This window comes from Arthrobacter sp. BL-252-APC-1A (genome assembly GCF_009696625.1).
In the GTDB taxonomy this organism is placed as follows: Bacteria; Actinomycetota; Actinomycetes; order Actinomycetales; family Micrococcaceae; genus Arthrobacter_B.
Genome location: NZ_VULS01000009.1, coordinates 1 through 186,688, shown reverse-complemented (window position 1 = coordinate 186,688; position 186,688 = coordinate 1). Strand labels below are relative to the sequence as shown.

The window sequence follows — 186,688 nt, the reverse complement described above, 5'->3', positions numbered from 1 at the left end:
GCCGCCTCGCCAAGAGGGACCCCCGAGCACACCAAATCCACGAAATCAGCCCGCACGCGGGCGGGAAATACCTTGACCATCAAACACTCCATCAATCAGAGCGTTGCAACGACCATATGACTTCACCGGCTGAAACGAGCCGTAACTGGCCTCTCGGAGGGGAGGGGGCAGGATGAAAGGGAGTTTCAGGAGCCCATAAGTGTCAGCACCAATGCCAGCAGGGCCGGGATTCCCCTGATCATTGCAATCCGTGCCATCGGCCACCTGCTGGCCAGCAGCGCCACAGCGGCGAGGACCATGCACGCTGTCGAAAAGCTGATCAGTGTTAGCCCGGCGACGGGATTGCCCAGGCCGAGCAGGAGCACGCCAAGCACAGCTCCCACGCCCAGGAACAGGTTGTAGAACCCGAGGATGTAGGCCAGCGGCTGGGTGGTGTCCGCGTCCTGCGGAGCTGTGATTCCGTACACTCCCATGGTTTCCGGGACGGTCCAGCGAAGGGATTCCAGCCCGAAGAAGTAGAAGTGGATGGCGGCGGAAACCAGGGTGAAGATTGCGGCAGTGACCAGCACGGAACCCCCTTGGGGCGGGGACCGGACGTCCGGTGCCTGTTCGCCAGGCCGGTCCGCTGCGGTCCGCGGTCCGGCCAATCCTTCCACTCCGCCCACTGGCGGCCAAGGGTTGGGTACGCTCCCAGTTGGCGGTGGGGACTAATCGGCGGCTAGCCTTGAACTGGCGACGGGATTAGCTGTGCCCACAGGCACTGCCGCCCGGGCGCCCGAGGCCGTTAACGCCGGTTTGCCCCCAAGATCAGCCCCTAAAGGAGCACCCAAACGTGCGCACTTCCCGTCCCCTCCGTGCAGTGGCAGTCGCCGCCGCCGCAGCACTGGCGCTGACCGCCTGCGGTTCCGACTATCCCTTGGGCGACGAGCAGCGGGAAGCGGCGGAAAACAGCAATTCAACCCTCTCCGGCATCATCTCCGGGTCCGGTTCCACGGCGCAGGGGCCGGCCATGGATGCCTGGATTGGCGGATTCCGGGTGCTGCACCCCAAGGTCCAGGTCCAGTACTCCCCGGACGGCTCCGGTGCCGGCCGCAACGCCCTGCTGGCCGGGGCAGTGCAGTTTGCGGGCTCTGATGCCTATCTGCAGGATGAGGAACTGGCTGAGGCGCGGGAGGTCTGCGGTCCCGGCGGAGCGCTGGACATTCCCTCCTACATCTCGCCGATCGCCGTCGCATTCAACCTGCCGGGCATCGACTCGCTGAACATGGACGCCGCCACCATTGCCCGCATTTTCCGCGGCGAGATCGACTTCTGGAACGACCCGGCCATTGCCGCACAGAACCCCGGTGTGGAGCTTCCGGAAATACGCATCACCGCAGTCAGCCGCGCAGACGATTCCGGCACCACTGAGAACTTCACCGAGTACCTCCACGAGGCGGCCCCGGAAGCCTGGCCGAACGATCCTTCCGGCTCCTGGCCCGGCGGCCTGGGCGGGGAAAACGCACAGGGCAGCGCCGGCGTGATCAGCACCGTCACCCGCACCGAAGGCTCCGTTGCCTACTCGGACGATTCCGTGGTTGACGACTCCCTCGGAACGGTCAACCTCAAGGTGGGGGAAGAGTACGTTCCAATCAGTGCCGACGCCGCCTCAATCGCCGTCGAACAGTCCACCCGCGTACCCGGACGCAGCGCCAATGACATTGCCCTGCACCTGGACCGCACCACCACCGCACCCGGCGCCTATCCGCTGGTCCTGATCTCCTACCAGATCTTCTGCAGCGGCTACGAAGACGCCAACACCGTAGAGCTGGTGAAGGCGTTCGGAGAGTACGTGATCAGCGATGAGGGCCAGCAGGCATCGGCCGACGCCGCCAAGAGCGCGCCGATTCCGAAGAGCCTTGCTGAAGACGCCCGCGCCGCGGTCGAGAGCATCACCACGCTGCCCTAGGCGCCCGCCTGTTAATCCCTCCCGGGCGCCGCTGCCGGTCTGGCCTGCGGTTTTTCAGTGACGGCCAAAACTGCCTGCAGCTGTGCCGCCGCGGTCTTCACGGCACCCCTTGCGCCCTTCCGGGACCGGTGGCACCGTGGACTCACCGCGACGGAAAGGGGGTAAACCATGCAACCCATCAGGATCGAAAGATGGTGGCCGTATCTCGATACCACCGCCAAGCAGTGGCTGCGGGAGAACCTGCGGCAGGACGGGATTCCGCCCAAGGTCCAGGACCGGATTGCCGAAGCGGGAGGCCCCGTCATAGACCCCATTCTGGGTGGTCAGGACTGGGACTTCATCGAAACGCAGTCTGAGCTGGTGGATTAGCCCCGCGCTCCTGCCATGTTTGCTCATTTGAGTGGAACACTGATGCTCACATGATAAATTGAGCCGCACCTATCCGCTCGTCCCACAGGTGTGACCCATGAGCAAACTGAAAACCGAGTCCCTGGCCGCCCTTGCCGGGTCCGTTGCCGTTCCGTCCTATGACCGCTCTGCCGTGCGCACCGGAATCGTCCACTTTGGAGTGGGCGGATTCCACCGCGCACACCAGGCCATGTACCTGGACCGGCTAATGAACGAGGGCAAGGCCCTGGACTGGGGCATCTGCGGGGTGGGGGTCCTGCCGGGAGATGCCGCAATGAAGTCGGTCATGGATGCCCAGGACTGCCTCTACACGCTGGTGCTCAAAAACCCCGACGGAACCCGTGAAGGCCGGGTTATCGGGTCCATCACTGAGTACCTGCTGGCTCCGGAAGCCCCGGAGGCCGTCATCGAGAAAATGGCGGCGGAGGACACCCGGATTGTGTCCCTGACCATCACTGAGGGCGGTTACAACTTCCATCACGTCACCGGGGAGTTCGATGCTGCCAATCCGGCCGTGGCAGCTGACCTGGAGCCCGGGGCAGTCCCGGCCACGGTCTTTGGGCTGGTGACTGAGGCGCTGCTGCGGCGCAGGGAACGGGGCCTGGCGCCCTTCACGGTGATGTCCTGCGACAACATCCAGGGCAACGGAGACGTTGCCCGCCGGATGTTCACTGCATTCGCCGACCTCCGGGATCCGGAGCTGGGGGAATGGATGCGCGCGAACGTGGCGTTCCCCAATTCGATGGTGGACCGGATCACGCCCGTCACCACGGATGCCGACCGGGACATGGTTGCCGCGGACTTCGGCATTGAAGACGCCTGGCCAGTGGTCAGCGAGGACTTCGAGCAGTGGGTCCTGGAAGACGACTTTCCGCTGGGCCGCCCGCCCTTTGAGGACGCCGGCGTGCAGGTGGTGGACGACGTCGAGCCCTACGAGCTGATGAAACTGCGCCTGCTCAACGCCAGCCACCAGGGCCAGTGCTACTTCGGGTACCTCGCCGGTTACCGGTATGCCCACGAGGTCTGCCAGGACCCGCTCTTCGCCCGTTTCCTGATGGACTATATGGACCGCGAGGCCACTCCCACGCTCAAGCCGCTCCCCGGCGTCGACCTTGATGCCTACAAGCAGAAACTAATCGAGCGCTTCTCCAACGAACACGTGCGGGACACCCTGGCCCGGCTGTGTGCCGAAAGCTCGGACCGGATCCCCAAATGGCTGCTGCCGGTGATCCGGGAAAACCTGGATTCCGGCGGCGACATCCACCGCTCGGCAGCCATTGTGGCCAGCTGGGCCCGCTATGCCGAGGGAACGGACGAGCAGGGAGCAGCGATCGACGTCGTGGACCGGCTGCGCGAACGGCTGATGGCTGCCGCGGCGCGCAACGGCGAAGATCCGCTGGCGTTCATTTCCCAGCCCGAGCTGTTTGGCGACCTGGCCTCAAACGAGCGCTTCGTGCAGGCCTATACGCAGGCCCTGGAGTTCCTGCACGACGCCGGTGCCCGCGCCACGGTCGAACAACTCGTCCATGGGCACGGGAACCGGGAGGGCAGCTAGCGCCGGGAGGCGTCCGCAGGTTCCGTTGCGTCAGCCGGAGCCGGGCGGGTGCTGGCCGGCAGGGCAGCGGCCACCACGAACACGAGGACCAGGGCCGCGCCCCAGATGATGGCAGCGAGGTTGCCGCCCACCAGGAACGGGAAGTTCCAGAGGGAGAGTGCCAGCACACCGAGCAGGCCGATCCCCCCGGCCACAGCGGCGGCCCGCACCATGCCGGGAGCGGACACTCCGCCGCCGCGGGTACCGAAGCCCACGATCGCGAAGCTGGTCAGGGTCATCATGACGATCACGCCGATGGCCCCTGCGCCGGAGTACCAGGTGTAGATCTCCAGTACCGGATCCAGCTGGGCGACGGCGGAGACCACTACGACGGCGGCGGTCACGCCGGTAACCCAGAAGGAGGCACGCGAGGGTGCCCCGTGGGCGGGGTGGACAGCGGCCAGGCCGGCGGGCAGCACCCCGCGCTGGCCCAGGGTGAAGAGGTAACGCGAGACGATGTTATGGAAGGCCAGCATGCAGGCGAACATGCTGGTCACCACCAGGACCTGGACGATGTCCGTCATGATCGGTGCCAGGATTTCCCCGGCAAAGCCGACCACCACGCTGTCAGGGCTGTCCGTGGCCAGGGCCACGGCGTTGCCCGCCCCAAGGCCACTGATGATCAGCCAGGAAGAGAGAATGTACAGCGCGCCGATGGACAGCACAGCGATGTAGGTGGCCCGGGGGATGGTGCGCTCCGGATCCTTGGCCTCGTTGCGGAACACCGCCGTCGCCTCGAACCCGAAGAAGCCAAGGAAGGCGAACAGCAGGCCAAGTCCCGGTGCACCGGACATGGCTTCGGCCGGGCTGAACGGGAGGGAGGTGAGTTCCCGGCCGGAGAAGAGCACGCCGAGGTCGATGGCCAGGACAGCGGCAACCTCCAGGACCAGGACGGCGCCCAGCACCTTGGCGGAAAGGTTGATATCCCGGTAGCCCAGGAAGCCAACGACGGCGATCATGGCAGCCGAGATTGCCCACCAGGGGACCAGCACCCCGGTCCAGAGCTCAATCAGGTTTCCGGCCTGCACGCCCAGGTAGCAGGTCATCGAGACCGTGAGCAGGACGTAGGCGAAGAGCGCCAGCCCTGCGGTGCCGAGCCCGGCCCGGCGGCCGAACCCGCGGTCGACGTAGGAGTAGAAGGCGCCGGCATCCGGCACGTGGGGGGTCATCCAGGCGTAGCCGACCGAGAACAGCAGCAGGATGGCCGTGGCGGCCAGCACCATCAGGGGCATGCCGACCGATTCGGAGACGGTGAGGATGAGGGGGAAGTTGGCCGCGACAACGGTGATCGGGGCCGCAGCGGCGACCACCATCAGGACGATGCCGGGCACCCCCAGCCTGCGGGTCAGAGCGGTTTGCACAAGTTCTTCCTAACTATGGAATGTGGTGAAACGATCCACGTGCATGTAGGAGGTACTCCTGCACTGCTGGGCTGCCGCATGGACAGGCACGCCGTGGCTTCAGCCAACTTCCCGATATTAGCCAAGGGAAGAATCCGGCTATCAATGGCGGCGAATATCCGCGTCACATCGCGTCAGCTATGAGTTCTGCGTCACTTCTGCGGCACGGCTGCGAACAAAGCTGCAAACAAAAAGGTCCTGATCCGGCGAACCGGATCAGGACCTTTTTATATTGGTTGCGGGGGCAAGATTTGAACTTGCGACCTCTGGGTTATGAGCCCAGCGAGCTACCGAACTGCTCCACCCCGCGGCGTGCTTAGAACTCTACCGTACGCTTTCCGAGGGGACTAATCGCGTGGTCCGCGTCACCTGTTTCCGGCCGCAGTTCCGGGTTCATCGCCGGAAAGGGCTACGGCCAGGTCCTCGTCGATGAGCAGTGTGGTGACGAACCCGGCGGCGAGGACTGCCCGCACGGCGTCCGCCCGTGCCGCGCCCTGCGCCACGGCAACCACGTTGGGTGTGTTCTCCAGCTGGGCCAGGCTGACCGCCAGCACCCGCTCATCCAGCTCTGAATTCACCGGCCTGCCGGCGGCGTCGAGGAGGCGCCCGGAGCATTCCGCCACGGCACCGGCCTTCGCTGCTTCCAGCTTCAGGTGGTTGTCCACGCGGTTCCAGACCGTGGACAGCCCGGGCATCCAGGCTCCCACCGCCACCACTGCGGCATCCAGGGACCCGGCCTTGGCGAGGGTCTCGGAGATTTCAGGCTGACGGCGCAGGCTCTGCGCCGTCTGGGCGTTTTCGACCACCAGGGGCGCCCACAGCGGCCAGGTGGCAACGCCGTCGTGCCTGCCCAGGTTCTGGATCAGTTCCAGCGAGTTACCGCTGCCCGGAACGGGCAGGGCGCCCGCCAGCTGGATGATGTTGCAGGGCGGCAGATGCGTGACGTGCCCGGCTGCGAGGTCCAGTGTCCGGGACCAGGAGACGCCTATGTTGGCCCCAGGCGCCGCTGCATCCATGATCTCCGCGGCCGCTGCGGCTGCCATTGCCTCGCGGGTAGTCCTCTCGTCCGCGCCGGTAGGGCTGATGCGCACGCGCTGCACCCCAAGTGCTGCGGCGAGGCGGTCTGGTGCCAGTTCCGCTGCGGCTTCCGGAAAGCGGACGTCGATGCGGACGATTCCCAGGGCACGCGCTTCGTCGAGGTAACGCGCCACCTGGAACCGGGAAATCCCGTAATCCCTGGCAATGTCCACTTTGGAGCGGTTATTCAGGTAATAATCCCGGCCAATCCTGGCCAGAAGTTCCTCGTGGGAGGTCCCTGTTCCGGTGATGATTCCGCCCCCCTGTTCCCGAATGAGCAATTAATTGTTGCTCATTTGAGTCTATATGGCTAGAGTTCCTCACCAAATGAGCGCAAGGAAAAATCTCAAATGAGCAAGGGTGACGTATGAGATCAGAACGCAGCCAGCCGGAGCGCCGGCGCGGGCGCGCGGCAAGGCAGTTCGCAGCAGCCGCCGCGGCAGCAGCAATGGTGCTTACCGGGTGCGGCAGCGGAAGCGCGGACGGCCGCCAGGAAATTGTGGTGGCCATTGTTTCCAACCCCCAGATGACGGATGCCATTTCGCTCCAGGACCGTTTCAAGGAAGAACACCCGAACGTTGACGTCCGGTTCGTGTCCCTTCCGGAGAACGAAGCCCGGGCCAAGATCACCGCCTCCGTCGCCACCGGCGGCGGAGAATTCGACGTCGTTATGGTCTCCAACTACGAGACCCCGATGTGGGCGGAAAACGGCTGGCTGACCAACCTGCAGGAGTATGCAGACGGCACCCAGGGGTACGACCCTGATGACTTCATTCCCAACATCCGCGAGGCGCTCAGCTACGAAGGCGACCTGTACTCGGTGCCGTTCTACGGCGAATCTGCGTTCCTGGCCTACCGGCAGGACCTCTTCGACGAAGCCGGGCTCACCATGCCGGAACAGCCCACCTGGGAAGACATTGCCGGGTTCGCCGAAACCCTGCACAACCCGGACGACGGATTCTCCGGCATCTGCCTGCGCGGACTGGCCGGCTGGGGCGAGGTCATGGCCCCGCTGACCACCATGATCAACACCTACGGCGGCAGCTGGTTCGACGAGGACTGGAATGCCACCCTGGACAGCCCCGAGGTTGAGGCTGCCGTGACCGACTATGTGGACCTGATCCGCAACTCCGGGCAGCCGGGCGCGGCAACCAGCGGCTACGGCGACTGCCTGACCCGCTACAGCCAGGGCAACGCGGCCATGTGGTTCGACGCGACCGCTATGGTCTCCACTGTTGAGGACCCCGATTCCTCCCTCGTGGTCGGCAAGACGAGCTACGCCCCCGCCCCGGTTCAGGAAACCGACTCCGCCGGCTGGCTGTACAGCTGGTCGCTGGCCATTCCCGCCACCAGCGAGGAAAAGGACGCAGCGTGGGACTTCGTGTCCTGGATGACGGACAAGGACTTCATCCAGCTTGTGGGCGAGGAAATCAGCTGGGAGCGGGTGCCGCCGGGGAGCCGGCTCTCCACCTATGAGATTCCCGAATATGCCGAAGTTGCCGAAGCCTACGCGGAGCCCACCCTCAGCGCGATGGCAGGTGCGGCCCAGGAAACCTCGTTCACCGGCAGCGTGCCGTATCCGGGCCTGCAGTTCGTGGGCATCCCGGAGTTCCAGGACCTTGGAACCCGCGTCGCCCAGCAGATCTCCGCCGCGATAGCCGGACAGAAAACCGTTCAGGAAGCCCTTGAACAGTCCCAGCGCTACGCGCAAACCGTCGCCGAGAGCTACCAGTCAGGAGATAACGGATGACCACGCTGGTAGAGCGGCACAACGCCAAGGCGCGCCGCGACGTCGAAAAGCGGCAGTCCGGCGGAATGTCCCGGGCCGAGGGCTGGCGCCGCCGCGGCCCGCTCCTGCCGGCACTGATCTTCACAATCATCGTCACGCAGGTCCCGTTCCTGTTCACCATCTGGTATTCGCTGCAGAACTGGAACCTGCTGAATCCCGAGGGTGACCGGTTCGTCTGGTTCTCCAACTACGTTGAGATCTTTGCCGACTCCACGTTCCGCCAGGCAGCACTGAACAGTGTGATCTTCACTCTGGGCTGTGTGTTCTTCGCAATGATCCTGGGCATCATCTTCGCGCTGCTCCTGGACCGCTCCTTCGCCGGGCGCGGCATTGTGCGGACCCTGCTCATTACGCCGTTCCTGATCATGCCGGTGGCCGGTTCACTGCTCTGGTCCGTCTCCATCCTCAACCCCAGCTACGGCCTGCTGAACTGGCTGATCGGCCTGGTGGGGATTTCCCCGGTTGACTGGACATCCGCGCACCCGATTGCGTCTATCCTCATGTCCCTGGTGTGGCAGTGGACACCGTTCATGATGCTGCTGGTCCTGGCCGGCCTGCAGGCGCAGCCGAAGGACGTGCTGGAAGCAGCCCAGGTGGACGGCGCCGGGTGGTGGCGCACGTTCTTCTCCGTCACCCTGCCGCAGCTGCGCCGCTACATTGAACTCGGTGTGCTGCTCGGAGCGATCTACGTAGTGAACACGTTCGACCAGATTTATCTGATGACGGCCGGCGGGCCTGGAACGGCCAGCGCCAACCTTCCCTTCTACATCTACCAGCGGGCCTTCCTCGGCTTCGACATCGGGCAGGCCGCAGCCATGGGTGTTGTGGTTGTGATTGCCACGATCATCGTCGCGACCTTCGCCCTCCGCCTGATCTTCCGCAGCTTCGACACAAAGGACTAGCCGTGGCCACCCAGACACCGCCGGCTCCGGCCGAACGCACCCCCACTGCCCCCGGCACGCCGCCGCAAAGGCGCAAACCCAAGCCGCGCGCCGGGGCGTCGCTGATTACCGTCTTCACCTGGATCATTGCCATCGGGTTCTTCTCGCCGGTGCTCTGGATGGTGCTGACCTCCTTCAAGCAGGAGTCGGCGGCCGCCTCCAACCCGCCGTCGTTCTTCTTCACTCCCACCCTGGACCAGTACCGGGCAGTGCTCGACGCCGGTGCCGGCAGCTACTTCGTGAACTCGGCGATTGCCACGGGAGTTTCAACCCTGCTGGTGCTTATCCTGGCGGTCCCTGCGTCCTACGCCCTGAGCATCCGCCCGGTGAAACGCACCCAGGATGTGCTGTTCTTCTTCATCTCCACCAAGATGCTGCCGGTGGTGGCAGTGATCATGCCGATCTACGTGATTGCCGGGCAGCTGAAGGTCCTGGACAACGTCTGGACGCTGGTGGTGCTCTACACCTCCATGAACCTGCCGATCGCCGTGTGGATGATGCGCTCCTTCTTCCAGGAAGTGCCGTCCGAAGTGCTGGAAGCGGCGCAGATGGACGGCGCCGGACTGGTGAAAACCCTGTGGCGGGTGCTGATGCCCATGGTCGCCCCCGGCCTGGCCGCCACCGCCCTGATCTGCGTGATCTTCGCGTGGAATGAATTCTTCTTCGCCCTGAACCTCACGGCGGCGAAATCGGCCACCGTGCCGGTCTTCTTGGTCTCCCAGATGACCAGTGAAGGCCTGTACCTGGCGCAGCTCTCCGCGGCCTCGGTGCTCGCGTCCCTCCCGGTGGTCCTGGCCGGCTGGGTGGCACAGAAACAGCTGGTCCGCGGCCTGTCGATGGGAGCGGTCAAATGAGCACCGGCGAACTCATGCCGGAGTCGATGTCCGTCTCCGTCCTGGACGGGCCGGGCAAGCTGCGGCTGGAGGAGCGGCCCGTACCGGTGCCCGGCCCAGGTGAGGTCCTGGTTCGGATTGCCTCGGTGGGCGTCTGCGGGTCTGATACGCACTACTACCACGAGGGCCGGATCGGCAGCTTCGTCGTCGAGTCACCGCTGGTTTTGGGGCACGAAGCCTCCGGCCGGATCGAAGCGGCGGGCGACGGCGTCGACCCCTCCCTGGTGGGGCAGCGGGTGTCGCTTGAACCCGGCATTCCGCAGCCCTACTCGGCACAAACCCTCGCCGGGCACTACAACCTGGACCCGGACGTGCGGTTCTTCGCCACCCCGCCCGTGGACGGGGCGTTCGCCGAGTACGTGGTGCATCCGGCCGCCTTCGCGCACCCGGTTCCGGAGAACCTGTCCGACGACGCAGCCGCTCTGCTGGAGCCCCTGAGCGTCGCACTCGCAGCCCGCGCCGCGGGGGAGGTGCAGCTGGGGGACCGGGTCCTCGTGGCCGGAGCCGGACCGATTGGCCTGCTGGTTTCCGCCGTGTGTGCGCTCGCCGGCGCCGAGGTGACCGTAACGGATGTGCGCGCCGAACGGCTGCAGGCGGCGCCCCGCTACGGAGCGGCACACACTTTTACCGTTGCCGATGCGCCCGAATCCGTCCCTGAATACCAGGTGTTCATCGACGCCACCGGTGCGGAACCGGCCGTCCTCGCCGGCATGCAGCGCCTGGCGCCGCGCGGCCGCTGCGTGCTGGTGGGCATGGGCGCGGACACCATTGCGCTGCCGGTCCCGCTGGTCCAGGGCCGGGAACTGCGGATCACCGGCACCTTCCGCTACGCCAACACCTGGCCGCTGGCGATCTCCCTGGCCGGGCAGGGGCTGGTGGACCTGGATGGTCTGGTCACTTCGCGGCACGGGCTCGACGGCGTCGAAGCGGCGCTGGTTGCCGGTGCCCGGGAGGGCGCGCTGAAGGCGGTCGTTGTTCCGTAACCCGTTCCGTTCCTCCCGCCGCAAAACCCGCCCGCCTCCGCCACCCTCCCCGCCGAGAGGCCAGTTACGGCTCTTCTGAGCTGAAACGAGCCGTAACTGGCCTCTCGAGGGTGATAGGTTCAGCTGAAACAGGCCGGCTCAGTGCGGAGGACAGGCATGGTCAAACCAGCGGATGCGGCACCGGACGTAGCCCACGCATCGAATTTCCCCGAGTGGAAGAGACTCGTCTCCGAGTCTTTTGTCCCGCTCGAAGCGACCCCGGTGCAGCCCGGTCCCGCCGCGTTCTCCGGGCGCCTGACCGGCCGGCGCCTGCGCGAGCTGGCTATTGTCCAGGTTGATGCCATGCCGCACTGCGTGGAGCGGACTCCGGAACTGATCAACGGAGCCGACGGCGGGTTCTACAAGCTCAGCCTGCAGCTCTCCGGCACCGGGATCCTGGTCCAGGACGGCCGTGAAGCAGTGCTCGAGGCCGGAGACCTGGCCATCTACGACACCAGTGCTCCCTACACCCTGACGTTTCACGAGCAGTTCACCACCCTGGTGCTGATGTTCCCTAAACAGCTGCTTGGACTCGCCCCGGAGGACATGGCGGAGATGACGGCCGTCCGGCTGGGCCGCGGGCACCGACTGGGCCGCGCCGTCGTTCCCTTTCTGACCCAGATCGGCCGGATGCTTCCGGAACTGGACGGTCCGATTGGGCACCGGCTGGCCATGAACACCGTGGACCTGCTCTCCACCCTGCTGGCCGATGAGGCGCATGCCCTCCCGGACGTCGAGGCGGGCGGTCAGGAACGGCTGCTGCGCCGTGTGCAGCACTTCATCGATGGTCAGCTCGCCAACCCGGACCTCTCCCCGGGCTACATTGCGGCCGCGCACTTTATGTCCGTCCGCAGCCTGCACAAGCTCTTCGAAGATTCCGGCACCACCGCCGCAGCGTGGATCCGCGCTCGCCGCCTGGCCGGTGCACGCCGGGACCTCGCGGATCCGCTGCAGGCCGACGTCCCCGTAGGTGCGATTGGTGCCCGGTGGGGGCTGCCGGATCCGGCGCACTTCAGCCGCGTGTTCCGTGCCGCGTACGGGCAGTCGCCTTCGGCCTACCGGGCAGGCCGCTGAAAACCCGTGCACGGTTAGTCAACTGGCGCACGCGCAAAGCCAAGCAAAAAAGCGTGACCTGGCACACAGTGGGATGAGCGATCCGTCCCGCCGTTTGCGAAGGAGCAATCATGCACACCACCGAATCCCTCATCAGCTTCCAGGACCTGCTGGGTGTCATCCCGGCAGCCCCGGAATCCCGGGACATCCTGGATCCCGCGACCGGCGAGGTGGTTGCGGCCGCTCCCGTCCACACCCTGACTGACCTTGAGGCTGCCGTAGCCTCGGCCCGGCTGGCCCAGCCGGAATGGGCCGCCCTCGGCCACGCCGAGCGCTCCGCTTACCTGATGAAGGCCGCCGACGCCGTCGAAGCCGCTGCCGAAGGCCTCGCCGAACTGCTCTCCCGCGAGCAGGGCAAACCGCTGAACGGTCCCAACGCGCGTTTCGAAGTCGGTGCCTGTGCTGCCTGGCTGCGCGCCACGGCGTCGTTCGAGCTGGAACCCGAGGTGCTGGTGGACGACGAGGGCGGCCGCGCCGAACTGCACTACCGGCCGCTGGGCGTGGTGGGCGCGATCGGCCCGTGGAACTGGCCCATGATGATCAGCATCTGGCAGCTGGCCCCGGCCCTGCGGATGGGCAATACCGTGGTCATGAAGCCCTCCGAGTACACCCCGCTCTCCGTCCTGGCGCTGGCCGCTGTCCTGAATCAGGCCCTTCCTGTGGGCGTGCTGCACGTTGTGTCCGGCGGCCGGGACGTGGGCGAAGCCCTGGCTGCACACGCGGACATCAACAAGGTCATGTTCACCGGATCCACCGCGACCGGCAAGGCGATCATCCGCTCCTCGGCGGACACCGTGAAGCGCCTGACCCTGGAACTCGGCGGCAACGACGCCGGCATTGTGCTGCCCGACGCCGATCCCGCCGCGATCGCCGAAGACCTCTTCTGGGGTGCCTTCATCAACACCGGCCAGACCTGCGCGGCGCTGAAGCGCCTGTACGTGCACGAGGACATTTACGACGCCGTCGTCGATGCCCTGGCCGGCGTCGCGAACGCCATGCCCATGGGCGTGGGGCTGGATGAAAACAACGTCCTGGGCCCGCTGCAGAATCAGGCCCAGTTCACCATCGTTGCGGACCTGGTCCAGGCTGCGAAGGACGCCGGTGCCCGGATTGTCACTGGCGGCAACCCGGCATCGGGCCAGCCCGGCTACTTCTACCCCGCCACGCTGGTGGCGGACATCGAGAACGACAACCCGCTGGTGGCGCAGGAACAGTTCGGCCCCGCCCTCCCGATCATCCGCTACTCCACCGTGGATGAGGCCGTTGACATGGCCAACGCCCTGGACGTGGGACTCGGCGCCTCCGTCTGGTCCTCAAACAAGGACGCCGCCCTCGCCGTCGCTGCCCGGATTGAAGCCGGCACCGTGTGGATCAACAAGCACGGCGCCGTGGACCCGCGGATGCCGTTCGGCGGCGCCAAGCAGTCCGGCTACGGCCTCGAATTCGGCGTCGAAGGCCTCAAGGCCCTCGGGGCCCCGCAGGTCCTTAGCTACTAACCCCTCCCAGAACGAACGAAAGCAACGAAGCTTCCATGGAAACCGAATACCTCGTCATTGGTGCCGGCTCGGCCGGCAACGTCGTCGCCCGCCGCCTGCTCGACGCCGGCAAGAAAGTCACCGTCCTCGAAGCCGGGGACCAGGACACCAACCCGGACATCGCCCACCTGAACACCCTCGGCGCGCTCTGGCACAGCCCGCAGGACTGGAACTACTACACCACGGAGCAGGCCGGAGCCTCCGGCCGCCGCATCCACCTGCCCCGCGGCAAGGTGATGGGCGGATCGCACGCGCTGAACGCCTCCATCTGGGTGCGCGGGGACCGCTGGGACTACGATTCCTGGGCCGAGGCCGGCTGCGAGGGCTGGTCATGGGAGGATGTGCTCCCGGTGTTCAAGCAGATTGAAAACTACGACGGCGGTGCCTCCGAAACGCGCGGCACCGGCGGCCTGCTGGACGTGGTCCAGGACTTCCCCCGCAACCCTGTGCAGGAAGACATGCTGGCCGGCGCCCAGGAGATCGGCCTGGAACTGAACCCGGACTACAACTCCGGCAGCGTTGAAGGGGTTTCCCGGATGCAGCTGAACATTCGGGACGGCAAACGGTTCAACACCTGGCACGCCTACCTGAAGCCGGTCATGGACTCCCCGAACCTCACCCTGGTCACCGGCGCCCACGTGCGCCGGCTGCTGGTGGAGGACGGCGTGGTCCGCGGCGTCGAGTACGAATTCGGCGGTGAACTGCGCACAGCCCGTGCGGGGGAGACCATCCTCTGCGCCGGTGCGATCAACTCCGCCGAACTGCTGCTGCGTTCCGGCATTGGCCCGGCGGCTGAACTGGAGGCAGCCGGCGTCGAACCCGTCCTGGACCTGCCCGGTGTGGGCAAGAACCTGCAGGACCACCTGCTGGCCCCGGTGATCTTCTCTGCCGGCGCCCGCCCGGTGCCGGACGGCGAGGTGGCGCCCGCTGAGGTGCATCTGTTCGCCAAGTCCCGCCCGGAGCTGCCGGTGCCGGACACCCAGCCGATCTTCTTCTCCGTGCCCATGTACTCGCAGGACTATGCGGGCGGCGAAATGACCGGCCCGGAAAACGGCTTCTCCATGCTTGGCGGTCTGGTCCGGCCGGAAAGCCGCGGCGAGATCACGCTCACCGGGCCGTCGCCGGAGGATCCGCTGCGAATCGACCTCGGTGCGCTGAGCGAGCAGGCCGACGTCGACGCGCTGGTGGCTTCGGTGCGGCAGTGCCGGGAGATCGGCCGGTCCGAGGCACTGGCGAACTGGGAGCCCAAGGAGCTGCATCCCGGCCCCGCCGTCTCAGACAGCGACGAGGACCTGGCCCAGTACGTGCGCGACTCAGTGGTCACCTACCACCACCAGGTGGGTACCTGCCGGATGGGCACCGATGAGCTGGCGGTGGTCGACCCCTCGGATCTGACGGTGCGCGGGCTGGCCGGTATCCGGATCGCCGACGCTTCAGTCATGCCGATGGTCCCCACGGGCAACACCAACGCCCCCACGGTGATGATCGCCGAGCGTGCCGCCGGGATGATCCTGGCTGGCTGACCGCCGTGGCCGGCTGCTCTGGCTGCTGGCTACGGGAAGGCCACTTGGAAGGGCCGCCGTCTTTTGACGGCGGCCCTTCTATTCAACCTGTGGCGCCTCGGGCTTCTAACCGGCTTCGTAACCGCTGATGGCGTCAACCTTGGAAGCTGATGCGCTGCCGGGATCGAAGACGTAGTCCAGCCATTCCTTCGCGAGCCGCCGGGCCAGCTCCAGTCCGATGACGCGCTGACCCATGCAAAGCACCTGCGCGTTGTTGCTAAGTACCGAGCGTTCCACGGAGTAGGAATCATGCGCGGTCACGGCCCGGATGCCCGGTACCTTGTTCGCAGAGATCGCCACGCCCAGCCCTGTGCCGCAGACCAGCAGGGCGCGGTCGGCGTCACCTGAGGCCACTTTCCGCGCGGCGTCCACCGCCACATGTGGATATGCGGTGTCCTCGGTGTCCGATACGCCGACGTCGACTACGCTTTCCACCCTTTCATCCGCTTCCAGGTCCCGGCGCAGGGCCTCCTTATAGTCGAATCCTGCATCATCGCTGCCGATGACGATTCGAAGTTTCCCGCTCATTGGTCCACACCTTCCATTTCGCTTCTACGTTCGTCCCCGCCGGCCAGGCCAGCGGCAAGGTCCAGCAACTGCACATACCCCTCGAGCGCCCAAGCTGCCCGTCCCACGAAGAGCCCGTCGACGTGCGGCAGGTCAAGAAGTCCGGATGCGTTGGCCAGATCCACGGAACCTCCGTAGAGCAGTCCGGCAACCCGGCCACCGAATGTCCCGGCCAGGGCTGCGAAGGGTGCCCGGAGCTCGTCCGGGTGGGCGGGGCGTCCGCCGGCGCCGATTGCCCAGATGGGTTCATAGGCTATGAGGACCTTCGCCAGCAGGGCGTCCTCCAGCCCGTCCAGTGCCCGCCGCGCCTGCTCCAGGATGTACTCGGATGAGGTTCCGGCATTGTGCACTTCGTCAGGTTCGCCGATGCAGAGCAAGGGAATCAGGCCATGCCGCAGGGTGGCATCCACTTTTTTCCGGACAGTTTCATCTGTCTCACCGAAATGTTCGCGCCGCTCCGAATGCCCGATTTCCACCAGCCGTGCCCCAGCATCGGACACCTGGGGAACCGACACTTCTCCGGTCCAGGCGCCGGCATCCTCCCAGTGGGCATTCTGGGCGCCCACCAGCACAGAGGTTCCATCCAGCACCCCGGCCACCGAGGCCAGTGCCGTGGCCGGGGGAATGATGAACGGCTGGACGCTGCCGAGGCTGCGTCCGGACAGGGCCTGGCGCAGGCCGCCGGCGTAGTCCACAGCCTCCGCGAGTGTCTTGTTCATTTTCCAGCTGGTGCCGATCCACACGGTCACGGCGCCTCCAGGGGATCCGGAGCGGCGTCGAGGGCCATCCCGAGCGCATCCATAAGCACGGCGAAGGAGAACGCGCCGGGATCCGGAGTGCCTAGGCTTTTTTCGCCCAGGATCCGGGAGCGGCCCAGCCGCGAGGTGATGGAGGCCGTGGCCTCCGCCGCCTCCCGGGCAACCGCGGCGGCAGCACGGACGGATCCGGCCAGATCACCGGTTGCCTCAAATTCGCGCAGCAGGCTTTCGCGGAAGGGCAGGGCCGCATCGATCATGGTCTTGTCCCCCGGGCGGGCGCCGCCGAGCCGGGAGACGGCGTCGATGCCGGCAGCCAGAGCGTCCACGGCGTCCCGCGGGCCAACCCCAGCGGCGTCGTCGAAAACGCTGCCGGCTGCGGTCAGTGCCGCTCCCCAGAGAGCGCCGGATGTGCCGCCGGCTTCCTCTGCCCAGGCGTCGCCGGCATGCAGGAGGACGGTCCGCGCTCCGGCACCTTCCCGGGCAGCGGCGGTGCCTGCCGCGGCGGCACCGTTGGTCCCGAAGGCCATGCCCTGGCCGTGGTCGCCGTCGCCGGCCACCGCGTCGAGGCGGCCGAATTCAGCTTCGTGCTCCGCAGCCGCGGAACGCAGCGCATCAAGCGCCCTCACGATCTGCAGGGCTGCCCGGCGGGAATCCTCCGAGGCTTCCGGGATCGGGTCCTGGCCGGGTGTGTGAAGCGTGGTGCGCGCAGCCCCGGCGGGAGCAGATGCCGTGCGGCGGAAGGCCGGCGTGTCTGCTGGGGCAAGCCAGTACCGCTCAAGCTCGTCATCCAGGAACACAACGGTCAGGGACAGTCCTGCCATATCCAGGCTGGTGACGTGCTCTCCGATCTCAGGGGCCACTACGGTGAAGCCGAGGGCCGCAAGCCGTTCGGCCACCCGTCCGTAGACCACGAAAAGCTCCTCGTACTTCACGGTCCCCAGTCCGTTGAGCACTACGCCTACCCGCCCGGCGTAACCGCCGTCGAGCCGTTCCGGCTCTTCTTCGAGGACGCCGTTGAGAAGCAGGTCGGCGACGTCGGCCGCACTGCCCAGCGGTACCTCGCGGATACCCGGCTCGCCGTGGATTCCCAGCCCAACAGCCATCTCCCCTTCGGGCACATGGAAGAGCGCTTCGTCCGCGCCGGGCAGTGTGCAGCCTTCGAACGCGACGCCGAAGGAGCGGGTTGCGTCGTTGGCCTTCCACGCCACACGTTCGGCCTCGTCAATGTCAGCCCCCGCCTCGATTGCCGCCCCGGCGATCTTGAACACCACCAGGTCGCCGGCAATGCCGCGACGGTCGCGGTGCTGGCCGGCCGGCCCGGAAGCAATGTCGTCCGAGACCCGGATGATCCGCACATCGATGCCCTCGGCGCGCAGCTTCTCGGCGGCCTGACCGAAGTGCAGCACGTCACCGGCGTAGTTGCCGAAGCCCAGGATCACTCCGCCGCCGTTCTCCGCTGACCGTGACACTGAATACACCTGCGATGCAGAAGGGGAGGAGAAGATATTGCCGCAGGGGGCCCCGTGGCCCATGCCGGGGCCGACCCACCCTGCAAACGCGGGGTAGTGGCCCGAACCGCCGCCGATCACCAGCGCAGGCTGGCCGGCGGGTGTCTCGGTTGCGCGCACTACGCCCCCGTGGGCAAGCACTACGTGGGCAGGATGGGCGGCGGCATATCCGCGGAGCGCGTCAGAGGCGAAGTCCGCGGGGTCATTCAGGAGATAGGTCATGGGTTCCAGCCTTGGTCGTCTTTGGCATCCGCCTCCGGGCCAGCCTGGGCGCCGGAGGGTGGTACACGTCTCTGTGCGTAGGGTGCGGTGCTAATCCGGCGCTAGTTGGCAGCTCGGCCATCCTGCGCCGGGAGGTCCTCGGCGGGACTCGGGCCCAGGTCCTTCAGCAGTCCGGACATGGCAACGTACGCCTTGTTGCGGTAGGCCACAAGGTCCTGTGTCCGGTCCGCGGGGATCTGCAGGAATCCGGCGCCCGATTTGGTGCCCAGCTTTCCGTCGTCCACCAGGTCCTGAAGGATTTTCGGGGTCGCGAACCGCTCGGGGAAGGAGGTTTGCAGGGATGCGTAGCAGAAGGAGTAGACGTCCAGTCCGGCCATGTCGGCGATGGCGAAGGGGCCGAAGAACGGCAGCCGGAAGCCGAAAGTGGTGCGCACCAGGGTGTCCACGTCCTCGGCGCTGGCAATCCCCTCTTCCACAACCTGCGCGGCCTCATGGAAGAGGGCGTACTGCAGGCGGTTGAGCACGAAGCCGGTCACATCCTTGACGACCGCCGCCTGCTTTCCGGTGAGCGCGACGATTTCGCGGGCTGTCTCCACGGTCTCCGGCGTGGTTCCGGCATGCGGAATCACTTCAACGCCGGGAATGAACGGCGCTGGATTGGAGAAGTGGACACCCAGGAAGCGGCCCGGATTCGTGACGGCTTCAGCAAGCGTGGCGATCAGGATGGTGGAGGTGTTGGAGCCGATGACCGCATCCTCGGGTGCGGCGGCGCTGATCCGTGCCAGAGTGGAGTGCTTGATATTGAGGATCTCGGGCACGGCCTCCTCTATGTAGGAGGCCGTGGCCACTGCCTCTTCAATGCTCGGGGCCGCCCACAGGTTCTCCTCCAGGCGCTGGACGGCATCGGCCGGGAACAGTCCGTCGGAGACAAACTGCTCGGCTTCGGTGAGGAGGCGCTGCAGGTTCTTCTCCGCCACCTCCTGCGAAACATCGGCAAGCGCTACGCGGGCGCCGCCAAGAGCAAGCACCTGTGCGATCCCTCCGCCCATGTATCCGGAACCGACTACGGCAACTGTTCGCTGGGTCATTCGATGGTCCTCCGATATCGCACTGGGCCGTGACGCGGCGGATCAATGACCGCCGCGTCATCTTTCCTATAGGATTCACGGCCTTGTGTGTGATGTCAACCACTCAATGCTGCGGCTCCCGGTTCAGGGAACGGGCCTGGCCTCCTGTGTGCGCGGTGCAGTGAGCTCGGCTTCGCGGGCCGCGCGGGCCCGAACGCCGCCAATGTGAGCCGCCATTGCCTCACGTGCTGCGGCCGGGTTGCCCCGGCGCATGGCTTCGAGGATGAGGGTGTGTTCCTCGATGGCACTGCGGGCGTCGCGTACTCCTGTACCCCCAAAAAGGCGGAAGCGGTGCACATGGCCACCCAGTGAGTCGTACGCAGCTACCAGGAACTTGTTGCCGGTGCGTTCGGCAATGAGCCGGTGGAAGCGCTCATCCGCCTCCCAGTACGAGCGGTAGTCGGAGAATTGGGGGCCGTTCGGCGCCTGGCGCAGGTCTGCGATGGATTCCTCAAGCTCCCTGAGGAAGGATTCCTCGGCGCGGGTACAGGCGATTTCCGCGTTGTGCGGCTCAATGAGCAGGCGAGCCGCCATGAGATCCATGAGTTCTGCGTAGCTCAGCATTGGTGCCACACGGTAGCCGCGCAGGGCGGCGCGGACCACTAAGCCGGTGGATTCCAGGCGGGCCAGTGCTTCGCGTACCGGCGTCGGAGAGACGCCGAGCTCCCGCGCTGTTCCGTCGATGCTTAGGGGGTCGCCGGACTTAAGGTTGCCGTCCATAAGCCGCGCGAGGATCTCTTTGTATACCTGGTCAGCCAGAACGCTGCGCTGCACCCATGCCCTGCCCGCGTCCTCGTTCATGCCGCTCCCATTGTTCGTTCCTGCTCTCTCCCTGAATTCTCCCACGCGTGGGGTGACGACAAGGCGACAGGCCTCACAGCTCCGCACTTCGGGTGCTCGCCACCTGGAGTAGACACCTAGCAAATATCCTATAGGGTATTGGGCAATAAGGTGTGGGATGCACCACATTTTCGCGCGATCAAAGGTGTTCACGCTATGCACATGTTTTCCACGGCCGTCCCGACGGAGACGCTCGTTATCGCTGAGCGTCCTGCCTGGGCCCTCATTTCCATTGCTGTGGTGGCGATTGCCGCGCTGCTGCTCCTGATCATCAAGCTGCGGCTTCACGCGTTCTTTGCCCTGATTATCATCAGTGTGCTCACGGCCCTGGCAGCCGGGATTGGTGTCGGGGACGTTGTGACGGTTGTGGTGGCCGGATTCAGCACTACCGTCGGCACGGTTGCCCTACTGGTGGGCTTCGGAGCCGTCCTGGGCCGTCTGGTTGAGGTCTCCGGCGGGGCGCAGGTACTGGCTGATGCCATGCTTCGGCGCTTCGGAGAGAAACGCGCACCGCTGGCGCTGGCGGTGGCCTCACTTTTCTACGCCTTCCCGATCTTCCTGGACGCCGGGTTTATCGTCATGCTGCCCATTATCTATACCGTGGCGCGCCGCCTCGGCGGATCCTTCATGCTCTATGTGCTGCCCTCTATCGGATCATTCCTGATGATGCACGCGCTAACTCCGCCGCACCCCGGGCCCACTGCCGCGGCGACGGTCATGGGTGCGGATGTAGGCGTGGTCGTCCTGGTTGCGCTCCTGGTCGGCTTGCCCGCATGGTACCTGGGCGGCTATCGGCTGGCGCTGCTCATTGCCAAGCGCTACCCGAATATGCCCGTGCCCAATCTGCTGGGCCAGGCAGACATTGATGAGAACACCCCTCGGCCGGGCTTTTGGACAATCATCTCCGTACTCCTGCTGCCGCTGGTCCTGATCTTCTTCAATACCCTGTTCAGCACCCTTGAAGCCAACGGCGCGGTGGATGACGAGAATTTCCTGTTCCAGCTCTCCCGGCTGATAGGCAGTACCCCCATCGCTCTCCTCATCGCCGCAGTGGCCGCTATGTACCTGCTCTACATCCGGCCCCGCCGCGGGCGCGGCACTATCGGCGGCGCCCTGGAGGACCTGGTGGACAACGCTCTGGCTCCGGTCTGTTCCATCATCCTGATTACCGGTGCCGGCGGTGCCTTTGGCCGGGTTCTCACGGAGACCGGCATCGGAGGCACCATTGCAGACGGATTGGATGCCATGGGGCTGCCGGTCATTTTGGCTGGATTCCTGGTGGCAGTTGCCTTCCGTGTCGCTCAGGGGTCAGCGACAGTGGCCGCCACGACGGCCGGGTCAATTATGGCTCCCGCCGTCGCTGAACTTGGGGTGTCGGGCGTTGGGCTGGCCGCCGTCGTTGTGGCCATTGCCGCCGGCTCCATCACCTTCTCCCACGTCAACGATTCCGGGTTCTGGCTGATCGGCCGGTTCTGCGGTTTCGATACGCTCACCACCCTCAAAACCTGGACGGTGGTAGGCACTGCCATTGGATTCCTCTCCTTTGGCCTGGCGTGGGTGGTCTACGCCATCGCCAGCTGACCGGGGTGCATTCACTCTGCCTGTCCACTCCAAACCATCTCCAGGAGAGACCATGTCTTCATTTCCATCTGAACGGACAGCCGTCATTAGCGGAGCCGGAGGGGAACGCGGAATCGGGCGGCACGTTGCCCGCCGGCTGGCCAAGGACGGCTGGTCCCTGGCACTGATTGACATCGATGAGTCCGCCGTGAGTGCCGCGGCCGAAGAACTGGGCACGCAGTCCAGCCAACCTGTGCTGGGCTTGGCCGCCGACGTCACAGATCCCGCCGCGGTTGCGGCTGCCTTCTCGCGGATGGACGGCGAGCTGCCGCCGGTGCTGGCGCAGGTCAATTTGGCCGGAATCGCCAGCCCGCACGGTCTCTTTGAACTTTCCCCGGAGATTTGGCGGAAAGTTGTGGACATCAATGCCACAGGCACGCTGCTCATGATGCAGGCCGCAGCCCGCAGGATGGTCGACGGCGGCCTTGGCGGCCGGATCGTCAACACGTCCTCCATAACTGCGTACGACGGCGGAGGAACCTTCTCGAAGACCGGATACGCCGCCGCGAAGGCGGCCGTCCTCGGCCTTACACGCGGGGCCGCCCGCGAACTCGGGGTCCACGGCATCACCTGCAACGCCATCGTTCCCGGCCCCATCGACACCGACATTATGGGCGGACGCCTCAGCGAGGAACGCAAGGCAGAAATGTCCGCCGGCATCCCGGTGCAGCGAGTTGGCCAGCCATCTGACGTCGCCGCCCTGGTCAGCTTCCTGGTGGGAGCAGAAGCCGGATTCGTCAACGGCAGCTCGTACTTCATTGACGGCGGCAAGCACATGGTCTGAGAAGGCCCGCCCGAATTTCACGCCCAGCTAAGGAGAACCTCCAATGACCTATACCCCCGAATCATGGCCCATCGGTGCAGCACTGCTGAACTTCACAGGCGTCACCGCGTCGGGAGAAGACCGCACGGGTGCCGGCGCTTCGGCCTGGCGCCAGACCCTGCGCGAGGTGCGGCTTGCCGGCTTCGATCACGTCGATCTGACGGACTCCTGGGTTCGCCCCGGTGATCTGGATGCTGCGGGCCGCCGCGAGCTGCTGGCTGCCGCCCGGAGTTATGATCTGTCCTTCAGCGACATTGCGGTCACCCGCAAGAGCGTAATCACCCCGGATGAATCCCAGGCCCGGCGCAACATGGATTACACCAAGCGAACCATCGATGCCGCGGCCGACCTGGAGGTTCCAATGGTCTGCCTGGGGCTGCATGACCCCTTGACTCCGGCGCAGCAGGAGGCCACCTGGTTTTGGCTGGCGCAGGGCGCGGAGGACGAAGACTCGCCGGCCAACCGTGAGAAAGCGGCTGAACGGTTCCGCGACCTGGGTGAGTATGCCGCTGGCCGGGGCGTGAGTCTCTCCCTGGAAATGTATGAAGGAACCTTCCTCGGCACCGCAGACAGCTCAGTTGCGCTGGTAAACGCCGTAGGCCTGCCGAACGTCGGTCTGTGCCCGGACATTGGCAACATCGTTCGCCTGCACCGCGAGGTGGAAGACTGGCGCACGATGCTGGAGAAGATGCTTCCGCACGCCAACTACTGGCAGCTGAAGAACTATTTCCGCGACTACGATCCGGCTACCGGGTCCTATGCCTCATCCCCGGCACCACTGGCCCTCGGCTTTATTAATTACCGCGAAGCCATCGGCATGGCCCTGGAGGCTGGTTTTGAAGGCCCGATGTGCGTGGAGCACTACGGCGGCGACGGACTCACGGTGACCGCCATGAACCGCGACTACATCCGCGATATCCTCCGGGCGAAGCTGCCGGAGGCGTAGGGAGGGGCCCTTGCTGTTCCTTCCCGTGCCAGGGAGGGGCGCCAAGGGGCCGCTCGCTTACCGTCAGGGGGAATAGGCAGCCGCTGCCACAGCAGCAACCCGGCGCCCCGCCAAGATCGGGTCCGCCGGATACCCGCGCAGGAAAGCGGTGAGCGTTCCGCTGTAGGCCAGCACGACGTCGTCTGCCAGGTCCGCGGCCCGGACGCCTGCCAGCGGCTCGGCAAAGTGTCGCAGCCTCTCCTTCAGCAGGGCGGTGTCTGCGGCGAGAACCGCGGCGATTTCCACCCCGGAATCGGGCATTTCCGTGGCCGTGGCGAGGAAAGCGCACCACCGTACCGCCGGCTGGCGTTCCCGGTAGGCAGTGAGGGCATCGAACACGGCCAGCAGCCGATCCAGGTCGCTGCCGGCTTTCACCACGCACTCGTCCCAGACAGACTGCCAATCGGCGAGGCGGATGCGGAGGACCTCTGCCACGAGTCCGTCCTTGCTGCCGAAATGGGAATAGAGGCTCGCAGCGGACACATTGGCGGCACGCAGCAGTTCGTCCACGCCCGTGGCGCGGATGCCGCGGGAGAAGAAGGCTTCTTCGGCCGCCGCGAGCAGCCGCCCGCGTGCCGGGAGTTTCTGGCCGGTGGTCATGGGCCAACTCTAGCCAGCCTTGTTCCGAAACGATAGTTCTGTTTGACTGTAACGATCGTTCTGGTTCGGGAGGCGGGAGTCTGCAGTGCAGTGGAAGCTGGTGGCCAGCGGCCTGGCCCTGATCGCCGCTACCTACGGGCTGGCCCGCTTCGGGTACGGCCTGTTCCTGCCACGCTTCGCCGAGGCATACGCCCTGGGGCCGGCGCTTTCCGGTGCCATCCAGGCCGGAAGCTTCCTCTCTTACTGCGTCACGGCCCTGCTGGCAGCCCGGCTCGGCAGCCGGCCGCGGCTGGTGATCCTGCTGGCCGGGGCAACCGCCGCGCTGGGAACCGCCGGAGTCGCCGCTGCCCCGAACGCCGGCGTGCTCGCAGCAGCCATTGTGCTCGCCGGAGCCGGGGCCGGGTTCGCGACGCCCGGACTCGTGAGCCTCATAGAATCCAACGTGGAGGACCGGCGGCAGGAAAACGCGCAGACCATCGTCAACTCGGGGACCGGCGCCGGGCTGGTGGCCGCCGGGGCGCTTCTGATCCTGGTCGGCACCCAGTGGAGGCTCGGCTGGGCGGTCATTGCGGCCGTCGTTATCCTGGCGACGGCCGCGACCCTGCGCTCCGACCGGAAGAACGCAACCGCTGCTCCGGCACCGCGTCCTGGCCGCAAAGACCTGTTGCTGCTCGGCTGGCCGCTGCTGGCCGCGGGCCTGGCAGGTGCCTCCAGTGCCGCGGTCTGGACCTTCGGCCGCACCGTCCTGGCTGACGGTACGGACGCTGAGCTGTACTCGATCGGCGCCTGGACGGTGCTGGGCGCCTTCGGGATGCTGGGCGCAGGCGCCGGGACGATCGTGCAGAACTGGAGCCTGGGCACGGCCTGGACCGCGACCACCGCCCTGATGTCAGCCGCCACGCTGCTGCTGGCTGCTGCACCGGGTTTCCCGGCAGTTGCGTACGGCGCAGCGGCACTCTTCGGCGCCAGCTACATCGCCATGAGCGGAGTGCTGATCGTCTGGGCTGTCCGGGTTCTCCCCGAAAACGGGTCAGCCGGAACGGTGGCGCTCTTTATAGCCCTGGCAGTGGGGCAGGCCGCGGGATCGGTTGGTCTGGGTGCCGTGCTCCAGCCTCAGGATCCACTGCCCGCCTTCGCCCTGGCCGCCGTCGCCGGCCTGCTGGCGATCGGCCCGGCCTGGCTGCGCGGGCGCACGGACCGGGAGCCTTCGCCTGTCCCCAATTCATCGAGATGAGCGAAACTGCCCGTTACAGCGCTGAAACGGGCAGTCTCTGTCATCTCGATGGGGGCGTTTTGGTCAGGCCACAGGGTTGCTCGTACCGTTGTCCTGCGAACGTACGGGGCTTGTCCTCGGGGAGAGGACACCATGGGCAACACTGCCATCCAGGATCAGGCACCGGAGCGCACAGCACCGCCGAAGGCGCCATCCCGACCCAGTGCCGGCGTCCTGCTGGCCGTCTGCATTGTGCTCATTGGCCTGAACCTGCGCACCGTCTTCTCCAGCTTCTCCGCCATCCTTCCGGAAATCACCGAAGCCTCCGGGATGCCCCCGGCCCTGGTCAGCGTGCTCACCACCGGACCCGTGCTGCTGCTGGGGCTCGTGGCTCCCGCCGCTCCTGCACTGGCCCGGAAACTGGGGATTGAACGCACGATCCTCGCCGCCGTGGGAGTCCTGACCGCGGGCCTCGCGGTCCGCGGCACCGGCGACTTCACCGCCATGGCCGCCGGAACCATCGCCGCCGGGGCGGGCATCGGCGTCGTCAACGTCCTGCTCCCCACCCTGGTCAAGCGGGACTTCCAGCACCGGCTGGGCCTGATGAGCGGCCTGTACACCGGGTCCATCTGTGCTGCGGCAGCGCTCGGCGCCGGATTCACCCAGCCATTGCTGCAGGCCACCGGATCCTGGCAGAACGCCCTTGCGTTCTGGACCCTGCCCGCCGCCCTGGTGGTGTTGCTGTTCGCGCCGTTGGCCCTGCGCCGCGGCCGAACCCCGGGCACAGCCCAGGCCGACGCCGGCCCGTCGGTTTGGCGCTCCGCGCTGGCCTGGCAGATCACCGGGTTTATGGCCCTGCAGGCCATGATGTCCTTCAGTGTCTTCGCCTGGCTGGCACCGATCCTGCGCGAGCGGGGGATCGACGGCGCCATGGCCGGCTACGTGGTGGCCGGCTCGATCGTCGTGCAGGTCCTCGGATCTTTCCTGGCCCCGCCGCTGGCTGCCCGGCTGCCCAGCCAGGGCTGGCTCAACGCCTTCATCGCACTGCTGACCGGTGCCGGATTCGCGCTCACCATCCTGGGACCGCTGGACCTGATCTGGGTCTGGGCCGTAATGCTCGGCGTCGGGCAGGGCAGCCTCACCGCGCTGGCGCTGACCATGATCGTGCTGCGAACCCACGACGCCGGCACCGCGGCCCGCCTGTCCGGCATGATGCAGTGCATCGGCTACGGGGTGGGCTCCTCCGGTACGCTGCTGGTGGGCATTCTCCACACGTCCTCGGGTTCCTTCACCCCTGCGGCGGTGATGTTCATGGGCATCGGGATAGCCGCAGCCTTCACGGGCTTCCTGGCCGGCCGCGCGCGGTTCGTCGGCGGCTCACGCCAGGACTAGGGGAGCACCTCAGACAGGGGGGCGGTGAGGGTGTAGCCGTCCAGCGGTCCGGGATCGGAGAGACCCGTGGCGGCGCTGGTGACCAGCACCTGGCCGTCCAGAACCAGCACACTGGTGGGCTGGCGGACCGGCAGCGGAACGGAGCCGAGCCGCTGACCGTCCCCGGCGTAGACGTCCAACCGCGCCGCACCCCACACGGCACTCCAGATCCGGCCGCGGGCGTCCGCGAACATGCCGTCCGGATTTCCGTCCGGCACCTGGGCGAACACCTCCGTCACGCCGGGGTCCGCCGTCGTCGTCTTCAGGATGGTTCCGGCCTCAGTGTCCGAAATCAGCACCCTGCGCCCGTCCGGCAGAAACAGCGGACCGTTGGGAATCGGAATGCCGCCGCGCAGCTGCACTACGGCGCCGCTCGCCGGATCCCAGCGCCACACCGCGCCGCCCGGTTCGGAGCCGTCGTGGACCATCGTGCCGAACCACAGCGAACCGTCCGGCGCGAACGCGCCGTCATTGACGCGGTAGCGCGCCGGGTTCAGGCCGGTATCCGCCAGCGGAACGGCCGTTCCGTCGACAAGAAGCTCGACGACGCCGGTGCCGGCAGCCGCGATCAGCCGCCCGGCTGCATCCTCTTCGGCAAAACCCAGCGGCTGCGGAAGGCGGTGCGTCAGCACCGCAGCGCCGTTCCCGGGAGTCCAGGCGTAAAGTTCACCGTTTTCAAGGTCCACCCAGCGGGCACCGTCCCGGGTGGGGCGCAGTCCCTCGCCGAGGTCCAGTGCGTGCGTACTGACCGGAGTCCACTCTGTCTGGTTCATGCCTGCCTTTCCGGGAAAACGGGTGTGGATGTAATCTATCCGACCCCACCTGCTGCAGCCGGCGGACGTGGTGCTAATCTCGGATGTGCGAAGGCGGGCACCGGCCGGTGTCAACTACCTGGCAGTTCCCGGCCGGAGAGACCGCCGGGGCCATGACCGCAGAGGGTGAAACCCATGACCACAGACGCCGCATACCTTTCCCGGGCCATTGAACTGGCCACCGCCAACGTGGCAGACAGCGGCGGGCCCTTCGGCGCCGTCATTGTCACAAGCGACGGGCAGGCGTTCGACGGCGTCAACCGCGTCACCGCCAGCAACGATCCCACCGCGCACGCGGAAGTCACCGCCATCCGGAACGCCTGTGCAGCCCTTGAAACGTTCGACCTCAGCGGTGCAGTCCTCTACACCAGCTGCGAGCCCTGCCCCATGTGCCTGGCCTCGGCGCTGTGGGCGCGCATTGACCGGGTGGTTTATGCCGCGGACCGGCACGACGCCGCAGCAGCCGGTTTCGACGACGCCGTGTTCTACGAATACTTCGAAACGCCCGTCGAGAAGCGGTCCATGCCGGTGGTGCAGCTCTCCGGGCAGTCCCGGACCGCTCCGTTTGAAGCCTGGAACGCCGCCGCCTCCCGTACCGAGTACTAGGCTGGCGGCCGGGTTTCCCCTTCGCGCCCGCTACCGGACGGGCAGGGGTCCCGCCGGGTCAGTGAGAGCCGTATCCTCCAAGAATGGACCCGGTTCGTGTGTGCCTGTGGATCTTTCTGACGGTCACCGCCGCCACATGGATCCTGTCCCTCATCACGCGGGAGTACTCCTGGACTGACCGGATCTGGTCGATCGTTCCGGTGGCGTACGTCTGGGTGTTCGCTGCGGCGTCGGGCCTCGAAGCCCGGCTGGTCCTGATGGCACTCCTCGTGACCCTGTGGGGTGCCCGGCTCACCTTCAATTTTGCCCGCAAGGGCGGTTACGCTCCCGGCGGCGAGGACTACCGCTGGGCGATCCTGCGCGGCCGGCTGCGGCCATGGCAGTTCCAGCTGTTCAACCTGGGCTTCATCAGCATCTACCAGAACGGAATCATCTGGCTGATGACGCTTCCGGCCCTCACCGTCTATGAGAACCCCGGGCCGCTGGGTGTCTGGGACTGGGCGCTAGCCGTCCTGTTTCTCGCAGCACTGGCGGGGGAGACCACCGCGGACCAGCAACAGTGGAACTACCAGCGGCTCAAAAGGGCCGAACGCGCCGCCGGGCGGGAAGCCGGCCAGGGCTTTGTGCAGACCGGACTGTTCCGCTATTCCAGGCATCCGAACTTCTTCTTCGAGCAGGCCCAGTGGTGGCTCTTCTACGGTTTTGCAGTGGTGGCCTCGGGAACCTGGCTGCACTGGACGCTTGCGGGACCTTTGCTGCTGACCCTGCTTTTCGCCGGGTCCACAGTGTTCACGGAGAGTATTTCAGCTGGCCGGTATCCGGCCTACCGGCAGTACCAGCGCCGCACTTCGCCGGTCATACCGCTGCCGCAGCGGGGCCGCTCCCGTCCCCTTGAGGCAGGCTGAGGGAACTGTGGCCTAGGGGCCTTCCACTCTGAAGGAAGCGCTAAGCTCGGTCGCCCGCACTCCCGGCTCAATCACCTTGGCGAAACAGGTGGAGTGGGGAAGGTCTGTGTAGGGCCCGAAGTTCGGCACCTGGTTGTAGCCCGCCTGCGCGTAAAACCGCTTCCCGTCGGACTGGGCTGAGCCCGCCTCCGCGGTAACCGCGCCGTACCCTGCGGCGCGGGCCCGGAATTCCAGCGAAGAAAGGATCGCCGTGGCCACACCTGAGCCGCGGGCGTAGGGCAGCACGTAGATGCGTTTGATTTCGGCGGTGGAAGGGTCCAGCCGCCGCAGCCCCCCACAGCCCAGCGGCTGTCCCGAGCTGCGTTCATAGGCGATCACGAAGACAGCAGTGTCCGCTTCGGTAGGGGGAGAAGGGTCGTGGTCCGGGCGCCCGTAGCGGGAATCCAGTTCGGCCTGCTGGGCCCTCCGCAGGTCAGCGCCCACCGGGTTGGACCAGGGCACCTCACGGATGGAAAGGTTCGGGGGAAGCGGGAACACATGAACCTCCTGGGCCTGCGGGACTGGTTCACCTCAATCTACGAAGGCCGGATTTCCGCCGTGTTTCCGCTGTGTGAGAACTGGGCTAAGCCAAATACACGATTCGCCAAGGCATGCAAAAATGGAAGAGATGACTTCCCCCAAAACTTCCCCAGCTGCCCTGAGCGTATCCGGCGACAAGCCGCAGGTACGTCCCGCAACCGAAGGCTGGGAGCAGGCCAAAGAGCCAGACGGCCGCCCCCTGCTGCAGTTCAAGTCCCCGCGTGTGTCACAGCCGCCGGAACACCTCGCTGACCTCACGCTTGCCCAGCGCCAGGAGAAGCTCAAGTCCCTGGGCCTGCCCGCGTTCCGCGCCAAGCAGCTCTCGGTGCACTACTTCCAGCACTACACCACGGACCCTGAGAAGATGAGCGACCTCCCCAAGGAGCGCCGCGACGAGCTGGTCAAGGAGATGTTCCCGACCCTGCTCACCGAGGTGAAGCGCCTGACCACGGACAAGGGGGACACCATCAAGTTCCTCTGGCGGCTGTTCGACGGCTCGCTCGTTGAATCGGTGCTGATGCGCTACCCCGGCCGGATCACGCTCTGCGTTTCCAGCCAGTGCGGCTGCGGCATGAACTGCCCGTTCTGCGCCACCGGCCAGGCCGGCCTGACCCGCAACATGTCTGCCGCGGAAATCCTGGACCAGATTGTCCAGGCCAACCGGGTTATCGCTGAAGGCGGGCTGGGCGGCAAGCGCCGCGACGGCGGGCACGACGCCGAGCGCGTCACCAACATCGTCTTTATGGGCATGGGCGAACCGCTGGCCAACTACAAGCGCGTGATGAACGCCGTGCACCGCATGGCCGCCGAAGCTCCCGAGGGCCTGGGCATGAGCGCCCGGAACATCACGGTCTCCACCGTGGGCCTGGTTCCGGCCATCAAGAAGCTGGCCGAGGAGAACATTCCGGTCACGTTCGCGCTGAGCCTGCACGCACCGGATGATGAACTGCGTGATGACCTGATTCCGGTTAACAGCCGCTGGAAGGTGGACGAGGCGCTCGACGCCGCGTACAACTACTACCGCGTCACCGGCCGCCGCGTGTCCATCGAGTATGCGCTGATCAAGGACATGAACGACCACCCCTGGCGTGCAGCCCTGCTGGCGAAGAAGCTCAATTCGCGCGGCCGCGGCTGGGTCCACGTGAACCCGATTCCGCTGAACCCGACCCCGGGCTCTATCTGGACTTCCCCGGAGCCGGACGTCATCCAGGAGTTCATCGACACCCTGATCGACGCCGGCGTTCCCACCACGGTGCGCGATACCCGCGGCAAGGAAATCGACGGCGCCTGCGGCCAGCTGGCTGCGGCGGACTAACTCTCCGCTCCGGTTCCGCTCCGGTTTGTGACAAACGCTCCGCGGCGGACCGGAGCATGTTCCCAAAGCGGAGCAAAAACCAGACAACGACGGCGGGAGGCCGGGTTTTCGAACCCGGCCTCCCGCCGTCGTTGTTCTGTGTGGAGTCCTACTTCTGCAGGTGGTCCACCAGGTTCTCGGCGATGCCGATGTACTTGGCCGGGGTGAGCGCGAGCAGGCGTGCCTCGGCTTCGGCCGGCAGGCCCAGCCCGGAGACGAATTCCTTCATGCGCTCGGCATCCACGCGGTGTCCGCGGGTGAGATCCTTGAGCCGCTCGTACGGGTTTTCCATGCCCGGTGCGCCGGCGACAGCCTCTGCACGCATCACCATCTGGATGGCTTCACCCAGGACTTCCCAGTTGGTGTCCAGGTCTGCTGCCAGAACGTCCTCTGCAACGTTCAGCCGCTCCAGGCCCTTTGCCACGTTGGAGATGGCCAGCAGGGAGTGGCCGAACGCGACGCCGATGTTCCGCTGCGAGGAGGAGTCAGTGAGGTCGCGCTGCCAGCGGGAGGTCACCAGGGTGGAAGCCAGGGTGTCCAGCAGGCCGTTGGAGATCTCCAGGTTGGCTTCGGCGTTCTCGAAGCGGATCGGGTTGACCTTGTGCGGCATGGTGGAGGAACCGGTGGCACCCGCGACGGGAACCTGCGCGAAGTAGCCGATGGAGATGTAGCTCCACACGTCGGTGCAGAAGTTGTGCAGGATCCGGTTGAAGCGGGCCATGTCCGCGTACAGCTCGGCCTGCCAGTCATGCGACTCGATCTGCGTGGTCAGCGGGTTCCAGGTCAGGCCCAGGCCCTCGACGAAGGACTTGGCCACCTGCTGCCAGTCGGCACCGGGCACGGACGCGTAGTGCGCGGCGTAGGTGCCGGTGGCGCCGTTGATCTTGCCGAGGAATTCGGTGCCCGCAACGCGGTCCAGCTGGCGGGTCAGGCGGTGCACGGTGACGGCCAGTTCCTTGCCGAGCGTGGTCGGGGTGGCGGGCTGGCCGTGGGTGCGGGAGAGCATTGGGACCGAGCGGGTCTCCTCAGCCAGGGCGGCGATCTGCCCCACCATCTTCCGTGCGGCGGGCAGCCAGACGTTCTCCACGGCACCCTTGACGCCCAGTGCGTAGGAAAGGTTGTTGATGTCTTCCGAGGTGCAGCCAAAGTGCACGAGGGGGGTGAGGTTCTCGATCCCGATCGCGGCCAGCCGGCGGCCAATGTAGTACTCCACGGCCTTCACGTCATGGACAGTGACCTGCTCGATTTCCGCCAGCTCGTTCACGGAGTTGCCGTCGAATCCGGAGACAATTTCGCGCAGCTGCGCCTGCTGCCCGGCGGTGAGCGGGGAGGTGCCGGGAAGGACGGAGTTGGAGGTGAGGTGGATCAGCCACTCAACTTCAACGTGGGTGCGGTCGCGGTTCAGTGCGGCCTCGGAGAGGTAGTCCACCAGTGGTGCGGTGGCGGAACGGTACCGGCCGTCCAGCGGCCCCAGCGCGATTGCAGGGGTTACGGAGGCAAGGGAGACGCGGGGTGCGGGAGAAGAATCGGCCATACGGCAATTCTTCCACGGTCCCGCGTCCGGGCCGATTCCGTGACGGCGCGGGGACGTCGAGCCGTGCGGGGGGGGTGCAGCGCGCCAGCCCCGGAACGGGTTTCCGAACCCGGCTGCTAGCGGCGTGTGCCTGCCAGGGAACCGGCCAGCAGGGAGACCACGCTGATGATGATGGATGCCGCGATGGCCGTCCAGAAGAAGGAGTCGATCTCAAAGTGCACGGGCGTGAAGCTGGTCAGCCAGGCCGTGAGCATCAGCATGGCGGCGTTGATGATCACGGTGAACAGGCCAAGGGTCAGAATCGTGAGGGGCAGGGCCAGAAGTTTGACGATCGGACGCACCAAGGCGTTGACGACGCCGAAAACCAGGCCAATAAAGAGGTACGCCAGCACAATGTCCAGCGTTGGGTTCCCGGTGGCGGATGTCCCTGATTCTCCGACCGTGATTCCGGGCAGTGCCAGCCCCGCAACCCAGAGGGCCAAAGCATTAATGATGATTCTCAGCAGCAGGCGCATGCCCTAATGCTGGCACAGCGGCTCCCGCTGCCCAAGCGCCGGCCGGTACCGCTGAAGAAGGGGCTGTGCAGCAGGTCACATAAGCACCCTTAAAACCGGACTAGTCTTAAGCCATGACCACTACCGAGAATGACACCAACGCTGTGGCTGATCCGGCGCCCGGCATTAGTCCGCGCCCGGTGGTAGACCGGCTGCCGCGCTACGCTGCCGGGAAACCGCCTGTGGCTATCGAAGGGCTTCAGAGCTACAAGCTCTCCTCAAACGAGAACCCCTTCCCGCCGCTGCCTTCAGTCCTGGAAGCCATTGCTGCCCACCCGAACGTACACCGCTACCCCGATCCGCTGGCAACGGCGCTGCGGATGGAACTGGCGTCCTTCCTGGATGTCCCTGCTGAGGACATCGTCACGGGCGGCGGAAGCCTGGGGGCGCTGAACCAGCTGCTGGCCACCTTTGCCGGGCAGAATGAAGACGGCACCCCGGACGAGGTCATCTACCCCTGGCGTTCCTTCGAGGCGTATCCCATTTCCGTGGGGCTTTCCGGAGCCCGCAGCGTGCAGGTGCCGCTGCTCGCAGATGGTCGCCACGATCTGGACGCAATGGCCGCTGCGGTTAACGACCGCACCAAAATGGTCCTGCTGTGCACCCCGAACAACCCCACCGGGCCGGTGCTGAGCACGGAGGATGTCGAGGCTTTCCTGGCGAAGGTTCCCTCTGACGTGATCGTGGTGATCGACGAGGCCTATGAGGACTTCGTCCGGGATCCGGGCGCCGTCAACGGCGTGGATATCTACCGCCGGCACCAGAACGTGGTGGTGTTGCGCACCTTCTCCAAGGGGGCAGGCCTGGCCGGACTCCGCGTGGGCTACTCCATTTCCCATCCGCACCTGACCCAGTATCTGCGGGTCACTGCCGTGCCGTTCGCCGTCTCCCAGATCGCGGAGCAGGCAGCCATCGCTTCCCTGAAGTACCACGACGAACTTGTGGAAAGAATACAAGCGCTGGTTTCTGAACGGACCCGCGTCGTGACCGGGCTGCAGGAGCTTGGATGGGACATTCCCCAGGCTGAGGGCAACTTTGTCTGGCTGGCTCTGGGGGAGAATACCCCCGAGTTTGCAGTGCTTGCAGAGCAGCAGGCACTGGCAGTCCGGGCATTCGGCACTGAGGGTATCCGGGTCACCATTGGAGAAGAGGAAGCCAACAGCCGTTTCCTCGCTTTATGTGCGACTTATACAAAAGGCCCCCGGGTTTCCTAGCGTGTCTTAGGTGCTGTCCGGGTCTCCGCCCTCGCTAGGCTGATGGAAAGTAACTTCCACACATATGCCGCACCGGGTACATATTCCCGGGAACGCATATTTCTAGCGGGGGCGGGGCCTGGTGCCTACCCCGGCGAGGAGAGGTATGGCCCTGGAGCACTTGCCCGCCAGCGAATTCGATTCGTCGGCACTGAATGAGACGCTGGTGCCTGCCCCCGGCAGCGCACCGGACGGCATGGTTCAGCTGCTGACCCCGGAAGGGGAGCGCACCGGACATGAGCTGTACGGCCGGTACGTCGAGGACATCGACGGCGAAGCGCTGCGCTCCTTCTACCGGGACATGTTCCTGATCCGGCGGTTCGACGTCGAAGCAACCGCCCTGCAGCGGCAGGGCGAACTGGTGATGTGGGTTCCGCTCACGGGCCAGGAAGGAGCCCAGATCGGCTCCGGCCGGGCACTGGCCGAACAGGACTACGTCTTCCCCACATACCGCGAGCACGGAGTAGCCCTGACGCGCGGGCTCCAGCTCTCCCACCTGCTTCGCCGCTTCCGCGGCATCTCGCACGGCGGCTGGGATCCCCGGGAATCCAACTTCCATCTCTACACACTGGTCCTGGCGGCCCAGGTTCCCCACGCCGTCGGCTACGCAATGGGCATGGCCCGTGACAATGCCGCGGATCCCTCCCAGCCCGCGGGAGCCACCGTTGCCTACTTCGGTGACGGAGCCAGCTCGGAAGGGGATATCCACGAGTCCATGGTCTTCGCTGCCTCCTACGATGCGCCGGTGGTGTTCTTCTGCCAGAACAACCACTGGGCAATCTCCGTGCCCACCGAAGTCCAGTCCCGCATACCGCTGGCGAACCGGGCCCAGGGCTATGGCTTCCCCGGTATCCGGGTAGACGGCAATGACGTCCTGGCTGTCCACGCTGTCACGCGGTGGGCCCTGGAGCATGCAAGGAGCGGAAGGGGGCCGGTGCTGATTGAGGCGTTCACCTACCGGATGAGTGCACACACCACAGCCGACGACCCCACGAAATACCGGCTCTCCGCTGACGAACAGGCCTGGGTCGGCCGTGACCCCCTTACCCGCCTGGAGAAGCACCTGCGTGCCAGCGGGGCCGGAGACGACGCGTTCTTCGCATCCCTTTCCACCGAAGCAGACGACCTTGCGGCGCAGCTGCGCGCCGATGTCCAGGCGATGGAGGCGCCGTCGTTCGCTGAATCCTTCGCTGACGTCTATGCCGAACCGCACCCGCTGATCGCTGAGGAACTGGAATTCCACCGGGCCTACGAGGCCGGTTTTGCCGACACGGACAGCGACGGCTCGGACCCTGAAGACACTGTTGACACGGAAGAGGTCGGCGCATGAGCACAATGACCATGGCCAAGGCCATCAACGCGGGCCTCCGTGCAGGGCTGGCCGCGGATCCCAAGACCCTGCTGATGGGCGAGGACATTGGTGCGCTTGGCGGCGTTTACCGAATTACCGAAGGTCTGCAGGCTGAGTTCGGCACGGACCGGGTGATGGACACGCCGCTGGCTGAGTCCGGAATCATCGGCACCGCCATCGGTCTGGCCCTGCGCGGCTACCGCCCGGTCTGCGAGATCCAGTTCGACGGCTTTGTGTTCCCCGGCTTCAACCAGATCACCACGCAGCTGGCCAAGATGCACTCGCGCAGCGAGGGGGCACTCAGTGCGCCCGTTGTCATCCGGATTCCCTACGGCGGCGGTATCGGCTCGATCGAGCACCACTCCGAATCGCCCGAAGCGCTGTTCGCGCACACTGCCGGGCTGCGGATCCTCGCCCCCTCGAGCCCGCAGGACGGGTACTGGATGATCCAGCAGGCCATGCAGGGCAAGGACCCCGTGATCGTCTTCGAACCCAAGCGCCGCTACTGGCTCAAGGGAGAAGTCGATACCTCGACGCCGTCGGGCGACCCCTTTACCGCCCAGGTACTCCGCGCCGGGACCGATGCCACCATCGTGGCGTACGGACCGCTGGTGCCGGTGGCCCTGGCCGCTGCCGAAGCGGCTGCGGAAGACGGCCGGAGCATCGAGGTCATCGATCTCCGCTCCATCTCGCCGATCGACTTTGACACCGTCACCGAATCGGTTCGGCGCACGGGCCGCCTGATCGTGACCCATGAGGCCCCGACGTTCGGCGGCATCGGCGGGGAAATCGCGTCCCGAGTCGCTGAGCGAGCCTTCCTCCACCTTGAAGCCCCGGTGCTCCGGGTGGGCGGATTCCATATGCCCTACCCCGTAGCGGCCGTTGAGGAGCACTACCTGCCGGACATCGACCGGCTCCTGGATGCCCTGGACACCGTCTTCTCCTACTGACAGATCCACAGACAGCTTCCGCCGCCGGCGCTGCCGGCCCACGCCAGATCGAGATGCCATGACTGAGAAAACGTTCAAACTGCCCGACGTCGGAGAAGGACTCACCGAGGCCGAAATCGTCCAGTGGCGGGTCAAGGAAGGTGACACGGTCGCCATCAATGAAGTGATCGTGGAAATCGAAACCGCGAAGTCACTCGTGGAACTCCCGTCCCCTTACGCTGGAACGGTCACCGGCATCCTGGTCCCCGAAGGCACCACGGTGGAGGTCGGTACCCCGATTTTCCAGGTGGCCGCAGGCGCGGCAAAGAAGGCCGCCGGCAAGTCCGGTACCGGCAAGGCAGCCAACCCCGCCACAACAGCCGCGACGGCGGCACCCGCGGCCGCAGACGGCCCGCCGTCCGCTTCGCTGACCGGCACGGGCCCCAAGGCCGACGCCGTCCGGCGGCGCCCGCGCCGAAACCGGCCTGCCGCCGCGCAGAAGGCAGCCCCGGCTGAGACAGCGCAGCGGGATGCAGCCGGGACAGAGCCGGCAGCGCGCCCTGCGTCCCGCCACGACCCGCGCGGTGCGGCTGTAGCGGCAGCAGGCGCGGCCGTGCAGGACCGCTTCAACCAGCTCCTTCTGCGGGTCCTCGCCAAGCCCCCGGTCCGCAAGGCCGCGAAGGACCTCGGCATCAACCTCGCAGACGTCCCCGCCACCGGCGCGGGCGGAGAGGTCACCAAGCAGGACCTGATCAGCTACCAGGCCCAGCGCGAGTCCGAGGTGGATTCGGCAGGCACCTTCTGGTCGCCGTCGAGCGGGCCGCAGGACAGCCGCATTGAGCGCATCCCGGTCAAGGGCGTCCGCAAGGCCACCGCCAAGGCCATGGTGGACAGTGCCTTCAGTGCGCCGCACGTCAGCATCTTCGTTGACGTTGATGCCTCCCGGACCATGGAGTTCGTCAAACGGCTCAAGGCGTCCCGGGACTTCGAGGGCATCAAGGTGTCCCCGCTGCTGATCCTGGCGAAGGCGGTTATCTGGGCCGCAGCCCGGAACCCCTCAGTGAATGCCACCTGGGCCGGGGATGAGATCCATGTGAAGCACTTCATGAACCTCGGAATTGCCGCCGCCACGCCGCGCGGCCTGATGGTGCCGAACATCAAGGACGCACAGGATCTTTCCCTGAAGGAACTCGCGGTTGCCCTGAACGAACTCGCCACCACTGCCCGGGCGGGCAAGACGCCGCCCGCGGACATGCGCGGTGGAACGCTCACCATCACCAACATCGGCGCCCTGGGCATCGATACCGGCACGCCGATCATCAACCCCGGAGAAGTTGCCATCGTGGCGTTTGGCACGATCAAGCAGAAGCCCTGGGTCCTGGACGGCGAAGTGATCCCCCGCTGGATTACCACCCTCGGCGGCTCCTTCGACCACCGGGTGGTGGACGGCGACCTGTCAGCCCGCTTTATGGCCGATGTCGCTGCCATTCTGGAGGAACCCGCACTGCTTCTGGACTAGGCTCGAAAGGGCAACCAACGATCGGAGCAACATGGCAATGAATCCCGGACCCGGAAACCGCGGGGGAGGACCGCAGATTGACTGGAAGCGGACGGCCTGGATCCTGGTCGGTGCCTTCATTGTCTCCAGCCTGCTCATCATCCTGTTCCCGAACCTGGGAATGCTGTGGCGGCTGGCCATTATGGCCCTGCTCTTCGTGATCGTAGTGCCCCTGTTCGACAAGCGGCGCCGTAAATAGACGCCGTCGCGCCTACGCGCCGGCTGCCCCTGATGCGGCGTCTGCTCCTGATACGGCGCGGCGGATTACGGGGGCAAGCCTGCGCATGCCCTCGGCGATGTCGTCCGGCGAGACTGCGCTGAATGCGAGCCGAAGCTTAGAACTCGTCTCGTCTCCGGGCGTAAACGCTGTCCCCGGAATAAACACGGTTCCGGCATCAATGGCTTCGGCGAGCAGGGGGTACGTATCGATTCCCTCGGGCAGGCTCACCCAGATAAAGAAGCCGCCGTCCGGGACAGTCCAGCTCACGCCGTCGGGCATGTGCTCCTGAAGTGCCGCCAGCATGGCCGCACACCTCTGCGCATACAGCCGGCGTGAATCCCTGATGCGGCCCATCCAGTCGAAGTCCCGCAGATACGCGGCAGTGATCATCTGCGTCAGCGGTGACGGGCACAGCACCACGGCTTCACAGGCCAGGTAGAAACGCCGGAAGAGATGACGGGGGACCAGTGCCCAGCCCAGGCGCATGCCGGGGGAAAATATCTTGGAGAAGGACCCGAGGTAAAGCACGTCCTCCGGGTGGGATGCCCGGAGGGGAGGCAGCGGTTCGCCGTCGAAGCGCAGCAGGCCGTAGGGGTTGTCTTCCAGGACCAGGATGTTGTTCTCGCGGCAGATCCGCACAATCTGGTCCCGGCGCTCTTCAGCGAGCGTGATGCCGCTGGGATTGTTGAAGCTGGGGATTGTGTAGAGCATCTTGATGCTCTTTCCGGCTGCGCGCAGCGCGGAGATCCGTTCCCGGAGGGCTTCGGGGATCAGGCCGTCCCCGTCCATAGCCACCGGCTGCAGGTCCACCTCGTAGGCCTCGAAGGTGTTGAGTGCACCCACATACGTGGGGTCCTCGCACAGCACAACGTCACCGGGATTGCAGAAGACCTTGGCTGCCACGTCCTGGCCGGACTGCGATCCGGTAGTGATAACCACGTCAGCGGGATTTGCGTCCAGGATGCCTTCGGCCGCCATCACTTCGCACGCAAGCTCGCGCAGCTCCTGCAGGCCCTGCCCGGGCCCGTACTGCAGTGCAGCAAGCCCCTGATTGCGGATAATCGACGCGGTCGCCTCAGCCAGTTCATCAAGCGGCAGTTCCTGCAGGTAGGGGCTGCCGCCGGCGAGGGAAATGAGGCCGGGGCGGATCGAGATATCAAAGACGTCCCGAACGGCCGACTGCTTGATGTGGAACGCCCGGTTGGAAAGCAGTCCGTCGTGCCGGTGTGCGGATCCCGTAGCCCGGTCCAGTGCCACCTGTGCTTCCGGAGTCAGCACTGACCCCGTTGTTTCCTCAAACGTCATGCCACATCATGGCACTCAGGTTGACTGGGAAGCAACACAAGTTTTCTAGATCCAGCCTGCCTTGTGCGCCTTGATCCCGGCCTGGAAGCGGCTCTCCGCCTTGAGTTCCTCGAGCATCCAGGCGATGTGCCGCCGGCATGTCCGGACGCTGATGCCAACGCGGCGGGCAATGACCTCGTCCGAATGCCCGGCGGCGAGACCGGCCAGGACGGAGCGCTGTGTGCTGTTGAGGCCCGCCTTGCTCGGATCCTCCTCCATAAAGGGCTCCGCCAGGCTCCAGGCAAACTCGAAAAGCTTGGTAAACAGGCCAATGAGGTTCGGATCCCTGATCACCAGGCCTGCCCGGTCGTAGGTATGCAGCTGGCGGGCCACCACTGCCACTTTGTCATCGAAGATGAGCGTGCGCAGCGGAACGTACGGCAGGGTGCGGAACTCTCCGCCCGCTTCGGTGATGCGTTCAACGGCCTTGCAGGTGGGGACGTGGTCCCGGGTGCTGGAATGGTAGAGGGTCTGCCGCCGGACTCCGGCCCTGAGCAGGTCCAGGTCCTTCTGTACGCTTTCTTCCTGGAAGTTGGCGTTTGAGCCCTGGCCCGGCCTGGCGATCAGCACGCTCTCCGACGCAGAGCGCCCGTACTCGATGAGGACCCGCTGAACCTGCTCGGGATCTTCAAGCACTTCGACAGACGCGTCCGCAGCCACCTGCCGCCGGGCCTCAGTGAATGTTGGTACCAGGCCCGCCAGCTCCCGCCGCTTCGCTCCGATGCGGGCGCGGAGCTCCAGCAGGGCGCGCTCGTCCGGGTCCACCAGTTCAGCAAGTGCGACGTCGGGGGAGACTGCCGTGTAGACGGGAGTTTCAGAGCCCTCCACGAAGAGCAGGCAGCGGGAACGCAGCTCATCCACTGCCCGGTCAATTGCGCGCGTGGTGTAGCCCAGTGCGTCCGACGCTTCGGCAGGGGTCCAACCCGGATGAGAGACCGCATAGCGGTACACCTCAACCGACACCTGATCGAGCAAGTTTCCTCCTCAAACTGCAAAGCTGGGCACAGCTGCCCGCGTGCTTGGCAGGCTACCGGCGTCCGGGTGCTGTCAGCCTCGGGCAAGGTGTTTCGGCCAAAAATTGGAACCCGAAGAGCATGACATGACAGGTTAATGCCATTCTCCACCTTAACCCGGTAGTTCGGTACCCGAACTGGCCAAATCCGCTCAGCAGCGCGCCAGTAAGGCCCTCTTCCCAAGAACTAAGACGACGTCCGGGGCACTAAGCGGACATGACAGGAAGCTGAAATTGGGAACGGTGGACACGCCCGTTGGGCCCGGGGGAAGCTTTCGGAGTCAAACACGGCCGGCTGTGCAACCAGCCGAAACAAAAAGAGGGGATACGACCATGAAGAAGGTAACTGCACCGGTTTCCATCAAGAGCTGGGAATGGTTCTGATCTAGTCCCCTCACATGGGGGATGAACCAACCAGCAACACCCATATAGACCCGCCCCAGCGGTGGTAACCAGACTTAAACCGGAGGAAGAACGCCATGAGCCAGCTAACAGCAGTTCGAAACGCCTCGCGAACTAATGCAAGCACTCGTTGGTGGACACTATCCATCTATATCGGTGGCTTCGATGTAGCGGACGGCATCATTGGAGAACTGGTTACCCCGCTGGCGGCGCAGGCACAGCTGTGGGGGGGCGCAGCGGTGGTTCTACACCCGCTGCTCTGAGCCTGCGAATGCACATGTACGGATGAAGGTCCTTGCGTCACAGGAGACGCTGGACCGGCTTAAGTCCCTGCTGGTGGCTCTCCAGGAGCAGGCCAGCGGAGTTATCGGGCACCTGAGCGTGACGCACTCCTTTGGAGACCCGGCCTGTGACCGGCTCAGCCCGGGCGGCGCGGATCCGCAGGATCCGCGCGTAGAAGCCGACCTTGCCAAATACGGCGGCGTGGAAGGCCTCGCGCTTGCAGAGGAAGTCTTTGAGCTCTCCTCGGATCTGGGCACCTGGGCTACGGCGCGTTTCCCAAAGGTGCAAAACAGGTGGGCACTCGGCTCCCTGCTGCTCTTTGATTCGGCGCGCAGCATGATGAAGGGCCCGCGGGCCTCGAGCTGGCCCGACCGCCGCCGGCTCTCCTGGGATTACTACTGGGACAGCCACCTTCGCAGCTGCACCGCCGGCTTTGGCCCGCGTGCTGCCAGCGTTCGGCAGGCCATGACGGTCCAGGTGGGAGCAAAGGTTATGCCCACCCACCGCCTGATGGCTGCCACGGCAGCTGAGTCCGCAGTGGAAAACTGGCGCCGCCGCTGGTTCCGCACCATGGACACCTACCTCTATCGGGCAGACAAGGCCCGTGTCAGCCGCAGTGCACAGCACTTGACGGTTTACCAGGCGCACATGCTGCTCAACCGGCTGGGGCTCTCGCTGCGGGAAGAAGCAGCAATGGGTCTCTACGCCAGGACGTGGAGCACGGAGCGCGAAGCAATGCTCCTGGATAAGCACTAACGCTCCCGGATGGCCCGGGATGAAGTCTTCAAGAAGAAGGACGCCGACGTAGTGTCACAAAGGAATGAAGTGGTTCTGGCCGCTGACGACAAAGACCTTGGAACGGTCCTCGGCTGCGACGAAGGAACGGTCGAGGATATGCGGGGCATGGGCTACGTTGAGTCCCGCGGGGAGCTTTGGAGTGTGGGGCCTGCCAGGGACTACCTTCGGGATGCGGCGTGGGCCGACGGTCTGTGGGAATAGCTTCCTGCCCGTGGCAGCAGCGCCGTTCGGCTGCGAAGGTGCGCCGGACCCCAATGCGCGATTGATGAGACTCCGCCCCGTGAACCGCTCCGCCCAAGGAGCCTGGCCGACGGGACGGTAAGGGGAATTGACGTCCCCGCAAAGGACGGATCTGCCTGTGTCCCCCCTACAGGCAGATCCGTCCTTTGCCATGTCCGGCGGCACACCGGGCTGTGCCGATGTTAAGTACCCTTACTAATTTTTGGGTATGGTGTTGATGGAGCTGCGCCCCCGGCGCGGCAAGCAAGTTCCACCAGATGGAGGCCATATGTCAGATCAGAGCACATCAGCCAACGGACTTCCGATCCCCGGTGCCCCGGCACCGCAGCCACCTTCACTCTCCGAACCGACGGAACCGCACGATCCCCTTCCGCCCAAGCCGGACCAGGACGGTCCGGAAACCGTGTCCCCCACCGGGGTTCCCACCGGGGCGCCGAAGACGTCCAACGCCCAGTCCGGGCGTTACCTGACCACCGCCCAGGGTGCCCGCCTGCGGGATACGGACCATTCGCTCAAGGCCGGGCCCCGCGGACCCGTGCTGCTCCAGGACCATCACCTGCGCGAGAAAATCACCCACTTCGACCATGAGCGCATTCCCGAGCGGGTAGTCCATGCCCGCGGCGCAGCCGCCCATGGCGTGTTCGTGGCCAACGGCGCTGCGGAAGGCATCACCCGGGCAGGTTTCCTCGCCCGGGACGCCCAGACTCCGGTCTTTGTCCGCTTCTCCACTGTGCTGGGTTCGCGCGGGTCCGCTGACACCGTGCGCGATACGCGCGGCTTCGCCACCAAGTTCTACACGGATGAGGGAACCTTCGATCTGGTGGGCAACAACATCCCGGTGTTTTTCATCCAGGACGCCATCAAGTTCCCGGACGTCATTCATGCCGGCAAGCCGCATCCCGACCGTGAAATCCCGCAGGCGCAGAGCGCGCACGATACCTTCTGGGACTTCGTCTCGCTGCACACCGAGGCCCAGCATCATGCCATCTGGAACATGTCCGACCGCGGTATTCCGCGCTCCTACCGGACCATGGAGGGATTCGGCGTCCACACCTTCCGGCTTGTCAACGCCAAGGGCGAGACCTCGCTGGTGAAGTTCCACTGGAAGCCCCGGCTGGGAGTGCATTCCCTGGTCTGGGAAGAGGCGCAGATTATCAACGGCATGGATCCCGACTTCCACCGCCGCGATCTGGCAGACGCCATCGAAGCCGGTGCCTACCCCGAATGGGATCTTGGGGTGCAGGTCTTCCCGGATACAGAGGATGAGATGTTCGAGGGCATCGATCTGCTGGATCCGACCAAGATCGTCCCCGAGGAACTGGCCCCGGTGCAGATCATCGGCACCATGACGCTGAACCGGAACGTGACCAACTTCTTCGCCGAAACGGAGCAGGTAGCCTTCCACCCCGGACATCTGGTTCCCGGCATTGATGTGACGAACGATCCGCTGCTCCAGGGGCGCCTGTTTTCCTACATCGACACACAGCTCACCCGCCTTGGCGGACCGAACTTCGCGCAGATCCCCATCAACCGCCCGCACGCGCCGGTCAATGACATGCACAGGGACGGATTCCACCAGGATGCCGTGCACAGCGGAGTGGCCCCGTACCAGCCCAATTCACTGGATGGCGGCTGTCCGTTCCTTGCAGGAGCGGACATGGGTGCGTTCATCGACGTGCCTGCCCCGGTGGCAAAGTCCCGGAAGGTGCGGGAGAACCCGGCAACCTTTGATGACCACTACAGCCAGCCGCGTCAGTTCTTCCGCTCGCTGACTCCGGTGGAGCAGGACCACGTGATCCAGGCGTACACGTTTGAGCTTGGCAAGTGCTACGAGGAGAACATCAAGGTCCGGCAGCTGCAGGCGCTCGCTAACATCGACGAGCGGCTGTGTGCTGAGGTGGCGGCCGGACTCGGCCTGCCCGCGCCTGCGCCCACCGTGAAGGTGGAGGACACCGACCCCAGTCCGGCACTTCAGCAGGTCGGCGGAACCTGGCCGGTTGACGGCCGGATCATCGGGATCCTGGCCGACGACACCACGGACCTGGCCGCCCTGGCCCGGGTACGCGCCGCTGTGGACGCGGCGGACATGGTGCCACTGGTCATTGCGCCCCAGGGTGGAATGCTCGGCGGCCAGGTGCCCGTACAGCGCACGTACCTGACCGCGAGGTCTACTGAGTTCGACGCCGTGATCGTCGCCGGATCCGGTGAATACGGCACCGATGCGGTGGACAGCCTGGACGCCAAGGCAGGCAATCCCGCCGGGCACCCGGCCATCGATCCCCGGGTGGCCATTCTGCTGACTGAGGCCTACCGTCACTCCAAGGCCATAGGTGCCTGGGGCAGCGGAACCGGCGTCATCGGTGCCTCCGGAATCCCCGGCGATGCTCCCGGCGTCCTGGCGGAGTCCCCGGAGGACATCGTTCCCGGCCTGATCACCCTGCTGGGCCAGCACCGGGTGTGGGAGCGTTTCCCGCTCGCCGCGGCCTCCTAGGCGGATAGGTTCCGCCTGTAGGACAAAACAGCGGGCCTGGAGCAGTGAAAGCTGCTCCAGGCCCGCTGTTTTGTTGCCGGGACGGGGTTTTAGGCCGGCTCGGGGCTGTCGGTACTTATGGACTGAATCAGCTTGTGGAGCCCCTTGCGCAGTTCGGTTTCCCCGGCCCGGGAATCGCACTGCTGCCTGACGCGCGCGAGTTCTTCCACCACCGCGGTCCCCGAGGCGGTTCGGGACCATCTGCCGGGACGGCGCGGGCGGGCGTAGCCGGCCTGATGCAGGGAGGCCAGGGCGAAGGAAGCCTCGTCGAGGCTCAAATGTGTCAGGGAGGCGGCTCTTGCGGCCGGCATTCCGGGAGCTGAGAGTACCTTCAGCACGCGGACTGAGTTTTCCGTGAGTGAGAGCTCGGCGAGAAACAGGCGCGTGGCTTCAGCAGACAGCTGGGCCGCTGCGCCAAGGAGCAACACGAGTCCCCCGGGAATGGGGGCCGGGGGAGAATCATTGGCCAACGCGCCACCCTGGGGGTGCCCAGCCAGCCGGAACCTCGTGGCCGGCGAACGTTTCACAGGCAGAACAGGTGTAACTTACAACACCGGGTCCGTCTTGGGTCGGGGCGGTGTAGAACTCGTAAATCAGGTAATCGTCAACGCCGCAATGGTGGCAGATCGGCAAATGCGCCGGTAGGCCCATCGATAACTCCATAGGGGTATGCAGAAGCCGTGGCCGCGTCTTGACCGTCTCCCGATATCGTAGTATCTAAGCTCAAACACGACAATCGTGGGCGCAGAGTGCGGTTCACTGGGCGGAAAAGGAACATTGCTCTATGGACGATCTAAGGTCTGCGACTGCTACCGCGGCGCAGCTGCAGGATCTGCTGATCCACCACGAAGACGTCTTGGAATTCCTCCAGCATCTGGCGCGGCTGAGTGCGTCGTCGCTGTCCACCCGCGGCACGGTTTACTGCGGAATCACCCTGCAGCGTTCGCGCGGGCACAGCTACACCGTTGCCAGCAGCGAGAGCGTTGCGCTTGAAATGGACGAGATGCAGTACGCGTTCGATGACGGTCCGTGCCTTCACGCGCTGCGGATCCACGAAGCCATCTACGTCCCGGACACGGCGGCCGACGAGCACTGGCCCGACTACATGAAGCACGTGGTTTCACAGGGCGTGCGGTCCATGTACGCCGTCCCGCTGGCTCTGGAAGGCCACGCCAGGGCGGCGCTGAACCTCTACTCCCGCTCCGCCAATACCTTTGATGAGGATTTCCAGCGGGTCGCCCGTGCCTACGCATCGGAAGCTTCCCAGGCCCTCCGGCTTGCGGTGCGGATGTCACAGCGGGCGTCAACCGTGGAGGATCTGCAGGCTGTCCTCCAGTCCCGCACGGACATTGACCTGGCCATCGGGATCATCATGGGGCAGAACCGCTGTTCCCAAAGCGAGGCGTTCGAGACCCTTAAGCGCGCCTCCAACGGCAGGAACCTGAAGCTCAAGGTGCTGGCGGGGGAGATCGTGGCCAAGCTCAACGGGGCCCCTTCCCAGACACATTTCCAGCCCTCATGACCATTCCCGCCGACGCGGCTGGCCGCGCACCCCTGCGTACCGTTCTCTTCGGTTTTGGGCTGGGCGGACGGGTCTTCCATGCGCCCCTGCTTGAACAGGACGCCCGGTTCTCGCTGGATGTGATCGTCACTTCGGATCCCGGGCGCGCGCGTGCCGCTTCCGCCGCGTATCCGGGCGCCGTCGTAGTCCCCCCTGCTGACGCGGCGCTCGCGCTGGCAGGAGGTCTTGACCTTGCCGTCATCAGCACGCCGCCTGCCACACATGCACCCCTCGCGCTCGCGGCACTGGATGCGGGCCTCAACGTGGTGGTGGACAAGCCGTTCGCCCATTCCCCCGAGGCCGCGGCAGAGATGATGGCCGCTGCAGCCGCCGGAGGGAAACTTCTCTCCGTGTTTCAGAACCGGCGCTGGGACGGTGATTTCCTGACCCTGAAGGCACTGGTGGAACGTGGTGACCTGGGATCAGTGACCCGGTTTGAATCCCGGATGGAGTCCCATAAACCCGCCGTCACCAAGGCATGGAAAAAGCAGGCCGGAGCAGCCGAGGGAGGCGGGATCCTCTTTGACCTTGGACCGCACCTGATCGACCAGGTGCTCCAGCTCTTCGGGCCGGCCGAGCCGGTCTGGGCCGAAGTGCATGCGCGGCGGGAAGCCGGTGGACCTGACGACGACGTCTTTGTGGTCCTCCGGCATGACTCCGGCGTGCTCTCACATCTGTGGATGAATTCCCTGGCACCGCAGGCGGGGGAGCGGTTCCGCGTCTCTGGAAGCAAAGCCGCCTGGACCAAGCGCGGAGTGGATCCGCAGGAAGCCCAGCTCGACGCCGGACTGCGTCCCGGAGACGCAGGCTACGGTTCCGAGGACCCGGCGGCGTGGGGGCGGCTGGGGGTGGACGGCAGCACCGTTGCAGTGCCGACGGAACCCGGCCGCTACCAGGACTACTACGCCGCAGTGGCCGCTGCGGTACAAGACGGAAAGCCAAACCCCGTGGACCCGGCGGATTCGCTGCGGGGGTTGGAAATGATACGGCAAATCCACGCAGGACTGTGATTCGCCAGTGGCCTGACGCGTAACGCCCCGGCATCAACGCGAGCGAAATCACGGTGTGGCAATCGTCTCGTTTAGCATTCTAGGAATGCACCTCAAAGACCGGATCGAAGACTCCGCCCTGAGCCGGCGGCAAGTCGGTATCATCGCAATTTGTACAGCTCTCTACATGATCGACGGCTTCGACGTCCTCGTCATGGCCTTCAGCGCCTCGGCAGTCTCTGCTGAATGGGACCTCAACGGCGCGGAACTCGGGTTCCTGCTCAGCGCTGCCCTGGTGGGCATGGCCGTGGGATCCATTTTTGTTTCCACCGTCGCAGACATCATCGGACGCCAGAAGACCCTGCTGATCGGGGTGTGCGTGGTCGCGGCGGGAATGTTCGCTTCGGTCTTTGCACCCTCCTATGAGGTATTGCTTCTGCTGCGCCTGATCACCGGCGTAGCTATTGGCACCCTGCAGGCAACCATCAACGTCTTTGCCTCCGAATTCTCCAACGCCAAGCGCCGCTCCACCGCGCTGGCGATTGTCAGCATTGGCCAGCCTGTGGGCGGTGTGCTCGGCGGACTCGTTACCGGTGCCCTGATCGCGTCCTTCGGCTGGCGCTCAGCCTTCCTGTTCGGAGCCCTGGCTACTCTCGTCATGATTCCCCTGGTACTGAAAGTGCTGCCGGAATCCATCGACTACCTGTCGGTGCGCCGCCCGGCCAACGCTCTGGAACGCATCAACAAGACCCTGCGCAGCATTGGCCAGGCCCCCGTGGATGAGCTGCCGGAGGCGGCGCCCCGCGGCGAGAAGAAGTCCCGCTTCGCGGACGTGCTCACCGGCGTGAATGCCCGCCGCACCATCCTGCTCTCACTGGCCTACTTCATCCTTATGGCCAGCTTCTACTTCGCGAACTCCTGGACACCCAAGCTCATCACCGCCAGCGGGTTCAGCGCCCAGGACGGCATCAACGCCGGTGTGCTTTTCAGCGTCGGTGCCATCACCGGTGCCGTGGTGCTTGGCGTCTTCGGCTCGCGCTTCGAGATGCGGCGCGTCCTGGCCGTCTTCTTCGTAGTCGGTGCCGCCACCTTCGTGGTCTTCGCCAACTCCACGGAAGGATCCCTGCCGCTGGCGCTCTTCGCTGCAGCGCTGGTGGGCTTCGGATCCAACGCCCCGATCGCCGGCATGCTGGCGATTAGTCCTACGTATTACGACTCCGAGGTCCGCGGCACCGCTCTGGGCCTGGTCATCGGCATGGGCCGTGTGGGCGCGATTGTCTCGCCGATCCTGGCCGGCAGCCTGATCGACGGCGGCTGGACGCCCGGGGATCTGTACTTCCTGTTCGTGATCCCCATGGGACTTGGCGCCGTCGTCATCTCGATGCTGGGCGCTCCGGTCCTCCGCGGCGCAGCAGCCAAGGTTCCGGTTTCCCACTAGTCCATCAACCACGAAGGCCGGCAGTCCCATACGGGGCTGCCGGCCTTCGTGGTTAACGGGGCCGCTAGGGAGCAACCAGCTCTCTCCAGCCTTCGGTCAGCTCAAGTCCGTGGGCGTCAGAGACGGAGTGGTGGGTCACTGCGCCGTTGGCGATGTTCAGGCCGCGGGAAAGCGCCGGGGATGCCTCGAACGCATCATGCACGCCCTTGTCCGCCAGTGCGGCGGCGTAGGGCAGGGTGACGTTGGTGAGCGCATAGGTGGAGGTGTTGGGCACCGCACCGGGCATGTTGGCCACGCAGTAGAACAGGGAACCGTGGACACGGAACGTCGGGTCCTCGTGCGTGGTTGGCCGGCTGTCTTCGAAGCAGCCGCCCTGGTCCACGGCGATGTCAACCAGCACCGAGCCCGGCTTCATCCTGGCCACCATGTCATTGGTGACAAGCTTCGGGGCACGGGCGCCGGGAACCAGTACCGAACCAATTACCAGGTCCGCGTCCAGCAGGGCACGCTCAATTTCAAACGCGTTGGAGGCCACGGTCTTGATCCGGCCGGCATACAGGGCATCGAGTTCCCGCAGCCGGTTGATGTTGATGTCCAGGACGGTGACGTCCGCGTGCGCGCCAACGGCGACGGCAACGGCGTTGGTTCCGGCAACGCCGGCACCCAGCACCACCACCTTGGCGGGGCGGACGCCGGGCACCCCGCCCAGCAGCAGGCCGGGGCCACCTGCAGGCGCCATCATGCACTGCGCGCCTACCTGAACGGCCAGGCGGCCGGCCACTTCGGACATGGGAGCCAGCAGCGGCAGGGCGCGTCCCTCCTGGACTGTCTCATAGGCAATGGCGGTGACGCCTGAATCCATCAGCGCGCGGGTCAGCTCCGGAGCAGCGGCCAGGTGCAGGTAGGTGAAGAGGATCAGCCCGGGGCGGAAATACTGGTACTCCGAGGCGATGGGTTCCTTGACCTTCAGGATCATGTCCGAACGCTTCCAGACATCTCCGGCAGACGCCGTCAGTTCAGCCCCTGCCGTTGAATATTCCTCATCGGTAATATTCGATCCGGCACCTGCGCCGGCCTCTACCAGGACCGTGTGGCCGCGCGTGGTCAGTTCATGAACACCCGAGGCGGTGATGGCCACGCGGTATTCGTTGTTCTTGATTTCTTTGGGGATACCGATAATCACTTTTTGCTCCGTTAAATGGAAGTACGAGTGGAACCAAACCAATACATAGCTAGCGAGCAGGTGTGCGGAGCCGCCCTGCGGCGGTACTCCTAGGTATCAGTCCCCCCTGGTTTTCCGTCCCCGCCCCGGGCGGCCTTCGCGGCGCGCTGCTCGCGCTGCGACTGGAGCCAGGCCTCGACGTCGGACATCCGGATCCGGCGGTGGGTCCCGCGGTACTCAACGGGTATCACCCCGGCGTCGGTGAGGTTGCGCAGGTAGGTGTGGGAGATCCCGGCAGCGGCAGCTGCCTGGGAGGTGGTGAGCAGCGGATTGTGCCCGCGGGCTTCACTGTCACGCTCAACCGCCTCCTCGGCGGTTGAGGAGACGGTGACTGCTTTGCCCGTGGCGAGCCGGCCGAGCAGGTCCAGGACCGCGTCCCGGGCTGCAGGCGGCAGCCGCAGTGCAGTGCCGTCAACGAACACCGTGACATCGCCGGCGGAAAGCGCCCGGTCCAGTGCCTTGGCGTCCTTGCCGGTCAGTGCGGGGGTGGTCCTGCTCTGTTGGCTCATGCATCACATCTTGCCAAATGAAACGGGCCGGAAACATGAACCCGCGTCACAGAAGTGCACGCCGCGTCGCCGGAGTGTGTCCTTGGCTGCCGGCCCGCACCGTGCTGGAATGGTTGCCAGCCGGTGCCGGCGCTGACTCGCCAGGCATCATCCGCCGATTCAAAGGGGAATCATGAGCAGCCGAACCATTCGCGGGGCAGTCCTTGAACGCACCGGAGCGGAGCGGCCATATGCCCGAAGCCGTCCGCTGACCGTGACGGAACTGCAGCTGGACGGCCCCGGCCCCGGAGAAGTGCTGGTCCGAATCGAAGCCGCCGGCGTTTGCCACTCGGATCTCTCCGTGGTTAACGGAAGCCGGATCCGTCCGCTGCCGATGCTGCTGGGGCACGAAGCCGCGGGGAGGATTGAGGAGCTTGGCCCCGATGTTCCGGGCCTGGCTGTGGGACAGCGGGTGGTGATGGCGTTCCTGCCGCGGTGCGGCGAGTGTGCGGCCTGCCGGACCAACGGCAAGATGCCCTGCACTCCCGGCAGCGCCGCTAACAATGCCGGCACCCTGCTTGGCGGCGGCATTCGGCTCGCCAGGAACGGCGACCCGGTGCTGCATCACCTCGGTGTCTCTGCCTTCGCCACCCATTCCGTCGTCAACTATCGGTCGCTGGTGGCCGTGGAGGACGATGTTCCGCCGGCAGTTGCTGCCCTGCTCGGCTGCGCAGTGCTCACCGGAGGGGGAGCAGTGATGAACGCTGTGCGGCCGGGCCCGGAAGACGACGTCGCCGTGGTTGGACTGGGCGGCGTGGGCATGGCGGCGCTGCTGGCCGCCAGGGCAGCGGGAGTGCGCCGCGTGATTGGCGTGGATGCCCTGCCTGAAAAACTGAAGCGTGCCCTGGAACTGGGTGCAGATGCCGTGTACTCCCCGGAGGAAGCAGCCGCAGAGGGAATCCGTGCCGCGCTCACCGTGGAGGCCGCAGGCCATCCCCGCGCCTTCGAGACTGCCGTGAACCTCACGGCCCCGGGCGGCACCACAGTCACGGTTGGGCTCCCTGCCCCGGACCAGCTCTCCGAAATAACGCCGCTGACCCTCACAGCGGAGGCCCGGACAATCATCGGCAGCTATCTGGGGTCGGCGGTGCCGTCCCGCGATATCCCGGTTTACGCGGACCTCTGGCGCCAGGGAAAGCTGCCCGTCGAAGAGCTGGTTTCCTCCGAGGTCGCGCTGGAGGACATCAATGAAGCCATGGACACCCTGGCGGACGGGCAGGCCATCCGCCAGGTAATCCACTTCGAGTGACCGGCGCCCGCCGGACCGGAACATCATAGTGCCGTACGGACCGGGTTAGGCGGCTTTAATACTCCGAAGCGAGCCCTGCGAGCGAAGGAGTTTCGTTGCCGCCGTTCCGGTCCGCCCGGCGCTGCCGGGCCCGGCGAACCTAGTCCACCAGCTCGTACGCCGGCAGAGTAAGGAACTCGGCGTAATCCTCCGCGAGGCTGATCCGGCCGATCAGCTCGCTGGCCGGCGCGTAGTAGCGGTTGAACTTCTCCTCATCCACCTCACCCCTGAGCCGCTCCGTTTCCTCAGCGAGCAGCCGCTTGACCAGTTCCGGAGTGACGGTTTCGCCGGTGTCCTCCAGGGTCACCGCGTTGCGGACCTGCTGCCAGACCTGGGAACGGGAGATTTCGGCAGTTGCGGCATCTTCCATGAGGTTGTGGATGGCCACCGCGCCGTTGCCCGAAAGCCAGACCGCGGTGTAGGCCACTGCCACGTAGAGGTTGGAGCGCAGGCCTGCCTCGGTGATCGAGCCCTCGGCAGTGGTGACGTCCAGCAGGTCCCTGGCTGTGACCTGGACGTCCTCGCGAAGCTTGTCCACCTGGTTGGGCTTCTCGCCCAGCACGGAGTCGAAGACCTCCCGGCAGGTATCCACCATGTCCGGGTGCGCCACCCAGGAACCATCGAAGCCGTCATTGGCTTCACGGGTCTTGTCTGCGGTGACCTTTTCAAACGCCTTGGCGGTCGTTTCAGGCTCGCGCCGGTTGGGGATGAAGGCTGCCATGCCGCCCATTGCGAAGGCTCCGCGGCGGTGGCAGGTCTTGACCAGCAGCTCCGTGTAGGCGCGCATGAACGGTGCGGTCATCGCGACGTCGGCCCGGTCGGGGAGCAGGAAGTCCTTCCCGGAGTCTCGGAACACCTTGATCATGCTGAAGAGATAGTCCCACCGTCCGGCGTTCAGCCCTGCCGCGTGGTCGCGGAGCTCGTACAGGATTTCCTCCATCTCGAAGGCGGCCGGAATAGTCTCGACCAGCACGGTGGCCCGCACCGATCCCTGGGGCACGCCCACGTAGTCCTGGGCGAACACGAAGACGTCGTTCCAGAGCCTGGCTTCGAGGTGGCTCTCCATCTTGGGCAGGTAGTAGTAGGGGCCCTGGCCGTTTTCCAGCAGCTGCTTGGCGTTGTGGAAGAAGTGCAGGCCAAAGTCCACGAGCGCCCCCACCGCGGGTTCGCCGTCGATCATCACGTGCTTCTCCGGCAGGTGCCAGCCGCGCGGGCGCATGACAACGACGGCGAGGGGTGCGTCCGTGCGGAGCGCATATTCCTTGCCCTCGGGAGAGGCGAAGGCAAGCTCCCCGCGGGCTGCGCGGTAAAGGTTGTATTCGGCGTCGACCACGTTGTGCCAGGTGGGGGTGGACGCGTCCTCGAGGTCCGCGAGCCAGACCTTGGCACCGGAATTCAAGGCGTTGATGGCCATCTTTGCGGGGGACGCAGGCCCGGTCATCTCCACGCGGCGGTCCTGGAGCGCCGGCGGTGCCGGTGCCACCTGCCAGTCGCCGTCCCGGATCTGCGCGGTCTCGGGGAGGAAATCGAGGGGCTCCCCTGCGGCGATGGCTTCGCGGCGTGCGGTGCGCGCGGCAAGCAGATCGTTACGGGTGGGTGCGAAGCGGTGGTGGAGTTCTTCGATGAACGCCAGGGCTTCCGGAGTCAGGATCGTTCCGGCACCTTCAGCGGGGTTGAGGTCGGTTACTTCGATGGCCATGGTTTCTCCTCTCGCGAGTCGGCGTAGTCCTGCCTGACCGCGTCGTCGAAATGCAGCTGTGCCCCTGAAAGTACGGGGCCAGGCGCAGGGTGTAAACCCGTCTTTTTGATCCGTTCGGACTCAAAAATGAAAACTTGTTTCCGTATCGTGAATATACGGGCCCACAACTGGCTGGGGCAAGGTCACCCGGGTCCCGGGTCTGTTTGGTTTTCCGGCGGTGGATTGAAATCGCGCTCCGGACCCGGGAAATATTCCGGCGGGCGTGACGTTCGGGCACCGGTGCGCCCTTAATGGAAGGTACGGCGATCCCTCTCCGGGATCCCCCTCTTCAGGAGATGAGTGCCATGGCAGAATCCTCCCAAAGTCCTGGACAATCCACCGCATCATCGGCGACGGCCAGGGAAAGTACTGAGAGGGACAGCGACCTCTCGCAGCACCGGCCCTCTGGTCCGCTGCACACTCCCCGCGGAGACACCACGATCGAAGAAACCGTGGTGCAGAAACTGGCAGGCATAGCCACCCGCGAAGTCCCCGGCGTCTTCGCCATGGGAAATGCCGCCCGGCGCGCATTCAGTGCCGTCACCGAACGCATCCCCGGATCCCAGACCAACTACGGCAACGGCGTGAGCGTGGAGAAGGGCGAGCGGCAGGCGGCGGTGGATGTCAGCGTGATCGTCGAGTACGGCTATTCAATCGTTGAAGTCAGCCAGGCTATCCGCACCAATGTGATCCGCTCTGTGGAGAACGCCACCGGACTTGAAGTCCTGGAAGTCAACGTGAACGTCACCGACGTCCATCTCCCGGACGACGACAGCGACGATGACAGCCAGCCGCAGAAGAAACAGCCGGGGCGGCTGGAGTAAGGGCAGGGGTCCGTATTCGGGGCGGGCCGAATCCATAACGTACTAATACGTCCAAAGGAGAGCACCGATGAATGCAACAAGATGGTGCCTGGTAATCGGATTGGTCTTGGGTATTGTGCTGGCCTTCGGGGGGTGGTTCGCGTTCCTCGTGACCGTTCTCTTCGGCCTGATAGGTCTTGTGGTTGGTCTCGTGGCTGACGGCAAACTGGACATGGCCGGCATGTTTGGCCGTGCCGCAAGCCGATGACCACGATGCAGGTGGAGACAGCACGCCGTCCACGGCGGGCCGTGGAAGACCGGGGCAGCACGTCAATGTCCCGCAAGGTCCTGGAGAAGATCGCCAGCCAGGTGGCCCGTGACGAAACCGATGCGGGCGGAACCACTGGCGGGTTTCTGGGCATCGGGTCGAGGGCAGACTTTTCCGCCCGCCCGGAGGCATCCGTGGAATTGGCGGGAAACATCGCCAGCCTTCGGGTGACTGTCGGCCTGCCTTATCCCGTGCCGCTGCGCCAGGCCACGAATGAATTGCGCGAGCGGATCGCCGGCCGGGTCACGGAGCTGACCGGTGTGCAGGTGCGGCAGGTGGACATCACCGTGGCGTGGCTGCGGCCACGGCCGGCATCCTCCGGACGGCGGAACCTGCTGTGAGCGCCGAGTCGCCTCCGGTGGCCCTGCGCCGGCGGCCCAGCCGTTCGGTTGCCGCAACCATTTGCGCCGTCGTGCTTCTGGCGCTCGGCGTCGCCGCTGTGGTGGCGGCGCTGCTTCGGCTAACCTCCGGAACGTGGCCGGAAGCGGTGACGGCACCGCTGGACTGGCTGGCCGAATCAGCGTGGAACAGTCCGGGAGTCTGGGCTGCGGGCATTGCGCTCGCTGCCGCCGGGCTGGTGCTGCTGCTGGCAGGAATTGTGCCCGGACGCTTTCACGACCTGCCGGTTCGGCTGCCGGCGGGGGACCGGTCTGCCGAGCAGGCAACGTCCGGCGGGCCGAGCGCGGTAATGTCCCGCCGGGCGGTCGCACAGCTGGCAGCCGCCACCTGTGAACACATCGACGGCGTTTCCTCCGCCTCGGCCACGGCTACGGACCGGGATGTGCGGGTCACGGTGACGACGGCGCTGCATGACACCCAGGACTTGCAGCGGTGGGTCGGTGACGGGGTGCATTCGCGGCTGGAAGCCTCAGGCCTGGATCCCGTGCCGCGGGTCCGGGTGTCCATCCGTTCACGGGAGTGACACGGCGTACCTGGAAGGACGCAGCATGCGACACCATGCAGGAGCCATGAACCGGACCTGGCTGATCATCCTTGGGATTGTTCTGCTGGCTGCCGGGGCAGCATCCATCCTCTTTTCATCGGGGCTTATGGCGCAAATGACCGGCGGGAACCTGGCCGGGGCGGACGACCCGGTCCTCTCCGACGGGCCCGGCGTGCTGGAAACGCTTCCGGCCTCGGCTGTGCTGATCGGCGGCATCATTCTGGGGCTGCTGGGGCTGTGGTGGATCCTTGCCGAGGTTCCTCGGCGGCGCGCCGCATCCAGTTACCGGCTCCACGAGGACCCGGCCCGCGGGATCACCCGGTGCGACCCCGCGGTGCTGGCCGCGGCCGTGGAGGATGATGCCTCGTCCCTGCCGGGTGTGGTCAGCAGCTGGGCACTGCTGCGCGGCACCGCCGAGTCACCGGATCTCGCCCTCCGCCTGACGCTGAACGAACGGGCTGATGTGCAGGAGGCACTGCGTCGCGTGCGCAGCGACGTGCTGCCGAACCTCAGCCGTGCACTGGAAGTTCCCCTCCACACGGCGGGCATTGCCTTGGAAGTCAGCGGACGTCCCGCCCAGCTGGGAAGCACGGTGGAATCCACCGGCACCGTTGTGTACTGAGTTGCCAAATCGTTATCGGCGCAGGTCCGCGATCTGGCCGGCAACGGTTTTGCCTCGCGGCTGCGCGCGGTAGCCTGAACCGCACTTCGGCCATTCCTGGTGACGGACGGGTTCATGACCATGGTGCAGCATTACCGGGAGGCACTGCCTCCAAACGACTATCCGATCTGCGTCACGTGCGGGACCCAGTATGGCGGGCCCCGGGCGGACTGTCCGGTGTGCCTGGACGAGCGGCAGTACGTTCCGTTTTCCGGCCAGGCCTGGACCACGCTCTCCAAGCTGCGTTCCGGTGCCCGCCGCGCCAGCATCCATCCGCAGGGCCCCGGGGTGCTTGGAATCGGCTCCGAACCCAAGTTCGCCATTGGGCAGCGCGCCCTGCTGGTGAAGGCACTGGACGGCAACGTCCTCTGGGACTGCGTCCCGTACCTGGATGAGGAGATGATCGACCTCATCAACGCGGAAGGCGGCCTGACGGCCATTGCCATCAGCCACCCCCACTACTACGCCACCATGGTGGACTGGGCGCGGGAATTCGGGGTCCCCGTGTATCTGCACAGCGCGGACCGGGAATGGGTGGGACGCACCGACCCCGCCCTGCAGTTCTGGGACGGAGACCGGATGGAGCTGGCTGAAGGACTGGTTCTTTACCGCCCCGGCGTCCACTTTCCCGGCGGCACGGTGATGCACTGGGCGGACGATCCGGACGGTCTGGGAGCACTGTTCAGCGGAGACATTATCCAGGTGATCCCGGACTTCACCCACGTGGCATTCATGTACAGCTACCCGAACCTGATTCCGGAACGGCCGGACGTGGTGGAGGCAGCCGCCGAGCTGCTGGCGCCGCTGTCCTATGAACGCCTGTACGGCGCATGGTGGGACTACATCCTGCCCAACGGAGCAGACCGGATCGTGCAGGACTCAGCCCGCCGCTACCTCAAGTTCACACGCGGCTGAGCTGCTCCACAGCCTTCCGCTCAGCTTCGGCCATGGCCTTGTACTCAGCGACCCGCGCCTGATGCAGCGGCGTGCGGCGCAGCAGGGCGTAGGCCCCGCCCAGCAGGGCAAACCAGATGGGCGTAACCAGCAGCGCGGTCAGGGTGTCCGGCTGGGTAGTGAGCGCCCAGACGATGAACACAAAGAAGGCCAGCACCACGTACACCATTACGCGGCCGCCGGGGAGCTTGAACTTCGACTCCGCATGCAGCTGCGGGCGGCGCCGGCGGTAGGTGAGGTAGCTGAAGAGGATGATGGTCCACACGAACATAAAGCAGAGCGCGGAAATGGTGGTCACCAAGGTGAAGGCGGCACTGACGGAGTCGCCCGCATACAGCAGCACAACACCGGCCAGCAGGAAGGTGCAGGAGAAGAACAGGGCGTTCTGCGGCACCTTGCGGCGGGACAGCCGCCCGAACGCCTCGGGGGCATCGCCGTCGTGCGCCAGGCCGAAGACCATCCGGGACGTGGAGTAAATGCCCGAGTTCGCCGACGACGCAGCGGAAGTCAGCACCACGAAATTCACGACGGCGGCTGCCGTTCCCAGCCCCGCCAGGGCGAACATGCCCACGAAGGGGCTTTCCTCGGCGTTGAAGTCGGTCCAGGGGATCACTGACATCAGGACCACCAGGGCACCTACGTAGAAGAGCATGATGCGCAGCGGAATGGAGTTGATTGCCTTCGGGAGGTTCTTCTCCGGGTCCTTGGTCTCGGCCGCGGCCGTACCGACCAGTTCAATGCCGACAAAAGCGAACACTGCGATCTGGAATCCGGCCACGAAGCCCATGGGGCCGGTGGGGAAGAATCCGCCGTTCTCCCACAGGTTCTCGAACCCGGCAGTGGTTCCGGGCTCCGACTCGAAGCGCGTAAGGATCATGACCAGGCCCACGACGATCAGCGTCAGAATGGCGATGATCTTGATCAGGGCGAACCAGAACTCGGTCTCGCCGAAGGCCTTCACCGTGGGAAGGTTCAGTGCAAGCAGAAGGATGATGCACGCAAGGGCAGGAATCCAGAGCGGTATTTGGGCCCACCAGAAGGTTACGTAGTGGGCGATTGCCACGACGTCGGCGATTCCCGTGACCACCCAGCAGAACCAGTAGGTCCACCCGGTGAAGAATCCGGCCCAGGGGCCAAGCAGGTCGGCCGCGAAGTCGCTGAACGACTTGTAGCGGAGGTTGGAAAGCAGCAGTTCGCCCATCGCCCGCATCACGAAATACAGCATGAAGCCGATGATCATGTAGACGAAGATGACTGAGGGACCGGCGACGGAGATGGTCTTGCCTGACCCCATAAACAGGCCGGTGCCAATAGCTCCGCCAATGGCGAGGAGCTGGATGTGGCGGCTGGACATCGAACGCGCAAGGCCCGGGTCTTTGGAGCTGGAAACTGCAGCTGAATGGTCCGTGGCTGAAGCGGGGGTGGAGCTACCTGGCATGGAGTTCTTTCTCGTTGGCGCCGAGTCGGCGCACCGCCGCCACGACACGCGGCTGGCATCAATATGCACAGATATTTAATGAAGCCTCATGAGAGGTGGCGGAACCGCCGACCAATTCAGTTTCGGCAGTGCTTTGGGGCATGTCAATTTGGCCGTCCGGCCCTCCGGGCCTTCCAGCGCCGTGCCGGGCAGGACATGCGGCCAAAGTCATACCTTGATGGGGGCTGTCCGGCGGGCTAAAGTCAGGGTGCAGCCACAATTCAATATGCCTTTACCAGCCGTGGCGGGAGAGTCCCGCGCATCAATGCAGACGCGGGCGCCGTAGGAGCAAACCCTCCCCGGGAATCTCTCAGGCCCCTGTACCGCCATGGCGAGGCAACTCTGGAAAGCAGGACCGGCATGCCGGTTCTCACCGACGGTGCAAGCGGATAACACCCGCGGAATCTCTCAGGTCCAATACAGAGCGGGGAGGAAGCCCGTCGCATTGGCGTACCCTCGCCCGCCCCCTGGAGCCTCCCATGACAGCAGTCCCGTCCACCGCAGCCTTCGTTGACCGCCATATCGGCGCGCGCGCCACTGAAACCGATGCCATGCTTAAGGCCGTCGGCTACGACAGCCTTGAGAACCTGGTGGACAGTGCGGTTCCCGCCGCCATCCGCCAGGACGCCCCGCTGGTGCTGAACGCCGCCCGGACCGAGCAGGAAACCCTCGCCGAGCTCCGCCGCATCGCCGCGAAGAACAAGACCGCCGTGCAGATGATCGGCCAGGGGTACTTCGACACCCACACTCCGCCGGTGATCCTGCGCAACGTCGTGGAAGACCCGGCCTGGTACACCGCCTACACCCCGTACCAGCCGGAAATCTCGCAGGGCCGGCTCGAAGCGCTGCTGAACTTCCAGACCATGGTCCAGGACCTCACCGCCCTGCCGGTGGCCAATGCCTCCCTGCTGGATGAAGCCACGGCCGTCGCCGAGGCCGTCCTGCTGATGCGCCGCTCCAACAAGGCCAAGTCCGAAGGCAAGATCGTTCTGGATGCCGACGCGCTGCCCCAGACCATCGCGATCGTCCGCGGCCGGGCCAAGGCCCTGGGCTTCGACGTCGAGGTTGTTGACTTTGCTGCCGGCCTGCCCGACGGCGAGATCACCGGCGTCGTGCTCCAGCAGCCCGGCGTTTCCGGCGCTGTCCGGGACTTCTCCGGCATCATTGCCGATGCCAAGGAGCGCGGCGCGCTGGTCACCGTCGCAGCTGACCTCCTGGCCCTCACCCTGCTGACCCCTCCGGGAGAACAGGGCGCGGACATCGCCGTGGGCTCCGTTCAGCGCTTTGGTGTTCCCCTGTTCTTCGGCGGACCGCACGCTGCCTACATGGCGGTGCGCAAGGGCCTGGAGCGCTCGCTGCCCGGCCGCCTGGTCGGCGTCTCCAAGGACTCCGCAGGAACTCCGGCCTACCGCCTGGCACTGCAGACCCGTGAGCAGCACATCCGCCGCGAGAAGGCGACGTCCAACATCTGCACCGCGCAGGCACTGCTGGCCATTGTGGCGTCCATGTACGCCGTCTACCACGGCCCTGAAGGGCTGAAGGCTATTGCCCTGCGTGCCAACGGCCACGCCCGTGCCCTGGCCACCGCGCTCACGAACGCCGGAATCGAACTGGCTTCGGACACCTTCTTCGACACCGTCACCGCCCGGGTTCCCGGCCGTGCCGCGGAGGTCGTGGCTGCCGCTGAAGCCAAGGGCATCAACCTGCGGCTGATCGACGCGGACACCGTGGGTGTCTCCGCAGACGAGACCACCACGGATGCGGTAATTGCCGACGTCGCGGCCGCCTTTGGTGCTGAGGCTGCTGAGGCAGCCGGGTTCGAGCTGCCCGCCGAACTGCTGCGCACCTCTGACTTCATGACCCACCCGGTCTTCTCCTCCTACCGCTCCGAAACCCAGATGCTGCGCTACCTGCGCCGCCTCTCGGACCGCGACCTGGCGCTGGACCGGACCATGATCCCGCTGGGCTCGTGCACCATGAAACTCAACGCCACCGCTGAAATGCAGGCCATGACCTGGCCGGAGTTCGCCTCGATCCACCCCTTCGCCCCGGATTCCCAGACCGAGGGCTGGCGCGAACTGATCGCGGACCTCGAAGCCCAGCTGGCCACGATCACCGGGTACGACCAGGTGTCCATCCAGCCCAACGCCGGATCCCAGGGTGAGTTGGCCGGCCTGCTCGCCATCCGCGGTTACCACCACTCCCGCGGCGACGAGCAGCGCAACATCTGCCTGATCCCCGCCTCCGCGCACGGCACCAACGCCGCCTCGGCCGTTCTGGCCGGCATGAAGGTTGTAGTCGTCGGAACTGCCGGCGACGGCGCGATCGACCACGCGGACCTGCGCGCCAAGATTGACGCGCACCGGGAGAACCTGGCCGCGATCATGATCACCTACCCCTCCACGCACGGTGTGTACGACGACGACGTCCGCGACGTCTGCGAAGCGGTGCACGAGGCAGGCGGCCAGGTCTACATCGACGGCGCCAACCTCAACGCCCTGGTGGGCCTCGCCCAGCCCGGCGAGTTCGGCGGCGACGTCTCCCACCTGAACCTGCACAAGACGTTCTGCATCCCGCACGGCGGCGGCGGCCCCGGCGTCGGTCCGGTTGCAGCAAAGGCGCACCTGGCACCGTTTATGCCCGGCAACGCCGCAGCCTGGGACGGCGGGGACGACATCCCGATTTCCGCATCCCGCTTCGGTTCAGCCGGTGTCCTGCCCATCTCCTGGGCCTACGTCCGCCTGATGGGCGGCGAGGGCCTCACCGCCGCCACCAAGAGCGCCCTGCTGGCCGCCAACTATGTGGCAGCCCGCCTGAACGACTACTTCCCGGTGCTGTACACCGGCAAGGGCGGACTGGTGGCGCATGAGTGCATCCTGGACCTGCGCGAGCTCACAGCGAAGACCGGCGTCACCGCCGAGGACGTGGCCAAGCGCCTGGTGGACTACGGCTTCCACGCTCCGACCCTGTCCTTCCCGGTGGCAGGCACGCTTATGGTGGAGCCCACCGAATCCGAGGATCAGGGCGAGATTGACCGGTTCATCGACGCGATGATCGCCATCCGCGGCGAGATCGACCAGGTCGCAGCCGGCGACTTCCCTGTGGAGGAGAGCCCGCTTCGCAACGCGCCGCACACGGCGACCGTGGTGGCCGGCAACGAATGGGACCGTCCCTACCCGCGCGAACAAGCCGCCTTCCCGTTGAAGACCCTGCGCATGGACAAGTATTTCCCGCCGGTGGGCCGCATTGACGGCGCAGCGGGGGACCGCAACCTGGTGTGCTCCTGCCCGCCGATCGAAGACTTCGAAAACTAAGGGGATCGCCGCTATGACTGAGCAGTACACCGCGCTTTACGAGGAGCACAAACGCCTCGGCGCTTCCTTTACCGACTTCGGCGGCTGGCAGATGCCCCTGAAATACAGCTCCGAACTTGCCGAGCACCACGCAGTCCGCAAGGCTGCGGGACTCTTCGACCTCTCCCACATGGGCGAAGTCGAAGTCACCGGACCGGACGCCGCGGCGTTCCTGGACTACGCGCTGACCGGCAGGCTCTCCGCCGTGGCCGTGGGCCGCGCCAAATACTCGCTGATCACGAACGCTGACGGCGGAATCATCGATGACCTGATCAGCTACCGGCTGGGTGAAGACGAATACCTGGTGGTGCCCAACGCGGGCAACGCCGCCGTCGTCGCCGCTGAGCTGGCTGCCCGCGCCGAAGGCTTCGACGTCGCGGTGCAGGACAAGACGGCCGAGACTTCCCTCGTGGCGGTTCAGGGCCCCGAGGCCGAGGCCATCCTGCTGGACCTGGTGCCTGCCGATTTCCGGGACGCGGTGACCGGCATGAAGTACTACGCCGCAGCTCCCGTTGAGCTGACTATTGGCGGCAGCTCGCACACTCTGCTGGTGGCACGCACCGGCTACACCGGCGAAGACGGTTTCGAGATCTACGTCCCGAATGACGACGTTGCTGCCCTGTGGCAGGCGCTTCTTGCCGCCGGCGAAGGCCACGGACTCGTTCCGGCGGGCCTGGCCTGCCGTGACTCGCTGCGTCTGGAAGCCGGTATGCCCCTCTACGGCAACGAACTCTCCCTTGAGGTGGATCCGTACGCTGCCGGCCTGGGCGGCGTCGTCGCCCTCTCCAAGGACAGCGACTTTGTGGGCCGCGAAGCCCTCGCAGCCAAAAAGCAGCAGACTCCGGCACGCAAGCTGGTTGGCCTCAAGGGCTCCGGCCGCCGTTCGGCCCGTTCCCACTACCCGGTCCTGAAGGACGGCGAGACCATCGGCGAAGTCACCTCCGGCGCTCCGAGCCCAACCCTCGGCTACCCGGTCGCCCTGGCCTATGTCGATGCCTCCCACGCCGAACCCGGCACCACCCTCGACGTCGATCTCCGCGGCAAGCCCGAACCCTTCGAAGTCGTCTCTCTCCCCTTCTACAAGCGCGACAAGTAGTACCGGCGCAAGACGCCAACAAAACTGGACGCTATGTTGGCGCCCAGCTCGCGGCGGGCGGTGCGGTGTTCTGTGTAGCCCCGCATCGCCGAGCGAGGAACGAGCGAGACAGTGAAAGATCCAGGGCCCCTCTCCGAGCTTGCGAGGAGGAGGGCGGGATCTGGAACGCTAAGGGGCGGCAGAATGCCGTAGCGTCTGCCCCAGGCACGCAGCATCCACATCCGTAGACTTTGAACCAACAACTCCAGCTTCCGAAAGGCACATCCCAATGAGCAAAGTTGATCCGTCCCTCCGCTACTCCGCCGAACACGAGTGGGTGGACGCTTCCAGCCCCGTAAAGGTCGGCATCTCCGCCGTTGCTGCTGACGCCCTGGGTGACGTCGTCTACGTCGACCTTCCCGCCGTCGGCGACACCGTCACTGCAGGCGAGACCTGCGGCGAAGTTGAATCCACCAAGTCCGTTTCGGACCTGTACGCCCCGGTTTCCGGCACCATCGTGGAGATCAACCAGGAAGCCGTGGACAACCCGGCCATCCTGAACGAGGACCCGTACGGCGCCGGCTGGCTGTTCACCGTTGAGGTCACGGAGGAGGGTGCGCTGCTGAGCGCCGCAGAGTACGCGGAGAAGAACGGCGGCGAGCTGTGACCGATTACCTGAACTCCCACCTCGCGGAGATCGATCCCGAGGTTGCCGAGCAGATCGACAACGAGCGTCGCCGCCAGCAGGAGGGGCTGGAGATGATCGCCTCCGAGAACCACACTGCGGTGTCGATCATGGAAGCCCAGGGCTCCGTGCTCACCAACAAGTACGCCGAGGGCTACCCCGGGCGCCGCTACTACGGCGGCTGCGAATACGTGGACGTCATTGAGCAGCTGGCAATCGACCGGGCCAAGGAACTCTTCGGCGCAGGTTTCGCCAACGTCCAGCCGCACTCCGGTGCGCAGGCCAACGCCTCGGTGATGCATGCGCTGATCCGTCCGGGTGACACCGTGCTGGGGCTTTCCCTGGCTGACGGCGGCCACCTGACGCACGGCATGAAGATCAATTTCTCCGGCCGGCTGTACAACATCGTTCCCTATGGTGTGGACGAAACCACCCACACCGTGAACATGGACGACGTCGCACGCCTGGCCCGAGAGCACAAGCCGAAGCTGATCGTCGCCGGCTGGTCCGCGTACGCCCGCCAGCTGGACTTTGCGGCATTCCGCGCCATCGCGGACGAGGTGGGTGCCTACCTCATGGTGGACATGGCGCACTTCGCCGGACTAGTCGCGGCCGGACTGCACCCCAGCCCGGTTCCGCACGCCCACGTGGTTACCTCCACGACGCACAAGACCCTTGCCGGTCCGCGCGGCGGCATCATCCTCTCCAACGACCCGGACATCGCCAAGAAGATCAACTCCGCCGTCTTCCCGGGCCAGCAGGGCGGGCCGCTGGAGCACGTGATTGCCGGCAAGGCGACCGCACTGAAGATCGCCGGCACCCCCGAGTTCCGCGAACGCCAGGAACGCACCCTGGCCGGTTCACGGATCCTGGCCGAACGGCTGCTCTCCGAAGACGTCGCTGCCAAGGGAATCTCCGTGGTTTCCGGGGGCACTGACGTGCACCTGGTCCTGGTGGACCTGCGCAACGCTGAACTGGACGGCCAGCAGGCCGAGGACCGCCTCGCGCAGATCGACATCACGGTCAACCGCAACGCCGTACCGTTCGATCCGCGGCCGCCGATGGTTACCTCGGGTCTTCGCATCGGTACCCCGGCCCTGGCCACCCGCGGGTTTGGCGAGGAAGCGTTCCGTGAAGTCGCGGACATCATCGCACTGGCCCTCACCGCCGGGAACGGCGAGGATCTCAGCGCACTCAGGGACCGCGTCCATACCCTGGCCGCGGCCCACCCGCTCTACCCGCAGGTCGCCGACCTGGCCGGAGCACCCGCCCGCGCCTGATCGGCGCGAACCAAAGGACACCGCATGGCTGTAGGCGTTTTCGACCTCTTCACCGTAGGCATCGGCCCCTCGAGTTCCCACACCGTGGGGCCGATGAGGGCAGGCGCGGCCTTCGCCGCGGAGCTCGCCGACGCCGGTGTCCTTCCCTCCGTGGCCGGTCTCCGCGTGGATCTTTACGGATCCCTCGCGGCGACCGGCCGCGGGCACGGCACCTTTCCTGCCGTCCTCCTGGGGCTGGAAGGCTTTGCGCCGGAGGAAATCCTCCCGGAGCAGATGGAGGAACGGCTCGCGGAGATCGAAGCGAGCGGCAAGATCCAGCTGGGCAGCGAGCTTGAGGCTTCCAGCGGCGTCGGCGTGGTCCTTGAATACGGGATCGAGGACATGGTGCTCCATCCGCTCACCGTCCTGCCGCGCCACACCAACGGCATCCGGTTCGCCGTCAGCGGCGCCGACGGCGAAGTCCTCCATGAAGCCACGTTCTTCAGCGTGGGTGGCGGGTTCATCGTGCGCGACGGCGAGGAGGAGACTGCCGCCGTCGAACTCGAAGCCTCCAAACAGGCCCTGCCGTATCCCTTCCGCACCGCCGTTCAGCTGCTGGAACACTGCACCGCCAACGGACTCTCCATCAGCCAGGTGATGCTGGCCAACGAACTTGTCTCCCGGTCCGAAGAGGAGATTCGAGCCGGACTGCTGCACATCCGCGACGTGATGGACCAATGCAAGGATTCCGCGATCGCCCGCTCCGGCCTGCTGCCCGGAGGACTCAAGGTCCGGCGCCGGGCACCCCAGTGGCACACGCGGCTGCGCGAAGAAGACCCTAACCGTGACCCCCGCTTCTGGCAGGAGTGGGTGAACCTGGTGGCGCTGGCCGTGAACGAGGAGAACGCGTCCGGCGGCCGCGTCGTCACCGCACCGACCAACGGTGCTGCAGGCATCATCCCCGCCGTGCTCTTCTACGCGACGCACTACGGCCCCGGCATGGACACTGCCGGTCCGGAACAGAAGGACGACGCCGTCGTCCGGTTCCTGCTCGCAGCCGGCGCGATCGGGGTGCTCTACAAGGAGCAGGCCTCGATTTCCGGCGCGGAGGTGGGCTGCCAGGGCGAGGTGGGGTCGGCGTCGTCCATGGCTGCCGCTGGCCTAGCCGAAATCCTGGGCGGCTCGCCGGAACAGGTGGAGAACGCCGCGGAAATCGCGATGGAGCACAACCTGGGGCTGACCTGCGATCCAATCGGCGGGCTGGTGCAGGTGCCGTGCATCGAGCGGAACGCCATCGGCGCCGGAAAGGCCGTCAACGCCGCCAAGATGGCGCTGTGGGGCGACGGCGAGCACCGGGTCTCCCTGGACGAGGTCATTGTGACCATGCGCGAAACCGGCCGGGACATGAGCTCGAAGTACAAGGAGACCGCCATGGGCGGCCTCGCCGTGAACGTCGTGGAGTGCTGAACCGGCACTCCCGACGCCGGCCCGGCCGGTATGGCAGATGCGCGGACACGCCCGGCCCCATGCGACACGCCTGAGCGTGCAACTCATTGCTAAGTCTGCTTGCCATATTGGCTCACGCGGCGGCCTCTGAGGCTGCCGAAGCACTCTGAGGGAACGGAGAACTGTATGACTGAGACCAATACTGGTTCTGCGCAGAACCGCGGACGCACGAATATCCGGAAAGCTTCCCTGGCTTACGGGGTGGTTTTCCTCCTGGTGGGTGTCATGGGATTCATCCCGGGAATCACCACTAACGATGAGTCACTCGCCGGCGCCGGGCACCACTCCGAGGCGCTCCTGCTGGGTATCTTCCAGGTGTCCATTCTGCATAACGTTGTTCACCTGCTCTATGGTGTCGCCGGTCTGCTGCTGGCACGCAGTGCCGGCGGGGCGCGTGCCTTCATGCTCTGGGGAGGCGTGGTCTACCTTGTGCTGTGGATCTACGGCCTGGTGATCGACGGCGAATCGGCGGCCAACTTTGTCCCGCTGAACAATGCGGACAACTGGCTGCACCTCTTCCTTGGTGTCACCATGATTGGCCTCGCCCTTCTGCTCACACGCAGCCGGGACCGCGCTGCGCGCACGGCCTAGGGCCCGGACCCGGCGGCGGCAGCCGGCCTGCGGGCCGGCTGCCGCCCGGGGTTGAGCACACGTCCGCCCGATGGTAGACAGTAAGGACGCTTAGTAAGTCGCCGACCGGAAGGAACGCATCATGGCCGAACGCGGAAACAGCACCCACGGGCGCCGCATGGATGAGGAAATGAAGCAGGAGACGCAGAACCTGACTCGAAATGCCGTCCCGGACCACGTGGAGGAATGGCGCCAGCCGGAGCCGGTGGCCGATGACACCGACAGTGTCGAAGTGCAGGATGTGATGGGGGTTGCCCAGGAAACGGAAGCTTCCGTCATTCAGCCGGAGGGGGATGACTAAGAATGCCCAAGACCACCAAAACCGGCAAGGCCAAAAAGAGCGAGCTGCCATCAACCCTTGAGCGCTCAGATAAGAAGGCGCAGGACACTTTCGCGAAGACCTATGACTCCGCGCTGGAGGAGTATGGCGACGAGCAGCGGGCGGCGCAGACTGCCTACGCCTCGCTGAAGCGCACGCATGAGAAGGTGGGTGACCACTGGGAACCCAAGGATTCCAGCGGGCCGTCGGACAAAAAGGCCGAACAGGGCCGGAAATCCAATGCCAAGACGGCCGGGGGAGTGGATGCCAATGCGTCAAAGGAGCATCTGTACGACGTTGCGTCCAAGCTGGACATTAGCGGCCGCTCGAAGATGAACAAGGACGAGCTGGTGGATGCCATCCAGAAGGCCAACCAGAAAGAGACGCGGAAGTCCCGCTCCTAGTCCTGGCGTGCGGGTGATGCCTGCCGCGCGTCACCCGTCCGCCGGTCCAAAACGCCCCTCCTGTGATTTGAATTACAGGAAAAGGTAGGGCAAGCTGAACAGCACAATTCGTCAGCTGGCTTACTAATCCGGGGGTATTGTCCAATGGGCCGCAGCGTAATCGTGCCGACCGAGTCGGAACCCAGCGGCCTACTGGGGCAGGTGGACAGCTCCGTGAACGAGTTCATGGAGCCCATAGCCACAGCCTTCAACGACATAGTTTTCTTTCCGCTGACGATTGGGGACTTTAGTTTCCCCATAGTGGTGGCCTGGCTGATCATTGCCGGGGTGGTCATCACCATCTACTTCGGATTTATCCAGTTCCGCGGGCTGAAGGTGTCCGGGCAGGTAATCCGCGGAAAGTTCTCCACTAAACAGGACCCGGGAGAAGTCCCCCATTTCCAGGCCCTCACCTCAGCCCTTTCCGGCACGGTGGGCCTGGGCAACATCGCCGGCGTCGGCGCCGCCATGGCACTCGGCGGACCCGGAGCCACGTTCTGGATGATCCTGGCGGGACTTCTGGGCATGGCCACCAAGTTCGCGGAATGCACGCTGGGCGTCAAATACCGCCAGGTCCATGAAGACGGCACAGTCAGCGGCGGACCGTTCAAATATCTTCCCGTGGCGTTCAAACGGTTCGGCTCGCTGCCGGCCAAAGTGCTGACCGGCGTGTTTGCCGTCGCGATCCTGCTCTTCGGTGTGGCCGGCGGCAACATGTTCCAGGCCAACCAGACCTTCGCACAGGTGCGCAACGCCACGGGCGGTGACGAAGGGTTCCTGGGATCCGACGGCGCGGCGCTGATCTTCGGAGCGATTCTCGCTGCCCTCGTGGCCATCGTGATCCTCGGCGGAATCAAGTCCATCGGCGCAACCACCTCCAAACTGGTCCCCGCAATGGCCGCGGTGTACCTCGTCGCCTGCTTAGCTGTCATCGCCGCCAATTTTGAAAGCATTCCGTCCGCCATCGGCGCCATCATCGAAGGAGCGTTCCGGCCGGAGGGCTTCGCCGGCGGAATCCTCGGCGTCATGATCATCGGCTTCCAGCGGGCCTCCTTCTCCAACGAGGCCGGCGTGGGTTCCGCCGCGATCGCACACTCGGCCGTCAAGACCCGCCGCCCGGTCAGCGAAGGCTTTGTGGCGATGCTCGAACCGCTCGTGGACACGGTGCTGATCTGTACCATGACGGCTCTGGCCATCATCATGGCCGGCGCACCGAGCCTGCAGGCCGGCATCGACCAGGTGCAGGGCGGGGGAGGGGCGCCCGACGGCGTCATCCTCACCTCCGATGCCTTCGCCACGGTGCTGCCGTGGTTCCCGATCGTGCTCTCGGTCGCCGTCGCGCTCTTTGCCTACTCAACCCTGATCACGTGGTCCTACTACGGACTGAAAGCCTGGGAATACCTCTTCGGCCGCGGACGCATGCGGGAGATCATCTACAAGGTCATCTTCCTGACGTTCACCGTCGCCGGGTGCGTTCTCTCCTTCAGCCAGGTCATCAGCTTCACCGACGCGGCGCTGTTCATCTGCGCTTTCGTGAACCTGCTCGGGGTGTACCTGCTGCTCCCGGTGATCAAGAGGGAAATGAAGAAATACCTCGCCGACCGGAAGAGCGGGAAGCTGGACATCCTGGGCATCGAGGACGATGAGATTGAGGACGCCGCGCCGGTGCGCTAGCCGGTTCCTTTCCTTCAAACCGATCGAGAGGCCAGTTACGGCTCTTTTCAGCCGGGCCTCGAAAACAGCCGTAACTGGCCTCTCGGCGGAAGGGAGGGGGCGGGGCGAGGAACTAGCCGCGGCCGAGGAACGGCATGCCCGCAGCGGTCAGCACCACTGATCCGGGATTGGCCGAGGCGGGCAGCTCCGCCATGAACAGCACAGTGCGTGCCGCTTCTTCCGCGGGGAAGGTCGGCTCCACCTTGCGGCGGCCGTCCGGCTGGAGGGCGCCGCCGGTAGTGATCCCGGCCAGCAGCTCGGTGGCTGCGTTGCCGATGTCGATCTGCGCGCAGCTGATCCCGTATGCGCGCCCGTCCAGATCGATCGACTTGGTGAGCCCGTTTACCGCGTGCTTCGTGGCGGTGTAGGCGGCGGCCAGCGGCCGGGGCGCGATTGCGGAGAGTGAGCCGTTGTTGATGATCCTGCCGCCGGGCGGGTCCTGCGCCTTCATCTGCCGGACTGCCGCTGCCGCACAGAGCATGGTGCCGGTGAGGTTCACGGCGACCGTCTCATTCCAGTCGGCAAGGCTGATCTGGTCCACTGACCCGGACGGACCGAAGCTGCCGGCATTGTTGAACAGCACATCCACCCGGCCGAACCTGTCCGCGGCCTCGCGGAAAAGGCGGTCGACGTCGCCGGGCTGCGTAACGTCCGCCGGGACCACCAGGGCCCGGGCATCGCCGTCGGCCGTTTCCTGCAGTGCCTCCTCGCGGCGGCCGGCCAGAACAACCTGCCAGCCTGCGTCCAGGAACTCCCTGGCGGTGGCCCGCCCAATCCCCGATCCGGCTCCGGTAATGACGGCTGTCCGCAACCCCTCAAAACTCATGACCATATCCTGCCCCATTCACCGAGATGGCAGAAAGTGCACGTTTCAGCGCTGAAACGTGCACTTTCTGCTATCTCGGGGGAAAGAAGCCCAAGGGCGTTGACCGCCGGGAACTGCGCGCCTAGTGTCGACGCAACTTGTGAACGGGCAGGACCGGAACCAACCGGCCCAGCAAAAACAAAGGGGTTTTTGTGCATATTCCGGCTGCGCAGTATGAACAGGTCCTCGATCCAATCGGCGACTCCCTGGTGCTTTCCGCCATCCTCGCCGCTCTTCCGCTGCTGCTGCTGTTCGTGATGCTCGGCGTCTTCCGGCTCAAGGCCTACCAGGCGGGGATCATCTCCCTGGTGCTGTCCATCCTCCTGGCGCTCTTTGGCTGGGGCATGCCGCTGGACCAGACCCTCTCCGCCACCGCCCTGGGCGCGTTCTACGCCATCTTCCCGATCCTCTGGATCCTCATTAACGCACTGTGGATCTACAACCTCACGGTGGCCACACCATGGTTCGACGTGCTGGGCCGCACTATCCGCTCAATCTCCGACGACCTGCGCATCCTGTCGATCCTGATTGCCTTCTGCTTCGGTGCGCTGCTCGAATCGCTCGCCGGTTTTGGTGCCCCCGTGGCGATCGCTGCGGCCATGCTGATGGCTGCCGGGATGAAACCGCTGAAGTCGGCGATCGTGGCGCTGCTGGCCAACACTGCCCCGGTGGCGTTCGGTGCCATGGCCGCCCCGATCATTGCCCTGAACGGTGTCACCGGCATTCCGCTGCACGAACTGTCCTCCATGACTGGTCGGCAGACCCCGTTCATCGCCCTGGTGGTCCCGCTGATCCTGGTCTTCCTGGTGGACGGCAAACGCGGTGTGCGGCAGACCTGGCCCGTTGCCCTCGTGGCAGGATTCGTGTTTGGGCTCGCGCAGTTCGTAGCGTCCAACTTCTTCGTGGTGGAACTGACCGACGTGGTGGCGGCGGTTGCCACGGTCATTGCCGTTCTGCTGATGCTGCGGGTCTGGCAGCCAAAGGAACTGATTGGCATGTCCGGGGAATCAATGCACGACGACGCCGGTGCGGCGCTCGGCGCAGCCGCCAGCGAGCGGAGCGGGGAGCGGGCTGCCGAAGAAGGCGGCACCGACACGCTCACGCGCACGGGCGGAGACAGCGGCACGGTCCCGGCCAATAGGACAGGCGGCCGCCACGCTGCAAGCGGGGAGGGAACAGCATCGAGAGGGGAAGGCGAAGGCGAAGCCGGCAAGCAGGAAGAGACCGGTGCTGGGAGTGGTGACGGTGAACGCGATAACAAGCGCCCGCCGGCACGCAGCGTCTGGCTCTCCGTGGCTCCCTACCTGATCATCATTGTGGTCTTCTCACTCGCGCAGATCCCGCCCATCAAGGCATGGCTGACGCAGGTGGGGGGCGTGACCTTCCACTGGCCCGGCCTGGACGTGGTGAATTCTTCCGGCGATCCCGTAGGCGCCCAGAACCTGCGCTTCGACCACCTGAAGGCCACCGGCACGCTGCTGCTGATCTCCGGGATCCTGACCATGCTGCTGTACCGCATTGCACCGGCCAAGGGCGTCCGGATCTACGGGGAGACCCTGAAGACCCTGCGCTGGACCATCGTCACGGTGTGTTCGGTGCTCGCACTCTCCTTCGTCATGAACCTGTCCGGCCAGACCACCACCCTGGGTGTGGCGCTTGCCTCGGCCGGCGGGTTCTTCGCACTGCTCTCGCCTCTGCTCGGCTGGATCGGGGTGGCGCTCACCGGCTCCGACACGTCGTCGAACTCCCTCTTCGGCCAGCTGCAGGTTGCTGCTGCCGAGGAGACCGGCCTCTCACCCACCCTGATGGCCGCGGCGAACTCCTCCGCCGGTGTGCTGGGCAAGATGCTCTCGCTGCAGAACCTGGCCATTGCTGCAGCCGCCGTTGGGCTCAATGGGGTGGAGGGCACCCTGCTGCGCAAACTGATCGGCTGGTCCCTGGGCCTGCTGGTCCTGATGACCCTGCTGATCTGGCTGCAGTCCACGCCGGTGCTCGGCTGGATGGTGCCGTAGGTTGGCAAGTCAAGGAGAACCTGTGAGCACTGAGTCCCTGAACGCTCCCGGCATTCCTGTCGCGGAAGGGGCGGCCGCCGTGCTGGGTGCGGCAGCCAGGTTCTCCGTTGATCATGGGGACCGGCTGACGGCCAGTACGGACCGATCCGGCTTCGTGGCTGAGAGCATCCCGGACGGTGTGGTCTTCGCCCAGGACGCCGGGGAAGTGGCGGAGGTCCTGCGCATGGCTACCAGGCACCGCGTCCCGGTGGTTCCGCGCGGCGCCGGAACCGGGCTGGCCGGAGCCTCCTCATCCCGTCGGGGCGAAATCGTCCTGGATGTTTCCGGTATGGACCGGATCCTGCGCATCGACCCCGAGGAACAGCTGGCCGTGGTCCAGCCCGGGGTGCTGAATGCTGAGCTGAACGCTGCCGCCGCTGAGTACGGGCTGTTCTACGCTCCGGACCCGGCCAGCACCGCCATCTGCTCCATCGGCGGGAACATCGCCACCAACGCCGGCGGCATGCGCTGCGCCAAGTACGGTGTCACCCGCGAAGCGGTGCTGGCGCTGCGGGTGATCCTCGCGGACGGGCGGGAACTGCGCACCGGACGGGAAACCATCAAGGGAGTTAGCGGCTACGACCTCAACGCCCTGATGATCGGCTCTGAAGGCACACTCGGCGTCGTCGTCGAGGCAACGCTGCGCCTGCGCCCGCTGCCCGTGCAGACCGCCACGGTTGCTGCCTTCTTCCCGAACGTGGAGCAGGCCGCCCGGGCGGCGTCGGCTGTTGTCGCTGCGCGCATTCAGCCCTCGATGATGGAGCTGATGGACGGGCAGACCCTGGAAGCGGTCGACGCCGCACTGGGCACGGACTACCGGTCCCGCGGCGCTTCGTTCCTGCTGGTCCAAACGGATGGACACGGCGCGTTCCTGGAGCAGGACGTGGTGATGGACGCCGTCTCACCCTTTGGGATCTGCGAACGGGCCGTCGACGACGAGCAGGCGGCTGCGCTGGTAACAGCCCGCCGGGAAGCCATCCCGTCCCTGGAGAAGCTCGGCCGGGTATCGATCGGGGACATCGGGGTTCCACGCGGAAAGCTGGCCGACGTCGTCTCCGGGCTGGAAGCGATCGCCGAACGCACCGGAGTGCGGATCTTCACGATCGCCCACGCGTCGGACGGAAACCTGCACCCGATGATTGTGATGGAGCCGGAGGACTCCGTGACCGAGGGGCCGCCAAAGGCAGCGCTGGGCGAGATGTTCCACCTGGCCAAGTCCCTGGGCGGCACACTGACCGGAGAGCACGGCATTGGCCTGCTGAAGCGTGACTGGCTCCAGGAGGAGCTGGGGGACGTCTCACTGGAGGTCATGCACACGATCCGGGCAGCCCTGGACCCCCTGGGCATCCTGAACCCCGGCAAGGCTATCTAGGAGCCGGCTGCCCTACTCGAAGAGCAGTGAGACGCGCAGGTTCTCAATGGGGGCGGGCCCCACGCCGAGAACCCACAGGACGAGTTTCTGGTTCTGCGCCACGGCCAGCGATCCAGTGCGCCCACATTGGGAGGTGGTAGTGCAGGACATGGCGGGTTGGAACAGGCCGTCACGGACGAGGTACACGTCGATGCTGCTGCTCCGTTCCGTCATCTCGACTCTCATCTCGGTGATGGTCCCGGCGCGCGGCACTCGAATTTCGTTAGCGGCTCGCGAGCTGGAGGGAGCCACCGAGCCGGAGATCGGGAAGTAAGCCGCACCGTTGGCGAAAGCTGCGGGATCTATGGTGCCGGGCAGGAAACTGACGAAGACCGTCCCGGCCCCTGCCGGCCCCTGGGGCCCCTGCGGTCCTACCGGCCCGACCGGTCCTACCGGCCCGACCGGTCCTGCCGGTCCTTCCGGTCCCTGTGGTCCGGTTTGTCCCTGAGGCCCAACAGATCCTGCCGCACCTGTTGGACCCGCAGCGCCAGTTGACCCCGCGGGTCCCTGCACGCCGGGATCGCCCTGCACACCTTGGGGGCCCATGGGTCCCTGCGGGCCGATCAGGCTCTGTGCACCGACCGGCCACGTGCCCGCCGTCTTGGGGCCGTAGATGGCGAAGGTTGTGGTGTTCAGGTAGAAGTCGCCGTCGATGCCGAGGGAGTTGTCTGGAGTTCCGGAGCCATTGTGGATGCTGTTTCCGTCCCGGCCGGGCAGGCCGGCCGGCCCGGTAGGCCCGCGCTCTCCAGCCGGTCCGCTGGGCCCTGGTGCCCCACTGGGCCCAGCAGCGCCCGGCGCCCCGGCAGGACCGGTTATGCCCTGTTCGCCAGCGGGGCCGGTTGCACCCTGCTCGCCCGCTGGTCCGGTAGCACCGGTCGCACCAGTTGAACCGGCGGCTCCTGCGGCTCCCGCCTGGCCGGCGGCCCCAGCCGGACCGGCGGGTCCCGCTGCGCCCGGCTTCCCCGCTGCGCCTGCCTGTCCCGGAAGCCCGGCAGGTCCGGATGCTCCCGGCTTCCCGTCGGTTCCTGGTTCTCCCGTGTCGCCCTTGGGCCCCTTCGCATCCGCTGAAGCCGTCGCGGCCATGGTGGGGACTGCACTGTCAGCTCCGGCAGCCAGCCAGGAAACCGGGACTCCGTCGGGGCCGCAGTCAAGATCCCCCGCGGACGTGGCAATGCTGGTGAACTGCAGTGTGCTCTCGTCCAGACATGCGTGATAGGAGGCCGTGTCGGATGACGCCGGGGTGCAGGCAGTGAGCACCAGGGCTACAGCCGCCGCGGCGGCAACAGCATAAAGGCGTACGGGCAGGGAGCGGCTCACAGTATGGGTCTCCTGGTCAGCGAACGGGCTTGGCAGGGGAGCGGCCAAACGTGGAACTTCGATTCGGCACGAACCCACTCCCCCGGGGAGTCCGCGCCGTTGCTCAAACATGTGTTGGACTGAGGCCAATAAAACACTTAATCCAATGGATTTATGTTCACCTCTTTTGGACGCGGTCCAAAATTTGTTTCGTGGAAACCCGGAATATGACGAAAAACAGCTGCCCCCGGCGGATGGTCGGGGGCAGCTGCTGCGCTGGAATCAGACGGTTAGCCGCCGTGGTTTGCGGGCTCAGGTTCCCGGTGGTCAACATGCGGGTGGCGGCGCTCCAGTGAGGAGCCTTCGACGTCGACATCCGGCAGGATCCGCTCCAGCCACTTCGGCAGCCACCAGGCCTTGTCTCCGGCCAGGTGCATCAACGCCGGGATAAGCAGCATGCGGACCACGAACGCGTCCAGCAGCACACCGAAAGCCAGAGCGAAGCCGATCGGCCGGATCATGGCGCTGTGGGAGAAGACGAAGCCACCGAATACGGAGACCATGATGATCGCCGCAGCGGTCACCACGGCGCGTCCCGCACGGACACCCTGCACCACGGCAACCCGTGACGGAGCACCGTGCGCGTAAGCCTCGCGCATGCCGGAGCCGATGAAGAGCATGTAGTCCATGGCCAGGCCGAACAGGATGCCCACCAGGATGGTCGGCAGGAAGTTCAGGATCGGGCCTGGGGTCTCCACATTGAAGATCCCGGAGAGCCAACCCCACTGGTAGATCGCGACGACGCCGCCCAGCGCACCGAAGTAGGAAAGCACAAAGCCGAGCGTGGCAATCACCGGAACGTAGATGGACCGGAACACCAGAATCAGGATCAGCAGGGACAGGCCCACCACCACGCCGAGGTAAATCGGCAGGGCGTCGGAAAGCTTGTCCGAGATGTCGATGTTGCCGGAAGCGGTTCCAGCCACGCCGATCTCATATTTGCCGTTCAGCGGGGACATGTCCCGGAGCGTGTGAACCAGGTTCTCGGTTGACTCACTCGTGGGTCCCTGCTCGGGAACCACCTGGAACGCGACGGTGCTGCCGTCCTCGGATGAACCGATGGGTGCGACGGCGGAAACGCCGTCCTGTTCGTAGAGGATCCCGGCGATCTCGGCCTGGATTTCTGTTGCTTCGGCTTCGGTGGGTTCGGACTCAAGCTCCGCCACCACCAGCAGGGTGCCGTTCTGGCCCTCGCCGAACTTCTCCGAGAGGGTGGAGTAGGCACGGTACTGCGTGGAGTCGTGGGCTTCGGAAGATCCGTCCGGCAGGCCGGTACGCAGGTCCAGCGCTGGAATGGCAATGACCAGCAGTGCCGCGATCGAAACCAGGGCGGTGAGCACGGCACTCATCGTGGACATGGGCTTGGCAGCAGCCGCAGCGGGAGCAGGCGAGGCCGCTTCCGAGGCTCGTGTGACTGCAGCGCGCTCCTTTTTGCTGAGGATGCGCATGCCGGTCAACTTGAGCAGGGCCGGTGTCAGCGTCACCGCGATCATCACGGCAATCGCGATGCAGGCAGCGCCCACAGTGCCCATTAGGCCGAGGAACGGGATGCCGGTGATGTTCAGGGCCAGCAGCGCAATCAGCACGGTGGAGCCTGCGAACACGACGGCGTTGCCCGAGGTGCCGTTGGCCAGTCCAATCGATTCCTCCAGCTCGTAGCCCGCCTTCAGCTGGCGGCGGTGCCGGTTCACGATGAACAGCGCATAGTCGATGCCCACGGCCAGGCCGAGCATCAGGCCCAGCACCGGGGTCACGGAGACCATTTCGACGACGCCGGAGAACGCCAGGGCGCCCAGGGCGCCAATGCCGACGCCGATCATGGCGGTTATCAGCGGAAGTCCTGCCCCGATCAGGGTTCCGAGCATGACCACCAGGACAACGGCTGCGACGACCAGGCCGATGACCTCGCCGATGCCGAAGATGGAGGGGATGCCCTGGGCGATGTCCGTGGAGAAGTCAGTGGTCACGCCGTCTACCGGGGCGTCACTGAAGACAGCCACCAGTGCGTCCTTGGTTTCCTGGGTGACCTCCATCTGGGTGTCTTCGAAGACAACGGTCACAATGGCGGCACTGCCGTCCTCGGACACCATACGGATGTTCTGGGCCATGTTGAGCAGTGCGGCGCCCTGTTCCAGCTGCGGCGCCTGCTCTTCCGCGGCGGCGGCCTGCGCCTCGAGTTCGGCACGGCCAGCGTCGATCTGGGCCTGCTGGGCGTCCAGCTGCGGCTGGGCCATGGCCAGCGCGCCGGCGGCCTCGGCCTGTGCCCGGGCCTCATCGAGCTGCTGCTGCCCGGCATCGAGCTCCGCACGTGCAGCATCCAGCTGGGCGGTGCCGGCGTCGAGCTGTGCCTGTCCTTCTTCCAGCTGGGCTCGCTGTGAGTCGCGCTCGGCTTCGGTGGCGAAGGGGTCGACCGCGTTTTCCACGCCATCCACCTCGGACGCGTCGGTCACCAGAGCGGCGATGGCGTCCTTCTGCTCCTGGGTGAAGGGGGAGCCGTCCTCGGTCTGGAAGACCACCGAGCCGGTACCTCCCGAGGCTTCCGGCAATTCCTGCTGCAGGCGGTCAGTCACCTGGGTGGTGGGAGTGTTGGGAATGGAGATGGCGGTGGAGAGAGTGCCGCCGAAGAGCGCGAAGGCAATGCCGGCAACTGCCAGCACCGCTATCCACACGCCCAGCACGGTGCGGGCGCGCCGTGCGGCGCCCTGCCCCAGGCGGTAGAGGAATTCAGCCATTGGTGGTCCTTATCGAAATCATGGGTTCTGCTGCGGACGGGGCGGCGGGGGTGAACCGCCGCGAGCGAAAACTTTTAAGACCGGCTCGGGGGTGTGCCCGCACCGGTGCCGGTGCGCAGAGCTGTGACGAGCCGCTGGATCAGCTCAATCCAGGCGGTGCGGGAGTCAGGGGTATCTATGGCTCCGGTCTGGGCGCACCAACGTTCATAAAGCACGCTGATTCCCCCTGCAAAGGTGCCGACCAAAAGCTGGATGTCTTCCGGATCCGCTTCGGGATGCCGGGATACGAGGGCAGCCATCACCTGGTCCCCGGCCATGGTGACCGAGCGGAAAGCCATAATGGCCTGCTGTGGTGAGGAGCGTGAGTCCGCGCGGCCAAGGACCTGGGTCAGGTAGGAGACCGCTTCGATGAACCGCGGTGAGCTCACCAGATCGACGAGGTCGTCGAGGGGTGAGTAGCCCGCCGGTGCAGTGCCTTCCGGCAGCATCAGGGACGAAGCGACGACGTCGGTGCCCACCTCGGTGACAACATCATCCAGGGAGGCAAAGTGGTTGAAGACGGTGCGCCGGGAGACGTCGGCCCGCTGTGCGAGCTCATCCACGGAAAAGTCGGTTCCACGGCGTTCGGACAGCAGGGCGGCGCAGGCGTTCACTATTGCCTGGCGGTGCCGGCTTTTGATGGCGGACCTGCGGTCGGGGGCGGAACTGGCTGGAAGCACACTCCTACACTAAGTGCATCGTTGCACCGGGTGCAACTACTCCCGTTCGGGTTCTGATGCCTCCGGGGCGCGGCTGGTGGCAGCGGGCTTCCGCGATCCCAGGAAATGCACCAGCACGCCTGCGCCGATCAGGGTCACTGCCGCGCCGCCGTAGACGGTGGCCAGCGAGTACACGCCGTCAGGGGCTCCCGAAAACAACCTGCTGAGAAGCCCGGGAATCTGCGGACCGGCGAACAGGAGCACCGTTAGCAGCGGCCCCCCGGTCAACCAGCCGCGGCGGCCGGGCTGCGTGTTCTTCCCGCTGCTCTGCTCACTCATGGCTTAAGTCTTCCAGATTTCAGGCCCGTCCGTTTCCACAGCTGCCGGGTGCGTTACCTCGCCGGAAGGTGCGGCGCTGGAACACCGGCTTCCCGCAGCGCCAGGTATACCCGGTCGCGGGCAAACGGCGGCCGGGTGAACCGCAGCCCGGTGGCATCACGCAGGGCATTGGCCAGTGCCGGGACCACGGGGTTGAACGGACTTTCGCTCATGGATTTGGCGCCGAGGGGACCCAGGGAATCACTGGTGGAGGCGAAGAGAACCTCAGTGTGCGGCACATCGGCGAAGGCAGGCACGTGGTACTGGCGCAGAACCCGTGTCTGGACCTCTCCGGAGCCGTCCACCAGCACTTCCTCGAACAGGGCAGCGCCGATCGCCTGCGCCACACCGCCTTCGATCTGTCCGCGGCACTGCAGCGGGTTGACCACCACTCCGGCGTCGGCGGCCTGCACGCTCTGCAGGATCCGGATCTCCCCGGTGGACGGGTCAACGGCCACGCGGAAGCCCTGGACATTGAACGCCACGGAGCGCGGTGTGCCGCCCCAGCGCCCCTCCGCCGCCAGCTCGACGCCGGCCTCCGCGGCCCGCAGGTAAACTTCCGCCAGCGGCACGCGTTCGTCCCCGCAGGCCACGGCGTCCGCCTCAAGACTGACCTGTGCAGAGGTGTTCCGGAACAGCGACGCCGCGAACCCCTGCAGTTTCGTTGCCAGTTCAGTAGCTGCGGCCAGCGTTGCCTTGCCGGCGACTACGGTGCCGGTGGAGCCGTAGGCGCCCGTGTCGTGGTCCACGAGGTCCGTGTCTGACTGCCGGATGACAACGTTCTGCGGCAGCGTGGCCAGGGCAGTGCAGGCCAGCTGGGTATGGACGGTGGTGGTGCCGTTGCCGAATTCCGCTGTGCCAACGTCGAGCCCGTACCTTCCATCCGGCCGGAGGGCGATCCGGGTGTGGGCAACGTGTCCGCGCGGCGGCACGGTGTCGATCATGGCGACGGCGGTGCCCTCGCCCACCAGCCAGCCCGGACCCAGGTCCCCGCCGGAACGCAGGGGATCCTTGGCGCCGTCCTTGAGCGCGCCGCGGACCAGGTCCACGCATTCGTCCAGACCGTAGCTGCCGTAGAGCACGTCCCCGGCAGCTTCCGGCGAAGTGGAAAGCATTGGGTCGCCCTCAACCACCAAATTCCGGCGTTTGAACTCGAGCGGATCAAGGTCCAGCGTCCGGGCCAGTTCGTCCAGCGCCGACTCGATCGCGAAGATCATCTGGCTCAGCCCGTAGCCGCGGAAGGCGCCCGCCGGAACTGTGTTGGTATAGACGGCGCGGGCGTCCACTTTCTTGTTCGCACACCGGTAGACCGCCACGGACTCACCGCAGCCGTGGAACATCACGCCCGGCCCGTGGTTGCCGTAGGCACCGGTGTTGGTGGTTACGTCCACGGCCAGTGCGGTCAGCATGCCCTGCGCGTCAGCCCCGGCTTTGACCCGGACCCGGAAGGGATGCCGGGTGGTGGAGGCGGTGAACTGCTCCTCACGGCTCAGCTCAATCTGCACCGGCCTGCCCAGCCGAAGGGCAGCCAGCACCGCAACGTCCTCCACGAGGACTTCCTGCTTTCCCCCAAAGCCGCCGCCCACCCGCCCGGAAACCACCCGGACCTTCTCCAGCTGCAGGTCGAACACCCGGCAAAGGGTGCGCCGAACCAGGAACGGCACCTGGGTGGAAGTCCGCACAACCAGCCGTCCGTGCTCATCGAAGGAAGCGATCGCCGCATGCGTTTCAAGCGCTGCATGCTGCAGGCGCTGGCTGTAGTAGGTCTCCTCGTGGACCGCTGCGGAGGCGGTGAACCCTGCCTCCGGATTGCCCAGTTCAGCATGCAGTTCGGCGACGATGTTGCTGGGTGCCGGAGTGCCGACGCCGGGTTCTGCCGCCGCGGCCGCATGCAGCAGCGGCGCCCCGGGCGCCAGAGCTTCGTCCGGTTCGAACACTGCGGGCAGGATTTCGTAGTCGATCCGCAGTGCCCGGACCCCGGCCTCGGCAGCGGCCACCGAGGCTGCCGCCACCACAGCCACGCGCTGCCCCTTGAACCGCACGACGTCGTCGAGCACCCGGGTGTCAGCCGGGTCATCCGTGTGCAGTTCGTGCTGGGCAGAGGAGAAGCGGAGGGCGGGGGCATCCTCGTGTGTAAACACGGCCTCAACGCCCGGGACAGCCAGGGCGGCTGCGGCGTCGATCGAAACGATCCTCGCATGGGCATGCGGTGACCTTGCCAGTGCCAGATGCAGCAGGTCCGGATAGGTGCCGGGAGGAACGTCCAGGGTGTAGCGGGCGGCACCGGTGACGATTGCGGGCCCCGCCGGCGCCGGAACGCTTTCACCCACGCCGCTTCCGCCGTCGTCAACGCGCTGCGTGCCGGCTACGGCGTCTTCCACGGCCCGGTAGCCCGTGCAGCGGCAGAGGTTTCCTTTCAGCGCACGGGGAAGATCGGCCCGATCGGCCGGGCCGAATGCTGCAGCGGTCATGATCATCCCTGCGGTGCAGAAGCCGCATTGGAAGCCCTGGGCGGCCAGGAACTGCTGCTGCATCGGGTGCAGGGTTCCGCCGTCGGCCAGTCCCTCGATAGTCGTCACGTCCCGGCCGTCGGCGCGGCGGGCGGGGTAGATGCAGCTGTGGACCGGCATCCCGTCAACGTGCACTGTGCATGCTCCGCAGTCGCCGGCGTCGCATCCCTTCTTCACGCCGGTGTTGCCCAGTTCCCGCAGGAACGTGCGCAGACACTGGCCCGGCGCCGGTTCGGCGTCTGTTGGCCTGCCGTTGACGGTGTAGCTCATGGAACTTACCCCTTTGGCTCTCCGGCCAGCTCGGACCGGATCTCCTCACTGAACTGTTCGGTCATGAACCGGCGCCGTTCCGGCAGGCCGTGCACGTCGTCGTGATAGAGCGAAAACGGAATGGCGGCCTCCAGCGCCCGGCACAGCTCCGGCGCGTCAGGAACCAGGTCAAACCGCAGCTGGACCGGGCGGATGGTGGCGGCCGTGACGGTGAGGACAAACGCACCGTCCGGATCCACCCGGCCAATAAGCAGCACGGCGGAACGTCCCAGGTTGGTCAGCGACTGGCGGCGCATTGCGGTACGTGATGCCAGGGCGTGCGCAGGAAGGGTGATGCTGCGCAGCAGCTCGCCGGGAGTGAGTGCAGTCTGCCCGTCGCCGGTGACGAGTTCGGCCACGGGAAGAGTCCGCCGGGTCCCGGCGGGGGAGAGGAGGAGCGCCTGGCCGTCCAGTGCTGCCGTGATGGCGGTCATTGGTCCGGCAGGCAGTGCAGTGCAGAGGTTGCCGCCTACGGTGGAAACGTTCCAGACCTTGTGGGAGGCGACGAACGCGTTGCAGCAGGGATGAATCAGGTCCAGGGCCGGCCAGCCGGCAGCGGCCGGGGGCAGGTCTGAAGCGAAGCCGTGAAGTTCGGCAATGGTGCAGGTGGCGGCGATCTCCAGGCCGGCTTCGCGCACCGTCAAAGGTTTCCAGCCGGCACCGCTAAGGTCCAGCAGCCGGCGCAGGGTTGAACTGCCGTTGGAAAAGAGCACCGTGCCGCCGGCCAGCCAGGCGTCGCCGGGGCGGTACTCAGCAGGATCGGCAGTGGGAATCAGTTCATCGACCGTGTTCAGATCCACTCCAGCTCGCTTTCCTTGCTTCCGGCCCTGCCGTACGGTTTTCCCACTTATATTCCGGGAACAACGGCAACCGTCAAATTGCCGGCGGGTAGGAGACTCGCCGGAGTAAACGATTCATAAAATCCCTGCATTCTGCTTTGTCCGGGCCCGTAAATTGGATGGAGCCTACCACGCCTGAACACAGCCGTAACGGGTTTGCGCCAAGCCGTCTGAGCTGCAGGGGGAAACGGGTTGGACACCGGGGAATGAACCCATGCCGCAGCCTTGACACTGCCTTCACGGGAACTGAACAATGGGCGGACCATAAATACGGCAGAGCACAATTTTCCGCGGAAACACCAAAACAAAAACCGCGCCTCAACCGTTGCCGGAAAAGCCGGTAACGGCGGTGAACGGCCTATTGAAAGACGGACATCCATGGACGCAGTTTCCCGGCTGGATTTTCTTGCCGAGTTCAACCAGGCGCCCTTTGACCGTGCCGAAGAAATGCTCCGGCCCTGCGTGGACCTGCCGCGCTGGACCTCGGAAATCTCCTTCGCCCGGCCGTTTGGCACCGGCGCGGAACTGGTCTCCTTTGCTGAACTTGCGGCTCCGGACTGGACTGAAACCGAAATAGACGCCGCACTCTCCCACCACCCCCGCATCGGCGAGCGGGCCTCAGGAGCCGGGCGCGAGGTGGAATTGTCCCGGGGCGAACAGGCCGGCATTGCGCTTTCCGGTGGCATTCGGGAGCAGCTGGAGGAAGGCAACCGGCGCTATGAAGAGCGGTTCGGGCGGGTCTTCCTGATCCGTGCTGCCGGGCGCAGTGCGGAGGAAGTCCTGGCCGTCCTTTCCGAACGGCTGGAAAACACCGACGAAGCCGAACTTGCTGCCACGGCGGCCGCCCTGCGTGAAATTGCGATCCTTCGGCTGGAAGGACTGCTGAACGCATGACAAGCCGAATCACCACCCACGTACTGGACACCTCTACTGGGCAGCCGGCGTCCGGCATTCCGGTTTCCCTGCAGGTTTTGGGTCACCTTGACTGGCAGGAACTGGGCACCGGCACCACCGACGCCGACGGCCGGATCTCGGACCTGGGACCGCGGGACCTGCCTTCCGGTTCCTACCGGCTTGAGTTCGCAACCGAAACGTACTTCACCGCGGCGGGCACGCCGTCGTTCTTCCCTTCCGTAACCGTGACGTTTACTGTCGCGGAGCAGGAGCATTACCACGTGCCGCTCTTGATTAGTCCGTTCGCGTATTCCACCTACCGGGGGAGCTGAGCATGGAATCCACCGAAAGCGCTGCCGTTGCAACCCCGCGAATTGTTCTGGGGTCGAACCAGTACGGAAAGGCTGAAGTCCGCCTGGTCAAAACCACCCGGGACACCGCGCGGCACAGCCTTGAGGACCTCAGCATCACCTCCCAGCTGCACGGTGATTTTGCTGCCGCGCACACCGAGGGGGACAACGCCCACGTGGTGGCGACTGATACACAGAAGAACACCATCTACGCGTTCGCCCGGGACGGGGTTGGTTCCCCGGAGGCATTCCTGCTCCGTCTGGCGGATCACTTCACCACAAGCTTCGACTGGGTCAGCGGCGGGCGCTGGGCCGCCGAGCAGTACTTCTGGAACCGGATTCACGGACACGACCACGCCTTCAGCAAGGACAAATCCGAGGTCCGTACCGCGGGGCTGCTTGTTGACGGAGACGGCCGGCACCTGGTGGCCGGCATCAGTGGACTTACCGTGCTGAAGACCACCGGCTCGGAGTTCCACGGCTTTCCGCGGGACCGCTACACCACCCTTGCCGAGACGACGGACCGGATCCTGGCCACGGACGTCACCGCCAAGTGGCGGTACTCGGATGTGGCTGTACCGGATTTCAATGCCGCTTACGTCTCCGTGCGGTCCGCGCTGCTGGACGCGTTTGCGGACACGCATTCCCTGGCCCTGCAGCAGAGTATGTTCCAGATGGGCCGAGCCGTGCTCGAAACCCATCCGGGCATTGCCGAAGTGCGGCTCTCGCTGCCCAACAACCACCATTTCCTGGTCGATCTGGAACCTTTTGGACTGGATAACCCCGGCGAGGTCTTTTTCGCCGCCGACCGGCCCTATGGGCTGATCGAGGCTGCTGTGCTGCGGGAAGGCGCTGAAGAAAGCAACCCGGTGTGGAATACCATCGCGGGATTCTGCTGAGCAAACCAGGGGACTTCAGGGAAGTAACGGTGGTCACACCTTGGGTCCCTGCATTGGGGTATCGCCGGGCCGGAAAGTAGGCTCGACCGTATGGCTCCCTTCCGAAACAGCCGCGCTGCGGCGCTGCCCGCGAAACTGTCCCGTTCCTGGCTGCTGGCTTCTGCCGCGGACGAAGCGAATTTTGCTCCCGCGCTGGCCTCGGAAGCGGACTCTGTCGTGTTCGACATGGAGGATGCAGTACCCGCCGAAGGCAAGGCTGAAGCACGTGAGCGCGTGGTGGAGGCACTCTCCACCGGCATGACCGCCTGGGTGCGCGTCAACGGCATCGAAACCGACTACTGGGCCGATGACCTGGCCGCCCTTTCGAAGGCTCCCGGCCTGCGCGGCGTCATGCTGGCCATGACCGAGAAGCCGGAGCAGGTCACGCACACCGCCATGCGGCTGCAGGCCGGCACACCGGTGCTGGCGCTGGTCGAATCCGCGCTGGGCATCGAAAATGCGACGGCGATTGCCAGTGCGCCGGGCACGTTCCGGCTGGCATTCGGCGTCGGCGACTTCCGCCGTGACACCGGCGCCTCGGATGACCCCATGGCCCTGGCCTACGCGCGCTCCAAGCTGGTGGTTGCCTCCCGTGTTGGGCAGCTGCCCGGTCCGATCGACGGCCCGACGCCGGGAACGCTGGGTGAGAAGCTGCTCGATGCCTGCAAGGTGACAGCCTCGATGGGCATGACCGGCAAGCTTTGCCTGATGCCCGAAGCAGCGGACACCATTAACAAGGGCCTCTCGCCGAGTGAATCCGAGATCGTCTGGGCACACGAGCTGCTCGAAGCTCATGCTGCCGGAGCAGTGGTGGGTGACGGTTCCTACCTGCCCCGCCTGGCCCGTGCCCAGAAGATTTCTTCCCTCGCGGACTCCTACGGTCTCTGGAACGCCTAGCTCCGGACTGCACCGGCCGGGCTAGCGTTCGACCAGGATTCCGTCCTCGTCGGCGTAGAGCACGGCACCCGGGCGGAATGTCACGCCTCCGAACTCCACCGGCACGTCCACCTCGCCGACTGAGTCCTTGGCACTCTTGCGCGGGTTGGAACCCAGTGCCTTCACGCCCAGCGGCAGCTTTGCGACGGCGCCACGGTCACGGATCGGTCCGTGAATGACAACGCCGGCCCAGCCGTTGGCGACGGCGGACTCCGCAATCATGTCCCCCATCAGGGCGGTGTTCAGTGAGCCTCCGCCGTCGACCACCAGCACGGAGCCGTTGCCCGGTGAATTCAGGGTGGACTTCACCAGGCCGTTGTCCTCATGGCAGCGGATGGTGCGCACCGGGCCGGTGAAGCGGGTGCGGCCGCCCAGGTCCTGGAACTGGAGGGAGACCGAGGCCAGCGCTTCGCCGTGTTCGTCATAGAGGTCTGCTGTGCTCTTTTCCATGGCACATACTGTGCCACAGCCCACATTTTGTTACGGGGACGGCGCCGGCACCGGCACCGGCCACGGTGCCCGCTGGTTAGGCGTGCTTCGCTGCAGCCTGGGCCTTGAGCAGGTCCACAACCTGCAGCAGTTCCTCCACTGACCCCGAGGTGGGGGAATTCTCGTCCTGCGGCCAGCCTCCGGGAAGGCCTTCGTTGTAATACAGGCCGTCGCCCAGCAGCATGATCGCTCTGGCAATGGCGCGGTCGCCGACTTCCACGAGCACCAGGTCGAACCAGTCGCGGTGGATCTGCTGCAGCAGCTCGGAGGCAGCGGCGTCGTTGGCCTGCGCCAGGCGGACCGCCGCAATCAGGGCGCGGTCCAGGCCGCTGTCCACATAGACGGAGGTGCGGACCAGGAAGCGCGCCGGACCTTCGGGGTCTGTGCGCATCCGTTCCAGATCGGCCGCGGCCAGGACCCGCAGCCGGTCCAGGAGGCCCGCCGCCAGGGCTTCCTTGTTCTTGAAGTGGTACAGCAGCCCACCCTTTGAGACCCCGGCCAGTGCGGTCACGGCGTCGAGAGTGGCACCGCGAGGGCCTTCATTTATGAGCAGTTCCTCATAGGCGGAGAGGACGCGCTCGCGGGCGGGGATCTGTTCAGGCATGGCTTTACGCTACGCCATCCGATGCTGTACAGTCTAGACGGTACAGTAACGTACGGGTTGGCCCCGGCGGTTGCTGGCATGTCTTTTTAACCCATCAGTTTTCGGCAGGCGGAGCCCTGCCAAGTCCAAGGAGGAATTGTGCCTGCGGTACAGGAACGGCCCGTGCTTCAGCGGGCCGGAAAGCGTGAATGGCTGGGACTGGCGGTGCTGATGCTCGCCGTCCTGCTGGTAGCGGTAGACAACACCGTGCTCAGCTTTGCCGTCCCGTCCCTGTCCCGTGCCCTGGCGCCGACCGGGACGGAACTGCTCTGGATCATCGACATCTATGCGTTGATCCTGGCTGGCCTGCTGGTCCCGATGGGCAGCCTGGGGGACAGGCTTGGACGGCGGAAGCTGCTCATGATCGGTACAGCCGGGTTTGGGCTGGTCTCCGTCGCGGCGGCGTTCGCACCCACGGCCGGCGCCCTGATTGGCGCCCGTGCCCTGCTCGGCTTCTTCGGCGCCATGCTGATGCCGGCCACGCTCTCCATCATCCGGAACATGTTCGTGGTGCCCGGCCAGCGCCGCATCGCGATCGCCGTCTGGGCAGCCGGTTTCTCCGGCGGCGCAGCGCTTGGCCCGATCGTGGGCGGAACCCTGCTGGAGCACTTCTGGTGGGGCTCGGTTTTCCTTCTCGCCGTGCCGGTGCTGATTCCGCTGCTGGTCTTCGGTCCGCGGCTGCTGCCCGAATCCCGTGACCCCAAGCCGGGCAAGGTGGATCCGATCAGCATCCTGCTGGTCATGGCCACCATGTTCCCGCTGGTTTACGGCATTAAGTCCATCTCCACGCACGGACTCGACGCGTACGCCCTGGTTCCGATGGCTGCCGGCCTGCTGTTCGGCGTGGCTTTCGTGCGGCGCCAGCTCAGCCGTTCTGAGCCCATGCTGGATGTGCGGCTGTTCCGTAATCCGGTCTTTACCGGTTCCATCTCCGCGAACCTGCTCAGCGTCTTCGCACAGGTTGGCTTCATCCTCTTCCTCTCCCAGCACCTGCAGCTGGTCCTTGGGCAGACGCCGCGCGAAGCCGGTCTGATGATGCTCCCCGGCCTGATGCTGACCGTAGTCGCAGGCCTCGCCGTCGTCCGCATGGTCCGGTACGTGCGCCCGGCCTATGCCGTTGCCGGTGGTCTCGCGTTCAGTGCCGTCGGCTACACCGTAGTGCTGATGACCGGACACGACGACAGCCCGCTGGGGCTGGTGATCGCGTTTATGATCCTCGGCATCGGCGTCGGTTCCGCTGAGACCATCTCCAATGACCTGATCCTGGGCAGTGTTCCGCCGGCCAAGGCAGGTGCGGCGTCGGCCATTTCGGAAACCGCCTATGAGGTCGGTGCCGTCCTTGGCACCGCAGTGCTGGGCAGCATCCTCACTGCGGGTTACCGCAACGGGATCTCCCTGCCGGACGGCATGGATCCGGCAGCTGCGTCGGCCGCCTCGGAAACACTGGGCGGCGCCGTCGAGGCGGCGAAGACCCTTCCCGGCCCGCAGGCCGCAGAACTGCTGTCCTCCGCGCAGTCCGCCTTTGACTCGGGTGTGGTTGCGACCTCCCTCATCGGCATTGTGCTGATGGTGGCTGCTGCCGTCGGCGCCGTCTTTACGCTGCGCCGGGTGGCCGCGGACCAGGATTCGGCAATTGATGATGATGCTGCCGGTTCCGTTGTCGACGGGTCCGAAGCCGTGCATGCTGCGCCGGCGGCCTCCGCGTCGGCTCCGGCTGCCGTGTCTTCCAGCGGGGAGGACTCCAGTGGGGAAGCTTCCAGTGGGGGTGACTCCAGCGGGGAAGACCCTAGCGGGGACGACAGCGCGAAGGTCGACGAGCAGGCTGAGTGTGCGGCAGGGCAGCGCCGCTAGTTTCGCGGAGGAACCGGATCGGCCTGCCGGGCAATATCGTGTTGCCGGCGTGGGCTGGAGCTAGTTGGCATCCCGGCGGGTTCCCGTAGGCCCGGCTGAGCTCTCGTAGACCCGCGGGGATGTGACCGGATGTAACGGTGGCGGCGCGGGTTCTGCTCCGGTTCGGGACAATCCTTCCGTTCCGGGACTTTCCTGCCGCTGCGCCGCGCAGGAAAGTCCCAAGCTGGCAGGGAAGTCCCAAAGCGGAGGGAAAAGGTGCCCTGAAGGAGCCCGAAGTGGTCAGTCCCGCTCGGTCGGGTGGACGATCAGAACGGGACAGTGGGCGTGGGCTGCGGCGGCGGAGCTGACCGAGCCAAGCAACAATCCGGCGAATCCGCCCCTGCCGCGGCTGCCAAGCACCAGCATCTCTGCGTCATTGCTGGCTTCGACCAGCACCGGAACAGGCTGCCCGGACACCACCGTCTTCTGCAGTCCTTCGGGAAGGTCTTCGCCGAAAGCTTCCTGTACGGTCTCGTCCAAGATGCTTTCCGCCTCCACCCGGGGCGACCATTCAGAGGATGCGATCGGAACGGCCAGCGCAACGGGATAGGACCAAACCGTCACCGCCTCGATCCGGCACTGCAGCAGGTCTGCCAGCCGCCGGGCTGTCCGCAGTGCCACCAGTGAGAGCGCCGAGCCGTCCACGCCGACCACGATTGGTTTACGGATGTCCTGTGCCATGGTCCCGATCCTGTCTGTTGGTCTGTTCCTTTTGCTGCCGCTCCTGCCAAAGAGTCTGCCGCCACACGGGTGTTTGCACTAGGTCCGGAGCCAATCCCCGCCCCGGGAGTTGGTGCATGTTCGCAGAGGCATGCCTCCAGCTGCCGGGTCAGGGCATTTCGATGTAACCGATTCAGCCGGGGCGAGGGCATTTCGTAGTATCAACAGATGCCTGATCCCCAGTCCGAGCGCCGGAATGCGGCCCCGATAGGCGCCGGCCTGCTGCTGGTGCTGGCGTTCCTTGCCGCTACGGGACCGTTCACGACGGACCTCTATCTGCCGTCTTTCCCTGGCATCGCCAGTGACCTTGAGGTGACGGCGTCGGGCGTGCAGCTGACCCTGACCGCCTTCCTCATCGGCATGGCAGCCGGACAGCTCGGGTTCGGGCCCATCTCCGACCGGTTCGGCCGGAGGCGGCCACTGCTGCTGGGCTCTGCTGCGTTTGTCCTCGCGTCCGTGGCATGCGCCGCGGCGCCGAATCTGGGAGTGCTGATCGCTGCCCGTTTTGTCCAGGGCCTGTGTGCTGCAGCCGGCCCGGTGATAGCGCGGGCGGTAGCCGCGGACCTGACTTCGGGTGCTTCCGCCGCACGGACCTTCAGCCTTCTCATGACCATCGGGGGCGTTGCGCCGGTGGTGGCCCCTGTACTTGGGGGTGCGCTCACCGGGCTTCTGGGCTGGCGGGGTGTTCTGTGGACTCTCGCCGGTATTGCGGCGCTGATGTTCATCTGCGCCGCCGCAGCCGTCCGGGAGAGTCTGCCTGCCGGGAACCGTGCAACCGGACCTGCGTTTGGCGGCCTCGGGGTGGTGCTGCGGAAGAGCCGGTTCCTCGGGTACGTGCTGTTGTTTGCCAGTGCCTTTGGTGTGCTGATGGGCTACATCTCCGCGTCCCCGTTCGTCTACCAGAGCATCATGGGCCTGAGTCCGGAAGCTTACGGCCTGATGTTCGGCCTGAACGCAGCAGGGATGGTCACCTCAGGGTTCATTGCCGCCCGGCTCAGCCGCCGGGTGCCGCCCCGGAGCACCGTCCGGCGGGCTGTGGCCGTGTTGGTGGGGTTCGCCGTCGTGCTGCTGGTCCTGGTGCTCGCCGCCGTTCCTCCACTGCTGCTGGCTATCCCCATCTTCGCCATGGTGTCCTCGCTGGGGTTCGTCATGGGAAACACGACGGCGCTGGCACTCGCCGAGGTTGAAGGCTCGACCGGCAGTGGCAGTGCCGTGCTCGGCGGAGCGCAGTTCCTGATGGGTGCGGCCGTCTCGCCGCTGACTGGCCTGGGCGGGGAGTTCACGGCCTTGCCGCTTGCACTGGTGATGGTGGGTTCGGCTCTGCTGGCGGCCACCGCACTCTTCCTCACCCGCCAGCGGCAACCCGCGTAGACTGATCGGACCATGCGACACATGAACAAGTACCGCACGCCCATTGTCTGGCTTCTGATTATCGGCCTGGTTGGCAGCATCAGCGTCGGCTTCCTCGGCCTCTTTTTCTAGGCCCCACAGCATCCTTTTTCCTGCCCGGCCCCGGCCCGGGTTTGCTCGGCGTGGCCATTCCACCATAGGATACTAAGCATGCTTACCTAAAGTAGGCGGCCGCCAGTTGCGGCTCCATATCCATGAACAATGGGAAGTGGGGAACTTATGGCCAACGAAAACACCTCGGACCAGTACACATTCCAGGATCCGGTCAACCGGTATCCCTCCGTCAGCCCGCCTAAGCAGGATCAGCCCGAACCCGGCCTCGACGCCGACCTCGAGCCCAAGACGGACCGCGGCGAGGATTCCTACCGCGGAACCGGGCGGCTTAAGGGCCGCAAAGCGCTGATCACCGGTGCAGACTCCGGAATCGGTGCGGCGGTGGCCATTGCCTTCGCCCGGGAAGGCGCCGACGTCGCGCTCTCCTACCTGCCGGAGGAAGAGGAAGACGCCGCAAAGGTCATGGAGCTGATCAGGGATGCCGGCCGCACCGCCGTCGGGCTTCCCGGTGACCTCAAGGACCGCGACTACTGCATCCAGCTGGTGCAGGATGCCGTTGACGGCCTGGGCGGCCTGGACATTCTGGTCAACAACGCCGGCAAGCAGGTTGCAGTGGAGAACCTTGAGGACCTCAGCGACGAACAGCTTGATGACACCTTCAAGACCAACATCTACTCCTTCTTCCGGGTGACCAAGGCTGCGCTTCCGCACCTTCCGGCCGGGTCGAGCATCATCAACTCGACGTCGATCCAGGCCTACAGCCCTTCCCCGCACCTGCTGGACTACGCCAGCACCAAGGCGGCGATCAACAACTTCACCAAGGGTCTGTCCCAGCAGCTGGCCCCCAAGGGCATCCGAGTGAATGCTGTGGCTCCGGGCCCGTTCTGGACCCCGCTGCAGGTATCCGACGGCCAGCCCAAGGACGCCCTGCCGGAGTTCGGCAAGGACACTCCGCTGGGCCGCGCCGGCCAGCCCACCGAACTTGCCCCGGCTTACGTCTTCCTGGCGTCCCCGGAATCAAGCTACGTGGTCGGAGAGACCCTGAACGTCAACGGCGGTATGCCTTCGCCGTAAGCTCTGCGCAACACAAAGAAGCCGGCTCCGCACTTTCGCGGGGCCGGCTTCTTGCTGTTAGGACTAGGCCGTTGCGGGCGTGAACTTGGCGCGGTCCACGCGGCGGTGGAAGCGCATGCCGGCGAGTCCGCCCAGAATTGCGCCAACCAGGCTGACCACCACGGTGGCCAGAAGTGCCAGCCAGGATCCGGCGCTCACCTGGCTGAGATCCTGCGGCAGGGGCGCCACGGAGTTCAGCTGGGTGAGGCTGCGGATGTCGTCATTGAAGATCAGGCTAAGGACAATAACGACGGCGGCGGCCACCAGTGCCCACAGCCAGACCGCAACACCCTGCTTGGCTCCGTTGAAGCGGGCCATTCGTCCGGCGACGTAGCCGCCGGCATAGTAGGCGAGAAGCAGGACAATCAGGGTGATGATCGCGCCGATCAGCCCGGAGGACTGGTTCGCTGCGGCTTGGTCCAGTGCCGCGCCCAGGTCTGTGTCCGTAGAGACGCCGACGGCGGCACCAATGGCGGCAGCAAGTGCGGAGAGCAGCACCACCATTCCGGTGGCGGTCAGCCAGCCGAAGAAGGCGGCGCCAAACTTGATGCCGCCAAAACGTTCCCGTTCTGCTGCCAGGAGTGCCTCCCGGTTCGGCAGGACGGGCTCGTCGGCCGTGCGGGGAGAGCCGGTGTGCCCGGCAGCGACCGCGCCGCGTACGTCGCCGTCTTCGCGGTGCGTGGCACGCCGGGTGGCCCCTGCGGGCGCATCCTCACTCGTGTAGGCGGCGTCGTTCGGGTCCCTGGTGCCCGTGACACTGGTGTTGAGTACTTCCGTTTCATGCTGGCGGCTGCTTGTCCGCTCGGGAGCGGTGTCCATGCGGCGGGTGACGTCCGACTCGGTGCCGGAGGGCCCTGCCGTGGTCTCATGTGAGGATCCGGCGGACTGGCGTGTGTGTCCGCCCGGGTCTTCCGTGCCGCGGGTGTCCATGCGGCGGGTGACGTCCGGCTCGCCGTTCGAAGCGCCTGAGGCGTCCGCGCCGTTGGGAGCGGGGAGGTCGTCTGCGGCCCGGCGTCGGGGTTCGCCTGCCGCGGTGCTGCCTGATTCGGTACTCATCTGCTTCTCCTATTGCCGTTGGGGGTGCCGGACTGAAGGTGATGACTTCATAAGTAACCTTACTGTAGCGTCAGCGGTCCGGGTTCTGCCGGATTCGCCGGTCCTGCGCCCGGCACAACGCGTGGAAGACTTGGCTGCATGGATACGGACCTGATCATCACCATCGTCGCCGGCCTGCTGATCGCGGTGGGTGTGGCCGGCATCGTGGTGCCTGTGCTGCCTGGCAGCATCCTGATCCTGCTGGCCTTCCTGGGGTGGGCCATCGGCGTCAGCAGTGGCGCGGGCTGGTGGTCCTTCGCTTTCGGTGCGCTGTTCGCCCTGAGCGGGCTTTCTGCCAGCGCCGTCCTGACTGGCAGGAAACTCAAGCAGCGGCAGATACCCAACCGGTCCGTCCTCATTGGCCTGGCGGCAGGAATCACCGGAATGTTCTTTATCCCGGTGGTGGGGCTGATCGTTGGCTTCGCCGGCGGTCTGCTGCTCAGCGAGTTCGCGCGGCAGCGCAGTTTCCCGGCAGCTGCGTCCTCGTCCTGGGCGGCGCTGAAGGCCACCGGGCTGGGCATGCTGGTGGAGCTCGGGCTCGCGCTCGCGGCCGGAACCGCGTGGATTATCGGCGTCTGGGTTCACTTCGCGTCCCGCTGAAGGGATTCAGGACCGCTTCGGCCGGAGATGATCACACCCACCGCCTTGGCCATTCGCCCGGTGAGCGCCGGCGGCAGTGGTTCCAGTGCGTCGAACCACGCCATGTGGATAACCGCCCGACCTGCGGACAAAAGCTGTCCCCAATCTGGGGAATACTCAAGAGATGCCGACCCGGCCAGCTTCCCCGCCTCAAGGACATCACCCATGACTGAACGAGCCGTTCCGCCCGAACTGGTCGTTGCCGACGCCGCGGCCTGGCGGGCCTGGCTCCAGGAGAACGATGCAGTGAGCGACGGCGTTTGGCTGATCCTGGCGAAAAAGGGGACCCGGATTCCTACATCGCTCACGTATGCCGAAGCGCTGGGGGAGGCACTGTGCAGCGGCTGGATCGACGGCCGCAGGAACACCGTGGACTCCGCAACGTTCCGGCAGCACTTCACGCCCAGACGGGTGCGGTCCCTGTGGTCAAAACGGAACGTGGAACTGGTCGCCGGACTGATCGAGTCCGGCCGCATGCGGGAGCGGGGGCAGGCCGAAATTGACCGGGCCAAAGCAGACGGCCGATGGGACCGGGCCTACGGAGGACCCGCGACGCTTGAAGTCCCGACTGACCTGGAAGCTGCACTGGCGGCTGTGCCGGACGCGGCTGCGGCTTTCGCAGGGCTGGGCCGCTCAGCCCGCTATCCCATCCTCCGCCAGGTGGTCACGGCGCCCAACGACACGGTACGGGCAGCCCGAATCGCCAGGCAAGTGGCCTCGCTGGCCGACGGCCTTGCCTGAGGGGTCAAGCTTGGCCGCTGGGTTGCTCCGGTCCAACCCGGCCCCGCCGCGCCCCGAGCCGGCCGACGGGCCACTCTCGGCCGATTAGTCCGCGGGCGGTGCTACGAACTCGGCCAGGGCGGCAAGCTGCCCCGAGCGCGCTTCGGGCTGCAGGTACATCATGTGCCCCGCCTCGTAATAGTGGTGCGTGAACCGTGCGCGGGCTGCGTCGGACAAACGCAGGTGCGCCCAGAGGTACTCGGCCGCGAAATGGGGTGTAGCGCCGTCGTAATAGCCGTAGTCAACGTGCACCCGCAGGCTCGGGTTGTGCGCCATCAGCCGTTCAAGGGTCTTTGTGACGTCGATGGGTACGCCCTCGAACTCCTTGTAGCTCCACGGCTGGACCCTGCCGGTGAGGACTTCGTAAGGCAGGTCGTTCTCGTAGCCGAGCTCGGCACGGACGTAGTGGTTGATTGCCGCGGCGTAGGGGCCGTTGATTGCGGCGAGGCTGGGATCGTCCCAGTTGACCGAGGCCTGCGGGTCCTCCGCGGGAGCGGTGAAGCGCCCGTCGATCCGCCCTACAGCCAGTCCCTGGTCCCGGAGCAGCTCGGCGGAGAACTGGGCATAGTCCCAGCGCAGGTTGGTGCGGCGGATAAACCCGGGGTCAAGGGTGGTGAGTTCGGCAAGGCGCTGGACAGCGGCGTCGTACTCCTCCGTGGTGAGCCGGGAGCCCTGGCTGAGGGCATATCCGTAGTCCTTCGCCGCATACTCCTCCGCCTCACGCACCACATCGGCCAGCTCCCGGCCCGGATGCCGCCCGTGGAAATGCGCGATCGCGGCGTAGGTGGGCAGGTGAAGGGCATAAGGCGTGTCCACACCCGGTGCGAACATGACGGTGCCCAGGTTCAAGACGGTGGAGATCAAGCCAAGCCCGTTGACGGACATTCCGTACGCATCAAAGAGGCGCCCGGCGACGGCGACGGCACGCAGGGTGCCGTAGGACTCGCCCACCAGGTACTTCGGGCTCAGCCAGCGGTTGTTGCGGGTGGTCCACAGGCGGATCACTTCCGCCACCAGGTCCCGGTCCTGCTCGAACGCGTGGAACTCGTCCGCGGTGTTGCCGTCCACAACCCGGGAGAAGCCGGTATTCACGGGATCGATCATCACCAGGTCGGCATGTTCCAGCAGCGTCTGCGGGTTGTCGACCAGGCCGTACGGGGGAGGGGTGAGGCTGCCGGCATCGCCGGAATCGACCAGCCGGGGACCGAGCAGCCCCAGGTGCAGCCACACGGAGGATGAGCCGGGCCCGCCGTTGAAGGCGAAAACCACCGGACGGGGGTTCGGGGTTTCTTTCGCGGCGAGGTTGGCCGTGTAAGCGGACAGGAAGATCTCTGCCTTGGGCTTGAACCCGTCTGACTTGCCGTCGGAAGTTTCCTCCCGCCTGAACACCACCCGGCCAGTGGTGGTCGTGTACTCCAGACCGGAGGGCAGCCGGTGGCTGCGCTGCACCAGATCGTCAGCTACGTCGGTGGTGCCGCCGGTGTTCGACGCCGATGGTGCGGACGCTGCCCCGGCCGGCGATTTCTCGGTGGGTCCCGGAGCAGGGCTGGTCTCTGCGGACTGTGAAGGCATTCATTCAGCCTAGCGGGCAAAACTCTGACTTGTGTGCTGTATCACACGTCATCTATAGTTCCACTAGTTCGCTATAAGAAACACATGTTCAAATATCGAACACGTCGTTTTGAAGAGGAAGTGACGGAGAAGTGCGGGTGCGATCCATTCCGCCAGTCCGCCGCCGCCCGGCTCGGATCGCCTCATTGCTGGCTGTGTGCCAGGGCAGCGACATCTTCCAGAGGCCGGCTGTCATAAATGGAACATAGTGTGTCCCCGGTCACAGATCAGGGTATCTTGATGCGACAGGTTACCGACCGTTCTTTCAGTAATGTTTCCCCAGTCAAAAAATAATGGAGTTTCAATGACTACTAAAAGCGCGTCTGCTGCGCCGTCCCAGCGGATGAGCCGGGAGGAACGCAAGGTACTTGCGGGCACCCTGGTTGGTACCACCATCGAGTGGTACGACTTCTTCATCTACGCCCAGGCCGCAGGCTTCGTCCTGGCCACCCTTTACTTCGCGCCCGTCGGTGAAGGCACTGCCCTGGCACAGATCGTTTCCTTCGCCTCCATCGGCATCAGCTTCCTGTTCCGTCCGCTGGGCGCCATCGTCGCCGGCCACCTGGGCGACAAGCTTGGCCGCAAGCAGATGCTCGTGTTCACCCTGATCATGATGGGTGCCGCCACTGCCCTGATCGGCGTGCTGCCCACCTACGCACAGATCGGCGTCGCAGCACCGATCCTGCTGCTGGTCCTGCGTATCCTGCAGGGCTTCTCCGCCGGTGGCGAATGGGGCGGTGCTGCCCTGCTCTCCGTTGAGCACGCACCCGTGAACAAGCGCGGCTTCTTCGGTGCCTACCCGCAGATCGGCGTTCCCGTCGGCATGATCCTGGCGACGTTCGTCATGTTTGTCATCTCCAGCACCCTCAGCGAAGAGGCCTTCCTGGAGTGGGGCTGGCGCCTTCCGTTCCTCTTCTCCGTGGTCCTGATCTTCGTGGGCTACTTCATCCGCCGCTCGGTGGATGAGAGCCCGGTCTTCAAGGAGATGCAGCAGCGCAAGAAGGAATCCTCCGCACCGCTGGGGCAGCTCTTCAAGTACAACTCCCGCGAGGTCATCCTTGCCGCCCTGATCTTCATCGCCAACAACGCAGCCGGCTACCTGGTTATCGCGTTCTTCGCCTCCTACGCCGGCAAGGCGCTGGGGATGGAACGTCCGGCCGTGCTGCTGGCCACCACCGTAGGCTCCTTCGGCTGGCTGATCTTCACGATGTACGGCGGCATGCTCTCTGACAAGATCGGCCGTGTTCGCACCTTCCAGATCGGCTACGCCTGGGTGTTCCTGTGGGCTATTCCGATGTTCCTGCTGATCGACACCGCCAACGTGTTCCTGTTCGGCCTGTCCATCTTCGTGCTGACCATCGGCCTGGGCCTCTCCTACGGACCGCAGTCGGCGCTGTACGCCGAGATGTTCCCGGCCCGCGTCCGCTACTCCGGTGTTTCCATCGGCTACGCGCTCGGTGCCATCCTGGGCGGCGCATTTGCGCCCATGATTGCCGAGATGCTGCTGAACGCGACCGGCTGGTCCGGCTCGATCGGCATCTACATCATGGTCCTCTGCGTCATCTCCTTCGTGGCAGTGACCATGGTCAAGGAAACCAAGGGCGCCGATCTTGGCGTCGAGGAATCGCACCGGGCTCCGCAGTCCAAGTAGTCCTTTCCGACACCCCCAAACGAGATAGCAGAAACTGCCCGTATGAAGCTTCATACGGGCAGTTTCTGTCATTTCGGTGAAGGGGGAGGGCTACCGGGTGAGGGTGCCGATTTCGTTGCCGGCGCCGTCGTACACCAACAGGGTGTCCTCGCTGGGAACCGCGCTGGCGGCTGAAGCCAGCCACTGGTCCACGTCCGGGCAGGCCATCATGGTCATGGCCACTTCCTGGAAGCGGACCGTCCCGTCCTCCAGGACCCAGCGGCCCATCAGCCGGTTGCAGCCGTCCGTTCCGGTAAGACGGCCGTCCTCGTGCAGCTCCAGGGAAGGCTCGCGGGTGTTCTCCGGGTTGCCCCAGATGCCTTCGGGTGCGGACGCGTCAGCTGAGGCATCGGGAGAACCGGACGACGACGACGACGGCGACGCCCCGCCGCTGCTGCCCGTCACGTCAGGGGTTCCACCGTTGCTGCCGGGGTCCATGGCGCAGGCGGAAACCCCTAGCAGCAGGGCCAGGGCCAGGAAGGTGATCCGGGTGCGCATGTTTTGGGCCTCCTACAGCCAGTTATTCCGTTTGAACGCTGCATAGAGCAGTATCCCAAGCACCACCATAAGCGCCAGTGCCATGGGGTAACCCAAAGCCCAGTCCAGCTCGGGCATGTGTTCGAAGTTCATGCCGTAGACGGTCCCCACCAGGGTGGGTGCAAAGAGGATGGCTGCCCAGGAGGAGATCTTCTTGGTCTGCTCATTCTGCGCCACCGATGTCTCCGCGAGGCGGTTCGAGGCCAGGGTTGAGCTGAGCGAAAGGGCATTGTCCAGCAGTGAACGGTAGGACGTGATCCGGTCGATCAGGCGGAGCACATGGTCCAGTACATCCCCCAGGTTGTCTTTGAGCTGGGGCGGCACACCATACTTTTCCGGATTCCGCTGCAGTTCGCCCACCACCGTTTCCAGGGGGCTGATGGCCCGCTGGCAGCCGATGACTTCGCGTGAGAGTTCGTAGATGCGGCGGGAGACTTCGGCATCGCCGCCGAAGAGCTGGTCTTCAATCTCATCGATATCGTTTTCAAGACCGGCTGAAACCGGCGCGTACTCATCGACCACCTGGTCCAGGATGGCGTACAGCACTGCCTGCGGGCCCAGGGAGAGCAAGTCGACTTCGTGTTCCAGTCGCTTCCGTACCCGCGCCAGGTCCGGAGACTCGGCGTGGCGGACGGTAACTACAAAGTTGGGGCCCACAAACAGGTGCAGCTCGCCAATTTCAACGCGTTCGACGTCGTCCAGGTAGCGGGCGGGCCGCAGCACCACAAAGAGCTGGTCACCGTACTGTTCCAGCTTGGAGCGCTGGTGACCGGCCAAAGCGTCCTCAACAATCAGCAGGTTTAGACCGAATTCCTCGGAAACGGCCAGCAGCTCAATGTCATCCGGACGGTAGAGCCCTATCCAGGCCATGCCGCCCGTCTCCCGGGTGAGGTCGAAAGTCTCCTCAAGGGTTTCCGGGCTGTGCAGGCGTTTGCCGTCCACGTACACGGCGTTGTCCACCAGGGTCACTGCTGCTCCTTCTGCCAAGCCTGCTTACCACATGAGCCTACGTCGATTGCCGGCCCGGCGCGGCCAGCCAGCACTAGCTGACGCTGAAGACCTCAGCATTGCGGGGCAGCCACGGTGAACCCGTTTCCGGATGACGGAACGCCAGCGGCAGGCCGAGTGCCCGCTCCCAGTCCATGGAATCGCAGACCTGGAGGTGGACGTGCGGCTCGGTGCTGTTGCCCGAGTTGCCGCATTCGCCCAGTATTTCCCCCGGGACCACCGCATCCCCCACAGCCACCGCGACGGATCCCCGGCGCAGATGGGCCAGCAGCACATAGACCCGGTCCGCCCCGGACCCGGCTGCCAGCACCACGTGGTTGCCGGCGATCCCAGCCGGGCCCCGCCGGACGCGCTCGCGCTGGGTGAAGGCATACCCGGCCAGTGCAAGCGGCGAGCGGCGCGCCTCGTGGTCCGGTTCGCCGTCGTGCACTGCCGCCACCGTGCCTGCGACCGGTGCCAGCACCGGAACGCCGAATCCGGTGAACTCCTGCGGAGCCTCGGTGCCCAGGACGGCACGCCACGACGGCGGCGCGGAGCGGCCGCGGCCGTCCACCGCGACGAAGTCGATGGCGTAGGTGGTGCCGAGCAGGTGGGTTCCGTGGCTGGGGACCCGGTTCGCCGGACTGTTCTGCACGGTCCATCGGCCGGTGAAGGGGAAGTGCAGCAGCACGGGGTCCATGGGCTCAGACGAGGGCGTCAGCAGCACTTTGACTGCGCGGCGCTCGTCCATGGCACGGTAGCCGTCCGCGACCCCCACGAACCCCAGGTGCCCGCCGGGCCGGGTGCAGCGGACAGCCTGCATCATTGCTTCCTGTGTGCCGACGGCCTCCACCACGGAGTGCGCCCCAAGGCCACGGGTCAGCTCCTTGACTGCGGCCACACCTGCGTCGCCCCGCTCCGCGACAATGTCCGTTGCTCCGAATTCGCGGGCGAGCTGCTGCCGCTCCGGATGCCGGCTCATGGCGATGATCCGCTCGGCGCCCAGTTGTTTGGCGGCAAGCACGGCCAAAACGCCGACGGCGCCGTCGCCCACCACTGCAACGGTCTTTCCCGGACCTGCCTCGGCAGCGACAGCTCCGAACCAGCCGGTGCCCAGCGCATCGGAGGCAGCCATCAAAGACGGCAGCAGGTCCGCGGGCGGCGAGCCGGGGGTGGGGACCAAGGTGCCGTCGGCCAGCGGAATCCGGGCGAACTGTGCCTGGGTCCCCAGCATTCCCATGGGAATGGCGTTGACGCAGCGGCTCTGGTAACCGGCCCGGCAGATTTCACAGGTGTTGTCCGATGCCCAGAAGGACCCGACAACGAAGTCCCCGGGCTTGAGGGTCCGCACCTCGGCGCCGACGTCCTCCACCCAGCCGATGTACTCATGGCCCATGGGGGAGGACTTGCTGACGTCTTCGACCCCGCGGTACGGCCAGAGGTCCGATCCGCAGATGCAGGTGGCCGCGAGCCGGATGACGGCGTCGGTAGGTTCTTCGATGGTGGGATCCGGCCGGTCTTCCACCCGGACATCTCCGGGTGCATGCATTACTACGCCGCGCATGGAATTCTCCTTCGACGGTGGGGTGCTTTCCAGCAGAGCACCTGCGGCGGGCTGCGTACAGGGTCCACTTCTCCGGTGCGGCCCGCGCCCTCCCGATAGCGAAGAAAGGCAAATGTAAGTATGTCAGTACAAAGCATTGACAGGACATGGCGCCTCGGGCAGAGTTGGGATGTGTTATGGCTCACAGGCAGGCTGGGTTCCGTGGGGACGAGCAGGCCGCATACCGCCCCGAACAGAAAGGCTGAGGACCTGTTGTGGCTCACGATTTGCTTACCATGGGACGGATCAGCGTCGACATTTACCCCGACGACGTCGGGGTGGGACTGGCCGACGTAAAGACATTCGGAAAGTACCTTGGAGGTTCCCCCTCCAACGTTGCAGTGGCCGCGGCGCGGCACGGCCGCAGCAGTGCGGTCATCACCCGGACCGGGGAGGACCCGTTCGGAGCCTACCTGCGCCGGGAGCTCGCAAAGTTCGGGGTCGACGCCGGATTCGTTGCCTCGGTCCCGGGACTGCAGACCCCGGCTACGTTCTGTTCCATTCAGCCCCCGGACGACTTCCCCCTCTACTTCTACGGGCGGTTCCCCACCGCACCCGACCTGCAGATCTCCGCCGGGGAACTCGACCTGCAGGCCATCAAAGATGCCGGCATCTTCTGGACCACGGTGACCGGCCTGTGCCAGGAGCCCAGCCGCTCCGCCCACGTGGCAGCCCACGAGGCGCGCCCGCGCCAGGGACTGAAGCCGGGCCAGTACACGGTGCTGGATCTGGACTACCGCCCCATGTTCTGGGATTCGGAAGCGGAAGCCCGCGCCCAGGTTGCCCGGATCCTCCCGCACGTCACTGTGGCGATCGGCAATGAGGCCGAATGCGCCGTCGCCGTGGGACCAGGTACCCCGGATGAACAGGCGGACAGGCTGATGGAGGCGGGAGTCGAGGTCGCCGTCGTCAAGCTTGGTGCCGACGGCGTGATGGCCAAGACCCGCACCGGGCGGGCTGTTTCTGCGCCGGTGCCGGTGCAGACACTGAACGGCCTGGGAGCCGGAGATGCGTTCGGCGGAGCGTTCTGCCACGGACTGCTCTCCGGCTGGCCGCTGGAAGCCGTACTGGACTACGCCAACGCGTCGGGTGCGATTGTGGCCTCCCGCCTTTCCTGCGCCGATGCCATGCCCACGCCGGAGGAAGTTCTCTCACTGCTCACCGAGCGCGGCCGCAGTCTGCCAGAAGCAGCGGAGGCAGCCCGGTGAACGGCTTCGATGACAACCCGCACCGCTACCAGCACCTCTCCCGGCTGCGGCTGGAAGATCCCGGAGCCGTGGCCCGTGCAGCAGCGGCCCGCCGTCCGCATCCGGGCATCAAGCTCGGGGAACAGAACTTCATTGTCGCTGCGGACCATCCGGCGCGCGGTGCCCTTGCCGTAGGGGAGAACCCGACGGCGATGGCGGACCGCCGCGACCTGCTGGACCGGCTGCGCGAAGCACTGGCCAACCCCGCCGTGGACGGCGTCCTGGCCAGCCCGGACATTATGGACGATCTGCTCCTGCTCGGAGCGCTGGACGGGAAGCTGCTGTTCGGTTCGATGAACCGCGGAGGCCTGGCGGGTTACGTCAACGAGGTGGATGACAGGTTTACCGGCCACACTGCCGAGGCGCTGTCGGAGCTGGGTGCCACCGGCGGGAAGCTGCTGCTGCGGATCTGCCTGGGCGACCCCGCAACCGCCGGAGCCCTGGAGTCAGCGGCCAAGGCCATCGATTCCCTGGCCGAACGCCGGCTGATAGCCATGGTGGAGCCGTTCATCTCAGTTTGGAACAAGGGCAGCATCCGCAATGACCTCAGCACCGACGCCGTGGTGAAGTCAGTCGCGGTCGCGTCAGGTCTGGGATCCACCAGCGCCTACACCTGGATGAAACTGCCCGTGGTGGAGGACATGGAACGGGTCATGGCCGCCACCACCATGCCCACCGTGCTGCTGGGCGGGGATCCCGCCGGCAGCCCGGAGGAAATCTACGCGACCTGGGGCGCTGCGCTGCGCCTGCCCGGAGTGCAGGGCCTGACCGTTGGCCGCACGCTGCTTTACCCCAGGGAAGGCACCGTCCGCGAAGCCGTGGCCGCCGCCGCATCCCTGCTGAAAACCCGCACCCGACAGGAGATCCCCAGCCGATGTCCCACCGCAGAATGACCGTGGCCCAGGCGGTCGTAGAGTTCCTGGGCAGGCAGTACACCACCGACGACGCCGGTGAGGGTGAGTACCGCGAACGGCTGATCCCCGGAATGTTCGGGATTTTCGGCCACGGCAACGTTGCCGGAGTGGGACAGGCCCTGAAGCAGTGGCAGGTCCAGGATCCCACCCTTATGCCGTATTACCAGGGCCGGAACGAACAGGCCCAGGTGCACCAGTCCGTGGGCTACGCCCGCCACTCCCGGCGGCGTGCTGCCTTCGCAGTCTCCAGCTCGATCGGCCCCGGAGCTACCAACATGCTCACCGGAGCCGCACTTGCCACCACCAACCGGCTTCCGGTGCTGCTGCTGCCGTCGGACACCTTCGCCACCCGGGCAGCGGATCCCGTGCTGCAGCAGCTTGAACGCCCCGAGGCCTACGACGTCACCGTCAATGACGCCTTCCGCCCGCTCTCGAAGTACTTTGACCGGGTCAGCAGGCCGGAGCAGCTTTTCTCTGCACTGTTCCACGGACTGCGGGTGCTCACCGACCCGGCCGAGACCGGAGCAGTGACCATTTCGCTGCCGCAGGACGTGCAGGCCGAAGTCCTGGATGTTCCCGGCGAATTCCTCGCTGAACGGGAATGGCGGATCCGGCGGCCGGAACCCGAAGATGCAGACATCCGCCGCGCGGCACAGCTCATCCGCTCCGCGGAGCGCCCGCTGATCATCGCCGGCGGCGGTGTCCTGTACGCCTTCGCGGGAACCGCGCTGGCAGAGTTCGCGGAGCTCACCGGTATTCCGGTGGCCTACACCCAGGCCGGCGTCGGGTCCCTTCCCTGGGATGCCCCGTACTGCGTCGGCGCGGTTGGTTCCACCGGCACCACTGCGGCTAACGCCCTCGCCCGCGACGCTGACCTGATCATCGGGATCGGGACCCGGTACGAGGACTTCACCACCGCGTCGCGCACCGCGTTCCAGCACCCGGACGTGCGGTTCATCAACATCAACGTAGCCGCACTCGACGCGTACAAGCAGGGAACCAGCCTGCCCGTCGTGGCCGATGCCCGGAAAGCGCTGGTGAAACTCAGCCAAAGCCTCTCCGGGTACCGGGTGTCCGGAGACCTGGCGAACCGGATGGCTGCAGAGAAGAAGCGCTGGAACCAGACCGTCGACGACGCATTTGGATCCGGACACACGCCGCTGCCCAGCCAGAATGAGATCATCGGCGCGGTCAACCGGGCCATGGATCCCCGGGACGTGGTGGTCTGCGCGGCGGGATCGCTCCCGGGTGACCTGCACAAGATGTGGCGGGTCCGGGACCCGTTCGGCTACCACGTGGAGTATGCCTATTCCTGCATGGGCTACGAAATCCCCGGCGGGATGGGCGTAAAACGCGCCGCCGTGGATGAGGCTCACCGTGCGCAGGAGGGAACAGCAGCAAGCCAGCCGCGCGACGTCGTAGTCATGGTGGGGGACGGGTCCTACCTGATGATGCACACCGAACTGGTCACCGCTGTGGCTGAGGGCCTCAAGCTCATTGTGGTGCTGATCCAGAACCACGGCTACGCCTCCATCGGAGCGCTGTCCGAGTCCCTTGGCTCCCAGCGGTTCGGCACCAAATACCGGACGCTGGACAAAAAACGGCACACGTTTGACGACGGCGAGGTGCTGCCCGTGGATCTCGCTGCGAATGCCGAATCCCTGGGTGTTCGTGTAATCCGTGTGGAACCAAGACAAGGTGTCATCGAGGACCTCGAAGCGGCCGTCGCCAAAGCCAAGGCCGAGCCGGAAGGGTCCGGTCCCGTGCTGATCCACGTTGAGTCTGATCCGCTGCTGGACGCGCCGGATTCTGAATCCTGGTGGGACGTTCCCGTCTCCGGGGTCTCCAGCCTGGAATCGACGCAGGCCGCTTACGAGACCTATGCCAGCCATAAGAAAGAGCAAAAGCCGTTCCTCGGCTGAAAGGACTTCGAACGTGAGCGACGTTGAAAACAAACTGATCATCGGCACCGCCCCCGACTCATGGGGTGTCTGGTTTCCCGAGGACCCGAAGCAGATTCCCTGGCAGCGTTTCCTGGACGAGGTTGCCGAAGCCGGATACCGCTGGATCGAACTTGGCCCCTACGGCTACCTGCCCACCGACCCGTCCCGGCTCGCCGACGAGCTGAAGGCCCGCGGCCTCTCGGTCTCCGCTGGAACGGTGTTCACTGCCTTCCACCGCGGTGTTGACCAGTGGGACATCGCCTGGGAACCTGCGCGGAAAGTCGCTGAACTGACCGCGGCGATCGGCGGCGAGCATATTGTGGTCATTCCGGCCATGTGGCGCGACGATGTCACCGGCGAACCGGTGGAGAACGGCCAGCTCAGCCCGGACCAGTGGAATGACCTGTTTGACGGGCACAACCGCCTGGGCAAGGTCCTGGCCGAGGAGTACGGACTGCAGCAGCAGTTCCACTCACACGCAGACTCACATGTCTGCGGCCAGGCGGACATCGAACGGTTCCTGCATAACACAGACCCCCAGCTGGTCACCCTCTGCCTGGACACAGGCCACGCGGAATACGGCGGCGCCAGCAGCCTGGAGCTGATCGCCAAGTACCCCGAACGCATCGGCTATCTGCACCTGAAGCAGATCGACCCTGCCGTGCTGCAGGCCGTCCGGGAGCAGAACCTCACCTGGGCTGCAGCGAACCTCGCCGGGGTTATGACCGAACCGCCGAATGGCCTGCCCGACCTGGCGCAGGTCATCAGCGCCGTCGAAGGCCTGGACCGGCCGGTGTTCGGGATTGTGGAACAGGACATGTATCCGGTGGCGGACTTCGGCATCCCGCTTCCCATCGCCAAACGCACACGCAGCTACCTGCTTTCCTGCGGGTCCCGGACCCGCGTTCACTAGTTAGAGAGAGACAGACAATGAGCCAGAACCTCCGCGTTGCCGTCATCGGTGCCGGCCGCATGGGAATTGACCACATCCAGCGCATCCACCGGCGTATCCACGGTGCCGAGGTGGCAGCCGTCGTTGACATTGCGCTGGACCGGGCCAACGCAGCGATCGCCGGGATTCCGGGCGCCGTGGCGCTCGCCGATGCCCGGGAAGCGCTTGAGAATCCGGACATCAACGCGGTGCTCATCGCCACGCCGGGTTTCCTGCACGAGGACATCCTCCACGCCGCTCTGGCCAGGGATGTGCCGATCCTGTGCGAGAAGCCGCTGACCCCGGACGCAGAGTCAGCGTGGAAGGTGGTCCAGGCCGAGGAGAAGCTGGGCCGGCAGCGGATCCAGGTAGGGTTCATGCGCCGGTTCGACGCCGAATACGCGCAGCTGGGGGAACTCATCCGCAGCGGAGAGCTCGGCGAGCTGCTGGTGCTCCACCACCAGCACCGCAACCCCTCCACCCCCGCCGGATTCACCAACGAGATGCTCATCAATGACTCCGTGGTGCACGAATTCGACGCCGTCCGGTTCTTCACCGGCGAAGAGATCACCTCCGTCCAGGTACGGATGGGCAAGCCGACCCGCAATGCCCCGGCAGGGCAGCACGACCCGCAGCATGTCCTCCTCGAAACCGAATCAGGGGTGCTCGCCGACGTGGAAATCTACGTCAATGCCCAGTACGGGTACGAGGTTGCCACGCAGGCGTCCTTTGAGTCAGGGGTTGTCAGCATCGGCGGGGATTCCGGTCCCAGTGTCCGCACCCAGGGGCGGTGGGGAGGAAAAGTCGCCCCGGGCTTCGAAGAACGGTTCGCCGCCGCGTACGACGTCGAAATCCAGGCCTGGGTGGATGCAGCGCTCCAGGACCGGATTGGCGGGCCCAGCGCCTGGGACGGGTACGCCACGGCGGCGTGCTGCGAAGCAGGTGTCGAAGCGCAGCGCACCGGAGCCAAGGTCCCGGTGCAGCTGAACACCAAGCCCGCCCTGTACAGCTAAACCCCCCGAGAAGGACCCATCAATGAAGATTGCCCTGGACCCCACACCCTTCCACTCCAGCCACTCCGTGCTGGAGTTCCCCCAGCTCGCCGCCGAGCTGGGTTACAAGTATCTTCAGCTCACCCCGCACCCGGACGTGCTGCCGTTCTTCCGGCACCCCAAGGCTGACGACGCACTGGTTGCTGACCTTCGGAAGGCCTGCGCTGAGGCGGACGTCGAGGTCGCTTCCATCCTGCCGGTCCTGCGCTGGTCCTCTCCGGATGAGAACCTCCGGCAGGCAGCCGTGCGGTACTGGAAGCGTGCCGTCCAGATCGCCGTCGACCTTGGCGTGGAGCAGATGAACACCGAATTCAGCGGCCGGCCGGAACAGCCGGAGGAATCCGAAGCGGCGTTTTACCGCTCCATGGAGGAACTGGTGCCGGTCTTTGAGCGCGAAGGCATCCACGTGGCCATCGACCCGCACCCGGACGACTTCGTTGAGGAAGGGCTGGAAGCCTTGCGGGTTATCCGCGGGGTGAACTCCCCGAACCTCGGATTCGTCTACGTCGCAGCCCATACCTTCCATATGAAAGACGACCCGGCCCGGATCATGGCCGCAGCGGGAGACCGGCTGCGCGTGGTGCACGTCGCCGACACCATGGACCACCACGCTTCCCACGGGCTGCGCTACATCACCAACCCGCCGGGCAACGCCGTGCGGGTGCACCAGCACCTGAAGATAGGCGACGGCGACGTGGACTGGCAGGAGTTCTTCGGCGGCCTGGCGGAGAACGGGTTCCTGGACCGCCCGGAGACCGTGATGGTCTCCAGCGTGTTTGGCGAGGATGAGAACGCCTTGGAAGTCTCGCGCTACCAGCTGCAGACCATGAAGGAATTTGTCGGCAGTTTCGCCTGAGGCCGGTAACGGAGAGGACACATCATGGGCACTTTGAAGGCAGACGACGCCGCGTCTTCCGCAGCCGGGGCTGAAGGCAAGCCAGAGAAGGCACTCAAGCGGATCACGGCGGTCAGCACCCTGGGCGGGCTGCTGTTTGGCTACGACACCGGCGTCATCAACGGCGCGCTTCCGTTTATGGAAGATGACCTGGGATTGACCCCCCCTGACCACCGGCATGGTCACGAGCGCACTGCTCTTTGGAGCGGCCTTCGGGGCGCTCGCCGGCGGGCGGCTCTCGGACCGCTACGGACGGCGGCGGATGATCATGGCTCTTGCGGCTGTGTTCCTCATCGGCACCCTGGGTGTCTCCTTCGCGCCGAACGTGGAGGTGATGGTTCCGTTCCGGTTTGTGCTCGGCCTGGCCGTGGGCGGCGCGTCTGCAATGGTGCCGGTCTTCCTGGCCGAGATGTCCCCGGCAGACCGCCGCGGACAGATGGTGACCCGGAACGAGCTGATGATTGTCAGCGGCCAGCTGCTGGCGTTTATCGTCAACGCTGTACTTGGCAACGTCTGGTCCGATGAACTGCACATCTGGCGCTGGATGCTCTTCCTCGCCACCCTGCCGGCGATTGCGCTGTGGCTGGGAATGCTGCGGGTGCCCGAAAGTCCGCGCTGGCTCGCCTCGATTGGCAGTTTCCCCGAGGCCTTCGAGGTGCTGAAGAAGATCCGCACGGCCGCAGTGGCACGCAAGGAGTTTGATGAAGTCCGGCAGCTGGCCCGGGAAGACTATGAAGCCAAGAAGGGCTCCTTCCGGGATCTGGGTGTGCCGTGGATGCGGCGCATTTTCCTGATCGGCGTCGGAGTGGCCATTTGCCAGCAGGTCACCGGCGTGAACTCGATCATGTACTACGGCACGGAGATCCTGAAGCAGTCCGGGTTCGGGACTGAAGCGGGCCTTACGGCCAACATAGCCAACGGTGTTATCTCAGTCCTTGCCACGTTCGTGGGCATCTGGCTGCTGGGCCGCGTGGGGCGCCGTCCCATGCTGATGGTCGGGCAGATCGGAACCATCGTAGCCCTCGCCCTGATCGGCCTGTTCTCACTGATCCTGCCCGAAGGCACCGGCCGCGGCTTTGTGATCCTGGCCCTCACGGTCAGTTTCCTGGCCTTCCAGCAGGGTGCGATTTCCCCGGTAACCTGGCTGATGCTTTCGGAGATCTTCCCGCTGAAGATCCGCGGCCTCGGCATGGGATCAACGGCGTCGTGCTGTGGATGGTGAATTTCGCCGTGGGGTTCAGCTTCCCGATTCTCACCCAGGGGATCGGGATCTCCGCGACGTTCTTTATGTTTGCCTCGATTGGTGTGCTGGCCGTGATCTTTGTGAAGCTCTACCTTCCGGAAACCCGCGGCAAGTCGCTCGAAGAGCTCGAAGAGCAGTTCCGCCGCGGGGACCCCGCAGAACTGCGCCGACCCGGCGGCGGGACCGTGGCGGCGCACTGAATGCTAGAAGGGCAGCCGCGGATCGATCTGCGTGTTGTCCCAGGTGCTGCGGACCCAGCCGTGGTGCGGGTCATCGCTGATCAGCCATTCGCGCACCCGGCCCGGTCCGGCCATCACGTTGAGGTAGTACAGGTCGTAGCCCGGCGCGGCCATGGCCGGACCGTGCCAGCCGTAGGGCACCAGGACCACGTCGCCGGTGCGGACCTCGGCGGTGACATCGATGGGGCGTTCATCGGAGGCATAGACGCGGGCGTAACCCACCGGATCCGCGCCGTCCGGCGCGCCGGCGGCGGCGCGGGTCTCGAAGTAGTAGATCTCCTCGAGGCTGGTTTCGCCGTCCTTCTCCTCGTCGTGCTTGTGCGGGGGATAGGAGGACCAGTTCCCGGCCGGGGTGAGGACCTCGCAGACAATAAAGCGGTCGGCCTCCAGAGCTGCCGGTGTGCCGAAGTTGTGCACCTGGCGGGAGCAGTTCCCGGCCCCGCGCAGCTCCACCGGGGTATCTTCGGACCGGATCAGGCGCACCGGGTATCCGGCACGGGCCGGTGCCAGGGCCACGGCCACGCGCCCGCCTTCCGGTGCGGAAACCACGACGGCGGTGTCCACGCCGGTGTAGAGCACGTCCGACGGGCCGGCGAAGACAGAGGAGCGGCCGCGCAGCTGGTACTCGGTGTCGTCCACGCTCACCGAAAGAGCGCCTTCGAGCGGAATGATGATCCGTTCCTCGGCTTCAGCGCTGAGTTTCACGGCTTCCCCGGGTTGCAGCCGGGCTGTCTTGAGGCCCGTGTGCTCCCAGCCGGCCGGGCAGACGGCGGTGTCCCCGGCTCCGAGCGAGATGTCCCAGGTGCCGTCTCCGGCGCTGCCCAGCGGATAGACCCACTGTGATGATTCGGCCATGCTGCTTTCCTTCCGCTGGAGGGGGATTCTTAGCGCTGAACGAGTGTCATTTCGAAGCTGTAGGAATCGGCGCGGTACACGTGGTGCCCGGTTTCCACGCTGCGTCCGGCGTCGTCGACTGCGGTGCGCTCCATGGTCACCAAAGCCGACCCCGGCTCGGCGGTCAGCAGTCTGGCCTGCCGTTCATCGGCGACGACGGCGCCGATGCGCTGGCTGGCCAGCCGAAAGTTCACGCCGGCGTCGCGAAGGAGCTGGTAAAGGCCGTGGCGGCGGAGCCCGTCTTCGGTGATCTCGGTGATGTCGTCCCGGACCCAGTTCTCCATCAGCGCCAGCGGCTTGCCGTCAACACTGCGCAGCCGCGTGAAGTGGTAGACGTTCACCCCGGCGGGCAGGTCCAGGGAACGGGCGACGGCGGTGTCCGCCTTGCCGTGCCGGAACTCCAGGACCTCCGTGGCTGGTTTCTGGCCGGTGCGCTGCAGGTCGTCAAAGAGGCTGGAAAGCTCCAGGTTGCGCCGGACCTGGCTGGAAACCACCTGTGTTCCAACCCCGCGCTTGCGGACCAGCAGCCCGGAGCGGACCAGTTCATCCATGGCCTTGCGCATGGTGGGGCGGGAGAGGTTCAGCCGGCTGGCCAGCTCGATTTCATTCTCCAGCCGCGAGCCGGATTCCAGGGTTCCGCTGCGGATGGCGGCTTCAATGCCCTGTACCACCTGGTGGTAGAGGGGCACGGGGGAGGACCTGTCGATGGGGATGTTAAGTTCCACGGCCGTTCCTCCTTTGCCGGTCGGTTTATAGAGCGCCGGTCTGGTCTAAATGACAGGACAATCTGTCTTTTGGTCGATGGTAGCAGTGGCGGCCGTAATCGCGGAGGGGTTTTGCGGTTTGCCGGATTCCGGGTGCGCCGAAAGGGCCTCAGGGCGTCCTATTGTGAATATGTCCTGACATACTATTGACTTTTGTGATGCCCGTCACCATGCTTATGCCCGAGGGGCAGATACGGGCGATGGTGCCTGGGACGCCCACCGGCCTCGCCGGGGCCGGTTCACGGAAGACAAAGGAGATTCTCGTGTCACACAAGCATTCCTGGCGAAGATTTGCCGCTGCGTCAGTATTGGTTCCCATGCTGGCACTGGCTGCCTGCTCCAGCAGCGGAGGGCGTGAACCCGAAGCTGATTCCGAGGCCGGCGGCGAGGTTGCCGGGACCGAACGCATGAACATCGCACTGATCACCCACGCAGCACCCGGGGACACCTTCTGGGACATTGTCCGCAAGGGCGCCGAAGAGGCAGCCGCCAAGGACAACGTTGAGCTGCAGTACCTCTCCGACCCGGAAGGCGGCCGCCAGGCCCAGCTGATAGAGCAGGCCGTGGATCAGGGTGTGGACGGCATTGCCGTTACCCTCGCCAAGCCGGATGCCCTGGCGTCGGCCCTGAAGAAGGCAGCGGACGCCGGCATCCCGGTGGTGAGCCTGAACGCCGGCGAAGACCGTTCCGCCGAACTCGGTGCCTTTACCCACTTTGGTTCCAACGAGGTCCTGGCCGGCGAGGCAGTCGGCGAACGGCTCTCGGCTGACGGGTACACGAACCCCATTTGCGTCATCCAGGAGCAGGGCCATGTTGGTCTGGAGAACCGCTGTGCGGGTGTGAAGTCCATCATCCCGGCAACGGAAATCCTGTACGTGCAGGGCACCGACATGACCCAGGTCCAGTCCACCGTCACTGCCAAACTGCAGGCCACGGACGCCGCCGACGTCGTTATTGGCCTCGGCGCCCCGTACACCCTGACCATCCTGCAGGCCGTCGAAACAGCCGGCAGCGAGGCAAAGGTTGCGTCCTTCGATATGAACTCGGAGATGGCGCAGAAAATCGCGGACGGTGAAGTGATCTTCACCGTTGACCAGCAGCCGTGGCTGCAGGGCTACGGATCGATCGATGCCCTTTGGCAGAGCGTGCGCGGCGGCTTCAAGATCGGCGGCGGTCAGCCGGTGCTGACCGGGCCCACCATCGTTGACCAGCAGAGCGCCACCGACGTGCTGGAGTTCGCCGAGCAGGGCGTACGCTAATCCACCCCCAAGCTGCGGCGGAGGACTGTGTGCTCCGCCGCAGCGCCAAGGAGAACTGACATGACCCTTACGGCAACTCCTCCCGCCGCGGATGAACGGGTAGGCAAAAAAAGCACCCTGAGCCGGCTGCTCGGCCGTCCCGAAATCGGGGCCCTGGTCGGCGCCGTCGCCCTCTTCGTATTCTTCTCCGCCGTGGCACCGGTGTTCCTGCAGCCGGGCTCGATCGCGACGGTCCTGTACGGCGCATCCACCATCGGCATTATGGCCGTGGGCGTCTCGCTGCTGATGATAGGCGGTGAATTCGATCTCTCCACCGGCGTCGCCGTGATCAGCTCCGCCCTGATGGCCTCGCTTTTCAGCTGGTACTTCTCCACCAACGTGTGGGTGGGCGTGGTGCTGGCGCTGGCCATGTCCCTGGGCGTCGGGTTCATCAACGGCTGGATCCTGATCAAGACCAAGCTCCCCTCCTTCATCGTCACGCTGGCCACCTTCCTCATGCTGACCGGACTGAACCTCGGCCTGACCCGTGCCATCGGCGGCAGCGTCTCCACGCCGTCGATCGCCAGCATGGACGGCTTCGAGTCAGCGCGCGCCATCTTCGCCTCCTCCGTGAACATCGGCGGCATCGACGTGAAGATCACCGTGTTCATCTGGATTGCCATGGTGGCCGTTGCCTCCTGGATCCTGCTGCGCACCCGGGTAGGGAACTGGATCTTCGCCGCCGGCGGTGACGCCAACGCAGCCCGCGCCGTCGGCGTTCCGGTGGTGCGCACCAAGATCGGGCTGTTCATGGGGGTCGGCTTCTGCGCCTGGGTCCTGGGCATGCACAACCTGTTCGCCTTCTCCACGGTGCAGTCCGGTGAAGGCGTGGGCAACGAATTCCTCTACATCATTGCCGCTGTGATTGGCGGATGCCTGCTAACCGGCGGCTACGGCTCTGCAATTGGCGGAGCGATCGGCGCGTTCATCTTCGGCATGGCGAACAAGGGCATTGTCTATGCCGAATGGAACCCGGACTGGTTCAAGTTCTTCCTGGGCCTGATGCTGCTGCTGGCCACAATCGTGAACCTGATGGTCAAGCGCCGCGCCGAGCAGCAGTAACCGCAACTTCCCGCAATTTTTAGGACGGAAAAGCCATGGAAAACAACGGGATCAGCCAGGACGCGCTGCTGAAGGACCAGAAGGACCCGCTGACCAGCACTCCGGTGCACCTGCTGGAACTGGACGGTGTGGGCAAGCACTACGGCAACATCATCGCCCTGCGGGATGTGACCATGGCGGTCGACGCCGGCCGGGTCACCTGCGTGCTGGGGGACAACGGTGCCGGGAAGTCGACGCTGATCAAGATCATCGCCGGGCTGCACAAGCACGACGAGGGCACGTTCAGCATCTTCGGCGAACCCAGGCACCTCAGCTCCCCGCGGGAGGCACTGGACGCCGGTATCGCCGCGGTGTACCAGGACCTGGCCGTGGTGTCCCTGATGCCTATCTGGCGTAATTTCTTCCTCGGGTCCGAGTTGACCAAGGGATCCGGGCCGTTCCGGCGGCTGGATGTGGAAGAGATGAAGCGGATCACCAAGCATGAGCTGCAGGAGATGGGGATCGACCTGCGCGACGTCGAACAGCCCATTGGCCAGCTCTCCGGCGGTGAGCGGCAGTGTGTTGCCATTGCGCGCGCCGTGTACTTCGGGGCCAAGGTGCTGATCCTGGATGAGCCCACCGCGGCGCTGGGCGTGAAGCAGTCCGGCGTGGTGCTCCGGTACATCCTGCAGGCCCGGGACCGCGGGCTGGGAGTCATCTTCATTACCCACAACCCGCACCACGCGTATCCGGTGGGGGACCGGTTCCTCCTGCTCAAGCGCGGCAAGTCCATTGGGTACTACAACAAGAAGGACATCACGCTGGAAGAGCTCACCGGGCAGATGGCCGGCGGCGCGGAACTGAGCGAACTCGCACATGAACTCGAAGCCCTCGGCAGCCACAGCGACGTGCTGGCGGAAGTCGAGGCTGAGGTCGTGCAGACCGAAACCACCCGCGGCTGAACGTGGGCACGCTGACCCTGGGCCTGGCCGGTGCCGGCAGGATCGGTGCCATGCATGCCGCGAACATCGCCTCGCTGCGGCATAAAAGCCTGGACGTCCGGCTGCTTATTACCGACGTCGCGGCCGAGCATGGGCGCGCAGTGGCAGCTTCCGCCGGGGCCGGGTTCCTGCCTGATCTCCGCGCGATGTTCGGGGCCGGCCTCGACGGGCTGGTGATCGCGACCGGAACAGCGACACATCCGGATCTCATCCGGGCCGGGGTGGACGCCGGCATCCCGGTGTTCGTCGAGAAACCGGTGGCCGCCAGCGTTGCAGGGGCCCTGCCGGTACTGGAGTTCATCCGGGACCGCGGCGGGGTGGTGCAGGTGGGACACCAGCGCCGGTTCGACACCGGCTACCTGGAAGCCAAGCGGCAGTTCGAGGCAGGGGAACTGGGCTGGCTGCATTCCTTCCGGGCAGTCACTGCGGACATGGCTCCGCCGCCGGTGGGATTCCTGGCGACGTCCGGCGGTCTGTTCCGGGACTGCTCCGTGCACGATTTCGACGTGCTGCGCTGGCTCACCGGCCGCGAAATCACCGAGGTCTACGCGCGAGGGTCAAACAACGGCGACCCCGCCATCGGGGCGGTGGGGGATGTGGACACGGCGCTCGCCCTCGTGACGCTCGACGACGGCACGTTGGGCACGGTGGCGGCCACCCGTTACAACGGGGCCGGGCATGATGTGCGGCTGGAGCTTCAGGGGTCGCGGTCCTCCGTGATGGTGGGCCTGGATGACCGGCTGGCCATGCGTTCGGCCGAGTCCGGCGTGGTATTTCCCGCCGGTCCGCCGCACGCCGCCTTCGCCGAGCGGTTTGATGCGGCTTACCGCGCCGAGATGCTCGCGTTCGTGGAACTGATCCTGGGGGAGCGGGAGAATCCGTGCCCGCCCGAGGACGCTGTTGCTGCCTCCCGGGTGGCCGACGCCGCGCAGCTTTCACTGGAGACCGGGGCGCCGGTGAAGGTGGAGGGGTAGCCGGAGTCTGAGGGCCGGGGTAGCGGGCCCGGTTAGGCCAGCGCCGGGGAAACGGTCCGCCGGACGGTAAATGCCTCACGGAAACGGCCCAGGGCCAGCGCGCTGTCCGATTCGGCCCACGCCTCCATCCCGACCGTCCCCGTGTAGCCGGCTGCCTCCAGCATCCGGGCGATGTTGGGGTAGTTGATTTCCCCGGTGCCGGGTTCGCAGCGTCCCGGCACGTCCGCCACCTGGATCTCGCCGACGTGCGGAAGGGTGCGGCCGAGCAAATCGATCAGGTTCCCCTCGCCAATCTGCGCGTGGTACAGATCCAGCATCATCTTGATGTTCGGATGCGCTGCGGCTTCAACCAGTGCCAGGGTGTCCTTCGCCCGGGCCAGTGGAATCCCGGGATGGTCGACGATGGTATTCAGGTTCTCGAGCGCAAACACAATGCCGTGCCGGGCTCCCAGGTCACCGAGTTTCTCGAGCGTCCGTACTGCGGTAAGCCACATGGCTCCGGAGGCCCGGTAGGCAGGGGTGGCCGCCTTTCCGTCGATCAGCCGGGCTGGGTGGACCACCATGCGGCTGACCCCCAGTTCCAGCGCAGTGGGAATCAGCTCCTCCGCCGTGCGGACAACATCGGCGGAAGTGTCCGGATCAATCAGGCTGCCGGCCGAATAGCCGGTCATGGAGGAGAAGACGGCTCCGCTGGCAGCCAGCCCGGCGACGTCGTGCGTGCGCGTATCCCAGAGCTCGACGTCGAACCCGGCATCGGTGATCCGCCGGACCCGCTCGGCCATCGGCAGGTCCAGGAACACCATCTCCGCGCATACGGCCAGCCGGAATCCGGCGGTTTCCTGCGGTTCAGGCGCGCTCACCGCGTCCCCTCCCCGGCGGCGACGGCGACAGGCCGGGAGGATTCCAGCCTCACGGGTGCGCCCGTCTTCACCGCTTCGATGCAGGCCAGCGCCAGGGCCAGTGCGGCACGGGCGTCGGCACCGCCGGGGGCAGCCGGTCCCGGCGCCTGGATGCCGTCCCGGCGGCTGCGGATGGTGTCCGCAAACGCTGCGATCTCCGCGGTGTAGGCCCCGGCGAACAGCTCGACGTTCAGCCGCGGCGTGGCCCCGCCGTAGCCGGCAGCCGTGTAGCTGGTGGCGGCAGTCTGTTGCAGTGAACCGGCCTGGACCATCCCGGCGGAGCCGAAGACTTCGCCCCGCACGTCATAGCCATAGAGGGCGCTGAAGTTCGCCTCGGCTACGGCAATGGCTCCGTTGCTGTACCGGATGGTCACCACCGCGGTGTCCAGAAAGCCGGTGTCCCTGAGGGAGGGTTCCACCAGGGCATCGGCCATCACCTGGACCTCTTCGGCCACGGCGCCTTCGTTGAACCAGTTCAGGGTGTCGAAGTCGTGGATCAGTGTCTCGAGGAAGATGGTCCACGGCGGAGTCCGCTCTGCGCCGGGCAGGGCATCGGCGTTGTTAGGGTCCCGGGTGAGGGAGCGCAGCAGCCGCGGTGTCCCTACGGTACCCGCGTCCAACGCGTTTTTGGCGGCGGCAAAGTCGGGTGCGAACCGGCGGTTGAAGCCGATCTGGAGTTCGACTCCGGCATCCCGGACCGCGGCCAGTGCCGAGTCGAGCTCGGCCAGGCTGGTAGCAGCGGGCTTCTCGCAGAACACGTGCTTTCCTGCCGCTGCTGCGGCGGAGATTAGGGATGCGTGGAACCGTGCCGGCGCTGCGATGATAACGCCGTCGACCGCCGAATCAGCCAGCACATCGGCGGGATCCGCCGTCACCTTTGCGACGCCCAGGCGCTCTGCAAGTTCGCCGGCGGAGGCCAGAGCCGGATCCGCGATGGCTTCGAGCTGCACCCCGCCAAGCCTCGTGGCGGCGGTCTCGGCGTGGAAGGCGCCCATCCAGCCGGAGCCGATCAGGGCGAGCCGCACCGGTGCGGACTCTTCGGTGCGTTGGGGAACGTAGGCCATGGGTGCTCCTGCGAAGTGGATTGGGCAGTCGGTTTTGTGGGGACTAGATCGATCTAGTGGGATCGTTGACCATACTCTGGCACGTGCAGGCGGCTGTGTCTAGATCGTTCTAGGATGGGTTCAGCCGGACAGGGAGCCGGCAGTTGTAAGTCGCCTGCTAGCCAGGTCTGACGTACGGAGGACACAGCATGCCGGAAGCAGCCGCCCGGCCCGGGCGCAGGGTGACGCTCGCCGACGTCGCGGCCGAGGCAGGAGTGTCCCGCGCCCTGGCGTCCATCGTGATGCGCGGCGCTCCGGGGGCAAGCGAAGCCACCCGGGACCGTGTGCAGGAAGTGGCCCGCTCACTGGGATACCGCCCCGATTCCCGGGCACGCCTGCTGCGGAGCAGCCGCACCCGGCTGCTGGGCGTCACCTTCACGCTGGCCGAACCGTTCCATGCCGAGGTGGTGGAATCGGTGTATGCCGCGGCAGAGGACGCCGGATTTGAGCTGGCGCTCAGCGCTGTCAGCCCGCAGCGGTCCGAAGCCCGGGCGGTCGAATCCCTTCTGGACCTGGGGGTGGAAGCGCTGCTGATGATTGCCCCGTCAACGCCGGCTGACGGGCTGGCCGGCCATGCCCGCCAGCTGCCGGTGGTGACCTTGCTCAGCCCGGCAGAGGTGAACGGCGTCGACCGGGTCCGGAGCGACGACGGCGCCGGGATCCGGGCCGCCGTGGATCATCTCGTGGGCCTGGGGCACCGGAAGATTATCCACCTTGACGGGTCCGGCGCCGTGTCCGCTGCCGAGCGCAGCAGCGCCTACCGGGACGCGATGGCAGCGCATGGGCTAGCCGGCGATATCCGTGTCCTCCGCGGCGGTGCCGGTGAAGAGGACGGCCTGCGCGCCGGCGGGGAACTGCTGGCAGGGGAGCTGCCGAGCGCCGTCGTGGTGTTCAATGACCGCTGCGCCCTGGGTGTGCTGGAGGCAGTGCGCCGCTCCGGGCTCAGTGTTCCCGGAGAGTTCTCGCTGACCGGTTATGACGACAGCCAGCTTGCCCGCCTGAGCCACGTGCAGCTGACCACCGTCAGCCAGCAGGCGCCGCTGCTGGCCGAAGCTGCCGTCGCCTGCGCCGCGGCACGCCTGGAGAACCGTGAACCGTCCGGACTGGTGCACCCGCCCCGGCTCGTGGTCCGCTCCACCACCGGCCCTGCTGCACCCAGACGCTAAGACCTCGAACGGCACCGGCGGCGCTAGCGGCGCACCGGGTAGCACAGGTGCAGCACCCGGCTGCCCTGCAGCACCACGTCCGGGTCCCGCAGCAGGTGTTCGGCGTGCACCGCGCCGAAGTAGCGTTTCCCGGCGCCGAGGACCACGGGGACCATGTCCATCCGTACCTCGTCCACCAGCCCGGCAGCGAACACCTGCCCGCCGACGTCGCCCGCTGCCACCTCCACAACCCGGTCCCCGGCAAGTTCCTGCGCCCGTTCCATAGCTTGCTGGATGCTGCCGGCGAAGGTGAACGGTGCTTCCCGGTCCCAGCCGTCGGGCGGCGGCCGATGCGTCACGACCACCACATGGGGAACGCCGCCCGGAGGCTGTCCGCCCCAGCCGTCTGTCAGGTCGAACACGTGCCGCCCGACGACGGTCGCGCCGATTGAATCCCAGTATGGCCGGGTGTGGTCGAAGGACACCTGCGAAACCTTTAGGAGTCCGCTCTCATCCAGCGGCACGTCCCCGCCGAGCAGCCACTCGAAGAGCGATCCGGGCTGGTCCTGCGCATCAGCGATGAACCCGTCGAGTGACACCGTGCTGTTCAGAACGACCTTGCCCATGGGTGCTCCTGGAGATGGTGGAGGGAAGCCAGGCCGTAAGTATGGCCGATGTGGGCCGGGCGGACCAGCCCCGCGGTGGGCGGTGCCCGGGGTGGCGGTGCACCCGGGTTTGCTGCGCTGCCGCGGCGTCGGAACTACTCTCCCAACTGGGGGACAACGCATGTAGCTTGTGAGCCGCAGTCAGGAATCAATGGTGTTTCTTGACCAGACGACGGATGAAGGAATCCCTCATGGGCAAGCTCGACGGAAAAGTAGCGTTCATCACCGGTGCGGCACGGGGCCAGGGCCGAAGCCACGCGATCAAACTGGCGGAGGAGGGTGCCGACATCATTGCTGTCGACATCTGCAGCCAGATCGCGTCAGTTGAATATGACATGGCCACCCCCGAAGACCTGGACGAAACAGTGCGCCTCGTCGAAGCTCTCGACCGCCGCATCTTCGCCCAGCAGGCTGACGTCCGCGATCTCGCCGCCCTCGAGAAGGCGTGAAGGAAGGCGAAGTTGCTATCGGACCCATCGACATCATCCTGGCCAATGCGGGCATCGCTCCCCTGGGACTGAGCGGCGATCGTGAGCAGCCTTTTGCCGATGTAGTCGATGTCAATCTCACAGGTGTCTACAACACGGTGATGGCTGCTGTCCCAAGCCTCATCACCAAGCAGGCGGGGTCTATCGTGCTGACGAGTTCCACCCAGGGACTCAAGGGAACCGGAGGCAACGGTGGTGCCGGTGGAACCGGGTATGCCGCCGCCAAACACGGAGTCGTGGGGCTCATGAGATCGTTCGCCAACTGGCTGAGCCCGCAGAACATCCGCGTCAACTCGATCCACCCGACGGGAGTGGCGACCAAAATGATCCAGAATCCGATCATCGAGAAACTGTTCGCCGACAACCCGGGAAGCGGCGACGCCGTCCAGAACCTTATTCCTGTTCCCTGGGTCGAGGCGAGGGATATCTCCAACGCGGTTGCTTTCCTGGTGAGCGACGACGCCCGGTACATCACCGGTGTGACTCTCCCCGTGGATGCGGGCTTCAACGCTCGCTGAGGCTGGGGCCTGCCGCACCCCGAACCTTAACGAAAACGGGAGGGACAGCCAAAAGCCGTCCCTCCCGCCGTCGTTCGCCAGCTCCGGCCGCCGCACCCGGCTAGCGTGCCCGCCGTTCCCACTCTTCGTGACGGGTGTTGCCCGGAGTGGTCACACCCGGTTGCAGCAGTAACAGAAGGTGGGAAGGACGGGCAGCCCACGAACCCGGCTCAACGAAAACGGGAGGGACAGCCAAAGCTGTCCCTCCCGCCGTCGTTCGCTAGAAAACCCTAGAGCTGCGAACCGACCTTGAAGTCGGTTTCGTCGCCGCGGGTGTAGGAGAAGCCGTCAGCGCCGATGGTGACTTCCATTTCGGAGGAGTCGGTGCGGGCCACAACCTGCTGCGGGTTGCCGTCCAGGTCCAGGACCAGGGAGGCCTCGGTGTACCAGGACGGAACAACGGGGTTGCCCCACCAGTCGCGGCGCTGGTTGTCGTGGACGTCCCAGGTGATGGTGGGGTTGTCCGGGTCGCCTGTGTAGTAGTCCTGGGTGTAGATCTCGATGCGGTGGTCGTCCGGATCCAGGATGTAGAGGTAGAACGCGTTGGAGACGCCGTGGCGTCCGGGGCCGCGTTCGATCCGGTCGGAGATGCGCAGGGCGCCCATCTTGTCGCAGATCTGGATGATGTTGTGCTTCTCGTGCGTGGCGAACGCAACGTGGTGCATGCGGGGGCCGTCGCCGCCGGTGAGGGCGGTGTCATGCACGGTGTCCTTGCGGTGCAGCCACGCAGCGTAGGTGACGCCCTCGGAATCCTTGATGTCCTCGGAAACGCGGAAGCCCAGGTTCTCCAGGTAGGCGCGGCCGCGGGGAACGTCCGGGGTGACCTGGTTGAAGTGGTCCAGGCGCACCAGCTCGCCGGCGGAGTAGAGGTCGTAGCGCTGGGTCAGGCGCTCCACGTGGTCAACGTGGTAGAAGAACTCGTACGGGAAGCCCAGCGGATCCTCCACGCGGACGGAGTCGCCCACGCCCTTGGTGAAGCCGTTGCCGCGGCGCTCGGTGCGGCAGCCCATTTCTTTGTAGTACGCCTCGGCAACGTCCACGTCTTCCGGGGTGCGCACGCGGTAGGCGAAGGACGCGACGGCGGCGACGGGTCCCTTGCGCAGCACCAGGTTGTGGTGGATGAACTCCTCGAGGGAGCGCAGGTAGATGGCGTTCTCATCCTCTTCGGTCACGTGCAGGCCCAGGACGTCCACGTAGAACTCGCGGGACTTGGCCAGGTCGGTGACCACCAGTTCCATGTAGGCGCAGCGGACAATGTCCGGCGGGTTGATGGACGGCTTGGGAATGGGGTTGGCGTTCATGGTTCTCCTTCGAACAGAGCGGGGGGATTTAGGCGTCGGTCTTGGCGGCGTCGTCGGTGCCGAACTTGGGCGTGTGCACCTTGCCGAGGGTGATGTGCACGGCCTGCTGGTCGGTGTAGAAGTCGATCGAGCGGTAGCCGCCTTCGTGGCCGAGGCCGGAGGCCTTCACACCGCCGAACGGGGTGCGCAGGTCGCGGACGTTGTGGCTGTTCAGCCACACCATGCCGGCCTCGGTGTTCTGCGCGAAGTTGTGCGCGCGGGTGAGGTCCTGGGTCCAGATGTAGGCGGCCAGGCCGTACTTGGTGTTGTTGGCCAGCTCCAGCGCTTCTTCTTCGGTGTCGAACGGGGTGATTGCGACGACGGGGCCGAAGATCTCCTCCTGGAAGATCCGCGCGTCGGGCTTCACATCGGCGAAGACCGTGGGAGCAATGTAGTTGCCCTCTTCCAGGCCTTCGGGGCGGCCGCCGCCGGCCAGCAGGCGGCCTTCGGTCTTGCCGATCTCGACGTAGGAGGCCACCTTGTTGAAGTGCTCCGGGTGCACGAGCGCACCAACCTGGGTCTTCGGATCGTGGGGATCGCCGACGACGATGGTCTTTGCGCGGGCAGCGTACCGTTCGCAGAACTCGTCATAGACCGGGCGCTCAACCAGGATGCGGGAGCCGGCGGTGCAGCGCTCGCCGTTGAGGGAGAAGACGCCGAACAGCGCGGAGTCCAGGGCGGCGTTGAGGTCCGCGTCCGCGAAGACCACGCACGGGCTCTTGCCGCCGAGCTCCATGGACAGGCCCTTCAGGTTCTCCGCCGCGTTGCGGAAGATGGTCTGGCCGGTGGTGGTTTCGCCGGTGAAGGAGATCAGCGGAACGTCCGGGTGCTTCACCAGCGCGTCGCCGGCTTCCTCGCCCAGGCCGTTGACCAGGTTGAACACGCCGGCCGGGACGCCGGCCTCGGTGAAGATGTCAGCCCACAGGGACGCGGAGAGCGGGGTGAACTCGGCGGGCTTGAGCACCACGGTGTTGCCGGTGGCCAGGGCCGGGGCGAGCTTCCAGGACTCGAGCATAAACGGCGTGTTCCACGGGGTGATCAGGCCCGCGACGCCGATCGGCTTGCGGTTCACGTAGTTGATCTGGCTGCCGGGAACCTTCATGGCGTCGTCGAACTGGGCGACGATCAGATCCGCGAAGAAGCGGAAGTTCTCCGCGGCGCGCAGGGCCTGGCCCTTGGCCTGGGTGATCGGCAGGCCGGTGTCGAAGGTTTCCATCTCAGCCAGGCGTGCTTCCTGGGCCTCGACGGCGTCGGCGATCTTGTTCAGGATGCGGGCACGCTCGCGCGGCTTCATCTTGGGCCACGGGCCGTTCACGAAGGCTTCACGGGCGGCAGCGACGGCGGCGTCGATGTCTTCCTTCTGGCCCGCGGCGGCGGTGGCGTAGTTCTGGTTCGTTACCGGATCCAGCACGTCGAAGGTGGCGCCGTTGACGGAGTCCACGAATTCGCCGTTGATGAAGTGCTGGATGTGGGTCGGAAGGTTCTCCGGGATGTAGTGCTCAGCCATGGGGCGTCTCCTTTGATGCGGGGGTCTGTGGCGGTTCTGTGTTTATGGGTTGGAGCTTGCGGGAGTGTGCTTGAGGTACGCGTCGAGCGTGGCAATCCGGTGGGCGCGGGCCGCGGCCTCGATGGTGCCGGCGTCGGCCTTTGCCTCGATCAGTTCGAGCAGTCGCTCGTGCTCGGCAACGGAGTCCTGGGCACGGCCGGGAACGTAGCTGAAGGTGGAGGAGCGCAGGGCGCCCAGCCGGTTCCAGCCGCGGTGGACCAGGTCCAGGAGGTGCGGATTGGGGCAGTTGGTGAACAGGGCGGAGTGGAAGTCCCGGTTCAGGGCGGTGAAGCGGACCGGATCGAAGTGCTCCAGGCAGTCGCGCATCTGGGCGTTGATGTCCTTGGCCTTCGCCAGGTCCTCTGCCGTGACGAGCGGTGCGGAGAGCGCCGTGGCGTACCCTTCCACCAGGCTCAGCGTCTGCATGGTGTAGAGGTATTCGGTGGGGTCGATGCCGGTAACGGTGGCACCGACGTTCCGCTCGAACCGGACCAGGCCTTCGGCCTCCAGCCGGCGGATCGCTTCCCGGACCGGGACGGCGGAGCAGCCCAGGTCCGCGGCGATCCGGCCGAGCACCAGGCGGTACCCGGGGCCGTATTCACCGGAGGCGATCTTCGACTGGACGGTCTGGTAGGCCTGTTCGGCCTTGCTGACCGTGCCGGCTGGGTTAGCGGGAGTGCTCACGCCTGTTCCGCCGCCCAGGCCTCGTACTTTTCCTTCCACGCCGCGTTCATCGGGTAGAGGCCGTCAACGCCGTGGCCGGCCTTGACCATCTCGGCGATGAACTCTTCCTGGTGTTCCTGCTTGATGCAGGCTTCCACCAGTTCCTCGGCGATGGCCGGCGGGATGACCAGGATGCCGTCGTCGTCCGCCACGATGATGTCACCGGGCTGGACGGTGGAGCCGCCGCAGGCGATGGTGATGTCCGTGTCCCAGGGGATGTGCCGGCGGCCGAGCACCGCGGGGTGCGGGTTGGCGCAGTAGACGGGCAGGTCGAAGCTGGCGACGGTGGAGTAGTCGCGGACCCCGCCGTCGGTGATGATGGCTGCGGCGCCGTTGTGCATGGCGCGCAGGGCGAGAATGTCGCCCAGGGTGCCGGTGCCCTTTTCGCCGCGGGCTTCCATGACCAGCACCTCGCCGTCGCGGACGGAGTCGATGGCGCGCTTCTGCGCGTTGTAGCCGCCGCCGTGGGTCTTGAAGAGATCCTCGCGGTTGGGCACGTAGCGCAGGGTGCGGGCGGTGCCGACTACCTTGCGGCCGGTCTTCGTGCCGGTGAGGCCGTCGATGGAGACGTTGTTCAGGCCGCGGGCGCGCATCTGCGAGCTGAGGGTGGCGGTGGCGACGGATTCCAGCTTGGCCTTCAGCTCCGGGGTGAGAATCTTTCCCTCTTCCCGCGCTGCCTCCTCGGCTGCCGCGATTCCGGCCTTCTCGGCGGAGCCCCAGGCTTCTTCGCGCTGCTTGTCATCGATCTTGGGCTGCGCGCCGAAGGGAGCCAGCGGCGTCGTGCCCTCGGTGACGGTCGTGATGAGGCGCCCGGTGGTCTGCCCTGTGGAGGGGGAGTCCACTTCAATTTCGACGACGTCGCCCGGGACAGCCACGGAGGCGCCGGCGGGGGTGCCGGTAAGGATCGTGTCTCCGGGTTCGAGGGTGAGGAGCTGGGAGAGGTCGGCGACCAGCTGCGCGAAGGGGAAGAGCAGGTCTGTGGTGGTGTCGTCCTGAGCGAGTTCGCCGTTGACCCAGGTGCGCACGCGCAGGGCTGCCGGGTCCACGGTGGCGGCGTCGAGGATTGCCGGGCCCACGGGGGTGAAGCCGTCGCCGCCCTTGGAGCGGAGGTTGGAGCCTTTGTCTGCCCAGCGGAGGTCGTACACGCCGAGGTCGTTGCTGGCGGTGACGCCGCTGACGTAGCTCCAGGCGTCTTCGACGGTGACGCGGCGGGCGGTCTTGCCGATGATCAGGGCGATTTCGCCTTCGAAACCGAGCAGTTCGCAGCCAGCCGGGCGCTCCACCGTGCCGCCGGTGAGGGCGAGGGAGGAGCTGGGCTTCAGGAAGTAGGAGGGCTGCTCGGGTGTGCGTCCGCGTTCTGCTGCCCGGCTGGGGTAGTTGATGTGGACGGCGATGACCTTGCCGGCCTGTGCCAGTGTCTCCGGTGTGGCGGTGCTGCTCGTGGACATCTCACTCCTGGATCAAGTACGAAATCGTATACGATCCAGTGTGCCTTGTGGGGTGGGTCACGTCAAGGGGCGGGTTGCCGCTCTACAGCAGCCCATCGCGCTACGGATCGCGGGCGGGCAGGCTGTGGCCGCCGGGAGATGGTGATCGGCCTCGTTACTGAAATCGCGTCAGCTCACGGAGGATCAGCGCGGGCACCATATCGAGCGAATCTTCAAGGAGGGTCTCTATGCCAACGGCGTCTTTGGACGAGTCGACATCAATCACGGATGACCATCGGCTCGGTTCATATCTGGAAAGCATCGAGAAGCACCATAGCGAGGCCCACCAAATCAAGAGAGGATGATGAGGTTGGCTTAGGCCTGTAAACCTCGGAAAGATGAAGGCATACTCCCCGTATTTAGTTCCTAAGTCGCGTACGAGTATTTCTCGTTGCCAGTTCGTTCCAAGACTCTCCTCCGACTCGAACTTCAGCGTTAAAACGCCGCTGCCCTCCTCGTGTTGGATCGTCCTGTACTCATCTGGTAAGGGGTGGGCCTTCGCCAAAACTGGGAAGTACTTTTCTAAGTATTTACGCGCCCACCTGCGCAGGGATAGAAGATCCGACGATGCGCTTGAAGGTGGCTCAGGCCAACCAGCCGTCTGAACAAAGTAATTCTTGCTGTGGACAAAGAACGCGCCGTCCATTCCCTGAGGCTGGTGGCGGTAGGATAATGGTCTCACGAGATCCTTCCAGGATTCTCCAGAAGGTGAGTGGGGAAGCGCTGAAAGTGCATCTACTAATAGCACGGGCTCTTCAGGAGTTGGACTGCCCAATAAACCAGCTAGGGTCGTGTAAGCACCTCTAGCATCTAGAGTCTGCATGAATCTGATAGAGCTCAGCGCCCTGTCTAAGCCTTTATGGTGGGTGATTCCGTGCCCGCGCAGCTGCCATGCGGTCTTGTCAGGGACACCTGCGGCAGCTAGGGCTCGAGTGGCCTGTGACAGGCCGTAAAAAATGTTTATAGGCCGGCTGGCAGGTCCTAGTCCTTCGGAACTCCGGAAGAGGTCTTCCGCCTGGTGTAAGGCGGCGCCAAATACAGTCTTTCTGGGACCATTCCGAGCCATTCCTGGAGGGTCGGCGCGCAGCGCCCTGATCTCAGCCCAAGTCTGCCGTCTGTCCATCGGGCTACAGCTGGCCGAGACGATGTGTGCGCAACGGGGGAATGGGGGCTCGGGTGCTATCCCAATAGACGTTATAGCCCAGGTCGCGAAGAGCCTCAGCAGCTGCCTCAGGGTTGTCATGGACGGCCGCCTTCAACTGTGTTTCTCTCCACAGCATCCGCCCCTCAGCCAGGGCTTCCTTCCATGTTGGCGCGCAGTCAATAGCGAGTTCGATGGCCAAGAATTCGAGCACGTCCTCAAGGCAGGGACGAAACCTCGGCCCTCCAACGGGTAGGTGGAGTTGGGAGGGCGTTCCGTGGCCATCACCATGGCCACGTTTACGCCTGTTTTTGGATAGCCGATTGTTGCCAGCGACCCTGAGTGCTGTTGCGGCGGCATCCGTATCCATTCGAAAGTTGATGTGTGCGCCGGGCGTCTTTCGCGGGGTTCGCAGGTAGTCATACCGTATTAGTGGCATGCCTTGATCGATGACAAATACATTAAAAGTGCTGCGATCGACTGCCAAATACTTCAATGACTGACTCAGCTCACAGTGATAGGAAACGCTGAGGCGGAAACGCGGTGCACCCTCCACGCAGAGCGTGAGACCTTCACGGTCGACTGTGTGGGCAACGATCTTCTTGCTGACTGCTTCGACCTTGAGAGTATCTTCTGCGGTACCCAAGAACTCTTTCAGAGTGTGGTTGATGCGTGAAGAAAACTGTTCGGCCAACAGCTGCGTCTCACGTTTTTGGGCTAGGAGTTTTTCTGCTGGGCTAGGCGCTGAGGAGGTAGTCAATGTCGGAAATTGCCTCGTAGACACTAAATTCACGGACTCCGATAATTCCGGAATTGGCGCGGGACGTAAGGTCTTCCATCGACATGCCAAGTGATTCGAGTAACAAAGCCTTCTCGGCTTCTAGCTGTTCACTAGTCCTAAAATCAATAGCTACTGACGTCATGGTGACCCCCTCCATCGCTTGTGCATGGCCGTCGCAACAGTATGGCATCTCGCAGGGACATAATCGAGATCTCACGAATCGTGTCAGGAATTCCAGAGCGGGCACCTTCGCGTATGCCCAACCTTGAACGAGGCAGAGTGGGCTGGGGCTACAGTGCCAGGTTGTCTCGTACGCTGACCGCATGCTTATCTGAGGTTTGAATACATCAACAAAAGAACGCACACCGCCGAAAACCCAGCCTGCGCCAGCAACAGCACCCCGGGAACATAGCCCAGGAACAGTCCGAGCAGCAGGGGAACCAGCGCCAGCAGCGTCGTGTCGAAACCGCGGACCATTGACCCGGCCTGCGCGCTGGGCATCGGACCGAACGGGGTGTCCTTGGGCGGAAGACTCCAGTCGGGTTGGACCCGGTAGGCGCCCCGCACCGCCGACGCACCAAAACCCACACCAGCCAGAGCACCCAGAGCAATCAGCGCCGGACTACCCGCACCGAGCAGCACCAGCACCGCACACAACACAGCAGTCCACAGCGCCAGCGCAGCAGCAGGCAGAGCCATCCGGCTCAGCCGCACGACGGACACAGACAGCGGCAGCAGCATGTCCAGACCCGGCATAATCGCCGTCCGACGCGCCACCGCGCCCAGTGCCGGAACCGCCGCAAACACGGCAACCGCAATCATCCCCAGCTGCACCAGCGGAGGCTGCGCACCGCCGGCCAGCAGCACGACCAGGAACACCGCCAGAACCAGCACCGGACGGACCCAGAGGCCGCGGCTCCGCAGGAACGCCGCGGTATCGGCACGCAGCAGGGCACCAAACGGTGTCCGCCCGCCCCGCGCATACCAGCGCGACACACGGGCGGAGTCAACGCCGTCGGGCTCTGCCGAAAGCGCCCGGCCCACCTCATTGAGATCCATCAGGTACACCGCGGCACCAGTGTGCCCGGACACCGCGCCGCCGCGGATCAGCTCCCGGCCCGGGATCCGATCCAGCCGGGCGAACACGAGCAGGCCGAGCGCAACGGTGACACCCAGGCCGCCGACCGCCAGTGCCCAGGACCCGGCGGCAACCCGCACCGTGACCAGGCTCAGGAGGGCCAGCACCAGCAAGCCGGGAAGTATGCCGCGGCTCCGTTCAGCCGCCGACCGAGGAGCCGGCCGGGCCTGCTGCAAACCCGCAAGCAGCACGGCACAGACCGCAGCCACCCCAAACGTCGCAGCCGCCAGGACCTGTCCCCGAACACTGGTCTCCAGGTCCATCACAAACCCGAACGGCAGATACAGCACGGACGCGCCCGCCCACACCAGCAGCAGGCGCCGGACCAGCCGGCCGGCCACCATCGGCCGCCGCTCCAGCGGCAGGCTCAGCCACCAGTACCCCTCGGGTCCGCTGACCGCCGCGGGACCCAGCTTCCGGGCGGTCACCATCACCGTCACCAGGGCCGCGAAGACCAGGGCAGCCGCTGCCGCGCCGTCGGGCAGGGCGAACGGCGGCGGCGCCACCAGGGTGCGCCCGGAGCCGACGTTCCAGGCCTGGGCCACCTGCTCGCGCAGGGCCAGGACGAGCCCCACAGCCAGGGCTGCGATAGTTCCCAGCGCCAGCACGGCGGTGTAGACGTCGACGAACGCATCCCGGAACCGGGTCCGGCCGCGGGAAAACGCCCGCGAGGCCTGCCGGGTGTAGCGGACCGGGTCGAACGGGGGAGGGGCCTGGACTATGTCGGTGGTCATGGGTCAGCGTCCGGCGATTTCCGCGGCGGCGCGCTCGGGCGCGATCTCCCGGACGTCGTCGTCAATCAGCAGGCACCGCTGCGCGGTGGCCAGCAGCAGGGCCGGATCGTGGGTGACCAGCAGGACCGTCCCGCCGCCGTCGGCATAAGCCTGGATGCGTTCTCCCACCCGTTCGCGCATGGCGGGGTCCAGGCGCTGCTCCGGTTCGTCGAGGATCAGCAGCGACGACGGGCGGATCAGGGCCGACGCCAGCAGCAGGCGGCGGCGCTGGCCGGAGGAGACGGAGGCGGGAACGGCGTCGGCCCGCTCCTGCAGGGCGAAGAAGTCCAGTTCTGCGTCGACGGCGGCATCCGGGTCCGGGACCGAGTGGCCGCGGGCGACCAGCTGCAGGTGCTCGCGCAGGGAGAGGGAAGGGAAGAAAGCGTCCTCGTCGAACAGGGCAGCGACCTGGCGGCGGAACGGGATCGCGTCCTCGTTGACCGGCAGCCCGTGGACCCGGACCTCGCCGTCGAGCATCTGCTGCTTCCCGGCGATGGTGCGGGCGGCCGTGGACTTGCCGGCACCGTTGAAGCCGACGACGCCGAGGATCGCGCCTGCGTCGGCGCGTGCCGTGATGGGCCCGCACACCGGCATGCCGCCGTAGCCGACGGACAGGTTGGAAATGTCGAGCACGGCCCCCGGGAAAGTCATGGGATTAATTTAGCGGAGCGGGTTAGCGTTCATCGTTCCGTGAATCGTACGAGAATTCGCTACTTGTTACACGACCGGGTTTTGTCGGGTATAGAAACGGGATGACCAAAGTTGAATCAGGCGTTCCCGCCGTGCTTGCAAACCGTCTCTCAGCGAAACCAGAGCCACAGAGAGCATTCAGCTGGAACCGCCAGAAATGGGAAGCCGTCGTTGCCGATATTCCCGATGCCAGGGAGGTCCTCAGCGCACTTCCTGACGAGTTGAACAGAAACACTGTCCGGGAGGTTGTGCAAAGCAATCTAGTCCGCGAGCGGGTGCTGGGCGCCCTCGTCCCGGTGCTGATCTGGGGAGGCCCGGGCGGCTATGGGCCATACAGGGCGAGCCGCATCCTTACGAACGGCAAAGGCAGTGCAGGCGGAGCGGCAGAGGAAGCCGTTCGGGAGCGGCTCATCAAAGCCAGCGAGGTGGTGCGGAATGGTGACGCCGCTGAAGCGTTCCGCTACCTAAACAACGAAGGAAAGATCAAGTTCCTCGGCCCAGCCTTTTTCACGAAATGGCTGGCGTTCAGCTCAATGTCAGGTGCTGTCGACGGCGAAGAGGTCGCACCCATACTGGACAAACGCGTGCGGGACTGGATCTCCCAAAACACCAAAAGCGCGCAGCACATCAATCTCCGGACAACCTTGACCAAAGATTACCGGCGCTATCTAGATCTGCTTGACGCATGGGGCACGCCTTACGGGCGGACCCGCGCCCAAGTGGAACTAGCGATTTTCGACCTGACCCGGGACCGCCCGGCAGCCTGATCTCCGCGACGTCAGCGGTGCCACACCAGTGCCCGGGAAGTTTCCGGGACGGGTTGACTCACCCAATGCGCGAACGCTGAATGGACGGTATAAGACCAGACCCAAGCGAGGCAGCCATGGCAGGGAAATTCGAGGTCTATCAGGACAAAGCCGGCGGATTCAGGTTTCGCCTGAAGGCAGGCAACGGAGAGGTCATCGCGTCCTCCGAAAGCTACAAATCGAAGGCGTCGGCGCTCAAGGGAGTAGAGTCCGTCCGCTCCAACGCCAATGCGAAAATCACCGATCTGACCTGACGGCCCGACGCCTCAGCCCAGTGAAGTGATGGATGGTTCCCGCGGCCTGGCCCTGATCGTCGCCCACCCCGACGACGACGCCTACGGGCTGGCCGGGACCGTGGCCCTGCACGAGTATGATCCCGGCTTCCGGTTTGTCCTGGTACACGCGACCGACGGCGGTGCCGGGCTGATCGATCCCGCCTATCCGCCGGTCAGCGAGGACCTCGGCACTATCCGCCGCCGGGAAATGGACGCCGCGTGGATCGCGCACGGCCGGCCGCCGGACCGGCACGAATGGCTGGACTACGACGACGGGAACGTGAACCGGGTGCCGTTTGCCGAGCTGGTGGACCGGATCGGCGGAATCCTGGCGCAGGAACGGCCCGACGTCGTTGCCACCTTTGGGCCGGAAGGACTCACCGCGCATCCCGACCACATTGCCGTGGGAGCCGCTACCGACGCCGCGTTTACCCGCCTGTGTGCCGACGGCGGTCCGGGCCTGCAGCGCCTGCTGCACGGCTGCGTCCGCCGCTCCACCTGGGAGCGTTGGAACCGCGGCCGGATTTGGCGCGGCCTGAAGCCGTGGGAAGCGGGCCGCATGTATGACGTGAACCCTGTTCCTGATGAAGAGATTGGCATCGAGGTTGATGTCAGCAGCGTGGCGGACCGGATTGTGGCGGGACTGCTGGAGCATCGGACGCAGCGCCACGTGATCTCGCCGGGGGTCCCGCCGGACGCGGAGGAGGATGCGCGCTGGACCCGCATGGTCGGCGTCGAACCGCTGGTGCAGGCCTGGCCGCCCAGGCAGCCGGGAGCTCCCGTGCTGGGCGACGTGTTCGAAGGACTGGGCTGACCAGGCAGCACACTGGACCGCAGGCCAGACCATCTGGTTCTGCCGTGCGGCGCTGCCGCCGATTTCACAAGGCGTTTACGAAACGTCATGGATCCCGGAAATTCCCCTTTTGGGGGATGAGCCCTGCCGGCTTCCAGCTGGCGACATTCTGCTGGCCTCGTTGCCGCTGACTCCTGACGGACTCCTGCCTCCGGACGGTGCGGCGTGGATCCACCGTCGCTGAGCGGCGCAGGTTCAGTGCAGCGGCTGCCGGCGGACGGTCCGCACGCGGAAGTGCTGATTCGCCGAGTGCCGTTCTACCGGCGGACCTCAATCCTCAGCGGCGAGCAGAGCCGGGTCAGCCAGTCGGCGTCATTCGGCAGCGCGAACGCCCGCCCGTAAGCCGGATCCATGACGAAATCATCCTCACGTACACGATCACCGAAGAACACGTAAGCTTTCTCCGTGTCGCACTGGCGGCTCATCCAGGCAATGCCCTCAAAGCCCGCTGCATGAGCAGCTTCCGCCCACAGGACAGTCTCGCCATATCGGCTGGCCGGTGTCCGGGTGACGTCCTCAGCGGCGGCACCCATGGTCCTGAATCCTGTCCCCATGAATGATGCCAGGCGCAGCGGGCGCTGGGCTACCAACCGGCCCATCACTTTGTTTTGGTAGTCACCCGGCAGCAGCGCCCCGCCACTGGCCGGGATGTCGTGCAGCAGGGTCTCGGAAATCGCAGCGATCTCCGATTCGCCCGCATAGAGGACCGGGACGGGCGGGTCCCCGAAAAACGCAAAGCGCGTCGGAGTGCCGAGGCCGGGGTTGAAGGTGTCCGCATGCCTGTCCGGGCTGTTGGTGAACAGGCGGTACAGGTGCGTCCCTTCATCCAGTGCGTGCGTGTCGGCGGTGAGCGGTCCGGGCGGGCCGGGGGTCACCACTCGACCCCGAAGTGCCCCCGCGCAGCCGCCAGCACTGCGTCAGCATCCTGCATCCTGTCCACGGGCCGGTCCCCGTCGAGGTAGCCGGACGGCAGGCAAATCCACTGGGCAAGGTCCTCGTCGCTGCGGCGGGTCTGGCGGGCCAGGTGAATCAATGCGGGAATGACCTGATGGACGTCCCCGTTCCGGTCGAACTGGAATCCGGGGTAGAGGACGGCATTGCCACGGCGGACACCAAGCAGCTGTCCGCTCTCACGGCGGTCGTGGGCGAGCGTGCTGCGGCCCTTGGCGCGGGACCCCAGGGTCTTGGACGCATCTTGGGCCCTGAGCAACCCGAACTCACGCTCCATGGAGCGCCACGCATTCTCCGTGGCCATAGCGCCCTGGGCCAGTTCAGGTGTGACCGCGGTGGGGAGGGACGCCAGTGCGGGACGGAGGGCATCGAGGCTGCGCTGCGCGTTCACGACGGCGTCCAGAGCGGGCGCCAGGGTCTGCGACCGGCGCGCGAGAGCTTCGACCAGCAGTTCGACGCCGTCGTCCTGCTGGCCGATCAGCTGGAGGGCTTTATCCAGTGCGTCCTGACGGTCATCCGGGCGGTTGTGAGATTGGTTCCGGGCATGCGGGGGATGGAGTGTCATTTTTGCCCTCTCGCGGCAGGTTCCGACATTTCCTACGTTTTATTCTAACGTTGGGAGTGTTGGATGGGGAGTCTACAGGACTGAACAAGCACCCGGTGTCATCTACCGCCCGTGCACCGGCCTCGCGTTCACGGGCGGTTCGCCGACCTCCTCGACGGTGTGCCCGGTGCATGCCATCGAGGTGACACTCGCCCGTTCGATGCTGGAGACGGTGAACCACCGGATCCCGTTCCGCAGCCGGCACCATCCCACCAGGAACCACCGGCCGCTGGTGGAAGCGAACAGGACGGGTTCGACGTCGCGCGTTGTCACCGCGCCGTCCTTGGCGGTGTAGCGGATGCGGACCACCCGCTGGTCTGCCATCGCGTCCTCCAGTGCGGACCGGACCGCGCGGGAGGACGCGGGCGGGGCGTTGACCCAGACGCGGGAAGCCAGTTCATCGGCCCGGGCCCGGGTACGCGGGTCAAGGACGTCCAGGATTTTCCGGACGCCGGCTGCCGCCAGGTCAGCGTAGGGAGCGTCCGACGCCGCCGAGACAGCGGCCATCAGGGCCACCGCCTGGGAAGGGGAGAGGGTGACCGGAGGCAGGGCGCCGCCACTCGCCAGACCGTAGCCTCCGCCGGGACCCGGGCGGGACCAGATGGGTGCGCCGCTGTTCTCCAGCGCGTCGAGGTCCCGCTTGACCGTGCGCACGGAGACGCCGAACTCCTGGGCCAGTTTCTCGGCTGAGCAGCCCCGGTTGCCGCTGCGCCGCAGCATCTCCGAGAGGGCTACAAGCCGCTCGGTGCGCTTCACCCGGCCACCTGAAAATTTATGACATAAATAGTGACATACACCTGCCCATCCGAGGGGTGAAGGTAGGAACATGAACACTACGAAGAGCCCCATCGTCCTGATCGCCGGCCACTGGCTGGGCGCCTGGGCCTGGGACGAAGTCCTCGAACACCTCACTGCTGGGAACGCCGCGGCGACCGCGCTGACACTGCCCGGACTCGACCCCGAAGATCCCGCCCGCACAACACGGACCCTCGAGGAGCAGGCAGCGGCGATTACCGACGTCGTCACCCGCCTCGGTGAGCCGGTCACCCTTGTGGCGCACAGCGGCGCCAACTTCCCGGTCAGCCTGGTGCTGGACCGGCACCCCGAGCTGATCCACCGGATGGTGTGGGTCGACTCCGGGCCGGTAGGGCCGGGAAGCGTCTTCCTGCCCGGTTTCCCGGAAGATGCGGCCGAGCTGCCGCTGCCGGCCTTCGATGAGTTGGGACAGCAGGCGAGCTTGGAGGGGCTGAGCGATGAGGTCCTCGAGCGGTTCCGCACCCGGGCCGTTCCGGAGCCCGGTCCTGTGCTGCGCGAGCGGCTCGACCTGTCCAACGATGCCCGCCGCCAGATCCCCACCACGCTGGTGTGCTGCTCGATTCCGGGCGCGCAGATGATGGAGCTGGCCCGCTCGGGACATCCCATGTTTGCCGAAACCGCGGAGCTCACGGACGTGGAGATCCTCGACCTCCCCACCGGGCACTGGCCGATGTGGAGCCGTCCGGGTGACCTGGCGGAGGTTATTGCCGCTGCGGCTGGCTGAGGCGATCGGGGCAGTGTTGAGCCCTCAGGGCCGGGAGTCAGCAACCCGGTTCCGCTGCTGAACCTCATACTCACGCCACGTCAGCCACACGATCAGGGCGTCGAACAGGGTGAGCAGCACCAAAGCCCAGGAAAATGACGCCGCGATTTGGTAGCACTGGAAGACAATGAAAAACAGCAGGAACGCGATCATCCAGGGGTACGCCCAGAGGTAGTCCTTGAGCACCGCCCAGACCAGCACGATTTTCACCAGGCCGTGCAGCAGGAGGTATGCGGCGGCGAAGGTCGAGGCGGAAACCGTCAGTGAATCGGCGGCATGTCTGGCGGCATTGGCCAGGATGTCGCCCGAATCCACGGACAGCTCATGCTGTGTAAGGGTTCGAACCAGCGAGGAAATTTGGTCCGGTGCCACCAGCAGGAGAAGCACGCCGCCGACCATCTCCAACAGGCCGTCCACCCCTTTGAGGACCAGGCTGATCCTGAAGGTGGCGGTAAGGAACTCCCCGCCTTTCCGGGCGGCCGTTTCAGCTCCCCGGCGCCTCAGGGCCGGTGGGCCAGCGCAGCAGGGCAGCAGCGTCGACGCCGTGCGGGAGGACGCCGTCGGGCACCAGCAGAAGACTGGCATCGGTCAGGGCAGCCGCACGGACCAAGGCCGCCGGGGCGGGGACCTGGCCCAAGACCTCTGCGCCGAGGGAATGCTCCGGGGCACTGGCCACCCAGGGTTCGGCTCCGAGGGCCAGCAGATGGCGGTCGGCCATCGCTGTGTCATTGAGGATCAGGAGTTCCACCTGGGCTTGCTGGAGGGCAGTCAGCACCCCGCCTAAACCGGTGACGGACTCCGGGTTGGCCTGCCCCTGCTGCTGAGCCAGCCGATCCATGATCTGTTCCTGCTCTGCTGCCCACAGCAGGGCAATGCGTTCCTGGACTTTGTCCTCGAAGGCCCTGCGGCCAGTCCTGGACTCCGGCATGTGGGAATCGATCATGCTGACCAGCGGCTTGTGGGCTTCGGCTAGCTGGTCCCGCACCAGTCCCCGCGCCCGGACGTCACCGGCAAGCACGATCAGCCTGGCTCCGCTGCTGTCCACGATCCGGTCGATCTGCTCCGCGACCTGGTCCGCGTTGCGCCGCCAGACCTGCTCGGTCTGCCGCTGGAACTTGTCCTGTGACCAGCCGCCGGCGGGGAGCTTGGTGATGTCTTCCTTCTCGCCCTCCACGTCCTCGACGGAGGACTCTTCGCGGCCGACGAAAAGCAGGCGGATCTCAGCGTCCTCCCGCGAGACTTCCGCAACAATGTAGGGCAGTTCTTCGGGACGGTGTTTGAGCAGCGGCAGCAGATCGGGAATCGGATCCACCGAGACCCGCTCCGGCAGTACCAGCTCTCCGGGCAGGAGTTCGTTCAACGCCACCGTGCCCTGCTGGACGAGGAGGTAGCGGGACGCCGGGGACGGAACTCCTTCGGCGGGAAGTACCGCGGTCTCCGCGGCTTCCTGGTCCTCCGGTGGTGCACCCAGTTTAGCCAGCGCCCTCCTGACGTCGACCGGGCGGACCTCGGCGGCCTCCAGGCTGTCCACGTTCCCTGCGGAAGCGTCTATGTAGGCGACGCACCAGGGGCCCCTGCGCCGGTAAAGGTCAGCAAATTCGTGGAGTTTCCGGGTCATGACGATCTCCTTCCGCAAGGCCTGCGGCCCCACAGCGAATCAATCCGTGCCCCACGCTAGCACCGGCGTCGGCAGCATTTACAGGTGCAGCGAAGCTGCTGCCCACCTTGCCGCGGACTCTCTTAGGGATAGGTGCTGGCGGCCGCAATCTGCCTAGGCCCCGACTCAGCCGGTGCCAGGCTCGCGGTTAGGACTCCACCACGCGCCAGGAACCCCGCAGCTTTTCCACGCCGTCGAGCAGCACATCGAGCCCCACGATGAATTCGGCATCGTAGTCGTACCCGCTCTGGGCCAGTTCGGACACGACTTCAAGCAGGTAGGGATACCGCTCGGCCGCCTCAGCGGTTTCCCCTGCGTGGGTGTCGGCCGCGGCCTTGGCGGACTCCTCCGGCGTCTCGAAGGACAGCATCTTCTGCTGCAGTGCAAAGCCGTAGACGTACGCGTCCAGCAGGGACATCACGTGAACGGTGCTGCGGAAGCTGAAGCCGCTTTCCCGCAGACAGCCCAGCATCGCGTTGTGCTGCTTCAGGTTCTCCGGCCCGGGCTTGCCGGCAGCCTCCATCAGGCCCACCGCCCAGCGGTGCCGGAGCATGGCGTTCCGCAGCGAGGCCGCGCGCTCGCGCATCGCCGGCTTCCAGCCATCGCGGGCGCGCGGCTCCGCAACCTCGGACCAGACGAGGTCCACCATCCCCTCCAGCAGCTCCTGCTTGTTGGCCACGTGCTTGTACAGCGCCCTACGGTCGGTACCACTTGGTGTACGTGGTACACCTTTCGCCGACAGGTGGGTCATGAACCCGCTGGATAGAACCGCCCGGACCGCCGGGATCCTGTTCCTTCTCACCTTTGTCTCGGCCATTACAGGCGCTGCCCTGTATGCGCCGCTGCTCTCCGACCCCGGCTACGTCACCGGCCCGGGCGCTGACACGCGGATCCTCTTCGGCGCCGTCTGTGAACTGGTGCTGATCATCGCGAACATTGGCACCGCCGTCGTGCTTTATCCCGTCCTGCGCCGCTACAGCCCGGCAGCGGCCGTGGGCTATATTGCCGCCCGGATCATGGAGTGCGCACTGATTGCAGTGGGCATTCTGTGTGTCCTTACGGTGGTGAGCCTGCGCCAAACAGGCGACGCCGCCACTTACCTTCCCGTTGCGCAGGCGCTCGTCGCCCTGCACGGCTGGACTTTCCTGCTCGGGCCGGGGTTCGTCGTCGGCATTGGAAACGGGCTGCTGCTCGGGTTTCTGATGTACCGATCCCGGCTGGTGCCTCGGCCCATGGCACTGTTCGGGCTGGTGGGCGGTCCGTTGATGTCCCTCTCCGGCATTGCCGTTCTCTTCGGTGCCTACGAGCAGATGTCGGTTCCCTCCGCGCTTGCGACGATGCCGGAGATCGTCTGGGAAGTCTTCCTGGGTGTCTACCTGACGGCCATCGGCTTCCGGATCAAGCGGGGCGTGGGCGCGCAGGAAGCGGCACCGGTGCCGCCGTCCATGACGCACCGATCCGGTTGAACGGGGAAAAGAACCGGGGTGTGATTGGGTAGCCCGATGGACAATTACGTAAGCTCCAGCACCTTTTGGTTCACCCTGGCCGTGATCAACGCGGGCTTGGCCGAACAGAAGAACCGCTCACGCTGGGTCTGGTTCCTTGTTTCCATCCTGCTGGGTCCAATCGCGACCCTGCTGATAGTGGTCTGGCGGGCACCGGAGCCGGCCCCGCCGTCCATGACCCGCCGCGGAGGGTGGCAGGAACCCGCGCCCGAGCAGCCGCGGTGACGCGACAGCTCCGGCCGGGAACTACTGCGCCGGGGGCGGCGGCTGCACCGGAGGAGGCTGGACCGGGGGAGGGGTCTGCGCCGGGGGCGGCGGAGGCTGTCTGCCGTCGTACCGGGGACCGCCCGCCGGACCCGTGCCCGGGGCACCGCCGGCCGGGCCCGCGCCCGGATCCAAGCCAGCGCCAGCCGGCAGCTCGCGGCGCCACGGCCGCTTCTCGTAGATGGCCAGCAGCTGCGCGCCGAGGCCGAAGAACACCATGGCGAACCAGACCAGGACGTTCAGCCACGGGATCTGCAGTGCGATGATGAGGATTAGCCCGCCAACCAGGGCCATGATCACGGGGTGGCGGCGGCCGCGGAAGATCAGCCGCCCGATGTAGTACGCGCCGAAGACGAACGTAGCCAGCATGAGGGTGAGCCACACCAGCAGGGCAGCCAGGGCGAGCGGCGCTCCAATGACCGTAAACAGCAAGAGCACCAGCACCAGGGGAACGGCAACGAACGCCACGAAGCCCACGAGCAGGGCCTTCCAGGGCCGGGGGATCAGCTGGTTGGTCACCCGGTGCAGCAGGCGGGGGAGGAGCCACCCGGCCGCCACGGTGATGAGGCTGAGCGCAACCAACGCGTACAGCAGGCCGAGCAGCCACCCGGCGAACTTTTCCCCGGCGGTTGGTTCCTCGTTGGGCTCCGGAACGATCTGCTCAATGGTCCCGCTGACCGCGCCGTCGGAGATGTCTGCTTCGTTCGCAGAGTTGTAGGTAACGTTGCCGCCCACTGTTCCGTCAATCGTGAGGTCACCGACGCCAACGGCGATGTCCCGGCCAATCTCACCGGCAATGTCGATGTCGCCCGCGGCGCCCACCAGGTCATCGCCAAAGGAACCCGTGTCCGTGACGTCGATCGTCGAAGCGAAGATGGTGCCGCTGCGGGAGACTTCCCCGCTGATGGTCACATCCTGCCCGGCGAGGCGCACGTTGCCGTCAACGTCTCCGGTGATGTTGATCGTCTGGCCGGCCGCAATGACGTCGCCCGTCACGTTGCCGGAGATGGTGATTCGCTGTCCGGACACGTAGACGTCGCCGGACACGTCATCCCGGACATCGACGTTCAGCCCGCTGTAGAACTGCGGGCCCGAGCCGTCGTTGTCCCCGTAGGGTGCAGCCGTCAGGGACTTAGGGGTGGAGGCGAATGCGCCGGTGCCGGTCAGCAGGAGCAGAAGCATGGCGGCGAGAACTGCGGGAAGAACCCGTCTCTGGGATGAAGGAGGTCTCATTGCGTTGCCTTTCAGGTATCTGCAAATGAACGCATCTACGACGCTTTTGATCCTGACTCGGGCGAAATCCGTTGTTTACGTCAGGGTTCACGGCAGCGGAGTCCCTGCGCCCATGATCGCCCCGGCGAAAGCAGCTGTAAAGGCACCGCCGGCTGCTGCGGCAAACCCCTACAGATCCCGCACCGCGCGGATCGCAGCCGCGGCTCGGGGGAAACCGACGTACGGAAAGCACTGGACCAGGGCCGCGATGACCACCGTTTTGGAGCTGCCCGTCTGCAGGCAGGCCCTGCCGTGCGGGCCAAGCTGGGCCGCGGTATCTCCGATTGCTGCCAGCGCGCACAGCACCAGCAGCTCCCGCTGCGCCAGGGTGAGCCCTCCGCGGGTGTAGAAATCGCCGAAACAGAACTCCGTCAGGAACCGGGGGATCGCTTCGTTGAACGGCTCCGGCAGATCCGAGAGGTCGTCCTTGATTTCCGTTCCGTACAGCGGAGTCTGCAGGGCCAAGCCGCGCTGGTACCTGGCGGCGTCGTCGACCGTTCCCTGCTCCGGCAGCGGGAGGGCGATGCCGTGCTCCGTGAACACCGCATTGATGGTGGAAACAGGGTTGAGGGTCCGCGGAAAGCCGATAAAAGGCGCCAGCTGGTACACCGCTTCCCGAAGCTGCACCGGCGTGACACCCGTGGCAAGCGCGCCGGCGGCATGGGCGCGGAGCTGCGGCAGGGTCTGCAGGCATGTCAGCACCGTTTGGCTGCCCAGCGGAATACCCGCGGCCGGGCTGCGGGTTGTTGCTGGGTGTACGAACGTCGGGACAACCCCTGCCCTGATGCGATCGAGAGAAAGCACCCGTCCTAGTGAACCTGTTTACCCCGCTGACCGTCGGCACCATGGAACTGCCCAACCGGCTTGTCATGGCCCCGCTGACCCGCATGCGCGCCAACCTCGACGGCGTCCCCACCGACATCATGGTGGACTACTACCGCCAGCGCGCCTCGCTGGGCCTCATTGTCAGTGAAGGCATTTACCCGTCCTTCACCGGCCAGGGCAACACCCGGATGCCCGGCCTGGTCACCGAAGAACACGTCGCCGGCTGGAAGCGCGTCACCGACGCCGTGCACGAAGCCGGCGGGCGGATCGTCGCCCAGCTGATGCACTCCGGCCGCGTCGGCCACGAGAACGTCAGCGGCCGCCAGCCGGTAGCTCCCAGCGCCATCGCGCTGTCCGGCGAGGCACACACGTACGACGGAAAGAAGCCCTACCCGGTGCCGCACGCCCTGACCGAAGCCGAACTTCCCGGCGTGGCACAGGAATTCGCTGCCGCCGCCGCGAACGCCATCAAGGCAGGGTTCGACGGCGTTGAGCTGCACGGTGCCAATGGTTACCTGCTGCAGGAATTCCTCTCACCCGTCTCCAACACCCGCACTGATAACTACGGCGGATCCCCGGAGAACCGTGCCCGCTTCGTCCTGGAAGCCTTCCGGGCCGTAGTCGAGGCCGTCGGCGCAGAGCGCACCGGCATCCGGATCTCCCCGGAGCACAACATCCAGGACGTGCTGGAAACCGACCGCGATGACGTGCTGGCCACCTACACGGCACTGGTGGACGGCATCGCACCGCTGAAGCCGGCCTACCTCAGCATCCTGCACAAGGACCCGGCAGATGACCTGGTCCAGGAGCTGCGCCGCCGCTTCGCCGGGCCGGTGCTGCTGAACACCGGTTTCGGGGTGGAGACCACCCGTGAGTCCGCCCTCGCGCTTCTTGATGAGGACCTGGCTGACGCCGTCGTCGTCGGCCGCCCGGCGCTCGCCAACCCGGACCTGGCCCGCCGCTGGCAGGAAGGCGCGGACCTGAACGCACCGGACTACTCCACGTTCTACACGGACGGCGCTGCCGGCTACACGGACTACCCGGAGCTGGCTCCGGTTTCCTAGCCAGCCTGGTTCCGGCCGGCTGCAGCCGGCAGCCCCCACCGCGCGGGGTTAGCGGCTGTGGTCGGCCGGGTCTGTCTCATCTGCGGACAGCGATTCCAGCCGGCGGAGGTCCTCAGGGTGCAGCCCCGGGTGCTTCCGCAGTGAGTCAAGGAGCAGGTTCATTTGCCGGTGCAGCGGTGCTGAACGTTCGGGACATCCTTCCTCGTTGACGTGGGTGATGAGCATGCGCAGCACCCGGAGCAGCGCGGCGGCAACCTCGGGCTGGTCCAGGCAGGCCTGGCGCAGCTGGTCAAATGCGTGGTCGACGTACTCCTCATGATCCAGGTTCCATGGCTGCACCAGGACTCGTCCTGCGCTGTCCCGGAGGGCTTCCGGAGCCAGCGGGGCAGTGAGGATGCCGCGAAGGAGGCTTCCAAGGCGGAGCGTGATTTCCACAGCAGTGGTGGGGTCGTTGATGGCCGAGCTGAGCGCACGCAGGCCGATGTCCACGAGCTGGCGGATCGCGAAATCCGCGTCCTGCAGCATAGTGCGCGCATCGGCCACTTCGATGGCTCCCGCGAGTTCCTGCCGGCTCTCCCTCGAAGGCGCAGGCCATACGGACAGCAGGGGCTCATCCGCATGGACATACGCGCCGATGCGGCTTTCCAGCCGAACCGTAGTGCCAGGCGGAACTGCAGACAGAAGACGGGTACTGTCCACCTGGCTAACCCATCCGCTGACGGGACAGCAGATCACGGCGGCATCTGCCGGCGGGTGGAAATCCCGCGGGTCCGCGGCCTGCAAACCCGCTGGTGCCTTGTCCAGCTCCGCGGCCACGCGCCCGCCTTCCGCGGCGATTGCGCGGGCCAGGTTGCCGACCTGAAGCCCACGGGAGAGATGGTCCAGGTGGGCGATGATGCCCACCACGGTGACCAGGGTGAGGACGACGGCTAGTGTCAGCGAAATCCGGGGTGCGTCAGCGGCAGGGTCTCCGCTGAGGCTGGGCAGGATCAGGATGCAATAGAAGAACGTTCCCACCAGCAGGCCGATCACGCCCTGGCTCAGGCGGTCCCGAATGAAGGACCGCATCACACGCGGAGAGAACTGGCCGCTGGCCAACTGCAGGCTGACCACGGTTAGGGAGAAGACGACGCCGACGGTGGTGATCATTGCGCCCGCCACCGTGGCCAGCAGCCATGTGGCGGCATTGCTGCTCATGGCCAGGGTCAGCGGGATCGGGGCATCGTGGCCCAGGGCTCGGTCAAGGGCAGCAGCGCCGACCGCAAGGGCAATGCCCGCGAGCATCAACAGCGCCGGCAAAAGGAACAGTGACTCGGCGAAGCGGTAACGCATCGCTGCGGCGCGCATCCGCAAAGACTTTCCCCCACGTGACATTCGGCTCGAGACCTCCTTGACAGGTTTCGCCGTTGCCCGGCGGGGACCGGCGTCGAGTTTTTGAACCAGCCCCGACAGCAGGATATCCAGTCCTTCATAACGCCCCGCGACGGCGTCCAACTCCGTAGGCCGGCGTCTAGGCTACCGGCACGATGTAGGAGTCCACTTCGCTGATCAGGCCGTCGCGGAACGTGATCACGTCGCAGTAGTTGAAGAAGACCGGACCGATGGTCCGGTGCACGCCGTGGCCGGCTCCGGTGATGGCGGTTGTGTTGCCTTCGGTGACCATGCGCTCCAAGCTGAGGTCCGGGGAGCCCTCGAAGCCCGGCTCGCCAATCTCCGCGTCGAACTCTGCCTTGCCGCGGGCGGTACGTGACCCGTGGATGCGCCAGACGACGTCGTCCGTCAGGCAGGCGAGGATCGCCGGGTGGTCACTGCGGCGGAAACCGTCCAGGTACTTGTTCACCAGTTCCTGCTGCGTGCTCATGGCTGGACCTTCCTTCACCTGGCATCCGGGGCGCGGGGACCACCGCCGGGTGCCGAATGCTGGCTACGCTAGCGGTTTTTGCGCGCAACAGGAACAGGGTGGGAGCTCCTGACCTCCGCCGCTGTCAGGCTTACCTGCCGCCGGTTCCACCCGCCGGTGCAGCGAATGCCGCCACCAGGCCGGCCAGCGGTTCAGGCCTTCAATGAATTGGGAGATTATGACGCCGGAACGGCCTGGCGCGGGCTGGTGAATCGTTCCCGGGCTGCCGGGCCGGGCCGCGCTTCCCACGTTCCGTGACACCTGTTGACTGATGTGACCTCATCCGTCCCGTCAGCCACAGATCGTGGGAAGGGTGGGCGCGCGCGGAGGGATCCCGGCGGCCGGGCGCCGGGTTTGCGGCATAACTGGGCCGCGGAAGCCCGGCTAGACGGAGCCCGGGACCGGCGCCGAAGCCACCGCAGCCGGTTTGCCTGCCCGCCGGAACAGGGTCTTGCCGTGCAGGGCACGCAGCGCGTTCAGAATGGTGGCCAGGTCCACGAGTTCCTGGGTGAGCGCCCCGGCCACGGCCGGAATGTACCCGAAAGCTGCCACCAGCATCAGGACCAGGCTCAGGGCGATGCCAAGCAAAATGCTGCCCAGCGCCACCTGCATGGTCCGCTTGCTGATGTCCATGGCGGTGGCAACCTTGGAGATGTCGTCCGCGACGATCACGGCGTCGGCGGACTCGCTGGCCGCCGTCGAGCCGCGGGCACCCATGGCGATTCCGACGTCGGCCGCCGCCAGGACCGGCGCGTCGTTGACGCCGTCGCCCACCATGATCACCGGCCGCAGGGGCAGTGCCGCCACGGCCTTCACCTTGTCTTCGGGAAGCAGCTCGGCGCGCACATCGGTAATGCCGACGGTCTGGCCCATGCTTTCGGCGGTGGCCAGACCGTCGCCGGTGAGCATCACCGTCTCGCGGATCCCCAGCCCGCGCAGCCGTTCCAGGGTAGCGGCGGCGTTCTCGCGGGCCGTATCGCTGAGGATCAGGGTGCCGGCGAAGCGTCCGTCCACACTGAGGTAAACCACCATCTGCCCGGGCGCGAGGTCCGCCGCCTGCGTCGCCGGGTCCACTTCCTCAACGAACCGGCGCTTGCCCACCCGCACGGTTCGCCCGTCAATGAAGGCCTCGACGCCGTTGGTCGCCACCTCCTGGGCGGTGTCCGCAGGGTGGACCGGCAGACCGCGTTCCTCGGCGGAAGCCAGCACCGACGCGGCCAGTACATGGGAGGAGTATTGCTCCGCGGACGCCGCAAGGGTGAGCAGCTCATCGGCGTCGAAGCCGTTGACAGGATTAACCGAGACCAGCTCGGGACGGCCGTAGGTGAGGGTGCCGGTCTTGTCGAACGCGGCGCTCTTCGCGGCGGAAAGCTGCTCCAGCACCGCGCCGCCCTTGACGATGATGCCGTGCCGGGCGGAGCGGCTCATGCCGCCCATAAACGCCACCGGTGCCGCGATCAGCAGCGGGCACGGGGTGGCCAGCACCAGTACTTCGGCGAACCGCACCGGATCCCCGGAAACGGCCCACGCAATGCCGGCAACCAGCAGGGAAACTATCGTGAAGGGCACCGCGAAGCGGTCCGCGAGCCGCACCACGGGAGCCTTGGATTCGCTGGCCTCCTGCACCAGGGCGACGATGCGCTGGTACTGGCTGTTCGCCGTCGTCGCTGTGGCCTGGATGCGTACCGCGTGTGTGCCGTTAACCGAACCGCTCATCACCGCGTCCCCGGCAGTCCGGGAGACCGGAATCGATTCACCGGTCAGGGACGACTCATCGAAGGAGGCGGCGGGCGAGAGCAGCACGCCGTCAACGGGGACCACTTCGGAGGGCTTGACGAGCAGGATGTCGCCCACCGCCACCTCGGTGGCCGGAATGTCTTCGGCCAGTTCGGCGGCGGGTTTACCGGAGACCGGATTCCCGCCGGTATCCGCCTCGGCCGGCAACCGGTGAGCGATCTGAGGGGCGCGGTCCAGCAGTGCATCGAGTTCGCCCTTGGCGCGGCCGGCTGCGTAATCCTCGAGTGCCTCGCCGCCGGAGAGCATCAGCACGATGATCAGTGACGCAATGTACTCGCCCACGGCAACGGTGGCGAGCATGGCGATGACGGCCAGGATATCCAGCCCATAGTGCCCGCGCTTGATATCACGGACCATGCCTGCGCCGGTGATGGCCACAATGCCGAGTGTGTACAGGCTGGCGATCCACTGTGCCGGCCCGTCTGCGCCGGCTCCCCACAGGACCAGGACGACGGCGAGCACAACCACCGTCGCAGCGACTACTGGGTAGTGCCGGACTGCCTTCTGGAAGGACACACGGTTAAGGGCCATGCTTTGGTTTTAGGCTCCTTTGCCCCGGGTTTCCAGCAAGAGAAAGCTTGCCTAACCCGGATTGGGCCGGAATCGCTCCGTTTTGGGAGAACGCTCCGCGGCGCCGCGGAGCAAATGCCACAAAGCGCAGCGATGCGGACAAAGCGGAGCGGAAGCCAGCGTCTAGGTCAGCTGCGCCTCGATCTGCCGGACGCTTTCGATCAGCCGCGCGCCGATCCCGGCGTCGTCCTTCCCGGTACCGAAGTACACCACGGACAGGGACGCCGGCAGCTGGCCGGGCACCCGCACCGGAACGGCCACGGAGCCGACGCCGTCGATCACCTCGCTGTGGCTGGTAGCGTAGCCGCGCCGGCGGGCGAGGCGGGCCTCCTCGCGGTAGGGCTGTCCGGGTGCCAGCCGGTCCCAGTGCTCTTCGGTGACCGCTGACTGGATCGCGATGCCCGGGGCGCCGGCGGTAAAGGAGTGCCGGGTGCCCGGCCGCTGGATCAGGGCAGTGCGGCTGTGCCGGGGCTCCACGGTGACCAGGGTGACGCAGTCGTGCTGGTCCCAGACGGCGATGAACGCAGTCATGGACAGCTCGTTCGCCAGGACGGTCAGCTCCGGGAGGGCCGCCGACTGCAGATCGCGGGAAACACCCCGCGCCAGAGCGGCAAGGCCCGGCGCCGCGGAAACCCGCCCCGCGTCGTCGCGCATCACCAGCGAATGCGCCTCCAGGGTGCGCAGGATCCGGTATGCGATGGAGCGGTGCACCCCAAGCCCGGCGGAAAGTTCGGCGATGCTCAGGGGCGTCTCCGATTCCGCCAGCAGTTCCAGCGCCTGGATCCCGCGGGACAGGGTCTGGGACTGGGATCCGGAACCGTTGGAGGCAGAAGTCATGCGCCCATCATAGGCTCAGACGGCCTGCGTGCGGCGCCGCCGGCGGGCAGCGATTCCGCGGCCGACAACGCCCTGACGTGGGCTGAAAAGATATGCGAGCGTGAAAACGGCGCCCTGGGCCAGTACCACCATGGGGCCGGTGGCGGTGTCCAGGTAGTAGCTGGCGTAGATGCCGGCCACCGCGCAGCCCGCCGCCATAAGGGGTGCGATCAGCAGCATGCGGCTGAACCGGTCGGTGAGCAGGTAGGCGGTGGAGCCCGGGATGATCAGCATCGCGACCACCAGCACCACCCCGACCGCCTGCAGGGCGACGACGGCGGTCAGCGCCAGCAGCCCCAGCAGCGCAGCACCGAGCAGCCGCGGATTAAGCCCGACGGCGTGGGCCTGGGTGGGGTCGAACGCGTACAGGGTGAAGTCGCGGCGTTTGAACAGGAGCACCGCCAGGGTCAGCGCGGCCAGGACGGCGACCTGCGCCAAGTCCGCGGAGCTCACGCCCAGCAGGTTGCCGAAGATGATGTGGTTAAGGTCGGTCTGGCTCGGTGTCACGGAGATCAGCACCAGTCCGGCGGCGAACAACGTGGTGAAGACGATCCCGATCGCTGCGTCCTCCTTGATTCGGCTGGTATCGCGCACCAGGCCGATCAGGCCGACGGCCAGGAACCCGAAGATCACTGCTCCCAGCGCGAACGGCGCGCCCACCACATAGGCCAGTACAACACCAGGCAGCACGGCGTGGGAGACGGCGTCGCCCATCAGCGACCAGCCGATCAGCACCAGCCAGCAGGAGAGCACGCCGCAGACCACCGAGGCAATGACGGCGGTGGCCAGTGCCCGGACCATGAAGTCATAGGAGAGCGGGTCAGTGAGCAGCTCGATCACGGCTTGCCTGCTTTCAGTGTTCCCGCATCCAGTGTCCCCGCCGGAACCGGGGTGCCGTCATCCAGCACATTGAGTCCGAACGCGCGGGCAAGCTGTTCCGGACGGAGCACTTCTTCCGGGGAACCGTGTGCCAGCACCCGGCGCATCAGCAGCACGGCCTCGTCAGCCAGCTGGGGGAGAGAATGCAGGTCATGGGTGGAGACGAGGATAGTCCGGCCGTCCGCTGCGAGTTCCCGCAGCAGAGCGGTAATGGTTGCCTCCGACCGCTTGTCGACGCCGGCAAACGGCTCGTCGAGCAGCAGCACCGAGGCGCCCTGGGCAATGCCGCGGGCCACGAAGGCGCGCTTTTTCTGCCCGCCGGAGAGCCTGCCGATCTGCCGCTCCGCCAGATCGGTCAGCTCCACCCGTGCCAGGGCTTCGGTGACGGCTGCCCGGTCTGCAGCGCGCGGCCGGCGGGTGGGGCCCATGTGCCCGTAGCGTCCGGTCATGACGATGTCCCGGACGCTGAGCGGGAAGGACCAGTCCACGTCCTCGCTTTGCGGAACGTAGGCGACAAGGCCGGATTTACGTGCCTTCGCCGGGGCCATGCCGCTGAGCCTGACCGTTCCGGATGCCGGCTTCACCAGGCCCATGAGTGACTTGAACAGGGTGGACTTGCCCGAACCGTTCATCCCGACCAGCCCGCAGACGCGGCCCGGCTGGACGGTGAGGCTGACGCCGTCCAGTGCCGTGACGTCGTCGTACTTCACCGTCACGGAGTTCAGTTCCAGCGCCGGTGCGGCCATCAGGAACCGGCTCCGGTCAGTGCTGTGATGATGGTTTCCGTGTCGTGGCGGATCAGGTCGAGGTAGGTGGGCACCGGGCCGCCTTCCTCGGAAAGCGAGTCGACGTACAGAACTCCGCCGAACTGTGTGCCCGCGGCCTCGACGACCTGCTGCATGGGGGCGTCCGAAACGGTGGACTCGCAGAAAACGGCAGGGACCTGGTTGTCCTTAACGAACTCGATGGTGGCCGCGATCTGCTGCGGGGTGGCCTGCTGTTCAGCGTTCACAGCCCAGATGTAGCGCTCGGTGAGACTGGCATCGCGTGCCAGGTAGGAGAACGCGCCTTCGCAGGTGACCAGCGCCCGCTGGGTTTCCGGGAGGGCACCGAGCTCCGTGACCAGCTGGTCCTGGACCTCCTGCAGTTCCTGCTTGTATGCGTCGGCGTTGGCGCGGAAGGACTCCGCGTTTTCCGGATCGAGCTCGGCGAACGCCTCCGCCATGTTGTCCACGTAGATCTGCGCGTTCAGCGGAGACATCCACGCGTGCGGGTTGGGCAGGCCTTTATAAGCGTCCTCGGCGATGTTGACCGGCTCCACGCCTTCGCTGACCGTCACCCGGGGGACGTCCAGGTCTGCGGTGAACTGCTCGAACCAGGCCTCGAGGTTCATGCCGTTATCCAAGATCAGGTCCGCCTGCGAGGCGCGGCGGATATCTCCGGGAGTGGGTTCGTAGCCGTGGATCTCCGCACCGGCCTTGGTGATCGACTCGATCTGCAGGTGTTCACCGGCCACGTTCTCGGCCATGTCAGCGAGCACGGTAAAAGTGGTCAGGACTACGGGTTTGTCCCCGGCGCCGTCTGCGTCGGCGGATCCTGAACAGGCGGACAGGGCGAAGAGCGCGGCAGCAGCGGGCAGCACGGCCAGGCGGCGCAGGCGGGAAGTCAACGTCGTCGTCATGCGGAAAACAATAAGTTCGGCAAGCTGGTTAAACAAGTTCGGTATGCCGAACTTTGTCACATCATGCTGCTTACACATCATGCTGATTAGCTGGTCAGCAGGGGGAGGGTAGTCAGGGGAGCCGGCGGCGGCTCAGGAGGCCCGATCCGAGCAGGAGCAGCCCGCCCGCGAGCGGCCACCACAGGTACATGGAAATGGTTCCGCCGACGAAGGCAGTCACCAGCACAACGATCATCACGGCGGTAACCAGCAGTATCCCCGGCACAATCCGCGCCCGTCCGCGGTGGGGCGGCGGGATGGGCGGAAGCCAGGTGGGACGTTCGTCGCTCCACTCCATCCGGCCAGTGTAGGAGCGTGCAGGGCGTCTGCAACCCCGCCCGCACAATTTCTCCGGCCACGCTGCCCCAACCCGGCCCGCCGCCGTCGTCCGTCCCTTTTGCCGGGGCCCCGGAACTGGCACAGTGGCGTTCAACCTGTTCAAGTTCTTCCGGAGGAGACCTGATGGAATCCAGTGACCTGTTAGTTGATGCGTTCGGACGGCTGCCCCAGACCGTGGGCCGCGTGCTCAACGGTTTGAGTGCCAAGGAACTGAACCACCGCCCATACCCGGACGGGAATTCGATTTCCTGGCTGATCTGGCACCTGGCGCGGGTGGAGGATGCGCAAGTGGCCGACGTCGCCGGACACCAGCAGGTCTGGACCGCTGAGGGCTGGGCGGACCGGGTGGGGCTTCCCCTTGCCGTGGAGGACACCGGGTACGGGCATACTTCCGAGGAGGTTGCCAAGGTGCAGGTGCAGTCGGCCGAGGTGCTTCAGGGGTATTACGACGCCGTCAGTGCCCGGACCATCGCCTTCGTCTCCGGGCTGTCTGCCTCGGATCTGGACCGCGTGGTGGACACCTCCTGGGATCCGCCCGTCACTTTGGGTGTGCGGCTGGTCAGTTCCCTGGCTGACTGCCTGGAGCACGTGGGTCAGGCTGCCTATGTGCGCGGGATGCTTACCTCGGGCGGGGCATCGTGAACATCGTGGCCACCCTGTCCGAGTCCTTCAAGTCCCTGGCCGTCACCCGGGTCTACGGTGACCCGGTGAAGGTCGGCTCCGAGACGCTGGTGCCGGTAGCGCTGGTACAGGCCGGGTTTGGCGGCGGGGGAGATGCCGACGGCGACGGCGGTGGCGGCGGAGGAGGGCTGGTGCTGCCGCTCGGGGTCTACGCGGCGGCCGATGGAAACCCTGCGGTGTTCCGGCCGAATCCTGTGGCGCTGATCGCTGTTATGACGCCGCTGGCCTGGATCCTCATGCGGGGGATGCGCTCGCGGACGTAGGCTGCGCTGGAGCGGGGCTTGGTGGCTGGTTTCCCTCCGTGTGGGGACGGGCCTGCCGGTGGGGGCTTTCGCTCCGTGTGGGGACCGTCCTGCCGGCGGGGATTCCCCTCCGTTTGGGGACTTCCCTGCCGCTTGGGGACTTTCCCTCCGTTTGGGGACCGTCCTGCCGGCGGGGGCTTTCGCTCCGTTTGGGGACGTGCCTGCCGGTGGGGATTTCCCTCCGTTTGGGGGCTTCCCTGCCGTTTGGGGACTTTCCTGACGCTGCGCCGCGCAGGATTGTCCCAATCTGGAAGGGATGTCCCAAACCGGACGGAAAACGCCCCGGGAAGTTGTCCCAAACCGGAGGGGAGTCCCAAGCAAGAGGGAAACGTCCAGGAACGGCCTGACAAATCGGAGCCATGTCCCAAATCGGAGGGATTCGGGTGCGGCCAGGCGCCAATTCTCAGTCCTCGTTACAGCTGCGCCGTCTGAGGTCCCTCCAGATGACACCAGTAATGGCGGGTGGGAACCTGCGTGTTCGGATGTCTCATCCCAGCCCTGCGATCCCGCTCCGGCTTGCCCCTAGCCTGGGTGTCCTCCCAATCTGGCCTGCTCTCGCCTGCACAGCCCGATATAAGGCCGCCTCCGGAGCTTGGCCGGCCCGCCGCAGCTAGGCCACCCCAGCCCAGCCAGCCCAGCCGTCGGCCGCACGCTTGGCCGGCCGGCCGCACGCTCGGCCACCCCAACCCGACCTGCCCAGCCTTGCCCCAGCCGTCGGCCGCACGCTGGGTGCGCCGGAGATCGAGCCAGTCAGATAGACCGACAGCCGGCCTAGGAGCCGATCGTCAGAAGCAGCGCATCGCAGGCAGCAGCACAGCGGTGGCAGGCCTCGGCGCAGATGCGGCAGTGGTCGTGCGCGGAGGCATGCTGCTCACACTCTTCGGCGCACCGGCGGCACGCGGCGGCGCAGGCACGGATCAGATCGACGGCGGATGCATAGTCCTTCCCCGCCCGGGCCAGCACCTTCCCGGTCGCCGAACAGACCTCCGCGCAGTCCAGGTCGGTGCGGATGCAGGTGACCATATCGCCAAGCATGTCCTCACTGAGGCACGCATCAGCGCAGGCCGTGCACGTCTGGACGCACTCGAAACACGCTTCGATGCAGGCGGCCAGCGCATCCATGTCCACATTGGAGTTGCCCGCGGGATGCGAGGTCAGCATGTCCTTGATCAAACTCATGGTCTGCTCCTTGTCGGTGGATCCTCGTGTGAGCAGGCAACGGAAAGCATCCGGGAAACCATGCTCCCGGGCGCAGCTGGGACCGCCGCCCGCGCAGTTGCCGCGAGCCTAGCCAAGAGCCCGCCGGGGGCTCAAGCCGGAACCGGGATTTTGCCCGCAGCCTAGGCGGGTGCATAGAATCGGCGTAGCCTGACAAGGCCGGTTATCCGGAACAGGCATGGGGCTTTAGCTCAGTTGGTAGAGCGTTTCGTTCGCAATGAAAAGGTCAGGGGTTCGATTCCCCTAAGCTCCACAAGTTCGGTCCCGTTCTCTTCGCCCAGCGGAGAGGGCGGGACTTTTTGTTGCCCGAATGTGAAGTCCCCTTTAGGTAGCCGCCCGTCCCCCCGGCTTATATTGGCCGCATCCATGTAACGCGCATCACATACGCAGGGGAAGCATGAACAACAAGGAACTGGTCCTGGACTTCTACGAGAAGTACAACAACCGCGACGTCGAGGGCGCCATGGCCTACCTCGGGGACACCTACATCCAGCACAACCCGTGGGTGGCCGACGGCCCGGAGGCATTTCGCCGGTTCGTGACCTACCTCCGTGAGAATTACCCGGACGGCCGCAACGAAGTGAAGCGGGCGATTGCCGACGGCGACCTGGTGGCCCTGCACGTGCATTCCCGCCGGGTGCCGGGGGAGGAGGGCCGGGCCATCGTGGACATCTTCCGGGTCGAAGACGGCAAGGTTGTTGAACACTGGGACGTTATTCAGCCGATTCCCAAAGAGATTTACCCGCCCATCAATGACAATGGGTACTTCTAGCCAACCCCCACCCCCGCCTAAGCTAGGGGAATGCTGCCAAAAGACACAGCGCGTCTGCGTTTCCGCGAAATGACCCCGGATGACCTGGATCAGATGGCGGCGCTGCTGGGCGACCCGGAGGTCATGGCGTATTACCCGGCACCGAAGAGCCGGGACGAGGCAGCAAAGTGGATTGCCTGGAATGAAGCGAACTACGCGAAGTACGGGCACGGTCTCTGGATTGTGGAAACGCACGACGGCGAGTTCCTGGGAGACTGCGGCCTCACCTGGCAGAAGGTAAACGAGTCTGAGACTGAGCTGGAAGTCGGCTATCACGTCCGGACAGCCAGTCAGGGACTTGGCTACGCCACCGAAGCCGCGGCCGCTTGCCGGGACTTTGCCCGCGACACTTTGCAGGCACGAAAGCTGATCGCCCTGATCCATCCTGAGAACACTGCATCACGCAGGGTGGCGGAGAAACTCGGGATGAAACCCGTCGCTGAAGACCGCAGCGGGCCGATCCCCGTCCGCACGGTTATGGGTATGGACCTGCGCCCGGAGCCTTAAGTGGACGGACCCGCGCCCGGCCGGCAGTCAGGCAGCCCGGAGCCCTAAGCGGACGGACCCGCGGCCGGCCGGCAGCCCCGGTGCGCTAAGCCAGCGTACAGCGGGCCCGGCAGCCCGGACCCTTAAGCGGACTCGCGGCCGTGCCGATAGCCCCGGCGGACTTCCGCGATTGCCCGGGCAATGTTCGGATCCCGGCCTGATGCAGTCATCACCGTGTCAAAATCGGTCAGCCCCACGTCGCCGTAGCGGCGGGTTACTTCAATTTCCGTGCGCTTGGCCGAGCGCGGCCGTACGGGCTGCCCGGCGATTGCAGAGTGGCCGGCCAGGGCAGCGCGCCCGGTGCGGACCACCCGCATCTCACCGCCGAGGTCGTCACGGAAACGGAACGTTTTGCCCTTGCGGCTGGTCATCAGGGCGCTCCATTGCTCGCGCTGAATTTTCGGCGCTCCGGGAAAGAACTGTTCGACGGCGCGGTTCAGGGCTGCGGTCTCTGCCTCCTCCCGCCGGGGGCGAAGAACAAGCCGTTCCCGGGCGATAAGGAGCGGGTACACCACCAGCAGGATGGCCAGTGCCACCGCAATGACGTTGAACCCGCCAAAAATGATGAACGCGGCGGCCGTGAAAATCAGCCGGCTCACGGCTTTCTCCGAATAGGAACGCGGCGGTGTATACGGAACACCGAGACGCACGCTGGACTCTTCACTCATGCCCATCCGCCTTTCAGCTCTGCCAGGGCTTCTGCTTCCCGCGCCAGCCGGGTGGCCTCGCGCAGCTCTTCATCGAACGGGTTTTCGGCGCCGGCGGGAACGGAGGCGGACGCGCCGCCCAGCCCGTCCAGCCGCGCCCGGCTCTGCTCCACGGTGACGGCCAGCCGGAGTTCGGCCTGGGCCTTGACCAGATCTGCAACCAGCCGGTGGACTTTTTCCCTCCGTGAGCGGATCTCAGTGAGGTGCGCGGCGGCGATGTCCCCGCGCTCGGAGGCCAGATCATGCATCCTCCGTGCTGTCCCTGCCAGGGTCAGGATGGCGGAGGAAGGACCGGAAGGCATTACGCCCTCAACGGCCTCGCGGCGCAGGCGGTAGGCCTCGGCGACGGACGCGTAATGTGCCGCTGCTTCTCCGGCCACGCGCTCCTGTTCCTCCAGTGTCCGTCCCGCGGTCCTGGCAGCAGCCATGGCGGTGTCCAGCCGGGCATGGATTTCTTCGTGGTTTGCACGCGGGGGCGGGAGCTTTCCCCGCCTCGCCTCAACGCTCCTGCGCAGGCGGCGTAAATCGTGGAGTAATCGAGCCATGATTCTCCTCGGCCGGTGTGGTTCCGGGACTTCCAACACCGCCCAGAACGGGGCCTGGGACTGCCTGGCATCAGAAGGAAGTGTGCAGGAGTCTAGCAGTGGCGAAGCGCCGCCGGGATGGGGTTGCGGAGATTACTTCCCGGGGTGGCCGGAGTTGTGCAGGCGCGTGAGTCCTGCCACGTCGGAGGTGCCGTAATTATCGTCGTCTGCCGCCCGGATGCAACGGTGCCGCCGGGTATTGGGTGCTCAACCAAACCAGTAATCCCATTTTCCTGCGTTATGCTCCCATATCATGGCTGCGCGTAAATCTCCCGTGTTCACCACGGCAACCACATTCGGACGCCTGCTCTCCTTTCTAGGGGTCAGTGTGCTCTGCGGAGTGCTCACTGCGGGGCTGTTCGTTCCCATGGCCGCCGGGGCAGGATCCGCGGCGTCGGCTTCCATCACTTTCTTCGACGGGCTCCCCGCGGACCTGGAGCGTGCCACGCTGGCCACGCCAACCCGGATCGTGGCGGCTGATGACTCGCTGATTGCCACTCTGTACGAGGAGAACCGCCAGCCGGTCACCTTCGACCAGATCTCACCGCACATGGTGGACGCGCTGCTGTCCGTGGAGGACTACCGCTATTACGAGCACGGCGGCGTGGACGTCCAGGGCATTTTCGGTGCGATCGCCAGCAACGTTTCCAACGGAACGAGCCGCGGCGCCTCAACCATCACCCAGCAGTTCGTCACGAACGTGCTCATCAACTCCGCCAACGAACGCGGCGAAGAAGCAACCTACAGCGGCAGCAAGGGTGTCTCCGACAAGGTCCGGGAAATCCGGCTGGCCATCGCCGTCGAGAACGAGATGACCAAGGACGAGATCCTTGAGGGCTACTTCAACATTGTCCCGTTCACCGGCAACACATACGGTGTGCAGGCTGCGTCCAAGTACTTCTTCAACAAGGACGCCATAGATCTGAACATCCAGGAAAGTGCGCTGCTAGCCGGCCTGGTGAACGGCCCGGGCTACTACGATCCGCAGGTCTACCCGGAACGGGCAATCGAACGCCGCAACCTGGTGCTGGGCACCATGCTTGAACACGGGAAGATCGACCAGGCACAGTACGACGCCGCTGTCGCCACCGGCCTGGATCTCACCATCACGCCCACCAAGCAGGGCTGCGTGGCCGCCGAACAGGCACCGTACTTCTGCTCCTACGTGGAACATCTGGTCCTGAACAGCGAGGAGTTCGGTGCAACCGCGGCCGAGCGCAGGTCCGTGCTGTACCGGTCCGGCCTCACGATTAAGACCACGCTGGATCCCGCCGTCCAGGAGGCCGCCCAGACGGCCGTCAATGAGACTGCGAACCCGGACACGACCGCCGGGCAGGTGGGCCACTCGATGATCAGCCTGCAGCCGGGTACCGGAAACATCCTCTCCATGGCGCAGAACACCCGTTTCACCCCGGGTGAGAACCCCGGGGACTCCATGCTGAACTTCAACGTGGACCAGTACCAGGACGGGGACCCGGAGAAGAGCCTGGGCGGCATCGGCGGGTTCCAGCCCGGTTCTACGTTCAAGCCCTTCACCGTGGCCGCATGGGTGGATGCAGGCAAGTCCCTGAACACCCAGCTGGACGGCCGCAAGAAGACCTATCCGCAGGGCGACCGCTGGACCGCCAGCTGCCTGGACGGCGGGGCCTTCCCGATCGGCGAGCCGGAAGGCTGGACCCCGCAGAACTACGGTGACACCAACTACGGCGACGCCACCGTGCTGCACGGGCTTGCCCAATCCCTCAACACCATCACCTTCTCCACGGCCAGGCAGCTTGACCTGTGCCGCATCATGGAAATCGCCGAAGATATGGGCATCCATGACGGCAAGAGCGACTCCGGCGAAAAGGAGCCGCTGGACATCAAACCGTCGGCCCTGATCGGCGGTGTCCAGGACGTGTCCCCGATGGTCATGGCCCAGGCCTTTGCCGGCTTCGCCGCTGAAGGCAATGTGTGCGAGCCCCGTGCCCTGCTGGAGGTCACTGCCGCCAATGGCAAGACCTACGATGTGCCGGAACCCGAATGCGAGCAGGTCATCTCCAAGGAGACGGCCCGCGGCGTGAATTACGCGACGCAGGAAGTCATGAAGTCCGGCTCCGGTTCGCTGCTGAACTACGGCTACCAGCCCATGGCCGGAAAGACCGGTACCAATGACTCCCGGTCCCAGACCTGGTTCATCGGCTACAACTCCGGCATGGCCACCGCCAGCTGGATCGGCAACTGGAAGGCCGGAACCGAGTCCCTCTCCGGACTGGAGATCGGCGGGCGCATCTATCCCGAAATCGACGGTTCGCTGATCGCCGCCCCGTCCTGGGCGAAGTTCATGCAGCAGGCAGGCGACCTCTACCCGGGCGAGGCATTCGCCAACCCGCCAGGCAACCTGCTGATGAATCCGAACCCCAGCCCCAGCCCCTCGGAGTCCGAGGAAGCCGATAAGGACAAGGACAAAGACAAGCCAAAGCCCTCTGCCACCCCGGCCCCGCGCCCGACCACGGCTCCCGCGCCGAAGCCCGAGCCGGAGCCCACGACGGAGGAGCCCAGCGAGCCGGCCGCCTCGCCGCCAGCCGCGGGACCGGTGCCGGGTCCGGAAAATCCGGAAGCACCAGAAGCCAGCGTTCCGTAGCCCGGCGAACAGTCAGGGACTAAAAACCAGCAGGTCAGGACGCAGAGCCCCCGAGTCGGATAGTGTTTCCGCTCGGGGGCTCTTCGCTGTCCCGCCGCTGGCAGGACCAGTCGGACCATTCTTCTGGAGGATGCAGTGACGGAGAACCAGCCTGCCATTTCGGTGCGCGGCCTGACCAAGAAGTACGGTGCCAAGACCGCCGTCGATGACATCTCCTTCGATGTGGAGGCAGGCAGCGTCTTCGCCTTCCTGGGCACCAACGGTGCCGGCAAATCCACAACCATCGGCTGCCTCACCACGGTTGTCCCCTTTGAGGCCGGAACCGCCGAGGTCAGCGGCTACGACGTCCGCTCTGGCGGAGAGGGCGTACGGAGCAGCATCGGCGTCGTCTTCCAGGAATCAGTGCTGGACCCGCTCCTGACCGGACGCGAAAACCTGCGTGTCCGCGCCCGCTTCTATTCGCCGGACAAAGCGCAGAATGAGGAACGGATCGAAGAACTCGCGGAACTGGTCCAGCTGGGCGAGTTCATCGACCGGCGGTACGGTACCTATTCCGGCGGCCAGCGCCGCCGCGTGGACATTGCACGGGCCCTGCTCCACGCACCGCCGATCATCTTCCTTGACGAACCCACAGCGGGGCTCGACCCCGCCAGCCGTGCCATCGTCTGGAAGACGATCCACGACCTGCGGGACCGGCACGGGCTTACCGTCTTCCTCACGACTCACTACATGGAGGAAACGGAGGAAGCCGACCGGGTCTGCATCATTGACGCCGGACGGATCATTGCCGACGGCACACCTGCCCAGCTGCGCGCCAAGTACTCCAGCAGCATCCTTACCGTGACCACCCGGAACCGTCCCGGGCTTGAAGCACTTGTCCTGGAAGTTGGCGGGCATATCCGGCCCGGCGACAGCGAGGCGGTGCGAATCGGCGTCGACACGGCGGAAGCCGCCCGCCTAATCCTTGCGCGGCACGGGGAAGACATCCTGGACTTCGAGTTCCGCCACGGAACCATGGATGACGTGTTCCTGGCGCTGACCGGCAGGGAAGCGCCGGAGAACGAAACACATGCTGCAGCGGAAGGAAGCGGGAAATGAACGTCGTCCTGGACATCACCACCCGGAACCTGAGGCTCTTCTTCCGTGACCGGCTGGGTGTCTTCTTCTCACTCGTTTCGGCGCTGGTGGTCTTCCTGCTCTACACGCTCTTCCTGGGCAACCTGCAGACCGAAGGTCTGGGGGAGTCCTTTCCGCAGGCCACCACGGAGGAGATCGGTGGTTTTGTGGACAGCTGGATGTTCGCCGGGATCCTGGGCATCACCACCATCACCACGGCGCTGGGAGCCATGGTCGTTTTTGTGGAGGACTCCGGCTCGGGACGGTTCCAGGACTTCCTGGTCTCGCCCATCCGGCGGGAAAAGCTGATCCTGGGCTACCTGCTCTCCGCGGTGCTGATCTCCATGATCATGACCGCCCTGGTCCTGGTGGTGAGCCTGGTGTACCTCTTCGTGGTCAGCGGGGTCACTTTGGGTGCCGTACAGCTGCTGCTGATCTGCGGCTACCTGGCGCTGTCATGCTTCGCATTCTCGGCCCTGAGCGCGTTTGCCGTGTCCTTCATCCGGACCGCAGGCGCCTACTCAGCCCTGTCAACGATCGTCGGCACGGTGCTGGGCTTCATCGCCGGCTCCTACATTCCGGTGGGCAACTTCCCTGAAGGGGTGCGTGAGTTTGTGAGTGCCCTGCCCTTCCTGCAGTCCTCCATGCTCGTCCGCCAGGAAATGACGTCCGAGACCCTTCCCGCCATGACCGGGGACCAGCCGGCAGCCATTGAAGAGATGCAGAGCGTCTTCGGAATCACGGCGCAGGTAGGGGACTGGCAGGTTGGTACCGGGTACGTGCTGTTTGTACTGGTGGCCATGACCGTGGTGTTCACTCTCGTGGCGGCCATCCGGATCCGCGGACGCGTACGGGCCTAGCGCCGCCCTGCCGCCCCTGGCTGTCTGGTCTGGGCGGTGCCCGTTCACCGCGTGAACCCGAGGCCCTGAGCCTGCATCGAGAGGCCAGTTACGGCTCTTTTCGGCGCTGAAACGAGCCGTAACTGGCCTCTCGGCGGGATGAGGGGATGCAAAGAAGTCGTTGCAAAGAAATGCTTGCAAACACTTCTTTGCAAGCGTAGTCTCATCCGCATGGAAGAGCCGTCTCCCCAAGCACAGGTCCTCGATGTAACCCGCCTGAAGGCACTGGCCCACCCGATCCGCATAGCGCTGCTGGAAAGCCTTTCCCGCTACGGCGCGCAGACCGCGTGTTCCGTGGCTGAACGCCTTGGGGAGTCCAGCGGATCCACCAGCTACCACCTGCGCCAGCTGGCCAAGCACGGATTTGTCCGCGAGGTGGAGGGGCGAGGAACCGCCCGCGAACGCTGGTGGGAGCGGGTCCCGGAACCAATCCAGACCTCCGCGGAGATGGCCAAGTCCCCGGCCACCCGCGATGCCACCCGAATCCTTGCCAAGACCGTGACCAACAGCAATGCCAAAGCCCTGGGGGACTTTGTTGACCACGGTGAATCCCTCCCGGATGAATGGGTGGAAACTTCGATCCTTCTGGGCACCAGCCTCCGGCTGACGCTGGAGGAAGCGCAGGAGGTTTCCCGCCAGGCTTCCGAGCAACTTGAGAAACTGCTTTCTCCGTTCCGCGGGCGCGAAGACGCCGACGGCACGCGCCCCGTGGAACTGCACTTCAACTTCTTCCCGCTTATCGATCCCGGAGCCCAGTCATGAATGTCGTAATGACCTACGCGTCCCTGCCCCTGCATGCGCGTCCAGCCGCCCACTCGCCAGTCCGGCCCACCGGCGTCGGCCGCGTGTTTGTGGCCGCCGGAGAACTGCTGATCAGGCTCGGGGAGCGCGCGGCCCAGCGGCCCCAGCCGGACCTGTTCCGCCTCGCCGCCCATGCCGAGGAACGCCGGAACCTTGAAGCCCGCGCCCACTCAGCACTGTGGCCCTAGTCCGGCTGCAAAAGCTAAGGAACTAGCCGCCGCCCGTAAAGGTCAGGTACAGCAGGACCACGTTCAGGGTGATGAGCAGTCCGGCCACGAGCACCCCCAGGGCTGTTGTCCACCAGCGGTTGCGGTGCTCGCCCATCAGGTCCCGGCGGGATGTCAGCCAGAGCAGAGGCACAAGCGCGAAGGGGATGCCGAAGGAAAGCACCACCTGGCTCAGCACCAGTGCCCAGGTGGGATCCACTCCCGCGGCGAGGATGGCCAGCGCCGGCAGCAGGGTGATCAGCCGCCGCAGCAGCATGGGGATGCGCACCTTCAGCAGCCCCTGCATGATCTCCGCCCCCGCGTAGGCACCTACGGATGTTGATGCCAGACCGGATGCCAGGAGTCCCAGGGCAAAAAGAAGCGCGACGCCGCTGCCCAGGGCCCCGCCAATCGCGGCATGGGCGCCCTCCAGTGTGTCGGTGCCGTCCACACCCTGCAGCGAGGTGGCAGCCAGCAGGAGGATGGCGAGGTTGACCGTCCCTGCGACGGCAAGGGCAATAGTGACGTCCCAGCGGGTGGCGCGGATCAGCATGGAGGTTGTGAGGCCCTGCGCCCGCTCCGGGAACCGGTCCCGGGTCAGTGCCGAATGGGCGTAGATGGCGTGGGGCATAACGGTCGCCCCCAGAATCGAAGCAGCGAGCAGGACCGAACCGGCGCCGTCGAACCGGGGTACCAGGCCCTCCGCCACTCCGGCAGGGTCCGGCGGCGCGATGAAGACACCGGCGGTGAATCCGATGGCGATGATGGCCATCATGGAGACGATCACGTACTCGAAGCTCCGGTGCCGTCCACTGCCCTGAATCGCCAGGACTGCCATGGAAACGGCGCCGGTAATCAGGCCGCCGACCGGCAGCGGGAGATCAAAGAGCAGCCACAGGGCAACGGCACCGCCGATTACTTCGGCGACATCCGTGGCCATGGCCACCAGCTCTGCCTGCAGCCAGTAGAGCCGCCGTCTGGTGGTACTGCGCATCCGCAGGCCGACCAGTTCCGGCAGGCTGCGTCCGGTTGCCAGACCGAGTTTGGCGGACAGGTACTGAACCAGCCACGCCATGACGTTGCCGGCCACAACTACCCAGACCAGGAGATACCCGAAACGCGCGCCGGCGGTCATGTTGCTGGCCACGTTGCCCGGATCCAGGTAGGCGACTCCGGCTACCAGGGCGGGGCCGAGGAGCCAGGGCAGACGGGTACCCGCCCTGGGCCGGCCGGTGCGGGGATGTGAACCCGCGGGGGCTGCCTTGTGGAGCATATGGCCAACGTAGCACCAGGACTTCGGGCCGCCTAACAGTTAAGCGCAGGTGTGCTCAACAACGCCGGCATCAGTTGTCCGGCACACACCTCAGGCGCCGCTACATTAGGCTTTCGGTGTTTGTTTCCTCTGCGGGACGGGACCGGGTGCTGTGCTGGAGCACGGCGAGCCAGGCAAGGGCGCCGGCAACGGGCAGCAGCAGCACTGCAGCAAGCCACAGGGCACGCGCGGCGCCGGTGGTCTCCTCGGTCCGGAACAGGCTAATCACGGCACCGGTAGTCAGCGTAACTGTGAGCAGCAGCGCCAGGGCGGCGGCTGGGATCCACATGAGGTACTCCACGGGCATGGTGTTTAGGCACTTTCAGGCAGGCGTGTACGGGGTTGGGGCAGAAGTGCGGGGGTCACCGGCAGCCGGAACGCGTTGTTCGGCCAGTGCACTCCCAGCCTAGGGTCCGGGTGCAGAGCGCGGCATCATCCCTGGAGATGACTTTTTGGTGCCGGTGCTCATCCCAGCATGCCGCGGGCCGGCGTGGCCAGAGAATAGAGTTGAAGAATGTCCGCCGCTTCGCCATCCGCTGTTTCCCGTGTCTTCACTTCCGTTATTGCCGGTGCCAGCATTCCGATGGCCCTGATCATTCCCGCGTGGATCACCGCAGGCCGGATGCTGGTGGGTGCAGACGGCCGGCTGGTGACGGTTTTCGCGCTCACCGCCGGACCGCTGCTTGCGGTGCTGATGCTGACCGCGGCGGTAAAGATCACGGCCGGAGCAGCTGCACGCACCACCTTTGGTGCACCCATGAAGACGTCAGTGCTGCTGCTTGCGAACTGGTTTCTGGGCGGGATCTTCGGCTTCTTTGTTCCGGATTTCGGTACACCGCAGGCAGGATCGGTCTTCTCGTCCCTGGCCGGGCCGGAGGTGCTCGGATACTCGGCTGCCCTGGCCAATCCGTTCGGGATAGCCACCCTGTTCATCACCGTGGTGGTTCTGGTGAGGGCATTCCGGGACGCCTCGCGTTCCCGCAGCACCGGCATCGGGCAGCGGGTCCCTCTGGGCTGAACGCCTATCTCCCGGGTGCGGCAGGCGAGGGCAGGTTCCTGCCCTGCCAAGGCAGCCGCCCGGTCACTTCCAGCTGCAGGGAGTAGCTCAGGAAGGTTCGGATCAGCACAATGACGGCCAGTACGCCCAGCGACTCGAACGTCGGCGTCACAGCGACTGTCCGGATGATGTCCGCCGCTACCAGGAGCTCGAGCCCCAGCAGGATGGCCCGGCCCAGTTGCTGCCGGTACAGCTCGTAGACCCCGCTGCGGCGGCCAACGAGTCCCCGGACGGCGATCACGGTTGCCACCACCGCACCGGCAACGATTGCAGCCACACCTGCCAGATCCACGAAGGCGCCTACCGTCTCAATGATCTCCTGAAAATCCATCCTGCTGGCCGCTCCCCGCTCGCCTGGAGGATGCCCGTCGCACCCTCCCTAGTCCACTGAGCTCTGTGAGGCCGTCCAGTGTCAACGCACGGGAGCGCTCAGCGGGCTCTGGGCCGGGTAGTAGAAGCCGAAGTCATCGTAGGGGTCCTGCCAGGCGGAGGAATCCCGGGATATGCGGGTGACGGCGGATGCAGGTACCCAGCAGTTGTGGGCGCGGCCGTCGTCGTCGATCCAGTGCACCAGCACCTGGGTGCGTGTCCAGGCCACAGCCTTGCCGTCCACTTCCAGCAGGAGGCAGCGGACATAGGGTTCCTGCCGGTAGCGCGCGTGGCTAACGAGGGGCCGGGCTGTTGCCGGGTGGAGTGTGGAAGCAGGAGGAGCAGAGGAAGTCATGCGCCTACTCTTGCTGCCGCCACTGACACTGGGCTGACACGCTCCGGGTCCAGGTGGCTCTGCGGAGCGGAAGGCTCAGGCGGCTAGGAAGCCAGGTCCCGCCACTTCGCTGCAGCCTTGGTGCCCAGTGAAGTGCCGCTGTCCTTGACCTTCCGCGGGATCATCCGGATCACCGGAGCCAAATCGCTGCGTACTGAGCGGTGGGCGTCGGCAGGCGCGGACTCAGGCCGGGATGCGGGCCGGGCTACTGCTGCCTGGCCGTTCCGGTCCGGACGGTTCATCAGCAGGTACGCGAGGGCAACCGGTGCAATCAGGAGGGAAATCAGCGTGAGCGTGCCCAGCGCGTACAGGGCGAGCATGGCGTAAAAGGGCCGGTCGAACAGGGAAGCGACAAACCCGGCACTGCCCAGGAGCAGCCAGAGCCAGAAGACGCCCACCAGTGCGAGGGCGGTGCGTGCACGGCGGAAGAGCATTACGGAGCGACGGCGTGCTGAAGGCACGCTTGCCTGAGACTCACTGCCCATTTGGTTCTCCCCCAGCTACATGGGTCCAAGACGACGAACCCTACGGGTGATATTAGCCCGTTTTGTTCCGTAACTCTGGCATACACAGGCAACAATGGTCTGTGTCGTTCCAAGAGAGGAAAAACTTGCGCTCCACCCCCGGTCCCGGTCTGCTGTTCGTGCTGGTCTGCGCCATGGGCGCCGGCCCTGTGATGAACTACGGAATCTCCGCCACCAGCACGCTCATCATCTCGGATCTGGGTATCAGCGAATCGCAGTTCGGCCTGCTCGCAGCCACCTGCTTCGCCAGTGCGGCGCTGTCCTCGATGTCCCTGGGGCGGCTTAGCGACCGGATCCGTGCGCGGACCCAGATGCTGATTATCTTCGGGGGCACTGCTCTCTCGCTTGTATTTATGGCGCTGTCCGGCAACTACCTGTGGCTGCTGGCAGCCGTGTTGTTGTCCGGCCCCGCGCAGGCCATCTCCAACCCCACTACCAACCGGATCATCATTCATGCAGTGGAGCCGGGCAAGCGTCCGGGGTGGATGGGCATCAAGCAGTCGGGAGTGCAGGCCAGCCAGCTTTTCTCCAGTCTGTTCTTCCCGGCGGCAGCCCTGTTCGCAGGGTGGCGGGGCGCTGCGGTCGGCGCCGCACTGGTACTGGGGCTGCTGCTTGCATATTCATGGCACCGGCTGCCGCCCGAACCCCGGATCAAAACCCCCAATCGTGCTGAACGTGCCTCGGCCGAGCGCAGGTTCCCCGCCGCGGTCTGGCTGCTCGCCGCGTTCGTGCTCTTCTCCGGCGCGGGAATGCAGGCCACCAACGTCTACCTGCCGCTGTTTGCGCAGCGGGAACTCGGCTTCTCGCTCCTGATGGGAGGGGCAACCGCGGCCGCAGCCGGCGTCGTCGGGGTGGCTTCCCGCGTGCTGTGGGGCCGTCGTATGGCCGAAGGAGTGCGGGCCTCCACGCTGCTTCTCATTCTGGCCGCAGGTGCCATCTGCGGTGCCGGGCTGCTGCTGGCGGCAGGGGAGACCGGCATCCCCGCGCTGCTGTGGGCGGGCGTGCTTTTCCACGGTGCGTCGGTGCTCGGCGTCAACGTTGTGGTCATGGCAGGGGTCCTGCGCGAGGTGCCAAAGGAACGCGTGGGAGCTGCATCAGGAGCAGTGTCCCTGGGAATGTACGCAGGGTTCGCGTCGGGACCGCTCATCATGGGTCTTCTGCTTGAATTCTCCGGCGGTTTCCTGGACGGCTGGATCTTCATTGGAACTGCTTATCTGGCGTGTGTGCTGGTGGGGCTGGCGTATCGCCGCGCGGGCCGGCGCAAGGTGGATCACGCCGGTGAAGGAGGCAGTCACAGCGTGCACACAGCTGCGGATCAGTCCCGCGAAAGCAGTGAGGGCGAGGAAGAATCCGGCGGCGGGGGAGCATCTCCGCGCACTGCCCGGCCCCAGTAGCTGCCCGCTGGCTGGGCTGGTTGCCTGAGGTAGTCCGGGCAGAGCGCGGCTGGCTGTCTTGCCAGCAGCAGGGGTGCTTGGGGACGGCGCGCCGGGGCCTACCCGCCAGCGGGTTGCTGGGCGAGCAGCTCCTCGACCGCACCGACATACAGTGCCACCAGCGTCCGGGCGCATTCCCCAACGGCTGTGTCCGGAGGCAGGAAAGTAGCCGAGTGCAGCGGGCTCTGCGGTGCAGGGGAAGGACTGCGCACTCCCAGGAAGGCCATAACCCCCGGGACGGCTTCGGTGAAGAACGAGAAGTCATCCGCGCCGCAGCTGCGCAACGGCTCGGCACCTCCCAGTCCCTGCTGTGCCAGCCAACGCTCTGCGCGGGATGAGAGAACGGCATCATTCCGCAGGACCGGTTCACCAACGGTGATGCTGACTTCCGCCGTGGCGCCGGCTGCCTGAGCAGTATGTTCCGCACAGCGGCGCAGGGCCGTGTGCAGCAGGGACTGCTCATGCTTGTCCATGGTCCGCAGGGTGCCGCGGATCAGCGCCTGATCGGGAATGACGTTCGACGCCGTTCCTGTCTTGAGCTCGCCGACGGTCAGTGCGGCCGGGCTAACCGGGCTGACCGTGCTGCGGATCAGGTCGTACGCCGCCAGGCAGATTCTCGCCGCCACGGGGACCGGGTCGACGCTCGAATGGGGATACGCTCCGTGGCCGCCGCGCCCGCGGACTACGATTTCGAACTCGTCGGCAGCGGCGTTGATGGCTCCGCTGCCCGTCGCCACAGACCCTTCCGGGATGCCCGGGTGAACGTGGACAGCCAGGACGGATGCCACCTGTTCGCGGGCCAGCAGCCCGTCATTGATGATGTCCAGGGCGCCGGAAGGATAGGTTTCCTCCCGCGGCTGGGCAATTGCCGTCAGTGCGAAGGGCAGTTCGACGGCGGCTGCCGCCCGAACGAATGCCGCGAAGGCGGCCTGGTGCACGTCGTGGCCGCAGGCGTGCATGGCGCCGTTGGCAGAAGCGAAAGAGACATCGTTTTCTTCGACCAGGGGCAGGCCGTCCAGTTCGGTCCGCACCGCAACCGAGGGCCCGTCCTCCGGGCCTGTCCGCAGGTAGAAACCCGTGGACGCCACAGGCTGAACCGGACGGCTGATGAACCCTGCCAGCTGGTCTGCCGCCGGTTGTTCAGCGCCGGAAAGGCATGGTGCCGCATGCAGCCGGTGACGCAGTTCCACCGCACCGCCCAGCTCGAGGTCCAGCGCCGCATTGAGCTCGGCGAAGAGTGCGGCGGAAGTCTCCGTCCCGGATCCCTGCCGGACAACGGCTGCCCCTGTCACCGCGGTTCCAGCCCGTAGGCACGCTCGGAATTCACGTGGCCTATCAGGTGGGCAACGCGTTCCGCATCCGCCGGAGACCACTCGCCGTCCTCGACCCACCGTCCCACCACGCGGTCGAAGCCGCGGCGGAACAGGTGAGCGCCCAGGAAGTACAGCTCGGGCAGGCCAAAAGCGTCCGTGGAGAAGACAGCCTTGTGGAACGGAGTGAGTTCCAGGGACTCGGCGATCACTGCGTCGGACCGGCTGCCGGTGTAGTTCACAGCCAGTCCGACGTCGGCGTACACATGAGGGAACACATGGGCCAGATAGCCCGCTTCCCGCTGGAACGGGTAGCAGTGCAGGAGCATGACGGGAACATTGCGGCTGCGTACTGCACGGAGCCAGGCAGTCATGTTCAGGGGATTGCAGCGGTGCAGGTCTACGTCGGCGTCGCCGTAACCAACATGGAACTGGATAGGCTTGCCCAGATCCACTGCAGCCCACAGCAGATGCCGCAGAAGGACGGGGTGGTCCATGCGGGGTTCGTTTCCGGCAGCGGCGAGCCACTGCGCTGCCGCGGTTTGAACCTCCTGGTCGGACGGGCGGTCCGGGTTGAAGTCCAGACCGTAGCGGTAGGCCATGATGGACTTCACCCCTGCAGCGTTCCGGGAGCGTTCCTCCAGGGCTGCAGCGAAGTCGGTGGCGAAAGTTCCCGGCGTGGTCCCGGCTGCGGCAACGTCTTCGGCGATTCGTTCCAGCCTCACGACTTCACGGAACCCGGCGGACGCCAGCAGCCCGGTTTGCTCCGGGGACGTGATCTCCTCACCGCGGTAACCGGTTTCCACCAGCACCGTGTCCAGGTTTGCCGCACTCAGCAGCAGTGAATTGACGGCGTCCGCACCGAGCTCGGCACGCCGAGCCAAATAGTCCTCCGGCGAAACATGTGCCTCCAGGCCCAGCACCGGCGCACACCAGCGCCGGATAGCGAAGCCAAGCTGGGTGTCGAAGAAGGTTGTCCCGGCGGGTCCCGGCCAGCTGGATTCCGTGGCGAGGTCCTCAAATTCTGCGCGCTGCAGCGGCCGTGCCATAACACCGTGACAATGGTGGTCGATCAGCGGTGCGCCGAACATTCCGTCCTGACTGGATGTCCTAGTAGACACCGGTGTACCTCCTGCATTTTTCGGCCTCGGAAAGGCCGACGAGTTGGTTTATTTCGTCGCGTTTGATGGCGCGGTGGATGTCGATAAGGTCGGGCGCGAACCATCCCCGAACGACGTCGTCCGCCTGCAGGGCGTCAAGCGCCTCGGCCAGTGAACCGGGCAGATCGCTGACACCGGCTGCTCCGCGTTCCTCGGGGCTGAGTTCCTCGACCTGCCGGTCCACCACCACCGGGGTCGGAAGCCCGTCGCGGATGCCTTCGAGTCCGGCACGGATGAGGACACCCATCGTGAGCCAGGGGTTGCCTGCGGCGTCTCCGGCCCGGAACTCGAGGTTGAACTGGGGCCCGATCTCCTTCCCGGCCATATCGATCGTCGGACACACACGAAGCATGGCTTCCCGGTTGCGTTCACCCAGGAACGCCTGGGCAGCCGACCATCGATGGGGGGAAAGACGCAGATAGGAAATGTCGCTCGGCGAGGTGAGCGCCACCAGCGCCGCGGTGTGCCGCAGGATGCCTGCCGCGAAGGAGCCCGCGGCTTTTGACAGGCGTCCGGGAAGGTCCGGATCGTAAGTCACCGGTGCCCCGGCCGCATCCCGCAGGCTCAGGTGCACGTGTGCTCCGTTGCCCGATCCCTCGGCATCGACCAGCGGTGAGAAGGACGCCCGGCGCCCGGTAGCCACGGCGTAGTCGCGGACAATGTCCCGCAGCAGTACCGCGCGGTCAGCGGCTGCCAGGGCCCCGGTTGCCCCAACGGTTAGCTCCCACTGGTGGGCACCGTATTCAGGGAGCCAGTTCTCCGGATCGAGTCCCGCGTCGGCCAGGATCTGCAGCAGTTCCGTTCCCATTGGTTCCACGCTACGCATGGCCTGGTAGGAGAACGGTGCGTCCGGGAGAGCGTCGGACAGCAGCATGAACTCATGTTCGAAGGCCGCGTGGACGCTCAGTCCGGTCTCAGACTCGAGGTCCTCAATTGCACGCCGCAGGAACGTCCGGGGGCAGCATTCCCAGGCGGTTCCGTCCGTGTGGGTGATATCCGCCAGGACCACGTTCACCGGTGGTTTGCCGGGAATGCCGTCGATCCGGGTCAGCGTGCCGGCATCGGGAATCAGGCGCAGGTCGCCGATTGATCCGAAAGCGATCCCGTCAACAATGTGTCCAAACGGTCCGATCCCGATGTTCGCCGGGACCCAGCCGCATCCGGTCGCGAAATCCAGGTCACCCAGCCGCATGGCCCGCCCGCGCGTGATGGCGCTGATGTCATTCGTCGCGACGAAGACCAGTTCGTCGTCGCGGGTCTTCGGTTCACGCATGGGTGGCGTCCTCCTCGATAAGGCGTTCGCCTATTCGCCTCGCCATGGCGGGCGCCGCGATGACAATTCCGGCACCGACGAGGCACCAGGCTGCAGCGACGGCGGGGAAGTAGGAATACGGCGCCGGCTGGTCAACGGACTGGACCACAAAGACGAAGACCAGGTAGGCGATGCCGATGACGGGAAGAACCAGTTCCCAGCGCGGAATCGATCCCTTGCCGGAGAGGATATGGACAGCCACGCCCGCCGTGGTGGTCGCATAGGCCACAAGCAGGCACAGGACGGCGATGGTCGCGTACCAGTAGTACGCATCGAATGCACCGACCCCGCCGGCCCAGAGCAGTACGGCGAGCACAGCCGCCGTCGCGGTTACCGCTGCCACCGCCCGGCGCGGAATGCCGCTGCCCGGGTGAATGACGGAGAGCGACCGGGGGCCGAAGCCGTCACGGGCAAGTGCAAAGACCAGGCGCGAGGCGGCAGCGGTTGAACTCAGCGTCGAGGCGAACGCGACCATAAACGCGGCAAACGCCAGCAGGAGGGCGTATTCACGGCTGATGTACATGCCGGCCAGTTCCGTCAGCGAAGAGGACGACGCCGCGAACGCTGCAGCTCCTTCCTCGCTGGAACCAAATCCGACCTGCTGGCTGAACATCATAAAGACATAGATCAGGCCGCATCCCACAACGGATCCGCCGAGGGCAAGCGGGATGGCTTTGCGGGGATTGGCTGTTTCTTCGCCAAGTGAAGCGCACGATTCAAAGCCTGCCCAGGACAGGAACGCGAAGACTGAGGCCGTGAGCAGGGTGGAAAGCGGAACCTCGCCGGGCAGCAGAAGGGAAAGGTCCACGGCTGTTTCCACGGGTGCGGCCCCGGTGGCCGCCTTGACCAGGATGACGCCGCCGAGGATGAGCATGAGCAGGACACCGAACCCTCCGATGGCGGTCAGCAGCCGTGCCGTGAACCGGGATTCACGGAAGTTGGCGGCTAGGGCCAAGACCGCTGCCGCAAGGGAAGCGAGTATCCAGGGCAAGGACGCGGCGTCCGGGTTCCACGCTGTCATCCAGGCTTCGAGGAAGACGGCGCAGGCAGCGAGTGTGCACGCGGCAAAGGTGACGTAGGTGCCCAAGAGGGCGAATCCGCCAAAGAAACCTGCACGTGGACCGATCGTGCGTCCGGCAAGCGCGTACACCGAACCGGCATGGTTGAAGCGGCGTGTCAGGCGCACAAAGCCGTAGGCGATGAAAGCGGTGCCCGCGAACGCTACGAGAAAGACGAAGCTGACCGAGGTGCCAACCAGCCCCGCTACCCCAATGCCGTTCAGGGACATGGCCAGCAGCGGTGCCATAAAGCCGACGGAGAGAGCGGCTGCTTCCCAGGAGCGTAGTTTCCGCACGGGTTTCTGTTGCGTCGCTTGGGGCATGATGATCCTTTTCGATGGTGAGGAATCAGCCGGGGCCATGGAGCTCTACGCCGACCAGCAGGTGCGTACTGTTATAGGCATTTCATGATTGCACGGTCAAGGGTCCCTATGTAATGTTCATGTCATGAAACTCGAGGGCGAGGATGAGACACCGGTTGCACGCAGGATCTCCGAGGCTCTGTCAGCCTCCACTCCCTCCGGGCGCCGCATCGCGCGTGAACTTCTCAACGACTATCCGCGGGCCGGACTCGAAAGTGCTGCACGGCTGGCGGGCAGGGCGGGGGTCAGCGCCCCCAGCGTCATTCGCTTCGTGTCTTCCCTTGGCTACGCCGGGTATCCCGAATTCCAGGACCGGCTGCGCTCCGAGCTGGCACACCGCCACGTGTCAGCGCTCGAACAATTCGGAGGCAGCCACAGCACCGGGCAGGGGAGCGGATCCCTCCGCGACGCCGGCCGGGTACTTTCCCGGTCGGTGCAGGACGGATTCGACGTCCTTCCGGTGGGGGCATTTGAGGATGCCGTAGCCTTGCTCGCCCGTACGGACCGGAAGGTCTCAGTGATTGGCGGACGGTTCAGCGGCTTCCTTGCCGGATACCTGGCCGTCCACCTGGGACTCATGCGGCCGGGAGTGGACGCCGTCCCTGACGGGAGCCTCTCGCGGGCAGCGCGCGTGCTGGACCTGGGAGCCGCAGATGTCCTGGTGGTATTCGACTTCCGCCGATACGAGGAAGAAACAGTGAACTTCGGCCGGCGTGCGGCGAAGCAGGGCGCCACGCTCATCCTGATCACGGACCAGTGGCTTTCTCCCCTGGCATCCGATGCCGCAGTCACGCTGCCCTGCCCGGTGGAATCAACGGTTCCCTTCGATTCGCTGACACCTGCCATGGCAGTAACGGAGGCGCTCATCGCCGCGCTCGCCGCAGCTCTGGGCACGGCAGCCAGGGACCGTCTGGCAGCTGCCGAGGAGGCATACCCAATCAGTCCCGGCGCGGAGGAAAACCGCGCAATCTAGCCCGCGGCGTCGGGCTCCGGAGACGGCGAAGGCGGCGATCCCGCGTCTCCGGACGGGCTGTGGCGGGGGCTGTCCGGGTTCAGCAGCGAGTGCTTCCGGCTGTAGAACCAGTACACCGCCATCCCGATTAGCAGCCAGACGCCGAACCGCAGCCAGGTCTCCCAGTGCAGCTGCGCGATCAGGAAGGCGGAGGCCAGGACGCCGAACGCCGGAATCCAGGGCATCAGCGGTACACGGAACTCCCGCGGCGCATCCGGCTGGGTCCTCCGCAGCACGATCACCGCGATGCAGACCACCACAAAGGCGGCCAGGATGCCGATGTTGGTCAGGTCCGCGACCGCCCGGATCGGGAAGAACCCGGCGAGCAGGGCGGAGACGCCGCCCGCAATCCAGGTGACGCGCTGCGGGGTGCCGTTGGAGTCCGTCGCCGAGAACCAGCGGGGCAGCAGCCCGTCACGGCTCATGGAGAACCAGACCCGGGTTACGCCCAGCAGGAAGGTCAGCATCACGGTCAGGATCGACAGGACCGCGAACGCCGAGATCACCGTGGCAATCACAGGCAGGCCCACGTTCTGGAACGCTGAGGCGAACCCCGCCGTCGGACTGATTTCGGTGTAGTTCTGCATGCCGGTCAGGACCAGGGTGGCCAGGATGTAGAGCACCATCGCAATTCCCAGCGAGAGCAGGATGGCCTTGGGCATGTGCTTCTTGCCCTCCTTGGCCTCTTCCGCCGCGGTGGACATGGCGTCATAGCCAAACACCGCGAAGAACACCGTGGCGGCGCCGGTGAAGACCGCACCGAAGCCGTTGGGCAGGAACGGCGTGTAGTTGGACGTGTTGACGAAGAAAATGCCCAGCCCAATGATGAACAGGATCAGCAGGACCTTCAGGCCCACCGCCACCAGTTCGAAGCGGCCGAACGTCTTGGTACCGCGGCTGAGGATAAACGTGATGAACAGGCACACCACGAGGGCCGGCAGGTTGACCAGCCCGCCTTCAATCACGTCCCCGGTGCCCTGCATCCACACCGGTACGTCCAGGCCGATTCCGGCCATGAACTCGGTGAAGTACCCGGAAATGCCAATGGCGACGACGGCGACGATCGCCGTGTACTCCAGCAGCAGGTCCCAGCCAATGAACCAGCCGATGATCTCCCCAAGGGCCACGTACCCGTAGGTGTACGCGGACCCGGCGCGCGGAACCATCCCGGCGAACTCGGCGTAGGACAGTGCAGCCGCAGCGCTCGCCAGCCCCGCGATGAGAAAGGAAATCAGCACGGCCGGACCCACGCCCTCGGCGTCGGGCCCCCCGTTGGCGACCAGCCCGGCCAGTGTGAAAATACCGATGCCGATGATGCCGCCGACGCCGATGGCGGTCAGCTGCCAGAGCCCCAGGCTTTTGAAGAGTTTGGAACCGGAGGCTTCGTCTTCGGTTTCCTCGATGGGCTTGCGTCGGAAAACGGATGTTCCCTTGTCTGCCGCGGACAAATTGGCTCCTTGGACATCATGGACGGTGGTGCTGCATGGAAGTATCTTCCCCGCACGCCCCCGCCGGAACCCCCTTCGCGTTTTTCCTGCCCGCAGCCCCGGAACCCGTTCAGTGCCGTCCAGCTGAGAAGGTGCGGCCTCTGCGGACCGCACCTTCTCAGCTAGGAGCAGTCAGCCCCGCGGCGACTACTCGCTCGGGCGGGTGGTCTGCTCGGCGAGCGTGTCCCAGATGGAGGTATCGGTGCTTTCGATCGACCGGTCCGCGATGGCGCGGGCAGTCGCATCCAGGGTGGTGACGGTCTGCTTGATCAGATAGCCGTTGCTCTTCTGGCCCAGCACAGCGGAGGGGTTGGAATGGTCCGACATGCCGCGCATTTCGAACAGCAGGGTGGAAATGCCGTATTCGACGGCAATACCGTTTCGGCTGATCGTCTCGGCGGATCCGCCCACGTAGCGGCCCAGGTGGCCCCATCCGGTGGGGTCAATTGCGTTGAAGACCACGGCACCAAGCTGCTTGGAGCCTTCAACAACGTCGGGGGAGGCATTCGGGGTGGTGGGGTAGAGGATCGAACCGGAGACCAGCTGGCCGTCACGCTCGCTCTGCGTGCCCTGGTGGTGCAGGTCGATCATGTAGTCGATGTCGTAGGCACGCATCACGTTGTTGTGCAGGGCCTGGGTCTCGGGCTGGATCTTCGCGACGTGGTCACGGTTCAGGTCTGTGCCGGTGGCGTTGGCCCGGGTGAGCGTGCGGCCCTTCGCGATATAGCCGTCCAGCGGGAAGTCGACGTCGCCCATGGCCCCGTCCGGGTTGAGCATCGGGACGATCAGGATGTTGACGCCGTCGAGCACTCCCTTGGTCTTGCCGGTGCCCAGGTGCTTGACGAATTCGAGGGCGCCCTCGGTGGTGAGCTGCTCGTTGCCGTGCTGCTGCGTCAGGTACAGGATGGTGGGGTTGTTGGGGTTGCTGATGTACTTCGCCAGGTACAGATCCCGGCCCTTGACCGACTGCCCAATTACTTCCAGCTCCATTGCCGGCTGCTTGGCGTCCTGCTTCTTCAGCTCCGCCACCATCTCGTCATAGGTGTGCAGGATGGAGGTGTTGATGGTCTCGTTGCCGTTGTAGTTCGGACCCTCACCGACGGCGAATGCCGGGGCAGCTGCCGTGCCGGATGCCAGCAGCGCTGCGAGCGAAAGGGCAGCGGCAGTTTTGGAAAGTCCCATGTTGGATCTCCTGAGTGATGTGAGTGGTCCCAGCAGTGAAGACGACCGGTTCGGATGTGTCAATCAAAGGGACCGCACTGTGGCTTTTTAGGGGCCTGTCGTTTATAAGCGCAGGTCAGAGCCCTCTTTGCAGCTCCGCCGGTACGGCCGAATGTGAGCTCCGGCTCACAGGCGGTTAGGGTTGATTGATTCGTTCTGTGAAAGGCCAGTTATGCACGACCGTATCTCCCACCCCGGACTCTCCAATCTTGTGATGAGCGCCGAGCAGGCAGCATCGATGATCAAACCGGGAATGACGGTCGCGATGAGCGGCTTCACCGGAGCCGGCTACCCCAAGGCCGTGCCGCAGGCGCTGGCCGAACAGATCGAACAGGCACACACGCGCGGCGAGGATTTCCAGATCAAGGTGCTCACCGGCGCCTCCACCGCCCCGGAGCTCGACGGTGTCCTGGCCAAGGCCCGCGGCATGGAGCTGCGCCTGCCGTACCAGTCGGATCCCACGCTGCGGAAGCGGATCAACGACGGCGAACTCGAGTACATCGACATCCACCTTGGGCACGTGGCCCAATACGCCTGGTTTGGGTTCTACGGCCACATTGACCTCGCCGTAATCGAAGTAGTGGGCATCAACGAGGACGGCAGCCTGATCCCTTCCTCCTCGGTGGGAAACAACAAGACGTGGATCGAGCAGGCAGACAAGATCATCCTCGAGGTGAACCGGCAGCAGCCGGCAGCGATGGACGGCATGCATGACGTCTACTACGGCACCGCCCTGCCCCCGCACCGCAAACCGATCATGCTGGTCAACCCGGACGACCGGATCGGCGAACCCTACCTGCGGCTGGACCCGGAGAAGGTCATCGCCGTCGTCGAGACGGACGCCCCGGACCGGATGACCCCCTTCGCGGCACCGGATGAAACCTCACAGATGATCGCCGGGCACCTGCTGGACTTCTTCGAATCCGAAATCAAGGCCGGGCGCCTCACCGACAAGCTGCTGCCCCTGCAGTCCGGCGTCGGCAACATTGCCAACGCCGTGCTGGCCGGTCTCTCCGGCGCCGGCTACACCGGACTGACAGCGTTCACCGAGGTGATCCAGGACGGAATGCTGGAACTGATCCGCGACGGCGTGATCCGGGTGGCGTCGGCTACATCCTTCTCGCTCAGCCCGGCGGGGATCGAGGAGTTCAGCTCCAACATCGACTTCTACCGCAAGCGGATCATCCTGCGGACCCAGGAAATCTCCAACCATCCGGAGCTGATCCGCCGGCTGGGCTGCATCGCCATGAACGGCATGATCGAGGCGGACATCTACGGCAACGTGAACTCCACCCACGTGGGTGGCACGTCCATGATGAACGGTATCGGTGGTTCCGGCGACTTTGCCCGCAACGGGTTCCTCTCCGCGTTTATGTCCCCGAGCACGGCCAAGGGCGGAAAGATCTCCGGGATTGTGCCGATGGCCAGCCATGTGGACCACACCGAGCACGACACCATGCTCATCATCACCGAACGCGGCCTGGCGGACCTGCGCGGACTCTCGCCGAAGCAGCGGGCCCGGCTGATCATCGAGAAGTGCGCCCACCCGGACTTCCAGCCGCTGCTGCAGGACTACTTCGACCGGGCCAGCCGGGACTCGGTCGGCAAGCACACCCCGCACCTGCTCGATGAGTCGCTGGCCTTCCACCAGCGTTTCGTGGAGACCGGCACCAGCCTGCCAGAGGCCGCGCTCAGCTAGGGCTGCGCCGTCGTTTTCGTTTCGGGTGCCGCCGTTCTGCGTTCGGGCTCAGGTCCCGTGCGCGGTTTCCCACCCGCTGCGAAAGGTGCTGCCTGCGGAGGCCGCACCCTTCACAGCAGTAACGATGGCTGGGAATCCGTCCGGACTCAGCTCCCGCTTGGGGCCGGTTCCCGGTGGATCGGTTCGGCAGGGCGCGAGTCCCTCCGCATGGGGACATCCCTGCCAGTTTGGGACAATCCTGCCGTGGCGCCGCGCAGGAATGTCCCAAACCCGAAGGCATGTCCCCAAGTGCAGCGAAAGGGCCGGGGATCAGTGTCCCGAATCGCAGGAATGTCCCGAAGCGCAGGGGAATGCCGGTGGATGACTGCCCAAACCGGCGGAATGTCCCAAACTGGCGGAGACCGGCGCAGAGTGATTCCCGCCTTCACCGCACCGCCGGCACGACACCGCTGATTGCCGCAGCCCTGGTCATGCGCCACCTGGACAACGCCCGGGCAGAGTCCGCCTCAGGACTCCGGTGACCCGCCAGCCTGATCGGAAACCGGAGCAGGGTTGTCCACAAACTTCAGCCCGATTACGCAGCCGATGATCCCGGCCAGGAACAGGACCTTCAGCACACCGGGTTCCTCGGTGCCGGTGAACATGGCCCAGGCGACGGTAAGCACGGCGCCCAGCCCGGTCCAGACGGCATAGGCGGTGCTGATCGGAATGTGCTTCATGGCGTAGCCAAGGCCAGCCATGGACAGCGCTGCCGCCACCGCAAAGATGATCGACGGCGCGAGGACAGTGAACCCGTTGGAAGCCTCCAGCGCCGTGGCCCAGACAGCCTCAAGGACAGCGCTGAGCAGAAGAATGATCCAAGCCATGGCTATGCCACCAGCTTCAGGCCAACAACGCAGCCGACGATTCCCATCAGCAGCACCACCTTAATCACAGTGGCCTTCTCGCCGCCGAAGAGCATGGCATAACCCGCTGTGAGCACGGCACCGATCCCCACCCAGACGGCATAGGCCGTGCCAACCGGGATGCTGAGCATCGCCCAGGCAAGGCCGGCCATACTGGCCGCCAGCGCCACGGCAAACACAACGGTGGCAACGGGTTTCTTGAAGTTGTTCGACTTCCCCAGCGCTGTAGCCCATACGGCTTCAAGCATTCCGGAGGCAATGAGGACAACCCATGACATGGCTAGCTCCTTTGGCCAGTCTTGTCGCGTTCCGGGTACTGAACCGTCGTCCGGGGGCCGGAGAATTCACGGCCCTGCACCCCAAGGTAGCAAATTTGGAAATCCGGTGCCGCGGCCTGAGTCACGGCGGCGACGGGCAAAGGATAAGCACCTCCCCGCGGCGGGCCAAATCAGCCCGCCGCCCATCGGCGTCCGGATTCGGGCGGCGGCAATTCCAGTCCTCCCACGCCGATATCGTTAAGATGTGCCCGCCCAATATGGGCCTTAGGTGCTGTCCAGCCCCCTCCCACAGAGCCGGCCCAACAGCAGCCAAGACACTCATGCACATCCGTTATGTCCGCCTACCGGCGCGCGTCCGGTGTGCCGGAGCGGGGCACTGCGACGCCGGGATTTCGGCCCCGTCGTCTGGAACCTCAACGAAGCGGAGAAGCAATGCCCCACAAAATCATCCTGGACTGCGATCCCGGCCACGATGATGCGGTCGCCCTGCTGCTGGCACACGGCAGCCCGGAGATCGAGCTCCTGGCGGTTACCACCGTCGTCGGAAACCAGACTCTGGAGAAGGTAACCCGCAACGCGCTGGCGATTGCCCGTGTCGCAAATATCACAGGCGTTCCCTTCGCCGCCGGCTGCGACCGGCCCCTGGTGCGCACCATCGAAAACGCTCCGGACATCCACGGCGATTCCGGTATGGACGGGCCCGTCCTCCCCGAACCCACCGTGGAACTGGACAACCGCCACGCTGTGGACCTGATCATCGACACGGTCATGGCACACGAACCGGGCACCGTCACGCTGGTCCCGACCGGCGGGCTGACCAACATCGCCATGGCCGTGCGCAAGGAACCGCGCCTGGCTGAGCGGGTGAAGGAAGTCGTCCTGATGGGCGGCGGCTACCACGTGGGCAACTGGTCCGCGGTGGCCGAATTCAACATCAAGATCGATCCCGAAGCAGCGCACATCGTCTTCAACGAAAAGTGGCCGCTGACCATGGTCGGCCTGGACCTGACCCACCAGGCGCTGGCCACGGACGAAGTAGCTGACCGCATCGCCGCCGTCGGCACCAAGCCGGCCAAGTTCGTTGGCGAACTGCTCGAATTCTTCGGCCACACCTACAAGGACGCCCAGGGCTTCGACTTCCCGCCGGTGCACGATCCCTGTGCCGTCGCCTACGTCATTGACCCGTCCGTCATGACCACCCAGCGCGTGCCGCTGGACGTGGAGCTGACCGGTTCCCTCACCCTGGGCATGACCGTGGCTGACTTCCGGGCTCCTGCTCCCGAAGACTGCAACACCTCCGTTGCCATGGAGCTGGACCAGGACAAGTTCTGGGGCCTGGTTGTTGACGCCCTCGAGCGCATTGGCGAGGTGGACCTGTGAGCGCCTCAACCCAGCGCCGCGTCAATGTCGGCGCCCTCATGGCAGCCCTGCTGGCCGCCTGCGTGGCGTTCCAGCTCAACGCCTCCATGCTTTCCCCCGCCCTCGTCACCATCGAAGAGGAACTCAACACCACCTCTGCCGCCGTTGGCCTGACGCAGACCGCGTTCTTCACGGCCGCCGCACTGTTCTCCCTCTTCCTGCCCCGCCTCGGTGACATCATCGGCCGCAAGAAGGTCCTCGCCGGGATGCTCATCGTCCTGACCATCGGTTCCGTGGTGGCTGCCCTTGCCCCGAGCATCGAGGTCCTCTTTGTTGCACGCCTGATCCAGGGTGTCTCCGGACCCGTAGTTCCGCTGACCCTGATCATGCTGCGCGTGGAAATCCGCGACGCCAAGCTCTACGGCACCCTGATGGGTGTCATCACCGCAGTCAACGGCGGCATCGCCGGCATCGACGCCGTCGCCGGCGGGTACCTGGCACAGAACCACGGCTTCGCGTCCGTCTTCTGGGCAATGGCCGCCGTGGGCGCCCTCGCCACCGTCCTGCTGCTCTTCCTGGCACCGGAATCCACCGCCGAGAAGAAGGAAAAGATGGACTGGGTTGGCGTAGTGCCGCTGGTCATTTCCGTGGGCACCCTGCTCACTGCCTTCAACGAAGCCGGCAAGCTGGCGGACGCCAACTGGCCGCTGGTGGTCGGGCTTATCGTGGTGGCTGTTGTTGCGTTCGCCGTCTTCTGGAAGGTGGAGAACCGCACTGAACAGCCGCTGGTGGCCACCTACCTGCTCAAGCAGCGCTCCACCTGGGCCCTGCTGCTGACCACGCTGCTGACCATGACCGGCGTCTTCGCCGTTATGAACGGCATCATCCCGGCCCTGGCGCAGGACGGCGTGATCGGCTTCGGCATGGGCGCCGAGGAATCCGCCTGGTGGACCCTCACCCCGTACGCCCTCGCCGGCCTGATTGTCGGCCCCATCGCCGGCCGCCTGGCTGCAACCTGGGGCTACGGCAAGGTGCTGCGGATCGGCATGATCGGCTCCGTGATCGGACTGACCCTGGTGCTGCTGGTTGTTGGCAGCGATTCGAAGCTTGGCCTGCTGGGCGTCTCCCTGCTGATCGGCATCACCTACGCCGGCATTGGCAACATCATGCTCAACGGTCTGGGCATTGTGCTCTCGCCCAAGGAGAACCCCGGCTTCCTGCCGGGCCTGAACGCGGGCGCGTTCAACCTGGGTGCCGGCCTGAGCTTCGCCGTGATCTACGCGGTCAAGACGGCCACCACGCCGGCCGACGGCGGTGCCGGAGGCTACTACGGCGGTATCGTTGCCGGTCTGGTCATCCTGGTGCTGGCCCTTGCTGCCTCCTTCCTCATCCCCAAGCCGGTCGCCGCCGAGGTGTCAGCAGACGCACCGGCCGATCGCTGACACCCGCTCGTCCCCAAGGAGAATCCCCGCATGTCTGCAGGAAAAGTCGTAGTTGTAGGGTCGCTCAACGCAGACCTGACCGTCCGCACTGACCGTTTCCCCTCTCCGGGGGAGACCCTCAACGGGTCGGAACTGGTGATCGTCCCGGGCGGCAAGAGCGCCAACCAGGCCGCCGCCGCTGCGATTCTCGGAGCGGACGTTCGCCTGTTCGGTGCCGTGGGCGCCGACGGGAACGGGGATCTTCTGCTCGAGGCCGCTGCCGCCGCCGGAGTGGACGCATCCCGCGTGCTGCGCCGCACCGGCACCGCCACCGGCACGGCCATGATCGTTGTGGACGCTTCCGGCGAAAACACGATCATCGTTTCCCCCGGAGCCAACGGAACTGTCACCGGCGAGGAACTGCCGGCGGACCTGTTCGACGGCGCTGCCGTCCTTACCCTGAGCCTGGAGGTTCCGCTCGAAGCGGTCACCGCTGCGGCAAGGGCAGGGCACGACGCCGGAGCCCAGGTGCTGCTGAATCTCTCGCCTTACCGTGAGGTCCCGGCGGAGCTGCTGGAGCTGACCGATGTGCTGCTGCTGAATGCGCATGAGGCTGCGCTGGTGACGGGTCTGGCTGATCCGGCAGCGGACTGGGAAGCGGTCATCGCTGCCCTGGACGCCCTGGGCGTGCGCCGGACCATCATCACCCTGGGCGGGGACGGCGCCGTCGTACTGGATGGAACCGCCGCCGGTGACCAGCGTGTGGCCACCGTGGAACCTACCCGGGTTACTGCCGTGGACACAACGGGCTGCGGTGACGCCTTCACGGCTGCAACTGCCGCCCGCCTGGCCGCCGGCGAACCGCTGGCGGACGCCGCCCGGTTCGCTGCCCGCGCCGGGGCACTGGCTGCCACCCGCGAAGGTGCGCAGTCCTCCTACCCGGTCCTGCGGGACCTGCTGGAGCAGGACGCACCAGCCTAGGCCCAGCAGCGTCACAGGCATGAAGGAGGCCCCACACCAACCGGTGCGGGGCCTCCTTCATGCTCGGGGGAGCAGCTAGGGCCTTCGGTCCTTCTGGGCTGCTGTCCTTCGGCCGAACTGTTTCTTCACGGCTGCATCCACCTGGTCAGCCATTTGGTCTTCGTACTGTTCCTGCATGCTGTCCTGAACGTGCTCAGTCACGTGGGCGGTCAACTCGTCACGCGCGATCTTCCGCTGTGCCCGCATCAGGGTCTCGTGTTCCTGATGGAACGCCTTCGCGGTGGCAACGCACATCAGCAGAATCACCACGCTGAACGGAACGGCGGTGAGGATGGCCGCAGTCTGGATCGCTTCCAGGCCGTTGGCGAGCAGCAGTGCAATGGCCACTGCGGCGGCGGACAGGGCCCAGAAAATGCGGATCCAGTTCTTCGGTTCAACGTCGCCGCCGGTGGAGAGCATGCCCGTGACAAGGGCGCCGGAGTCAGCGGAGGTGATGAAGAAGATCGTGATCAGCAGTACCGCACCGATCGTCAGGGCTGTGCCGCCGGGCAGACCGCCCAGCATGCCGAAGAGCGAACCTTCGGTGTCCACGGAGCCGTCGGCGCCGACCAGGCCGCCGTTGCCGAAGAGCTCACGGTACATGGCAGTGCCGCCGAGGACAGAGAACCAGAGGAATCCGATGATGCTGGGAACGAGCAGGACGCCGGCAACGAACTGCCGGACGGTGCGTCCCTTGGAGACGCGGGCAATGAAGATGCCGACGAACGGTGCCCAGGAGATCCACCAGCCCCAGTAGAACGTGGTCCAGGCTGCCTGCCAGGCCTCACCTTCAGCACCGGAGAACGCCAGCGTGTTGAAGGTCAGGCCAATGACGTTCTGCAGGTAATTGCCGATCGACTGCACGAATTCGCGCAGCAGGAACAGGGTGGGGCCGGCGAACAGCACGAACATCAGCAGCAGGCCGGCCAGAGCCAGGTTGATGTTGGAGAGCCACTTCATGCCCTTGCCCACACCGGAAATCAGGGAGGCGATGGTGAGGGTGGTGATGCCCAGGATCAGCCCAACCTGTGTCATCTGCGTAGCCTGCATGATGTTGGCTTCTTCAAGCCCGGCGGAAATCTGCAGCACACCGAGGCCAAGTGACGTCGCCACACCGAAGAGGGTTCCCACCAGGGCGACGACGTCGATCAGGTTGCCCCAGCCGCCGGAGACGCGGCGCTTGCCCAGGAGGGGCTCCAGCGTCCAGCGGATTGAGATCGGACGGCCGCGGCGGTGGACCGCGTAGGCAATGGAGACGCCGACTACGACGTAGATCGCCCAGGCATGCAGTCCCCAGTGCAGATAGGTCTGGGTCAGTGCCTGCTGTGCCAGCTGGATTGGGGTGCCTTCAACACCCGGACGGGGTGCGGCGAAATGGTTCAGGGGTTCGGCGACGCCGAAGAACACCAGGCCAATGCCCATCCCAGCAGCGAAGAGCAGCGAGAACCAGGACCGTATCGAGAACTCCGGTTCGTCGTCATCCTTGCCCAGCTTGATGTCTCCGTAGCGGCTCAGCCCTATCCACAGGGCGAACACCACGAAAATGGCGATGGCGGCGACGTAGTACCAGCCGAACCAGCGGATGACGTTTGTCTGCACGGAGTTGAACATCTCCGTGGCCGTTCCGGGGAACGCGATGGCAAAGACTGCGAAGACCACGATGATGGTGGCAGCCGGCCAGAACACCCAGCGGGCGATTCCGTTGCCGGCCCGGACAGGGCCAGCAGGGGGTTCCCGGTCCACCTCAGCAGGTGGTTGGCTTCCCGTCATTTTCGCTTTGGTGTTTTCCTCGGTACCAGCGCCATGTGTGGCGGTCATTCCCAGTTTCTCCTCCTGCGCTCTATTCAAAGCGCTCAGACTTTTTCTGGCGGATGCTCTTGCTGCGGCGACTTACACCGTCTATAAGTCTACTGATTTACGGGCGCGCGGCCTCATCGGGGACAAAGCTGTCCCCGGGCGCCACTGGCGGCCGGCTCCGCGCCGATAGCGGCAGGACAGGCTATTGCCACCAACGGAGGGCACCCTGCAGGGGTTCCGGAACAGGGCCGAACGTCAGACTTCTCACTCCGGCTGGCAGCCGCCGGACACGCTGGAAGGTCCTAGACCCTGCGGTAGTGTCCAGGCCATTCGTCGGCCGGAATCCGGGTGATTTCCCGGACATCACCGATGGTTCCCCACTCATTCAGGCCCAGCCGGGACAGCGGGCGCAGCGCCTCGATGCGCGGGTGCGAGTCGCCGTCGAGCGTGTCCGTGCGGATGGCGGCCCGGGTGATTTCGCCGTAGACCACAAAGCAGTCACCCACCGGATGGATCTCATGCAGCCGGCATTCCAGGGCCACCGGAGAACCGGCCACTCTGGCCGGGCGCACGGTGGCGCTGGGCTCGCGGGCTATCCCGGCGGCGTCGAATTCGCTGACATCCGCCGCGAAACCCGTGCCGGTGGCGTTGACGGCTTCAAAGAGGTCCTCCGGGGTCAGGCTGATAACAAACTCGCCGGTTTCCCGGATGTTGCGCAGCGAGTCCTTCTCACCCACGGAGGTAAATGACACGACCGGCGGATTGACCGAGGCGATGGTGAAGAACGAGTGCGGAGCAAGGTTGTCCACACCGCTGGAGGAGACGGTGGACACCCAGGCGATGGGGCGCGGCACCACCACGGAAGTCAGCAGGCGGTAGAAGCTGCGGCCGCCCATTTCGGCGGGGTCGAAATCCGTTCTCATGCTGTTGAGCTTAGCCGGGCGCACACGGGGCCCGGGCACGGCCGGCCTGAGGGGATCATCGAATCGCCGGGCCGGCGTTCCCAAATGCCTGCCGGACTGGAATCGTGGAAGAGGGGTTTGTTGGCCGAACTAGACGAAACCAGGTGCAGCATGGAACTCGTTCCGGGAAACACCCTCATCACCGCTACGCCGGAGGAGGGCCGCAAACTGGCCCTGGAACTGGCGCTGCACAGTATCTACGCCATCCAGCCCGACGAGAAGGTCCTTAGGGCGGGCCGTGACGTGTATACGACGGACCCCGAGGAGCTGATTGCGTCCTCGCACGTAGTGGCCATCGAGTTCGCCACTATTGCTGCTGCCAACAACTACTGGCGCTGACGCTACCGGCGGTGATGCACCTCCTGCAGCCCGTACACCGGCGTCGGCACTCCTTCCATCCGCGCCTTGAGCTGCAGGGCCAGGAAGATCGAGTAGCGCCGGCTCTGGTGCAGGTTGCCGCCGTGGATCCAGAGGTTGTCTACGTTGGTGGGCTTCCACATGTTCCGCAGTTCGCCCTCCCACGGTCCCGGGTCCTTGGTAGTTCCCGAACCGTAGCCCCAGCATTTGCCCACCTGGTCGGCGACTTCCGGTGAGATTAGGTCCGCGAGCCAGTTGTTCATGGATCCGTAGCCGGTGGCGTAGATGATGACGTCCGCGTCCAGCTCCGTGCCGTCGTCGAGCACTGCACCGTTGCCGGTGAGCTTGGAAACCTGGCCCTGCTTCAGCTTCACCCGTCCGTCGATGATGAGCTGGGAAGCACCAACGTCGATGTAGTAGCCGGACCCGCGGCGGAGGTACTTCAGGAACAGGCCGGAACCGTCTTCACCGAAGTCCAGGCTGAACCCGGCGTCGCGGAGCTGGTCGTAGAAATCGGCGTCGTGTTCGGCGATTCTCTCGTAGATGGGGATTTGGGCGTCGGGCAGAATCCGGTAGGGGAGGGACGCGAAGAGCATGTCCGCTTTCTCGGTGGTGGTGCCGGCGGCCAGGGCGCGTTCGGAGTAGAGGTCGCCCAGCGCGTATTCCATCAGGGAGTCGCTGCGGACAATATGGGTGGAGGAACGCTGGAGCATGGTCACGTCCGCGCCGTGTTCCCAGAGATCCGCAGCGATGTCATGGGCAGAGTTGTTCGACCCGATGATTAGGGCCTTCTTCCCGGTCTGGTCACCGCCGCCGGGGTATTTGGACGAGTGGTACTGCTCGCCGAGGAACGCATTGGCACCTTCGAACTCCGGGACGTTGGGGTAGCCGGAGACACCGAGTGCGAAGACGAGCTGCTGCGGGTGCAGCGTGATGTCCTCCCCACCGCGGCGGACGCGCAGTTCCCAGGTGCCGGCGTCGTCGTCGTACCGCGCGCCCAGGCACTCGGTGCCTGACCAGTAGTCCAGCTCCATGAGCGCTGTGTAGTGCTCCAGCCAGTCGCCGATTTTGTCCTTCGGTGCGAAAACCGGCCAGTCATCGGGGAACTTCAGGTAGGGCAGATGGTCGTACCAGACCGGGTCATGAAGGGCGAGGGACTTGTACCGTTTGCGCCAGGAGTCGCCGGCGTTCTCATTCCGCTCGATCACGATCGTGGGAACGTTCAGCCGCCGCAGCCGTGCCGCGAGCCCAATGCCGCCCTGACCGCCGCCGACGATTACGCAGTACGGCTGCTCCTCGTAGCCCAGCCGGCTCTGGTGTTCCTGCTTCTGCTCGAGCCAGGATTTCCGCCCGCGTTCAACGGTGTGTTCCACACCCTTGGGCCGGTTGGTGCCCTTGGCTTCTTCGAAACCCTTCAGTTCCTGCATGGTGGTCAGCAGCGTCCACGCCTTCCCGTCCCGCAGGCGCAGATGGCCCCATCCCCGGGAAGCAGCCGTTTCGAAGCTGAGCCAGCCCTCGGTCACCCCGTCTGCCTCGGTTGGCTGCTCGGTGAGCTGCCAGTTGGCGGGCTGGACGTCATCGAGGACCGTATCCAGCATGTCCGAGATTTCCCGGCGGCCCTCCAACGTTTTCAGGTTCCAGGTGAAGGACACGAAGTCCCGCCAGAGCCCGTCTTCTTCGAACAGTTCCGCGGCGGCCGTGGTGTTCCTGCCGGTCAGCGCAGTGTTGAAGGCGTCCAGCCAGTTTTCGACGCCGGTCTCCAGTGCAGAATCAGCCATCTCCACTCCTTTGTGGTTGCGTTTTGGAGGTTCCAGTAAACGCCGCGGTGCCGCAGATAGGTAGGGGTCCGAACGGAATCTGCTCCGCCTTCCCACATCGGCCGAGAGGCCAGTTACGGCTGTTTTGAGGGGGGTGAAGTCATATGGTCGTTGCAACGCTCTGATTGATGGAGTGTTTGATGGTCAAGGTATTTCCCGCCCGCGTGCGGGCTGATTTCGTGGATTTGGTGTGCTCGGGGGTCCCTCTTGGCGAGGCGGC

At 65.7% G+C, this 186,688-nt stretch carries 178 protein-coding genes, 2 tRNA genes, 2 pseudogenes and 2 riboswitches; of the genes and pseudogenes, 96 read left to right on the top strand and 86 right to left on the bottom strand.

All coding sequences use genetic code 11. The features are described from left to right. Nucleotides 1–185 precede the first annotated feature (185 nt). The gene (locus tag FYJ28_RS14165; protein WP_195840685.1) at nucleotides 186–569 is read right to left on the bottom strand and encodes a DUF1304 domain-containing protein; all 384 of its coding nucleotides are present in this window, start codon (nucleotides 567–569) and stop codon (nucleotides 186–188) included. Nucleotides 570–832: 263 nt separating this feature from the next. Here FYJ28_RS14165 and pstS point away from each other — a divergent pair, with 263 nt between their 5' ends. From pstS to FYJ28_RS14150, 3 genes are all read left to right on the top strand, one after another. After that, on the top strand, nucleotides 833–1,948 hold the full coding sequence (pstS, locus tag FYJ28_RS14160) for a phosphate ABC transporter substrate-binding protein PstS (protein WP_055242357.1): 1,116 nt from the start codon (nucleotides 833–835) through the stop codon (nucleotides 1,946–1,948). Nucleotides 1,949–2,116: 168 nt separating this feature from the next. Beyond that, the gene (locus FYJ28_RS14155) at nucleotides 2,117–2,317 is read left to right on the top strand and encodes a hypothetical protein (protein ID WP_154579728.1); all 201 of its coding nucleotides are present in this window, start codon (nucleotides 2,117–2,119) and stop codon (nucleotides 2,315–2,317) included. Nucleotides 2,318–2,414: 97 nt separating this feature from the next. Further along, a complete protein-coding gene (locus FYJ28_RS14150; protein ID WP_154579727.1) occupies nucleotides 2,415–3,911 on the top strand; it encodes a mannitol dehydrogenase family protein in 1,497 nt (498 codons plus the stop codon). On the opposite strand, the gene FYJ28_RS14145 is transcribed toward FYJ28_RS14150, so the two are convergent. The 3 genes from FYJ28_RS14145 to FYJ28_RS14135 all read right to left on the bottom strand — a co-directional run bounded on the left by FYJ28_RS14145 (nucleotide 3,908) and on the right by FYJ28_RS14135 (nucleotide 6,708). Then, complete coding sequence (locus FYJ28_RS14145; protein WP_326831736.1) at nucleotides 3,908–5,311, bottom strand: APC family permease; 1,404 nt, start codon at nucleotides 5,309–5,311, stop codon at nucleotides 3,908–3,910. The genes FYJ28_RS14150 and FYJ28_RS14145 overlap by 4 nt on opposite strands. A gap of 272 nt (nucleotides 5,312–5,583) precedes the next feature. After that, a tRNA-Met gene (locus FYJ28_RS14140) sits at nucleotides 5,584–5,660 on the bottom strand. 55 nt (nucleotides 5,661–5,715) lie between these two features. Further along, nucleotides 5,716–6,708 (bottom strand): sugar-binding transcriptional regulator, encoded by a 993-nt coding sequence (locus FYJ28_RS14135; protein ID WP_154579726.1) that lies wholly within the window; start codon nucleotides 6,706–6,708, stop codon nucleotides 5,716–5,718. Between the two features lie 86 nt (nucleotides 6,709–6,794). On the opposite strand from FYJ28_RS14135, the gene FYJ28_RS14130 reads away from it, so the two are divergent. The 7 genes from FYJ28_RS14130 (at nucleotide 6,795) to FYJ28_RS14100 (ending at nucleotide 15,243) form a co-directional block, all read left to right on the top strand. Beyond that, nucleotides 6,795–8,177 carry an ABC transporter substrate-binding protein gene (locus FYJ28_RS14130; RefSeq protein ID WP_055242364.1) on the top strand — a complete coding sequence of 461 codons (1,383 nt, stop codon included), beginning with the start codon at nucleotides 6,795–6,797 and terminating at the stop codon, nucleotides 8,175–8,177. Beyond that, entirely contained in the window at nucleotides 8,174–9,118 is a 945-nt protein-coding gene (locus tag FYJ28_RS14125) for a carbohydrate ABC transporter permease (RefSeq protein ID WP_055242366.1), read from the top strand. The genes FYJ28_RS14130 and FYJ28_RS14125 overlap by 4 nt, the downstream gene beginning before the upstream one ends. A 2-nt stretch (nucleotides 9,119–9,120) precedes the next feature. Further along, nucleotides 9,121–10,011: a carbohydrate ABC transporter permease gene (locus FYJ28_RS14120; RefSeq protein ID WP_442778592.1), complete on the top strand. Its 891-nt coding sequence runs from the start codon at nucleotides 9,121–9,123 to the stop codon at nucleotides 10,009–10,011. Beyond that, a complete protein-coding gene (locus FYJ28_RS14115; RefSeq protein WP_154579725.1) occupies nucleotides 10,008–11,033 on the top strand; it encodes an NAD(P)-dependent alcohol dehydrogenase in 1,026 nt (341 codons plus the stop codon). Before FYJ28_RS14120 ends, FYJ28_RS14115 begins: the two co-directional genes overlap by 4 nt. Nucleotides 11,034–11,189: 156 nt before the next feature. Continuing rightward, nucleotides 11,190–12,146, top strand: a complete 957-nt coding sequence (locus FYJ28_RS14110; protein WP_154579724.1) for a helix-turn-helix domain-containing protein — start codon at nucleotides 11,190–11,192, stop codon at nucleotides 12,144–12,146. Nucleotides 12,147–12,256: 110 nt separating this feature from the next. Continuing rightward, nucleotides 12,257–13,681 (top strand): aldehyde dehydrogenase family protein, encoded by a 1,425-nt coding sequence (locus FYJ28_RS14105; RefSeq protein WP_154579723.1) that lies wholly within the window; start codon nucleotides 12,257–12,259, stop codon nucleotides 13,679–13,681. 35 nt (nucleotides 13,682–13,716) lie between these two features. Continuing rightward, on the top strand, nucleotides 13,717–15,243 hold the full coding sequence (locus tag FYJ28_RS14100; RefSeq protein ID WP_154579722.1) for a GMC family oxidoreductase: 1,527 nt from the start codon (nucleotides 13,717–13,719) through the stop codon (nucleotides 15,241–15,243). A 105-nt stretch (nucleotides 15,244–15,348) separates the two neighbouring features. Here the strand turns inward: FYJ28_RS14100 and FYJ28_RS14095 are convergent, their stop codons facing one another. The 5 genes from FYJ28_RS14095 to FYJ28_RS14075 form a co-directional block, all read right to left on the bottom strand. Then, complete coding sequence (locus tag FYJ28_RS14095) at nucleotides 15,349–15,810, bottom strand: ribose-5-phosphate isomerase (RefSeq protein ID WP_154579721.1); 462 nt, start codon at nucleotides 15,808–15,810, stop codon at nucleotides 15,349–15,351. Further along, complete coding sequence (locus FYJ28_RS14090; RefSeq protein WP_326831735.1) at nucleotides 15,807–16,598, bottom strand: triose-phosphate isomerase; 792 nt, start codon at nucleotides 16,596–16,598, stop codon at nucleotides 15,807–15,809. The genes FYJ28_RS14095 and FYJ28_RS14090 overlap by 4 nt, the downstream gene beginning before the upstream one ends. Next, a complete protein-coding gene (locus tag FYJ28_RS14085) occupies nucleotides 16,595–18,337 on the bottom strand; it encodes a dihydroxyacetone kinase family protein (protein WP_154579720.1) in 1,743 nt (580 codons plus the stop codon). The genes FYJ28_RS14090 and FYJ28_RS14085 overlap by 4 nt, the downstream gene beginning before the upstream one ends. A gap of 101 nt (nucleotides 18,338–18,438) precedes the next feature. Continuing rightward, on the bottom strand, nucleotides 18,439–19,425 hold the full coding sequence (locus FYJ28_RS14080; RefSeq protein WP_154579719.1) for a 3-hydroxyacyl-CoA dehydrogenase family protein: 987 nt from the start codon (nucleotides 19,423–19,425) through the stop codon (nucleotides 18,439–18,441). A 123-nt stretch (nucleotides 19,426–19,548) separates the two neighbouring features. Then, complete coding sequence (locus tag FYJ28_RS14075) at nucleotides 19,549–20,265, bottom strand: GntR family transcriptional regulator (RefSeq protein WP_154579718.1); 717 nt, start codon at nucleotides 20,263–20,265, stop codon at nucleotides 19,549–19,551. Nucleotides 20,266–20,466: 201 nt separating this feature from the next. Between FYJ28_RS14075 and FYJ28_RS14070 the strand changes: the two genes are divergently transcribed. The 3 genes from FYJ28_RS14070 to FYJ28_RS14060 are packed head-to-tail and all read left to right on the top strand — an operon-like array spanning nucleotide 20,467 to nucleotide 23,693. Continuing rightward, a complete protein-coding gene (locus FYJ28_RS14070; RefSeq protein ID WP_154579755.1) occupies nucleotides 20,467–21,885 on the top strand; it encodes a GntP family permease in 1,419 nt (472 codons plus the stop codon). 52 nt (nucleotides 21,886–21,937) lie between these two features. Continuing rightward, a complete protein-coding gene (locus FYJ28_RS14065) occupies nucleotides 21,938–22,708 on the top strand; it encodes an SDR family NAD(P)-dependent oxidoreductase (protein WP_154579717.1) in 771 nt (256 codons plus the stop codon). Nucleotides 22,709–22,751: 43 nt separating this feature from the next. Next, nucleotides 22,752–23,693, top strand: a complete 942-nt coding sequence (locus FYJ28_RS14060) for a sugar phosphate isomerase/epimerase family protein (protein WP_154579716.1) — start codon at nucleotides 22,752–22,754, stop codon at nucleotides 23,691–23,693. Nucleotides 23,694–23,756: 63 nt separating this feature from the next. Here the strand turns inward: FYJ28_RS14060 and FYJ28_RS14055 are convergent, their stop codons facing one another. Then, the gene (locus FYJ28_RS14055; RefSeq protein WP_154579715.1) at nucleotides 23,757–24,332 is read right to left on the bottom strand and encodes a TetR/AcrR family transcriptional regulator; all 576 of its coding nucleotides are present in this window, start codon (nucleotides 24,330–24,332) and stop codon (nucleotides 23,757–23,759) included. An 85-nt stretch (nucleotides 24,333–24,417) separates the two neighbouring features. Here FYJ28_RS14055 and FYJ28_RS14050 point away from each other — a divergent pair, with 85 nt between their 5' ends. Together FYJ28_RS14050 and FYJ28_RS14045 are read left to right on the top strand one after the other, a co-directional pair. After that, nucleotides 24,418–25,566, top strand: coding sequence for an MFS transporter (locus FYJ28_RS14050; protein ID WP_326831734.1), 1,149 nt, complete (start codon nucleotides 24,418–24,420; stop codon nucleotides 25,564–25,566). A gap of 132 nt (nucleotides 25,567–25,698) precedes the next feature. Then, entirely contained in the window at nucleotides 25,699–26,937 is a 1,239-nt protein-coding gene (locus tag FYJ28_RS14045) for an MFS transporter (RefSeq protein ID WP_154579714.1), read from the top strand. Here the strand turns inward: FYJ28_RS14045 and FYJ28_RS14040 are convergent. Next, nucleotides 26,934–27,749, bottom strand: coding sequence for an SMP-30/gluconolactonase/LRE family protein (locus tag FYJ28_RS14040; protein ID WP_154579713.1), 816 nt, complete (start codon nucleotides 27,747–27,749; stop codon nucleotides 26,934–26,936). The two genes, FYJ28_RS14045 and FYJ28_RS14040, sit on opposite strands and share 4 nt — an antisense overlap. 165 nt (nucleotides 27,750–27,914) lie before the next feature. Between FYJ28_RS14040 and FYJ28_RS14035 the strand changes: the two genes are divergently transcribed. Together FYJ28_RS14035 and FYJ28_RS14030 are read left to right on the top strand one after the other, a co-directional pair. After that, complete coding sequence (locus FYJ28_RS14035) at nucleotides 27,915–28,394, top strand: nucleoside deaminase (RefSeq protein WP_442778591.1); 480 nt, start codon at nucleotides 27,915–27,917, stop codon at nucleotides 28,392–28,394. Between the two features lie 83 nt (nucleotides 28,395–28,477). Then, nucleotides 28,478–29,299 (top strand): DUF1295 domain-containing protein, encoded by an 822-nt coding sequence (locus tag FYJ28_RS14030; protein ID WP_154579711.1) that lies wholly within the window; start codon nucleotides 28,478–28,480, stop codon nucleotides 29,297–29,299. A 12-nt stretch (nucleotides 29,300–29,311) separates the two neighbouring features. On the opposite strand, the gene FYJ28_RS14025 is transcribed toward FYJ28_RS14030, so the two are convergent. Continuing rightward, entirely contained in the window at nucleotides 29,312–29,836 is a 525-nt protein-coding gene (locus tag FYJ28_RS14025) for a GNAT family N-acetyltransferase (protein ID WP_055242405.1), read from the bottom strand. 130 nt (nucleotides 29,837–29,966) lie between these two features. Between FYJ28_RS14025 and rlmN the strand changes: the two genes are divergently transcribed. After that, nucleotides 29,967–31,193 (top strand): 23S rRNA (adenine(2503)-C(2))-methyltransferase RlmN, encoded by a 1,227-nt coding sequence (gene rlmN, locus FYJ28_RS14020; protein ID WP_055242957.1) that lies wholly within the window; start codon nucleotides 29,967–29,969, stop codon nucleotides 31,191–31,193. A 148-nt stretch (nucleotides 31,194–31,341) separates the two neighbouring features. On the opposite strand, the gene purB is transcribed toward rlmN, so the two are convergent. Both purB and FYJ28_RS14010 read right to left on the bottom strand, forming a co-directional pair. Next, a complete protein-coding gene (purB, locus tag FYJ28_RS14015) occupies nucleotides 31,342–32,766 on the bottom strand; it encodes an adenylosuccinate lyase (RefSeq protein WP_154579710.1) in 1,425 nt (474 codons plus the stop codon). 116 nt (nucleotides 32,767–32,882) lie between these two features. Further along, nucleotides 32,883–33,281 (bottom strand): phage holin family protein, encoded by a 399-nt coding sequence (locus FYJ28_RS14010; RefSeq protein ID WP_154579709.1) that lies wholly within the window; start codon nucleotides 33,279–33,281, stop codon nucleotides 32,883–32,885. 113 nt (nucleotides 33,282–33,394) lie between these two features. Here FYJ28_RS14010 and FYJ28_RS14005 point away from each other — a divergent pair, with 113 nt between their 5' ends. The 5 genes from FYJ28_RS14005 to FYJ28_RS13985 all read left to right on the top strand — a co-directional run bounded on the left by FYJ28_RS14005 (nucleotide 33,395) and on the right by FYJ28_RS13985 (nucleotide 38,610). After that, nucleotides 33,395–34,534 (top strand): histidinol-phosphate transaminase, encoded by a 1,140-nt coding sequence (locus tag FYJ28_RS14005; protein ID WP_154579708.1) that lies wholly within the window; start codon nucleotides 33,395–33,397, stop codon nucleotides 34,532–34,534. A 145-nt stretch (nucleotides 34,535–34,679) separates the two neighbouring features. Continuing rightward, nucleotides 34,680–35,903, top strand: coding sequence for a pyruvate dehydrogenase (acetyl-transferring) E1 component subunit alpha (gene pdhA / locus FYJ28_RS14000; RefSeq protein WP_154579707.1), 1,224 nt, complete (start codon nucleotides 34,680–34,682; stop codon nucleotides 35,901–35,903). Continuing rightward, a complete protein-coding gene (locus tag FYJ28_RS13995; protein ID WP_154579706.1) occupies nucleotides 35,900–36,874 on the top strand; it encodes an alpha-ketoacid dehydrogenase subunit beta in 975 nt (324 codons plus the stop codon). Before pdhA ends, FYJ28_RS13995 begins: the two co-directional genes overlap by 4 nt. Before the next feature lie 58 nt (nucleotides 36,875–36,932). Continuing rightward, nucleotides 36,933–38,372 carry a dihydrolipoamide acetyltransferase family protein gene (locus FYJ28_RS13990; protein ID WP_154579705.1) on the top strand — a complete coding sequence of 480 codons (1,440 nt, stop codon included), beginning with the start codon at nucleotides 36,933–36,935 and terminating at the stop codon, nucleotides 38,370–38,372. 31 nt (nucleotides 38,373–38,403) lie between these two features. Continuing rightward, nucleotides 38,404–38,610, top strand: a complete 207-nt coding sequence (locus FYJ28_RS13985; RefSeq protein ID WP_152970003.1) for a hypothetical protein — start codon at nucleotides 38,404–38,406, stop codon at nucleotides 38,608–38,610. Nucleotides 38,611–38,622: 12 nt separating this feature from the next. On the opposite strand, the gene FYJ28_RS13980 is transcribed toward FYJ28_RS13985, so the two are convergent. Together FYJ28_RS13980 and FYJ28_RS13975 are read right to left on the bottom strand one after the other, a co-directional pair. Further along, a complete protein-coding gene (locus FYJ28_RS13980) occupies nucleotides 38,623–39,936 on the bottom strand; it encodes an aminotransferase-like domain-containing protein (RefSeq protein WP_154579704.1) in 1,314 nt (437 codons plus the stop codon). Nucleotides 39,937–39,981: 45 nt separating this feature from the next. Next, entirely contained in the window at nucleotides 39,982–40,950 is a 969-nt protein-coding gene (locus FYJ28_RS13975; RefSeq protein ID WP_154579703.1) for a helix-turn-helix transcriptional regulator, read from the bottom strand. 622 nt (nucleotides 40,951–41,572) lie between these two features. Between FYJ28_RS13975 and FYJ28_RS13970 the strand changes: the two genes are divergently transcribed. From FYJ28_RS13970 to FYJ28_RS13960, 3 genes are all read left to right on the top strand, one after another. Next, entirely contained in the window at nucleotides 41,573–42,427 is an 855-nt protein-coding gene (locus FYJ28_RS13970) for a lantibiotic dehydratase C-terminal domain-containing protein (RefSeq protein WP_154579702.1), read from the top strand. Nucleotides 42,428–42,436: 9 nt separating this feature from the next. After that, nucleotides 42,437–42,670 (top strand): hypothetical protein, encoded by a 234-nt coding sequence (locus tag FYJ28_RS13965; RefSeq protein ID WP_154579701.1) that lies wholly within the window; start codon nucleotides 42,437–42,439, stop codon nucleotides 42,668–42,670. 307 nt (nucleotides 42,671–42,977) lie between these two features. Continuing rightward, a complete protein-coding gene (locus tag FYJ28_RS13960; RefSeq protein WP_055242429.1) occupies nucleotides 42,978–45,200 on the top strand; it encodes a catalase in 2,223 nt (740 codons plus the stop codon). An 89-nt stretch (nucleotides 45,201–45,289) separates the two neighbouring features. Here FYJ28_RS13960 and FYJ28_RS13955 read toward each other — a convergent pair whose 3' ends face one another. Then, nucleotides 45,290–45,709 carry a hypothetical protein gene (locus FYJ28_RS13955; protein ID WP_152970005.1) on the bottom strand — a complete coding sequence of 140 codons (420 nt, stop codon included), beginning with the start codon at nucleotides 45,707–45,709 and terminating at the stop codon, nucleotides 45,290–45,292. A 314-nt stretch (nucleotides 45,710–46,023) separates the two neighbouring features. Between FYJ28_RS13955 and FYJ28_RS13950 the strand changes: the two genes are divergently transcribed. The 3 genes from FYJ28_RS13950 to FYJ28_RS13940 all read left to right on the top strand — a co-directional run bounded on the left by FYJ28_RS13950 (nucleotide 46,024) and on the right by FYJ28_RS13940 (nucleotide 49,227). Beyond that, on the top strand, nucleotides 46,024–46,761 hold the full coding sequence (locus FYJ28_RS13950) for a GAF and ANTAR domain-containing protein (protein WP_154579700.1): 738 nt from the start codon (nucleotides 46,024–46,026) through the stop codon (nucleotides 46,759–46,761). Continuing rightward, nucleotides 46,758–47,810, top strand: coding sequence for a Gfo/Idh/MocA family protein (locus FYJ28_RS13945; RefSeq protein WP_154579699.1), 1,053 nt, complete (start codon nucleotides 46,758–46,760; stop codon nucleotides 47,808–47,810). Before FYJ28_RS13950 ends, FYJ28_RS13945 begins: the two co-directional genes overlap by 4 nt. An 85-nt stretch (nucleotides 47,811–47,895) precedes the next feature. Further along, complete coding sequence (locus FYJ28_RS13940; protein ID WP_055242436.1) at nucleotides 47,896–49,227, top strand: MFS transporter; 1,332 nt, start codon at nucleotides 47,896–47,898, stop codon at nucleotides 49,225–49,227. A 64-nt stretch (nucleotides 49,228–49,291) separates the two neighbouring features. Here the strand turns inward: FYJ28_RS13940 and ald are convergent, their stop codons facing one another. Together ald and FYJ28_RS13930 are read right to left on the bottom strand one after the other, a co-directional pair. Next, complete coding sequence (ald, locus tag FYJ28_RS13935) at nucleotides 49,292–50,410, bottom strand: alanine dehydrogenase (RefSeq protein ID WP_055242437.1); 1,119 nt, start codon at nucleotides 50,408–50,410, stop codon at nucleotides 49,292–49,294. A gap of 89 nt (nucleotides 50,411–50,499) precedes the next feature. Next, the gene (locus FYJ28_RS13930; protein ID WP_154579697.1) at nucleotides 50,500–50,958 is read right to left on the bottom strand and encodes a helix-turn-helix domain-containing protein; all 459 of its coding nucleotides are present in this window, start codon (nucleotides 50,956–50,958) and stop codon (nucleotides 50,500–50,502) included. 172 nt (nucleotides 50,959–51,130) lie between these two features. On the opposite strand from FYJ28_RS13930, the gene FYJ28_RS13925 reads away from it, so the two are divergent. Further along, nucleotides 51,131–52,246: an alcohol dehydrogenase catalytic domain-containing protein gene (locus FYJ28_RS13925; RefSeq protein WP_154579696.1), complete on the top strand. Its 1,116-nt coding sequence runs from the start codon at nucleotides 51,131–51,133 to the stop codon at nucleotides 52,244–52,246. A gap of 139 nt (nucleotides 52,247–52,385) precedes the next feature. Here the strand turns inward: FYJ28_RS13925 and aceB are convergent, their stop codons facing one another. After that, a complete protein-coding gene (aceB, locus tag FYJ28_RS13920) occupies nucleotides 52,386–53,984 on the bottom strand; it encodes a malate synthase A (RefSeq protein WP_154579695.1) in 1,599 nt (532 codons plus the stop codon). 344 nt (nucleotides 53,985–54,328) lie between these two features. Here aceB and FYJ28_RS13915 point away from each other — a divergent pair, with 344 nt between their 5' ends. From FYJ28_RS13915 to FYJ28_RS13890, 6 genes are all read left to right on the top strand, one after another. Then, nucleotides 54,329–54,847, top strand: a complete 519-nt coding sequence (locus tag FYJ28_RS13915; RefSeq protein ID WP_055242445.1) for an Asp23/Gls24 family envelope stress response protein — start codon at nucleotides 54,329–54,331, stop codon at nucleotides 54,845–54,847. A gap of 67 nt (nucleotides 54,848–54,914) precedes the next feature. Beyond that, nucleotides 54,915–55,094: a hypothetical protein gene (locus tag FYJ28_RS13910; protein WP_055242447.1), complete on the top strand. Its 180-nt coding sequence runs from the start codon at nucleotides 54,915–54,917 to the stop codon at nucleotides 55,092–55,094. Beyond that, nucleotides 55,091–55,495 carry an Asp23/Gls24 family envelope stress response protein gene (locus tag FYJ28_RS13905; protein ID WP_154579694.1) on the top strand — a complete coding sequence of 135 codons (405 nt, stop codon included), beginning with the start codon at nucleotides 55,091–55,093 and terminating at the stop codon, nucleotides 55,493–55,495. The genes FYJ28_RS13910 and FYJ28_RS13905 overlap by 4 nt, the downstream gene beginning before the upstream one ends. Further along, nucleotides 55,492–56,076, top strand: a complete 585-nt coding sequence (locus FYJ28_RS17655; RefSeq protein ID WP_154579693.1) for a DUF6286 domain-containing protein — start codon at nucleotides 55,492–55,494, stop codon at nucleotides 56,074–56,076. Before FYJ28_RS13905 ends, FYJ28_RS17655 begins: the two co-directional genes overlap by 4 nt. 25 nt (nucleotides 56,077–56,101) lie before the next feature. Beyond that, entirely contained in the window at nucleotides 56,102–56,719 is a 618-nt protein-coding gene (locus FYJ28_RS13895; protein ID WP_152970007.1) for an alkaline shock response membrane anchor protein AmaP, read from the top strand. A gap of 114 nt (nucleotides 56,720–56,833) precedes the next feature. Continuing rightward, complete coding sequence (locus FYJ28_RS13890; RefSeq protein WP_229780468.1) at nucleotides 56,834–57,673, top strand: hydrolase; 840 nt, start codon at nucleotides 56,834–56,836, stop codon at nucleotides 57,671–57,673. Here the strand turns inward: FYJ28_RS13890 and cycA are convergent. After that, complete coding sequence (gene cycA / locus FYJ28_RS13885; protein WP_055242454.1) at nucleotides 57,660–59,150, bottom strand: D-serine/D-alanine/glycine transporter; 1,491 nt, start codon at nucleotides 59,148–59,150, stop codon at nucleotides 57,660–57,662. The genes FYJ28_RS13890 and cycA overlap by 14 nt on opposite strands. A gap of 274 nt (nucleotides 59,151–59,424) precedes the next feature. Next, nucleotides 59,425–59,525, top strand: a riboswitch (glycine riboswitch). A 143-nt stretch (nucleotides 59,526–59,668) separates the two neighbouring features. Between cycA and gcvP the strand changes: the two genes are divergently transcribed. The 9 genes from gcvP (at nucleotide 59,669) to FYJ28_RS13840 (ending at nucleotide 70,133) form a co-directional block, all read left to right on the top strand. Beyond that, complete coding sequence (gene gcvP / locus FYJ28_RS13880; protein ID WP_154579692.1) at nucleotides 59,669–62,503, top strand: aminomethyl-transferring glycine dehydrogenase; 2,835 nt, start codon at nucleotides 59,669–59,671, stop codon at nucleotides 62,501–62,503. A 13-nt stretch (nucleotides 62,504–62,516) separates the two neighbouring features. Then, nucleotides 62,517–63,638 carry a glycine cleavage system aminomethyltransferase GcvT gene (gcvT, locus tag FYJ28_RS13875; RefSeq protein WP_154579691.1) on the top strand — a complete coding sequence of 374 codons (1,122 nt, stop codon included), beginning with the start codon at nucleotides 62,517–62,519 and terminating at the stop codon, nucleotides 63,636–63,638. A 268-nt stretch (nucleotides 63,639–63,906) separates the two neighbouring features. Beyond that, a complete protein-coding gene (gcvH, locus tag FYJ28_RS13870; protein WP_152225371.1) occupies nucleotides 63,907–64,284 on the top strand; it encodes a glycine cleavage system protein GcvH in 378 nt (125 codons plus the stop codon). Then, nucleotides 64,281–65,582: a serine hydroxymethyltransferase gene (gene glyA / locus FYJ28_RS13865; RefSeq protein WP_326831733.1), complete on the top strand. Its 1,302-nt coding sequence runs from the start codon at nucleotides 64,281–64,283 to the stop codon at nucleotides 65,580–65,582. The genes gcvH and glyA overlap by 4 nt, the downstream gene beginning before the upstream one ends. A 24-nt stretch (nucleotides 65,583–65,606) precedes the next feature. Further along, entirely contained in the window at nucleotides 65,607–67,028 is a 1,422-nt protein-coding gene (locus tag FYJ28_RS13860; protein ID WP_154579690.1) for an L-serine ammonia-lyase, read from the top strand. A 165-nt stretch (nucleotides 67,029–67,193) separates the two neighbouring features. Beyond that, a complete protein-coding gene (locus FYJ28_RS13855; RefSeq protein ID WP_154579689.1) occupies nucleotides 67,194–67,658 on the top strand; it encodes a DUF4383 domain-containing protein in 465 nt (154 codons plus the stop codon). Between the two features lie 121 nt (nucleotides 67,659–67,779). After that, complete coding sequence (locus FYJ28_RS13850) at nucleotides 67,780–67,998, top strand: hypothetical protein (protein WP_154579688.1); 219 nt, start codon at nucleotides 67,780–67,782, stop codon at nucleotides 67,996–67,998. A 2-nt stretch (nucleotides 67,999–68,000) separates the two neighbouring features. Next, a complete protein-coding gene (locus FYJ28_RS13845; RefSeq protein WP_154579687.1) occupies nucleotides 68,001–68,420 on the top strand; it encodes a ChaB family protein in 420 nt (139 codons plus the stop codon). Nucleotides 68,421–68,564: 144 nt separating this feature from the next. Next, nucleotides 68,565–70,133 carry an alanine/glycine:cation symporter family protein gene (locus FYJ28_RS13840; RefSeq protein WP_154579686.1) on the top strand — a complete coding sequence of 523 codons (1,569 nt, stop codon included), beginning with the start codon at nucleotides 68,565–68,567 and terminating at the stop codon, nucleotides 70,131–70,133. A 112-nt stretch (nucleotides 70,134–70,245) separates the two neighbouring features. Here the strand turns inward: FYJ28_RS13840 and FYJ28_RS13835 are convergent, their stop codons facing one another. After that, nucleotides 70,246–70,998, bottom strand: a complete 753-nt coding sequence (locus tag FYJ28_RS13835; protein WP_442778590.1) for an SDR family oxidoreductase — start codon at nucleotides 70,996–70,998, stop codon at nucleotides 70,246–70,248. Between the two features lie 191 nt (nucleotides 70,999–71,189). Here FYJ28_RS13835 and FYJ28_RS13830 point away from each other — a divergent pair, with 191 nt between their 5' ends. Next, the gene (locus tag FYJ28_RS13830) at nucleotides 71,190–73,049 is read left to right on the top strand and encodes an L-lactate permease (protein WP_326831732.1); all 1,860 of its coding nucleotides are present in this window, start codon (nucleotides 71,190–71,192) and stop codon (nucleotides 73,047–73,049) included. Between the two features lie 22 nt (nucleotides 73,050–73,071). Further along, a complete protein-coding gene (locus FYJ28_RS13825; protein ID WP_326831731.1) occupies nucleotides 73,072–74,460 on the top strand; it encodes an FAD-binding oxidoreductase in 1,389 nt (462 codons plus the stop codon). 12 nt (nucleotides 74,461–74,472) lie between these two features. Here FYJ28_RS13825 and FYJ28_RS13820 read toward each other — a convergent pair whose 3' ends face one another. The 6 genes from FYJ28_RS13820 to FYJ28_RS13795 form a co-directional block, all read right to left on the bottom strand. After that, on the bottom strand, nucleotides 74,473–75,816 hold the full coding sequence (locus tag FYJ28_RS13820) for a hypothetical protein (RefSeq protein WP_195840684.1): 1,344 nt from the start codon (nucleotides 75,814–75,816) through the stop codon (nucleotides 74,473–74,475). 269 nt (nucleotides 75,817–76,085) lie between these two features. Beyond that, nucleotides 76,086–78,587, bottom strand: coding sequence for an MMPL family transporter (locus tag FYJ28_RS13815; protein WP_154579684.1), 2,502 nt, complete (start codon nucleotides 78,585–78,587; stop codon nucleotides 76,086–76,088). A 74-nt stretch (nucleotides 78,588–78,661) separates the two neighbouring features. Next, nucleotides 78,662–79,306 carry a TetR/AcrR family transcriptional regulator gene (locus FYJ28_RS13810; RefSeq protein WP_154579683.1) on the bottom strand — a complete coding sequence of 215 codons (645 nt, stop codon included), beginning with the start codon at nucleotides 79,304–79,306 and terminating at the stop codon, nucleotides 78,662–78,664. A 36-nt stretch (nucleotides 79,307–79,342) separates the two neighbouring features. Then, the gene (locus FYJ28_RS13805) at nucleotides 79,343–79,624 is read right to left on the bottom strand and encodes a hypothetical protein (RefSeq protein ID WP_154579682.1); all 282 of its coding nucleotides are present in this window, start codon (nucleotides 79,622–79,624) and stop codon (nucleotides 79,343–79,345) included. A gap of 53 nt (nucleotides 79,625–79,677) precedes the next feature. Next, complete coding sequence (locus FYJ28_RS13800; protein ID WP_154579681.1) at nucleotides 79,678–82,443, bottom strand: molybdopterin-dependent oxidoreductase; 2,766 nt, start codon at nucleotides 82,441–82,443, stop codon at nucleotides 79,678–79,680. Nucleotides 82,444–82,448: 5 nt separating this feature from the next. Then, complete coding sequence (locus FYJ28_RS13795) at nucleotides 82,449–83,282, bottom strand: FAD binding domain-containing protein (RefSeq protein WP_326831730.1); 834 nt, start codon at nucleotides 83,280–83,282, stop codon at nucleotides 82,449–82,451. 417 nt (nucleotides 83,283–83,699) lie between these two features. Here FYJ28_RS13795 and uraD point away from each other — a divergent pair, with 417 nt between their 5' ends. The 4 genes from uraD (at nucleotide 83,700) to FYJ28_RS13775 (ending at nucleotide 86,400) form a co-directional block, all read left to right on the top strand. Further along, entirely contained in the window at nucleotides 83,700–84,215 is a 516-nt protein-coding gene (uraD, locus tag FYJ28_RS13790) for a 2-oxo-4-hydroxy-4-carboxy-5-ureidoimidazoline decarboxylase (protein ID WP_154579680.1), read from the top strand. Then, nucleotides 84,212–84,547 (top strand): hydroxyisourate hydrolase, encoded by a 336-nt coding sequence (gene uraH, locus FYJ28_RS13785; protein ID WP_154579679.1) that lies wholly within the window; start codon nucleotides 84,212–84,214, stop codon nucleotides 84,545–84,547. The genes uraD and uraH overlap by 4 nt, the downstream gene beginning before the upstream one ends. Nucleotides 84,548–84,549: 2 nt before the next feature. Then, the gene (gene pucL / locus FYJ28_RS13780; protein WP_154579678.1) at nucleotides 84,550–85,464 is read left to right on the top strand and encodes a factor-independent urate hydroxylase; all 915 of its coding nucleotides are present in this window, start codon (nucleotides 84,550–84,552) and stop codon (nucleotides 85,462–85,464) included. Nucleotides 85,465–85,554: 90 nt separating this feature from the next. Continuing rightward, nucleotides 85,555–86,400, top strand: a complete 846-nt coding sequence (locus tag FYJ28_RS13775; protein WP_055242495.1) for an HpcH/HpaI aldolase/citrate lyase family protein — start codon at nucleotides 85,555–85,557, stop codon at nucleotides 86,398–86,400. A gap of 21 nt (nucleotides 86,401–86,421) precedes the next feature. On the opposite strand, the gene rraA is transcribed toward FYJ28_RS13775, so the two are convergent. Together rraA and FYJ28_RS13765 are read right to left on the bottom strand one after the other, a co-directional pair. Continuing rightward, nucleotides 86,422–86,889 carry a ribonuclease E activity regulator RraA gene (gene rraA, locus FYJ28_RS13770; protein ID WP_154579677.1) on the bottom strand — a complete coding sequence of 156 codons (468 nt, stop codon included), beginning with the start codon at nucleotides 86,887–86,889 and terminating at the stop codon, nucleotides 86,422–86,424. Nucleotides 86,890–86,965: 76 nt separating this feature from the next. Next, nucleotides 86,966–87,532: a TetR/AcrR family transcriptional regulator gene (locus FYJ28_RS13765; protein ID WP_055242499.1), complete on the bottom strand. Its 567-nt coding sequence runs from the start codon at nucleotides 87,530–87,532 to the stop codon at nucleotides 86,966–86,968. Nucleotides 87,533–87,670: 138 nt separating this feature from the next. On the opposite strand from FYJ28_RS13765, the gene FYJ28_RS13760 reads away from it, so the two are divergent. Further along, the gene (locus FYJ28_RS13760) at nucleotides 87,671–89,422 is read left to right on the top strand and encodes an MFS transporter (protein WP_235472124.1); all 1,752 of its coding nucleotides are present in this window, start codon (nucleotides 87,671–87,673) and stop codon (nucleotides 89,420–89,422) included. A gap of 279 nt (nucleotides 89,423–89,701) precedes the next feature. On the opposite strand, the gene FYJ28_RS13755 is transcribed toward FYJ28_RS13760, so the two are convergent. Further along, nucleotides 89,702–90,142 (bottom strand): universal stress protein, encoded by a 441-nt coding sequence (locus FYJ28_RS13755; protein WP_154579676.1) that lies wholly within the window; start codon nucleotides 90,140–90,142, stop codon nucleotides 89,702–89,704. 207 nt (nucleotides 90,143–90,349) lie between these two features. On the opposite strand from FYJ28_RS13755, the gene FYJ28_RS13750 reads away from it, so the two are divergent. Further along, nucleotides 90,350–91,552, top strand: coding sequence for a multidrug effflux MFS transporter (locus tag FYJ28_RS13750; RefSeq protein WP_154579675.1), 1,203 nt, complete (start codon nucleotides 90,350–90,352; stop codon nucleotides 91,550–91,552). A 240-nt stretch (nucleotides 91,553–91,792) separates the two neighbouring features. Then, complete coding sequence (locus FYJ28_RS13745; RefSeq protein ID WP_055242504.1) at nucleotides 91,793–92,719, top strand: SDR family oxidoreductase; 927 nt, start codon at nucleotides 91,793–91,795, stop codon at nucleotides 92,717–92,719. Between the two features lie 63 nt (nucleotides 92,720–92,782). Here the strand turns inward: FYJ28_RS13745 and FYJ28_RS17425 are convergent, their stop codons facing one another. Then, entirely contained in the window at nucleotides 92,783–93,814 is a 1,032-nt protein-coding gene (locus FYJ28_RS17425) for a hypothetical protein (RefSeq protein WP_229780467.1), read from the bottom strand. 138 nt (nucleotides 93,815–93,952) lie between these two features. Between FYJ28_RS17425 and FYJ28_RS13735 the strand changes: the two genes are divergently transcribed. Continuing rightward, nucleotides 93,953–94,453, top strand: coding sequence for a DUF456 domain-containing protein (locus tag FYJ28_RS13735; protein WP_154579674.1), 501 nt, complete (start codon nucleotides 93,953–93,955; stop codon nucleotides 94,451–94,453). Here the strand turns inward: FYJ28_RS13735 and FYJ28_RS17560 are convergent. Further along, nucleotides 94,435–94,557, bottom strand: coding sequence for a hypothetical protein (locus tag FYJ28_RS17560; RefSeq protein ID WP_268235024.1), 123 nt, complete (start codon nucleotides 94,555–94,557; stop codon nucleotides 94,435–94,437). The genes FYJ28_RS13735 and FYJ28_RS17560 overlap by 19 nt on opposite strands. Nucleotides 94,558–94,657: 100 nt before the next feature. Between FYJ28_RS17560 and FYJ28_RS13730 the strand changes: the two genes are divergently transcribed. Next, the gene (locus FYJ28_RS13730; protein WP_154579673.1) at nucleotides 94,658–95,233 is read left to right on the top strand and encodes a YdeI/OmpD-associated family protein; all 576 of its coding nucleotides are present in this window, start codon (nucleotides 94,658–94,660) and stop codon (nucleotides 95,231–95,233) included. Between the two features lie 84 nt (nucleotides 95,234–95,317). On the opposite strand, the gene FYJ28_RS13725 is transcribed toward FYJ28_RS13730, so the two are convergent. Further along, the gene (locus FYJ28_RS13725) at nucleotides 95,318–96,844 is read right to left on the bottom strand and encodes a S10 family peptidase (protein ID WP_154579672.1); all 1,527 of its coding nucleotides are present in this window, start codon (nucleotides 96,842–96,844) and stop codon (nucleotides 95,318–95,320) included. A 343-nt stretch (nucleotides 96,845–97,187) separates the two neighbouring features. Between FYJ28_RS13725 and FYJ28_RS13720 the strand changes: the two genes are divergently transcribed. Next, on the top strand, nucleotides 97,188–98,534 hold the full coding sequence (locus FYJ28_RS13720) for an MFS transporter (RefSeq protein ID WP_154579671.1): 1,347 nt from the start codon (nucleotides 97,188–97,190) through the stop codon (nucleotides 98,532–98,534). Nucleotides 98,535–98,624: 90 nt separating this feature from the next. Here FYJ28_RS13720 and FYJ28_RS13715 read toward each other — a convergent pair whose 3' ends face one another. From FYJ28_RS13715 to FYJ28_RS17415, 4 genes and pseudogenes are all read right to left on the bottom strand, one after another. Further along, entirely contained in the window at nucleotides 98,625–99,071 is a 447-nt protein-coding gene (locus tag FYJ28_RS13715; protein WP_229780466.1) for an META domain-containing protein, read from the bottom strand. A gap of 12 nt (nucleotides 99,072–99,083) precedes the next feature. Next, nucleotides 99,084–100,079, bottom strand: a complete 996-nt coding sequence (gene corA / locus FYJ28_RS13710) for a magnesium/cobalt transporter CorA (protein ID WP_326831737.1) — start codon at nucleotides 100,077–100,079, stop codon at nucleotides 99,084–99,086. A gap of 73 nt (nucleotides 100,080–100,152) precedes the next feature. Next, complete coding sequence (locus FYJ28_RS17420; protein WP_229780481.1) at nucleotides 100,153–100,797, bottom strand: M23 family metallopeptidase; 645 nt, start codon at nucleotides 100,795–100,797, stop codon at nucleotides 100,153–100,155. 15 nt (nucleotides 100,798–100,812) lie between these two features. Beyond that, nucleotides 100,813–101,661, bottom strand: a pseudogene (locus FYJ28_RS17415) (zinc-binding dehydrogenase); the annotation flags it as partial. Between the two features lie 254 nt (nucleotides 101,662–101,915). Here FYJ28_RS17415 and iolC point away from each other — a divergent pair. From iolC to FYJ28_RS13670, 7 genes and pseudogenes are all read left to right on the top strand, one after another. Next, entirely contained in the window at nucleotides 101,916–102,908 is a 993-nt protein-coding gene (gene iolC / locus FYJ28_RS13700) for a 5-dehydro-2-deoxygluconokinase (RefSeq protein ID WP_326831729.1), read from the top strand. After that, entirely contained in the window at nucleotides 102,905–103,840 is a 936-nt protein-coding gene (locus tag FYJ28_RS13695; protein ID WP_326831728.1) for a Cgl0159 family (beta/alpha)8-fold protein, read from the top strand. The genes iolC and FYJ28_RS13695 overlap by 4 nt, the downstream gene beginning before the upstream one ends. Continuing rightward, nucleotides 103,837–105,783, top strand: coding sequence for a 3D-(3,5/4)-trihydroxycyclohexane-1,2-dione acylhydrolase (decyclizing) (iolD, locus tag FYJ28_RS13690; RefSeq protein WP_154579742.1), 1,947 nt, complete (start codon nucleotides 103,837–103,839; stop codon nucleotides 105,781–105,783). The genes FYJ28_RS13695 and iolD overlap by 4 nt, the downstream gene beginning before the upstream one ends. A gap of 13 nt (nucleotides 105,784–105,796) precedes the next feature. Continuing rightward, nucleotides 105,797–106,717: a sugar phosphate isomerase/epimerase family protein gene (locus FYJ28_RS13685; protein ID WP_326831727.1), complete on the top strand. Its 921-nt coding sequence runs from the start codon at nucleotides 105,797–105,799 to the stop codon at nucleotides 106,715–106,717. 17 nt (nucleotides 106,718–106,734) lie between these two features. Further along, entirely contained in the window at nucleotides 106,735–107,748 is a 1,014-nt protein-coding gene (locus tag FYJ28_RS13680; protein WP_154579668.1) for a Gfo/Idh/MocA family protein, read from the top strand. A gap of 22 nt (nucleotides 107,749–107,770) precedes the next feature. Continuing rightward, nucleotides 107,771–108,643 carry a sugar phosphate isomerase/epimerase family protein gene (locus FYJ28_RS13675; protein WP_154579667.1) on the top strand — a complete coding sequence of 291 codons (873 nt, stop codon included), beginning with the start codon at nucleotides 107,771–107,773 and terminating at the stop codon, nucleotides 108,641–108,643. Between the two features lie 217 nt (nucleotides 108,644–108,860). Then, a pseudogene (locus tag FYJ28_RS13670) lies at nucleotides 108,861–110,125 on the top strand (sugar porter family MFS transporter). Between the two features lie 3 nt (nucleotides 110,126–110,128). Here FYJ28_RS13670 and iolB read toward each other — a convergent pair. Together iolB and FYJ28_RS13660 are read right to left on the bottom strand one after the other, a co-directional pair. Beyond that, a complete protein-coding gene (gene iolB / locus FYJ28_RS13665) occupies nucleotides 110,129–111,019 on the bottom strand; it encodes a 5-deoxy-glucuronate isomerase (protein WP_154579666.1) in 891 nt (296 codons plus the stop codon). A gap of 29 nt (nucleotides 111,020–111,048) precedes the next feature. Further along, the gene (locus tag FYJ28_RS13660; protein ID WP_326831724.1) at nucleotides 111,049–111,783 is read right to left on the bottom strand and encodes a GntR family transcriptional regulator; all 735 of its coding nucleotides are present in this window, start codon (nucleotides 111,781–111,783) and stop codon (nucleotides 111,049–111,051) included. Between the two features lie 356 nt (nucleotides 111,784–112,139). On the opposite strand from FYJ28_RS13660, the gene FYJ28_RS13655 reads away from it, so the two are divergent. From FYJ28_RS13655 to FYJ28_RS13640, 4 genes are read left to right on the top strand one after another with little or no spacing between them, the layout of a single operon-like run. Next, nucleotides 112,140–113,081 carry a substrate-binding domain-containing protein gene (locus tag FYJ28_RS13655; protein ID WP_229780479.1) on the top strand — a complete coding sequence of 314 codons (942 nt, stop codon included), beginning with the start codon at nucleotides 112,140–112,142 and terminating at the stop codon, nucleotides 113,079–113,081. Between the two features lie 60 nt (nucleotides 113,082–113,141). Further along, nucleotides 113,142–114,182 carry an ABC transporter permease gene (locus FYJ28_RS13650; RefSeq protein WP_154579664.1) on the top strand — a complete coding sequence of 347 codons (1,041 nt, stop codon included), beginning with the start codon at nucleotides 113,142–113,144 and terminating at the stop codon, nucleotides 114,180–114,182. Between the two features lie 35 nt (nucleotides 114,183–114,217). Next, complete coding sequence (locus FYJ28_RS13645) at nucleotides 114,218–115,123, top strand: ATP-binding cassette domain-containing protein (RefSeq protein ID WP_154579663.1); 906 nt, start codon at nucleotides 114,218–114,220, stop codon at nucleotides 115,121–115,123. 2 nt (nucleotides 115,124–115,125) lie between these two features. Beyond that, entirely contained in the window at nucleotides 115,126–116,136 is a 1,011-nt protein-coding gene (locus FYJ28_RS13640; RefSeq protein WP_326831723.1) for a Gfo/Idh/MocA family oxidoreductase, read from the top strand. A gap of 32 nt (nucleotides 116,137–116,168) precedes the next feature. Here the strand turns inward: FYJ28_RS13640 and FYJ28_RS13635 are convergent, their stop codons facing one another. Together FYJ28_RS13635 and FYJ28_RS13630 are read right to left on the bottom strand one after the other, a co-directional pair. Then, nucleotides 116,169–116,939 (bottom strand): TIM barrel protein, encoded by a 771-nt coding sequence (locus FYJ28_RS13635; protein WP_154579740.1) that lies wholly within the window; start codon nucleotides 116,937–116,939, stop codon nucleotides 116,169–116,171. Between the two features lie 53 nt (nucleotides 116,940–116,992). After that, the gene (locus FYJ28_RS13630) at nucleotides 116,993–118,099 is read right to left on the bottom strand and encodes a Gfo/Idh/MocA family oxidoreductase (protein WP_154579662.1); all 1,107 of its coding nucleotides are present in this window, start codon (nucleotides 118,097–118,099) and stop codon (nucleotides 116,993–116,995) included. Nucleotides 118,100–118,287: 188 nt separating this feature from the next. Here FYJ28_RS13630 and FYJ28_RS13625 point away from each other — a divergent pair, with 188 nt between their 5' ends. Next, nucleotides 118,288–119,304: a LacI family DNA-binding transcriptional regulator gene (locus FYJ28_RS13625; protein ID WP_154579661.1), complete on the top strand. Its 1,017-nt coding sequence runs from the start codon at nucleotides 118,288–118,290 to the stop codon at nucleotides 119,302–119,304. A gap of 23 nt (nucleotides 119,305–119,327) precedes the next feature. Here the strand turns inward: FYJ28_RS13625 and FYJ28_RS13620 are convergent, their stop codons facing one another. Further along, entirely contained in the window at nucleotides 119,328–119,909 is a 582-nt protein-coding gene (locus tag FYJ28_RS13620; RefSeq protein ID WP_154579660.1) for a dihydrofolate reductase family protein, read from the bottom strand. Between the two features lie 215 nt (nucleotides 119,910–120,124). Between FYJ28_RS13620 and FYJ28_RS17645 the strand changes: the two genes are divergently transcribed. Both FYJ28_RS17645 and FYJ28_RS13615 read left to right on the top strand, forming a co-directional pair. Beyond that, nucleotides 120,125–120,397 (top strand): SDR family NAD(P)-dependent oxidoreductase, encoded by a 273-nt coding sequence (locus FYJ28_RS17645; protein ID WP_326831722.1) that lies wholly within the window; start codon nucleotides 120,125–120,127, stop codon nucleotides 120,395–120,397. Beyond that, a complete protein-coding gene (locus FYJ28_RS13615) occupies nucleotides 120,394–120,954 on the top strand; it encodes an SDR family oxidoreductase (protein WP_326831721.1) in 561 nt (186 codons plus the stop codon). The genes FYJ28_RS17645 and FYJ28_RS13615 overlap by 4 nt, the downstream gene beginning before the upstream one ends. A 269-nt stretch (nucleotides 120,955–121,223) precedes the next feature. Here FYJ28_RS13615 and hpaD read toward each other — a convergent pair whose 3' ends face one another. From hpaD to FYJ28_RS13575, 8 genes are all read right to left on the bottom strand, one after another. Continuing rightward, nucleotides 121,224–122,294 (bottom strand): 3,4-dihydroxyphenylacetate 2,3-dioxygenase, encoded by a 1,071-nt coding sequence (hpaD, locus tag FYJ28_RS13610; RefSeq protein ID WP_154579659.1) that lies wholly within the window; start codon nucleotides 122,292–122,294, stop codon nucleotides 121,224–121,226. Nucleotides 122,295–122,322: 28 nt separating this feature from the next. Beyond that, nucleotides 122,323–123,840: a 5-carboxymethyl-2-hydroxymuconate semialdehyde dehydrogenase gene (gene hpaE, locus FYJ28_RS13605; protein WP_154579658.1), complete on the bottom strand. Its 1,518-nt coding sequence runs from the start codon at nucleotides 123,838–123,840 to the stop codon at nucleotides 122,323–122,325. A gap of 42 nt (nucleotides 123,841–123,882) precedes the next feature. Then, nucleotides 123,883–124,563, bottom strand: coding sequence for a GntR family transcriptional regulator (locus FYJ28_RS13600; protein ID WP_326831720.1), 681 nt, complete (start codon nucleotides 124,561–124,563; stop codon nucleotides 123,883–123,885). Then, on the bottom strand, nucleotides 124,560–126,050 hold the full coding sequence (locus tag FYJ28_RS13595) for a fumarylacetoacetate hydrolase family protein (RefSeq protein WP_154579657.1): 1,491 nt from the start codon (nucleotides 126,048–126,050) through the stop codon (nucleotides 124,560–124,562). Before FYJ28_RS13595 ends, FYJ28_RS13600 begins: the two co-directional genes overlap by 4 nt. 154 nt (nucleotides 126,051–126,204) lie before the next feature. Beyond that, nucleotides 126,205–127,155, bottom strand: a complete 951-nt coding sequence (locus tag FYJ28_RS17720) for a YaaC family protein (protein WP_442778589.1) — start codon at nucleotides 127,153–127,155, stop codon at nucleotides 126,205–126,207. Nucleotides 127,156–127,216: 61 nt separating this feature from the next. Beyond that, nucleotides 127,217–127,924 (bottom strand): hypothetical protein, encoded by a 708-nt coding sequence (locus tag FYJ28_RS13585; RefSeq protein ID WP_154579655.1) that lies wholly within the window; start codon nucleotides 127,922–127,924, stop codon nucleotides 127,217–127,219. Between the two features lie 414 nt (nucleotides 127,925–128,338). Beyond that, a complete protein-coding gene (locus tag FYJ28_RS13580; RefSeq protein ID WP_154579654.1) occupies nucleotides 128,339–129,883 on the bottom strand; it encodes a DUF6297 family protein in 1,545 nt (514 codons plus the stop codon). Between the two features lie 3 nt (nucleotides 129,884–129,886). After that, nucleotides 129,887–130,573 (bottom strand): ABC transporter ATP-binding protein, encoded by a 687-nt coding sequence (locus FYJ28_RS13575; protein WP_154579653.1) that lies wholly within the window; start codon nucleotides 130,571–130,573, stop codon nucleotides 129,887–129,889. Nucleotides 130,574–130,674: 101 nt separating this feature from the next. Between FYJ28_RS13575 and FYJ28_RS13570 the strand changes: the two genes are divergently transcribed. The 3 genes from FYJ28_RS13570 to FYJ28_RS13560 all read left to right on the top strand — a co-directional run bounded on the left by FYJ28_RS13570 (nucleotide 130,675) and on the right by FYJ28_RS13560 (nucleotide 132,507). Continuing rightward, nucleotides 130,675–131,379, top strand: coding sequence for an 8-oxoguanine DNA glycosylase OGG fold protein (locus FYJ28_RS13570; RefSeq protein WP_154579652.1), 705 nt, complete (start codon nucleotides 130,675–130,677; stop codon nucleotides 131,377–131,379). A 116-nt stretch (nucleotides 131,380–131,495) separates the two neighbouring features. Then, a complete protein-coding gene (locus FYJ28_RS13565; protein WP_091601164.1) occupies nucleotides 131,496–131,672 on the top strand; it encodes a YegP family protein in 177 nt (58 codons plus the stop codon). Nucleotides 131,673–131,700: 28 nt separating this feature from the next. Then, nucleotides 131,701–132,507, top strand: a complete 807-nt coding sequence (locus tag FYJ28_RS13560; RefSeq protein ID WP_154579738.1) for a PIG-L deacetylase family protein — start codon at nucleotides 131,701–131,703, stop codon at nucleotides 132,505–132,507. 296 nt (nucleotides 132,508–132,803) lie between these two features. Here the strand turns inward: FYJ28_RS13560 and FYJ28_RS13555 are convergent, their stop codons facing one another. From FYJ28_RS13555 to FYJ28_RS13545, 3 genes are all read right to left on the bottom strand, one after another. After that, the gene (locus FYJ28_RS13555; RefSeq protein WP_154579651.1) at nucleotides 132,804–133,421 is read right to left on the bottom strand and encodes an RES family NAD+ phosphorylase; all 618 of its coding nucleotides are present in this window, start codon (nucleotides 133,419–133,421) and stop codon (nucleotides 132,804–132,806) included. Then, nucleotides 133,418–134,062, bottom strand: a complete 645-nt coding sequence (locus FYJ28_RS13550; RefSeq protein ID WP_154579650.1) for a hypothetical protein — start codon at nucleotides 134,060–134,062, stop codon at nucleotides 133,418–133,420. The genes FYJ28_RS13555 and FYJ28_RS13550 overlap by 4 nt, the downstream gene beginning before the upstream one ends. A gap of 102 nt (nucleotides 134,063–134,164) precedes the next feature. Beyond that, complete coding sequence (locus FYJ28_RS13545; RefSeq protein ID WP_326831718.1) at nucleotides 134,165–134,857, bottom strand: helix-turn-helix transcriptional regulator; 693 nt, start codon at nucleotides 134,855–134,857, stop codon at nucleotides 134,165–134,167. Nucleotides 134,858–134,927: 70 nt separating this feature from the next. Here FYJ28_RS13545 and FYJ28_RS13540 point away from each other — a divergent pair, with 70 nt between their 5' ends. Beyond that, nucleotides 134,928–135,641, top strand: a complete 714-nt coding sequence (locus FYJ28_RS13540; RefSeq protein ID WP_154579648.1) for an alpha/beta fold hydrolase — start codon at nucleotides 134,928–134,930, stop codon at nucleotides 135,639–135,641. A 24-nt stretch (nucleotides 135,642–135,665) separates the two neighbouring features. Here the strand turns inward: FYJ28_RS13540 and FYJ28_RS13535 are convergent, their stop codons facing one another. The 3 genes from FYJ28_RS13535 to FYJ28_RS13525 all read right to left on the bottom strand — a co-directional run bounded on the left by FYJ28_RS13535 (nucleotide 135,666) and on the right by FYJ28_RS13525 (nucleotide 138,016). Next, nucleotides 135,666–136,265 carry a DUF2127 domain-containing protein gene (locus tag FYJ28_RS13535; RefSeq protein ID WP_154579647.1) on the bottom strand — a complete coding sequence of 200 codons (600 nt, stop codon included), beginning with the start codon at nucleotides 136,263–136,265 and terminating at the stop codon, nucleotides 135,666–135,668. After that, on the bottom strand, nucleotides 136,165–137,298 hold the full coding sequence (locus FYJ28_RS13530; protein ID WP_154579646.1) for a baeRF2 domain-containing protein: 1,134 nt from the start codon (nucleotides 137,296–137,298) through the stop codon (nucleotides 136,165–136,167). The genes FYJ28_RS13535 and FYJ28_RS13530 overlap by 101 nt, the downstream gene beginning before the upstream one ends. A gap of 187 nt (nucleotides 137,299–137,485) precedes the next feature. Further along, a complete protein-coding gene (locus FYJ28_RS13525) occupies nucleotides 137,486–138,016 on the bottom strand; it encodes a TetR/AcrR family transcriptional regulator C-terminal domain-containing protein (RefSeq protein WP_326831717.1) in 531 nt (176 codons plus the stop codon). Nucleotides 138,017–138,086: 70 nt separating this feature from the next. Between FYJ28_RS13525 and FYJ28_RS13520 the strand changes: the two genes are divergently transcribed. Continuing rightward, on the top strand, nucleotides 138,087–138,803 hold the full coding sequence (locus FYJ28_RS13520; RefSeq protein WP_154579644.1) for a DUF4386 domain-containing protein: 717 nt from the start codon (nucleotides 138,087–138,089) through the stop codon (nucleotides 138,801–138,803). Nucleotides 138,804–138,839: 36 nt separating this feature from the next. After that, nucleotides 138,840–139,067, top strand: a complete 228-nt coding sequence (locus FYJ28_RS13515; protein WP_055242592.1) for a hypothetical protein — start codon at nucleotides 138,840–138,842, stop codon at nucleotides 139,065–139,067. Between the two features lie 21 nt (nucleotides 139,068–139,088). Here FYJ28_RS13515 and FYJ28_RS13510 read toward each other — a convergent pair whose 3' ends face one another. Further along, nucleotides 139,089–140,339, bottom strand: a complete 1,251-nt coding sequence (locus FYJ28_RS13510; protein ID WP_154579643.1) for a polymer-forming cytoskeletal protein — start codon at nucleotides 140,337–140,339, stop codon at nucleotides 139,089–139,091. Between the two features lie 168 nt (nucleotides 140,340–140,507). Beyond that, complete coding sequence (locus tag FYJ28_RS17640) at nucleotides 140,508–141,182, bottom strand: carboxymuconolactone decarboxylase family protein (RefSeq protein ID WP_326831716.1); 675 nt, start codon at nucleotides 141,180–141,182, stop codon at nucleotides 140,508–140,510. Nucleotides 141,183–141,190: 8 nt separating this feature from the next. Here FYJ28_RS17640 and FYJ28_RS13500 point away from each other — a divergent pair, with 8 nt between their 5' ends. Beyond that, nucleotides 141,191–142,267 (top strand): alkene reductase, encoded by a 1,077-nt coding sequence (locus FYJ28_RS13500; RefSeq protein WP_326831715.1) that lies wholly within the window; start codon nucleotides 141,191–141,193, stop codon nucleotides 142,265–142,267. Nucleotides 142,268–142,315: 48 nt separating this feature from the next. On the opposite strand, the gene FYJ28_RS13495 is transcribed toward FYJ28_RS13500, so the two are convergent. From FYJ28_RS13495 to FYJ28_RS13460, 8 genes are all read right to left on the bottom strand, one after another. Next, complete coding sequence (locus tag FYJ28_RS13495; RefSeq protein WP_154579642.1) at nucleotides 142,316–143,614, bottom strand: DUF2254 domain-containing protein; 1,299 nt, start codon at nucleotides 143,612–143,614, stop codon at nucleotides 142,316–142,318. Between the two features lie 163 nt (nucleotides 143,615–143,777). Next, nucleotides 143,778–144,128, bottom strand: a complete 351-nt coding sequence (locus tag FYJ28_RS13490; protein ID WP_152225561.1) for a nuclear transport factor 2 family protein — start codon at nucleotides 144,126–144,128, stop codon at nucleotides 143,778–143,780. A gap of 423 nt (nucleotides 144,129–144,551) precedes the next feature. Continuing rightward, nucleotides 144,552–146,495 (bottom strand): heavy metal translocating P-type ATPase, encoded by a 1,944-nt coding sequence (locus tag FYJ28_RS13485; RefSeq protein WP_154579641.1) that lies wholly within the window; start codon nucleotides 146,493–146,495, stop codon nucleotides 144,552–144,554. Nucleotides 146,496–146,657: 162 nt separating this feature from the next. Beyond that, entirely contained in the window at nucleotides 146,658–147,371 is a 714-nt protein-coding gene (locus FYJ28_RS13480; protein WP_154579640.1) for an IclR family transcriptional regulator, read from the bottom strand. 15 nt (nucleotides 147,372–147,386) lie between these two features. Next, the gene (locus tag FYJ28_RS13475; RefSeq protein WP_235472147.1) at nucleotides 147,387–148,247 is read right to left on the bottom strand and encodes a metal ABC transporter permease; all 861 of its coding nucleotides are present in this window, start codon (nucleotides 148,245–148,247) and stop codon (nucleotides 147,387–147,389) included. After that, nucleotides 148,247–149,035 carry a metal ABC transporter ATP-binding protein gene (locus FYJ28_RS13470; protein ID WP_154579639.1) on the bottom strand — a complete coding sequence of 263 codons (789 nt, stop codon included), beginning with the start codon at nucleotides 149,033–149,035 and terminating at the stop codon, nucleotides 148,247–148,249. Before FYJ28_RS13470 ends, FYJ28_RS13475 begins: the two co-directional genes overlap by 1 nt. Beyond that, a complete protein-coding gene (locus FYJ28_RS13465) occupies nucleotides 149,035–149,970 on the bottom strand; it encodes a metal ABC transporter substrate-binding protein (RefSeq protein WP_154579638.1) in 936 nt (311 codons plus the stop codon). Before FYJ28_RS13465 ends, FYJ28_RS13470 begins: the two co-directional genes overlap by 1 nt. A 112-nt stretch (nucleotides 149,971–150,082) precedes the next feature. Next, nucleotides 150,083–150,307 carry a hypothetical protein gene (locus FYJ28_RS13460; RefSeq protein WP_154579637.1) on the bottom strand — a complete coding sequence of 75 codons (225 nt, stop codon included), beginning with the start codon at nucleotides 150,305–150,307 and terminating at the stop codon, nucleotides 150,083–150,085. 164 nt (nucleotides 150,308–150,471) lie between these two features. Here FYJ28_RS13460 and FYJ28_RS13455 point away from each other — a divergent pair, with 164 nt between their 5' ends. Together FYJ28_RS13455 and FYJ28_RS13450 are read left to right on the top strand one after the other, a co-directional pair. Next, entirely contained in the window at nucleotides 150,472–150,990 is a 519-nt protein-coding gene (locus FYJ28_RS13455; protein ID WP_154579636.1) for a mycothiol transferase, read from the top strand. 5 nt (nucleotides 150,991–150,995) lie between these two features. Continuing rightward, nucleotides 150,996–151,292, top strand: a complete 297-nt coding sequence (locus FYJ28_RS13450) for a hypothetical protein (RefSeq protein ID WP_235472133.1) — start codon at nucleotides 150,996–150,998, stop codon at nucleotides 151,290–151,292. 810 nt (nucleotides 151,293–152,102) lie between these two features. Here FYJ28_RS13450 and FYJ28_RS13445 read toward each other — a convergent pair. Then, on the bottom strand, nucleotides 152,103–152,510 hold the full coding sequence (locus FYJ28_RS13445) for a four-helix bundle copper-binding protein (protein ID WP_154579635.1): 408 nt from the start codon (nucleotides 152,508–152,510) through the stop codon (nucleotides 152,103–152,105). 219 nt (nucleotides 152,511–152,729) lie between these two features. Between FYJ28_RS13445 and FYJ28_RS13440 the strand changes: the two genes are divergently transcribed. The 3 genes from FYJ28_RS13440 to FYJ28_RS13430 all read left to right on the top strand — a co-directional run bounded on the left by FYJ28_RS13440 (nucleotide 152,730) and on the right by FYJ28_RS13430 (nucleotide 153,867). Further along, a tRNA-Ala gene (locus FYJ28_RS13440) sits at nucleotides 152,730–152,802 on the top strand. A 144-nt stretch (nucleotides 152,803–152,946) separates the two neighbouring features. Further along, nucleotides 152,947–153,321, top strand: a complete 375-nt coding sequence (locus FYJ28_RS13435) for a nuclear transport factor 2 family protein (RefSeq protein ID WP_055242628.1) — start codon at nucleotides 152,947–152,949, stop codon at nucleotides 153,319–153,321. 30 nt (nucleotides 153,322–153,351) lie between these two features. Continuing rightward, nucleotides 153,352–153,867 (top strand): GNAT family N-acetyltransferase, encoded by a 516-nt coding sequence (locus FYJ28_RS13430; protein WP_154579634.1) that lies wholly within the window; start codon nucleotides 153,352–153,354, stop codon nucleotides 153,865–153,867. Nucleotides 153,868–153,989: 122 nt separating this feature from the next. Here the strand turns inward: FYJ28_RS13430 and FYJ28_RS13425 are convergent, their stop codons facing one another. Together FYJ28_RS13425 and FYJ28_RS13420 are read right to left on the bottom strand one after the other, a co-directional pair. After that, nucleotides 153,990–154,574 (bottom strand): hypothetical protein, encoded by a 585-nt coding sequence (locus FYJ28_RS13425; protein ID WP_152970012.1) that lies wholly within the window; start codon nucleotides 154,572–154,574, stop codon nucleotides 153,990–153,992. Beyond that, nucleotides 154,571–155,158 carry a hypothetical protein gene (locus FYJ28_RS13420; protein ID WP_154579633.1) on the bottom strand — a complete coding sequence of 196 codons (588 nt, stop codon included), beginning with the start codon at nucleotides 155,156–155,158 and terminating at the stop codon, nucleotides 154,571–154,573. Before FYJ28_RS13420 ends, FYJ28_RS13425 begins: the two co-directional genes overlap by 4 nt. A 292-nt stretch (nucleotides 155,159–155,450) precedes the next feature. On the opposite strand from FYJ28_RS13420, the gene FYJ28_RS13415 reads away from it, so the two are divergent. The 5 genes from FYJ28_RS13415 to FYJ28_RS13395 all read left to right on the top strand — a co-directional run bounded on the left by FYJ28_RS13415 (nucleotide 155,451) and on the right by FYJ28_RS13395 (nucleotide 160,824). After that, complete coding sequence (locus FYJ28_RS13415) at nucleotides 155,451–157,820, top strand: transglycosylase domain-containing protein (protein ID WP_154579632.1); 2,370 nt, start codon at nucleotides 155,451–155,453, stop codon at nucleotides 157,818–157,820. Nucleotides 157,821–157,955: 135 nt separating this feature from the next. Next, nucleotides 157,956–158,918, top strand: coding sequence for an ABC transporter ATP-binding protein (locus tag FYJ28_RS13410; RefSeq protein WP_055242638.1), 963 nt, complete (start codon nucleotides 157,956–157,958; stop codon nucleotides 158,916–158,918). Further along, nucleotides 158,915–159,796, top strand: coding sequence for an ABC transporter permease (locus FYJ28_RS13405; protein WP_154579630.1), 882 nt, complete (start codon nucleotides 158,915–158,917; stop codon nucleotides 159,794–159,796). Before FYJ28_RS13410 ends, FYJ28_RS13405 begins: the two co-directional genes overlap by 4 nt. A 210-nt stretch (nucleotides 159,797–160,006) precedes the next feature. Then, nucleotides 160,007–160,597 (top strand): ArsR/SmtB family transcription factor, encoded by a 591-nt coding sequence (locus tag FYJ28_RS13400; RefSeq protein WP_154579629.1) that lies wholly within the window; start codon nucleotides 160,007–160,009, stop codon nucleotides 160,595–160,597. Beyond that, nucleotides 160,594–160,824 (top strand): hypothetical protein, encoded by a 231-nt coding sequence (locus FYJ28_RS13395; RefSeq protein ID WP_154579628.1) that lies wholly within the window; start codon nucleotides 160,594–160,596, stop codon nucleotides 160,822–160,824. The genes FYJ28_RS13400 and FYJ28_RS13395 overlap by 4 nt, the downstream gene beginning before the upstream one ends. Before the next feature lie 22 nt (nucleotides 160,825–160,846). Here FYJ28_RS13395 and FYJ28_RS13390 read toward each other — a convergent pair whose 3' ends face one another. Next, nucleotides 160,847–162,115 carry an Nramp family divalent metal transporter gene (locus FYJ28_RS13390; protein ID WP_154579627.1) on the bottom strand — a complete coding sequence of 423 codons (1,269 nt, stop codon included), beginning with the start codon at nucleotides 162,113–162,115 and terminating at the stop codon, nucleotides 160,847–160,849. 100 nt (nucleotides 162,116–162,215) lie between these two features. Next, the gene (locus tag FYJ28_RS13385) at nucleotides 162,216–162,455 is read right to left on the bottom strand and encodes a PLDc N-terminal domain-containing protein (RefSeq protein ID WP_195840681.1); all 240 of its coding nucleotides are present in this window, start codon (nucleotides 162,453–162,455) and stop codon (nucleotides 162,216–162,218) included. Between the two features lie 213 nt (nucleotides 162,456–162,668). Here FYJ28_RS13385 and FYJ28_RS13380 point away from each other — a divergent pair, with 213 nt between their 5' ends. After that, nucleotides 162,669–163,172: a hypothetical protein gene (locus FYJ28_RS13380; protein ID WP_154579626.1), complete on the top strand. Its 504-nt coding sequence runs from the start codon at nucleotides 162,669–162,671 to the stop codon at nucleotides 163,170–163,172. A gap of 4 nt (nucleotides 163,173–163,176) precedes the next feature. Here FYJ28_RS13380 and FYJ28_RS13375 read toward each other — a convergent pair whose 3' ends face one another. The 3 genes from FYJ28_RS13375 to FYJ28_RS13365 form a co-directional block, all read right to left on the bottom strand. Continuing rightward, nucleotides 163,177–163,542 (bottom strand): DUF1622 domain-containing protein, encoded by a 366-nt coding sequence (locus FYJ28_RS13375; protein WP_154579625.1) that lies wholly within the window; start codon nucleotides 163,540–163,542, stop codon nucleotides 163,177–163,179. Nucleotides 163,543–163,623: 81 nt separating this feature from the next. Then, nucleotides 163,624–163,935: a hypothetical protein gene (locus tag FYJ28_RS13370; protein WP_154579624.1), complete on the bottom strand. Its 312-nt coding sequence runs from the start codon at nucleotides 163,933–163,935 to the stop codon at nucleotides 163,624–163,626. 83 nt (nucleotides 163,936–164,018) lie between these two features. Then, nucleotides 164,019–164,459, bottom strand: coding sequence for a hypothetical protein (locus FYJ28_RS13365; RefSeq protein ID WP_152970014.1), 441 nt, complete (start codon nucleotides 164,457–164,459; stop codon nucleotides 164,019–164,021). Between the two features lie 125 nt (nucleotides 164,460–164,584). On the opposite strand from FYJ28_RS13365, the gene FYJ28_RS13360 reads away from it, so the two are divergent. Then, nucleotides 164,585–165,892: an MFS transporter gene (locus FYJ28_RS13360; RefSeq protein WP_229780465.1), complete on the top strand. Its 1,308-nt coding sequence runs from the start codon at nucleotides 164,585–164,587 to the stop codon at nucleotides 165,890–165,892. A gap of 98 nt (nucleotides 165,893–165,990) precedes the next feature. Here FYJ28_RS13360 and FYJ28_RS13355 read toward each other — a convergent pair whose 3' ends face one another. From FYJ28_RS13355 to FYJ28_RS13340, 4 genes are read right to left on the bottom strand one after another with little or no spacing between them, the layout of a single operon-like run. Then, a complete protein-coding gene (locus tag FYJ28_RS13355; RefSeq protein ID WP_154579623.1) occupies nucleotides 165,991–167,223 on the bottom strand; it encodes a M20 metallopeptidase family protein in 1,233 nt (410 codons plus the stop codon). Beyond that, nucleotides 167,220–168,362, bottom strand: coding sequence for an amidohydrolase family protein (locus FYJ28_RS13350; protein ID WP_326831714.1), 1,143 nt, complete (start codon nucleotides 168,360–168,362; stop codon nucleotides 167,220–167,222). Before FYJ28_RS13350 ends, FYJ28_RS13355 begins: the two co-directional genes overlap by 4 nt. Next, complete coding sequence (locus FYJ28_RS13345) at nucleotides 168,352–169,674, bottom strand: glutamine synthetase family protein (protein WP_154579622.1); 1,323 nt, start codon at nucleotides 169,672–169,674, stop codon at nucleotides 168,352–168,354. Before FYJ28_RS13345 ends, FYJ28_RS13350 begins: the two co-directional genes overlap by 11 nt. After that, the gene (locus tag FYJ28_RS13340; protein WP_154579621.1) at nucleotides 169,667–171,094 is read right to left on the bottom strand and encodes an APC family permease; all 1,428 of its coding nucleotides are present in this window, start codon (nucleotides 171,092–171,094) and stop codon (nucleotides 169,667–169,669) included. The genes FYJ28_RS13345 and FYJ28_RS13340 overlap by 8 nt, the downstream gene beginning before the upstream one ends. Nucleotides 171,095–171,218: 124 nt before the next feature. Between FYJ28_RS13340 and FYJ28_RS13335 the strand changes: the two genes are divergently transcribed. Then, the gene (locus tag FYJ28_RS13335) at nucleotides 171,219–172,106 is read left to right on the top strand and encodes a MurR/RpiR family transcriptional regulator (RefSeq protein ID WP_055242668.1); all 888 of its coding nucleotides are present in this window, start codon (nucleotides 171,219–171,221) and stop codon (nucleotides 172,104–172,106) included. Here FYJ28_RS13335 and FYJ28_RS13330 read toward each other — a convergent pair. Together FYJ28_RS13330 and FYJ28_RS13325 are read right to left on the bottom strand one after the other, a co-directional pair. Then, nucleotides 172,103–173,593 carry an amino acid permease gene (locus FYJ28_RS13330; RefSeq protein WP_154579620.1) on the bottom strand — a complete coding sequence of 497 codons (1,491 nt, stop codon included), beginning with the start codon at nucleotides 173,591–173,593 and terminating at the stop codon, nucleotides 172,103–172,105. The two genes, FYJ28_RS13335 and FYJ28_RS13330, sit on opposite strands and share 4 nt — an antisense overlap. Nucleotides 173,594–173,779: 186 nt before the next feature. Further along, nucleotides 173,780–174,814, bottom strand: coding sequence for a M14 family zinc carboxypeptidase (locus FYJ28_RS13325; RefSeq protein ID WP_154579619.1), 1,035 nt, complete (start codon nucleotides 174,812–174,814; stop codon nucleotides 173,780–173,782). A gap of 211 nt (nucleotides 174,815–175,025) precedes the next feature. Here FYJ28_RS13325 and FYJ28_RS13320 point away from each other — a divergent pair, with 211 nt between their 5' ends. Continuing rightward, a complete protein-coding gene (locus FYJ28_RS13320) occupies nucleotides 175,026–176,552 on the top strand; it encodes an acetyl-CoA hydrolase/transferase family protein (protein WP_154579618.1) in 1,527 nt (508 codons plus the stop codon). Nucleotides 176,553–177,058: 506 nt separating this feature from the next. Here the strand turns inward: FYJ28_RS13320 and FYJ28_RS13315 are convergent. Continuing rightward, complete coding sequence (locus FYJ28_RS13315; protein WP_154579617.1) at nucleotides 177,059–177,418, bottom strand: DMT family transporter; 360 nt, start codon at nucleotides 177,416–177,418, stop codon at nucleotides 177,059–177,061. A gap of 2 nt (nucleotides 177,419–177,420) precedes the next feature. Beyond that, nucleotides 177,421–177,735: a DMT family transporter gene (locus FYJ28_RS13310; RefSeq protein WP_082413648.1), complete on the bottom strand. Its 315-nt coding sequence runs from the start codon at nucleotides 177,733–177,735 to the stop codon at nucleotides 177,421–177,423. A 10-nt stretch (nucleotides 177,736–177,745) separates the two neighbouring features. Further along, nucleotides 177,746–177,813, bottom strand: a riboswitch (guanidine-III (ykkC-III) riboswitch). 354 nt (nucleotides 177,814–178,167) lie between these two features. Here FYJ28_RS13310 and uriH point away from each other — a divergent pair. The 3 genes from uriH to FYJ28_RS13295 are packed head-to-tail and all read left to right on the top strand — an operon-like array spanning nucleotide 178,168 to nucleotide 181,496. After that, nucleotides 178,168–179,115 (top strand): uridine-preferring nucleoside hydrolase UriH, encoded by a 948-nt coding sequence (uriH, locus tag FYJ28_RS13305; RefSeq protein ID WP_154579616.1) that lies wholly within the window; start codon nucleotides 178,168–178,170, stop codon nucleotides 179,113–179,115. Beyond that, the gene (gene uriT / locus FYJ28_RS13300) at nucleotides 179,112–180,536 is read left to right on the top strand and encodes a uridine transporter UriT (protein WP_442778588.1); all 1,425 of its coding nucleotides are present in this window, start codon (nucleotides 179,112–179,114) and stop codon (nucleotides 180,534–180,536) included. The genes uriH and uriT overlap by 4 nt, the downstream gene beginning before the upstream one ends. Before the next feature lie 30 nt (nucleotides 180,537–180,566). Beyond that, the gene (locus tag FYJ28_RS13295) at nucleotides 180,567–181,496 is read left to right on the top strand and encodes a ribokinase (RefSeq protein WP_154579615.1); all 930 of its coding nucleotides are present in this window, start codon (nucleotides 180,567–180,569) and stop codon (nucleotides 181,494–181,496) included. A gap of 75 nt (nucleotides 181,497–181,571) precedes the next feature. Here FYJ28_RS13295 and FYJ28_RS13290 read toward each other — a convergent pair whose 3' ends face one another. Both FYJ28_RS13290 and FYJ28_RS13285 read right to left on the bottom strand, forming a co-directional pair. Further along, nucleotides 181,572–183,353 carry a BCCT family transporter gene (locus tag FYJ28_RS13290; RefSeq protein WP_229780464.1) on the bottom strand — a complete coding sequence of 594 codons (1,782 nt, stop codon included), beginning with the start codon at nucleotides 183,351–183,353 and terminating at the stop codon, nucleotides 181,572–181,574. Between the two features lie 281 nt (nucleotides 183,354–183,634). Next, a complete protein-coding gene (locus FYJ28_RS13285; RefSeq protein WP_154579614.1) occupies nucleotides 183,635–184,255 on the bottom strand; it encodes a flavin reductase family protein in 621 nt (206 codons plus the stop codon). Nucleotides 184,256–184,405: 150 nt separating this feature from the next. Here FYJ28_RS13285 and FYJ28_RS13280 point away from each other — a divergent pair, with 150 nt between their 5' ends. Further along, nucleotides 184,406–184,633, top strand: a complete 228-nt coding sequence (locus FYJ28_RS13280; RefSeq protein ID WP_055242646.1) for a hexameric tyrosine-coordinated heme protein — start codon at nucleotides 184,406–184,408, stop codon at nucleotides 184,631–184,633. A 2-nt stretch (nucleotides 184,634–184,635) separates the two neighbouring features. Here FYJ28_RS13280 and FYJ28_RS13275 read toward each other — a convergent pair whose 3' ends face one another. Continuing rightward, nucleotides 184,636–186,429 (bottom strand): NAD(P)/FAD-dependent oxidoreductase, encoded by a 1,794-nt coding sequence (locus FYJ28_RS13275; RefSeq protein WP_154579613.1) that lies wholly within the window; start codon nucleotides 186,427–186,429, stop codon nucleotides 184,636–184,638. Nucleotides 186,430–186,688: the final 259 nt, after the last annotated feature.

Excerpts from the sequence above, each read along its gene's own strand:
- FYJ28_RS13485 (WP_154579641.1), bottom strand. The coding sequence starts at position 146,495 with ATGGCCCTTAACCGTGTGTCCTTCCAGAAGGCAGTCCGGCACTACCCA.
- FYJ28_RS13715 (WP_229780466.1), bottom strand. The coding sequence starts at position 99,071 with ATGCGCACCCGGATCACCTTCCTGGCCCTGGCCCTGCTGCTAGGGGTT.
- FYJ28_RS13735 (WP_154579674.1), top strand. The coding sequence starts at position 93,953 with ATGGATACGGACCTGATCATCACCATCGTCGCCGGCCTGCTGATCGCG.
- FYJ28_RS17645 (WP_326831722.1), top strand. The coding sequence starts at position 120,125 with ATGAAGGAATCCCTCATGGGCAAGCTCGACGGAAAAGTAGCGTTCATC.
- gcvP (WP_154579692.1), top strand. The coding sequence starts at position 59,669 with ATGACAGCAGTCCCGTCCACCGCAGCCTTCGTTGACCGCCATATCGGC.
- FYJ28_RS13930 (WP_154579697.1), bottom strand. The coding sequence starts at position 50,958 with ATGAGCCAACAGAGCAGGACCACCCCCGCACTGACCGGCAAGGACGCC.
- cycA (WP_055242454.1), bottom strand. The coding sequence starts at position 59,150 with ATGCCAGGTAGCTCCACCCCCGCTTCAGCCACGGACCATTCAGCTGCA.
- FYJ28_RS13365 (WP_152970014.1), bottom strand. The coding sequence starts at position 164,459 with ATGGGCAGTGAGTCTCAGGCAAGCGTGCCTTCAGCACGCCGTCGCTCC.
- FYJ28_RS13985 (WP_152970003.1), top strand. The coding sequence starts at position 38,404 with ATGGCAATGAATCCCGGACCCGGAAACCGCGGGGGAGGACCGCAGATT.
- pucL (WP_154579678.1), top strand. The coding sequence starts at position 84,550 with ATGGAATCCACCGAAAGCGCTGCCGTTGCAACCCCGCGAATTGTTCTG.
- FYJ28_RS13340 (WP_154579621.1), bottom strand. The coding sequence starts at position 171,094 with ATGCCCCAAGCGACGCAACAGAAACCCGTGCGGAAACTACGCTCCTGG.
- FYJ28_RS13435 (WP_055242628.1), top strand. The coding sequence starts at position 152,947 with ATGAACAACAAGGAACTGGTCCTGGACTTCTACGAGAAGTACAACAAC.
- FYJ28_RS14060 (WP_154579716.1), top strand. The coding sequence starts at position 22,752 with ATGACCTATACCCCCGAATCATGGCCCATCGGTGCAGCACTGCTGAAC.
- FYJ28_RS13580 (WP_154579654.1), bottom strand. The coding sequence starts at position 129,883 with ATGACCACCGACATAGTCCAGGCCCCTCCCCCGTTCGACCCGGTCCGC.
- FYJ28_RS13460 (WP_154579637.1), bottom strand. The coding sequence starts at position 150,307 with ATGGAGTGGAGCGACGAACGTCCCACCTGGCTTCCGCCCATCCCGCCG.
- FYJ28_RS13895 (WP_152970007.1), top strand. The coding sequence starts at position 56,102 with ATGCGACACCATGCAGGAGCCATGAACCGGACCTGGCTGATCATCCTT.
- FYJ28_RS13765 (WP_055242499.1), bottom strand. The coding sequence starts at position 87,532 with ATGCCTGAACAGATCCCCGCCCGCGAGCGCGTCCTCTCCGCCTATGAG.
- FYJ28_RS13990 (WP_154579705.1), top strand. The coding sequence starts at position 36,933 with ATGACTGAGAAAACGTTCAAACTGCCCGACGTCGGAGAAGGACTCACC.
- FYJ28_RS13805 (WP_154579682.1), bottom strand. The coding sequence starts at position 79,624 with ATGAGTGAGCAGAGCAGCGGGAAGAACACGCAGCCCGGCCGCCGCGGC.
- FYJ28_RS13515 (WP_055242592.1), top strand. The coding sequence starts at position 138,840 with ATGGACAATTACGTAAGCTCCAGCACCTTTTGGTTCACCCTGGCCGTG.
- FYJ28_RS13725 (WP_154579672.1), bottom strand. The coding sequence starts at position 96,844 with ATGCCTTCACAGTCCGCAGAGACCAGCCCTGCTCCGGGACCCACCGAG.
- FYJ28_RS13395 (WP_154579628.1), top strand. The coding sequence starts at position 160,594 with ATGAATGTCGTAATGACCTACGCGTCCCTGCCCCTGCATGCGCGTCCA.
- FYJ28_RS13940 (WP_055242436.1), top strand. The coding sequence starts at position 47,896 with ATGCACCTCAAAGACCGGATCGAAGACTCCGCCCTGAGCCGGCGGCAA.
- FYJ28_RS17425 (WP_229780467.1), bottom strand. The coding sequence starts at position 93,814 with ATGAGTACCGAATCAGGCAGCACCGCGGCAGGCGAACCCCGACGCCGG.
- FYJ28_RS13540 (WP_154579648.1), top strand. The coding sequence starts at position 134,928 with ATGAACACTACGAAGAGCCCCATCGTCCTGATCGCCGGCCACTGGCTG.
- FYJ28_RS13570 (WP_154579652.1), top strand. The coding sequence starts at position 130,675 with ATGACCAAAGTTGAATCAGGCGTTCCCGCCGTGCTTGCAAACCGTCTC.
- FYJ28_RS13890 (WP_229780468.1), top strand. The coding sequence starts at position 56,834 with ATGACCATGGTGCAGCATTACCGGGAGGCACTGCCTCCAAACGACTAT.
- FYJ28_RS13845 (WP_154579687.1), top strand. The coding sequence starts at position 68,001 with ATGCCCAAGACCACCAAAACCGGCAAGGCCAAAAAGAGCGAGCTGCCA.
- FYJ28_RS13800 (WP_154579681.1), bottom strand. The coding sequence starts at position 82,443 with ATGAGCTACACCGTCAACGGCAGGCCAACAGACGCCGAACCGGCGCCG.
- FYJ28_RS13575 (WP_154579653.1), bottom strand. The coding sequence starts at position 130,573 with ATGACTTTCCCGGGGGCCGTGCTCGACATTTCCAACCTGTCCGTCGGC.
- FYJ28_RS13595 (WP_154579657.1), bottom strand. The coding sequence starts at position 126,050 with ATGTCCACGAGCAGCACCGCCACACCGGAGACACTGGCACAGGCCGGC.
- FYJ28_RS13835 (WP_442778590.1), bottom strand. The coding sequence starts at position 70,998 with ATGAGTTTTGAGGGGTTGCGGACAGCCGTCATTACCGGAGCCGGATCG.
- pdhA (WP_154579707.1), top strand. The coding sequence starts at position 34,680 with ATGGCCCTGGAGCACTTGCCCGCCAGCGAATTCGATTCGTCGGCACTG.
- FYJ28_RS13285 (WP_154579614.1), bottom strand. The coding sequence starts at position 184,255 with ATGAGAACGGATTTCGACCCCGCCGAAATGGGCGGCCGCAGCTTCTAC.
- FYJ28_RS14005 (WP_154579708.1), top strand. The coding sequence starts at position 33,395 with ATGACCACTACCGAGAATGACACCAACGCTGTGGCTGATCCGGCGCCC.
- FYJ28_RS13925 (WP_154579696.1), top strand. The coding sequence starts at position 51,131 with ATGAGCAGCCGAACCATTCGCGGGGCAGTCCTTGAACGCACCGGAGCG.
- FYJ28_RS13495 (WP_154579642.1), bottom strand. The coding sequence starts at position 143,614 with ATGCGCGCCGCAGCGATGCGTTACCGCTTCGCCGAGTCACTGTTCCTT.
- iolD (WP_154579742.1), top strand. The coding sequence starts at position 103,837 with ATGACCGTGGCCCAGGCGGTCGTAGAGTTCCTGGGCAGGCAGTACACC.
- FYJ28_RS13315 (WP_154579617.1), bottom strand. The coding sequence starts at position 177,418 with ATGGCTTGGATCATTCTTCTGCTCAGCGCTGTCCTTGAGGCTGTCTGG.
- gcvT (WP_154579691.1), top strand. The coding sequence starts at position 62,517 with ATGACTGAGCAGTACACCGCGCTTTACGAGGAGCACAAACGCCTCGGC.
- FYJ28_RS13420 (WP_154579633.1), bottom strand. The coding sequence starts at position 155,158 with ATGGCTCGATTACTCCACGATTTACGCCGCCTGCGCAGGAGCGTTGAG.
- gcvH (WP_152225371.1), top strand. The coding sequence starts at position 63,907 with ATGAGCAAAGTTGATCCGTCCCTCCGCTACTCCGCCGAACACGAGTGG.
- hpaE (WP_154579658.1), bottom strand. The coding sequence starts at position 123,840 with ATGGCTGAGCACTACATCCCGGAGAACCTTCCGACCCACATCCAGCAC.
- FYJ28_RS13960 (WP_055242429.1), top strand. The coding sequence starts at position 42,978 with ATGTCAGATCAGAGCACATCAGCCAACGGACTTCCGATCCCCGGTGCC.
- FYJ28_RS13400 (WP_154579629.1), top strand. The coding sequence starts at position 160,007 with ATGGAAGAGCCGTCTCCCCAAGCACAGGTCCTCGATGTAACCCGCCTG.
- FYJ28_RS13490 (WP_152225561.1), bottom strand. The coding sequence starts at position 144,128 with ATGAGCACGCAGCAGGAACTGGTGAACAAGTACCTGGACGGTTTCCGC.
- FYJ28_RS14115 (WP_154579725.1), top strand. The coding sequence starts at position 10,008 with ATGAGCACCGGCGAACTCATGCCGGAGTCGATGTCCGTCTCCGTCCTG.
- FYJ28_RS14100 (WP_154579722.1), top strand. The coding sequence starts at position 13,717 with ATGGAAACCGAATACCTCGTCATTGGTGCCGGCTCGGCCGGCAACGTC.
- FYJ28_RS13550 (WP_154579650.1), bottom strand. The coding sequence starts at position 134,062 with ATGACACTCCATCCCCCGCATGCCCGGAACCAATCTCACAACCGCCCG.
- FYJ28_RS13480 (WP_154579640.1), bottom strand. The coding sequence starts at position 147,371 with ATGACTTCTGCCTCCAACGGTTCCGGATCCCAGTCCCAGACCCTGTCC.
- uraH (WP_154579679.1), top strand. The coding sequence starts at position 84,212 with ATGACAAGCCGAATCACCACCCACGTACTGGACACCTCTACTGGGCAG.
- FYJ28_RS13295 (WP_154579615.1), top strand. The coding sequence starts at position 180,567 with ATGTCTGCAGGAAAAGTCGTAGTTGTAGGGTCGCTCAACGCAGACCTG.
- FYJ28_RS13910 (WP_055242447.1), top strand. The coding sequence starts at position 54,915 with ATGAATGCAACAAGATGGTGCCTGGTAATCGGATTGGTCTTGGGTATT.
- FYJ28_RS13620 (WP_154579660.1), bottom strand. The coding sequence starts at position 119,909 with ATGGGCAAGGTCGTTCTGAACAGCACGGTGTCACTCGACGGGTTCATC.
- FYJ28_RS14040 (WP_154579713.1), bottom strand. The coding sequence starts at position 27,749 with ATGAACCAGACAGAGTGGACTCCGGTCAGTACGCACGCACTGGACCTC.
- uraD (WP_154579680.1), top strand. The coding sequence starts at position 83,700 with ATGGACGCAGTTTCCCGGCTGGATTTTCTTGCCGAGTTCAACCAGGCG.
- FYJ28_RS17420 (WP_229780481.1), bottom strand. The coding sequence starts at position 100,797 with ATGGACCCCGTGCTGCTGCACTTCCCCTTCACCGGCCGATGGACCGTG.
- FYJ28_RS13275 (WP_154579613.1), bottom strand. The coding sequence starts at position 186,429 with ATGGCTGATTCTGCACTGGAGACCGGCGTCGAAAACTGGCTGGACGCC.
- FYJ28_RS13675 (WP_154579667.1), top strand. The coding sequence starts at position 107,771 with ATGAAGATTGCCCTGGACCCCACACCCTTCCACTCCAGCCACTCCGTG.
- FYJ28_RS13320 (WP_154579618.1), top strand. The coding sequence starts at position 175,026 with ATGCACGACCGTATCTCCCACCCCGGACTCTCCAATCTTGTGATGAGC.
- rraA (WP_154579677.1), bottom strand. The coding sequence starts at position 86,889 with ATGGAAAAGAGCACAGCAGACCTCTATGACGAACACGGCGAAGCGCTG.
- FYJ28_RS14105 (WP_154579723.1), top strand. The coding sequence starts at position 12,257 with ATGCACACCACCGAATCCCTCATCAGCTTCCAGGACCTGCTGGGTGTC.
- iolB (WP_154579666.1), bottom strand. The coding sequence starts at position 111,019 with ATGGCCGAATCATCACAGTGGGTCTATCCGCTGGGCAGCGCCGGAGAC.
- FYJ28_RS13290 (WP_229780464.1), bottom strand. The coding sequence starts at position 183,353 with ATGACCGCCACACATGGCGCTGGTACCGAGGAAAACACCAAAGCGAAA.
- FYJ28_RS13720 (WP_154579671.1), top strand. The coding sequence starts at position 97,188 with ATGACTACTAAAAGCGCGTCTGCTGCGCCGTCCCAGCGGATGAGCCGG.
- FYJ28_RS13415 (WP_154579632.1), top strand. The coding sequence starts at position 155,451 with ATGGCTGCGCGTAAATCTCCCGTGTTCACCACGGCAACCACATTCGGA.
- FYJ28_RS13535 (WP_154579647.1), bottom strand. The coding sequence starts at position 136,265 with ATGCCAGTCTTCTGCTGGTGCCCGACGGCGTCCTCCCGCACGGCGTCG.
- FYJ28_RS13370 (WP_154579624.1), bottom strand. The coding sequence starts at position 163,935 with ATGACTTCCTCTGCTCCTCCTGCTTCCACACTCCACCCGGCAACAGCC.
- FYJ28_RS13510 (WP_154579643.1), bottom strand. The coding sequence starts at position 140,339 with ATGAGACCTCCTTCATCCCAGAGACGGGTTCTTCCCGCAGTTCTCGCC.
- FYJ28_RS14075 (WP_154579718.1), bottom strand. The coding sequence starts at position 20,265 with ATGAACGAGGACGCGGGCAGGGCATGGGTGCAGCGCAGCGTTCTGGCT.
- FYJ28_RS13630 (WP_154579662.1), bottom strand. The coding sequence starts at position 118,099 with ATGGCCTACGTTCCCCAACGCACCGAAGAGTCCGCACCGGTGCGGCTC.
- FYJ28_RS13310 (WP_082413648.1), bottom strand. The coding sequence starts at position 177,735 with ATGTCATGGGTTGTCCTCATTGCCTCCGGAATGCTTGAAGCCGTATGG.
- FYJ28_RS13950 (WP_154579700.1), top strand. The coding sequence starts at position 46,024 with ATGGACGATCTAAGGTCTGCGACTGCTACCGCGGCGCAGCTGCAGGAT.
- FYJ28_RS13730 (WP_154579673.1), top strand. The coding sequence starts at position 94,658 with ATGACTGAACGAGCCGTTCCGCCCGAACTGGTCGTTGCCGACGCCGCG.
- FYJ28_RS13625 (WP_154579661.1), top strand. The coding sequence starts at position 118,288 with ATGCCGGAAGCAGCCGCCCGGCCCGGGCGCAGGGTGACGCTCGCCGAC.
- uriH (WP_154579616.1), top strand. The coding sequence starts at position 178,168 with ATGCCCCACAAAATCATCCTGGACTGCGATCCCGGCCACGATGATGCG.
- FYJ28_RS13905 (WP_154579694.1), top strand. The coding sequence starts at position 55,091 with ATGACCACGATGCAGGTGGAGACAGCACGCCGTCCACGGCGGGCCGTG.
- FYJ28_RS14045 (WP_154579714.1), top strand. The coding sequence starts at position 25,699 with ATGGGCAACACTGCCATCCAGGATCAGGCACCGGAGCGCACAGCACCG.
- FYJ28_RS13425 (WP_152970012.1), bottom strand. The coding sequence starts at position 154,574 with ATGAGTGAAGAGTCCAGCGTGCGTCTCGGTGTTCCGTATACACCGCCG.
- FYJ28_RS14010 (WP_154579709.1), bottom strand. The coding sequence starts at position 33,281 with ATGCGCCTGCTGCTGAGAATCATCATTAATGCTTTGGCCCTCTGGGTT.
- FYJ28_RS13855 (WP_154579689.1), top strand. The coding sequence starts at position 67,194 with ATGACTGAGACCAATACTGGTTCTGCGCAGAACCGCGGACGCACGAAT.
- FYJ28_RS13335 (WP_055242668.1), top strand. The coding sequence starts at position 171,219 with ATGAAACTCGAGGGCGAGGATGAGACACCGGTTGCACGCAGGATCTCC.
- FYJ28_RS13650 (WP_154579664.1), top strand. The coding sequence starts at position 113,142 with ATGACCCTTACGGCAACTCCTCCCGCCGCGGATGAACGGGTAGGCAAA.
- purB (WP_154579710.1), bottom strand. The coding sequence starts at position 32,766 with ATGGCCGATTCTTCTCCCGCACCCCGCGTCTCCCTTGCCTCCGTAACC.
- FYJ28_RS13655 (WP_229780479.1), top strand. The coding sequence starts at position 112,140 with ATGCTGGCACTGGCTGCCTGCTCCAGCAGCGGAGGGCGTGAACCCGAA.
- FYJ28_RS13645 (WP_154579663.1), top strand. The coding sequence starts at position 114,218 with ATGGAAAACAACGGGATCAGCCAGGACGCGCTGCTGAAGGACCAGAAG.
- FYJ28_RS13455 (WP_154579636.1), top strand. The coding sequence starts at position 150,472 with ATGGAATCCAGTGACCTGTTAGTTGATGCGTTCGGACGGCTGCCCCAG.
- FYJ28_RS13565 (WP_091601164.1), top strand. The coding sequence starts at position 131,496 with ATGGCAGGGAAATTCGAGGTCTATCAGGACAAAGCCGGCGGATTCAGG.
- FYJ28_RS13635 (WP_154579740.1), bottom strand. The coding sequence starts at position 116,939 with ATGGTGTTCCTGGACCTGCCGATGGCCGAGCGGGTCCGGCGGATCACC.
- FYJ28_RS13390 (WP_154579627.1), bottom strand. The coding sequence starts at position 162,115 with ATGCTCCACAAGGCAGCCCCCGCGGGTTCACATCCCCGCACCGGCCGG.
- FYJ28_RS14155 (WP_154579728.1), top strand. The coding sequence starts at position 2,117 with ATGCAACCCATCAGGATCGAAAGATGGTGGCCGTATCTCGATACCACC.
- FYJ28_RS13405 (WP_154579630.1), top strand. The coding sequence starts at position 158,915 with ATGAACGTCGTCCTGGACATCACCACCCGGAACCTGAGGCTCTTCTTC.
- FYJ28_RS13980 (WP_154579704.1), bottom strand. The coding sequence starts at position 39,936 with ATGACGTTTGAGGAAACAACGGGGTCAGTGCTGACTCCGGAAGCACAG.
- FYJ28_RS13775 (WP_055242495.1), top strand. The coding sequence starts at position 85,555 with ATGGCTCCCTTCCGAAACAGCCGCGCTGCGGCGCTGCCCGCGAAACTG.
- FYJ28_RS14070 (WP_154579755.1), top strand. The coding sequence starts at position 20,467 with ATGTTTTCCACGGCCGTCCCGACGGAGACGCTCGTTATCGCTGAGCGT.
- FYJ28_RS13530 (WP_154579646.1), bottom strand. The coding sequence starts at position 137,298 with ATGACCCGGAAACTCCACGAATTTGCTGACCTTTACCGGCGCAGGGGC.
- FYJ28_RS14080 (WP_154579719.1), bottom strand. The coding sequence starts at position 19,425 with ATGACCCAGCGAACAGTTGCCGTAGTCGGTTCCGGATACATGGGCGGA.
- FYJ28_RS13995 (WP_154579706.1), top strand. The coding sequence starts at position 35,900 with ATGAGCACAATGACCATGGCCAAGGCCATCAACGCGGGCCTCCGTGCA.
- FYJ28_RS13680 (WP_154579668.1), top strand. The coding sequence starts at position 106,735 with ATGAGCCAGAACCTCCGCGTTGCCGTCATCGGTGCCGGCCGCATGGGA.
- FYJ28_RS13325 (WP_154579619.1), bottom strand. The coding sequence starts at position 174,814 with ATGGGACTTTCCAAAACTGCCGCTGCCCTTTCGCTCGCAGCGCTGCTG.
- FYJ28_RS13430 (WP_154579634.1), top strand. The coding sequence starts at position 153,352 with ATGCTGCCAAAAGACACAGCGCGTCTGCGTTTCCGCGAAATGACCCCG.
- aceB (WP_154579695.1), bottom strand. The coding sequence starts at position 53,984 with ATGGCCATCGAAGTAACCGACCTCAACCCCGCTGAAGGTGCCGGAACG.
- FYJ28_RS13915 (WP_055242445.1), top strand. The coding sequence starts at position 54,329 with ATGGCAGAATCCTCCCAAAGTCCTGGACAATCCACCGCATCATCGGCG.
- FYJ28_RS14125 (WP_055242366.1), top strand. The coding sequence starts at position 8,174 with ATGACCACGCTGGTAGAGCGGCACAACGCCAAGGCGCGCCGCGACGTC.
- FYJ28_RS13465 (WP_154579638.1), bottom strand. The coding sequence starts at position 149,970 with ATGACGACGACGTTGACTTCCCGCCTGCGCCGCCTGGCCGTGCTGCCC.
- FYJ28_RS17720 (WP_442778589.1), bottom strand. The coding sequence starts at position 127,155 with ATGGCTCGGAATGGTCCCAGAAAGACTGTATTTGGCGCCGCCTTACAC.
- FYJ28_RS13380 (WP_154579626.1), top strand. The coding sequence starts at position 162,669 with ATGTCCGCCGCTTCGCCATCCGCTGTTTCCCGTGTCTTCACTTCCGTT.
- FYJ28_RS13850 (WP_154579688.1), top strand. The coding sequence starts at position 67,780 with ATGGCCGAACGCGGAAACAGCACCCACGGGCGCCGCATGGATGAGGAA.
- FYJ28_RS13280 (WP_055242646.1), top strand. The coding sequence starts at position 184,406 with ATGGAACTCGTTCCGGGAAACACCCTCATCACCGCTACGCCGGAGGAG.
- rlmN (WP_055242957.1), top strand. The coding sequence starts at position 29,967 with ATGACTTCCCCCAAAACTTCCCCAGCTGCCCTGAGCGTATCCGGCGAC.
- FYJ28_RS13375 (WP_154579625.1), bottom strand. The coding sequence starts at position 163,542 with ATGGATTTTCAGGAGATCATTGAGACGGTAGGCGCCTTCGTGGATCTG.
- FYJ28_RS13965 (WP_154579701.1), top strand. The coding sequence starts at position 42,437 with ATGGCCCGGGATGAAGTCTTCAAGAAGAAGGACGCCGACGTAGTGTCA.
- FYJ28_RS13445 (WP_154579635.1), bottom strand. The coding sequence starts at position 152,510 with ATGAGTTTGATCAAGGACATGCTGACCTCGCATCCCGCGGGCAACTCC.
- FYJ28_RS13470 (WP_154579639.1), bottom strand. The coding sequence starts at position 149,035 with ATGGCCGCACCGGCGCTGGAACTGAACTCCGTGACGGTGAAGTACGAC.
- FYJ28_RS13745 (WP_055242504.1), top strand. The coding sequence starts at position 91,793 with ATGGGAAGTGGGGAACTTATGGCCAACGAAAACACCTCGGACCAGTAC.
- FYJ28_RS14110 (WP_154579724.1), top strand. The coding sequence starts at position 11,190 with ATGGTCAAACCAGCGGATGCGGCACCGGACGTAGCCCACGCATCGAAT.
- FYJ28_RS13750 (WP_154579675.1), top strand. The coding sequence starts at position 90,350 with ATGCCTGATCCCCAGTCCGAGCGCCGGAATGCGGCCCCGATAGGCGCC.
- FYJ28_RS13945 (WP_154579699.1), top strand. The coding sequence starts at position 46,758 with ATGACCATTCCCGCCGACGCGGCTGGCCGCGCACCCCTGCGTACCGTT.
- FYJ28_RS13840 (WP_154579686.1), top strand. The coding sequence starts at position 68,565 with ATGGGCCGCAGCGTAATCGTGCCGACCGAGTCGGAACCCAGCGGCCTA.
- FYJ28_RS13560 (WP_154579738.1), top strand. The coding sequence starts at position 131,701 with ATGGATGGTTCCCGCGGCCTGGCCCTGATCGTCGCCCACCCCGACGAC.
- FYJ28_RS14130 (WP_055242364.1), top strand. The coding sequence starts at position 6,795 with ATGAGATCAGAACGCAGCCAGCCGGAGCGCCGGCGCGGGCGCGCGGCA.
- FYJ28_RS14030 (WP_154579711.1), top strand. The coding sequence starts at position 28,478 with ATGGACCCGGTTCGTGTGTGCCTGTGGATCTTTCTGACGGTCACCGCC.
- FYJ28_RS13815 (WP_154579684.1), bottom strand. The coding sequence starts at position 78,587 with ATGGCTGAATTCCTCTACCGCCTGGGGCAGGGCGCCGCACGGCGCGCC.
- FYJ28_RS14085 (WP_154579720.1), bottom strand. The coding sequence starts at position 18,337 with ATGACCTATCTCCTGAATGACCCCGCGGACTTCGCCTCTGACGCGCTC.
- FYJ28_RS13860 (WP_154579690.1), top strand. The coding sequence starts at position 65,607 with ATGGCTGTAGGCGTTTTCGACCTCTTCACCGTAGGCATCGGCCCCTCG.
- FYJ28_RS13755 (WP_154579676.1), bottom strand. The coding sequence starts at position 90,142 with ATGGCACAGGACATCCGTAAACCAATCGTGGTCGGCGTGGACGGCTCG.
- FYJ28_RS14065 (WP_154579717.1), top strand. The coding sequence starts at position 21,938 with ATGTCTTCATTTCCATCTGAACGGACAGCCGTCATTAGCGGAGCCGGA.
- FYJ28_RS13520 (WP_154579644.1), top strand. The coding sequence starts at position 138,087 with ATGAACCCGCTGGATAGAACCGCCCGGACCGCCGGGATCCTGTTCCTT.
- FYJ28_RS14150 (WP_154579727.1), top strand. The coding sequence starts at position 2,415 with ATGAGCAAACTGAAAACCGAGTCCCTGGCCGCCCTTGCCGGGTCCGTT.
- FYJ28_RS13345 (WP_154579622.1), bottom strand. The coding sequence starts at position 169,674 with ATGCGTGAACCGAAGACCCGCGACGACGAACTGGTCTTCGTCGCGACG.
- FYJ28_RS14055 (WP_154579715.1), bottom strand. The coding sequence starts at position 24,332 with ATGACCACCGGCCAGAAACTCCCGGCACGCGGGCGGCTGCTCGCGGCG.
- FYJ28_RS14095 (WP_154579721.1), bottom strand. The coding sequence starts at position 15,810 with ATGAGCGGGAAACTTCGAATCGTCATCGGCAGCGATGATGCAGGATTC.
- hpaD (WP_154579659.1), bottom strand. The coding sequence starts at position 122,294 with ATGAACGCCAACCCCATTCCCAAGCCGTCCATCAACCCGCCGGACATT.
- FYJ28_RS17560 (WP_268235024.1), bottom strand. The coding sequence starts at position 94,557 with ATGGCGTGGTTCGACGCACTGGAACCACTGCCGCCGGCGCTCACCGGG.